This window comes from Flavobacterium gossypii (genome assembly GCF_014138495.1).
In the GTDB taxonomy this organism is placed as follows: Bacteria; Bacteroidota; Bacteroidia; order Flavobacteriales; family Flavobacteriaceae; genus Flavobacterium; species Flavobacterium endophyticum.
This window is the reverse complement of sequence record NZ_JACJIS010000001.1, coordinates 1,430,892-1,661,577: the sequence shown is the minus strand read 5'-3', so window position 1 is coordinate 1,661,577 and position 230,686 is coordinate 1,430,892. Positions and strand designations below refer to the sequence as shown.

204 protein-coding genes and 1 tRNA gene (2 of these 205 only partly in view) are annotated in these 230,686 nt (G+C 38.4%); 83 read left to right on the top strand and 122 right to left on the bottom strand.

What is annotated here, in order from left to right; genetic code table 11:
- A protein-coding gene (locus GGR22_RS07660; RefSeq protein WP_182493162.1) for a lysophospholipid acyltransferase family protein crosses the window boundary here: on the bottom strand, positions 1 to 652 show its 5' portion. Its footprint begins 110 nt before the window's first position; 652 of the gene's 762 nt are visible here — the first part of the coding sequence; the start codon lies at positions 650 to 652; its stop codon lies beyond the left edge, outside the window.
- 125 nt (positions 653 to 777) lie between these two features.
- On the opposite strand from GGR22_RS07660, the gene trpS reads away from it, so the two are divergent.
- A complete protein-coding gene (gene trpS / locus GGR22_RS07655) occupies positions 778 to 1,752 on the top strand; it encodes a tryptophan--tRNA ligase (protein WP_182493161.1) in 975 nt (324 codons plus the stop codon).
- Between the two features lie 32 nt (positions 1,753 to 1,784).
- Here trpS and dprA read toward each other — a convergent pair whose 3' ends face one another.
- Complete coding sequence (gene dprA, locus GGR22_RS07650) at positions 1,785 to 2,888, bottom strand: DNA-processing protein DprA (protein ID WP_182493160.1); 1,104 nt, start codon at positions 2,886 to 2,888, stop codon at positions 1,785 to 1,787.
- Between the two features lie 102 nt (positions 2,889 to 2,990).
- Here dprA and GGR22_RS07645 point away from each other — a divergent pair, with 102 nt between their 5' ends.
- Positions 2,991 to 3,926, top strand: a complete 936-nt coding sequence (locus GGR22_RS07645; protein ID WP_182493159.1) for an HU domain-containing protein — start codon at positions 2,991 to 2,993, stop codon at positions 3,924 to 3,926.
- Between the two features lie 109 nt (positions 3,927 to 4,035).
- Positions 4,036 to 4,548 carry an acyl-CoA thioesterase gene (locus tag GGR22_RS07640; protein ID WP_121375761.1) on the top strand — a complete coding sequence of 171 codons (513 nt, stop codon included), beginning with the start codon at positions 4,036 to 4,038 and terminating at the stop codon, positions 4,546 to 4,548.
- Positions 4,549 to 4,582: 34 nt separating this feature from the next.
- Here GGR22_RS07640 and GGR22_RS07635 read toward each other — a convergent pair whose 3' ends face one another.
- The 21 genes from GGR22_RS07635 to GGR22_RS07535 all read right to left on the bottom strand — a co-directional run bounded on the left by GGR22_RS07635 (position 4,583) and on the right by GGR22_RS07535 (position 23,897).
- Positions 4,583 to 5,839: a murein hydrolase activator EnvC family protein gene (locus GGR22_RS07635; protein ID WP_182493158.1), complete on the bottom strand. Its 1,257-nt coding sequence runs from the start codon at positions 5,837 to 5,839 to the stop codon at positions 4,583 to 4,585.
- A gap of 22 nt (positions 5,840 to 5,861) precedes the next feature.
- Positions 5,862 to 6,632: a DUF4292 domain-containing protein gene (locus GGR22_RS07630; protein ID WP_182493157.1), complete on the bottom strand. Its 771-nt coding sequence runs from the start codon at positions 6,630 to 6,632 to the stop codon at positions 5,862 to 5,864.
- Positions 6,632 to 7,984, bottom strand: coding sequence for a tetratricopeptide repeat protein (locus tag GGR22_RS07625; protein WP_121375758.1), 1,353 nt, complete (start codon positions 7,982 to 7,984; stop codon positions 6,632 to 6,634). Before GGR22_RS07625 ends, GGR22_RS07630 begins: the two co-directional genes overlap by 1 nt.
- Positions 7,985 to 8,003: 19 nt before the next feature.
- A complete protein-coding gene (locus GGR22_RS07620) occupies positions 8,004 to 9,014 on the bottom strand; it encodes a sugar phosphate nucleotidyltransferase (protein ID WP_182493156.1) in 1,011 nt (336 codons plus the stop codon).
- Between the two features lie 61 nt (positions 9,015 to 9,075).
- Positions 9,076 to 9,438 carry a four helix bundle protein gene (locus tag GGR22_RS07615; protein WP_121375756.1) on the bottom strand — a complete coding sequence of 121 codons (363 nt, stop codon included), beginning with the start codon at positions 9,436 to 9,438 and terminating at the stop codon, positions 9,076 to 9,078.
- Positions 9,439 to 9,525: 87 nt separating this feature from the next.
- Positions 9,526 to 9,960, bottom strand: a complete 435-nt coding sequence (dut, locus tag GGR22_RS07610; RefSeq protein WP_182493155.1) for a dUTP diphosphatase — start codon at positions 9,958 to 9,960, stop codon at positions 9,526 to 9,528.
- 37 nt (positions 9,961 to 9,997) lie between these two features.
- A complete protein-coding gene (locus GGR22_RS07605; RefSeq protein ID WP_182493154.1) occupies positions 9,998 to 11,461 on the bottom strand; it encodes a lipopolysaccharide biosynthesis protein in 1,464 nt (487 codons plus the stop codon).
- A 119-nt stretch (positions 11,462 to 11,580) separates the two neighbouring features.
- Positions 11,581 to 12,438: an ATP synthase F1 subunit gamma gene (gene atpG / locus GGR22_RS07600; RefSeq protein WP_121375753.1), complete on the bottom strand. Its 858-nt coding sequence runs from the start codon at positions 12,436 to 12,438 to the stop codon at positions 11,581 to 11,583.
- A gap of 92 nt (positions 12,439 to 12,530) precedes the next feature.
- The gene (atpA, locus tag GGR22_RS07595) at positions 12,531 to 14,108 is read right to left on the bottom strand and encodes a F0F1 ATP synthase subunit alpha (protein WP_121375752.1); all 1,578 of its coding nucleotides are present in this window, start codon (positions 14,106 to 14,108) and stop codon (positions 12,531 to 12,533) included.
- Positions 14,109 to 14,146: 38 nt separating this feature from the next.
- Positions 14,147 to 14,680, bottom strand: a complete 534-nt coding sequence (gene atpH / locus GGR22_RS07590; protein ID WP_182493153.1) for an ATP synthase F1 subunit delta — start codon at positions 14,678 to 14,680, stop codon at positions 14,147 to 14,149.
- A 1-nt stretch (position 14,681) separates the two neighbouring features.
- Positions 14,682 to 15,173: a F0F1 ATP synthase subunit B gene (locus GGR22_RS07585; protein ID WP_121375750.1), complete on the bottom strand. Its 492-nt coding sequence runs from the start codon at positions 15,171 to 15,173 to the stop codon at positions 14,682 to 14,684.
- A gap of 81 nt (positions 15,174 to 15,254) precedes the next feature.
- Positions 15,255 to 15,455, bottom strand: a complete 201-nt coding sequence (atpE, locus tag GGR22_RS07580) for an ATP synthase F0 subunit C (protein ID WP_044401428.1) — start codon at positions 15,453 to 15,455, stop codon at positions 15,255 to 15,257.
- Positions 15,456 to 15,494: 39 nt separating this feature from the next.
- Positions 15,495 to 16,640 carry a F0F1 ATP synthase subunit A gene (gene atpB, locus GGR22_RS07575; protein ID WP_182493152.1) on the bottom strand — a complete coding sequence of 382 codons (1,146 nt, stop codon included), beginning with the start codon at positions 16,638 to 16,640 and terminating at the stop codon, positions 15,495 to 15,497.
- A 134-nt stretch (positions 16,641 to 16,774) separates the two neighbouring features.
- Positions 16,775 to 17,158, bottom strand: coding sequence for a hypothetical protein (locus GGR22_RS07570; RefSeq protein ID WP_220477631.1), 384 nt, complete (start codon positions 17,156 to 17,158; stop codon positions 16,775 to 16,777).
- Complete coding sequence (locus GGR22_RS07565) at positions 17,158 to 17,388, bottom strand: AtpZ/AtpI family protein (protein WP_317125110.1); 231 nt, start codon at positions 17,386 to 17,388, stop codon at positions 17,158 to 17,160. Before GGR22_RS07565 ends, GGR22_RS07570 begins: the two co-directional genes overlap by 1 nt.
- Positions 17,351 to 17,761, bottom strand: coding sequence for a bactofilin family protein (locus GGR22_RS07560; RefSeq protein WP_121375747.1), 411 nt, complete (start codon positions 17,759 to 17,761; stop codon positions 17,351 to 17,353). The genes GGR22_RS07565 and GGR22_RS07560 overlap by 38 nt, the downstream gene beginning before the upstream one ends.
- 1 nt (position 17,762) lies before the next feature.
- Positions 17,763 to 20,414 carry a type IX secretion system periplasmic lipoprotein PorW/SprE gene (gene porW, locus GGR22_RS07555; RefSeq protein ID WP_182493151.1) on the bottom strand — a complete coding sequence of 884 codons (2,652 nt, stop codon included), beginning with the start codon at positions 20,412 to 20,414 and terminating at the stop codon, positions 17,763 to 17,765.
- Positions 20,415 to 20,600: 186 nt separating this feature from the next.
- Positions 20,601 to 21,296, bottom strand: coding sequence for an ABC transporter ATP-binding protein (locus tag GGR22_RS07550; protein ID WP_182493150.1), 696 nt, complete (start codon positions 21,294 to 21,296; stop codon positions 20,601 to 20,603).
- Positions 21,297 to 21,336: 40 nt separating this feature from the next.
- Entirely contained in the window at positions 21,337 to 22,809 is a 1,473-nt protein-coding gene (locus GGR22_RS07545; RefSeq protein ID WP_182493149.1) for a DUF5687 family protein, read from the bottom strand.
- Between the two features lie 54 nt (positions 22,810 to 22,863).
- Positions 22,864 to 23,562 carry a hypothetical protein gene (locus GGR22_RS07540; RefSeq protein ID WP_182493148.1) on the bottom strand — a complete coding sequence of 233 codons (699 nt, stop codon included), beginning with the start codon at positions 23,560 to 23,562 and terminating at the stop codon, positions 22,864 to 22,866.
- Positions 23,562 to 23,897 carry a PadR family transcriptional regulator gene (locus tag GGR22_RS07535; protein ID WP_182493147.1) on the bottom strand — a complete coding sequence of 112 codons (336 nt, stop codon included), beginning with the start codon at positions 23,895 to 23,897 and terminating at the stop codon, positions 23,562 to 23,564. Before GGR22_RS07535 ends, GGR22_RS07540 begins: the two co-directional genes overlap by 1 nt.
- Positions 23,898 to 24,021: 124 nt before the next feature.
- Between GGR22_RS07535 and GGR22_RS07530 the strand changes: the two genes are divergently transcribed.
- The gene (locus GGR22_RS07530) at positions 24,022 to 25,074 is read left to right on the top strand and encodes a ferredoxin--NADP reductase (RefSeq protein WP_121375741.1); all 1,053 of its coding nucleotides are present in this window, start codon (positions 24,022 to 24,024) and stop codon (positions 25,072 to 25,074) included.
- Between the two features lie 43 nt (positions 25,075 to 25,117).
- Here the strand turns inward: GGR22_RS07530 and GGR22_RS07525 are convergent, their stop codons facing one another.
- Genes GGR22_RS07525 through GGR22_RS07515 form a run of 3 tightly spaced genes read right to left on the bottom strand, consistent with a single transcriptional unit; the run spans position 25,118 to position 27,031 of the window.
- Positions 25,118 to 26,155, bottom strand: a complete 1,038-nt coding sequence (locus GGR22_RS07525; protein ID WP_246336926.1) for a glycosyltransferase family 9 protein — start codon at positions 26,153 to 26,155, stop codon at positions 25,118 to 25,120.
- Positions 26,156 to 26,212: 57 nt separating this feature from the next.
- Complete coding sequence (locus GGR22_RS07520) at positions 26,213 to 26,419, bottom strand: hypothetical protein (RefSeq protein WP_182493146.1); 207 nt, start codon at positions 26,417 to 26,419, stop codon at positions 26,213 to 26,215.
- Positions 26,420 to 26,425: 6 nt separating this feature from the next.
- Complete coding sequence (locus tag GGR22_RS07515) at positions 26,426 to 27,031, bottom strand: DUF4254 domain-containing protein (RefSeq protein WP_182493145.1); 606 nt, start codon at positions 27,029 to 27,031, stop codon at positions 26,426 to 26,428.
- A 101-nt stretch (positions 27,032 to 27,132) separates the two neighbouring features.
- Here GGR22_RS07515 and upp point away from each other — a divergent pair, with 101 nt between their 5' ends.
- The gene (upp, locus tag GGR22_RS07510) at positions 27,133 to 27,786 is read left to right on the top strand and encodes a uracil phosphoribosyltransferase (protein ID WP_182493144.1); all 654 of its coding nucleotides are present in this window, start codon (positions 27,133 to 27,135) and stop codon (positions 27,784 to 27,786) included.
- Here the strand turns inward: upp and GGR22_RS07505 are convergent.
- The gene (locus GGR22_RS07505) at positions 27,781 to 28,608 is read right to left on the bottom strand and encodes a DUF6427 family protein (RefSeq protein WP_317169778.1); all 828 of its coding nucleotides are present in this window, start codon (positions 28,606 to 28,608) and stop codon (positions 27,781 to 27,783) included. The genes upp and GGR22_RS07505 overlap by 6 nt on opposite strands.
- Before the next feature lie 220 nt (positions 28,609 to 28,828).
- On the opposite strand from GGR22_RS07505, the gene GGR22_RS07500 reads away from it, so the two are divergent.
- Complete coding sequence (locus GGR22_RS07500) at positions 28,829 to 29,059, top strand: DUF6341 family protein (protein ID WP_121375729.1); 231 nt, start codon at positions 28,829 to 28,831, stop codon at positions 29,057 to 29,059.
- 65 nt (positions 29,060 to 29,124) lie between these two features.
- Here the strand turns inward: GGR22_RS07500 and purD are convergent, their stop codons facing one another.
- Complete coding sequence (purD, locus tag GGR22_RS07495; RefSeq protein WP_182493142.1) at positions 29,125 to 30,396, bottom strand: phosphoribosylamine--glycine ligase; 1,272 nt, start codon at positions 30,394 to 30,396, stop codon at positions 29,125 to 29,127.
- An 89-nt stretch (positions 30,397 to 30,485) separates the two neighbouring features.
- Here purD and GGR22_RS07490 point away from each other — a divergent pair, with 89 nt between their 5' ends.
- Positions 30,486 to 31,796 (top strand): phenylacetate--CoA ligase family protein, encoded by a 1,311-nt coding sequence (locus GGR22_RS07490; RefSeq protein WP_182493141.1) that lies wholly within the window; start codon positions 30,486 to 30,488, stop codon positions 31,794 to 31,796.
- On the opposite strand, the gene GGR22_RS07485 is transcribed toward GGR22_RS07490, so the two are convergent.
- The 18 genes from GGR22_RS07485 to GGR22_RS07400 all read right to left on the bottom strand — a co-directional run bounded on the left by GGR22_RS07485 (position 31,788) and on the right by GGR22_RS07400 (position 51,300).
- A complete protein-coding gene (locus GGR22_RS07485; RefSeq protein WP_182493140.1) occupies positions 31,788 to 32,564 on the bottom strand; it encodes a glycosyltransferase family 2 protein in 777 nt (258 codons plus the stop codon). The two genes, GGR22_RS07490 and GGR22_RS07485, sit on opposite strands and share 9 nt — an antisense overlap.
- A gap of 2 nt (positions 32,565 to 32,566) precedes the next feature.
- Positions 32,567 to 33,919: an exopolysaccharide biosynthesis polyprenyl glycosylphosphotransferase gene (locus GGR22_RS07480; protein ID WP_182493139.1), complete on the bottom strand. Its 1,353-nt coding sequence runs from the start codon at positions 33,917 to 33,919 to the stop codon at positions 32,567 to 32,569.
- Positions 33,920 to 34,903, bottom strand: coding sequence for a UDP-glucuronic acid decarboxylase family protein (locus tag GGR22_RS07475; RefSeq protein WP_182493138.1), 984 nt, complete (start codon positions 34,901 to 34,903; stop codon positions 33,920 to 33,922).
- Positions 34,904 to 35,096: 193 nt separating this feature from the next.
- Positions 35,097 to 36,224 carry a glycosyltransferase gene (locus GGR22_RS07470; protein ID WP_182493137.1) on the bottom strand — a complete coding sequence of 376 codons (1,128 nt, stop codon included), beginning with the start codon at positions 36,222 to 36,224 and terminating at the stop codon, positions 35,097 to 35,099.
- Positions 36,211 to 37,407, bottom strand: a complete 1,197-nt coding sequence (locus GGR22_RS07465; RefSeq protein ID WP_182493136.1) for an O-antigen ligase family protein — start codon at positions 37,405 to 37,407, stop codon at positions 36,211 to 36,213. The genes GGR22_RS07470 and GGR22_RS07465 overlap by 14 nt, the downstream gene beginning before the upstream one ends.
- Before the next feature lie 36 nt (positions 37,408 to 37,443).
- Positions 37,444 to 38,166: a class I SAM-dependent methyltransferase gene (locus tag GGR22_RS07460; protein WP_182493135.1), complete on the bottom strand. Its 723-nt coding sequence runs from the start codon at positions 38,164 to 38,166 to the stop codon at positions 37,444 to 37,446.
- Positions 38,163 to 38,963, bottom strand: coding sequence for a glycosyltransferase (locus GGR22_RS07455; protein ID WP_182493134.1), 801 nt, complete (start codon positions 38,961 to 38,963; stop codon positions 38,163 to 38,165). Before GGR22_RS07455 ends, GGR22_RS07460 begins: the two co-directional genes overlap by 4 nt.
- Complete coding sequence (locus GGR22_RS07450) at positions 38,956 to 39,900, bottom strand: O-antigen ligase family protein (RefSeq protein ID WP_182493133.1); 945 nt, start codon at positions 39,898 to 39,900, stop codon at positions 38,956 to 38,958. The genes GGR22_RS07455 and GGR22_RS07450 overlap by 8 nt, the downstream gene beginning before the upstream one ends.
- A gap of 409 nt (positions 39,901 to 40,309) precedes the next feature.
- The gene (locus GGR22_RS07445; RefSeq protein ID WP_182493132.1) at positions 40,310 to 41,401 is read right to left on the bottom strand and encodes a glycosyltransferase; all 1,092 of its coding nucleotides are present in this window, start codon (positions 41,399 to 41,401) and stop codon (positions 40,310 to 40,312) included.
- A gap of 2 nt (positions 41,402 to 41,403) precedes the next feature.
- Complete coding sequence (locus GGR22_RS07440) at positions 41,404 to 42,660, bottom strand: oligosaccharide flippase family protein (protein WP_182493131.1); 1,257 nt, start codon at positions 42,658 to 42,660, stop codon at positions 41,404 to 41,406.
- A 98-nt stretch (positions 42,661 to 42,758) separates the two neighbouring features.
- The gene (locus GGR22_RS07435) at positions 42,759 to 43,295 is read right to left on the bottom strand and encodes a hypothetical protein (protein ID WP_182493130.1); all 537 of its coding nucleotides are present in this window, start codon (positions 43,293 to 43,295) and stop codon (positions 42,759 to 42,761) included.
- Positions 43,296 to 43,516: 221 nt separating this feature from the next.
- Complete coding sequence (locus GGR22_RS07430) at positions 43,517 to 44,503, bottom strand: hypothetical protein (RefSeq protein ID WP_182493129.1); 987 nt, start codon at positions 44,501 to 44,503, stop codon at positions 43,517 to 43,519.
- A gap of 3 nt (positions 44,504 to 44,506) precedes the next feature.
- Positions 44,507 to 46,204 (bottom strand): DUF6909 family protein, encoded by a 1,698-nt coding sequence (locus tag GGR22_RS07425; RefSeq protein ID WP_182493128.1) that lies wholly within the window; start codon positions 46,202 to 46,204, stop codon positions 44,507 to 44,509.
- Positions 46,205 to 46,246: 42 nt separating this feature from the next.
- Positions 46,247 to 47,146: a carboxypeptidase-like regulatory domain-containing protein gene (locus GGR22_RS07420; protein ID WP_182493127.1), complete on the bottom strand. Its 900-nt coding sequence runs from the start codon at positions 47,144 to 47,146 to the stop codon at positions 46,247 to 46,249.
- Positions 47,146 to 48,006, bottom strand: a complete 861-nt coding sequence (locus GGR22_RS07415; RefSeq protein WP_182493126.1) for a carboxypeptidase-like regulatory domain-containing protein — start codon at positions 48,004 to 48,006, stop codon at positions 47,146 to 47,148. The genes GGR22_RS07420 and GGR22_RS07415 overlap by 1 nt, the downstream gene beginning before the upstream one ends.
- Entirely contained in the window at positions 48,006 to 48,881 is an 876-nt protein-coding gene (locus GGR22_RS07410) for a carboxypeptidase-like regulatory domain-containing protein (RefSeq protein WP_182493125.1), read from the bottom strand. Before GGR22_RS07410 ends, GGR22_RS07415 begins: the two co-directional genes overlap by 1 nt.
- 5 nt (positions 48,882 to 48,886) lie before the next feature.
- Positions 48,887 to 50,368, bottom strand: coding sequence for a GH3 auxin-responsive promoter family protein (locus tag GGR22_RS07405; RefSeq protein WP_182493124.1), 1,482 nt, complete (start codon positions 50,366 to 50,368; stop codon positions 48,887 to 48,889).
- A gap of 62 nt (positions 50,369 to 50,430) precedes the next feature.
- Complete coding sequence (locus GGR22_RS07400; RefSeq protein ID WP_121375708.1) at positions 50,431 to 51,300, bottom strand: M23 family metallopeptidase; 870 nt, start codon at positions 51,298 to 51,300, stop codon at positions 50,431 to 50,433.
- A 247-nt stretch (positions 51,301 to 51,547) separates the two neighbouring features.
- Here GGR22_RS07400 and GGR22_RS07395 point away from each other — a divergent pair, with 247 nt between their 5' ends.
- Positions 51,548 to 51,727, top strand: a complete 180-nt coding sequence (locus tag GGR22_RS07395; RefSeq protein ID WP_056067112.1) for a Sec-independent protein translocase subunit TatA/TatB — start codon at positions 51,548 to 51,550, stop codon at positions 51,725 to 51,727.
- Positions 51,728 to 51,930: 203 nt separating this feature from the next.
- Positions 51,931 to 52,308 carry a DoxX family membrane protein gene (locus tag GGR22_RS07390; protein ID WP_182493123.1) on the top strand — a complete coding sequence of 126 codons (378 nt, stop codon included), beginning with the start codon at positions 51,931 to 51,933 and terminating at the stop codon, positions 52,306 to 52,308.
- A gap of 57 nt (positions 52,309 to 52,365) precedes the next feature.
- Here the strand turns inward: GGR22_RS07390 and GGR22_RS07385 are convergent, their stop codons facing one another.
- The 4 genes from GGR22_RS07385 to GGR22_RS07370 all read right to left on the bottom strand — a co-directional run bounded on the left by GGR22_RS07385 (position 52,366) and on the right by GGR22_RS07370 (position 56,533).
- Positions 52,366 to 52,713 (bottom strand): helix-turn-helix domain-containing protein, encoded by a 348-nt coding sequence (locus tag GGR22_RS07385; RefSeq protein WP_121375706.1) that lies wholly within the window; start codon positions 52,711 to 52,713, stop codon positions 52,366 to 52,368.
- A 257-nt stretch (positions 52,714 to 52,970) separates the two neighbouring features.
- On the bottom strand, positions 52,971 to 55,118 hold the full coding sequence (locus GGR22_RS07380; protein ID WP_182493122.1) for a Tex family protein: 2,148 nt from the start codon (positions 55,116 to 55,118) through the stop codon (positions 52,971 to 52,973).
- Between the two features lie 107 nt (positions 55,119 to 55,225).
- On the bottom strand, positions 55,226 to 55,657 hold the full coding sequence (gene rpiB / locus GGR22_RS07375) for a ribose 5-phosphate isomerase B (protein WP_182493121.1): 432 nt from the start codon (positions 55,655 to 55,657) through the stop codon (positions 55,226 to 55,228).
- Between the two features lie 636 nt (positions 55,658 to 56,293).
- Positions 56,294 to 56,533 carry a putative signal transducing protein gene (locus GGR22_RS07370; protein ID WP_121375705.1) on the bottom strand — a complete coding sequence of 80 codons (240 nt, stop codon included), beginning with the start codon at positions 56,531 to 56,533 and terminating at the stop codon, positions 56,294 to 56,296.
- 140 nt (positions 56,534 to 56,673) lie between these two features.
- Here GGR22_RS07370 and rnr point away from each other — a divergent pair, with 140 nt between their 5' ends.
- The 3 genes from rnr (at position 56,674) to GGR22_RS07355 (ending at position 60,364) form a co-directional block, all read left to right on the top strand.
- The gene (rnr, locus tag GGR22_RS07365) at positions 56,674 to 58,860 is read left to right on the top strand and encodes a ribonuclease R (protein WP_182493120.1); all 2,187 of its coding nucleotides are present in this window, start codon (positions 56,674 to 56,676) and stop codon (positions 58,858 to 58,860) included.
- Positions 58,861 to 58,887: 27 nt separating this feature from the next.
- The gene (locus GGR22_RS07360) at positions 58,888 to 59,568 is read left to right on the top strand and encodes a head GIN domain-containing protein (RefSeq protein WP_182493119.1); all 681 of its coding nucleotides are present in this window, start codon (positions 58,888 to 58,890) and stop codon (positions 59,566 to 59,568) included.
- Positions 59,569 to 59,680: 112 nt separating this feature from the next.
- Positions 59,681 to 60,364: a LysE family translocator gene (locus GGR22_RS07355; protein WP_121376254.1), complete on the top strand. Its 684-nt coding sequence runs from the start codon at positions 59,681 to 59,683 to the stop codon at positions 60,362 to 60,364.
- 78 nt (positions 60,365 to 60,442) lie between these two features.
- Here GGR22_RS07355 and GGR22_RS07350 read toward each other — a convergent pair.
- Positions 60,443 to 60,513 (bottom strand) — tRNA-Cys (locus tag GGR22_RS07350).
- Positions 60,514 to 60,937: 424 nt separating this feature from the next.
- Here GGR22_RS07350 and GGR22_RS07345 point away from each other — a divergent pair.
- Entirely contained in the window at positions 60,938 to 62,584 is a 1,647-nt protein-coding gene (locus tag GGR22_RS07345; RefSeq protein ID WP_246336925.1) for an LTA synthase family protein, read from the top strand.
- 1 nt (position 62,585) lies between these two features.
- On the opposite strand, the gene folB is transcribed toward GGR22_RS07345, so the two are convergent.
- On the bottom strand, positions 62,586 to 62,945 hold the full coding sequence (gene folB / locus GGR22_RS07340) for a dihydroneopterin aldolase (RefSeq protein WP_121375701.1): 360 nt from the start codon (positions 62,943 to 62,945) through the stop codon (positions 62,586 to 62,588).
- 153 nt (positions 62,946 to 63,098) lie between these two features.
- Between folB and GGR22_RS07335 the strand changes: the two genes are divergently transcribed.
- The 4 genes from GGR22_RS07335 (at position 63,099) to GGR22_RS07320 (ending at position 66,444) form a co-directional block, all read left to right on the top strand.
- A complete protein-coding gene (locus tag GGR22_RS07335; protein ID WP_182493117.1) occupies positions 63,099 to 65,192 on the top strand; it encodes a glutamine--tRNA ligase/YqeY domain fusion protein in 2,094 nt (697 codons plus the stop codon).
- A 304-nt stretch (positions 65,193 to 65,496) separates the two neighbouring features.
- Positions 65,497 to 65,823, top strand: coding sequence for a YtxH domain-containing protein (locus GGR22_RS07330; protein WP_121375699.1), 327 nt, complete (start codon positions 65,497 to 65,499; stop codon positions 65,821 to 65,823).
- 12 nt (positions 65,824 to 65,835) lie between these two features.
- The gene (locus tag GGR22_RS07325; protein ID WP_121375698.1) at positions 65,836 to 66,189 is read left to right on the top strand and encodes a competence protein; all 354 of its coding nucleotides are present in this window, start codon (positions 65,836 to 65,838) and stop codon (positions 66,187 to 66,189) included.
- Between the two features lie 12 nt (positions 66,190 to 66,201).
- On the top strand, positions 66,202 to 66,444 hold the full coding sequence (locus GGR22_RS07320; protein ID WP_182493116.1) for a DUF6327 family protein: 243 nt from the start codon (positions 66,202 to 66,204) through the stop codon (positions 66,442 to 66,444).
- 49 nt (positions 66,445 to 66,493) lie between these two features.
- Here the strand turns inward: GGR22_RS07320 and GGR22_RS07315 are convergent, their stop codons facing one another.
- A complete protein-coding gene (locus tag GGR22_RS07315; protein WP_121375696.1) occupies positions 66,494 to 67,507 on the bottom strand; it encodes an SPFH domain-containing protein in 1,014 nt (337 codons plus the stop codon).
- A 74-nt stretch (positions 67,508 to 67,581) separates the two neighbouring features.
- On the bottom strand, positions 67,582 to 69,096 hold the full coding sequence (gene gltX / locus GGR22_RS07310) for a glutamate--tRNA ligase (protein ID WP_182493115.1): 1,515 nt from the start codon (positions 69,094 to 69,096) through the stop codon (positions 67,582 to 67,584).
- A 185-nt stretch (positions 69,097 to 69,281) separates the two neighbouring features.
- Here gltX and GGR22_RS07305 point away from each other — a divergent pair, with 185 nt between their 5' ends.
- The 7 genes from GGR22_RS07305 (at position 69,282) to GGR22_RS07275 (ending at position 79,537) form a co-directional block, all read left to right on the top strand.
- The gene (locus GGR22_RS07305) at positions 69,282 to 72,611 is read left to right on the top strand and encodes a DUF4175 family protein (protein ID WP_182493114.1); all 3,330 of its coding nucleotides are present in this window, start codon (positions 69,282 to 69,284) and stop codon (positions 72,609 to 72,611) included.
- The gene (gene ybeY / locus GGR22_RS07300; RefSeq protein WP_182493113.1) at positions 72,604 to 73,023 is read left to right on the top strand and encodes an rRNA maturation RNase YbeY; all 420 of its coding nucleotides are present in this window, start codon (positions 72,604 to 72,606) and stop codon (positions 73,021 to 73,023) included. The genes GGR22_RS07305 and ybeY overlap by 8 nt, the downstream gene beginning before the upstream one ends.
- 96 nt (positions 73,024 to 73,119) lie before the next feature.
- Positions 73,120 to 74,991, top strand: coding sequence for a tRNA uridine-5-carboxymethylaminomethyl(34) synthesis enzyme MnmG (gene mnmG, locus GGR22_RS07295; protein WP_182493112.1), 1,872 nt, complete (start codon positions 73,120 to 73,122; stop codon positions 74,989 to 74,991).
- Positions 74,992 to 75,001: 10 nt separating this feature from the next.
- A complete protein-coding gene (locus GGR22_RS07290; RefSeq protein WP_182493111.1) occupies positions 75,002 to 75,514 on the top strand; it encodes a hypothetical protein in 513 nt (170 codons plus the stop codon).
- Positions 75,514 to 76,368, top strand: coding sequence for a class I SAM-dependent methyltransferase (locus tag GGR22_RS07285; RefSeq protein ID WP_182493110.1), 855 nt, complete (start codon positions 75,514 to 75,516; stop codon positions 76,366 to 76,368). The genes GGR22_RS07290 and GGR22_RS07285 overlap by 1 nt, the downstream gene beginning before the upstream one ends.
- 231 nt (positions 76,369 to 76,599) lie before the next feature.
- Positions 76,600 to 77,178 (top strand): OmpH family outer membrane protein, encoded by a 579-nt coding sequence (locus tag GGR22_RS07280; protein WP_121375688.1) that lies wholly within the window; start codon positions 76,600 to 76,602, stop codon positions 77,176 to 77,178.
- A 91-nt stretch (positions 77,179 to 77,269) separates the two neighbouring features.
- On the top strand, positions 77,270 to 79,537 hold the full coding sequence (locus GGR22_RS07275) for a helix-turn-helix domain-containing protein (protein ID WP_182493109.1): 2,268 nt from the start codon (positions 77,270 to 77,272) through the stop codon (positions 79,535 to 79,537).
- Here the strand turns inward: GGR22_RS07275 and GGR22_RS07270 are convergent, their stop codons facing one another.
- The 3 genes from GGR22_RS07270 to GGR22_RS07260 all read right to left on the bottom strand — a co-directional run bounded on the left by GGR22_RS07270 (position 79,538) and on the right by GGR22_RS07260 (position 81,911).
- On the bottom strand, positions 79,538 to 79,921 hold the full coding sequence (locus GGR22_RS07270) for a DoxX family membrane protein (protein ID WP_182493108.1): 384 nt from the start codon (positions 79,919 to 79,921) through the stop codon (positions 79,538 to 79,540).
- Between the two features lie 4 nt (positions 79,922 to 79,925).
- Positions 79,926 to 81,074 (bottom strand): DNA polymerase III subunit, encoded by a 1,149-nt coding sequence (locus GGR22_RS07265; protein ID WP_182493107.1) that lies wholly within the window; start codon positions 81,072 to 81,074, stop codon positions 79,926 to 79,928.
- Between the two features lie 66 nt (positions 81,075 to 81,140).
- Complete coding sequence (locus GGR22_RS07260; RefSeq protein ID WP_182493106.1) at positions 81,141 to 81,911, bottom strand: hypothetical protein; 771 nt, start codon at positions 81,909 to 81,911, stop codon at positions 81,141 to 81,143.
- Between the two features lie 254 nt (positions 81,912 to 82,165).
- On the opposite strand from GGR22_RS07260, the gene GGR22_RS07255 reads away from it, so the two are divergent.
- The 4 genes from GGR22_RS07255 (at position 82,166) to GGR22_RS07240 (ending at position 86,840) form a co-directional block, all read left to right on the top strand.
- On the top strand, positions 82,166 to 83,353 hold the full coding sequence (locus GGR22_RS07255; RefSeq protein ID WP_182493105.1) for a phosphoglycerate kinase: 1,188 nt from the start codon (positions 82,166 to 82,168) through the stop codon (positions 83,351 to 83,353).
- Between the two features lie 102 nt (positions 83,354 to 83,455).
- Positions 83,456 to 85,375: a LysM peptidoglycan-binding domain-containing protein gene (locus GGR22_RS07250; protein ID WP_182493104.1), complete on the top strand. Its 1,920-nt coding sequence runs from the start codon at positions 83,456 to 83,458 to the stop codon at positions 85,373 to 85,375.
- 42 nt (positions 85,376 to 85,417) lie between these two features.
- Positions 85,418 to 86,389, top strand: coding sequence for a DUF4837 family protein (locus GGR22_RS07245; protein ID WP_182493103.1), 972 nt, complete (start codon positions 85,418 to 85,420; stop codon positions 86,387 to 86,389).
- A 4-nt stretch (positions 86,390 to 86,393) separates the two neighbouring features.
- On the top strand, positions 86,394 to 86,840 hold the full coding sequence (locus tag GGR22_RS07240; RefSeq protein ID WP_182493102.1) for a GNAT family N-acetyltransferase: 447 nt from the start codon (positions 86,394 to 86,396) through the stop codon (positions 86,838 to 86,840).
- Here the strand turns inward: GGR22_RS07240 and GGR22_RS07235 are convergent.
- From GGR22_RS07235 to GGR22_RS07215, 5 genes are all read right to left on the bottom strand, one after another.
- On the bottom strand, positions 86,837 to 87,655 hold the full coding sequence (locus tag GGR22_RS07235) for an OmpA family protein (protein WP_182493101.1): 819 nt from the start codon (positions 87,653 to 87,655) through the stop codon (positions 86,837 to 86,839). The genes GGR22_RS07240 and GGR22_RS07235 overlap by 4 nt on opposite strands.
- Complete coding sequence (locus tag GGR22_RS07230; RefSeq protein ID WP_182493100.1) at positions 87,655 to 89,292, bottom strand: S41 family peptidase; 1,638 nt, start codon at positions 89,290 to 89,292, stop codon at positions 87,655 to 87,657. The genes GGR22_RS07235 and GGR22_RS07230 overlap by 1 nt, the downstream gene beginning before the upstream one ends.
- 4 nt (positions 89,293 to 89,296) lie before the next feature.
- Positions 89,297 to 90,112 carry a DUF4349 domain-containing protein gene (locus GGR22_RS07225; protein ID WP_182493099.1) on the bottom strand — a complete coding sequence of 272 codons (816 nt, stop codon included), beginning with the start codon at positions 90,110 to 90,112 and terminating at the stop codon, positions 89,297 to 89,299.
- 74 nt (positions 90,113 to 90,186) lie between these two features.
- The gene (gene rnpA / locus GGR22_RS07220) at positions 90,187 to 90,567 is read right to left on the bottom strand and encodes a ribonuclease P protein component (protein WP_182493098.1); all 381 of its coding nucleotides are present in this window, start codon (positions 90,565 to 90,567) and stop codon (positions 90,187 to 90,189) included.
- Between the two features lie 10 nt (positions 90,568 to 90,577).
- Complete coding sequence (locus tag GGR22_RS07215) at positions 90,578 to 90,985, bottom strand: hypothetical protein (RefSeq protein WP_182493097.1); 408 nt, start codon at positions 90,983 to 90,985, stop codon at positions 90,578 to 90,580.
- 397 nt (positions 90,986 to 91,382) lie between these two features.
- On the opposite strand from GGR22_RS07215, the gene GGR22_RS07210 reads away from it, so the two are divergent.
- Positions 91,383 to 91,649 (top strand): hypothetical protein, encoded by a 267-nt coding sequence (locus tag GGR22_RS07210; RefSeq protein WP_182493096.1) that lies wholly within the window; start codon positions 91,383 to 91,385, stop codon positions 91,647 to 91,649.
- Between the two features lie 60 nt (positions 91,650 to 91,709).
- Here the strand turns inward: GGR22_RS07210 and GGR22_RS07205 are convergent, their stop codons facing one another.
- The 4 genes from GGR22_RS07205 to GGR22_RS07190 are packed head-to-tail and all read right to left on the bottom strand — an operon-like array spanning position 91,710 to position 94,066.
- Positions 91,710 to 92,747, bottom strand: a complete 1,038-nt coding sequence (locus GGR22_RS07205; protein ID WP_182493095.1) for a patatin-like phospholipase family protein — start codon at positions 92,745 to 92,747, stop codon at positions 91,710 to 91,712.
- Positions 92,748 to 92,790: 43 nt separating this feature from the next.
- Positions 92,791 to 93,111 carry a hypothetical protein gene (locus GGR22_RS07200; protein ID WP_182493094.1) on the bottom strand — a complete coding sequence of 107 codons (321 nt, stop codon included), beginning with the start codon at positions 93,109 to 93,111 and terminating at the stop codon, positions 92,791 to 92,793.
- 5 nt (positions 93,112 to 93,116) lie between these two features.
- Positions 93,117 to 93,581 (bottom strand): hypothetical protein, encoded by a 465-nt coding sequence (locus tag GGR22_RS07195; protein WP_182493093.1) that lies wholly within the window; start codon positions 93,579 to 93,581, stop codon positions 93,117 to 93,119.
- Positions 93,582 to 93,586: 5 nt separating this feature from the next.
- Positions 93,587 to 94,066, bottom strand: a complete 480-nt coding sequence (locus GGR22_RS07190) for a M15 family metallopeptidase (protein ID WP_182493092.1) — start codon at positions 94,064 to 94,066, stop codon at positions 93,587 to 93,589.
- Between the two features lie 331 nt (positions 94,067 to 94,397).
- Between GGR22_RS07190 and GGR22_RS07185 the strand changes: the two genes are divergently transcribed.
- Positions 94,398 to 95,096, top strand: coding sequence for a S24 family peptidase (locus GGR22_RS07185; protein ID WP_182493091.1), 699 nt, complete (start codon positions 94,398 to 94,400; stop codon positions 95,094 to 95,096).
- A 30-nt stretch (positions 95,097 to 95,126) separates the two neighbouring features.
- Here GGR22_RS07185 and GGR22_RS07180 read toward each other — a convergent pair whose 3' ends face one another.
- The 5 genes from GGR22_RS07180 to GGR22_RS07160 form a co-directional block, all read right to left on the bottom strand.
- A complete protein-coding gene (locus GGR22_RS07180; protein ID WP_182493090.1) occupies positions 95,127 to 97,031 on the bottom strand; it encodes a M1 family metallopeptidase in 1,905 nt (634 codons plus the stop codon).
- 59 nt (positions 97,032 to 97,090) lie between these two features.
- Positions 97,091 to 98,686, bottom strand: coding sequence for a S8 family peptidase (locus GGR22_RS07175; RefSeq protein WP_182493089.1), 1,596 nt, complete (start codon positions 98,684 to 98,686; stop codon positions 97,091 to 97,093).
- A 132-nt stretch (positions 98,687 to 98,818) separates the two neighbouring features.
- A complete protein-coding gene (locus tag GGR22_RS07170) occupies positions 98,819 to 101,263 on the bottom strand; it encodes a TonB-dependent receptor (RefSeq protein WP_182493088.1) in 2,445 nt (814 codons plus the stop codon).
- Positions 101,264 to 101,330: 67 nt separating this feature from the next.
- Entirely contained in the window at positions 101,331 to 101,759 is a 429-nt protein-coding gene (locus GGR22_RS07165) for a MarR family winged helix-turn-helix transcriptional regulator (RefSeq protein ID WP_182493087.1), read from the bottom strand.
- 126 nt (positions 101,760 to 101,885) lie between these two features.
- Positions 101,886 to 102,743, bottom strand: coding sequence for an MBL fold metallo-hydrolase (locus GGR22_RS07160; protein ID WP_182493086.1), 858 nt, complete (start codon positions 102,741 to 102,743; stop codon positions 101,886 to 101,888).
- 181 nt (positions 102,744 to 102,924) lie between these two features.
- Between GGR22_RS07160 and GGR22_RS07155 the strand changes: the two genes are divergently transcribed.
- From GGR22_RS07155 to sufD, 5 genes are all read left to right on the top strand, one after another.
- Positions 102,925 to 103,254, top strand: a complete 330-nt coding sequence (locus GGR22_RS07155) for a HesB/IscA family protein (RefSeq protein WP_121375660.1) — start codon at positions 102,925 to 102,927, stop codon at positions 103,252 to 103,254.
- A 54-nt stretch (positions 103,255 to 103,308) separates the two neighbouring features.
- Positions 103,309 to 104,757 carry a Fe-S cluster assembly protein SufB gene (gene sufB, locus GGR22_RS07150; protein ID WP_121375659.1) on the top strand — a complete coding sequence of 483 codons (1,449 nt, stop codon included), beginning with the start codon at positions 103,309 to 103,311 and terminating at the stop codon, positions 104,755 to 104,757.
- Between the two features lie 34 nt (positions 104,758 to 104,791).
- Positions 104,792 to 105,538, top strand: a complete 747-nt coding sequence (gene sufC / locus GGR22_RS07145) for a Fe-S cluster assembly ATPase SufC (protein WP_121375658.1) — start codon at positions 104,792 to 104,794, stop codon at positions 105,536 to 105,538.
- A 78-nt stretch (positions 105,539 to 105,616) separates the two neighbouring features.
- Positions 105,617 to 105,985 (top strand): four helix bundle protein, encoded by a 369-nt coding sequence (locus GGR22_RS07140; RefSeq protein WP_182493085.1) that lies wholly within the window; start codon positions 105,617 to 105,619, stop codon positions 105,983 to 105,985.
- Between the two features lie 79 nt (positions 105,986 to 106,064).
- Positions 106,065 to 107,381, top strand: a complete 1,317-nt coding sequence (sufD, locus tag GGR22_RS07135) for a Fe-S cluster assembly protein SufD (RefSeq protein ID WP_121375657.1) — start codon at positions 106,065 to 106,067, stop codon at positions 107,379 to 107,381.
- A gap of 52 nt (positions 107,382 to 107,433) precedes the next feature.
- On the opposite strand, the gene GGR22_RS07130 is transcribed toward sufD, so the two are convergent.
- Positions 107,434 to 108,111 carry a hypothetical protein gene (locus GGR22_RS07130; protein ID WP_182493084.1) on the bottom strand — a complete coding sequence of 226 codons (678 nt, stop codon included), beginning with the start codon at positions 108,109 to 108,111 and terminating at the stop codon, positions 107,434 to 107,436.
- A gap of 66 nt (positions 108,112 to 108,177) precedes the next feature.
- On the bottom strand, positions 108,178 to 109,524 hold the full coding sequence (locus GGR22_RS07125) for a serine hydrolase domain-containing protein (protein ID WP_182493083.1): 1,347 nt from the start codon (positions 109,522 to 109,524) through the stop codon (positions 108,178 to 108,180).
- A 160-nt stretch (positions 109,525 to 109,684) separates the two neighbouring features.
- Between GGR22_RS07125 and GGR22_RS07120 the strand changes: the two genes are divergently transcribed.
- Both GGR22_RS07120 and GGR22_RS07115 read left to right on the top strand, forming a co-directional pair.
- On the top strand, positions 109,685 to 111,835 hold the full coding sequence (locus tag GGR22_RS07120) for a TonB-dependent receptor plug domain-containing protein (RefSeq protein WP_182493082.1): 2,151 nt from the start codon (positions 109,685 to 109,687) through the stop codon (positions 111,833 to 111,835).
- A gap of 12 nt (positions 111,836 to 111,847) precedes the next feature.
- Positions 111,848 to 113,257 (top strand): HmuY family protein, encoded by a 1,410-nt coding sequence (locus GGR22_RS07115; RefSeq protein WP_182493081.1) that lies wholly within the window; start codon positions 111,848 to 111,850, stop codon positions 113,255 to 113,257.
- A gap of 187 nt (positions 113,258 to 113,444) precedes the next feature.
- Here GGR22_RS07115 and GGR22_RS07110 read toward each other — a convergent pair whose 3' ends face one another.
- The 4 genes from GGR22_RS07110 to GGR22_RS07095 form a co-directional block, all read right to left on the bottom strand.
- Complete coding sequence (locus tag GGR22_RS07110; RefSeq protein ID WP_182493080.1) at positions 113,445 to 114,482, bottom strand: hemin-degrading factor; 1,038 nt, start codon at positions 114,480 to 114,482, stop codon at positions 113,445 to 113,447.
- A gap of 11 nt (positions 114,483 to 114,493) precedes the next feature.
- Positions 114,494 to 115,270 (bottom strand): heme ABC transporter ATP-binding protein, encoded by a 777-nt coding sequence (locus GGR22_RS07105; protein WP_182493079.1) that lies wholly within the window; start codon positions 115,268 to 115,270, stop codon positions 114,494 to 114,496.
- 1 nt (position 115,271) lies between these two features.
- Positions 115,272 to 116,306: a FecCD family ABC transporter permease gene (locus tag GGR22_RS07100; protein ID WP_121376253.1), complete on the bottom strand. Its 1,035-nt coding sequence runs from the start codon at positions 116,304 to 116,306 to the stop codon at positions 115,272 to 115,274.
- Positions 116,307 to 116,395: 89 nt separating this feature from the next.
- Complete coding sequence (locus GGR22_RS07095) at positions 116,396 to 117,268, bottom strand: heme/hemin ABC transporter substrate-binding protein (protein WP_182493078.1); 873 nt, start codon at positions 117,266 to 117,268, stop codon at positions 116,396 to 116,398.
- 420 nt (positions 117,269 to 117,688) lie between these two features.
- Here GGR22_RS07095 and GGR22_RS07090 point away from each other — a divergent pair, with 420 nt between their 5' ends.
- The 6 genes from GGR22_RS07090 (at position 117,689) to GGR22_RS07065 (ending at position 121,789) form a co-directional block, all read left to right on the top strand.
- Positions 117,689 to 118,903, top strand: coding sequence for an aminotransferase class V-fold PLP-dependent enzyme (locus GGR22_RS07090; protein WP_182493077.1), 1,215 nt, complete (start codon positions 117,689 to 117,691; stop codon positions 118,901 to 118,903).
- An 11-nt stretch (positions 118,904 to 118,914) separates the two neighbouring features.
- Positions 118,915 to 119,355: a hypothetical protein gene (locus GGR22_RS07085; RefSeq protein ID WP_121375648.1), complete on the top strand. Its 441-nt coding sequence runs from the start codon at positions 118,915 to 118,917 to the stop codon at positions 119,353 to 119,355.
- A gap of 5 nt (positions 119,356 to 119,360) precedes the next feature.
- Positions 119,361 to 119,786: a SufE family protein gene (locus GGR22_RS07080; protein ID WP_182493076.1), complete on the top strand. Its 426-nt coding sequence runs from the start codon at positions 119,361 to 119,363 to the stop codon at positions 119,784 to 119,786.
- 78 nt (positions 119,787 to 119,864) lie between these two features.
- Positions 119,865 to 120,188 (top strand): SUF system Fe-S cluster assembly protein, encoded by a 324-nt coding sequence (locus GGR22_RS07075; RefSeq protein WP_121375646.1) that lies wholly within the window; start codon positions 119,865 to 119,867, stop codon positions 120,186 to 120,188.
- A gap of 139 nt (positions 120,189 to 120,327) precedes the next feature.
- Positions 120,328 to 120,834, top strand: a complete 507-nt coding sequence (locus tag GGR22_RS07070) for a DUF2480 family protein (protein WP_182493075.1) — start codon at positions 120,328 to 120,330, stop codon at positions 120,832 to 120,834.
- Positions 120,835 to 120,901: 67 nt separating this feature from the next.
- A complete protein-coding gene (locus GGR22_RS07065; protein ID WP_317169785.1) occupies positions 120,902 to 121,789 on the top strand; it encodes a DUF3078 domain-containing protein in 888 nt (295 codons plus the stop codon).
- A 60-nt stretch (positions 121,790 to 121,849) separates the two neighbouring features.
- On the opposite strand, the gene hflX is transcribed toward GGR22_RS07065, so the two are convergent.
- A complete protein-coding gene (gene hflX / locus GGR22_RS07060; RefSeq protein WP_121375643.1) occupies positions 121,850 to 123,088 on the bottom strand; it encodes a GTPase HflX in 1,239 nt (412 codons plus the stop codon).
- A 49-nt stretch (positions 123,089 to 123,137) separates the two neighbouring features.
- A complete protein-coding gene (locus tag GGR22_RS07055; RefSeq protein WP_182493074.1) occupies positions 123,138 to 126,314 on the bottom strand; it encodes an RCC1 domain-containing protein in 3,177 nt (1,058 codons plus the stop codon).
- 639 nt (positions 126,315 to 126,953) lie between these two features.
- Here GGR22_RS07055 and GGR22_RS07050 point away from each other — a divergent pair.
- The 3 genes from GGR22_RS07050 (at position 126,954) to GGR22_RS07040 (ending at position 137,240) form a co-directional block, all read left to right on the top strand.
- Positions 126,954 to 134,345: a choice-of-anchor J domain-containing protein gene (locus tag GGR22_RS07050; protein WP_182493073.1), complete on the top strand. Its 7,392-nt coding sequence runs from the start codon at positions 126,954 to 126,956 to the stop codon at positions 134,343 to 134,345.
- 71 nt (positions 134,346 to 134,416) lie between these two features.
- Positions 134,417 to 135,349, top strand: a complete 933-nt coding sequence (locus GGR22_RS07045) for a PorP/SprF family type IX secretion system membrane protein (RefSeq protein WP_121375640.1) — start codon at positions 134,417 to 134,419, stop codon at positions 135,347 to 135,349.
- 19 nt (positions 135,350 to 135,368) lie between these two features.
- Positions 135,369 to 137,240, top strand: coding sequence for an OmpA family protein (locus GGR22_RS07040; RefSeq protein WP_182493072.1), 1,872 nt, complete (start codon positions 135,369 to 135,371; stop codon positions 137,238 to 137,240).
- Positions 137,241 to 137,793: 553 nt separating this feature from the next.
- On the opposite strand, the gene GGR22_RS07035 is transcribed toward GGR22_RS07040, so the two are convergent.
- The 3 genes from GGR22_RS07035 to GGR22_RS07025 are packed head-to-tail and all read right to left on the bottom strand — an operon-like array spanning position 137,794 to position 142,585.
- Positions 137,794 to 139,125: a DUF5689 domain-containing protein gene (locus tag GGR22_RS07035; protein ID WP_182493071.1), complete on the bottom strand. Its 1,332-nt coding sequence runs from the start codon at positions 139,123 to 139,125 to the stop codon at positions 137,794 to 137,796.
- Positions 139,126 to 139,144: 19 nt separating this feature from the next.
- A complete protein-coding gene (locus GGR22_RS07030; RefSeq protein WP_147406599.1) occupies positions 139,145 to 139,750 on the bottom strand; it encodes a choice-of-anchor J domain-containing protein in 606 nt (201 codons plus the stop codon).
- Between the two features lie 12 nt (positions 139,751 to 139,762).
- The gene (locus tag GGR22_RS07025) at positions 139,763 to 142,585 is read right to left on the bottom strand and encodes a carboxypeptidase-like regulatory domain-containing protein (RefSeq protein ID WP_182493070.1); all 2,823 of its coding nucleotides are present in this window, start codon (positions 142,583 to 142,585) and stop codon (positions 139,763 to 139,765) included.
- A gap of 136 nt (positions 142,586 to 142,721) precedes the next feature.
- Here GGR22_RS07025 and GGR22_RS07020 point away from each other — a divergent pair, with 136 nt between their 5' ends.
- From GGR22_RS07020 to GGR22_RS07000, 5 genes are all read left to right on the top strand, one after another.
- Positions 142,722 to 143,768 (top strand): endonuclease/exonuclease/phosphatase family protein, encoded by a 1,047-nt coding sequence (locus tag GGR22_RS07020; RefSeq protein WP_182493069.1) that lies wholly within the window; start codon positions 142,722 to 142,724, stop codon positions 143,766 to 143,768.
- A gap of 64 nt (positions 143,769 to 143,832) precedes the next feature.
- On the top strand, positions 143,833 to 144,372 hold the full coding sequence (locus GGR22_RS07015) for a 3-hydroxyanthranilate 3,4-dioxygenase (protein WP_121375634.1): 540 nt from the start codon (positions 143,833 to 143,835) through the stop codon (positions 144,370 to 144,372).
- A 254-nt stretch (positions 144,373 to 144,626) separates the two neighbouring features.
- Positions 144,627 to 145,553, top strand: coding sequence for a magnesium transporter CorA family protein (locus tag GGR22_RS07010; protein ID WP_182493068.1), 927 nt, complete (start codon positions 144,627 to 144,629; stop codon positions 145,551 to 145,553).
- Between the two features lie 124 nt (positions 145,554 to 145,677).
- Entirely contained in the window at positions 145,678 to 147,231 is a 1,554-nt protein-coding gene (gene amaB / locus GGR22_RS07005) for an L-piperidine-6-carboxylate dehydrogenase (RefSeq protein WP_121375632.1), read from the top strand.
- Positions 147,232 to 147,403: 172 nt separating this feature from the next.
- Positions 147,404 to 148,303: a DUF6268 family outer membrane beta-barrel protein gene (locus GGR22_RS07000; protein WP_182493067.1), complete on the top strand. Its 900-nt coding sequence runs from the start codon at positions 147,404 to 147,406 to the stop codon at positions 148,301 to 148,303.
- Positions 148,304 to 148,307: 4 nt separating this feature from the next.
- Here GGR22_RS07000 and GGR22_RS06995 read toward each other — a convergent pair whose 3' ends face one another.
- From GGR22_RS06995 to egtB, 4 genes are all read right to left on the bottom strand, one after another.
- Complete coding sequence (locus GGR22_RS06995) at positions 148,308 to 149,054, bottom strand: LytR/AlgR family response regulator transcription factor (RefSeq protein WP_182493066.1); 747 nt, start codon at positions 149,052 to 149,054, stop codon at positions 148,308 to 148,310.
- Position 149,055: 1 nt separating this feature from the next.
- The gene (locus tag GGR22_RS06990; RefSeq protein ID WP_246336924.1) at positions 149,056 to 149,865 is read right to left on the bottom strand and encodes a sensor histidine kinase; all 810 of its coding nucleotides are present in this window, start codon (positions 149,863 to 149,865) and stop codon (positions 149,056 to 149,058) included.
- Positions 149,866 to 150,250: 385 nt separating this feature from the next.
- Positions 150,251 to 151,210, bottom strand: coding sequence for an L-histidine N(alpha)-methyltransferase (locus GGR22_RS06985; protein ID WP_182493064.1), 960 nt, complete (start codon positions 151,208 to 151,210; stop codon positions 150,251 to 150,253).
- 6 nt (positions 151,211 to 151,216) lie between these two features.
- Positions 151,217 to 152,362 (bottom strand): ergothioneine biosynthesis protein EgtB, encoded by a 1,146-nt coding sequence (egtB, locus tag GGR22_RS06980; RefSeq protein ID WP_182493063.1) that lies wholly within the window; start codon positions 152,360 to 152,362, stop codon positions 151,217 to 151,219.
- A 184-nt stretch (positions 152,363 to 152,546) separates the two neighbouring features.
- Here egtB and GGR22_RS06975 point away from each other — a divergent pair, with 184 nt between their 5' ends.
- Positions 152,547 to 152,891 (top strand): peptidase associated/transthyretin-like domain-containing protein, encoded by a 345-nt coding sequence (locus tag GGR22_RS06975; RefSeq protein WP_182493062.1) that lies wholly within the window; start codon positions 152,547 to 152,549, stop codon positions 152,889 to 152,891.
- Positions 152,892 to 152,982: 91 nt separating this feature from the next.
- Here the strand turns inward: GGR22_RS06975 and GGR22_RS06970 are convergent, their stop codons facing one another.
- Together GGR22_RS06970 and GGR22_RS06965 are read right to left on the bottom strand one after the other, a co-directional pair.
- Positions 152,983 to 153,468: a DUF6646 family protein gene (locus GGR22_RS06970; RefSeq protein WP_182493061.1), complete on the bottom strand. Its 486-nt coding sequence runs from the start codon at positions 153,466 to 153,468 to the stop codon at positions 152,983 to 152,985.
- A gap of 51 nt (positions 153,469 to 153,519) precedes the next feature.
- Entirely contained in the window at positions 153,520 to 154,248 is a 729-nt protein-coding gene (locus tag GGR22_RS06965) for a metallophosphoesterase family protein (RefSeq protein WP_182493060.1), read from the bottom strand.
- Between the two features lie 161 nt (positions 154,249 to 154,409).
- Between GGR22_RS06965 and GGR22_RS06960 the strand changes: the two genes are divergently transcribed.
- Positions 154,410 to 156,764 carry a DUF5686 family protein gene (locus GGR22_RS06960; RefSeq protein WP_182493059.1) on the top strand — a complete coding sequence of 785 codons (2,355 nt, stop codon included), beginning with the start codon at positions 154,410 to 154,412 and terminating at the stop codon, positions 156,762 to 156,764.
- Here GGR22_RS06960 and GGR22_RS06955 read toward each other — a convergent pair.
- The 3 genes from GGR22_RS06955 to GGR22_RS06945 form a co-directional block, all read right to left on the bottom strand.
- Positions 156,753 to 157,913 carry an ATP-binding protein gene (locus tag GGR22_RS06955; protein WP_182493058.1) on the bottom strand — a complete coding sequence of 387 codons (1,161 nt, stop codon included), beginning with the start codon at positions 157,911 to 157,913 and terminating at the stop codon, positions 156,753 to 156,755. The genes GGR22_RS06960 and GGR22_RS06955 overlap by 12 nt on opposite strands.
- Positions 157,914 to 157,977: 64 nt before the next feature.
- Positions 157,978 to 158,733, bottom strand: coding sequence for an SDR family NAD(P)-dependent oxidoreductase (locus GGR22_RS06950; RefSeq protein ID WP_182493524.1), 756 nt, complete (start codon positions 158,731 to 158,733; stop codon positions 157,978 to 157,980).
- Positions 158,734 to 158,796: 63 nt separating this feature from the next.
- A complete protein-coding gene (locus GGR22_RS06945) occupies positions 158,797 to 159,669 on the bottom strand; it encodes an aldo/keto reductase (protein WP_182493523.1) in 873 nt (290 codons plus the stop codon).
- Positions 159,670 to 159,836: 167 nt separating this feature from the next.
- On the opposite strand from GGR22_RS06945, the gene GGR22_RS06940 reads away from it, so the two are divergent.
- From GGR22_RS06940 to GGR22_RS06905, 8 genes are all read left to right on the top strand, one after another.
- The gene (locus tag GGR22_RS06940; RefSeq protein ID WP_121375620.1) at positions 159,837 to 160,841 is read left to right on the top strand and encodes an AAA family ATPase; all 1,005 of its coding nucleotides are present in this window, start codon (positions 159,837 to 159,839) and stop codon (positions 160,839 to 160,841) included.
- A 124-nt stretch (positions 160,842 to 160,965) separates the two neighbouring features.
- Positions 160,966 to 161,835, top strand: a complete 870-nt coding sequence (locus tag GGR22_RS06935) for a DUF58 domain-containing protein (protein WP_182493057.1) — start codon at positions 160,966 to 160,968, stop codon at positions 161,833 to 161,835.
- A gap of 43 nt (positions 161,836 to 161,878) precedes the next feature.
- Positions 161,879 to 163,489: a hypothetical protein gene (locus GGR22_RS06930; protein ID WP_182493056.1), complete on the top strand. Its 1,611-nt coding sequence runs from the start codon at positions 161,879 to 161,881 to the stop codon at positions 163,487 to 163,489.
- 1 nt (position 163,490) lies between these two features.
- The gene (locus GGR22_RS06925; protein ID WP_121375617.1) at positions 163,491 to 164,489 is read left to right on the top strand and encodes a vWA domain-containing protein; all 999 of its coding nucleotides are present in this window, start codon (positions 163,491 to 163,493) and stop codon (positions 164,487 to 164,489) included.
- Between the two features lie 6 nt (positions 164,490 to 164,495).
- Positions 164,496 to 165,536: a vWA domain-containing protein gene (locus tag GGR22_RS06920; RefSeq protein WP_182493055.1), complete on the top strand. Its 1,041-nt coding sequence runs from the start codon at positions 164,496 to 164,498 to the stop codon at positions 165,534 to 165,536.
- A gap of 1 nt (position 165,537) precedes the next feature.
- A complete protein-coding gene (locus tag GGR22_RS06915; protein WP_121376251.1) occupies positions 165,538 to 166,320 on the top strand; it encodes a tetratricopeptide repeat protein in 783 nt (260 codons plus the stop codon).
- Between the two features lie 15 nt (positions 166,321 to 166,335).
- Entirely contained in the window at positions 166,336 to 168,096 is a 1,761-nt protein-coding gene (locus tag GGR22_RS06910) for a BatD family protein (protein ID WP_182493054.1), read from the top strand.
- Between the two features lie 38 nt (positions 168,097 to 168,134).
- Entirely contained in the window at positions 168,135 to 168,878 is a 744-nt protein-coding gene (locus tag GGR22_RS06905; protein WP_182493053.1) for a tetratricopeptide repeat protein, read from the top strand.
- A 112-nt stretch (positions 168,879 to 168,990) separates the two neighbouring features.
- On the opposite strand, the gene GGR22_RS06900 is transcribed toward GGR22_RS06905, so the two are convergent.
- On the bottom strand, positions 168,991 to 169,530 hold the full coding sequence (locus GGR22_RS06900) for a CvpA family protein (protein ID WP_246336923.1): 540 nt from the start codon (positions 169,528 to 169,530) through the stop codon (positions 168,991 to 168,993).
- Positions 169,531 to 169,626: 96 nt separating this feature from the next.
- Between GGR22_RS06900 and GGR22_RS06895 the strand changes: the two genes are divergently transcribed.
- The 3 genes from GGR22_RS06895 (at position 169,627) to GGR22_RS06885 (ending at position 171,595) form a co-directional block, all read left to right on the top strand.
- Entirely contained in the window at positions 169,627 to 169,983 is a 357-nt protein-coding gene (locus GGR22_RS06895) for a hypothetical protein (RefSeq protein ID WP_121376250.1), read from the top strand.
- Positions 169,984 to 170,079: 96 nt separating this feature from the next.
- Complete coding sequence (gene pheS / locus GGR22_RS06890) at positions 170,080 to 171,099, top strand: phenylalanine--tRNA ligase subunit alpha (RefSeq protein ID WP_121375612.1); 1,020 nt, start codon at positions 170,080 to 170,082, stop codon at positions 171,097 to 171,099.
- Between the two features lie 88 nt (positions 171,100 to 171,187).
- A complete protein-coding gene (locus tag GGR22_RS06885) occupies positions 171,188 to 171,595 on the top strand; it encodes a hypothetical protein (RefSeq protein ID WP_121375611.1) in 408 nt (135 codons plus the stop codon).
- On the opposite strand, the gene GGR22_RS06880 is transcribed toward GGR22_RS06885, so the two are convergent.
- From GGR22_RS06880 to GGR22_RS06825, 12 genes are all read right to left on the bottom strand, one after another.
- Complete coding sequence (locus tag GGR22_RS06880) at positions 171,596 to 172,927, bottom strand: ankyrin repeat domain-containing protein (RefSeq protein ID WP_246336922.1); 1,332 nt, start codon at positions 172,925 to 172,927, stop codon at positions 171,596 to 171,598.
- Positions 172,928 to 172,951: 24 nt separating this feature from the next.
- Positions 172,952 to 174,121 (bottom strand): ankyrin repeat domain-containing protein, encoded by a 1,170-nt coding sequence (locus GGR22_RS06875; RefSeq protein WP_182493051.1) that lies wholly within the window; start codon positions 174,119 to 174,121, stop codon positions 172,952 to 172,954.
- Between the two features lie 81 nt (positions 174,122 to 174,202).
- Positions 174,203 to 175,201, bottom strand: coding sequence for a TerC/Alx family metal homeostasis membrane protein (locus GGR22_RS06870; RefSeq protein WP_182493050.1), 999 nt, complete (start codon positions 175,199 to 175,201; stop codon positions 174,203 to 174,205).
- Between the two features lie 8 nt (positions 175,202 to 175,209).
- Positions 175,210 to 176,205 (bottom strand): NAD(P)H-dependent glycerol-3-phosphate dehydrogenase, encoded by a 996-nt coding sequence (locus GGR22_RS06865; protein ID WP_121375607.1) that lies wholly within the window; start codon positions 176,203 to 176,205, stop codon positions 175,210 to 175,212.
- Between the two features lie 327 nt (positions 176,206 to 176,532).
- Positions 176,533 to 177,693: an iron-containing alcohol dehydrogenase gene (locus tag GGR22_RS06860; protein WP_182493049.1), complete on the bottom strand. Its 1,161-nt coding sequence runs from the start codon at positions 177,691 to 177,693 to the stop codon at positions 176,533 to 176,535.
- Positions 177,694 to 177,758: 65 nt separating this feature from the next.
- On the bottom strand, positions 177,759 to 178,538 hold the full coding sequence (locus GGR22_RS06855; protein ID WP_246336921.1) for a type 1 glutamine amidotransferase domain-containing protein: 780 nt from the start codon (positions 178,536 to 178,538) through the stop codon (positions 177,759 to 177,761).
- Positions 178,539 to 178,629: 91 nt separating this feature from the next.
- On the bottom strand, positions 178,630 to 179,193 hold the full coding sequence (locus GGR22_RS06850) for a Crp/Fnr family transcriptional regulator (protein ID WP_182493048.1): 564 nt from the start codon (positions 179,191 to 179,193) through the stop codon (positions 178,630 to 178,632).
- Between the two features lie 5 nt (positions 179,194 to 179,198).
- The gene (nadD, locus tag GGR22_RS06845; protein WP_182493047.1) at positions 179,199 to 179,780 is read right to left on the bottom strand and encodes a nicotinate (nicotinamide) nucleotide adenylyltransferase; all 582 of its coding nucleotides are present in this window, start codon (positions 179,778 to 179,780) and stop codon (positions 179,199 to 179,201) included.
- Positions 179,781 to 179,842: 62 nt separating this feature from the next.
- The gene (gmk, locus tag GGR22_RS06840) at positions 179,843 to 180,418 is read right to left on the bottom strand and encodes a guanylate kinase (RefSeq protein WP_121375603.1); all 576 of its coding nucleotides are present in this window, start codon (positions 180,416 to 180,418) and stop codon (positions 179,843 to 179,845) included.
- A 103-nt stretch (positions 180,419 to 180,521) separates the two neighbouring features.
- Positions 180,522 to 181,379 (bottom strand): YicC/YloC family endoribonuclease, encoded by an 858-nt coding sequence (locus GGR22_RS06835; RefSeq protein WP_182493046.1) that lies wholly within the window; start codon positions 181,377 to 181,379, stop codon positions 180,522 to 180,524.
- 88 nt (positions 181,380 to 181,467) lie between these two features.
- Positions 181,468 to 182,364 (bottom strand): DMT family transporter, encoded by an 897-nt coding sequence (locus GGR22_RS06830; RefSeq protein WP_182493045.1) that lies wholly within the window; start codon positions 182,362 to 182,364, stop codon positions 181,468 to 181,470.
- Positions 182,365 to 182,718, bottom strand: a complete 354-nt coding sequence (locus GGR22_RS06825) for an arsenate reductase family protein (protein ID WP_182493044.1) — start codon at positions 182,716 to 182,718, stop codon at positions 182,365 to 182,367. It abuts the gene before it with no gap.
- A 71-nt stretch (positions 182,719 to 182,789) separates the two neighbouring features.
- Between GGR22_RS06825 and GGR22_RS06820 the strand changes: the two genes are divergently transcribed.
- Positions 182,790 to 183,245, top strand: a complete 456-nt coding sequence (locus GGR22_RS06820; RefSeq protein WP_182493043.1) for a DinB family protein — start codon at positions 182,790 to 182,792, stop codon at positions 183,243 to 183,245.
- Here GGR22_RS06820 and GGR22_RS06815 read toward each other — a convergent pair whose 3' ends face one another.
- Entirely contained in the window at positions 183,246 to 184,016 is a 771-nt protein-coding gene (locus GGR22_RS06815; protein WP_182493042.1) for a DUF3298 and DUF4163 domain-containing protein, read from the bottom strand.
- Positions 184,017 to 184,110: 94 nt separating this feature from the next.
- Between GGR22_RS06815 and GGR22_RS06810 the strand changes: the two genes are divergently transcribed.
- Positions 184,111 to 185,256 (top strand): cystathionine gamma-synthase, encoded by a 1,146-nt coding sequence (locus GGR22_RS06810; RefSeq protein ID WP_182493041.1) that lies wholly within the window; start codon positions 184,111 to 184,113, stop codon positions 185,254 to 185,256.
- A 46-nt stretch (positions 185,257 to 185,302) separates the two neighbouring features.
- Here the strand turns inward: GGR22_RS06810 and GGR22_RS06805 are convergent, their stop codons facing one another.
- On the bottom strand, positions 185,303 to 186,082 hold the full coding sequence (locus GGR22_RS06805; protein ID WP_121375596.1) for a THC0290_0291 family protein: 780 nt from the start codon (positions 186,080 to 186,082) through the stop codon (positions 185,303 to 185,305).
- Between the two features lie 259 nt (positions 186,083 to 186,341).
- On the opposite strand from GGR22_RS06805, the gene gdhA reads away from it, so the two are divergent.
- From gdhA to recO, 3 genes are all read left to right on the top strand, one after another.
- Positions 186,342 to 187,685, top strand: a complete 1,344-nt coding sequence (gene gdhA, locus GGR22_RS06800) for an NADP-specific glutamate dehydrogenase (protein ID WP_182493040.1) — start codon at positions 186,342 to 186,344, stop codon at positions 187,683 to 187,685.
- 132 nt (positions 187,686 to 187,817) lie between these two features.
- The gene (gene porZ / locus GGR22_RS06795; RefSeq protein WP_182493039.1) at positions 187,818 to 190,112 is read left to right on the top strand and encodes a type IX secretion system anionic LPS delivery protein PorZ; all 2,295 of its coding nucleotides are present in this window, start codon (positions 187,818 to 187,820) and stop codon (positions 190,110 to 190,112) included.
- Positions 190,113 to 190,165: 53 nt separating this feature from the next.
- Positions 190,166 to 190,879 (top strand): DNA repair protein RecO, encoded by a 714-nt coding sequence (gene recO, locus GGR22_RS06790; protein WP_121375593.1) that lies wholly within the window; start codon positions 190,166 to 190,168, stop codon positions 190,877 to 190,879.
- A gap of 3 nt (positions 190,880 to 190,882) precedes the next feature.
- Here the strand turns inward: recO and GGR22_RS06785 are convergent, their stop codons facing one another.
- The 7 genes from GGR22_RS06785 to GGR22_RS06755 form a co-directional block, all read right to left on the bottom strand.
- Positions 190,883 to 191,485 (bottom strand): alpha-ketoglutarate-dependent dioxygenase AlkB family protein, encoded by a 603-nt coding sequence (locus GGR22_RS06785; protein WP_182493038.1) that lies wholly within the window; start codon positions 191,483 to 191,485, stop codon positions 190,883 to 190,885.
- Positions 191,472 to 191,669 carry an Ada metal-binding domain-containing protein gene (locus tag GGR22_RS06780; RefSeq protein ID WP_317169776.1) on the bottom strand — a complete coding sequence of 66 codons (198 nt, stop codon included), beginning with the start codon at positions 191,667 to 191,669 and terminating at the stop codon, positions 191,472 to 191,474. Before GGR22_RS06780 ends, GGR22_RS06785 begins: the two co-directional genes overlap by 14 nt.
- Positions 191,670 to 191,718: 49 nt before the next feature.
- Positions 191,719 to 192,432 (bottom strand): 2OG-Fe(II) oxygenase, encoded by a 714-nt coding sequence (locus GGR22_RS06775; RefSeq protein WP_182493036.1) that lies wholly within the window; start codon positions 192,430 to 192,432, stop codon positions 191,719 to 191,721.
- Positions 192,433 to 192,441: 9 nt separating this feature from the next.
- Positions 192,442 to 193,290: a bifunctional helix-turn-helix domain-containing protein/methylated-DNA--[protein]-cysteine S-methyltransferase gene (locus GGR22_RS06770; protein ID WP_182493035.1), complete on the bottom strand. Its 849-nt coding sequence runs from the start codon at positions 193,288 to 193,290 to the stop codon at positions 192,442 to 192,444.
- 66 nt (positions 193,291 to 193,356) lie between these two features.
- Positions 193,357 to 193,977, bottom strand: coding sequence for an FMN-binding negative transcriptional regulator (locus GGR22_RS06765; RefSeq protein WP_182493034.1), 621 nt, complete (start codon positions 193,975 to 193,977; stop codon positions 193,357 to 193,359).
- A 7-nt stretch (positions 193,978 to 193,984) separates the two neighbouring features.
- A complete protein-coding gene (locus tag GGR22_RS06760) occupies positions 193,985 to 194,800 on the bottom strand; it encodes an alpha/beta hydrolase (protein ID WP_182493033.1) in 816 nt (271 codons plus the stop codon).
- A gap of 11 nt (positions 194,801 to 194,811) precedes the next feature.
- Positions 194,812 to 195,885 (bottom strand): winged helix DNA-binding domain-containing protein, encoded by a 1,074-nt coding sequence (locus GGR22_RS06755; protein ID WP_182493032.1) that lies wholly within the window; start codon positions 195,883 to 195,885, stop codon positions 194,812 to 194,814.
- 146 nt (positions 195,886 to 196,031) lie between these two features.
- On the opposite strand from GGR22_RS06755, the gene GGR22_RS06750 reads away from it, so the two are divergent.
- Entirely contained in the window at positions 196,032 to 196,868 is an 837-nt protein-coding gene (locus tag GGR22_RS06750) for an NmrA family NAD(P)-binding protein (protein ID WP_182493031.1), read from the top strand.
- A 29-nt stretch (positions 196,869 to 196,897) separates the two neighbouring features.
- Here GGR22_RS06750 and GGR22_RS06745 read toward each other — a convergent pair whose 3' ends face one another.
- The 6 genes from GGR22_RS06745 to GGR22_RS06720 form a co-directional block, all read right to left on the bottom strand.
- Positions 196,898 to 197,884 carry a class I SAM-dependent methyltransferase gene (locus GGR22_RS06745; protein WP_182493030.1) on the bottom strand — a complete coding sequence of 329 codons (987 nt, stop codon included), beginning with the start codon at positions 197,882 to 197,884 and terminating at the stop codon, positions 196,898 to 196,900.
- A 115-nt stretch (positions 197,885 to 197,999) separates the two neighbouring features.
- On the bottom strand, positions 198,000 to 198,443 hold the full coding sequence (locus tag GGR22_RS06740; RefSeq protein ID WP_182493029.1) for a hypothetical protein: 444 nt from the start codon (positions 198,441 to 198,443) through the stop codon (positions 198,000 to 198,002).
- A gap of 99 nt (positions 198,444 to 198,542) precedes the next feature.
- Positions 198,543 to 199,040, bottom strand: coding sequence for a hypothetical protein (locus GGR22_RS06735; RefSeq protein ID WP_182493028.1), 498 nt, complete (start codon positions 199,038 to 199,040; stop codon positions 198,543 to 198,545).
- A 189-nt stretch (positions 199,041 to 199,229) separates the two neighbouring features.
- Positions 199,230 to 199,703 (bottom strand): hypothetical protein, encoded by a 474-nt coding sequence (locus tag GGR22_RS06730; protein ID WP_182493027.1) that lies wholly within the window; start codon positions 199,701 to 199,703, stop codon positions 199,230 to 199,232.
- Complete coding sequence (locus tag GGR22_RS06725; RefSeq protein ID WP_182493026.1) at positions 199,703 to 206,710, bottom strand: DUF6443 domain-containing protein; 7,008 nt, start codon at positions 206,708 to 206,710, stop codon at positions 199,703 to 199,705. Before GGR22_RS06725 ends, GGR22_RS06730 begins: the two co-directional genes overlap by 1 nt.
- A gap of 7 nt (positions 206,711 to 206,717) precedes the next feature.
- A complete protein-coding gene (locus tag GGR22_RS06720; RefSeq protein ID WP_246336920.1) occupies positions 206,718 to 208,349 on the bottom strand; it encodes a T9SS type A sorting domain-containing protein in 1,632 nt (543 codons plus the stop codon).
- A 494-nt stretch (positions 208,350 to 208,843) separates the two neighbouring features.
- On the opposite strand from GGR22_RS06720, the gene ileS reads away from it, so the two are divergent.
- The 3 genes from ileS to GGR22_RS06705 all read left to right on the top strand — a co-directional run bounded on the left by ileS (position 208,844) and on the right by GGR22_RS06705 (position 213,449).
- Positions 208,844 to 212,245, top strand: coding sequence for an isoleucine--tRNA ligase (ileS, locus tag GGR22_RS06715; RefSeq protein WP_182493025.1), 3,402 nt, complete (start codon positions 208,844 to 208,846; stop codon positions 212,243 to 212,245).
- Between the two features lie 6 nt (positions 212,246 to 212,251).
- A complete protein-coding gene (locus tag GGR22_RS06710; RefSeq protein WP_056067507.1) occupies positions 212,252 to 212,632 on the top strand; it encodes a TraR/DksA family transcriptional regulator in 381 nt (126 codons plus the stop codon).
- Positions 212,633 to 212,825: 193 nt separating this feature from the next.
- Positions 212,826 to 213,449 (top strand): lipoprotein signal peptidase, encoded by a 624-nt coding sequence (locus tag GGR22_RS06705; RefSeq protein ID WP_182493024.1) that lies wholly within the window; start codon positions 212,826 to 212,828, stop codon positions 213,447 to 213,449.
- Here GGR22_RS06705 and GGR22_RS06700 read toward each other — a convergent pair.
- From GGR22_RS06700 to GGR22_RS06690, 3 genes are read right to left on the bottom strand one after another with little or no spacing between them, the layout of a single operon-like run.
- Positions 213,446 to 213,637, bottom strand: a complete 192-nt coding sequence (locus tag GGR22_RS06700; protein ID WP_121375578.1) for a hypothetical protein — start codon at positions 213,635 to 213,637, stop codon at positions 213,446 to 213,448. The genes GGR22_RS06705 and GGR22_RS06700 overlap by 4 nt on opposite strands.
- A 16-nt stretch (positions 213,638 to 213,653) precedes the next feature.
- On the bottom strand, positions 213,654 to 214,229 hold the full coding sequence (locus GGR22_RS06695; protein WP_182493023.1) for a 5-formyltetrahydrofolate cyclo-ligase: 576 nt from the start codon (positions 214,227 to 214,229) through the stop codon (positions 213,654 to 213,656).
- Between the two features lie 29 nt (positions 214,230 to 214,258).
- Positions 214,259 to 215,158: a succinylglutamate desuccinylase/aspartoacylase family protein gene (locus GGR22_RS06690; protein WP_182493022.1), complete on the bottom strand. Its 900-nt coding sequence runs from the start codon at positions 215,156 to 215,158 to the stop codon at positions 214,259 to 214,261.
- A 196-nt stretch (positions 215,159 to 215,354) separates the two neighbouring features.
- Between GGR22_RS06690 and uvrC the strand changes: the two genes are divergently transcribed.
- The 10 genes from uvrC to GGR22_RS06640 form a co-directional block, all read left to right on the top strand.
- A complete protein-coding gene (gene uvrC / locus GGR22_RS06685) occupies positions 215,355 to 217,148 on the top strand; it encodes an excinuclease ABC subunit UvrC (RefSeq protein WP_182493021.1) in 1,794 nt (597 codons plus the stop codon).
- 10 nt (positions 217,149 to 217,158) lie between these two features.
- Positions 217,159 to 219,366 (top strand): patatin-like phospholipase family protein, encoded by a 2,208-nt coding sequence (locus tag GGR22_RS06680; protein ID WP_121375576.1) that lies wholly within the window; start codon positions 217,159 to 217,161, stop codon positions 219,364 to 219,366.
- Positions 219,367 to 219,463: 97 nt separating this feature from the next.
- Positions 219,464 to 221,101 (top strand): amino acid permease, encoded by a 1,638-nt coding sequence (locus tag GGR22_RS06675; RefSeq protein WP_121375575.1) that lies wholly within the window; start codon positions 219,464 to 219,466, stop codon positions 221,099 to 221,101.
- Between the two features lie 246 nt (positions 221,102 to 221,347).
- The gene (locus GGR22_RS06670; protein ID WP_182493020.1) at positions 221,348 to 222,505 is read left to right on the top strand and encodes a homogentisate 1,2-dioxygenase; all 1,158 of its coding nucleotides are present in this window, start codon (positions 221,348 to 221,350) and stop codon (positions 222,503 to 222,505) included.
- A gap of 77 nt (positions 222,506 to 222,582) precedes the next feature.
- On the top strand, positions 222,583 to 223,743 hold the full coding sequence (gene hppD, locus GGR22_RS06665; RefSeq protein ID WP_121375573.1) for a 4-hydroxyphenylpyruvate dioxygenase: 1,161 nt from the start codon (positions 222,583 to 222,585) through the stop codon (positions 223,741 to 223,743).
- A gap of 298 nt (positions 223,744 to 224,041) precedes the next feature.
- Positions 224,042 to 224,809 (top strand): DUF3108 domain-containing protein, encoded by a 768-nt coding sequence (locus GGR22_RS06660; RefSeq protein WP_121375572.1) that lies wholly within the window; start codon positions 224,042 to 224,044, stop codon positions 224,807 to 224,809.
- A gap of 5 nt (positions 224,810 to 224,814) precedes the next feature.
- Positions 224,815 to 225,756 (top strand): tryptophan 2,3-dioxygenase family protein, encoded by a 942-nt coding sequence (locus GGR22_RS06655; protein WP_182493019.1) that lies wholly within the window; start codon positions 224,815 to 224,817, stop codon positions 225,754 to 225,756.
- A 19-nt stretch (positions 225,757 to 225,775) separates the two neighbouring features.
- Complete coding sequence (locus GGR22_RS06650) at positions 225,776 to 227,020, top strand: M23 family metallopeptidase (RefSeq protein WP_121375570.1); 1,245 nt, start codon at positions 225,776 to 225,778, stop codon at positions 227,018 to 227,020.
- A 58-nt stretch (positions 227,021 to 227,078) separates the two neighbouring features.
- Positions 227,079 to 228,722 carry a glucose-6-phosphate isomerase gene (gene pgi, locus GGR22_RS06645; protein WP_182493018.1) on the top strand — a complete coding sequence of 548 codons (1,644 nt, stop codon included), beginning with the start codon at positions 227,079 to 227,081 and terminating at the stop codon, positions 228,720 to 228,722.
- Between the two features lie 156 nt (positions 228,723 to 228,878).
- Positions 228,879 to 230,686, top strand: partial view of a TonB-dependent receptor gene (locus tag GGR22_RS06640; protein ID WP_182493017.1) — the 5' portion only. Its footprint extends 889 nt past the window's final position; 1,808 of the gene's 2,697 nt are visible here — the first part of the coding sequence; its start codon is at positions 228,879 to 228,881; the stop codon falls past the right edge of the window.

Here is a 230,686-nt window from a genome sequence, read left to right as displayed (position 1 = left end):
TTTCTATAAAATGATGGATTTTTGCTCTCATCAAGCCAGGACTTCCGCTCAAAAAAGTATATGAAAATCTTTTTTTGTTATCTGCGAATGTCATAGGAACAATCGGAATCTGGTGTTCTAGCGCTAATCTAAACGCACCGTCTTTGAATTCATCCAAGAGCACCGATTCGTCATCAGGAACACCGCCTTCTGGAAAAATGCAGATGCTCAATCCTTGCTCCAATCTTTTTTGGGCACGGTTAAATACTTCCATTCGGCTTTTAGAACTGCTTCTATCTACCAAGATGCACGTCCTTTTATAAAAAAATCCGAATAGCGGAATCTTGGCCAGTTCTTTCTTTCCCACAAAAACAAATGGGTTGCGTACGAGTGCAAGCATCAGCATGATATCCGTCATCGATGTATGATTCGATACAAGCATATAACTTTTGCCTTCTTCAAGTTCTTGCTCACGCTCTACTTTATAATAAAAGCCCATACCGAAAAGAATGATTTTAGCCCAAATCCTAGCCAAGACAAAGAAATAAGGATACCATTTTTCTTTTAAGATAGAAACTAGCAAAAAAGGAAGCATAATGATAATGGGAAGTCCCATCAAAAAATAGAACCAGATTCTCCAAAGGACCCAAAAAAATACTTTAAAAAGACGCATGCAGAATGTTTATCATAAGATTGCTTTAGAGGACAGAAGTTGATTCTTAAATTTTGTTTTCCAAATGTAAGAATTCAAACCTTACATTTTGCTAAAACATTTACCTTTGCAGAAATTAAGTTATCATGTCAAAAATACTCACAGGAATTCAAAGCACGGGAACGCCTCATCTAGGAAATTTGCTAGGAGCGATTATTCCGGCTATTGAATTATCAAACAAGCCAGAAAACGAAACTTTTCTTTTTATTGCCGACCTGCATTCTGTTACGCAGATCAAAAATGGAGAAACATTACGCCAAAACACGTACAGTACAGCTGCAACGTGGCTTGCCTGTGGAGTAGATATAAACAAAGTGATCTTTTACCGCCAATCGGATGTTCCTCAAACAGCAGAGATGTCTTGGTATTTGAGCTGTTTCTTTCCATACCAAAGATTGACTCTGGCGCATTCTTTCAAAGACAAAGCCGACAGACTAGAAGATGTAAATGCAGGTTTGTTTACCTACCCGATGCTTATGGCCGCTGATATTCTTTTGTATGATGCAGAATTCGTCCCTGTCGGGAAAGACCAATTGCAGCACATCGAAATTACGCGTGATGTGGCTTCCCGTTTTAACCATCAGATGGGAGAAACTTTTGTCTTGCCAGAATCGTATCTCCAAGAAGATACAAAATATGTTCCTGGAACCAATGGCGGCAAAATGAGCAAATCGGCAAACAATATCATCAATATATTTTTGGATGATAAGGCTCTTCGCAAACAAGTAATGTCGATCGAAACCGACAGCACGCCTTTGGAAGAACCAAAAAATCCAGATACCTGCAAGATTTTTGCTATTTATAAGTTGCTTGCTAATGAAAGCCAGTTAGCAGAAATGACCGAAAAATATAAAAATGTAAATCGTGATTTCGGTTGGGGCCATGCCAAGCAGGCTTTATTCGAATTGATTCTTGAAAGATTCAAAGTCGAAAGAGAAAAATACAATTACTACATGAATAATCTGGAAGAAGTTGACAAAGCGCTATTTCAAGGTGCTGAAAAAGCAAAGGCCGTAGCCAATGTAGTTTTGGAAAGAGTACGAAAAAAATTAGGATATTAGTTAAGAGCCCCGCAATAGCGGGGTTTTTATTTTTAAACAGCTTCAAATAATTTTCCTGGCAAAGGACGAATAACTCCCTTTAATTCCATATTTAAAAGCAGAGACGATATTTTATAAATTGGGAAATTGCACTCCAAAGCAATGATGTCCATCAATTCTTTACCTTTTGCCTGCAGATAATTATAGATTATTTGCTCTTCATAATCCAATTCCACAAATAATTTCTTTTGGACAGTATTTGTCTTTTCAGTGTCTAAATCCCAGTTTAATATATAAATCAGGTCTGCGGCGGAGGTAAGCAAATGGGCTTTTTGGGCCTTGATCAAGTTATTACAGCCTTGGCTGTATTTGTCTGTCGCTCTTCCGGAAAAAGCAAAAACATCCCGATTATAATCATTCGCCATATTTGCAGTTATCAAAGAACCTCCTTTTTCTGCCGACTCAATAACGATAGTCGCTTCAGACATGCCGGCTACAATTCGATTACGGCGCACAAAATTTTCTTTGTCAGGATTAGAAGTACTCCAAAAATCAGTCATGAAACCGCCATTTTCTTGCATCTTGGCTACATATTTTTTATGGACTTTAGGATAAATCTGGTTTAATCCATGGGCAACAATTCCTATAGTCTGCAGATTATGTTCCATTGCTGCTTGATGTGCAACAATATCAACTCCATAGGCAAAACCGCTTACGATCACAGGATCTAACGGAGCTAAATCTGAAATTAGTTTCCTACAAGATTCAATTCCATAAGAAGTAATTTGGCGTGTTCCGACTATGCTGATTATCTTTCTATTTTTTAGATTGAAATTTCCTGAAGCGAACAACAAGACTGGACTATCAATGCAATGTTTTAGCTTTTCGGGATAATCTTCATCTTGAAAGTAAAGGACTTCGATTGTATTGGCTTTAAGAAATCGCAGTTCGTCTTCTGCTTTTTTAAAAACAGATTTATCTTTAAGATTTTTGATCAGTACGCTTCCAATACCGTCAATGCATTCTAATTTTGACGCCTTCGATTGGAAGACTTCTTTGGCGTTTCCAAAGTGAGTGAGCAGTTTTTTGGCAACAACATCGCCGACCAATTCTACTTTTTGTAAGGCTAATAGATAAAATAATTCTTCTTCGTGCATGGCAAATAATTGAATTTCAAAGAAAAGACTTTTTGTTGAGATTGTTAATAAAATTTGTTGATAAAATTTTGACCTGACTAATGAATAAGTAACTTTGTTTCTATGAAGATTGAATTTTACATTTCCCAACTTTTGTATCGATACCAATGTGTCGCTGTTCCTGGTTTTGGTGCTTTTCTTACCGAAATCCAATCGGCGAGGCTTAATGAAAGCGCTATGGCATTTTATCCGCCAAGGAAACTGGTTTCTTTTAATTTTCATTTGAAAAACAATGACGGATTGCTTGCTAATCACATCTCGCAATATGAAAAAATCTCTTACGAAGAGGCTATAAAAAACATCGAAGCAGCAGTTGCTGGTTGGAAATTTGCATTGCAGCAAGGCCAAGCTATCCTCTTAAAAAACATTGGACAACTATCGTTAAATTCAGAACAAAATCTTGTTTTTGAGCCTTCAGATAATTTGAACTACTTGACAGATTCTTTTGGATTAAGCACATTTGTTTCTCCAAAAATCCAAAGAGAAGTTTATAAGGAAGAAGTAAAAGCTCTAGAAGTAAAAGCTCCAATACTTTTCACTCCTGAAAGAAGAAGTAATACTTCCTACCTTAAATATGCTGCTATTTTTGTCCTTGGACTTGGAGCAGCCGGATTTTTTGGAAACAACTATTACCAAGAACAGATTAATTCTGAAAACCTGATCGTGCAGCAAGCCGTTCAGAAAAAAGTACAAGATAAAATACAAGAAGCTACTTTCTTTATTGAAAGTCCGCTACCAGCTGTAAAACTTACTATCAAAGAAGAAAAACTGGCTTACCATATTGTTGCAGGTGCTTTTAGAAATGAAGAAAATGCACAAAAAATATTCGAAAAGCTAAGCGCAAAAGGCTACAAAGCACGAAGAATTGCGCAGAATAAACATGGTCTTCATCCTGTGCTTTACGGAAGTTTTTCAAACTATGCAGAAGCTCAAAAAGCAATGTCAAAAATCCAAAAAACAGAGAATCCTGAAGCTTGGCTTCTGATTCAAGAATTATAAAAAATCAATCCCGGCTCGTTCGGGATTTTTTTTGCTTTGAAAGGAAAATTTTATTGCTCCAGAAGCTATATGATTTACCAGCATATCTGTTACCTTTGCAAAAAAAACGATGCAAGCGAAAACTCCTTCTGAATCTATAGCGGTTTTAACCGATTTGGTTTTGCCAGGCGAAACAAATCCTTTGAATAATCTTTTTGGTGGCGAATTGCTGGCTCGAATGGACAGAGCGGCAAGCATCGCGGCTCGAAGACATTCCAGACGTATTACCGTTACGGCTTCGGTCAACCACGTGGCTTTTAATCGTGCAATTCCTTTAGGGAGTGTCGTGACTATTGAAGCGAAAGTTTCCAGAACGTTCAAAACCTCAATGGAAATTTATATTGATGTATGGATTGAAGATCGTGAATCAGGCATAAAAAATAAGGCCAATGAGGCTATCTATACTTTTGTTGCTGTTGATGAGACCGGACGTCCGGTAGAAGTCCCTGCTATCCTTCCTGAAACGGAATTGGAAAAGCAACGCTTTGATGCGGCTTTGAGAAGAAAGCAGCTCAGCCTCGTCTTAGCAGGAAAAATGAAGCCGAATGAGGCGACTGAATTAAAAGCTTTATTTACAGAATAAATAAAAAAGGGAACCAAATTGGTTCCCTTTTTTATTACATATTAGCCAGCCAGGTCTGCGGATTCAATGTCGTTGAATTTTGCATGATGACAAATTTCAAGGCTGTCTTTCCTGCGGCATTGGTTGTTATCTTTCCGATGTTTTGTAAGGCTGTAACCTTATTTCCTTTTGCAACGCTTACTGAGCTCAGGTTTTGATATACGGTATAAAAATCTCCATGTTGGACAAAAACCACCATGTTATTCGGCGATATCAGCTGTACTCTTGTAACTTCTCCCGCAAATACGGATCGTACAGAAGATCCAGAATCTGTACTGATTTCAACACCGCTACTGTGGACTGTGATTGATTTTTGCAGTGGATGAGGCTGATCACCGTATCGTAATGAAACAAATCCTTTTGCAACCGGCCAAGGCAGTCTTCCTTTATTGGCTTTAAAATTATCTGAAATTATTTTCCCTTCTGGAGTCAAGACAATTTTAGTAGAGTTTTCAATCGCTTTTGTTTCAGCAACTGTAGCTTTTGGATTGGCCTTTTTATTCGCTGCCGCCGTTTTTCTGTTGGCTTCTGCGATAGCTTCTCGAATTAATTTATCGATCTTACGATCAATCTCTTTGGTTTCTTGTTGTTTTTTCTTGATTTCAGCAGTATATTTTTTGACGTCCTTTTTAATAGACTTCATTATTTTTTCTTGCTCCTGCTTTTCTTTTTCTAATTCCTGCTTTTCTTTTTCGTTTTCAACAATCAGTTTTTGCTTTTCCTTTTTTTGGACTCCTAACTTTTCATTATAAGCTGTCAGTTCATTAGACTTTACCTTAATTTCTTCTCCTTGGTTTTTTCTATAATTGGAGTATTGCTTCATGTATTGCGCTCTTTTATACGCTTGAAGGAAATTCTCCGAAGACAGCAAAAACATCGCTCTGCTTTGCTCAGAACGACTCTTATACGACTTTACAATCATTGCTGCGTAATCTTTCTTAAGCTCTTCTAGTTCTTTTTTAAGGGAATTAATTTTTAGCTGATTTGTATAAATGTCATCGCTCAAAAGCTTCGCTTGTTTTTCAGTCGTAGCAATCAGTTTTTCTTGTAGCTTAATTTTTACCGTTTGCTGGCTAATCTGGGTTACGACAGATTTTTCTTTTTTCTTCTCCGATTTCAAGGCATTTTCTGCCGCCCTGATTTCTTTTTGGAGCTGTGCTTTACGTTCTTCTAATTTTCGCTGCGCATCATTCTGGCTCCAAACGAGGGAAGCTGTCAGCAGAAGAAGGAAGGTAAGTATGGTTTTTGGCATAATTGGATATGTTTGTGCAAATCTAATCAATATATATTCTTTCGTACCCATCAGGAACGCTGTATGGGAAAGTTAAGTTTTCATTGAACGAAACGGAATTATAATCGATGTTGATATTTGTTTTCTTTCCACCTTGCATGGCATCGATTATAAGCTGTGCTGGTAAAACGGTTTCCGGATATTCTTTATGGCTCGGATAGCTAATCTGCAATCTTCTGTCTTCTTTTGACTGGACAACTTCTTGCTTTTTTATCAGATAATTTGCGGCTTCAAAATAAAACGATTTTGCCGTATTTTTATTTGAGTTATCTTCTAGTTTATAAAGATTTTCATCAATCGTCGTTGTATATTTTCCTTTGGTTAAGTCATCCATAGCTTCGCCAATTAGCATGTTCTGTACTTTTTGGAAATCAAGTTCGGTACCAAGCCATTTGCTCAGGGTAGAATAATCGCCTTCGAAAAATTTGTTGCCTATCTTTTCATAATATTTCACCTCCTTAGGCGTAATTAATGCCTTAGCCATTGTAATCCCTAAAAATCTAATACTTACCAGAATCTGCTCGTCTTTCTTGATTCGAATTTCGGCAGAAACACTTTGAGACATCTTGTCGTCTTTATATTTAGCGCTGGACTTGATATAGACTGTAGAAAAGTTTCTCTTGAGCTTATAATGGTTTTCTATGACTTTTGCAGAAGCGACTACTTCGCTGGCGTTGCCTTCTGCTATGACTGCTTTTTTGGAATTACAGGAAAAAAAGAAAATGCCTAATGCTATAATTATATATTTTTTCATTATTTTTTTTGTTTTAATAATTGGTCGGCTTTTAAGAAATACTGTTCTTTTTTCTTGGCATCTCCCAATCCATTGTAGGCTTCTCCTAGTTGGATATTAAAATTAATTTCCAAGTTCTTATTATCCACTAAATAATCCATCCCCATTTCTAAAAACTCTTTTGCTTTTTTATAATTTTTCAGTTGGTTGTTCGCCAATCCTGAATAATAATAAAAGTCCGGTTGTAATGGAAAAAAGTCAATCAGGTTTGAAGCTTTTTTGGCCAGCACATCAAATTGCGAGCTTTCTGTATAGGCCTGAAGTAAAAAGATATTTGATTCTATTTCTTGCGGATTGTTTTTCGAGTAGATTTCAAGATAATGGATTGCGCGTTCCCAGTTTTTCCTTGCATAAAAAATCTTGCCGATTTCTTTGGTCAATGCTACTTGATTTTCGTTGTCAAAATAGCCAATTGCCTTATCCAAATCGGTATTGAATTGCGGATTATTTTTTACGAAAACTAGAAATTCTTTGAGGATTTTAAATTTTACTGTAGAATCTATTTTCTTGCTTTCGAGAACCTTATTCATGGCAAGAACTGCTTTTTCTCCATCATTATTGTTGAGATGAAATTTGAACAGCCCTACCTGCGCAAATTCAGAATCAGGGATTTCTTTTTCTAGCTTTTTTGCCACTTCATAGGCTTTTTCTTCTTGATTGCTTTCTGAATAGAGATAGATCAAAGCAATATATTTTGACTCATCTTTCGGATTTTTCTTAATAGCTTCCAAAAGCTGGTCTTTTTCTCCAACCCTGTATTTCGAATCTTTTAGGATTTCTTGCTTGTACGCATTTCTTTGAGGCGTTTCTCCAAGGGTTTCGTCTAGGTCTTTTATCAGTGCTAAAGCTTTGTCATATTGGTCTGTGTACATATAAAGCGACGTCAAGTCTTCTTTATATTTTACATCGAATTCGATTAATTTGTTTACGACTAGTATGGCTTGCGAATAATCTTTTGTTTGATAGCAAACATCGTACATTCCGACATAAAACCATTTGTTTTTTGGATCTAAAACCGAAGCTTGCACAAAGAAATCATAGGCTTTTTTATAATCCTTAAGATTGAGATAATTCTTTCCTAATTCGTAATAGATTGTGGCATTCTGCGGTTGGGTTTTAAGGCATTTTTCTAAGGCTGTAATTGCCTTGTCATAATTTTCAATACCTTTTTGCTTGAGCGATTCATAAAAATTATCTTGAAAAGCATCTTCTGCTAGGGCAATATCATCGGGTTCGGCTTGAGCCAAAACTTGCGCCGGAAAGCTGAGCATTCCAAAGAAAAGAAACGATAAAAGATAATTCTTGATTTTCATAATGGTTTTTTATCAAATTTTATTCCAAAACTGAATAATCGCCAATGCTTATGCTTGTAAAGTTTCCATCAAAGCTCGCATGGTTTCCAATCATCGCATTGTCTAATTTGGCATTTTTTATATGCGAATGGTTTTGGATTAAGCTGTTTTTTATAGCACTGTCTACAACATGGCTACCTTTTCCTAAAGATACATTTGGGCCTACAGTCGCATTGATCAAGATAACATCTTTACCGATATAACATGGCGGGATAATCGTTGAATTTTCCAACTTCACATCATAATCCACCAAATGCTCGCCATCGTTGTGCAAAAATCCTAGCATTCTAGAATTAGTCTCGACCGTAACATTTTTATTACCGCAATCCATCCATTCGTCAACCTTTCCAGGAACAAACTTTAATCCTTTTTCTTTCATGTTTTCGAGACCGTCTGTCAACTGGTATTCTCCTCCTTTTACAACATTATTATCTAATAAATATTGCAATTCGCTTCTTAAAGTTTCGCCTGACTTGAAATAATAAATTCCGATAATTGCTAAATCGGAAACAAATTCTTTTGGTTTTTCTACGAAATCAACAATTTGGTTTTTATCATTTAATTGGACAACGCCAAAAGCGCTAGGATCTTCAACTTGCTTTACCCAGATAACGCTGTCAGCTTCGGTATCCAAAGTAAAATCGGCACGGAAAAGTGTATCAGCATAAGCCACTACAATTGGTCCTGACATTGATTCTTTGGCGCTCATGATCGCGTGGGCAGTTCCTAGAGGTTGTTCTTGGTAATAAATTACGCCTCTGGCTCCGAGTTTTTCTGCAATCTCGATCAATTCAACTTCTACCTGCTTGCCGAAATCCTTGTGAATGATAAAGGCTATTTCTTCTATTTCTTGATTGATTACGCCAGCGATATCCTCAACCAGCCTATGAACGATTGGCTTGCCTGCTATTGGAATCAAAGGTTTTGGAACGGTTAATGTGTGTGGTCTTAAACGTGAGCCGCGTCCGGCCATTGGGACTATTATTTTCATGTATTTTTCGTGTTTTATTTCAAAATTGAATATTCCAAGTTGGAAATTCAACCTTACTTATTTATTTGTTTTTACTTCTTGATGTTTCTAAACTTTTTACAAATATTGAAATTAACTCATCATTTTCTCTAATTGCAACCGTTAAATCTAAATCTTCTTTTAAATATAATTTTGCTTTGTAAATAATTTTCAAGCAGGAATGAGTCTCTCTGAGTTCTTTTAAAACAACAGACATTTTATGTATAAAATCATTTCGAGATTCTGCACTTTGAGCTTCACTATAATTTAATGACGGTGAAGTTCCGGATCGAACAATTTGTCCTGATAAATGATTTCCTGCTTTTGATATTTTTAGATTATCAGTTATGGCTATAATTTGAACTGCAAAATCGATTAGTCTTTCGTGTAAATCAAATTTTTTCATGGCTTTTAATTTTATTTTAAAGCTGAAAATAGAAATTTGAAATTTTCAACTTGGAATCTTGAATTTTGAAATACGTAGAGGGTATACTTACTTTACTCCAGTACTGCCAAATCCGCCTTCTCCTCTAGAAGTTTCAGATAACTCTTCCACTTCAAGCCAGACGGCTCTTTCATGTTTTGCAATAATTAATTGTGCGATTCTTTCGCCATTTTCAACAACAAAAGCTTCGTTTGATAAATTTACTAAAATCACTCCAATTTCACCTCTATAATCGGCATCAACTGTTCCTGGAGAATTTAGGACTGTTATTCCTTTTTTAGCCGCAAGACCGCTACGTGGACGAACTTGTGCTTCGTAACCGATAGGCAATTCAATAAAAAGTCCGGTTTTTACGATTGCTCTTTCTAACGGCGCTAATGTAATCGATTCTGAAAGGTTTGCTCTCAAGTCCATTCCTGCCGAAGCTAACGTTTCATAATTCGGCAGTGAATGTTGGGATTTGTTTATGATTTTAATGGTCATCTGTATAAAGGTAAAAGGTTTTAGATAAATTTAGTACTTACGCTTTTCTTTTTATAATCCTGAGTATGGTTTCTTTTTCATTGAAATAGATAAAGTACATGAATAGGATTAGCATTGGTATTCCTACCCAGTAATTTTCTCTGAATCCATAAAAATAGATAAACGAAAAAAGAATAGAAATCGCTAAGTAGGCTCCTATTTTTTTCTTGTCATACGGAATCGGGTAGTATTTGTTTCCTAACGTATACGAAATAAGCATCATGCTTCCGTAGGCCGCGATTGTGGCAATTGCAGAGCCATAGTAGCCGATAGAAGGAATCAATAAGTAGTTTAAGGCTAATGTTATGATGGCTCCAACGATTGAAATATAGGCGCCAATGTGCGTTTGGTTCGTAAGCTTGTACCAAACGGAAAGATTGGTATAAATCCCGAGAAAAAAGTTGGCCAATATAATAAGCGGCACAACGCCCATAGCATCCCAGAAAGAAGAGTCGCGAATCATAACAAGCTTTAGGACATCTGCAAAAACAATAACAGCCAATGTCATCAAAGAGCCAAATATCACAAAGTATTTCGTGATGGTAGCATAGGTCTGCGAGGCGTTTTCATTAGAAGCATGGCTGAAAAAGAAAGGTTCAATTCCTAAAGTATACGCCGTCCTAAACAAAACCATAAAAAGCCCGAGCTTATAACAAGCCGAATAAATTCCGACCTGTTCTTCTGCTGTAGCGGGCGGAAGTAAATATTTTAGCAATATCTTATCAAACTGATCGTTGATGGCAAAGGCAATTCCGGCAATCATGATAGGAAAGCCATAACGCATCATCTTTTTCCAAAGCTGAAAATCAAAGTGCCATTTGACGTGGAGATAGTTTGGTAAGAGAACCAACAATGTAAGCAGACTGGCAACGATGTTGGAGACAAATATGTATCCAACCTGAAAATCTTCAAAGTATAAAGAACTGATAAAACTGTCTGGGTTTTCCTTGGCTATTTCAGGAAGATAAATCAAGAAAAAGAGATTGAGTCCCAAGTTTACGGCTACATTCCCAATCTTGATTGTGGCATAAAACATCGGCTTTTGTCTTGCTCTTAACTTTGAAAACGGGATAATCACTAATGCATCGAGTGCCAATATCCAGATAACATACGTGATATATTGCACATCTATATCTAAGAATTCTGACACTGAAGTTCTGAAAAGCAGCGCTACGGCTAAAAAGAGCAACGTTGTCCAAAAAATAGAAACTGTCGAGGTTTCGACAACCGTTTTTTTGTCGTCTTCTGTATTGTAAAACCTAAAGAAAGAAGTCTCCATTCCGTAGGCTAAAATGACATTGAAAAAAATCAGGTAAGCAAAAATAATATTGACCTGCCCATATTCGGCTTTTGGCAACAGCTCGGTATACAGCGGCACTAAGAAAAAGCTGAACATTCTTGGAACAACCGTTGCAAGTCCGTAAATCGCTGTCTGCTTGAAAAGATTTTTATATAAGCTCAAAATAGGTTTGTCAAATTTATTTAACAAAAATAGCTAATTCTTTGGTTTTTGATACACCAGAAATTCAATAATAAAAAAAGCCAGCAAAAAGCCGGCTTTTCTTTTAGAAAAAATATTCTTTATGATTTCAAAGCTTCTGCTCCACCAACAATTTCTAGGATTTCATTGGTAATTGCTGCCTGACGTGCTTTGTTGTAAGTCAATTTCAATTGGTTTCTCAATTCTGTCGCGTTATCAGTTGCTTTGTGCATTGCCGTCATACGAGCTCCGTGCTCTGAAGCGAAAGAATCTCTGATGGCTTTGTACAATTGCGTTTTTAATGAACGAGGAATCAACTCTTCAATGATTTGTTCTTTTGACGGTTCAAAAAGGTAATCTACTTGATTTTTGCTTTCTGATTTCACTGGAACGATTGGCAAAAATTGCTCAGTAATGATAATTTGCGTAGCAGCATTCTTGAACTGATTGTAAACTAATTCAATCTTGTCATAGCTTCCGTCTGCATACAGCTTCATTAATTGTTCTGCAATTTCGGCAACATTGTGGAAAGTCAAATCGTCAAATACACCGTTATTATTAATAATTACGTTATTTGTCTTTTTGATAATGTCATTACCTTTTTTACCGATGGTAATAAAATCAACCTTTTTTCCTGCATAATTTTGCACAAGATTCTTAGTTTCTTTCACTACGTTAGAGTTGAAAGCACCGCTCAAACCTCTGTTAGAAGTAATTGCAACGATAAGAATTTTGTTTACAGGTCTTTGGTCAGAATATTTACCGCCGCTTTCTCCGTCAAGAGAAGCACTGACGTTTTGCAACAATTCAGTTAGTTTTTCGGCATAAGGACGCATGGCCGTGATGGCATCTTGCGCTTTCTTAAGCTTTGCAGCAGAAACCATTTTCATCGCCGATGTAATCTGCATCGTTGATGAAACGGAAGTAATTCTATTACGGATTTCCTTTAAGTTTGCCATTTTATTTTAGTCTAAAGTCATAAGTCATAAAGACAAAAGTGTATTAAAAGTACTGAACCTTTAGACTTTTGTCTTTAAGACGTTTGACTAATTTAGTTATATTTCGCTGAAACTTCTTTAGCTACGTTCTCGATAACATCAGTGATTTTGTCATCTAGTTTACCAGCTTTCAAAGCATCAAGAGTATCTCTATGTTTGTTGTTCAAGAACTCTAAGAAATCTTTCTCAAATTCTTTTACTTTGTTTACAGGAACGTTTCTCAATAAGTTTTTAGAACCTGCGTAGATAATCGCAACTTGATCTTCAACAGTATACGGATCGTTCAAACCTTGTTTCAAGATTTCCACGTTTCTTCTACCTTTTTCAATTACGTTTAATGTAACAGCATCCAAGTCAGAACCAAATTTAGCGAACGCTTCCAATTCACGGAATTGTGCTTGATCTAGTTTCAAAGTACCTGCTACTTTTTTCATTGATTTGATCTGAGCGTTACCTCCAACACGAGATACAGAGATACCTACGTTGATCGCAGGACGGACTCCAGAGTTGAACAAGTCAGACTCCAAGAAAATTTGTCCGTCAGTAATCGAGATTACGTTTGTTGGGATATATGCAGAAACGTCACCCGCTTGAGTTTCGATGATTGGCAATGCAGTCAACGATCCACCACCTTTTACGATTGGTTTCAACGAATCTGGCAAGTCGTTCATATTCTTAGCAATGTCATCATTAGCGATCACTTTACAAGCTCTTTCTAACAATCTTGAGTGAAGGTAGAAAACGTCTCCAGGGTAAGCCTCACGTCCTGGTGGTCTTCTCAAAAGAAGAGAAACCTCACGGTAAGCTACCGCTTGTTTAGATAAATCATCATAAACAATCAATGCTGGACGTCCAGAGTCTCTGAAGTATTCTCCAATTGCAGCACCTGCGAAAGGAGCATACACTTGCATCGGAGCTGGATCAGAAGCGTTAGCTGCAACAATAACCGTATACGCCATTGCACCTTTTTCTTCTAATGTTTTAGCAATTCCTGCTACAGTTGAAGCTTTTTGCCCAATTGCAACATATATACAGAATACAGGCTGACCTGCATCATAAAATTCTTTTTGGTTTAGGATAGTATCCAAACAAACTGTTGATTTACCAGTTTGACGGTCACCAATCACAAGCTCTCTTTGTCCACGACCAACTGGGATCATTGCATCAACAGCTTTTACACCTGTCTGTAATGGTTCAGTTACTGGCTGACGGAAGATAACTCCTGGAGCTTTTCTTTCCAATGGCATCTCATATAGTGTTCCACCGATAGGACCTTTACCATCGATTGGTTGTCCTAGCGTGTTTACTACACGGCCTACCATTTCTTCACCAACTTTAAGCGAAGCAATACGCTGTGTTCTTTTTGCTGTAGAACCTTCTTTGATTCCTGTTGATGGTCCTAAAAGAACGACACCCACATTATCTTCTTCCAAGTTCAAAACGATACCTTCCATACCGTTATCAAATTCTACTAGCTCACCGTATTGAACATTTGAAAGCCCGTAAACACGAGCAATACCATCTCCAACTTGAAGTACTGTTCCAACTTCTTCCAGCGTAGCACCAGATTCAAAACCTGATAATTGCTTTTTTAATATTGCTGAAATTTCAGCAGGTTTAATTTCCGCCATTTTGTTTTATAATTTATACACTTTATCGTGTGGTAAAACTAATTACTAAACTCTCTTTTTAAAACTTGTAATCTGTTGGCAATTGAAGCATTGTATTGCTTGTCGCCTATTCTTAAGATAAATCCTCCGATGATGGACGGATCTACGATATTTTCGATGGTAATCTTCTTATCTGAAAATTCTTTGATTTTCTCAGAAACTTTAGCTTCTAAGCTAGAATCCATTGGAATTGCAGTAGTTACTTTCGCTACTTCAAGGCCATTCATTTCATCAAACTGAATTTTGTACTGTGACGCAATAGCAACAAGAATTTCAAATCTTTTGTTTTCGAAAAGCAAGTGGAAAAGACCTTTAGTCACTCCATTTACTCCTGAAAAAACTTCTGTCAGGGCTGCCTCTTTTACACCAACTCCGATAGTAGGGTTTTGAATGAACGTATTCAATTCTTCATTACCAGCTACTGTTGATGCAATCGAAGTCATATCATTATAGACCTCTTGCGCTGCTCCATTGGTTAGCGCTAAATCTAAAATTGCTTTTGCGTATCGAATCGCTGCTCTAGTTCCTGACATATTAGTTTAATTTTACGTCACCTAACATTTTCTCAACCAATTTGGTTTGAGCTTCTTTGTTAGACAATTCGTCTTTCAATAATTTTTCAGCAATTTCAAGAGACAACGATGAAACTTGAGATTTCAATTCAGCCATAGCTGCATTTTTCTCAGCTTCGATAGCAGTTTTTGCCTGCTCGATCATTCTTTCTCCTTGAATTTGTGCTTCATGTTTAGAATCTGCAATCATTTTCTCTTTCATTTCGCGAGCTTCTTTTAATAAAGCATCACGCTCCATGCGAGCTTCTTGCAAGATACGCTCGTTGTCTGCAGTAAGATTTTGCATTTCTTTACGCGCTGCTTCAGCAGATGCCAATGCATTGTTGATTGATTCCTCACGTCCTTTTACAGCTCCTAAAATAGGCTTCCAAGCAAATTTTCTTAAAAGAATAAAGAAAACTATGAAGATAATTGTTGTCCAAAAAACTAAACTCTCTGGTGCAGTAAAATTCATAAACTTATATATTTAATTTGTTTGTCTTTTTTAAAAAACTTCCTGAAACCAACCGTTTCAGGAAGTTTTATTTACTTTAAATTACTTTGCAATTAATGCAACAACTACTGCGAAAAGAGCAACACCTTCGATAAGTGCAGCTGCGATAATCATAGCAGTTTGAATTTTTGAAGTAGCTTCTGGCTGACGAGCAATAGCATCCATTGCAGATCCACCAATTTTTCCAATACCAATTCCTGCTCCAATTGCAGCTAATCCAGCACCGATTCCAGCTAATACCATAATAATAAATTTATATAGTTAATAATTAATAAAACTCAATTAATGATGATCATGCTCTTCTACAGCTTGACCAATAAACAACGCTGTCAACAATGTAAACACATAGGCTTGCAATGCTGCAACTAACATTTCCAAGACACTCATGAACAATACGAAAGCACCAGATACTGGAGAAATCGCTACTGTCTTAAAGATGAATATCAAAGAAACTAAACTTAAAATGATAATGTGGCCTGCAGTAATATTCGCAAATAAACGAATCATCAATGCGAAAGGCTTGGTGATCATACCGATAATTTCAATCGGAACCATGATCGGATATAATGCTTTTGGAACTGGAGGAAGCAAGATGTGTTTCCAGTAGTATTTGTTTCCGCTTAGAGTTGTTACTATAAAAGTAATCAACGCCATTACGAAAGTAAAGAATATATTTCCTGTCAAGTTAGAGCTGAATGGGAAGAACGGAATCAAACCGATAAGGTTGTTAATCCAGATGAAGAAGAATATCGTCAAAAGGTATGGCATGTATTTCGCATATTTCTTATGACCGATATTTGGAATCGCAATGTCGTCTCTAACGAAAGTAACTAACGGCTCCAAGAAACCAGCTAATCCTTTAGGCGCCAATTTGTTTTTCTTGTACGAACGTGCAACAGCAGAGAACAACAAGAAAAGTACGATTGCCGACATCAGCATTGAAAAGACATTTTTAGTGATTGAGAAATCCAAAGGTCTTGCTTCAAAATTGAAAGCTCCTTTTTCATCTTGCGTCAATGTCTCAAATTTATCTGCGTAAAAAATCACTTCGTTGTAGCGAACAAAATTTTGACCGTTTACAGAAACTACGTGGTGACCTGTATTGTCGTGGTGGAATTCTTTTGAAGAAAAAATCGTCAATCCGTTATCCGTCCATAAGATTACCGGAAGGCTGAACGATATCGGATGGCCATTCCAATCTGCAATGTGGAAATCATGAGAATCTCCAATGTGCGAATTAATCAATTCGCTTGCATTAAACTCTTCCTCTTCGTGGGCATTTAATTCTTTGTGGCTTCCGTGTACAGGATTTGCCGCTTCAGTTTTAACATAAATACTGTCAACCGTTGTATTACCGAAGCTCGCCAAGGGAATACACGCTAAAAAAGCAGCTAAAATGAATTGGAGTGGTTTATTTGAAATTACCATTATTAAATTGTGTATCTAATTTTACGTTTCAAAAATTTTTGCAAAGGTACATATTTAATTCATACTTGAAAATATATCAATATAATTTTTAGTAAATTGGCATTTGAATAATAATTCTTTAATATTCACGACAATTAGCGATTGTTTATTAAACGAATTGCAAAAATTGTTTCGAAAAAAAGGAATAAAAAATACGGAATAAAAAAGGTCGCAACATCAATTATAGGGTCATTTACGTCAGACTGAATCAGCGGAACCAGAAAAACTACAGCCGCCATCATCTTAAGAACGCTTCCTGCCAAGAAGGCAAAACCTGTCTTATCAAAGAAATTTTTATTTACAAAAAGAAGGAAAAGATAAATCAGAAGCGTTGCGATAATATGAAAAGCATAAATACTCCACGTCTGATAGAAAAAAACCGTGCCTACAAATAGCTTTTCTGTGATAAAAAATTGCGCAACAAAAAGGATTACTGAAAAAGGGATAAAGTATTTTAGAAAAGCGAATAACTTGTGCATTATTTTTTGTTTAGATTTTTTACCTGCCGGATTACATTATAAAGTGCTATAAAAACCGAAAACAGAGACAATACAATCGTCCAAATAGAAGAACCGTTTGAATATTTTTCATCTAGCCACATTCCCAAATAGGTAAATGCGAAAATGATGATTCCCATCTGAAAAGGGATATTCATCAATGCAGCCCATTTGCTAAGCGATTTTTTCTTCTGGTCGTTGTTTTCCATCATTTGGATTTAGGTTTTTCACATTGGCTTTCATTGCGCAGGACGCACTGAATTCTGCTCCAGGTTCAACCGACAGTTTCCCAACAATGACTTCGCCGTAGATTTTTGCTTTGGATTTTACATTGAGGATTTCCATCACTTCTATCTTGCCGTCGAATTTCCCTTCTATGTCGGCATTCCTGCAGATGATGTCTCCGATGACTTTACCGGCTGGGCCTATTACAATTTTGCCTTTGGACTGAAAGTTGCCGATGAGCTCTCCGTCAAGCCTAAAATCAGCTTGAGAGATGATATCGCCTTTTATGACGGTTCCTTCAACAATCCTGTTGGTTTTCCCTAAAAGGTCTGTATAGGATTTGGGATTCTTATCAAACATTTTATGGCTTTTTGATTGTTAAGTAATCAACAAGATTTTTCTTGATCTGAACGACTTTATAATTTTCGTTTGAAATAATTATGGCGTTGTCAGCAATCTTGTAATCTTTATAATCTTTTAATATTGAAGCAATGTCTTTTGCGTTTTCTTCAGTCTTGATTCCGTGAATTGCTACAAAACTTTCATTTACAGTATAGACATCAAAAGATGTGGAAAGCTTGTCGATTGTCCTTTCCGAAACAAATTTCTTGATTTTGTCTTGAAGGATTTTTGTGTTTTTATCGTCTGGATTTGACCCAACTTTGTACAGTATTTTCCAGCTAACCGGAATTTCTTTGTCAAAAGCAATCGTTTCCAATTGTGGAATATTGGTTGCCAAAAGACTCTCAGCTTCTTTACCTTCTTTGCTGTTTGGATAGTTCAGAGCTACATAATTTAAGGCGCCTTTGTATTCTTCCAAACCTTTTAGTTTACCAATCGTATTAGCCTTAAGCAATTCAATTTTTGGTATAATATCTTCGCCTGCATACAGCTCGATCAACGCATCACTTTCTGTTATGACAGCTTGGTATTGCGCCGATTCATATATCTTAAACAGTTTATTATAAGCTGCGTCGGGCGTATCGTTGGCTTTGATCAAATCTGCCGGTGAGCTTTTTAATATGGTAGCATAGCGCGATTCTGGATATTGTGAAATGATTCTTTGTTTCATCGCTTCGGCCTTCTCTCTGTTTGTCACTTCATAAATCTTATACAGATTGTACATCGATGGCAAGATCAGTCTTTCTTCTGGATTGTTCTCCAATAGTTTTTCAAGCCTTCCTGTGGCCAGTTCGTATCTCTTGAATTTATCTTTGTATATAAGTCCTAATTGATAATAGGCAAAGTTTCTTTCTTTTGCCAAGCTGTCGATTGCTTTTTGTTCTGTAGGAAGCTGTTTCAAATAATAATCTACAGTATAACGGACATCAATTTTTTCTTCTTTGGTATCGGTTTCCTCACTTGAAGCAACCTCTTCGCTACCTGTATCGTCATTGCCAAAACCAATTTTGCTTTTCCCTTGAGAAAGTCTCCAATTGTCTTTCAGCGTCCTGTTGCCCCAATTTTTTCTAAACTCGTTTTTTCCGTAAGCTACCGTGGTCGGATTGTAGAAATAGAAGTTCGATGCGGTAGAACCACCAACTGCCGGAGGAGCCATGCTCATTTCTTCAGCTAGTGCCGCCTGCTTGCTTTTGTTTGACATGGCTTTTGAAGCGCTTTTAAGGACTTCTTCATCTGTTGCATCAGAATTTTGTACACCTGCCGGTTGGGATTGGCTAACTAATAATGCTTTTTTTGCCTTTTCTTCATCTTCCTTTTTCAAGCGTGCAATGACTTCGTCAAAGAAGCTTTTTTTACCATCATCTGATAAAGCAACAATGTGCAATATGCTGTCATTTGTTTTAGCAATTGCTTCGTATTTGATTACATCAACAAGATTTTCTCTTTTCTTTTTGATTGCCTTATATTCACGAGTTCTTTGATCCATACGCACCAGCGTGCTGTCATAATATTGTCCGGCTACAGAATATTTCGCATCATTGAAATTGATTTCTGCCAAGTTTCTATAGTTGGAAGCAATCTGATAGTTATCTTGAGAATTTGCTCTTAAGGACTTATTGTAGTATTTTTTCGCTTCCTCATCTTTTTCAAGAGCGTCATAAAACAATCCCATCTGGTGATTGATGACATCAAGGTAAGGCCTGTTTTCTCTATCTTCTAAAAGGTCGTTGTATTTTTCGACAAAGGCTAAAGTGTCGCCCGATTTATAGTCAAAATATTGGGCTTGTTTTGCATGTGCCTGGATAACATAACGACGAGGCGATTTCCTTTTCATGTCAATTACTGACTGGTAGGCCGCAATAGCACTATCTTTTTGCTGCTGTGAATCGTAAAGCTGTCCTAGAATAAAATAATATCTTGCTCTTTCTTCGCTTTCTTTAGTATATTCTACTGCCAGCTTTAATTTTGAAATGGCACTGTCTTTTTCTTCAATATTAAGGAACGCTTGTGCTAGAGTTGCATTTGCATCTGCAAAAATCTGGTCTTTAAATTTTATTTCTTCCAAAAGCTTACGAAGGTTTTTTACCGCCAAGGCATCATTTTCCATTCGCATGTTGGTCTTTTCTCTCCAGATTTTTGCTTCGTAAATCTTATCGCTATTTGGATATTTGTATAGGATGTAGTTGAAGGCCTCCAAAGCTGGCACAAATCTTTGGTCATAATAACGTGCTTTTCCAAGCAAAAGATGCGCTTCGTCCATTTGAGGGTTTTTTTCGCCTCCTTCAATATACATCGAATGTTTTTGAATCGCCTTGATGGCTTTTGTTTCTGCGCGCTCAAAATTCGGGTTCTTTTTGTCGCCCGGAAGCATGGTTTCTTGATTTACCTGCATCCTTTCTACTGGAAGAATTTCCCAAAAATTATCTTTATACTGTGTTTTCAGCTCGGTAATTCCTGCCTGCAGCGCAATTTCGCCATTATACAAAATATTGTATTCTGTGCTCAGAGCATGCATGTTTCTGTTAATGAAGGTGTCTTTTTTTGTAGAACAAGCTATCAAAAAAGCAAAAAATCCAAGCAGAAGGGCGTATTTAAGTATGTTGGTTTTCAATGTCAAACGTTTTTATTCTTTAACTTTTAAAAGTCAGTTTTAGTATAATGACTGGTAAAAATACGTTTCTTTTTGATATGGGGAAAAAAATAGGCGATTTTTTGCGCTTCGTAATGTTTTCTTATCCTTGACACGGCTATTTAATGCAAAAAAAAGCCTCGTAATCGAGGCCTTTTGTAATTTCAATTAGACAGCAAAGAATCGTTCTAATTCTTCTAGCGTTTCTGCTGATGTCTGGATGTCTTTTACGATCTCGCCTTTTTGAAGGGCAACAATTCTATTGGATACCTCAACGGTATGGAGAAGGTCGTGGCTTGAGACCAATACCGTAATTTCTGGATTGTCAGCCAGTTCTTTAATTATTTTTTTAAGCCTAAACTGTGTAGTCGGGTCAAGGTTAGCGAAAGGTTCGTCTAGGATGATAACTTCCGGATTGCCTATCAATGTGGCAATGATTCCGACTTTCTTTTGGTTTCCTTTTGAGAAATCGCGGATGTATTTTTTGCTGTTCAGGATTTCGCCATTGAAAAACTCTTCATGTTTTTTCAACAAAGCATCTACATCGGCTTTATTTTGCCCGCGCAAATCGCCTATGAAATAGAAATATTCTTCTGGAGTCAGATAACCGATCAAGAAGCTTTCGTCTAGGAAAGAAGCAGTCAGGGTTTTCCAGTTTTCGCTTTGGTCGACTCTGAAACCGCTATTGATGATTTCTCCTGTTGTTGGCTGAATCAAATCAAGCAACAGGCTGAAAAATGTAGTTTTCCCAGCGCCATTATTTCCGACCAATCCGAAGCTTTCGCCTTTTTGGATTTCAAGATGGTCTATTTTTAATACGGTTGTTCCGTTATATGCTTTTGAAAGATTTTTTGCTTGTATCATTTTTTCGATGTTTTATATCGTTAGATTTTTAGTGTTCGAATTATCCTTTTTGCTTGTAAGCGTCTATTGTTTTATATTTTTCGGTTTTATACACTTTTTCAATCATTGTAAAAACCTTATTTCTTAGGGCAAATCCTAAAACTCCTGTCAAGGCCACCAATACCAGTCCCATTGTCGGATTGATCAAATAGTAACCTAAGGCATAGATAATCATCGGGAGCAATAATTTTGGCAAAGAGATGAGCATTGTTTTTGCGTTGAACGCTTTTTTATCTCCAAAAGCTCCTTTGCCAGAATTTAAGTCAACCGGAGTTTTAGTGAATGCGCCGCCAAGCAATACTAAATGAGAGTTTACACCAATATTGTAAACCGCTCCAACAATAATAATCAGATAGATTTCTAATCCAAAATAGAGATAAAAAGAAGCGATCACTGTCGAAACTGCCGTTGCTATAACAATCAGCCACCATTTTGAATTCAGATATCCTTTATACGGAATGTTCTGAGTCATCATCAGTGGATAATAGGCGCTATCCCAGCTTGGCACGAATTGGCCAAAAGTGAATAAAAAGCCGCCCGTTACAAAAATCCCTGCAAACATGTGCATCATCGGATTATCGTAAGATTCAATTCCTCCAGAAAAGAAAAGCAATCCATAAAAAAGAAACAGGACACTCATAAAAATCGTGGTTTTAGAACGCTTGTTTCGCTTGATCAATCGGATGTCATTTTTAAGGAATGTACCAATCGTTCCAAATTGGTTTAGCCAAGTATATTGTTCGGTTTTGGCTACGCTGTGTTTTGAAGAAAGTCCCGTATCTAAATGAAGGTTTTTCTTGAAGTAAGTATACGTGATAAGATATAAAGAAATCAATAAAACAATCGGTAAAAAGAAAAGGTATTTCGTATCGAACAATCCTTGAAAGAAAACCGACGTATAACTCGTAATATCAAACAGACCGTAATATTGCAAAGTTCCCAAAGCCAACACGGCTCCAATAAAGATAAGGAAAAGATAGTCTTTATTGTTTAATAGAATATTGAAGAAGTTATTCGCATAGACTAACCCCATCAAAGCTATATGCCAAAGAATTATGCTGACAATATCGTATCCTTCTATGACCAGTACGATTGAAAACGGCACGAAGAAAAAGCAATGTACGAAGTTAAAAAACGACAATATCGTCTTTCCTAAAGCAAAGTTTACGATGGTTGATTTTTTGATCGGCAATGTCAATAGCGGACGAATATTCATCACTGGAATCTTCTGAAGAAAAAGCCGTATCATCAGATCTAAAAGGATATAATAGATCAGATATCGGTTCACGACAAGAATAGGATCCAGGTTGAGTTCTTCTTTAATCAGATAGAACACGCCGATTCCCATAAAAAGGAAAATCAAGGTGAAATAAATCGCTCCAAAAACCATCAGTATTTTTAAAGCGAGGTTGGTCCTGAAGGAAGCCGAACGGAAAAAAGACTTCCATTCGAGCATGAGGAATTTTTTGAACATCTTGTTTGGTTTGGTTTTGTGGATTAGTAGAATAAAAAATGTAAACGTTACACTTTATTTTGAGATTTCATATTCAGGATAGATTCGGCCCATTTCTTCTGACATTTTTTTATGTACGACTTTCCACTGTACATATAGTAAAAGTGCAAATAACACTAGAATTACAGCACCAAAAATCGCTGTTCCTCTATTCCAATTCGCATCGCCAAAAGCGCCTGATAAATTGACTATCTGTACCGGCAAGAACGTAATCGGGTAAATATCAAAAATACTGGCCGTTTGTTCAAAAAGCCATTTTTTTCCTGTTGCTTTCTCTCGTAATCTTTGGGCTTTGGTGACTTTATAAATTTCGAAGCTAGACACAAATCCAATAACGCCCAAAACACAGAGATATAGAATTTGGGTATCCTGCAAAGCTTCAGAAAGAATATATAAGGCATACATGGCTCCCAAAGTCAGGAGAATTTTAGGCAATCGGAAAAACTCCTTATAGTATTTCCAAATTATCCTTGCGTATTTTTTTCCTAAGAATTTCTGGCGTTCTTCGACAACATCCATAAATCCGAAAATCCCGAATTTCTTGAATTCTAACTGTAATGCTTCTTCAAAAGTCAATTTCGGATTTTCTTTCCACCTATCTTCGATTGAATTGGCCAAATGGTCTACCAATTCCGATTGCAGGTCATACCACTCTACAAAATGCTGTCGCGTGAATTGATATAATCGGTCGATTTGCTGTTCGTTTAATTTCATCAATAGCTTAGTTTTGGATTTACTATACTTTGCATGTTTTTTATAAATTCTTCTAGTTCTGCCAGGCGATTTACCGTTTCGGTTTGGCCGCTTTCTGTCAGCTTATAATATTTCCGAAGACGATTATCCACTTTTTCAACCTCAACATCTAGCAATCCTTCGGCTTCTAATTTGTGCAATGCCGGATAAAGAGCGCCTTCAGTAATATTCAATTCCCCTTTGGTTATTTCTTTCACTTTCTGCGTGATTTCATAACCATACATTCGCCCGTTTTCCCCTAATAATTTCATTATTATGGTATTAAGGCTTCCTTTATACAATTGAGAGTTTTTCATTTTTCAGCATTAGAAAGCAAATATACATAAGTTTCTTATACATAAAATAGTTAGGTATTATTTTTTAAGGTTTTCTTATTTAAAAAAGTTTTGGGAATGCTTACTTTTGCATAAAATATACAGAATGTCTACATTTTATAAACTAACAATAAAGGAAGTCAGGAGAGAAACAAAAGATGCTGTTTCTGTGTTGTTCAACGTACCAGAAGAATTAAGATCGCATTATAGTTTCGTCGCCGGACAATATATAAATCTAAAGTTGACGCTTGACGGAAACGAAATCCGTCGCGCCTATTCCATCTGCTCTTCGCCTGACAGCGGTGAGTTACGAATTGCAATCAAAGCCGTTTCAAACGGAGCCTTTTCTCAGTTTTCAAACAAGCAGTTAAAAGCTGGAGATACGATTGAAGTAGGTTCGCCAGAAGGAAAATTCATTTTTGAGCCAGATTCCAACAGGATAAAAAATTATGCTGCTTTTGTTGCCGGAAGCGGAATAACGCCAGTAATGTCGATACTTAAGAGTGTTTTAGAAAAAGAACCACAAAGCACTTTTGTTTTGATTTATGGCAATAAAACTCCAGACGAAACTATTTTTCATCAAGAATTGCACAGCCTGCAGCTCCAATATACGGGAAGACTGTTCGTACATTACGTATTCAGCCAGGCAAGAGCCGAAAATGCCTTATTTGGAAGAATCGAAAAATCCGCGGTAAATTTTGTATTGAAAAACAAACATGCTTCTGTAGAATTTGACAAGTTTTATTTGTGCGGTCCGGAAGAAATGATCAATGTCGTAAATAACGTCTTGAGGGAAAATAACATCAAAGAAAAGGACATTAAATTTGAATTGTTTTCTGCTTCGACTAAAGAAAATAAGATTGAAGAATCATTAGAAGGACATAGCAAAGTGACCGTTTTGGTAGACGATGAAGAAACTACTTTCGACATGTCGCAAAAAATGACACTTCTCGATGCCGCCTTAAAGCAAGGAATCGATGCTCCTTACTCTTGTCAAGGAGGTATCTGCAGCAGCTGTATCGCCAGAATTGTTTCCGGTACTGCCGAAATGAAAAAGAATTCTATCTTGACCGACCGCGAAATTGCCGAAGGATTGACCTTAACTTGCCAGGCACATCCAACTTCAGCAGAAATCTATATTGATTTTGATGATGTTTAATCGAAAAACATAAAATGGAAAGAGGCTCGAAAGGCCTCTTTTTTTATTTTAATTGATCTATGACAACAGAAACAACTTTATCAACTGGAATGCTTCGCATAGCATCTTCATATCCTTCTACTTTTTTATTGCCATAAATTGAAGTCGGAAGCAGCGGATATTTTTCTCTATCAGAAACTATAGCAGTATCCATCGTCTGGTTAAAAGACAAGAATCCTGCGTACGGGTGTGTTGCGCCCCAAAGCGTAATTACCTTTATGCCCAGCATTGCCGCGATATGCGAATTGCCCGAATCCATTGAAAGCATTACGTCAAGGTTCGAAATAAGCTTTAGTTCTTCCTCGAATTTTAATTTACCGGCAACAGTAATCACATTTTCTTTTCCAGCGGCTAGCTGATCTAATATTTCAATTTCTTTAGTCCCTCCGCCAAACAGAAATATTTTATAATCTTGATTTTCGGCAAGCTTGTCGATAACTTGCTGCATCAAGTCTTGCGGATAAACCTTAGAATCGTATTGGGCAAAAGGAGCGATTCCGATCCATTTTTTATCCTTTTCTCCAGTAAGATTTAGAATTTCTTCTGTCAGATTAGCTTGTTTTGGAAAAATCGGATTTTCAAGACGTAGTTCAAAGCCAAGTTCTTTAAAAACTTGCTTATGTCTTTTAAACATCGATTTTACCGGCTTGAAAATTTTATTTTCCGCTCTTGTCAGCGCTTTCTTTTCTGCGCGTCCTTTGTCAACAAAAGCTGTTTTTTTGCCGCTCCATGCAAAAAGACTCCTCACTATTTTAGAACGAAGGACATTATGTAAGTCCGCAACAGCGTCAACCCCTAATTTTTTCAAATCTTTATACAATCGTATCAGTCCAAAAAAACCTTTATGCCTTTCTTTCAGATCGATTTCAAAAAAATCTAGGTTAGGAATTCCGTCAAAAAAAGGCTTAAAAAAAGGACGAGAAACTACGGTAAGCTTCACATCAGGATACTGTGCGGCAAAAGCTCTCAATACAGGAACTGTCATGGCAACATCTCCCATGGCAGAAAGTCTAAAAACTACTATATGCTTGATTTTTGGCATCTTTTAGAAATAAAAAAGACTTTTAAGAAACAGCTTGTCTCAAAAAAGTCTCTTGTCTTATTTGTTTTGCTTCATTCCGCTTAAGCCTTTCCTGATAAAGAAAACGCCAAATAATGCGAGAACGATTAATTTTAAAGGTTGGGATTGCTGCTGGCTTTCTAAAAAAAGCATTTCATATAGTACATATAGAAATGCAAGGAAGGTCACGCCGTAGACAATCTTGAAAAACAGTGGCTCGGAACTAATAAAATTCTTTTCTGCCATCCGTCTTTATTTTTTATTCTGATACAAAATCGGATTCAGATCATCGTCATTGTACATCTTCATCTGTTTGTAGACTTTCATGAACTTGTCTCCGTTTTCAATATCTGTAAGCAGATCGTCGATTGCTGTTGACAAATCCGAGCGCTGCTCCAAAAGAACATTTAGTTTAGTCTGGCATGCATTTCTGTGTTCTGGAGTAGCATCAGCTCGTGTTGCTTCTTCATGCATGTGGTAGATTTTCAAAGCCAGGATAGACAGTCTATCAAATGCCCACGCAGGGCTTTCTGAATTAATCTTGGCATTGTCTTTTACTTTAACGCCGCTATATTTTTTCAAGAAAAAGCTATCGATAAATTCAACCATGTCTGTTCTCTCTTGGTTTGAAGCATCGATTCTTCGTTTTAATTTCAAAGCTTCAACAGGATCAATATTTGGATCACGGATTATATCTTCAAAATGCCATTGCACGGTATCAATCCAGTTTTTCAGATATAATAGATGTTCAAATGTATCATTTGAATAAGGGTTGCTGATTGGCTGGTCCACGTTGTCATATTTATGATAATCCTGGATGCTCTGCTCAAATACTGAATACGCTAATTTTGAAAACATATATTTACAATTAAAATACAAATATACTTTTTATACCTTTATGGCTGGTAAAAATTTCAGATTTCAGAACCTTGAATTCCAAACCTTACACTTAAAAAACTATGCAAATACATTATTTATCAGAAGCCAACAGCGTACTGAATCATTTCTTGGGCCAAATTAGAAATGTCAATGTCCAAAAAGACAGCATGCGTTTCCGCAGGAATATTGAGCGGATTGGCGAAATAATGTCGTATGAATTGAGCAAGAACCTTCATTATAAAGATGTAGAAATCCAGACGCCGCTTGGCATCAAAAAGACGACCGAAATTCAGGATGACTTGGTCTTGTGTTCGATCTTAAGAGCTGGACTACCTCTGCACCTTGGTTTTCTGAATTATTTTGACAGCGCCGAAAACGGATTTGTATCGGCCTACCGCCATCATTATAATAACGACGATGCATTTGACATAAAAGTAGAATACCAGGCTGTTCCGAGCATCGAAAACAAAAATCTTTTATTGATCGATCCAATGCTGGCGACAGGCCAGTCTATGGTTGCTGTTTTTAATAAACTGATGGAAAAAGGAACTCCAAAAGAAGTGCATATTGCTGTCGTGATTGCTGTTCCGGAAGGAATTTCTTATCTCCAAAAACATCTTCCAGATTATTGCCACCTATGGGTTGCGACTTTGGACGAAAAGCTGAACGAAAAAAACTATATCATGCCAGGCTTAGGAGATGCAGGTGATTTGGCGTATGGCAATAAGTTATAATTGCGAGAAAAAAGTCAGTATGCTACAACCAACAATTATATAAACAAAAGTTTCTTTTAGCCAATTGACCTGCATAGACTCAATATGGTTGGTCGCCATGATGGCTACTGGAGCAAACGTATAAATCAAAAGACTATTATTCTTGTCAGAAGAAATCAGGAAAACAACCGCACCTATAATAAATGCGACAATAATTTTCTTGTAGGACGATTGCATATTCAACGGCTTATTAGGCAATGTCAAGGCTTGCGTAATAAAAAAGAAGGTTGCAGTAACTAGGTATAATGAAAGGGCAAAGTTCTGATAATTATTCGTAAAATAATTGAAATTGAAATCAATCAAAGCGCTATCAACTATCGTTTCTATCAAGCTTTGGTCAAAGATTAGGGCATACATCAATGCTATGACTCCGACAGCAAAAAAGGAAATAAAAGGCAGTACCCAGTTTCTATAATCTCTCGAGACATGAAAAAGGATGGAGACAAAAACAATCAAAATGAACAAAATACTCCAAAAGTGAAAGATTGCCGCTAGAAAAATCCAAAGCGAAGCATCGAATATTTTTTCTTTAGGCGTAAGCAGCGATTGCAAAGAAATCAATCTCCGCAACGCCAAGAGTATAAAAAAATTAGAAATAATCAGGTTAGTGTTGACTAATGTTGTCGGAAATAAAATTAGGAATGAAAAGAAGAAAAGGAAGGTATAGCTATTGTCTTTGCTCAATCCATTCTTTTTGGTCACGAAGTTTATGATAAAAAGCGAACCTATCAAAAGCAGCAGAAGTCCAGTCCTTGTCATAATCCCATTAACAGAATCAACCAATTCTGGAGCTTTTTGGAGGTATAAAAAATAGCATATAACCAGAAGCGCTGAAATAATTATATAATTTAACGGTCGAGATTTGCTAAAAACGCTTGTTATCATAAGGATATTTTATACTTTTGCAGTGTAAAGATACTACTTGTTCTAAAATGAACTATTATAAAGTTGGTCTGTACAAAAATTTTAGAAGATTCATAAAATAACAACATAAAGAAACGATATGAAATCATTTTTTGAAGGAATACAATATTTATTCGTAGACATTTTGTTCAAACCGCTTGACTTTTTCAGAGCTTTAGAACTAAAAAACTGGTGGGCTGCCAACACATTGAACTGGATTTTTATGATTATTTGCGCAGTAGCAATTGTTTACTGGATCAAACAGCTACAATTACACAAAGCCAATAACGACGAATTTCAAGATACTACGGCTCATTCTTTCTTAAAATAAGCCAAACTTATTATAATTAAAAATCCGAGAAGCGATAACTATTGCTTCTCGGATTTTTTATTGGATTATAAATCAAACCCGATATCTTTTCGGAAATACATCTTCTCAAATTTCAGCTTGTCAATATTTTGATAGGATTTTTGTATCGCTTCTTTAAAGTTATCGCCGTAAGATGTTACCGCCAAAACCCTGCCACCATTGGTTACTACTTGTCCATCAACGGTTTTAGTTCCCGCATGGAAAACAATAGAATCGGTAACATTTTCGATTCCAGAGATTGCTTTTCCTTTTTCATAATCTTCCGGATAGCCACCAGAAACGACCATGATAGTCGTAGCGCTCCTTGAATCGACTTCTAAAGAAACTTGATCCAGCTTTTCGTCGGCCACAGCCAAAAATAGTTCTACTAAGTCAGATGTAAGCCTCGGAATTACAACTTCTGTTTCTGGATCGCCCATTCTGACGTTGTATTCAATTACCATCGGCTCATTCTTCACATTGATCAAACCGATAAATACAAAACCTTTGTATTCGATTCCATCTTTTTGCAAACCGTCAATTGTCGGTTTTACGATTCTATTTTCGATTTTTTCCAGCAAAACAGCATCAGCAAACGGAACTGGGGAAACTGCTCCCATACCGCCTGTATTCAAGCCGGTATCGCCTTCACCAATTCTTTTGTAATCTTTTGCCGTAGGCAGAATCTTGTAGCTTTTACCGTCAGTCAAAACAAAACAGCTAAGTTCTATTCCGTCTAAAAATTCTTCGATAACTACTTTTGAGCTCGCCTGTCCGAATTTTTCATCGACAAGCATATTTTTCAATTCGGTTTTTGCTTCTTCTAAATCTTGGATAATTAGAACTCCTTTCCCTGCCGCCAATCCATCTGCTTTTAAAACATAAGGAGGACTCAACGTTTCTAAAAATTTCTGTCCTTTTTCTAAAGTTTCTTTGGTAAAACTGCCATAAGCTGCCGTAGGAATATTATGTTTTACTAGAAATTCTTTTGCAAATTCTTTGCTTCCTTCTAATTGAGCGCCCTTTTTTGACGGACCTATAACGGGAATATTCTGTAGTGCCTCATCATTTTTGAAAAAATCATAAATCCCAACCACTAAAGGATCTTCGGGCCCCACAACAATCATTTCTACTTTTTCTTGGAGTACGAAATTTTTTATCGCTTCAAAGTCAGTTGGACTAATATTGATATTTTTTGCAATTGCTTCTGTACCAGCATTTCCAGGTGCTACAAAAAGTTTTGAGCATTTATCACTCTGCAGCATTTTCCAAGCCAAAGCATGCTCTCTTCCGCCAGAACCTAATAATAAAATTGTCATTGTTGTGTAGTTTGTTTAATATGTGCCAAAATTAATTGCTTTTGAACATAAAAAATAATTAATTTACTAAAAACTATCAACTTTCGACTGTGTTTAAACTATTTGACTTTTCCTTGAAAATTAGTGGCTTTCCGATAAAAGAGGCTCGGCTGGAATTTGAGAATATTCTTAATATTCCTGAAGCCAGCTATGAGCATTATATTCTTGGGAAAAGAAAAGAAATTGTCGATTTTCACTTGAAGAACAATCATTTTTATAAGCAACTGGCTTCTGGAAAAACTTCTGATAATTGGAATAGTTTGCCTGTAATTACTAAAAAAGATTTGCAACAACCATTGCAACAAAGGCTCTCCAAAGGTTTTGATACTAAAAAATTATTTATCAATAAGACTTCGGGGTCCAGCGGAGATCCGTTTATTTTTGCTAAAGACAAATACTCCCATGCGATGACTTGGGCTTCAAACATGTATCGTTTTGGATGGCACGGTATTGACTTTAACTCTTCTTTCCAAGCGCGGTTTTATGGAATTCCTTTGGATTTTATCGGAAATAAAAAAGAACGCTTGAAGGACTTTCTGGGACATCGGTTTCGCTTTCCTATTTTTGATTTATCGGATGCTGTTTTGGAAAAGTTTTTAAATCATTTTCGCAATAAGAAATTCGATTACATCAATGGATATACGAGTTCTATCGTATTATTTGCCAAATATTTGGAACGAAAAAATATCTTACTAAAGGAGATATGTCCGACACTAAAGGTATGTATAGTGACCTCTGAGATGCTTTTTGAGAAAGATAAAATCTTAATGGAAAAGCAATTTGGAATTCCTATTGTCAATGAATATGGTGCTTCAGAACTGGACCTGATTGCTTTTGAAAATTCCAAAGGAGAATGGCAGGTCAATGCCGAAACCTTGTTTGTTGAAATTTTGGACGATGCCAATCAGCCAGTTCCTAATGGAAAAGAAGGTCGTATTGTAATCACTTCGTTGTATAATAAGGCCCATCCGTTCATTCGATATGATATCGGAGATGTTGGAATTTTAGCTACAGAAAGTACTTTTAAAAAACCTATTCTCAAGCAATTGATTGGTCGTATAAACGATATTGCGATTCTTCCAAGCGGAAAAAAATCACCCGGACTGACTTTTTATTATGTGACGAAAAGTATCATAGAAGACGATGGAAATGTAAAAGAGTTCATAGTAAAGCAGACAAAAATTGATTCGTTCGAGATAGAGTATGTAAGCGAAAAAGAATTGTCTTTGGAACAGATTTCTAAAATTGAGGACGCAATTTCCTTATACTTGGAACCAAATCTGAGATTCGTATTTGTGCAAAAGACTTCTTTGGCACGTACGAATCGAGGAAAGCTAAAACAATTTCAGTCCTTACTTTAGCTTAAGTTTTTTCACATATTTCTGCTTGATAAAAAAATGCACGAACAGGAAGCCGATCATGCAGCCTATTGAAGCGATAACATTTAATTTATGGAAGTTTCTATATACATTATAATTATGTCTCAATAGCGCTGTTTTTGAAGCCGAAATAGAATTTTCTCTGATTCTATAAATTGCCAAGCTTTCAGGAACTGGTTTTACGGTTTTTATTTTTTTCAAAATCGTGAGCCACATCATCCAGTCTTGGCGCTTTCTGGTAGAAGAAATTGTTATTTTTCCAAAAAAGGCCGAATCGTAAATACCTGTCAGATTTCCAATCAGATTGCTCCAGAACAATTGGTGATAAGTAAGGATTTTGGGCGCTTCGATTATTCTCTCCAAAGCGTTCCCATTTTCATCCATACATTCATAAAATGAAAAGGTGAAGGGCTGGTTTTCCGAAATCATGAATTTTATCTGCTTCTGAAGCTTTTCGGGCTTCCACAAATCATCTGAATCAAGAAAGGCAATATATCTACCCTTGGCTAGAGAAACTGCTTTATTTCGAGAAATTCCAGTTCCGTAATTTTGTTTTTGTTGATGTAGCTGGATTCTTTTATCATGAAGATAACTTTCAACAATGGAAATAGTCTTATCAACAGATCCATCATCGACTATGATCATTTCCCAATTTTGATAGGTCTGATTTTGAACCGATTTGATAGTGTCTGAAATAAATTTTTCTGAATTGAAAGAAGGAGTAATAATGGAAACGAGATGTTCTTCCATTGCTAATAGGCTTTTTCTTCTCCTTTTATTGCGTTGACTACTGTAAGGAAGATAATTTTTATGTCTAAAAGCAAAGACCAGTTTTCAAGATAAAAAATATCAAATTTTACGCGATAAATAATATCCTTATCGCTCTCTACCTCTCCACGGAAGCCTTTAGTCTGGGCAAGTCCTGTAATACCTGGCTTGATAAAATGACGTACCATAAATTTGTCAATTCTTCGGGCATACATTTCCGTGTGGCTTACCATGTGCGGTCTTGGTCCAACAACCGACATATCTCCCAATAAGACATTGAAGAATTGCGGTAATTCGTCTATGCTGGTTTTTCTAATGAATTTGCCTACTCTTGTTATTCTTGGGTCATTTTTAGAAACTTGATACAAATCTGCTATCTCATTTAGTCTCATGGAACGGAATTTATAGCAATAGAATTCTTTGTAATTCAATCCGTTTCTTTTTTGCTTAAAGAAAACACTGCCTTTTGATTCGATTCTTATCAATATCGCTAAAATCGGTATTAGCCATGATAAAATACCGATAATGACAACTAAAGAGAAGATAATATCAAATGCCCTTTTAATAACTTTATTTGCCGTTTCGTCTAACGGTATATTTCTGATAGATATAATTGGAATATAATCATAATAATCAAAAATTAAATTTCTCGCCAAGACTTCTTTATTGTCCGGAAGAAATTTTAGTATTTTTAAATTATTGTCTGTAAAATCAATAAATTTATTTACCTCAGCATTTGACAATTCTGCAAGAGAGCAGTAGATTTCGTCAATTTTATTTTCCATGACAAAATTGAAGCATTCTTCCACTTGTTCCTTTTTGTTTGGGACAAGAGTAAACGTTTTTTCCAGTTTATAACCATAATCTGGGTTCTCGTTGAAGAATTCTTCTAGCTGAGTTACACTTTTTCCATTACCTACAATAACAACCCTTCGAAAGTTTCCTCCAAAAACAACCCTAAATCTTCTTAAAGAAAAATAAATGAAAAATTTTGCAAGGCCTACAAGGATTAGCGAAAATGAAACAAATTGAATCATTTTTGAAGGCTCTGAGAATTTCAGATAAAATCCTATAAAAGCAAAATTTATAAGCAAGAAGAAGAAATATTGCTTTAGTATACTGCTAAAGATTTCAATAACCTTTGTATAACGATATACCTCATAAAATCCAATATTCCAAGCAATTACAAGCCACGAGATTGATATAAAAAAGTGATATCCTAATAGATTTAATGTTTGCGGCAATAGAAAGTTTGCTAGGATATTGATAATAATCAAATCTAGTATATATGAAAATGGCCTGATGTAGCCAGAATATCTTCCTGTTTTTTTGCGCACTTAAAAAATATATTTTGAAAAATCTTTATGTTCTTCCTTCAACAATTCTTCTGATGATAAAGATTTAAAATATTCATAGGTAATTCTCATTCCCTCGGATCTTGACACTTTGGCTTCCCAGCCTAGCAGCTCTTGGGCTTTTGTTATATCAGGCTGTCTTTGCAGCGGGTCATTTATCGGCAGCGGATGGTATACCACTTTTTGGTTAGTACCTGTCAACTTGATAATTTCTTCTGCGAAATCCTTGATCGTTATTTCATCTGGGTTTCCAATATTTACCGGAAGCACATAATCAGAATGTAACAGCCTATAAATTCCTTCCACCTGATCGTCTACATAACAGAAAGATCGGGTCTGCATACCGTCGCCAAATATAGTCAAATCTTCTCCTCTTAAAGCCTGTCCAATAAATGCTGGAATCACTCTACCGTCATTTAATCGCATTCTTGGCCCATAAGTGTTGAAAATCCTGACTATTCTGGTTTCAACGCCATGAAAAGTGTGATATGCCATTGTAATAGATTCTTGGAAACGTTTTGCTTCATCATAAACGCCTCTAGGCCCTATCGTATTTACGTTTCCGTAATATTCTTCTGTCTGTGGATGAACCAGTGGGTCTCCATAGACTTCAGATGTAGAGGCAATCAAAATTCTTGCTTTTTTTACTCTTGCCAATCCCAAAAGATTATGAGTCCCCAAAGATCCTACTTTTAATGTCTGAATAGGAATTTTAAGGTAATCTATAGGACTTGCTGGTGAAGCAAAATGTAATATATAGTCTAACTTGCCAGGAATGTGGACAAATTTGGTAATATCATGATGGTAGAATTCGAAATTCTCAAGCTGGAATAAGTGTTCGATATTTTTTAAATCACCCGTAATAAGATTGTCCATTCCAATTACAAAATAACCTTCTTTTAGAAAACGATCGCACAAATGGGACCCTAAGAACCCTGCCGCTCCGGTTATTAATACTCTTTTCATATCCGATTAATCTTTTAACGTGAAATATTTCATGGAAAAAAACACGTAATTTAACCACAAAAATAATGTTCCCAAAAATAGGATTATCATTTACAACAAAAAACTATAATCGTTAATATTTGAAAAAAAATAATTTATATGGTGAGAAAAACTTGGACAATAGCTTTTTAAGCTATCTTTTATGTTTAACTTATCATAAGATATTCGATTTGTAGATGTTCTCAAGTTTTTTGATATTATCAAGAATATTGAAATTTTCAATAAAATATTTTTTAGCATTCTGAGAGAATTTCAAATAGAGTTGCTCATCATTTAAAATTTCGATAATTTTTGTTGAAAAACTTTCTGCATTATTGTCTTTGATAACAAATCCATTAAAATTATTTACGATTAAATCTCTGTTTCCATCACAATCACTAACTACGCAAGGCTTCGATAAAGCAAGACTTTCAATAATGGAATAAGGCAAACCTTCGTAGCGTGCTGTAGAAATGTATAATTTTGAATCATTTATTATTCGGAAAATGTCTTCGCGGCCTGTCCAATCTAACAAGGTAATATTGGATTTTAAGTCTAGTTTAATTATTAAATTTTTTATCAAATCCAATTGAGGCGAATGATACCCGACTCCCATTAAAACCAAATGAATATTTTTTTGATGCTTTTTAATCTCAAAAATAACTTGAATCATCAATTCTATATTTTTTTGAAATGAAGGCCTTCCAACGGTACATATATATTCATCTGGCCAAGTTTTTTCAATCGAAAGCTCTGATAATTGATTTATTGGCTGAATAGAATTATTAAATAAAATTGTGTGTGTTTCTTTATATCCGATTTCTTTGGTAGCTCTATCTTTTTCAGAGTTTGAAGATGCTAATAATATTGAATTACCGTTTGCAAATAGTTTCTCTATAGTTATATAAATTCTTCTTTTTAAGAAGTTCTCAGTACTCAAATATGAATAGGCTTGGGGTGTATGTAAGACTTTAACACCTAATAATCTACCCACAATTCTGCCTACGATGCCTCCTTTTGCACTATGAGAATGTATAAGATCGGGCTTTTCTTTTTTTATAATCTTATACGTTTGTATAATTGATTTTAAGTCGTTTTTGACAGAAATATCTCTATTGATGGGTATTCTATAGCTTTTTACTTTTTGATTACTCTTATCAAGAAATATATTTTCGGTATCTTTTTGTCCATGAATAATCACATTTTCAAATTTTGTATTATCAATATTTGATAAGATGAGACGTAATGAGACATCAACTCCTCCAACTGAATGTAATATATGAACTATTTTATTCCTTTTCATTAGTATTGTTTTTTAATAAAAAAAGAGAGGCAAAAATGGCAAAGATGTAGCATCCAAATTGTCTAGAGAGAACATTTTCAAAGAGAAAGAAAAAAAAGAAACTTGCTAATATTGCTACAGCAAAAAAGTTATGTTTGTGCAGAAATATAGATAAAAAGTAAAATGATATTAGTATTAAAAAACCAATTATTCCAGAACTAAGAAAAAAGCCTAAAAACTGATTATGTGTATTAAATTTTCTTTCTAAAAACCATCCTCTTCTTGATTCATTACTTATTTTTTCAGAATAGCAATTAATTAATTTAGTGCTGATTTCTTTTTCGCTTTTAAAACCTACTGTATAATTAAATTCCTCTTGTTTCGTCAAATCATAAGCGCAAGGCCAAATTACATATCTCGGCTCGAAAATAGCAATTTTTGAAAGTGTTCCCTCTATGTCTTTGTTTATATGAAATCGCTCTAAAATGTTTTTATTGAGAGATACAATTGTCAATATTATTAAAAAACAAAAACCTACAAATGCGACTTTGTAAAGTTTTGAAATTTTCAAATAGAAAAAAATATACAAAAAAAATAAAAACAATAAGGAGATAAACGAGTTCCTAGCTGCTATAAGTACTATAAAAAAAATTGACAATGCGCTAAAAAATATAAATATATTTTTGTTTTTATCTTTATTCTTTATCTTTTCTAGTGAGAGTATTAATCCCATCAAAGCCATAAAACCAGCATAAGGCCTTTCTAAGACAAGAAGTTCATTCACTAATAATCCATCTCCAAGCGGAAAATTATTATAAATCAAATAGTGTTTCGTTATTTTGAAAATTGATACTGCTATCATTAGTTGTATACTAATTATAAGGGCAGTTTTAATTTTCTCTAAATCCTTAAGCTTTAAAAAAAGTATGGGAATTATCAGAATGAATAAATACCTACTAAGCAGCTTCTGATCTACTATTAAGCTATTGTTTAATAGAGCCTTAATATAAATAAAAATGAATAAAAAGTAAAGAATATAAAAAGGGCCTGTTTTTAACCTATCGAAATTGATTTTTTTTATATCTATGATAAAAGAAAATAACAGTAATCCGAGAACAATGCTCGGGAAAGCTAATGAAAAAGGCAAAAGAAGTAACATGCCTATAAATAAATAATCATAGTAATTTTCAATAATCTTCTTCATCCCTTGTAATTATAAGTTTATCTACTATTTGTAAAATTACTTTTTCCTAAGAACAAAAACATTATTAAAATAAACGCTTTTGTCTCCAGGAAGTAAAAATCCAAAAATAGAGCCTACGAAATTGAAGTAAATTATGAAAGGAACCAATAATATTTGCTTTAAAATTTTATTAGCGGGTAACAATGATTTTACATAATTAATACTAAACTGTGCTATAACTTTTATGTTATTTCCTGTTTTATGATGAGAAACTATTTCAAAACCATATTTTTCATATAAATATATTAAGGCTGGTGTTGTATAGCGACCGAAATCATGCGGCATTTCGTGTTCTTCCCACATAAAAGGAGTGGTAATTAGTGCTGTGCCATTTGGTTTTAGAACTCTTTGAAACTCAGATAATAGTTCTTCAATATTAAAAACATGTTCCAGAACCTCTGTACAGAGCATCGTATCGAAGTAATTATCTTCAAAAGGAATCGTCTTCCCGTCATAAAAAAAATCTACCGTATCTTGACGGTGTTCCCACCCTTCGATCTTTAAATCTATTCCTATGTATCTTGAAACATTAGTAAAATATTTCTGGTAAGGTTTCGTTCCGCACCCAAAATCTAATAATATTCCTGTAGCATTGAGAGCATTTTTCTTTATCTGGCTATTTAATTCTCTTCTTATTAAATAGTTATTGTTTATACAAAAGCCTAAAATTTTAGGTTCAAATTTCGCCTTTTGTATACTTTTTTTAAGGAAGTCTATCATTTTGTCTTTTTCACTTTTTTCATTGCTGCAATCCATTTATTAGGGGCTATACAAATAATGATATTTCTGATAAGCCCGTAAATAGGATAGTAACCAAAATAAAAATTATCTTTTATTACATTTAATCTGCTTCTAATTTGTTGATTCCTTTTCGATAATGAAATACCATTGGGATTAATCTCGACATTTACAAAACACTCTTCAAGGTTTTCTGTCATAAAGTGCTTAACCACTTTCATTGCAAACGCAAAATCTTCGGCTGATTTATAATTTGTGGGATAATATCCTACTATTTTTATGATTTCATTATCAAACATAAATGTTGGATGAACGAATACAGCATTCAAATATATGCGTTTTTTTATCTCGGAATGTTTTAATGGGAAATTATATCTGAAGATAAAATTCCCTTCCATATCAAAAGCATTGGCATTTGTTCCTATAAATTTTATGTGTTTATTATCGATTAGGAATTTATGCTGGATTGCAAATCTTTTTCCTACACAAACATCACCAACATCTAGCCTTGCCGTATATTGATAGTTATTTTTTAGAATATATTCTAAACCATGGTTTAAAGCATACTCAATTCCTTTATTTTTTTCTAGGTAGAGAAACTTTATCTTCCCATTTGCTTTAAATGCTTTGTTTAAAACATCTTCATCTATTTTTTCTACAGTACTTCCATCGTCAACAATAACAATATCTATAAATTCCGAAGAATCAATGGAGTTTATGGAAGTTATTAATCCTCTAAAATTATTATAATGAGGAATTAATAGTGCAACTTTATTCATATGCATTTTGCTGCTTATTTGTCAAAACTATTAAGATTGCCAAATATAACCAAAGTCCATACAATCTGAAAGTGTCAATTTGAAGTAAATTTATAAATAAACCGGATAATCCAACTAATAGAATTATTGCTAATACCTTTTTTTCATCGCTTTTGTTTTTTATGAGAAATCTAATTCTTTTAATACTGAAATAAATCAGAAAAATAAAAATTGAGATTCCTATTAATCCAGTTTCAGACAAGATCCTCGTGTACATATTGTAACTAGGAGGAAAGGCTCTTACAGCAGGATTTTTATATGCCTCCTCAAATTCATAATTATTCCTCATAGCCCAAGCAGGATAATGGAAACGACTATAATAAGTTTGTTGCCCGTAACCAACACCTATAATCGGATTTTCTAAGAAAACTTGAATCGCCGCATATTGCATTCCAAAACGGGATTGGTTTGATATATTTTTTGTCAAGTTACTTTTAAAATCAAGAGAATCTATTTTTTCTTCGAAAGCATTGATTATTTTTTCACCATTAAAGATAAAAATACATAGTGTTAAAAAAGAAAAAGCAACAGCTGTCCTGATTGCATTTCTTATTATTTTCTCTTTTGATACCGTTGTTAACAAGAAAATAATAACTTGGACGAATATTACAATCAATGCAGTTCTTGAACCAGAATAAAAAGTAAGAACAAGTATAAGTAGTGTTGGGAGGTATTTCAAAATACCTTTATTGGTTATTATATAGCTAAACATCCATCCTGATATTGTTATCAAATAAACGGCAAAAAAGGGAGGCTCGTCTGCAATTGAAGAAATTCTATCTCCTATATATTTTTTTTCGAAAAAAGGAAAATAATCCAAGATATAAAAAGCATATCGTGCTAATGAAATTCCATAATAGCCAGCTAATATTTCAAAAAAACCAACTATCGAAGCCATAAATAGGGAGTATAAAAAAACGGTCCTTATTTTATAAAGTATTTCTTTTAATTCCATTCTTATTAAAACATTGTAATAAAAAAGAAAAAAAACAATACTTGATAATAATAACGATACATATTGGCGTATAAATCTATTAATTCCTGTGGTATGCTTAAAATAGCTGTTTTCAACATTTTCTAAATTGAGCAATGTTGACAGAAAACACCAACCTAAAAACACCAAAATTATTTTAAAGACAGAGTTATATAAGGGTATCGAGATTTTTTTTTGAAAAAAAAGCAACAGAAAACCTAACAGAAAAAAATAAGCGCCTGACTCGTTTTTGAATTCGCCTAATGCTTTAACTCCGTCAAAAGAATTAAAGGGAAAGAAAAATAGGCCGAGAAAAAAAAGGAAATGGTACGGTTTATTTAATGAAAACATTTACTTTTTGATTTAAAGATCTGAATATTTCAGAGAGTTTAGGAGTATATATCTTATTTAGCGAGAAACCTAAAATATAACTTGTAGTAATTAATTTATTTCTTATTATAAACATCATTATGATTTCCAATAGTCCTTTATTTTTTAAAAGCTCATGTTTATATTGTTGAGAAGAAACAATCACATTATCATTTAATATGATTCTTTTATATAAAATATTTCTCTCTTTATTTGTAATTTGTTTGTCTGTTGCACTTTTAAATAAATAATATAGGGAGATATTTACAAGTTTTATAGCTTGAAATTTCTTTATTTCTTGATGAGGAATTGTAATATTTACAAAGCTTTTAATGTCGAGATTGTAATTTTCTATTATTCTCTCAAAAAAAGAACTTTCTGTTATCTTCCTAGAAGCGCTGCCGATAGTTTCTCTATAAAAATAACCACAATAATCAACAAAAAAAAGAGATTTCGCGTGATTGATTACTTGAATGTTAAACAATATATCTTCCTCTAAGGAAAATTTCTTCAAAAAAAGAAAATTATTTTCTTGTAGAAATTCTCTTTTATAAATTTTATTCCAAACTGCCGGCAAGACTATGTCTTCATTCGTGACTAGGCTGGGGATAATTTTTTTGTTAATTAGTAAATTATCATACAGGTAATCATACTCAAAAATAGTTCTTTTCTTTACATATTTGCCATCTCTGCCTAAATAATAATTAGCAACAACAACATCAGCCTTATTGTTTTCTGCTTTATTATATAGAACTTCAAACATATCAATTGCCACAAAATCGTCTGAATCAACAAAACCAATATATTTTCCTTTGGCGGCCTCAATTCCTGTATTTCTAGCAACACTAACACCGCTGTTTTTTTGATTAATAAGGATAATTCTTGAATCTTCTTTTTGCTGTTTTTGAATTAATTCGACACTTTTATCATGAGATCCGTCATTTACAAAAATAAACTCGCATTCATTAAGAGTTTGATTCATCAGCGACGTTATACATTCTTCTAAATGCTTTTCGCCATTATATACTGGAATTATAATACTTAATTTTACTTCCATAATTATTTTGTCCTAATAATTTTTATAGAATAATAAAACATTCCTGCAGCAACTAAAATTTGTGCAAATGTCGAAGCTATTGCTGTTCCAATAAAGTCAAAGTAAAGCGTCAAAATACATGTTAATAATAAACTAATACAGCCAGAATAGAAAAATACTTTAAGAAATTCTTTATCTTTTCCATTATTTAATAAGACTAACTTTCCGAACACCTGATCTAAAAAGGATAATAGTGGGAATAATATCATTATTCTAAAAATTAATACTGCTTTTTCATTAAAATTTTCAGCGTAAATTAGGTTAATAATATAATCGGAAAAAAGAAAACATAAAAAAACTAGAAATAAGATAGCGCTACCTCCTATTTTGGCAACTTTATTAACTATTTTTATTGCATTTTCTTTATCATTAACCATTTCCTTAGAGATAAAGGGATATAATGCGTTGATAATTGGCGCATTTAGGTTACTAATAGCTCTGACTACTTTTTCAACTGAAGAATAATATCCAACAGAACTATTTCCTGCAATAAATCCAATAATCAATAGGTTTGTATTAGATAACAATGTCATTTGCAGCTCCGATAAGAAGATATGCTTTCCATTTTTCAATTGATGAACTATGCTATCAAAACTTTGCAATATAAATCTTATCTGGAATTTTTTTGCTACTATTATTAGAGTTAGAATGCCTGAAAAAATAAATCCGCTTGAAGTAAATACTGGTACTAACCAATATTGGTTTTCATTTTTTACAAAAACAAAAATTGCTAAAGTAAAAAGTGTCTTAAATATGACATTAATATAAGTTATATACTTCATTTGTTGCATACCTTGAAATAGCCAAACTGGAGAAATGGCCATGCCAACAACTACACCAAAACTATAAAAATATAACTCAAAATGTTTTCGTAAAATGGGAAAGGAAAAAACGAGTACACTCAATATAATAATCCCTATTAAGAGAAGGAACAGCTTTGCCGATAGTACCTCATTAAATAGTTGTTCTACCTTTTTTTTATCGGATGAAAAAACAGAAATATCGCGAGTTGCTGTCGAATTAAAGCCATATTCTATAACAATCTGAAAGTATAACACAATAGCATTTACAAAGGCCAGAATCCCGTATTTTTCTACTCCAATGACAGCTAATAAATACGGAATAGTTAATAATGGTAAAATTAAATTAAGTCCCTGTAAAACAGATAATGATATGAAATTAGAAAAAAGAGTTTTTACTTTTTGGGATTTAAACATCATTTAATTTAATTTAACATTTTTAAAACTTTTATCCCTATAAACATAAAAAGGCTATCCACTCGAATAACCTTTTTATGTTTACAATAAAAAATAATGTGCTATTGAGCCACCTTTATTAATTCAGCTAACAAAGGCTCCTTAGATTGAAAATAAGGATCGTATTCCCCTTTGTCATTTTTCTTAAATGAATATTGTTTTGTTGCTGGGTCATAAACGATAAATTCGTTAGTTGAGAAATAATCATTTACTTTATCTTGGTTAATTTCAAACCTTTTCCCTTTGTAAGAAATCGTTATTTTCTTTATTTCTATCGGTTCTAAGCCTTTAAAATCATTACGCCCAATATCAAACCTTAAGTCTGTTCCAATAACTCCTTCTGGTAAATTGAATGTAGCAGTTTGTACAGAGTTACTACCCTTAACACCTAACCAAACAGCGTGATCTTCGTCAAACCACTGATTAGTACCATCTTTATAAAGCAAAATCATTTCATCATCTGCTTTAATAATTAAGTCAATAGCAACGTCAAATGTCTCAACTTTTGGTTCTTCAACTACAACAGGTTTCTTTTCTTCATTTTTACATGAAGTAAATAACGCTAAAAATAAACTAGCGATAATGATTTTTGTTTTCATTTGTATATTATTTTTAAAGCGCAAAAATATATATATATTTATTAATTTAAATAGTTTAAATAAATTATTTTCAGATGTTTTTATTATTATTTAATCAAACATATTAAAAATACTTTTTTTTGGTAAGACTACTACCCTTTTATGTGGTCCTTTTTTTAATAATCTGAAAATCTGATAGTTCTTCAAGCTGAATGGTCAAGAACAACTCACGTATCCCAAAATTAAATAGTATCTTTCATTTTTGACATCTGCGATTTATAAAATTCTCTTATTAGGACGATACCAAAGAAAATACATAAAAATACAATCGGGAAAATAAATTTCAATTTACCATTAAGAGACTGATTATTTTTAATGTTCAGTACTTCGCTATTTTCTTTTACAATTTTATCAGAAAACACCAATTCTAGCATTCTGCTTCCTTGGTCAAGAACAAGATCATTCTTAGTTTTTAAAACATCATTTAATTGAGTGTTTTCATTGTAGTAAACTAAATTGCCGCTTTTAGTATTTCCTTTAGAAGCTGCCGAAAAATCAGCTAACAGGCTATCTATTTGGTTTATTGTTGTTTTATTTGATTCTATTTTTAACTTGATATTTTCCAAAATTGTGCTTTGAATTTTGGAATAAAATTCACTTTTATTTAAATAATCAAGTATAGGTTCTACAATCTCTTTCCTGTTTATTTCTTTATTTGTGGTTAATATAATTTTATGGTTTGTGTAGTTCTTACTTGTTGTCTCCTCCTTCATGATTTTATTTAAATCACTACTTTCAGCCATAAGTTTTACCAATTCAAAATTTTGTTCTCTTGAGTTAACAAATTCATAAATATCGGATATCGGTTCGATTTCAATTTTTGATATTAATGTTGGTTTTTTAATACCAATCGCTTTTAAAAATTCGAAATCTCTTTCTTTTATTTTCGAATTAATTAAATTGACTTTTGCATAGGCATATTCAGTACTACCAAAATTCGGCTTGACAATCACTTCATGATTATATACTGTTGTTTTTCTATCCTGATAAAATCCTAACCCTGCTCCTAAAATAAAGAGAACAACCAAGATAATTATATTTCTTTTTACAAATAAGAGTCCCTTAAATATCAAAAAAAGGAAATTTTGATACATATTCCCTATTTTTTTTGAAACTTGTGCCAAATCAATTTCTTGATTGTCAGGATTGGTCTGCGAGTTTGAACTCATAAGTTAGTTAGTTTTTATGTTAAAGATTTGTTCTAATATTTTAATTGTAATAAGATAAGTTGGCTTCACTCCCGTGGTTCCAAGGCCTCCAGAAGCTAGGGTACTTCCTGTTTCTAAAGGATTATCCGAAGCATAATAGGCATATCTCACTTTTACGTCAGGGTTGATGCTTTTTCTGATTTTTGAAGCCGACTGGATGGCTTTTTGATAGTAAGCACCTTCCATTTCAAGACCGATGACACCCCATGTCGATTCGTGGAAGAATTTCAATAGGTCTTTGTTTTGGAGAGATGTTCCTAAAACAGAAACCATCGGTCCTGCATACACTGGAATTCCGTTTCCTTCAAACATTTCAGCTGTTAATTGGTTTTCAAAAGGATAATTATCGCCTGTTCCTTCATTTATATGTGCTGACGGAATCATAATATCGCCTTTTCCTCCTTCAAGAATACCGGCTTTACCCATTATAGAAACCGATTCCACATTTAGGAAATATTTATTCTTGCCGTCCTTATAAGGCTTTAAAAGCTCATCTATGGTTTCATACGCTTGCTCTCCGAAAGCGTAATCCATTACAATAATTACTGGTGGATGTGCTCCTATTTTTGCTGTTGGAAATGCCGATTTAGACCAGTCGATCTTGGCCGTGTCAAAAATCTGGACGTCAATGTTGGTTCCAGATGTGTCTGGTAAAGAAATCATTCCATATTTAAACGCAAATTCTTCTACTTTGCTTCTTACATCGTTGGCGCCAGGTTTGCTCAGTTCTTCAAAGATAAAAAAGTCGGACTTGTCTTTGAATTTTGTCTTCAGCGTATGCGTAGCGAAAATCGAATTCATAACACTGTGCATGTTAGCGCTGATGATATGAATCGGACGGTCCAGCAATTCATTCTGCTTTAATACTTCCTTGATGTTATTAGCCCAGATTTCTCCATGGATATGGTGTCCTAATCGTTCTCTCAGGATCGGGCTAAAAGTAATCGTTCTTTTGTTATTGAAGATTACCTCTTCAATGGCTAATTTTCCAAGCCAATAGATTACATGTAGGAAACGGTCTGGCTTTTCAGCTGTTCCGAAAGCTTCATAGATATCAAGAATTTCTTCAAAAGAACGTCCTAAAATAATCGATGCATGCGAAATTGCAATTTCTTTTTCAATCAGCGTAAGCTTTTTATTTTGAACAACGATTTGTTCTAATTTTTCCCAATCGCGTGTGAATTCTTTTGTGTTTTCATCGAGCAAGACTCTGTTTTTGATCTTATGCGATTCAATAAATATAAACGTAAGATGTGTCAGGATATCGTAAATATCCGAGCGTCCTCTCGTAATTTCAACATTCATTTGTTCGCTATCGATTCTATAGCAGTTTCTCTTTCTTTTTGGAGGAACTATTGCTGTAAAATGCGATTTTGAATAGCCTTCATCTGAAGTCAGATTAATAAAACGGCATTCTTCTATTCCGACAGGAAGCCTTTCAATGACATATAATAAACCGCTTAATTCTACTTTTTCTTCTGCAATTGTACCATAGATTTCTGGTCTTAACTGCAATAATGCTTCTCTTAATGTATCACCTGACACACCCATAGGCTTATAGAATCCTCTATTAAACAAATGGCGCATAGTGATGTATAGTTTTTCAATTGCCGCTGATGATTCTTGGGCTCTTGATCGTGATATATTTTTTGTTTCTTTCATTTCTTTTTATTTACTAACCTGCAAATGTAGGTTTTTTATTTTTTAGTTGGTAAGCGTAATGCTCATTGCTAGTTCTAAATAGTGGTCATGGTACTTCTTCATCAGCAGATTTTCATAGCTTTTGGGATTTTTCATTTTATGCAAACCACTTTGCGTCCAATTTCCAGAAAAATACCAGCAGGTATTTTCTTTGGAAGGTAAATATCCAAAAAAAGGCTCATACGTAAAGGTATCCATCCTTTTTATATTGCCTGTTATGTCTTTGTATTTTGGTCCTTTTTTATAAAATTTATTTTCATTAATTTTTAAAGCTTCTATGGCTATAAATATTCCCTCGGCAGGGATTTCAATATGGAACTCTTGCATATCGACTGTTGTATTCTTACCGCCATTTTTAACCAGAATTATATAATTTTCTTCCAAGATATCTTCTCCTGGAGAGCCATCCTGATTTGCTTTTAATACCCGCAGATTGATTTTAGCGTTATCAATTTTACTCTTTGTATATATCGTGATTTCCTTTAAAAAAGGATGGTTTTTTGCTTCCTCTGTATAGGCAAAATGTTTTGCCGTTGTTTGTTGACTATAGTAACGTATTTCTCCTCTGCCGTAATCATCGCCTATCTTGACAGTTTTTTGTTTTTTTGCCGGACTGATGACAACTTCTCCTAGTTCAAATACTTTTTTTGGCAACTGTACATTTTTTGCTTCTGTAACTTTTACTGTTTTGGTTTCATATCCTACTGCTGAAAAAACTAAATTTTTAGATGCATCGACAGCAATAGAAAAACTTCCGTCTTCTTCTGAAGAAACACCTATGGTTTCATTTTCTACTAGAATACTTACAAAGGGAATTGGATTTCCGGCCTCGTCTTTCACGACACCTTTAGTCTGCGAAAAGCTACAAAAACTGAGTAAAAAGAAAAATAATATTACTTTCATTAATTGGTTAGTGAAATTTTTAATCCTATTTCTAAATTCGTTTTTAAGTCACTTTCATTTCGAATGCTTCCGTCCTTATTCAAGAAAATTACTTTATTTTTTCCTAAAAAACATTTAATTCCTGGTTCATAACTGAAATTTTTTTGCCTCTGTTCTTCTGTTTGACCAACGACATTATTAAAATATTTATTTTGTTCCAGCTTTAAATATTCAAAACCAATCACGATACCTTCTTCTGGTATTTTTACCTGGTATTCTGATAAATCAACCGTATTGTTTTTATTTCCTTTTTTTACATAAACCAAAATATCCTCATTTACTACATCTTTTGTGGGAATACCTTTATGGTCAACATTAAAAATCCTTACTCTTAAAATAGCATTATTAACATGTGAAAATGTAGTGAATTCAATAGTACTGATAAAAGGATGCTGTCTTATTTCTTCGCTATATCTAATAAACTTAGCCGAAATATGAGTATTATCTCTTCCTGTATTTCCAAGTGTATACTCTAGCTTTTGGCCGGAGTATTTTCCGATAGTTGTTTTCTTATTTTTTTTACTGTTTTCAATCAAAATTTCCTCAAGTTCGAAAAGCTTTTTTACTAATATGACTTCCTGTACTTCATTGGATTTTAAAATTTTATCTTCAAAACCCAAAGCTGAAAAAATCAGATTTTCACCTTCCTTGGCTTTAATGGAAAAAGTTCCGTTCTCTTCCGAAGTTGTTCCGATATTTTGATTTTCAACTGAAATACTCGCATACGAAATTGGATTTCCAGATTCATCTTTTACTATACCTTTAACTTGCGACAAAACAAGAACACTGATAAAAAGTAAAAAGGCGATAATTGATTTCATTAATTAGTAAGAATTAAAGTTACCGATGGCTCATAAACCGTTTTGGAAGCTGAAAATGGATTCAGCTCTTCTTTTGTTTTTTTAAGCCATCTTCCACCAGAAAAACTAAATAAAAAGTCTCTTTCTACTGCATTATAAAGAACTAATGGGGAATAAGTCGTTTGGATTTTAGTAATATTTGTATTAAAATCGGTTATAGTTTTTTCTACTTTATTTTTCTTGATCAGTAATTTCTCAAAAACCACAAAGATTCCTGTCTTTGGCATTTCCAGATTAAAATCAGTTACGTCAATTTCACTCCTAGTAACGCCTTTTTTTATTGTAACTATATAATCTTTAGACAATAATTCTTCGCCAGGAAAACCATTTTCGTCAACTGCATACAAATGAAGCTTTATAGTCGCGTCGTCTATTCTGCTATCCGTCAAAATGATTGCTTTTTTAATCCAACGTGTTTTTTTATAGTCTGGAGAATAGGGAAAATACTTCGCGTCCATCCTAGGTCCGTTGTCGAAAGCTTCGGCAATGGCATTCTTGGTCTTTCCGATTTCGAGCTGTCTTTTTTCTTTTCTGTTATTGATTACGATTTCATCCAATTCATACGCCGTTGGCGATAGGCTTACGGATTGCGATTCAGAAACTTTGCAGATTTTTTTCCGATAGCCCAAAGCGGAAAAAATCAGGTTCTTGTTCTTCTCCGACGTAGCAATAGTAAATTCTCCGTTTTCTTCAGAAGTCGTGCCGATATTTTCGTTCTCGACCCAGATACTTACATAAGCAATTGGATTTCCAGTCAGGCTATCTTTTACGATTCCCTTAGTCTGGGCAACAACATTTACTGCAAAAAACAAAAAGCATATTGCTAATTTCTTCATTTGAATTATCTTAATTTATCTGCAATATCTCGATCATTGCTCAGTCTTGGTATTTTATTCTGGCCACCTAATTTCCCTATCGATTTCATATAATCCTGAAAACCATTTTTGGAAACTTTTGTAATGATTAGCTTTCTCAACACATTGCCCACAATCAGATCATCATAATAGACATTCTGTTTTCTCATGGCATCATCTATCTTAAGCGAAAAAGCCTCTAGGTTTTCGGGTTCGTTTTCAAATTCAATCAGCCATTCGTGGTATGGCAATCCTTCTTTTGGGGTAATTTGCGGTGCTACCGTAAATTCGTTTACGCGGATGTCAGTGCCTTCCATTGCTTCTTTTAATGCTTCTTCTACTTCTTTTCCGATGACATGTTCCCCAAAGGCAGAAATATAATGCTTGATTCTTCCTGAAACGATTACACGATAGGGTTTTAAGGAAGTAAACTGCACCGTATCGCCAATATTATAGCCCCAAAGGCCTGCATTGGTCGAGATAATCAGTACATAGTTGATACCGAGCTCTACTTCTCCAATCGTATATCGTTTCGGATTTTCCGTAAAAAATTCATCTGCTTTTATAAATTCATAGAAGATTCCTGCATTCAAAAGCAGCAACATTCCTTTTTCTGTTTGGGAATCTTGATAGGCGAAAAATCCTTCCGATGCCGGAAATAACTCAATACTGTCGACTTTTCTTCCGATAAGATTTTCAAATTTTGCCCGATAGGGCTCAAAATTTACGCCTCCGTAAATAAACAGGTTAAAATTCTTGAAGATTTCTCCCACCGGCTTCCCTCCTTTCTGCTTCAGCTTTTCGAAATACATTTGAACCCAGGACGGAATTCCAGAAATAACGGTCATGTCTTTATTGAACGTTTCTTCAACGATTACATCAACTTTGGTCTCCCAATCTTCAATACAGTTGGTTTCCCAGCTCGGCATTCTATTTTTTTGAAGGTATTTGGGAACAAAATGCGCGACAATTCCAGATAGTCGACCTAGCTTGATACCATTTTTTTCTTCTAAAATTGGACTTCCTTGCAGAAAAATCATCTTTCCTGAAACAAAGGAAGAATTTCCGGTTTCATGAATGTAATGAAGAATTGCATTTCGCGCTGCTTGAATGTGGAAAGGCATCGATTCTTTAGTCAGCGGAATGTATTTCGCGCCAGAAGTCGTTCCCGAAGTTTTAGCAAAATAAATAGGCTTGCCTTTCCATAAAACATCGGGCTCGCCTTTTTTTATTTTTTCAACGTAGGATTTTAAGCCTTCATAATCACGAATCGGGACGTTTTTTGCAAAATCAGAAAATGATTTTATGTTATTAAAATTATGATCTTTTCCGAATTGCGTGTCTTTGGCTTGCCGAATCAAATCTTTAAAAACGTGTTCTTGCGTTTCAATGGGATTATTGGCCCATTTCTGGGTCTTCTCGTAAATTTTTTTGGCAAATTGTTTAGCAAAAAAAGCTTTTATTGACATTTTTAAAGGTTTCTGATTACATAAAAAAACAGCTTGGAATGGAGATTTTAGTCCCTTCCTAGCTATTCGAATTCTATAAAGTTGGTCGGATCGATCGCAAAACCGTCTTTCCACAGTTCGAAATGCAAATGGACTCCGGTTGATTCTTGGCCCGTTGAACCAGCCATAGCTATTACTTCCCCCGTCCTTACTATATCTCCTTGCGTTTTGGTTAGCGATGCTGCATGTTTATACACTGACATTATTCCTTCACCATGCCTGATGATGATCACATAGCCCGTTGATGGCGTCCAATCGGCAAAAATAACGGTTCCATTCGCAACTGATTTTATCGGCGTGTTTTTCGGCAACGCGATATCAACCGCAAAATGTTTTGTTTTTGGGTCATATTTGTCTGTAATATGTCCGGTGACCGGTGGAAAAAGCACCAAATTTACTTTCGCTTGTGCCTTGTCGAAAAGGTTGTATTTGTCTTCTTGGGCGACTTTTTCCCTCAAGGCAGCATCTTCTTTCGATGGCTTGAAATCTATTTCCGAAATATCAGCCTGTTCTGCCGCCATGATCGAATCCTTGCTTAATTTTGCGACTTCCACATCGCCAGCCAATACTTTCTTGATTGATTCGATATAGGCATTATTCATCTTGATGGCTTTTTCCAAAGAATCTGATTTTAATGCCAATTCGGTGGCTTCACGTTTTAATTTGGTAGAAGCATAGCCTGGAATGTATTCTCGTAATGGGGTAAAAGCGATAATGTAAGTTGTAATCGCAATCAGGAAAATGGCTCCGCTTGTCAGCACAACAAAGACATTCATAAGATTGAGCTTAAGAGAGAAAATTTCTTCAAAAGTTTCTTCATTCAAAATAACCAATCGGTTTTTTGTCAAAAGCTTTTTCTTTAAAATCTGTCTTTTTAGCCTCTTTTCTGACATTTCATTTTTGTATTTTACAAATATAATAATTTGGAAGTCTTGCCGACGTTTTTCTGCAATTACTAAGCTGTTAAATCAATTGCACCCTTTTTAAAACCGATATGTTTCTTTTATCGTAAGTAGTTATAGTAAACTGAAAAAATGATTTTAACGTATAATTATTTGTTATATAAAGAAGTGATACGATTTTTCTTTTTACATTTGCAGAATATTTATAATGCTTGAAAAAGCGGTAATTTTTTTAATCATGGGAAAATTAGGTTTAACGGAAATACTTGTAATCGTTGCGATTATCTTATTACTTTTTGGAGGTAAAAAAATTCCAGAATTGATGAAAGGATTGGGTTCGGGTATAAAAGAATTCAAGAATGCTGCTAAGGATGATCAGCCTGCCGCGTCTAAAAAAGAAGAAGATACAAAAATTTAAGACTGCTTTTTAAAACAAGCGGTTCATTGAAGCCTCAAGGATTTTAAAATCCTTGAGGCTTTTATTTTGCCATAAATTGAAAGTTATAAGCAGAATTGTTGAAAACTACTCTTTCTATTTTTTACTCCTTTTTTATTATATTAAAATACAAACACTTAATTTTTTAACTTAGCACTAACAAATAACTTAAATCGTAATTGAATATGAAAATAATCAAAACCATTCTTTGCGTTCTTTTCGGGCTGATGTTTGTTAATGCTGGCCTTGACAAATTTTTCCATTATATGCCTATGCCGGAAATGAAACCAGAAGACATGAAAATTTATGAAGCTATGGAAACGCTTTCGTGGCTCATCCCTTTAGTCGCTGTTATTGAATTAGCAGGCGGCTTGCTTTTTATTTTTCCAAAAACAAGAGCTTTGGGAGCGATTGTTATCCTTCCTATAACTGTTGGGATTTTACTACACAATTTTGTGTTCACGACTGAAGGGCCGGGAATAGCAATAGCTGGAGTACTTTTCCTTATCAATATCTGGATGATTGGCAATAATTGGAATAAGTACAAGCCTATGTTTAGCTAAGATCAAGGTAAGAAAATTAGAAAAAGCTTCAAGAAACTAAATCTCTTGAAGCTTTTTTTATTCTTTTCCGCTCTTTAAAATCCCATACAGTTCCTGAATCTTTGAAACTGGCAGGTCATTTAATAATTTATGGATTTCTCCTATAGCTTCGCTTTTGGAAATTGTAAAAAGTGCATGATTCTCTGGAAGCTGTTGGTCTTTGTCTGGTATAAAATCAAACAAATCGTTTGGCGTACAGTTGAAATCGATACAGAGCATTTCTAATTTCCAAAAAGGAATCGATACGAGCTTATCATTCACGACTCCATTGGCATAGCTGCCGGAGTGCCCTTGATCAACAAGATATTTAACTGGTTTCGTAATTCCCTTGATCTTAAAAATTGGTTGTAAATTTAGTTTTATCATTTGGCATAAAATATAAGTTACATTTCTATGTCTAGGGGTAATTACTGTTTCAAATATAATAAAAATTGACTTTTTATAAAGAAATATTTTCCTGAAATGTCTTGTTATTTTTGCTCGAAATGTTTCTAATTTTACTTGAATTCAAAAACGTTTTAATTAAATATAAAATGATTTCAAATACATAGCAAATCATCTTATATACAATTGTTTATCTTGTACTTGGAATTCGTTTTCAGCTAAATAAAATATTCAAATTTTTATAATATCATCGTAAGCTGGATTCTCTTCCTGTTTTCGTCAATTTCAACTACTTTCACTTGTACTTGTTGGTGCATCTTCACGACTTCGTTTACATCCGAGACAAAGCCTTCTTTTAATTGCGATATATGGACAAGACCGCTTTCTTTGATTCCGATATCAACAAAACATCCAAAATTCGTGATGTTATTTACAATGCCTGGCAATACCATTCCGGTTCTTAGATTAGCAATTGTTTTAACATTGGGATCGAATTCAAAAACTTTGGCTGCCTTTCGTGGATCTAGCCCTGGTTTTTCTAATTCCTTGACAATATCTTTCAGACCAAGTAGTCCGATATCTTCTGTCACGTATTTTTCTACAGGAATCTGACTAATTTTTTCTTTGTTTGCAATCAGGTCGTTTAAGGAAATCTTCAAGTCTTTTGCCATCTTTTCAACTATTCCGTAGGCTTCTGGATGCACCGCTGAATTATCCAGCGGATTTTTTCCATTAGAAATTCTAATAAATGCCGCCGCCTGTTGATAGGCTTTTTCGCCTAATCTCGGTACTTTTTTCAGCTGTTTTCTTTCTTCGAAAGCGCCATTTTCTGAACGGTAAGCGACTATATTTTCGGCCATCTTCTCTCCTATTCCAGAAACATAGCTCAACAATGATTTGCTGGCCGTATTGATATTGATTCCGACAGAATTCACGCATCGCATTACGACTGTATCCAATTCATCTTTTAGCTTAGACTGATCCACATCGTGCTGGTATTGCCCCACGCCTATTGATTTTGGCTCAATTTTTACTAGTTCGGCCAGCGGATCGGACAATCTTCGTCCAATGGAGACGGCACCACGAACGGTTACGTCATAACTTGGAAATTCGTCCCTTGCAATTTTTGAAGCGGAATAAACAGAAGCTCCTGCTTCGCTCACTACAAATACTTGGATCGGTTTATCGAAAGTAATTTTTTTGATGAAAAATTCGGTTTCACGGGAAGCCGTTCCATTGCCAATTGAAATAGCATCGATCTTATAGGCATTCACCATGGAGCGGATTTTCTTCATCGCAATTGCCGTTTCATTTTGCGGCGCATGCGGAAAAATGGTCTCGTTATAAAGCAGGTCGCCTTTTTCATCTAGGCAGACAATCTTACATCCGCTCCTGAAACCTGGATCTATGGCAAGAATTCTTTTTTCGCCTAATGGCGGCGCTAAAAGCAATTGTCCTAGATTTCCAGCAAAAACTTGGATGGCTGTGGCATCTGCTTTTGTTTTTGCTTCTTGAAGCGCTTCATTTGAAATAGCCGGCGCTAGCAATCTTTTATAACTATCTTCAATTGCTTTTTTTAGATGGACGGCTGTTTCTTTTTTATTTTTTATGACTGCTTCTTCCATCATTTCGATGGCTTCATCGTTATCGATCTCAATCTTCAGCTTGATAAATCCTTCGTTTTCTGCACGGAGCATTGCCAATAACCTATGAGAAGGAGCTTTCAAGAGGTTTTCCGACCAGTCAAAATACTGCTCAAATTTTTTAGCTTTTTGTCGTAGCTGCTCGCCTTCTGGCGTATCTTCAATCTTTAGCTTGACGGCTTTCGTCGAAATCGAAGATTTTCTTTGGTAAAGGCGGCGGAGGTTTTTTCGGATGTATATGTTTTCATTAATCCATTCGGCAATGATGTCTCGAGCGCCTTGAAGTGCTTCGTCTTCGTTCGGAACTTTATCGTTCAGGTATTTTGAAGCTACAAAATCAATATCGTCATTATTTTGTGCCATGATAATTTTTGCCAAAGGTTCCAATCCTTTTTCACGAGCAACATCGGCTTTTGTTTTTTTCTTTTTCTTATACGGCAGGTATAAATCCTCTAGGTCGTTCAAATCGTAGCTTTGTTGGATTTTCTTTTCAAGCTCAGGTGTTAACGAATCTTGTTCTTGAATCGATTTTAGAATGGCTTCTTTTCTTTTTACGATCGTTTCAAATTCTTTGCTCAGCTTGGCAATTTGCTCGATTACAACCTCATCCAAATTACCTGTCTTATCTTTTCTATATCTTGAAATAAACGGAATCGTACAATCTTCGTTTAAAAGCTGTAGCGTATTTTCAATGTTTTTCGTTGGTGTGGTAACTTGCTTGGAGATGAATTCTAGGTTGGTCATAATATATTTTGGTACTAATTTTTGTAGGCAGCAATTTAAAAAAAAGCATCTCAAAAACTACTAGCGTTTTAAAGATGCTTTAAATATATTTTTATTTTGGATATTCTTTATTGGCAAGCGATTTTATCAACGCGATTTTGGTGTCTTCCACCTTCAAAATCTGTACTTAAAAAAGCTTCCACCATTTCAACTGCTTGATGAATAGCCGTAAAACGTGCTGGTATGCTGATAATATTGGCATTATTATGTTGTCTCGCCAAAGTAGCTATTTCTTTTGTCCAGCATAGCGCGCTGCGTATTCCTTGGTGCTTGTTAACCGTCATGTTGATTCCATTGCCGCTGCCGCAGATTACGATTCCGAAATCAGCTTTGCCGTTTTCAACATCAAGAGCAACCGGATGTCCAAAATCTGGATAATCGACGCTGTCGCTGCTGTCTGTTCCATAATTTGTTACTTCATGTCCTTTTGCTTTCAGCATTTCGACAATTGCCTTTTTGTATTCTGGTCCAGCGTGGTCATTCCCGATCGAAATTTTCATATGTATCTTTATTAGTTGTGTCCTGCAAATTTACCGCAACAGTTTCCATTTACCAAACTAAATAGTCATGAAGTTGCATCTTTTGATTATCAAATGTTTAGGTTTTTCGCATTTCATAAAAAGCTGATAATCATTACCTAAATTGTAACGTAAATGTTAAATTATTGCAATGTTAACAGTAATTTACAATGTACTGACTTTTAGTTAATTATAAATTAACATGGATTGTTCATAACTTCGGATAGAATTTTAGAAGTATTTCTTGTTTGTTCGATTAAAAACAGTAATCCAAAATTACATTTGAAAATGCAAATTTAGTTTGGTGAATTTTTGGAGAAGTTATCAGCATCAAAAGTTATTTTGTTAACAGTAATTAACAAGTAAAGTTATTTACATTTTCATCTCAAAAACGATTATCAACTGTTGTTAACAAAGTCTTAAAAAACCTTTAGAATGAAATACTTAAAACTATTTAGCTGTGTTGATAAGTCAGTATAACAAACCATAACTTAAAATCATTGCCTTAAAAAATTAATTTATTGCAGCTATTAACACGCTATAATAACCACCAAAAAATTAATTTAAATTTCCTTTTTCTTTTTGTTGTTTTTAATAAATGTTGACAACTTCGAAAAGTTAGACAATTTTCAAATTTTGATTTCGGTTGAATTCATCCAGAATTTCTTTTGCTTCTTCTGCATCTTCGGGATGTACTCTGAGTTTGATTCCGCCCAAAGCCTGTGAATACATTGGAACGATGTTCATCATGGTTTCATTCTCGAAAAAATATTGGATTTCCTCTAAATCGAGCCTGTGTTTTAAGATTGTGATTTCGTGAGGATAATTGAAGACTGCGATCGTGATAAAATTTTCCATTTGAATTTGGTTTTCATAAAGATAGCAAGAAATATATTCTTCATCTTTTATTTCAAAAGTTATATTTTGTTTAAAAAAATTAACATTTAAGAGGAAACTGTCAACAATTTCGTAATTTTCAGCATTATTAGAAAAGAATTATGAGTAAGAAACTACGAAAGCCTGTAAAAAAGGACAAAGACTTTACAGCAAGAATTTTAAAGATTTTATCACAAGATGCCAATAAGGCATTCAATTATAAGCAGATAGGAGCCAAGCTTGAATTAGATGATACAAAAAGCAGAAACGAAATTATAAGAGATTTAAAACTTCTGGCTTCTCAAAAGAAGATTGTTGAAATTGAGCCAGGAAAATATTTAGTCGTTGCGACAAGCCAAGATTATTACGAAGGAGTGATTGATATGACAAGCAGAAAGACTGCTTATTTTGTATCAGAAGAATTTGAAGACGATATTTTTATACCGACCAACAACCTAAATAAAGCGTTGGATGGAGATAAAGTAAAGATTTATGTGTATAACAGAAGACGAGGCAAAAAGCCAGAAGGCGAAGTTATCGAGATAATCGAAAGAAAAAAGACCGATTTTGTTGGCGTCATTGATATCCAAAAGAATTTTGCTTTTGTATCGACAGCCAATCCGAAAATGTATACTGATATTTTTATCCCAAAAGAGAAAATTGGTGATGCAGAAAACGGTGATGTTGTGTTGGTTCATATTGAAGACTGGCCTAAAAAAGCAGACAGTCCGTTTGGAGCTGTAATTAAAGTACTAGGAAAACCAGGCGAGCACAATACCGAAATCCATGCGATTTTGGCAGAATACGGACTTCCTTACGACTTTCCGATAGAAGTGGAAACCTATGCTCAAAAAATAGACACTTCGATCCAGGAAAGCGAAATTGCCAAGCGTCGTGATATGCGCGATGTGCTGACTTTTACGATCGACCCGAAAGATGCTAAAGATTTTGATGATGCCTTGTCTTTCCAAATATTAGAAAACGGGAATTATGAAATCGGCGTCCATATTGCCGATGTTTCCTATTATCTCGAAGAAGGAACTATTTTAGATAATGAAGCGTATCAAAGAGCTACTTCAGTGTATTTAGTAGATAGAGTAGTGCCGATGCTTCCAGAAGTATTGTCCAATTTTGCCTGTTCGTTACGACCTCACGAAGAAAAATATACCTTTTCGGCTATTTTCGAACTGACAGAAAACGCCCAGGTTGTCAACCAATGGTTTGGAAGAACCGTAATTTATTCCGACCAGCGATTTGCTTATGAAGAAGCACAGCATATTATTGAAACAAAAGGAAATATAATTCCTGCAGAGATTTCTTTAACTGGAAATGAATACGAAGTTCCTGAAGCAATTCAGAATGCGACTTTAAAATTAGACGAGCTGGCCAAAACACTTCGTAAAAGAAGAATGCGTGATGGCGCTATTTCGTTTGATAAAGTTGAAGTGAAATTTAACTTAAACGAAGCTGCAGAGCCCGTTGGAGTTTATTTTAAAGTTTCAAAAGATGCTAATCATTTGATTGAAGAATTCATGCTTTTGGCGAATAGAAAAGTGGCCGAATTCATAGGAAAACAAAGACCAAAGAAAACATTTGTATATAGAATCCACGACGAACCAGATGAAAATAAACTAATTAGTTTACAGACCGTAATTTCAAAATTTGGATATTCGATCAACTTTAAGTCTAAAAAAGATATTTCGCAGTCGCTTAATAAATTGCTTGAAGATGTGAACGGAAAAAAAGAGCAAAATATGGTTGATACTTTGACGATCAGGACCATGAGTAAGGCAAAGTATTCGACTGAAAATATTGGGCATTACGGACTAGCATTTGACTACTATTCACACTTTACTTCGCCAATCAGACGTTATCCGGATGTAATGGCACATCGTTTGTTACAGCATTATCTCGATGGAGGAAAATCAGCAGACGAAGAATCTTACGAAGAAAAATGCCAGCATTCTTCTAACATGGAAGTCTTAGCAACGAATGCAGAGCGTGATAGCATCAAATACATGCAGGTCAAGTATATGCAAGACCATCAAGATGAAGAGTTTTTAGGTGTAATTTCTGGCGTGACCGAATGGGGAATTTATGTAGAAATTGTTTCCAATAAATGTGAAGGTATGTGTAGGATCCGTGAAATTCGTGATGATTATTACACATTCGATGAAAAACAATATGCATTAGTTGGGGAAATTTCAAAGAATATCCTGCAGCTGGGAGACGAAGTTTTTGTGAAAGTAAAAAGCGCAGATTTGGTTAAAAAGCAGTTGGATTTTACTTTCCTGAGAAAGAATGAATAAAAATAGCAACCAATAAATACTAACACAATGAAAAAGATACTTTTAGTAGCATTTTTAATGCTGACGCAAATCAATTTTGCACAAGAAAAACTTACCAAAAATCTAGGAGATTTTGACGCAGTTCGCGTTTTTGATAGAATATCGGTCCAATTGGTTCCTGCAAATGAAAATAAGATTGAAATTACAGGAGACCGAAGAGACGATGTAGAAATTGTCAATAAAAATGGAGACCTAAAAATCAGGATGAAGCTTAAAAAACTTTTGAAAGGCGAAGACATTACAGCGATTCTTTATTTTAAAAATGAAATTGAAACTATCGAAGCCAGCGAAGGTTCTTACGTATCAAGCGAAGCTACCTTCAAAGCGATTGATTTTAGCGTAAATGCGAAAGAAGGTGCTGAAATAAAAATCAATCTTGATGCCCAAAAATTAGCAGTTAAGGCCACTTCTGGAGGTATAGTAAAATTAAAAGGAAGCGCTAATAATCAAGATATTGTTATTAACTCTGGCGGAATTGTTGATGCTAAAGATTTAGAAACATCACAAACAACTGTAGCCATAAATGCAGGAGGTGAAGCCGATGTAAAAGCTTCAGAACTTGTCGATGCAAAAACTAGGGCAGGAGGCGACATTACCATTTACGGAAGTCCTAAAAAAATAAACAAAAAGACTTTTGCTGGAGGAAACATTACGGAATCCAAACGATAAGTCTGTTAAGGATTGTAATTTTTGAATTATCTTTGTGTTACTATTTTTAATTTGCATAAATTGCTGATTGAATATTGATAGACAAACTTTCAAAAATTACAATCCTTTTTTAATGATTCAAGACATTTTAACAGGCATTCCTTTAGGTTTATTCCTATGCTTTATGATCGGGCCTGTTTTTTTTATATTACTTGAAACCGCTGCTGTCAAAGGTATTCGTGCTGCGTTGGTTTTTGATTTTGGAGTAATTATAGCGGATATTCTTTTTATCTGCATTGCTTATTTTAGTAGCTACCGACTTATAAACAGCTTAAAAGACGAACCTGCACTCTTTATTTTCGGAGGATTGATCATGCTTACGTATGGAATAATTTCGTATCTCCAGCTTAATAAAGCCAGCAAAAATATTTCTGACGATGCCGAAGTAGAGCTCATTAAAAAAAACTACGGAAGTCTATTCATAAAAGGATTCCTGCTTAATTTTATAAACGTCGGAGTTCTCGGATTCTGGCTATTGATTATCATCACCTTTGGGCCTCAGCTCGATTTAAAAACATCCAGATTGATTGTTTTCTTTGCCTCGGTAATCGGAACTTATTTGATGGTTGATATCGCAAAAATGTTTCTGGCCAAAAGACTTAAAAGCAAGATGACTTCGTCTAATATTCTGAAGATAAAAAAAATAACAAGCATACTTTTAATAATCTTCGGATTTTCAATTATGCTCCAGGGATGGTTTCCAAGCGACCAAAAGCTTGTAAAATCAGCCTTAGAAAAAATAGAAAAAAGAAAATAAAGCCAGCTCCCCGCTGGTTTTTTTATTTCAAAAAAGGACATAAAAAAAAAGAGACACTTTTCAGTATCTCTTTTGAAGAGGCATCGAGCGGATTCGAACCGCTGTAGGAGCTTTTGCAGAGCCCAGCCTAGCCACTCGGCCACGACGCCATAATTGATTGGATGGCAAATTTACATATTATTTGCAGTAACGCAAGAAAATCTTTAGTAAATATTAATTTTTAATTTTAATCATTTCTTAATATTAATTTTAATTTTGACAAAAATCAAAATCGTATAAACAATGGTAAAAAAGCTCAATTTCCTTAAACCAATATTTAATTTTATGATTATTGGTCTGATTATTATGACATTAAGTAGAATAGTGCTTTTTTTCCTGTATAGGGATAGGATAGATGAAACTGAAAATTATTGGCACATTTTTCCAATTGGATTGAGATTTGACTTGATTATCTTATGTTATATTTCTTTTCTTCCTGCAGTTTTGATATGTCTGCTGCCTGATAAATTCCTGCAAAAGATTAAAAAATTCCTAAATATTTATTTTCTATTTTTTCTTTTCCTATTCCTTTTGATGGAGTTGTCTACGCCCGATTTTGTGGCACAATACGATACCAGACCAAACAGGCTTTTCCTTGATTATTTGATTTATCCAAAAGAAGTAATGGGTACTTTATTGAAAAGTTATCTGCCTTCCTTGATATTCACGACAATTTTTTTAGGTGTTGCTGTTTATTTTGGATACAAGAAAGGAAAAAAATTATTCTATCCTTCAGCGCAAGATTATAAAACCAAGCTGATTTTGTTTCCTCTAGTGGCTTTTTTATTGTTTTTCGGAGCTCGCTCCAGTTTGACTTCAAAACGCCCTATAAACGCAAGTAATGCTGTTTTTTCAACCGATCAGTTGACCAATTGTGTAGGACTAAATTCTTTTTATACGGTTGCCTTTGCCGCTTACTCCCTAAAAAATGAAGACAATGCGGCCAAAATGTATGGAAAGATGGAGGCGAATGAAGCCTATGATAGAGTAAAAAAGTACATGACTGCTTCCTCGCAAGATTTTACAGATGCTGCTTTGCCTTTACTACACAACCAAAATCCGGATTCTTTACGCGAAAAACCATACAATCTCGTTATCTTTTTGCAAGAAAGCCTTGGTGCTGAATACGTAGGAAGCCTTGGAGGAAAACCATTAACTCCTAATTTTGACAAATTAGCAAATGAAGGCTTATTGTTTACAAATTTGTATTGCACCGGAACTCGAAGCGTTCGTGGTATCGAAGCTGTAGTTACTGGCTTTTTGCCTTCTCCTTCTGAAAGTGTAGTGAAATTAAGCAATTCTCAATCTGGCTTTTTTACACTTGCAGAATTACTGAAAGACAAAGGATACGACACAAGTTTTATCTACGGAGGAAGTGCTAATTTTGATAATATGGCTTCTTTTTTCAACGGTAATGGATTTGAAAATATCGTTGATGAACAAGATTTTGACAACGATGGAAAGAAATATGCCTTTAAAGGAACTTGGGGCTATTCTGACGAAGATTTGGCTACAAAAGCAAATGATTATTTCAAATCTCAAAAAGACAAGCCTTTCTTTTCATTGATGTTTTCAACATCGAACCATGAGCCTTTTGAATTTCCTGATGGAAGAATCAAGCTATTCGACAAAAAGAAAAATACAGTAAACAATGCAATGAAATATGCTGATTTTTCAATCGGAAAATTCTTTGAACTAGCTAAAAAAGAAGACTATTTCAAGAATACAGTCTTTATTGTAATTGCCGATCACAATACCAGAACCTACGGAAAACATCTGGTTCCGATTAAAAAGTTCAGGATTCCGGCTTTGATCATTGGTCCGCAAGTTCCAAAAGGAGAAAAATATGCCAAATTAAGCAGCCAGATTGATATTCCGCCAACATTATTGAGTATGATTGGAATGAAAGTTCAGACGCCAATGCCAGGAAGAAACATCCATGATATCAAGCCAGAAACAAAAGGAAGAGCAATCATGCAGTTCCACGATATCAATGCGTTCCGTGTAGAAGACCAAGTAGTTATCATGCAACCAAACAAAAAACCTTTACAATTTAAAATTGAAAATGATTCCGTTCTGACTCCAATGAAATTAGACGAAGAACTGGCAAAAGATGCCTTAGCTCATGTTACAGCAGCTTCAGATCTTTACAAACAAAAGAAATACAAGGTTAAAAAATAAATTAGCTTCTATATTCCTCAATCTGGATGGTTACGGCTTCAACGTCGCCACCGATTGGGGGATTTATTTTTGAAACCGAAACGATTATTCTTGAAACCGAAGCAATTTCTCTAAAAATACGCTGTACGATTCTATGCGCTACATGCTCCAAAAGTTTAGAGCGGACAGCCATTTCTTCCATCACTATTTTATTGAGATGCACATAATCAACAGTATCTTCCAATTCATCAGTTTCCATCGGTTTTCGCATATCGGCTTTGATTTCCAAATCCACGGAATAATCGGATCCGATTTTGCTTTCTTCTACTAAGCAACCGTGAAAAGAATAAGTTCTGATGTTTTTGAGCTTGATGATTCCCATGATATAGTTATGATTTTTGATTTCAGAAGGTTAGCCTCAATCTGAAAGGATTTACTTTTTAGATAATTTCGTACTCCAAAATTAGGCATTAAAGAATAAAAATTAGGCTTTTTCGCGCCAAAATGAATAACTTTGCGCTCTTAATTTATAAATATGGCATCAGAAGAAAAAGCACTGAATTTTATTGAGCAAATCATTGAAGAAGACATTAAAAATGGCTTGTCTCAACAGAAATTACGTTTTCGTTTCCCGCCTGAACCAAATGGTTATCTGCATATCGGCCATGCAAGTTCGATTGCTCTGAATTTTGGATTGGGTATTGATTATCAAGCACCTGTAAACCTTCGTTTTGACGATACGAATCCTGCCAAAGAAGAGCAGGAATTTGTAGATGCAATCAAAAGAGACGTACAGTGGCTAGGATATCAATGGGCGCACGAATGTTATGCTTCTGATTATTTCCAACAATTATACGATTGGGCAGTTGAATTTATCAAAAAAGGAAAAGCCTATGTAGATAGCCAGACTTCTGAAGAAATGGCGATCCAAAAAGGCACGCCTACGACTCCAGGAGTTGACAGTCCGTATAGAAATCGTTCTGTGGAAGAAAACCTTGATCTGTTCGAAAGAATGAAAAACGGCGAATTTCCTGAGGGATCACATATTTTGAGAGCAAAAATCGACATGAAATCAACAAATATGTTGATGCGTGATCCGATCATGTACCGTATTTTGCACAAGCATCACCATAGAACAGGCAACGATTGGAAAATCTATCCAATGTACGACTGGGCTCATGGAGAAAGCGATTATCTTGAAGAGATTTCACACTCCTTTTGTACGCTAGAATTTTTGCCTCACAGAGAATTATACGATTGGTTTTTAGACCAAATCTATGATGATAAAAAGGTTCGTCCGAAACAAAGAGAATTTGCCAGAAGAAACCTTTCGCATACCGTTGTAAGCAAAAGAAAACTTTTAAAATTAGTAGAAGACAAGCATGTTAACGGATGGGATGACCCGCGTATGTCAACCGTTTCGGGATTAAGAAGAAGAGGGTATACGCCAGCTTCTATCCGCAATTTTGCCAACACAATTGGTATTGCAAAACGTGATAACTTGATTGATGTTTCTGTTTTAGAATTCTGCATTCGAGAAGATTTGAATAAAACAGCGCCTCGCGTTATGGCCGTTTTAGATCCTGTAAAATTGGTTATTACGAATTATCCTGAAGGAAAAGAAGAGTGGCTTGACGCAGAAAACAACCAAGAAGATGAAAGAGCAGGATTCAGAAAAGTCCCTTTTTCAAGAGAATTGTATATAGAAAGAGAAGACTTTTTAGAAGAAGCAACCGGTAAGTTTTTCCGTCTGACTTTAGGAAAAGAAGTCCGTTTGAAAAACGCCTATATCATTAAAGGTGAAAGCGTTGTAAAAGATGCTGCTGGAAACATTACGGAAATTCACGTCACTTATGATACGGATAGTTTAAGCGGCAGTGGGACAGAAGCGAGCCAAAGAAAAGTTTCTGGAACCTTGCACTGGGTTTCGATTGCACATGCGATTGAAGCTGAAGTACGTTTGTATGACCGACTTTTTACCGACGAATCTCCAGATACTCATAAAGGAAAAGACTTCTTAGAATTTGTGAATCCGAATTCGCTTCAAGTTATTACCGGTTATTTGGAACCAAGCCTGAAAGATGCTAAAAATGAAGATAAATTTCAATTCCAAAGATTGGGTTATTTTACTGTAGATAAGGATTCTACAGAAGAAAAATTAGTTTTCAATAGAACAGTTGCCTTAAAAGATACTTGGGAAGAAAAAGGCAAAAAAGAAGAAAATATTATCAATAATTCGCTGAAAGAAATCAACAAATATTTCAAAGTTGCGACAGACGAAGAGCGAAATTCAGTTGAAAAAGCGATAGGAGAGGAGCTAAAAAATGTTTCAAATTTCAGTTTATTGCAAAATACATTGAAGAAGAACATCAACAATAATAAAAGCTCTTTGTTGTTTTCTAATTTCCTTTTGAAATTTTCCAACCTGAAAACTTCAGATATCGAATTAGAGATCTTGCATAAATTATATTCAATGTCTTTAAAAAGCGAATCGCCTTTTGTAAGATTAGAAGTGATTAAAAATTTAAAAAAGGATGCAATCAATTTCAGTGAATTTTCTTCTCAGCTTTTAGAGTTGAAAAATTCAGAAAAAAATGAGCAGGTTTTAAATTTGCTTTCTGAAAATTAGAAATTCTAAATAATAAGTTTTATAAATGAAAAGCTCCCAAATGTGGAGCTTTTTCTATTATTGTAATATTCTATTGAAATTTTAAATTATATAGTTTTTAATAATCAAAATTAACCTTCATAAATTAATTATAAGCCATTATTTTTAAAAGAGAAGGAAAATATATGACCACGACTAAGAAACTTTATTATAATCGAGTTATTTAAGTTTTAGAAAACTTGAGGATACTTTAACTGGTTATTAACATCAAAATGTTAAAATTAAATGTAACTTTAAATTATTAACCTAAAAAATCAAAAAAGTTATGTCAAGATCAAACACAGTTATCGGAATATTAGCAGGAGCTGCAATTGGTGCAGCAGTAGGAATTTTATTTGCGCCAGACAAAGGTGAAAAAACAAGAAAAAAAATCAAAGACGGATTTGACAACCAAAAAGACGAATTGCAAAATAAATTCAATCAATTGTCTGATCAGGTAAAAAGTAAATTTTCAAAAGCCAAAGTTGATTTGGAATCTGGATTTGATGAATTAGTTGCAAACGCTCAAGACACCAAAGAAGATGTAATTGCTGCTTTAGAAAAAAAACTATCTGATTTAAAAGCACAAGCTGCCGCAGCCAACAAAAAATAAAAAAATTGCTCTATGGCATTTGAAAAAATAAAAGAAAACACCGACGACCTGCAAGACCGCGCCAAAGAATTTTTAGATGCTAATATTGCTTACTATAAACTTTGGGGTTTTAAACTTGCAATGAAATCTACCACGTTAATGCTCAAATTATTCATGTTGAGCATTATGTTGGTGATTGTAACCCTATTTTTTTCAATTGCGTTAGCACTAGCGATTGGATATAGTCTTGATAATTTTGCGTATGGATTCTTGATTGTTGGCGCCATCTATTTCGTTCTTGCTTTGTTGGTATATTACACACAAGATAAGATTGTGGAAGGCCCAATTCTAAGAACATTTTCGAAATTATTTTTCAAAAAATACTAAATGGAAAGCCTTATGCAAGTAAAAAATTATTCTTCTTACGAGGAAATAAATAGGGAATTACAGATTTTGAAAGTAGAAAAAGATTTGGCTTATGAAAAAATGAACAAAAGTTTTCATGAGACTAAAGATAGTTTTACGGCTAAAAACATTTTAGGAACTGTACCCGGTATAGCCTTGAATATAATTGGAAGCTTATCCGGACCGCTTAAAAATGTCGGGATAGCATATCTGACGAAAAAGATTTTTCGTTTATAATAAAAAAGAGGCCCAAATGGCCTCTTTTTTTATGTATTAATTTCTAAAATTATTCTGCAGGAGTAATCGTGTCATCTGGAGTATTATGCTCGTCCCTATGCGAATGGTCTTGAGGAGAAATAGAACTTCTTTTTACTTCATTGCTTTTTCTAGCACCACGTTTCATAGCTTCTCCAACTTGATTTGAAGCAGTAAATGAGGCAACCATATTATTCAACATATCGCTTCCCGCTTGAGGAGAATTTGGCAATAAGATCAAGTTTGAATTAGTATCAGCACCAATTGCCTGTAACGTATCATAATGTTGCGTAACAACAATCAAAGCAGAAGCTTCTTGGGAGTTGATTCCTACTTTGTTCAAAACATCGACACTTTCTACCAATCCACGAGCAATTTCGCGTCTTTGGTCAGCAATACCTTGTCCTTGCAATCTTTTGCTTTCGGCTTCGGCTTTTGCTTTTGCCACGATTCTGATTCTTCCTGCTTCTGCTTCGTATTCTGCTGCAGATTTTTCTCTGTCGGCCGCATTGATACGGTTCATTGCATTTTTAACTTGGATATCAGGATCAATATCCGTAATCAATGTATTAATGATATCGTAACCATACGTCGTCATGGCTTCGTTCAATTCACGTTTTACGGCGATGGCAATATCATCTTTTCTTTCGAAAACATCGTCTAATTTCAATTTAGGGACTTCTGCACGCACTACGTCGAATACATAAGATGTAATTTGGTCGTGTGGGTATTCGAGCTTGTAAAATGCTTCGTATACCTTATCTTGGATTACTTTAAACTGTACCGAGACTTTCATTTTCACAAATACGTTTTCTTTCGTTTTTGTTTCGATGATAACGTCAAGCTGCTGGATTTTCAAATTGATCTTGCCTGCAATTTTATCTACTACTGGAATTTTTAACTGCAAACCAGAATGACGAATACTTTGGTATTTTCCAAAACGTTCGATGATTGCTGCTGTCTGTTGTTTTACCGTAAAAAACGATGAGAAGAAGATAAATAAGGCGAAGAATAAAAATACATACAAAGGAATGTTTAAGTCCATAATACAGTGTTTAAAAGTTAATTGGGTTAAGGTACAAAAAAAGCCTCTCATTTCTGAAAGGCTTAATTAATTTATTATTTCAAGCTTGCTATCGCTTTTTGGATTCGTCTGATTGTTTCTTCTTTTCCAATCAAGCTAATGATGTCGAATAGGTGAGGGCCTTTTAAAGAACCAACTAAACTCAATCGAAGCGGCTGCATGATTTTGCCCATTCCGATTTCATTTTCAGTCATCCAAGCTTTAACTGTGTTTTCGACATTTTCTGTTGAAAAGTCTAAAGTATTTTCTAAAACAACAATCAATTTTTCCATCAATTCCGCTGTTTCTGGTTTCCAGTTTTTGGACGCTTTTTCATCATAAGATGTTGGTGCTTCGAAGAAAAATTCTGACAACTCCCAAAGTTCTGAAGCAAATGTTGCGCGTTCTTTTACCAAACGAACCACTTCCGTTACAAACTCAATCGGTTTGTTAATTCCTTTTTCGACCAATATATGGGAAAGCTGGTGTGCCAAGACTTTATTGTCCGCTCTTTGGAAATACTGGTGGTTGAACCATTTGTTTTTCTCGGGATCGAATTTGGCTCCAGCTTTATGAACGCGTCCTAAGTCGAAAAGCGTTACTAATTCGTCAAGTGTAAACAATTCTTGGTCGGTTCCAGAACTCCAGCCTAATAATGCTAAAAAGTTGATAACAGCTTCTGGCAAGAATCCTTTTTCTCTATATCCTGAAGATATTTCGCCTGAGCTCGGATCTTTCCATTCCAAAGGAAATACTGGAAATCCAAGTTTGTCGCCATCTCTCTTTGATAATTTTCCATTTCCGACAGGTTTTAATATCAATGGCAAATGTGCAAATTCTGGAGCTTCCCAATTGAATGCTCTGTATAACAAAACGTGCAACGGCATTGAAGGCAGCCATTCTTCCCCACGAATTACGTGTGATGTTTCCATCAAATGATCATCTACTATGTTTGCTAAATGGTAAGTTGGCATTCCGTCACCCTTGAATAGCACTTTATCGTCTAAAAGATTCGTGTCAAATTTAACTTCACCGCGAATCATATCGTTCAAGTGCAAGATTTCATTTACCGGAGTTTTAAAACGAATTACATATTCTTCACCATCTGCAATTCGCTGCGCTGTTTTTTCAGCAGAATTAGTCAACGAATTGTCTAGCTGTTCACGATTTCCGTGGTTGTATATAAAAGTCTTTCCTTGCTCTTCTTCGTTTTTACGCAATTGGTCTAGATTTTCAGAACTATCAAAAGCATAATAAGCCCAACCCGATTTTACCAATTGGTCGGCATATTCTTTATACAAATGTTTTCTTTCGCTTTGGCGGTAAGGACCAAATTTTTCATTCTTTCCGACTGTTTCATCTGGAGCAATTCCAAGCCATTCTAAAGCTTCTAAAATATAAGCTTCAGCGCCAGGAACAAAACGATTTTGGTCGGTATCTTCAATACGAAGATAAAAAACGCCACCATGTTTTTTAGCAAACAGATAATTGAAAAGGGCAGTTCTTACACCACCAATATGCAAAGGTCCTGTTGGACTTGGGGCAAAACGAACACGAATAGGTCTAGACATTTTAATAAATTTTGGTGCAAAGATACGATTTTAGTTAAATGTTGTCGGTTAGTCAATATCAGTTTTGAGTAAAGTTTCTACCTTAAATTACCTAACTGTCAACTAAAATCAGAGGCCTCAATTTTAACCTTCCATATTAATATAAATTATTACTTTTATCGGTTATAAAGAAACCATTCAAGATTTTGGAAAATAAAGCATTGATATACGACAAATTAGAAGCTTTCATCAAAAAGTTTTACACGAACGAACTCCTCAAAGGATTAATTTTCTTTGTTGGATTAGGATTGCTGTATTTGCTATTTACGCTATTTGTCGAATATTTCCTTTGGCTGAAACCTTTGGGAAGAACCATTTTGTTTTGGACATTTATCCTCGTGGAACTTTTTCTGTTATTTCGATTTATACTATTCCCGCTTTTCAAATTGTTCAAGCTTCAAAAGGGAATTGATTATGAAGGAGCATCAAACATCATCGGAAATCATTTTTCGGAAGTTGATGATAAGCTGAAAAATTTTCTCCAATTATCAAACGATAAAAACCAGTCGGAATTACTATTAGCTTCAATTGACCAAAAAGCAAAAACTTTGAATCCGATTCCGTTTGGAAATGCCATAAATTTTAAAGGCAACATAAAATACCTTCCTTGGGCAATTATTCCAATTTTGTTTTTTGTTTTCTTTTTGATATCAGGGAACAGCGATATGATTACGCAAAGTTTCAATAGGGTAGTGCGATACAATGAACGCTTCTCACCGCCAGCTCCTTTTTCATTTCTGGTTACAAATCCATCTTTGCAGACAGAACAGGGAAATGATTTTGTATTGCAGGTTAAATCACAAGGCAAAGTCGTTCCAGAAAACGCCATGATTTTTATTGATGGAGAAAGTTATTTCATGGAAAGTACAAAGCCTGGCGTTTTTGAATATAAGTTTACAAAGCCGGCCAAAAACATTAGCTTTCATATCGAAGCCAATGAAGTAAGTTCTAAAGATTATGAATTGGCTGTTGTAGCGGTTCCGACGATTGCTAATTTTGAAATGGTCTTGAATTTTCCATCGTATTTGAATAAGAAATCGGAAACAATTCAAGGTTCCGGAAATGCAATCGTTCCAGAAGGAACAAAAGTGACTTGGAAAGTAAGTACTTTGGCTACTAAATCGGTGGAATGGTCTGATTTAAAAACGATTACACCATTTTCAGCTAATGAAAATACATTTCAGATTACAAAAAACATAAATCAGAACACCGAATATCAAATTTTGACTTCAAATGCTAAAGTAAAGCATTACGAAAAGCTCAATTATCAGATTTCTGTAATCAAAGATCAGTTCCCAACTATTGCTGTCAACAATGCTCCCGATAGTTTAAAACTGAACCAAAATGTAATCGTCGGACAAGTTTCGGATGATAACGGTCTGTCAAAACTACAGATTGTTTTTTATCCAAAAGGTAAAACGAATGAAGCTAAGAAAATGGGACTTCCTGTAAAAAAGGATGTCTTCGATCAATTTATCTTTTCGTTTCCAGGACAGATTCCAGTGGAAGAAGGTGTTTCGTATGAGTACTATTTTGAGGTTTTTGATAATGATGCTTTGCACAATTACAAGTCTACTAAATCTTCAGTTTTTTCTGATAGATTGGCTACTGTTGAAGAGAAAGAAGAACAGAATCTGCAACAGCAAAATGAGAATATAAACAGCCTTGAAAAATCAGTTAAAAATCAAGATAAACAGTTATCAGAGCTAGACAAACTTCAAAAATTAGGCAAAGAAAAAACGAATCTAGAATTCAAAGATCAGCAAAAAGTAAATGAATTTATTCAGCGTCAAAAGCAGCAGGAGCAAATGATGAAAGAGTTTTCTAAGAAGATGGAAGACAACTTGGATAAGTTTAAGACCGACAAGAAAGATGAATTCAAAGAAGAATTGAAAGAACGCTTAGAAAAAGCGGAGAAGGAAATAGAAAAGAATGAAAAGCTTTTGGATGAGTTGCAAAAACTATCTGAAAAATTAAGAGAAGAAGAGCTTTTCGAAAAGATTGATAAGTTCAAACAAAGCTCTAAAAATCAAACCAAGAATTTAGAACAGTTGGTTGAACTGACAAAGAAATTTTATGTTGAAAAGAAAGCAGAACAGTTAGCAGATAAATTAGACAAGCTTTCAGAAAAACAAGAAGATTTGTCCAATAAAGACAAAGAGAATTCCACCGATAAGCAAGAAGAAATTAATAAAGAATTTGACAAAATTCAGAAGGAATTAGAGCAGCTTGAAAAGGACAATCAAGAATTAAAAAAACCGATTGATCTTCCAAAAGACGAGCAGACTGAGAAAAGTATTGATGAAGATTTAAAAAAAGCTTCTGATGAATTGAAGAAAGATCAGAAAGCTAAGGCCAAGCCTAAACAAAAAAGCGCCGCCCAGAAGATGAAAAAGATGAGCGGTAATATGATGGAAAGTATGGCTGGAGGTGAGATGGAACAGCTAGAAGAAGATGTCAAAATGTTACGTCAGATTTTGGATAATCTTTTAGCCTATTCTTTCTCACAAGAAGACCTGATGAAGAATTTTAAAGGCCTTAAAAAAGGGTCATTATCATTCAATAAAAACTTAAAAATACAGCAAGATTTAAAACAACAGTTCAAGCATGTTGATGATAGCCTTTTTGCCATGTCTTTGAGAAATCCAAAAATAGGTGAGAACATCACAACAGAAGTAGGTAATGTACACTATAACATCGATAAATCTCTTGAGAATTTATCTGAGGCACAAATTCCAAAAGGAGTTTCGCATCAACAATATGCCGTGGCTTCATCAAACAAATTAGCTGACTTTTTAAGTGAGATTCTGAACAATATGCAAATGCAGATGCAAATGTCTGGATCAGGTTCTGGCAAGCCAAAGCAAGGGCAGGGCGAGGGTATGCAACTTCCAGACATTATTCAGAAACAACAAGGCTTGGGCGAGAAGATGAAAGAAGGAATGAAGAAAGGTGAGAAGCCTGGCGATGGAAAAGAAGGTAAGGATGGAAAACCCGGTAAAGAAGGCAAAGGCAAAGACGGAAAGAAAGGTGCCAATGAAGGTGAAGGTGGCGAAGACGGAGAAGGCGATGCCGGCAAGGTGCTGGAGATTTATAAAGAACAGCAACGTCTTCGTGATGCATTGCAGAAAGCTTTAGAGAAAGAAGGCATGGGTGGTAACGGACAGAACGCTTTGAACCAGATGAAGCAGATTGAAAAAGATTTGCTGAATAAAGGTTTTAAAAATGAGACACTCCAAAAGATGTTAAATCTAAAACATGAATTACTGAAATTAGATAATGCTATCCAGCAGCAAGGAGAAGAGAAAAAGCGCCAATCACAAACAAACAAAAAGGACTATAATAACCAGACAAATGCTGTTTCTCCTGCCTTAAAGCAATATTTGAATAGTATTGAGATATTAAACAGACAAACACTACCTTTGCGGCCAAATTACAACCAAAAGGTTCAAGAATATTTTAAGAAAGATGATTAGTTTTAATTACGAAACCGATTTTGAATTGTCTGATGAAACTGCTATTTCCGAATGGCTTTCTAACGTGATCATTTCGGAATCCAAAAAGGAGGGAGATATCAATTATATTTTCTGTGATGATGAATACCTGCATAAAATAAATGTTGAATATCTAGATCATGATACATTAACAGATATTATCAGTTTCGATTATAGTGTAGGGAATGAACTGCATGGCGATATTTTTGTTTCTGTTGAAAGAGTTGCTGACAATGCTAAGGACTTTAATGTAAGTTTTGATGAGGAATTAAAAAGAGTTCTTGTGCATGGTATATTGCATTATGCGGGGTACAAAGATAAATCGGAAGAAGACGAATTGAAGATGCGTCAAAAAGAAGAAGAGAAAATAGCGATGTTCCACGTGAAACAATAGCTTAAACATCTTTTCAAATACACACAATTTGGAATAACGTTCCACGTGGAACAAAACAAGATTTCAGTTTTTTGAAATCGAAAAGGAGAAAATAAAATGTTTCAAGATACATACGATGTGATTGTTGTTGGAGCCGGGCATGCTGGTTCAGAAGCCGCCGCGGCAGCGGCGAATTTGGGTTCAAAAACCTTATTGGTTACCATGAGCCTGCAGAACATCGCACAGATGTCCTGCAATCCTGCGATGGGCGGTATAGCCAAAGGACAAATCGTGAGAGAAATTGACGCTTTGGGTGGTTATTCCGGAATTGTTTCCGACAAAACAGCCATTCAATTCAAGATGCTCAACAAATCAAAAGGACCTGCGATGTGGTCGCCAAGAGTTCAGAGCGACAGAATGCGTTTTGCAGAAGAATGGCGTTTGATGCTCGAAAGAACACCTAATCTTGATTTCTATCAAGAAATGGTCAAGGGATTGATTATCGAAGATGGAAAGATAAAAGGAATCAAGACATCGCTTGGAATTGAAATCAAAGCCAAATCCGTTGTCCTGACCAATGGAACATTTTTGAATGGATTGATCCATATCGGAGAAAAACAATTTGGTGGAGGAAGAGCAGGAGAAGGAGCTGCTTACGGAATTACAGAAGATTTAGTTCGTGCTGGATTCACGTCAGGCAGAATGAAAACAGGAACGCCCCCACGTGTGGATGGGCGTTCGCTCGATTATTCTAAGATGGAAGAACAGCCTGGTGATGCAATTCCTGATAAGTTCTCGTATTCGGATGAAACCAAGCCGCTGACGCACCAAAAATCGTGTCATATGACGTATACGTCGTTGCAAGTACACGATTTATTGCGTGAAGGTTTCGACCGTTCTCCAATGTTTAATGGAAGAATTCAGAGTCTTGGTCCAAGATATTGTCCGTCGATTGAAGATAAAATCAACCGTTTTGCAGATAAAGATAGACACCAATTGTTTGTCGAGCCCGAAGGCTGGAATACGGTAGAAGTATACGTAAATGGATTTTCTACATCACTTCCTGAAGAAGTCCAATTTAAAGCATTGCGTTCAGTAGTTGGTTTTGAAAATGTGAAATTCTTCCGTCCTGGTTATGCAATCGAATACGATTATTTCCCGCCGACGCAGTTAAAACATACGCTAGAAACAAAGCTTGTAGAAGGTTTGTATTTTGCCGGTCAGATTAATGGAACCACAGGCTATGAAGAAGCCGCTTCTCAAGGATTAATGGCAGGAATTAATGCGCATCTAAAAGTGCATGAAAAAGATCCTTTGATTTTACGAAGAGATGAAGCGTATATTGGCGTTTTAATCGATGACTTAATCACGAAAGGTACAGAAGAACCCTATCGAATGTTCACTTCGCGCGCAGAATACAGAACATTACTTCGTCAAGATAATGCAGATTTCAGACTAACTCCAATGTCTTATGAAATTGGATTGGCATCCGAAACACGCATGAGAAAAATGGAGAAGAAGCTAAACGAATCAGAAGCGATTGTCAACTTCTTTAAAGAAACCAGCGTGACGGTAGCAGAAACAAATCCGATTCTTGAAGAAAAAGGTTCCGCGTTGATTTCGCAACCCGATAAAATGTTTAAAGTGTTTTCTCGTCCACAAATTGATTTAGAGGATATTCTAAAATTTGAAAAAGTTGCAAAATACATCGAAGAAAACAATCTAGATAAAGAAGTACTCGAACAAGCCGAAATCCAAGTGAAATATTCAGGCTATATCGAAAAAGAAAAAAATAACGCTGATAAGCTTACACGTTTGGAAGATGTAAAAATTCCGGAATCTTTCGATTATGATAAAATTAAATCATTGTCGCATGAAGCTCGTGAGAAGTTCAAAAAGATTCGTCCGGTGACTTTATCACAGGCTTCTCGAATTAGCGGCGTGTCGCCAAGCGATATTTCCGTATTATTAATTCACATGGGAAGATAATATGTTTCACGTGGAACGAATTACTCAAAACCGCATTATCAAAGGAATCACTTCGATTCTTTTGATAATTTTTATTTTACAAAGTTGCATAGGAGCAAAAGCGGGTTATCAAATAGACGACTATTATATTGCTGAAAACGGAAAAGAAATTCTCGGTACAAAACCACTGAATGCATTTATTTTTGAGAATAATGTGACGAATCTCCCGTTTGAACAATTTCTTGCCATCAAGTACAAGCTAGACAATTATCTGACTAGAGAATTTTGGATTAGCATCGATGGTGCCAGATATAAGATGATAGTTTATGAAAATTCAGAATTTGACAAATATTTCGGGATTTCTAATTTTGCTGCAAAGAACCAAGAGAATATTGCCAACATTGTTGGCGGACAGCCAAAATTTATTGCCATTTCAATGATTAGTGAATTTAACGAAGATTGTCTTTCGAATAAATCCATTTTACAAAACATGGCAACGACTTACCTCAAAAACCTCAAAGACGAATACATTCAAATTAAATAATGATTTCAACAAATCTCAAGCATTTCCAAACCGTAAAAGATAATTCTGTTTCAAAAGAAATTTTCGAATTGTTGTATGATGAAAACTTGGATATGCTGGTAACTTTACCGCAGCCTGATGCAGAAAATCTATCGAGATATTACGAAAGCGAAGATTATATTTCGCATACTGATGGAAAACGCTCTCTTTTCGAAAAAGCATATCATTTTATAAAAAATATCGCTTTAAAAAATAAATTATCGCTGATTAATAATCTACAGGATAAAAAAGGAGCGCTTTTAGATATTGGTGCAGGTACAGGTGATTTTCTTTCAGTTGCAAAAAATAATGGTTGGAATGCCTTAGGGATCGAACCAAGCGAAAAAGCAAGATCCATTGCAAATCAAAAAGGAGTAGAGTTGAAACTAAATACCTGTGATTTCGAAAATAATTCATTTGATATCATAACCATGTGGCATGTGCTCGAACATGTACCAAATTTGGAAGATCAGATTAAAGAATTAAAAAGACTGCTCAAGCCAAATGGTTCGATTATTATCGCGGTTCCAAATTTCAAATCGTATGATGCGAATCATTATAAAGAATTTTGGGCGGCTTATGATGTTCCAAGACATCTTTGGCATTTTTCAAAAACAGCTATTCAAAAACTATTTCAAAAAGAAAATATTGAGCTGGTAAAAATCTTGCCGATGAAATTTGACTCTTTTTATGTCAGCCTTCTTTCCGAAAAATATAAAACTGGAAAAATGAATTTTATAAAAGCATTTTTTGTCGGTTTGAAGTCAAATTGGAAAGCAAAGCAAAATTTTGAATATTCTTCACACATTTATGTGCTAAAAAGCGCTAAAAATTAAAATAAAAACGCCTAATAGTTTATTTTCTTCCTAAACATCGAAATATATTGCCTGTTTTAGAAAGTGCCTTAAAACGCTTTATTTGAATCCAATTTCAATAGTAATAATTTATATGTATTTTTAAAGCAATAGGTTAATTTTATGGCTTGAAAAAACATCGAAAATTAACACTTTAAGCATTTATAACTTTTTTTTCCTATTTTTGAGCCCAATTAAAAAGAACCTAATAGAATGAAAAAATCAATAGTAGCAATTGCAATTGCAATCTCATTATTTTCTTGCAACAAAGCTGAGGAAAAAGCAACATCTGAAAAAACAGCCTATATTGATACTGTAAAATTGATGGATGAATATACAGAGTCAAAAGATCTTCAGGCCAAATTCAAAGAAAAGTCTGAAGTGATGGGCAGAGAACTTCAAAATGAAGTAAAAAAATTCCAAGATGAAGCTGATAATTTCCGTAGAAACGCACAAGCAAACGGACAAGAATGGGCACAAAGAAAAGGAGCAGAATTGCAGAAAAAAGAACAGCAATTAACGTATGCTCAGCAAGCTATGAGCCAGCAATTGCAACAAGAAGCCGCAGTTGAAAGAGATTCTGTTGTAAGCAAAGTAAGAAAATACATCAAAGAGTATGGCAAGAAAAACGGCTATACGTATATCTATGGAACTGGCGATGCAGCGACAATCCTGTATGCAAAAGATCAGTTAGATCTTACAGATAAGATCGTTAAGGAATTGAACGACAATTATAAAGCTCCAGCAAAAACCGAAGAAAAGGACGAAGCGAAAGCCGAAGAGAAAAAATAAAAATCAATTAAATGCCTTCCGAAGTGAAGGCATTTTTTTTAGCGTAATTATCCAAAATTGACTACTTTTCGATTTCGAAAAATATAAGCCAATGCACGAACTATCCGAAGAAGCAATCTACACGTTAAAATTTATCAATCAGACCCAGCGCTCTTTATTTCTCACAGGAAAAGCAGGTACCGGAAAAACGACGCTTTTGCGCGAAATCATCCGATCTACCCATAAGAATACTGTGGTCGTAGCTCCTACCGGAATAGCGGCTTTAAACGCTGGAGGTGTAACGATTCACTCAATGTTTCAGTTACCTTTTGCCGGATTTATACCAGAATATAACAAGGCTCCACACTTTTCCGACACTGTAAAATTTGAAACTAAAGATACGCTGAGGCGCCATTTTAGGATGGCTGGACCTAAAAAATCGGTTATCGTAAACATGGAATTACTGATCATTGACGAAGTCAGCATGCTTAGAGCCGATTTACTCGATGCTATTGACTTTACAATGAGGAGCATAAGAAGAAAAGACTTTCCTTTTGGCGGAGTGCAAGTTTTGTTTATTGGCGATCTGCTCCAGCTTCCGCCGGTAATCAGAAACGAAGAATGGGAAACTTTACGGAATTATTATAGGGGGAAATTCTTTTTCCATTCGCATGTTATGCAGCAATATCCGCCTTTATATATCGAGCTTTCGAAAATTTTCCGTCAGACGGACGATAAATTTATCTCAATCTTAAACAATCTTCGCAATAACCAAATTGATTCCGAAGACATTAAGAACCTAAACCAGTACGTAAAGCCTGATTTTGACCTAAAGGAAAACAAGGGCTATATTATACTGACGACACATAATGCAAAAGCCGATGCAATGAATATTCAATCATTAGCGGATTTGCAAGGAAAGGAAATGACATATCTGCCTGAAATTGTGGGTGATTTTCCAGAAAAAATTTTCCCTTTCGAAGAAAAGCTAAACCTCAAAATAGGGGCACAGGTCATGTTCGTCAAAAATGATCTCTCGCTAGAAAAAAACTATTTCAACGGAAAGATGGGCATCATAAAATCCTTATCAGAACAAGAGATTTTGGTTCATTTTCCAGATGAAAACAAGACGATTGAAGTAGAGCGTTATGAATGGAAAAACATCCGATATCTTGTTAATCCAGATACGAAAGAAATTGATGAGGAAATTTTAGGAACATTTACGCACTATCCGATTAAATTAGCCTGGGCGATAACCGTTCATAAAAGTCAAGGACTGACATTTGATAAAGCTGCGCTTGATGTATCGCAAGTTTTCCTTCCTGGACAGGCGTATGTGGCGCTTTCGAGACTTCGTTCATTAGAAGGGCTTATTTTGCTTTCTCCGCTGCAGATGAATGGCATTTCGAACGATCAAGATGTAGTGCAGTATTCAATGAATAAGGCTTCAGAGGATTTTCTTCAAGCTTCATTGCAAAAAGAAACCACAAGTTTTGTCCATAATTATCTGAAAAACAGCTTTGATTGGAAAGAATTGGCTCAAGAGTGGCGCAACCACCAATACAGCTATAACGAAGATGCTGAAAAATCAGAAAAGTCAAAGCACATGCTATGGGCAAAGCGGCAGGCAGAAACCATTGGGTCTATTGTAGAACCGGCAGCAAAATTTATGCGCCAGCTAGACAAATTATTCTATGGCGAAGCATTTGATATCCAATTTGTTTTAGAAAGAATAAATGCGGCTCATGATTATTTCATGAAGCCTATGGATGCACTTGAGTATGAAATCTTATGGAAATTGGAAGAAGTGAAACGCGTCAAAAAAGCTAAAGCATTTTTCCAAGAACTTTATGCGTTAGAAGAACTGCAGACCAAGGCAATCTTGCGGCTTATGAAAGCCAAGTTGCTGATTGAAATTGTCGCTTCTGAACTTGAAATTTGCAAAGAAAATCTAGATTCGCCCGAAATACGATCGTACAAATCGAAAAAATTAGAATCCATCAAAGAAGAATTCAAGAAAACTCATGCTACATTGGTGGAAGAAGATTATGAAGTAGAACGTTATGCACCTAAGAAAAAGGCTCAAAAAGAACCTAAAAAATCTACCGTCGAAGAAACGTATGAGTTGTGGCTTCAGAAAAATTCATTGGCAGAAATTGCGGGCATTCGCAAGCTTACGCAGCAGACAGTCAGCAACCATTTTGCCAAATTAATACAATCAGGAATGGTTTCCATATCAGACATTCTTCCCGAAGATAAAATTCGCGAGCTGGCCAAAGCTTTTGACGGCTACGACGAAGAGTCTCTCAACGGCCTGAAAGAAAAATACGGAAATAAATTTACTTGGGACGAGCTGAAATTGTTTAAAGCTTCGCTGTAATTATTGCATGTAAAATACGCCTAAAATAGCAGGAACAAAATAAATAGCGATTGTCCTAGCACCGTCATAATCTTTTGCGATTCTTTGTCCGAACAGCAAGAAAATCAAGGTAACAGCAGAAACAACAGAACCGTAAAAGCCAAACGTCGTTTCGCCGTTCACTAGCATCTCGACGATACCCGCAACACAAAGAATTCCTGCGATTATTTCTAGAATTAAAATAAGCATCAAGGATTGCGGCACGGTATTTTTGATGAATGTTTTTTCAAAATGACCTTTGAGCCAGCCTACGTTTCCTTGCCAGTCAATTACCTTATCATAGCCTGATTGTAAAAAGGTTACGGCTAAAAATACCAAAATTAGAATAGAAGCAGTGTTGTTCATAATGCTATTTTTTATGGATTAATCGTGTCAGTTTAATGGATAGATCGGTGAGGATAATCTTAGCATTTCCGTTGCGTTCGATGTGATAGACAGCATCGGAAAGCTCTTTAAATATGTCGTTAATATTGTTGCCGTTTACGAATGGAGCAAAATTTTCCAGCTTGAATTTCTCCACTTTGGGTTCCATGTAAACAAGGCTTGTCGTTTGATAATTCAGCAATAAGGCCTGGCGAAACATTTCGATACAAAAATGCAAAAATTTCTTTTGCGCTTCACGTCCCAGTCCGGCAATCTGTTCGCTCCAAGAAATCAAGTCATTGATTGCGGCAGCGTTTCCTTTTGCCCTAAAAGCAGCTCTAACCCACAACACAAACCATTGCTCAAAAGGCTGTTCTTCGCTGTCTTCATGTAGTAAATGCAATGCTTTGCTGAAATTTCCTTGTGCTTGGTGCGCGATTTTTTTTGCTTCACGCAAATCCATATTTTCACGTGAAACCAAAGCATTGGCAATTATATTTTCATGGATTCCATTGAAATGCAAAACCTGGCAACGGGAACGAATCGTCTGGATGATAGATTCTTCGTCTTCAGAAATCAAGATAAAAAGCGTTCTTTCAGGCGGTTCTTCCAAAATTTTCAGAAGTTTGTTGGAAGCCTCAATATTCATCTTATCGGCCATCCAGACAATCATAATCTTATAGCCACCTTCGTATGACTTCAACGACAGTGATTTCAATACTTCCTGTGCGTCTTCAACACGAATTAGTCCCTGTTTGTTTTGGACGCCTAGGTATTTATACCAGTCGAACAATCCGCCGTATGGATTTTCGAGCAAAAATTGGCGCCAATCGGCTATGAAGTCTAGGCTTTTAGGTTTTGACTTGACATCGTCTGTTGAAACAGTAGGGTAAATGAAATGCAGATCAGGATGCGAAATATTATTGAATTTCACATTACAAGCTTCATTTTCGCCCTGATTTTCTCCTCCAGAATTTTTGCACAAGACATACTGAGCATACGCCAAAGCCATGGGCAAAGTACCGCAACCTTCTGGGCCAACAAACAATTGAGCGTGCGGAATCCTTCCGGCATCAGCGCTTTTCGTAAGATGACTTTTGATATGTTCTTGTCCTAGGATTTCTGAAAATAGCATGGAGCAAATATAGGGGAAAAATGATGAAGAGCGGACAGGCACATAAAAATCTAAAAAGCCGCGATTTTATAAACTGTTCTTCAAATCTTTAAACAAAAATACCTCGTTGTGCATATTTATGGAACCGCGTCTAGGCCTGTCCAAATCTAAAGTAATGTAGATGACGATAGAAGTCAAAAGGCAAAATCCCAAGATATAAAATTTGTCAATCTTCTTCTTAAAACCAGAGCTATAACCGATATAGAAAGAGATAATCACGGAGAAAATCAACAATAGATATACGATCGATTCTGGAACATTAGAATTATAAGCAGCATTGGCAGTGGAAGCAGAGTCAAACATGCTATTTAGAGCCGGAAGCATCATGTTGGAAGGCAAAAACAATTCTTTGTCTTTGGAATAAGAGGCGGCTCTAGTCCATAATTTTTGGCTGATAGCGGCTGATGTGGCAAGAGCTTTATTAATTTTTGCATCATCTCTGTCGGATTCAAAATAAGCAACCCGAGAATCCAGATAGCTGCTAAAATCTATTTTAAATGCTTTTTTTAAGCTATCCGGATAAGTATCTGCTCGCAAAATTGCTGTTCCGATACAATTGGATTCGTCAATAAGGCTGGCTTTTCGATTTTCATACCTTGAACCCGACATTCCGAAAGTGAAAGCCAAAATCAAAGCCAGCAAACCTAGCAATGATGACAAAATGCCAGAATTATCAGAATCTGTTTTTGTTTTTTTAACTCCAAACCGATAACCAAGATTAATCGCGAGAAGCATTGCAAAAAATAAAAAGATGACAATATATTTTGCATCGAGATCAAATAAAAAGGAATGTTTCATAGGTTTGAAAGAATTGATTATTTTTTTGATAATGAGGAACAAAAGGTATAATTCTACTTTTAGAAGCGTAGGCAAATTTTAATAAGAAATAAATGTACAAAATTTTCAAATCCAAATTTGTTGAGCCGGATTTTAGCCAATTATAACGTTTTCGCTAATAATTTAGGCTTATTTTAAATGTTTTGATATTTTTTAGTTCGTTAAAAATCATATATTTGTGAATCCAATAAAAAAATCCACTAAAAGATACTACAATGAAAACTTTGAATGACTTCAATTTCAACCATAAAAAAGCATTAATCAGAGTCGATTTTAACGTTCCTCTAGATGACAATTTTAAAGTGACGGATGCGACTCGAATTGAAGCGGCAAAGCCAACAATAGATAAAATTCTTGCTGATGGCGGAAGCGTGATTTTAATGTCACACCTAGGTAGACCTAAAGGAAAAGAATCTAAATATTCTCTACAACATATTCTTGACAAGACTTCAGAGGTCCTTGGCAAAAAAGTAAAGTTTGCTGAAGACTGTATTGGTCCTGTAGCTGAAGAAGCAGCGAAAAATTTACAACCAGGAGAAATCTTGTTGCTGGAAAATCTTCGTTTTTATTCAGAAGAAGAAGCTGGAGATGTTGATTTTTCAAAAAAACTTGCTTCGCTTGGAGATATTTATGTGAACGATGCCTTTGGAACTGCACACAGAGCGCATGCATCGACAACAATTATCGCACAGTTTTTTCCTAATGACAAATGTTTCGGAACGTTATTGGCTAAAGAAATCGAGAGCTTGAATAAAGTCTTGAAAAATTCCGAAAAGCCTGTGACTGCTGTTTTAGGAGGATCGAAAGTTTCTTCGAAAATTACGGTTATCGAAAACATCCTTGACAAAGTAGATCATATGATTATTGGCGGAGGGATGACTTTTACGTTTATCAAAGCGTTGGGCGGAAAAATAGGCGATTCGATTTGCGAAGACGATAAATTAGATCTGGCACTTGAAATTCTGGAGAAAGCAAAAGAAAAAAATGTAGAAATTCATCTTCCGGTGGATGTCATAGCAGCCAATGCTTTTTCTAATGATGCTGAAACACAAGTTGTAAATGTAAATGAAATTCCTGACGGCTGGCAAGGCCTTGATGCTGGACCTGAATCATTAGAGCGTTTCAAAAAAGTAATCCTTGAATCAAAAACAATTTTATGGAACGGACCGTTAGGCGTTTTTGAGATGGAAAAATTTGCAAATGGAACCATCTCTTTAGGAGAATTTATTGCCAAAGCTACTCAAAAAGGTGCTTTTTCTCTTGTTGGAGGAGGCGATTCTGTTGCGGCCGTAAAACAATTCGGATTAGAGCCTAAAATGAGCTATGTTTCTACTGGTGGCGGGGCAATGCTTGAAATGCTTGAAGGCAAATCATTGCCTGGAATTGATGCAATACTACGTTAAAAAACAATTTTTTTATACTAAACCTTTTAAAAATTAGTTATAAAAAGTTAAGTTTGCAATATGTATAATTATTTGAAATATAATAAGTTATAATTCCCTATTATGAATAAAACAAAAATAACACTACTTTTAGTACCCTTTTTCTCTTTAAATATTCTTGCGCAAGATGCCGTTTCGCAAGAGATCACACCCCAAATTATAACTCCGAAATTATCTGTTTTAGACTCAATAAAAAGCACATTTGTCGATCATGAAGTTGCTTCTTGCGTCGATAAGGAATGGATGGATGAATTGACAAATCAAGACCTTTTCAAAGAAATGGAATTTGATATTGCCAATATCAATCCGGATGAAAAAGTGGATTACGATTTGTCTACCGATTTATTGAAAGCGCGTTTGAAAGAAATGGATGCGAAATCTCCTTTCAACATAGAATACAATCAGGGGTTGGAAAACATCATCAAGTCGTTCTTGAAAAACAGAAAGAGATCCTATGAAAGATTGATGGCGATTTCAGAATATTACTTCCCGATGTTTGAAGCCGCTCTTGCCAAATACGACGTTCCGTTAGAAATTAAATACCTCGCTGTTGTAGAATCTGCTTTGAATCCTCATGCAAAATCAAGAGTAGGAGCGACAGGACTTTGGCAGTTTATGTTTGCTACCGGAAAACAATACAACCTTGATGTTTCTTCTTATGTCGATGAAAGAAGCGATCCTTTGAAAGCGACGGAAGCGGCTTGCCAATACCTTTCCAACATGTATAAAATATTTGGTGATTGGGATCTGGTTTTGGCTTCGTATAACGCCGGTCCTGGAAACGTTTCTAAAGCAATCAGACGTTCTGGAGGTCAGCAAAATTACTGGAACATCAGAAAAAATCTTCCAAAAGAAACGCAAGGATATGTTCCGGCTTTCTTAGCGACAATGTATATTTACGAATACCATAAAGAACACGGAATTGAGCCAAAAAGAGCCGCTATCAGCTATTTTGCTACCGATACGGTAATGGTGAAACGTGAGATGACCTTCAAGCAAATTTCTGATTTATTGGACATTCCGGAATCACAAATCAAACTTTTGAATCCTGGGTATAAATTAGATGTCGTTCCAAGCATCAAAGGGAAAAACAGCTACTTGAGACTACCGCTTCCAAAAATTGCCGTTTTCACGTCTAATGAAGACAAGATTTATGCGTATGCGAAAATTGAAGACGATAAAAGAGAAAAACCTTTTTTCTCTAAAAAGCAAAATGTTCCGGCAATCACTCAGACAGAAACAGCTATTGCTTCTACAGAAGCCAGAAGCCCATACGTAGATTATTCTGATGAGCCAGAAATCGTAAAAGGAAGCAAATTAGTTACCAAGACAAAATACCATAAGGTTAGGAAAGGCGATAATATTGGCGAGATTTCTCAAAAATATGGCGTTACAGTTTCTGAAATCAAAAAATGGAACCGTCTTAAAAATAACAACGTAATGCTTGGTGCCAACCTTAAAATCGTGACTAGCGAAAGAGTGGCTACAACTTCAGTAAAGAAAACAGCTAAACCTGCTGTAAAAACTAAAGATACTACAGAAACAGCTATTGCTGCTGTTGAAAAACAAGAAGCAAAATCTAAAGAAGCTGTTCTTGAAGACAATGATAACAAAGAAGCTAACGAATCAGAATTTTATGTTGTTCAAAAAGGCGATAACCTAAATGCCATTGCTAAGAAATATGGCGTGACAGTTGCCGAAATTAAAGAATGGAACAATCTAGAAGACACCAATGTTCTTTCTGGTAGCAAGCTAAAATTAATCAAGAATGAAAATGCTCCGGTTATCGAAACAAAAGCCGAAAAAGCACAACAACAAATCGCATCTTCATCAAAAGTACACCAATATTTAGTTCAAAAAGGAGACTCTCTTTTCAGCATTGCTAAAAAATATCCAGGAGTTACCGTTGAAAATATCAAAAAATGGAATGATATTAGCAACGAAAACATCAAACCTGGAATGAAGCTTAAAATCCAAGGATAATCTTCCTTGGATTTTAGCTTTTCCATTGCAAAAAGCAACACAATGAAAAAGCTATTGCTCTTATTTTTAGTAACTCTTGCCTTTTCCTGCAATCAAAAAGAAGAAAAAATTTCTGATAAACAATCTATCGGAAACACAAATTCGCTTTCTGTTTTTATTGATGACAAGCTCTGGATAGGAGAAATAGGAGACACGATTCGTAAAAAATTTGCAGCTCCAGTTGACGGACTTCCGCAAGAAGAACCGCTTTTTACTATCAATCAATATCCACTTCACGCTTTCGAAGGCACTTTGGCCAAAAACAGGAATATCCTCTACATAAAAAAAGAGGCTAGGAATGTATTTGACATTTCCGAAAATCAATATGCCGTTCCTCAAAACCTTATCCGTATTTCCGGAAATACTACGGCCATGATTATTGACCATCTCGAAAAAAATGCTTCTGCAATAATTGCACTGATGCAGCAGACCGAAATTGAAGTGAGCCAAAAGACCATCCAGAAATCATTGATGGATGCTAAAAAGCTGAAAGAAAAATTCAATATTTCGCTGCAGGTACCTAAAGCATTTCGGGCAGTTCTTGAAAAAGACAAGTTTTTGTGGCTGAAGAAAGAAATCCAGAGCGGCAATTCCAGCATCTTGATTTACCAGATTCCGTTGCATTGCATTAAAAAAAATGACGAGGCAATCAACAATATCGTCAAGATTCGCGATTCGATCGGCGGCCTTTATATCCACGGTACGACGGAAAACTCACAAATGGTTACAGAAGATTCCTATTCACCCTATCTTTTAAACACCACTTTGGATGGCATGAAGGCCTATCAGACCAAAGGAAATTGGGAATTACGAAACGACACGATGTCGGGACCTTTTATCAATTACAGCATCATTGACGAAAAGAATAACAGGATTCTTATAATCGAAGGATTTTGCTACGCACCGTCTACGCCGCAAAGAGATTTGATGCACGAATTGGAGTCGATAATCAAAAGTATTAAAATTTTAAAATAAAGAAATGTCCCTGATTTGGAAAATAAAGCCTTTTAAGGCGCTTTCTCTCGACGAACTATACAATGTGTTGGAATTGCGAAGCGAGGTCTTTGTGGTCGAGCAAAATTGCGTCTATCAAGACATCGATGGAAAAGACAGAAAGGCTATTCACATAATCGGCGAATATGAAGGCGAAACGGTTGCCTACTGTAGAATCTTCAAAGCAGGCGATTATTTTGAACAATCCTCTATTGGCAGGGTCATTGTCAAAGAAACCTATCGCGATAAAAAATGGGGACATGATTTGATCAGGGAAGCGATCGAGGCCGTCAAAAGTAATTTTGGAGAAAGCAAGATTACGATTTCAGCTCAGCTGTATCTCAAAAAATTCTATGAAAGCCATGGCTTTGCTCAAACCAGCGAAGAATATCTCGAAGATGGAATTCCGCATATCGAAATGAAAAGAGGCTAAATCTTCGTAATCACCAGCTCAACACGACGGTCTAAATCTGGCCCTTTTCCAAGGGGCTGTGTGTTTCCGTAACCTTTAAACGTCATGCGTGTTTTTGGCACTTTTTTAAAAGCCAAGTATTTGTAGACGGCTTCGGCGCGGTTTACAGAAAGCTTACGTTTTTTAGTATGCTTGTCAATAGCTTCTTTGTGGTAGGGAGGCGTACAGCAGACGTGACCTTGGATTTCGAACTCAAGATTTTTATATTTTAAAAGCTGCCTGGCCATCCTGTCCAATTCGGTTTTTGATTTCATCGTGAGTTTGCTGCTTCCTTTTTCAAAAAGCAATTTCTCTAAATAAATCCTATCGCCAACCACATGGTTTTTGCGGATTTCGCTGTAAACGCCTGGCAATTCTAGTTTTTCAATCGGAATTTCCTTGAAATTCATCACGACATCGACGCGTCGATTTTTGGAACGAACTTCTGAAATGTTGTCGATATCGTCTTCAATCAAGATTCTTCCTCTTCCCTCGATAGTGACGATAATTTTGCTTTTGATTCCGTTTTCGACTAGCTTGTCTTTGATGGCATTGGCACGATTGCTGGAAAGCTTGAAATTATATTCATCTTTACCGCGGTCGTCGCAATAGCCGTAAATACTGATGGATTCAATCCGAACGGAATCGGTGGACTGTATAAATTTTGTGACTTCTTCAATCTGATGATCAGTCAGGTTGAATTTGTTGGTGTCAAAATAAACGGAATGCACTACTTCTTCTTGCGCCGCAACAATTCCAAAAATAAACAGGGGGATAATTTTAAGAAAACGAAGCATTATTTTACTAGTATTTTGTTGTATTCTGCAGGATTATTCAGCAGGGCAGTAGCCTTTTTAATTTCGGAATTATTTTTTGTGTAATATTGGTAAAGTCCTTCTTTGTACTGGTATCTTCTAATGATTTCGTCTAAAATAAGTTCCTTAATTTCTGCTTGGTGCTTGTTCAGCTGTGTCTCGTCGCTTTTCTGCAAAGCGGTAAGCAATTGCTGGAATTCTGCTTTGATGTCTTCGTCGATTTTTTCTTTTTTAGCCGATTCAAGCGTTTTTTTCAATGATTGCTCCGTTTCGGTATCAAACACAAATTTCTGGTCTTTTAGGAATTTTTTAAAATCAGCGTAATCTGCATCTGTAACCGTTGGGATTTTATCACCTATAGCTGGTTTTGTATAATAGTATTTGGTCACGTAATTAAAGATACCGTCATTTTTGACCAATGCTTCAGTGATAGCGCTCAATTTTGTTTCTGCAAGTTCTACGTCAGGCTGTATTCCACCACCGTCATACACAGTTCTTCCTTTTCTGGTTTTGAAGGCATTGTAGTTTTTTTCATCGGTGCGGATGGCTTTTCCATCCTTATCTTTATGCGCATAATCCAACGCCTGAATACATCTGCCAGAAGGCGTATAATATCTTGAAATTGTTACTTTTACTTGTGTTCCATACGTTAAGTCGATTGGTCTTTGCACAAGTCCTTTTCCAAAACTTCTGGCGCCAACAATAACCGCTCTGTCCAAATCCTGTAAGGCACCTGCCACGATTTCTGAAGCAGAAGCGCTTCTTCCATCGACTAAAATGACCAAAGGAATTTCAGTATCTACAGGAGCTTTTGAAGTACTATAAGTGTTGTTGTGCTTTTCGATATGCGATTTTGTAGTCACGATCGTTTCGCCGCTTGGCACAAAAAGGTTACAGATATTTACAGCTTCGCCCAATAGTCCGCCAGGGTTTCCTCTTAAGTCTAGGATTATTTTTTCGGCACCTTCGTTTTTTAGTTTTTCTAAAGCTTGTTTTGTTTCTAAGGATGCTTTCGCATTAAATTGAGAAAGAACGATATAGCCTGTCTTATCGTCTATTTTAGAGAAGAACGGAACAGCTTTCAGATCAACTTCTTCCAAAACTAAAGTCGTGTTGTTTGTTTTTCCTTGGCGAATGTATTTTATGTCGATTTTGGCATTCTTGCTTCCTTTCAGCAACTGCGAGGCATCGTCTTTAAAATCGGCAAGATTGACATCGCCAATCTGGATAATTTCGTCTCCGGCTTTTAATCCGGCTTTATCGGCAGGATAGTTTTTATACGGCTCCTTGATAATTAGCTTGCCATCTTTTCGAGTGATCATGGCTCCTATGCCAGTATATTCGCCCGTGTTGTTGATTTTGAATTTTACGACATCCTGTTCGTTGAAATAAACCGTATAAGGATCGAGCTCCAAAAGCATGTTTTTGATTGCCTTGTCCATCAGGTCGCCCGGATTTGTTTCGTCTACATAATTCATATTCACGGTCTTGAACATCATCGTGAATATTTCTATTTGTTTTGCAATTTCAAAGAAATCATTTCTGAAACTCGCCCCAACATATAAAAGACCTCCCGCAACTACCGGAATGATATATCTCTTTTTTAAAAATGCATACATAATTTTAAGCTTTTTTTCTTTTGAACCTTCTGCGGATGATGAAAAACAAGACCACTAAAATAAGAATAAATGGCCAAACATTTAAAATCCATAAAAATAAACTTGAAACTCTAAGAAAACCAGTTTCTAGGGCATTTCCCATTTTGTTTCCATAGGATTGCGCCACACCACTTTCTGCGGGTTTGGTCTTATAAAATTCAAGATAGACAGAGCTCATCGCTACTTGGCTTTGCATGTATTTTAACTGTCCTTCTTTCGATTCTATTTCTTCTCTTATTGTTGAAAGTTCTTTTTCTATTTCTAGTATTTCCGAAACCTTTCCTGCCTTTTTGAGCAGTTCCAGATATCGCGCTTCTAAAGTCTTTTTAGCCTTCAGCCTTGCTTCTGTATCAATGAATTCTGCGGTAACATCGTCTGAGGAGATTTCTTTTTCATCAAAATAGGAAACGCCTTTTCCAACGGCAGTTATAAATCCTTCAAAATTCTGGTTTGGAATCCGGACTGTAATTTTTCGGTAAATTGAATGGTTGTTTTTTCCTTCAACATCTTTTTCAATACTGGCTTTGTTGTCTTTTACAGCTTTTCGGACTTGTTCGGTTGTTTCCGCTAAATCGTCAGTTTCAAAAGTTAGTTTGGCCGTTTTTATGATTTTCTGCTCAATTTCTGGGGAAGATGATTCCGAGGGAGCATAGCTTACTTTATCAGCCATAGGCTCGCTCATTTCTGCCGCAGAGTCATACGCAACAGCTTCCATATTATCAACATCATTTTTACAAGAAAAAAGAAAAAACAGAATAAAAATTGGGAGGATGGTTTTCATATAAGTTTGTTTTATAATCTGTTAACGAAAAATCTTTCATTTTTAGTGTGTTGCAGACTTATATGCACGGAGTGTTATTCTTCTTTTGGTTTTAGTTGAAGATGGAATTTTTCAAAAAGCTGTATGGTTTTCTGATTTATTTCTTCATAAGACAGCTTGTCTTTTGTCTGGTATAAGAGCATAAATGCGTAGGGTTCTTCCAAAGAATCGAGCAAAAGGGTTTTGTTGAGTCGGTAAGTTTCCCGCAGTACACGCTTGAAATAATTTCTGTCGACCGCTTTCTTGAAATACTTTTTAGAAACAGAAACCCCGATTTTCAGCTTTTGGTCTTCTTCAAGAACAGCTTTCGTATATACCAGCCTTAACGGATATTTTGACACCGACTTGCCTTCGCGAAACATCAGGTCAATCGTAGTCTTGCTTTTTAGTTTTTCCGATTTGGGATAGGTAGTCATTCTCCTGGATTTACGGATAGATATTATATACGATTTTTAAATCAGGATAGTTGATGTAGAATTGGATGCGGTTGCCTTGTTTTTTTCGAGTGATGATTTCGATGACACAGCGGTCGCCGCTATTGTCGATGCAATTAAAAGTAACCGTTTTGTCTGTTTCGTTTTCTATCGTTTTTCCATACACTTCAATGTTGTACAATTGAGTCTGTGCTGAGTTTACGACAATTCGGTTCTTATCGCCGTCCAAAGTGATGATAAGGCTCGTGTCTTTGAAATCAGACCATTTTCCCCATCCGCCTTTTGCGTTTTTTTCCATAACGCTGTAGCTGGAAGTCTTGAATCTGTATTTCTGTGCAAAAGTTTGCTGTGTACCAGCAACGAAGAAAAATAAGAAGGCTACTATTTTTAATGCTTTCATCTTAAAATTTATAAAGCGGTAAAGTTACAAATATATTTGGATTGTAAGATTTGAGTGCAAATCATTCCTCCATGCCATCCATTGCATAAAAACTATGCCAGTTTGAAATAAAAATAACGCTAGATTGCATTGTTTCCCCAAAAATTTAACATAAAATTTCTACACAATCCCCAAAAATCTACAGATTTCAAAATGATTCTGAAACAAATTATTATGGGAATCTTGATATCAATCCAATTAATAAATTTTATAAAAACGCTTTATTTACGGGGACTTTGTGTCAGTTTTTATATAATCAGAGTAGATGTCGATTTGATAAATTTTTGTCAATGGCATTGAAATTGCCTTATACTTGGAAAATATACCAAACCACTATAAATCACACAAAAAATTCACTATGAAAAAATTAATTTTAAGCGCGATCATGCTTACCGGAGTTGTAGCATTTGCACAAGAAACGCCAAAGAAAACGACTAAAGAAGCCGTAAAAAATGCAGCAACTACTGCAACCGCCGAAAAGAAAACAGAAGTTTCTAAAACCACGGAAGTGAAACAAGAAGCCAACGGAGCCAAAAAAGTAGAAACTACTACCACCAAAACTGCTGAAATTGCAAAACCAGCAGCTCCAGCGCAACCAGCTACAACAGCTAAAAAACAAGAATAGTATAATCCTAACCGACCAACTATCTATTAAAACCTCTGGAAATTTCCAGAGGTTTTTTTGTTAGCTGTGTTTTATTAGTTTTTTTGCGATTTCATTCAATTCTTCACGATGCTGATCGATGTAGGCCAAGCCTGCTTGAATCAATTCATAGATGTTTTTTGAGGAAACATCATCCATCTCTGGCGATGCATTTTTTAAAGAAGGCATCAAGCGATGGTAGTTCTGCCTGTTTCGGGCACCAAGCGTTTCATACATTTTACGGAGATGATAGTCGGTGGTTTCTACGTTTGCCGAAAGCAGTATGTCGATAAGTGGCTGAATCCACTTTACTTTTCCAGCATTTTCAAACTGCCTAAAATTATAGGGCTTTAATACTTCTCCCGTGCCAATAGATAGGATAATCATATCGCTTATTTTGGGATAATCTTTTTTTTCAGGATGCTGCAATATTTTTGAAAATTCAATTTTTCTAGCTTCAGCGTAAGCGCATAAGGCAGGGTTATTGGCATATACGCCGCCGTCTATGAGCGTGAATTCCTGCCCATACAGCGATTTTATTTTGGCAGGCTCGAAATAGGTGGGCGCTGCTGAGGTTGCCCTGCAGGCATCTTTGGCGTAGAAATTTTCTAAATCGGAATTCGCTTCATGGCTGGTAAAAAATTTTGCTTTTCGGTGAAAGATGTCGTACGAAGTAATCAGGCAGGGTTTTATGAAATCTTTGATTTCGAGTTTTCCGAATACTTCCTGAAGCTGTCTTTCTAAAGCTCTCTGAGAAATTTTTTCATTAAAAAGCCCAAATGGATTGATGAGCTGTTGCCAAAATGAGACATTGAAAATAGTTTCGCCGTGCTTGGCATATAAATCCAGCGCAGTTTCGACGGAATATTTTGCTTTTTTGTCGCTATTGGGAAAAAGAAGAATAGCCGCAAGGATTCCGCCAGTGCTGGTTCCGGCGATAAGGTCGAAATAATCGCCAATTTTTGCATTAGGATTATCGAGCTTTTGGAGCTGTTCTTCAATATATTTTAAAATGACGCAGGTAATAATCCCTCGGATTCCGCCTCCGTCCAGGCTTAAGATTCTGATTTTTTTTGACATGGCTTTTATGATTTAAGATTTGGGGTCTTGTCGTTTTTATAGCCTACAGGCTCATAATGACTGTTTTGAAAACAGTTTGCAGTATCGTGTTTTTGATGTTATTGATTCTGATTTTTGATAATCCTGCTCCTTGCAATGCTTTAAGAGTGATTAAGTCCTGCTGACTTTTCAGCAACCATGAAAACTCTTCTTCTGTTAGCGATGCTGTGGCTAGTAATATCGACCAGCGTTCTAATTTTTCTCTTGATTTTTCCAAAAAATCATTGATGTCTTTTTGGATTTCCGGCTTGAATTCTTTGTACTTGTCGCCTAAGAGTTTGACAAGTTCTCGCTTAAGTTCTTTTAATAATTTGTCGATATCCATGATTTCTAGTTATTACTGTTGATGAGGCCCAAAAGCCCTTCTTTTGACACTTTGTCTTTTTTGATTTCATATTGTATTAGCAAGTCCAAGGCTTCCAATACTTGCTTTTTCGATTCTTGAAGAAAAATAGGCGACAAAGATTCTTTCTCTTTCCAGTGCTTGAAAAATCCTGAAAGGAGGTTTTTTTCTTTGTCGGTCAGCACTTTCCACATAGTGAAAGTAATTTCGTTATCGGGCTTGTTTTTTTCATATTCCATCAGCTTTTCTACGTCCAACAAAAAAGCTTCTGCTTCTTGCTGGTGTTTTGGATAGGGCGATGTTGCCTTGTCCATTAATTTTGAGGCTTCTACTTTTAGTTCTGTCGTTTTCTGATACGAATATTGATCAAAGATTGCCGTCCTTGTCGACTCGCAGGAAACTGATAGAGAGACTAAAAAGAAAAGCGCAACGATGTTTCTCATTGTTTTCATAGATGTTAATTTAGAATTACATATCCGTTTTTATCTTTCTTAAGCTTTGATAATTTTTTCCAGCTATTGAGGTTTCTTTTGTCAAAATGAGGCATGTCTTTGAATGTTTTCCAATTGCCGCCCCATTCCCAGCCATGCTTTGCAAAAATTTTCACGCATTCATACCAATCAGCAATTTTATCATTGTCCCAATCTTTTGCGGTATCCCAAGAAGCTGTTTTTCCATCAATAATCAAGCAGATATCTACTGCAAAACCATAATTGTGAATTGATTGTCCGCCTTTTGCATTGGTCACTTTTTTACCGGGGTTTGTTCTACCTTGAGCATATAAAATATCTTGTTCTTCAAAAGTTCGTAATCCTTGCGTAATTCTGACTTTAGCTCTGCCAGTTAGGGCGCTGTCGCATTCTTCAATAATTTTTGTGACTTCTTCTCTTACCGAAGGATGAAGCTGGGCAATGCGTTGTTTTGTATATTTATCCATAAGTGTTTAAAATTAATTACATTACAAATTTATAAGAAAAAAATCAATCAAACAAATTAAATTAAGAATATTTTCTATTAAATTAAGTTATTTTAAATTTCTATTATACTGTTACATGTTTGATATAGTGTTAATTATAGTTGTGCTTGCTAATTGAGAACTATTAGTATAAAGTAAAAGAAAGCTTATTTATATAAAAGTACGATATATTTATGTAGGATTATTTGTAATTTAGATGTATTTAATCTTAATTATTTTCATAAACAGAAGATTATATTATTTTTTATAGATTTTTTTCATAGCTTTGTGCAATAAATAATACTTTAATCATATGGTTTCAGAAAGAGTAGGGCAATATATGGCTAAAAAAGGCATAAGTTTTTATGCTTTTGAGAATAGCATTGGTGCCAGCAGAGGAAGTATTTCAAAAGCTGTAAAAGAAGGAAAGAGCATCGGATCGCAAGTTTTAGAAAATATTCTTTCCATTTACAAAGATTTGAATCCGGCATGGCTTCTTACAGGCCAAGGAAATATATTTTTGGATAATGAAGAAATTCTCAACAACAAGCAGATTGAGACATATAAGTTAAAAACGGATAGTTATGTTGAAAACCAGCAGATTCCGCTTTATGATATTGAAGCAATAGCTGGTCTTGTTCCGTTATTTCAAGATAGCAAGTCACAAGATCCGATTGATCATATTTCTATTCCGCATTTGCCAAAATGCGACGGAGCGGTCTACGTGACGGGCGATAGTATGTATCCGCTTTTGAAAAGTGGCGATATTGTCTTGTATAAAGAAATACACGATGTGGCTAATGAGATATTCTGGGGAGAAATGTACCTTCTAGGAATCGATATGAGCGGTGAAGAATATGTTACCGTGAAGTATATCCAAAAATCCGAAAATCCGGGCTGTGTGAGGCTCGTAAGCCAAAATAAGCACCATCAGGATAAAGATGTGGAACTTTCAAAAATAAAAGCGCTGGCTTTGGTAAAAGCAAGCATTAGGATTAATGCCATGAATTAAAAAGGCGGACAATATTGTCCGCCTTTTTTATTAGTTTTTCAAGATCTTGCTGTTATCCGGAATTGGAGCAGGATATACGTTATTGTCTTTTTTGACATCTGCCATGAGGTTTTCGGGGTCAATTTCAATCTTGCTGATTTGTCCCATTCCTTTGTCAATGGTAAATTTTAACGACGGATAGGCCCAATCCCAGCCTTTCAAGAAAGTTCTTTTTACGCCTGGATATGGATTTTCTTTTATGCCGCGCATCATCTGCAGTGGCGCATAGAATGTTTCTTTGCTTCCATCTACGTAAGTAACGACAATGTCTAAAGGCATTGGCATTCTTCCTATTCTTTGCAGAACAACTTCTGTCTTTCCGCCTGCATCTCGTACTTCTTTAATGGCATAATCGATGGTATTGGTTGTCTGTGTCCAATCTACCAAATACCAATCCAGATTCATCCCTGAAACCTTTTCAGCGGTTCTTTTGATGTCATTTGGTGTCGGGTGCTTGAATTTGAAGTCATTATAAAATTTATGAAGTGTTTTTTGAAGATTTGCCTGTCCGATAATGTATCCTAACTGTGTAAGGAAAATTTCTCCTTTGCTATAAGATGAGATACCATACACCATATTTTCTTCAAATCGATCTGCATGTGTGGATTGTGGCTGTTCTTTTCCAGTCTGAACCATATAGAAATAGTTAGAATATGCAGACTCAAACGGATTCTTTTCGTCTTTATTCGGCAAAACTTTTGCCATTGCCAAATCAGAAATATAGGAAGTAAATCCTTCGTCCATCCAGCCGTGTTTGGATTCATTTGTTGCTAAAACATGTTGGAACCAAGAGTGGGCCATTTCGTGAGCTGTAACTCCGACAAGGCTTCCGTACGATCTTTCTCCAGTAATCAGAGTACACATAGCATATTCCATACCGCCATCGCCTCCTTGAATGACAGAGTATTGTTTGTAAGGATATGAACCTACATTTTTATTGTAGAAATCCATCAATTCAGCCGTTTTTGGCTGCATTTTTTTCCAGTTTTCTCTAAGTTTTGCTTTGTCTTTGTAGAAGAAATGCAGCTCTACGTTGTTCGGACCTTTATAAATATCGTGGACATAATCTTTATCGGCTGCCCAGCTGAAGTCATGCACCATCGGTGCGTTGAAATGCCAAGTCAGGGTTTTTACTTTTCGAGGAATTTTTACTTCGACACCTGCATCTTCGTAGCCGTGTCCGATTTCGTTTTTATTTTGGAGATATCCTGTTCCTCCCAAAACGTATTTCTTATCGATAGTGATTTTTATGTCAAAATTCCCCCAAACGCCATGAAATTCTCTTCCAATATACGGATCGGCGTGCCATCCTTCAAAATCATATTCGGCCATTTTTGGATACCATTGCGTCATCGAAAGCGCAACACCTTCGGAACTGTTTCTTCCAGAGCGGCGAATTTGTTCAGGTACTTGTCCGTCAAAATCTAAGGTAAATTTGGTTTTGCTTTTTGGAGCCAAGGGTTTGACCAATTCAACTTCTAAGACGGTTCCAACAGCGGTTGTTGTAGCCGAAACGCCATCTTGCATGAAATTGGTCACGTTAAGGTAGCCCATCTGATTGGGCTTCAAAAGGCTTATTCTGCTTTCGGTTTTTTCAACGCCGCCAGATTTTGACGTCTTGACCATCCTTTTGTCTGGATCAACAATTGTCTGAAGCCTGATGTCCATTTCGCTTCCAGGCTGGAAAGCATTGTTGTATAAATGGAAAAAGACTTTTTTCAAAGTGTCTGGTGAATTGTTCGTATAAACCAGTTCTTGTTTTCCTTTGTATTGGTATGTTTTTACATCCATGTTTACGTCCATTTTATAATCGACGTGTTGCTGCCAATAACCGTTCTGTGCCTTTGCATTTCCACAGAATAATGAAAATACTGAAAGTAAAAATAGTTGTTTCATAGGTGTATAAAATAAAAAATGGAAGGGAAACTCCCTTCCATCTTGAAAGTTGTTGAATTTTATTTTTTTGTCTTAGCCATTTTTTCAGCCATAATCAAGGCGTTATAAGCATTGACCATTTTTCCGGATGTCGAAATTTTTGAAAACGAACGCTTGTTTGATTTTTCGCCGTTTAGAACTACATCAATATTAGTTGGAATACCAGAATCCATCAAAATGTGTTTCACTTGAGAAGCTGTAAGTGATGGATAATAAGAACGAATCAATGCAGCAACTCCTGCAACGTTTGGAGAAGCCATAGAGGTTCCTTGCTCGTATTTGTATTCGTTGTTTGGATAAGTAGCGTAAATCTTAACACCAGGAGCGAAAACATCTACGTCTTTGCTTCCGTAGTTAGAGAAGCTTGCTACTAAGTTTGTTCCGTATGTTGTATCTAAAGCACCTACTTTTATTACGTTGTCAGCGATTTCTCCAGAAGCGATTCTGTCATTTGGGAAACGCTCTTCTACATCTAGGTCAGCACCTTCATTTCCTGCTGCCAAAACAATCAATACGTCTTTGCTTGCCGCATATTTGATGGCGTCGTAAACCCATTGTTTGTGTGGAGAAAACCCTTTTCCGAAACTTCCGTTGATTACTTTTGCTCCGTTATCTACCGCATAGCGGATACCCAAAGCGATGTCTTTATCGTATTCATCTCCGTCAGGCACAGCTCTAACAGCCATAATTGCTACATTGTTTGCAATACCGTCGCCGCCAAGTCCATTGTTTCTAACTTGAGCAATGATTCCAGAAACGTGAGTTCCGTGAGAAGCACCTTCTTTTTTAGGTCCGGTAACATTGCTGTTTCCATGTTTTGAATCGTTTAAGTCGTCGATATTATCGCCCATGATTTTTCTTCCATCATGCTCAAGATTCAAATTGTAGTTCAACTGGTTATAGATGTGGTCTTGGTATTCTTTTAGCTCAGACTTGAACTCAGGTCCGGCTTGCGAAATAACCGAAAGCATTACTTTTTTGTATTGGTTTACAGTCGGGTCTTTAGGCTCAAAAGCTTTTAAGTCTTCGAACGTATAGTTTTCTTTTTTTAATTCTTTTTGGATGGTCTTATCCGCATTGTTGATGAAATCAAACTGTTGTTTTGATGCCAACGCTTCTTGATATTCTTTTTCGTAAGCTGCTTTAGCTTTTTTGAAATTTTCTGAACCGTCGTCTCCTTTACGGACAATTCTTGTCATTTCTAGCGTTTCATTGCTTATATCGCCAAGGAAATTCCATCCGTGGATGTCATCGATATAACCGTTTTTGTCATCGTCGATTCCGTTTCCAGGAATTTCTTTTGGATTAGTCCAGATAATAGGTTTCAAGTCCGGATGTTCGATATCTACTCCTGAATCGACAACGCCCACTATCACTTTCGTGCCTTTTTTGTTTTTGATCAATTGAGAATAGGCTTTGTCAACGCTCATTCCCGGAACAGTATCTTTTATGATATCCAGATGGCTCCATCTTTTTAAATCATCTTCTTTGATTTTTGAGGTTTTCAAAGGAAGATTTTCGATACTCGTTACTGGAGCAATGCTTTTTGAAGCACCACATCCCGATAAAACCAACACTGATAGAAGTGAAAGGAAGGACAGTCTTGTTATTTTCATTTTCAAAAAAAATTTGATTTCGATTATTTCGCCAAAAATACGCCTACTTTGTTACAAACTTATAAATAATTAACTTTATTTTAGAATGCTATTGATTTTAAATTCAATGAATTCGTTTTAAAGTCGCTTTTTTTATCCGTTTGAAGAACCTGCTCTTTGTTTGATGTCTTCTGCGCCGCCTGCTCTTCTTCTTTGCGGATTGCTGTTACTTCCAAAATTATAAGTATACGATACTGTAGCAACTCTGGTGTCTCTAGTTACCTTGAAATGCTCTTTATAATCGGTAAATTCGGTATCGGCGATTGTCTTATTTGTGTAAAAAACATCGTTGACGGCTAATTTCAGCGTACTGTTCTTGAATTTTTTCTGAAAGCCGAGATTGATATACCAAATCGGATCAACATCCATAAAAGCATAGACTTCTCTTGCTCTGTAATTGCCTGTAAATTCTGCGGAATAGCCATTTCCGATCTTAAAATTGCTGACCGAATTGCAGTTAAAGGTAAAATTGCCTTGGTTTTCCAACGTCGTATTGGCAACAGTACCAGAATAGGAGCCATAATAAGCATTAACGCTATTGGTCGTGTTCCACCATTTGGTAATTTCAAAAGGAACGATCATAAACAGGCCATAAATGTCAGCTGTGTTTAGATTTTTGTTTGTCTGTACCGTCAGTTGGAGGTCTTCTTCAGAAGGAGCAATGACCTGTGTAATGTTATCGGTCGTTCTCGAAAAGGTAAGGGTCGTATAAATTTTCTGATTGAAAATATGTGTGACTTCGAAAGAATGGGTCGTCTGAGGTTTTAGATATGGATTTCCTTCTCTGTACGTCGTCGGATCCAAAAAGAATTTAAATGGATTCAATTGGTCATAACTCGGACGCGAAATCCTTCGACTGTAATTGAATTCTAGGCTGTTTTTGTCATTGAAAGTATAGCTCAAGAAGCCGCTCGGAAAAAGCTGCGTGTAATTATTCTTGAAGGAAGTATTATTGACACGCTGCTCGCCTGTGATATTCGTGTTTTCGACCCTGAATCCTAGATAGGCATTCCATTTTCCGAATTGCTTTGAAGCATTGATATAAGCAGCATTGATGTTTTCTTTGTAAATAAAATGATTGCTTTTTGTCGGATCAAAAACTGGAATTCCGGTACTGACATCATAAAATTTCAAGTTATTATCGGCCTTTACATAGCTTGTTTTTAGTCCAGTTTCGACTTTGATGTTGTTTAACGTTTTTACAAAATCCGTTTTAAGAGAATAAATGTCCAAATCGCCTGCAATATCACCATATAAAAAATAAGGGTCTTGAAACTCTGCATTGTTTAGGTCGAAATAACGCGTCTTAAAATTCTGCTCGGTTTCATTGCCATAATTCGCGTAGTCAAAATCGGTCGTCCATTCGGTTCCCAATGTATCGATTGCAAACTTGTGGTTGAGGTTTACGGAATGGTTGTGCCAATTGTCATACGAATTGTTGCTGGTTTGGAAACGTGATGCTTTCGAATTGGTTTCATCATAAACATCCGAATCATTTTTACCTGTCGGATTGAATTTATTGCTCACCGCATTGGCAACGATCCCGAATGTATGTCTTTTGTTGGCATAAAAATCGGCCCCAATTTTTCCAATATGATTTCTGAAATTCATTTTTAGGAAATTATCCTGCACGTAGGCGCCGGTAAAATTGCCATTATCATAAAATCTTCTGTTCAAAGCCAAATCATTAAAGCCTTCTCGGTACGCAAAGCTATAATTTCCGAAAATATTCACATCCTTATTTCTGTGGTTCAAGCTCAAGCTGTTGTTGCTTTTTGGATATTTTCCTTGGCCATAAGTTGTGGAAATGCTGCCGTTTGTCCCTTTTCGTTTGTCTTTTTTCATCTTGATATTGATGATTGCAGAACCTGAAGCATCGTATTTTGAGCCGGGATTCGTAATAAATTCGATCTTTTCAATATTTCCGGAAGGCATGCCACGCAGGTAATTTGCCAAGTTGGTGCCCGACATTTGGACTGCTTTTCCGTCAATCTGCACTAGCAAGCCGCCTTTTCCGCGGAGGCTGATGTTGTCGTTATTGTCGACATTCACGCCAGGAGCTTTTTCTAAAACTTCAAAAGCGGAAGAACCCGTAGCACCGATGCTACTTTCTACGTTCAGGATCATTTTGCCGTCTTGCCTTTCGATATACGGTTTTGTTTTGGTGATGACGACTTCGTCTAAGTTTTGTACTTCCGCACTTAAAATAACAGAAGACAGTTCTAGATTTTGGTCGGCATCAAATGGCTGACCTGTATATCGCGTCTTGCCATTTTCCCCAATTTTGATCAGATAACTTCCTTTGGAAACATTTTGAAAGATAAATTTTCCGGTTTCATCTGTGGTTTCTGTTTTTGCCAGTTCTTGGTTGGAAGAATGGACCAGATAGACAATCGCATTGGAAACAGCTTCGTTTTTTTCGGACAAAATTTTTCCAGAAACGGTTATTTTTTCTGGCAATTCAGTGTTCTGGCCATACAATAAGCTTGTGAGGGTTGAAATTACAAGCATGATTAGGAAGAGAAGTAGCCGTATCATAATTATTCGTTTTTTGATTGATGATTGATGATGATTCGCCAATTCGTTGGCAGTCGTATGATGATTTTTAGTTGCAGTTAGAAATAATCCTCTTTAAAGTATTGTTCAAGATTTCCAGTTCCTCGGGGAGAATTCCGGCTAAGGCTGTTTTTCTGTTTTCGAGTACCAAATCGTGGACTTTTTCAATAATTCGTTTGCCTTCAACGGTAACTTTTAGGTTGGATTTTCTCCTGTCGTTTTGATTTATTTCGCGCTCGAGGTATTCTGATTTTACCAAAAGCTCGATTATTCTAGTAACGGAAGCATTGTCTTTAAATACTTTTTCGCCAATTTCTTGTTGCGAAATACCCGGATTTTCCAAAATTGCTTTTATGATGAGCCATTGGTCGATAGTAATCTTATAGCCGTTATCCCTAAGTCTTTTTTGAGCAAAAATTCTATATGTTCGAATTGCTTTGTCCATAGTATAGAAGGTGATGTCTTTTAATTTTTCCATTTGAGGTCTGATTTTGAGTCAAATATATATATGATTAATCAATAATTGATATATCAAATAAATATTTAACATTTTATTTATGATTGTAAGTAGCTTATTTTTTGGCTGTTGGTGAAATAGTGCGCCTTAGAGGATTTCTTCGCAACTAAAGACTTCTTTCAAACGAACTCCTTTTTCTGTGTTTTCAACCGTGATGATTTGGTTGTGAGCATCGTGTTCTAAGAATAAATAATAGTTGTTTTCGGCGGCTTCCGTTAAAAATTTGGCTTTTTCAGGCAATGTCAAAAGCGGACGAGTGTCATAGCCCATTACATACGGCAGTGGAAGATGTCCAGCCGTCGGCAAAAGATCGGCCATAAAACAGATGGTCTTGTCTTTGTGTTGGACTTTTGGAATCATCATCTTTTCCGTATGTCCGTCGGCAAAGAAAATGTCAAACCCAAGCTCTGAATTTTTAAGCAGGTCGCCTTCCGGTCTTTTGATAAATTCCAGTTGTCCGCTTTCCTGCATCGGAATAATATTTTCAGTCAAAAAAGAGGCTTTTTCCCTCGGATTTGGCTTCGTTGCCCATTCCCAATGATTGTCGTTTGTCCAGAATTTAGCGTTTTTAAAAGCCACTTCATATCCAGTTTTGTCCTTATTCCACTGAACGCTTCCGCCGCAATGGTCAAAATGTAAGTGCGTCATGAATACGTCAGTGATGTCATCGCGATGAAAGCCATACTTGGCCAACGACTTGTCTATGGAATGATTTCCCCAAAGCGAATAATATCCGAAAAATTTTTCTGATTGTTTGTCGCCCATTCCGGTATCGATTAAAATCAGACGGTTTCCCTCTTCAATTAAAAGACATCGTGCGGCGATATCGATCAAATTGTTTTCGTCTGCAGGATTAGTTTTGTTCCATATTGTCTTTGGTACTACGCCAAACATGGCACCGCCGTCCAATTTAAAATTACCTGCTTCGATCGGATATAATTTCATTTTTATTAGGGTATAAATAGTTAAAACTGCTTTTTGTTCGCAAATTACTAAAATTCATTTGCTTTTAATTCTCAGAAATAAACTTTTTCTATAGGAACATAATTATAAAAGTGTTAGCGATTATGGAAAAAACTAAATATGACGTATCTTTGCAAATTAATTAGACTAAATTTAAATCACCATGATAAAGGTATCTGATACAGCAAGTAAAAAAATCGTCGATATGATGAATGATGACGGCTTTGATGCTGCCAAAGATTACGTTCGAGTGGGCGTAAAAAGCGGTGGGTGTTCTGGCTTGTCATATGAATTAAAATTTGACAAAGAAATAGGAGAAAACGATAAGGTTTTTGAAGATAATAATGTGAAAATTGCCGTTGAAAAGAAATCATTCTTGTATCTAGCAGGAACAATTCTTGAGTTTTCAGGAGGCTTGAACGGAAAAGGATTTGTTTTCAATAATCCAAATGCAAGCAGGACTTGCGGTTGCGGAGAGAGTTTCTCTTTATAATACTAACCCTTTCAGGGTTTTAAACCCTGAAAGGGTTGAAACTTAAAAGAATTTATGAGCAAATACACAGAAGACGATTTAAAAATCGAGCTTGAAAATAAAGAGTATGAATACGGATTTTATACTGATATAGAATCCGATACATTTCCTGTCGGCCTAAACGAAGACATTGTCCGTGCGATTTCTAAGAAAAAAGAAGAGCCGGAATGGATGACCGATTGGAGAATCGAGGCATTCAGGGCTTGGGAACAAATGGTGGAACCAGAATGGGCTAATGTTCACTATGAAAAGCCAAAGTTCCAAGACATTTCGTATTATTCTGCGCCTTTGAAAAAAGCAAAATACGAAAGCCTTGATGAGGTAGATCCGGAGCTTTTGGAAACATTCAAAAAGCTTGGAATTTCTATCGATGAGCAAAAAATGCTTTCGGGCGTTGCGGTCGATATCGTAATGGATTCCGTTTCTGTAGCTACGACTTTCAAGAAAACGCTAGCAGAAAAAGGAATTATTTTCTGTTCGATTTCAGAAGCGATTAAAGAACATTCAGAATTAGTCCGAAAGTATATCGGTTCTGTAGTGCCGCAAAAAGATAATTTCTATGCGGCCCTGAATTCGGCTGTTTTTTCAGACGGTTCGTTCTGTTATATTCCAAAAGGCGTTCGCTGCCCTATGGAACTTTCTACTTATTTCCGAATCAATCAAGCAGGAACCGGCCAGTTCGAAAGAACGTTGGTCATTGCCGATGAAGGAAGTTATGTTTCGTATTTGGAAGGCTGTACAGCACCATCACGTGATGAAAACCAATTGCATGCCGCAGTTGTGGAACTAATTGCTTTGGATGATGCCGAAATTAAATATTCAACTGTTCAAAACTGGTTCCCTGGAAACAAAGAAGGAAAAGGCGGGGTGTATAACTTTGTGACCAAAAGAGGCTTGTGCGAGAAAAACGCGAAGATTTCTTGGACACAAGTAGAAACGGGTTCTGCAGTAACGTGGAAATATCCTTCTTGTATTTTGAAAGGCGATAATTCAGTAGGAGAATTCTATTCGATTGCTGTAACCAATAATTATCAGCAAGCGGATACTGGAACTAAGATGATTCACTTGGGTAAAAATACCAAATCAACGATTATTTCTAAAGGAATTTCTGCCGGAAAATCACAAAACAGCTACCGCGGATTGGTGCAGATTAGTTCAAGAGCTGACAATGCAAGAAACTTTTCGCAATGCGACTCGCTGTTGATGGGAAATAATTGCGGCGCACATACTTTTCCGTATATCGAATCGAAAAACCCATCGGCAAAAATAGAACATGAAGCAACGACAAGTAAAATTGGCGAAGACCAAGTTTTCTATTGCAACCAAAGAGGAATTCCGACAGAAAAAGCCATTGCGTTAATCGTAAATGGTTTCAGCAAAGAAGTCTTGAATAAACTTCCTATGGAATTTGCTGTTGAAGCACAAAAATTATTAGAAATTTCTCTTGAAGGTTCCGTAGGCTAATCTTTAAAGACTTTATAAAAACACAAAAACAACAATGTTAAGTATAAAAAATTTACACGCTGGAATTGAAGACAAGGACATCCTGAAAGGAATCAACCTTGAAGTGAAAGCCGGCGAAGTTCATGCCATCATGGGACCTAACGGTTCTGGAAAAAGTACACTTTCTGCTGTAATTGCAGGAAATGAAAACTATGAAGTAACAGACGGTTCTGTTGAATTGGATGGGGAAGATTTAGCAGATCTAGCTCCAGAAGAAAGAGCTCATAAAGGCGTTTTCCTTTCGTTCCAATACCCAGTTGAGATTCCCGGAGTTTCGGTAACGAATTTTATGAAAACGGCGATCAATGAATCAAGAAAAGCAAAAGGTCAGGAAGAAATGCCGGCCAATGAAATGCTTAAGTTGATCCGTGAGAAATCAGAATTGTTAGAAATTGACCGTAAATTCTTATCGCGTTCGCTAAACGAAGGTTTTTCTGGCGGCGAGAAAAAAAGAAACGAAATCTTTCAAATGGCAATGCTGGAGCCGAAATTGGCAATTCTTGACGAAACCGATTCTGGTTTGGATATTGATGCCTTGAGAATTGTAGCCAACGGCGTGAATAAGCTGAAAAGTGAAAACAATGCAATCATTGTAATTACGCATTATCAAAGACTTTTGGATTATATCGTTCCTGATTTTGTACACGTTTTATACAACGGAAAAATCGTAAAATCAGGCGGAAAAGAACTGGCTTACGAACTAGAGGAAAAAGGATACGACTGGATTAAGGCAGAAAATTAATTCGTCGAAAGTTGTAAAGTCGCAAGTCATAAAGATTTTGCGCACATTAAATTATACGCCATACAGACATAGTGAAAAATGGGAAAATTTAATTCCTTTGAAGAGATTAATTCTTGGCAAAAGTCTAGAATTTTCAATAAGAAAGTTTATTTGATTACTGAAAATGAATCTTTTAAAAAAGATTTTGATTTAGCCAGACAAATTAGAAGAGCATCAGTTTCAATCTCATCAAATATTGCTGAAGGCTTCGAACGCAATACCGATAAGGAATTTATATATTTTCTTTATGTTGCTAAAGCATCTGCCGGAGAAGTTCGGTCTCAATTATATTTGGCACTCGATTTAAATTATATTACAAAACAAGATTTCGAAGAATTACTTTTCGAAATAACTGAAATATCAAAACTCTTAAGCGGGTTTATTAAATATTTAAGTGGAAAGTTGTAAAGTTAAAAGTTGCAATTGAAGTAATAAACTGCTTTTTGACCTTTGACTTTTTGACTTTTGACTTTAAGACCAACAAACAATGGAATTAAAAGAAAAACTAATATCATCTTTTATGGCTTTTGAAGAACGCGTGGATGTCGATTCTGACTTGCACGATGTTCGTACAGAGGCGTTTAAGAATTTTGAAAATAAAGGTTTTCCAACCAAAAAGGAGGAAGCTTGGAAATATACATCGTTGAACACTATTCTGAAAAATGATTTCAGCGTATTTCCTAAAAAGGAAAATGCGGTTGAATTTTCAGAAGTAAAAAAGTATTTCATTCATGAGATAGATACTTACAAAGTGGTTTTTGTGGACGGTGTGTTTAGTTCTTTCCTATCTTCTACGACCCATGACGGCCTGGATGTCTGCTTGATGTCATCGGCATTGACAAAGCCAAAATACAAGATGGTTATTGATGAATATTTCAACAAAGTAGCCAACAAAGAGGAGAGTCTGACTTCATTGAATACTGCTTTTGCTTATGAAGGCGCGTATATCAACATTCCGAGAAGCAAAGTTGTAGAAAAGCCTATAGAAATTATTAATTTTTCTACAGGAACAGAAGCAGCGCTTTTGGTACAACCGAGAAACTTGATTATCGTAGGCGAGAATGCCCATGTTCAAATTATTGAAAGACACCAAAGCTTGAATGACAATCCAGTTTTGACTAATTCGGTTACCGAAATATTTGTTCAAAAAAGAGCCATTGTAGATTATTATAAGATCCAAAACGATAATCTTGAAGCCTCGCTGATTGACAATACTTACATAGCTCAGAAAGAGCAAAGCAACGCTTCTGTGCATACTTTTTCTTTTGGAGGTAATTTGACACGAAACAACCTGAATTTTTACCACCAAGGCGAGCATATCGATTCTACGCTAAAAGGAATTACGATTATCGAAGGAAAACAGCATGTCGATCATTATACGTTGGTACAGCATGCGACTCCAAACTGCGAAAGCCATCAGAATTACAAAGGAATTTTCGATGACAAATCCACTGGAGTTTTCAATGGAAAGATTTATGTAGAGAAAGAAGCACAAAAAACAGATGCTTTCCAGCAGAATAACAATATACTTTTGAGCGACAAAGCATCTATCAATGCCAAGCCACAGTTGGAAATTTTTGCAGATGATGTGAAATGTTCTCACGGCTGCACGATCGGACAGCTAGACGAAAAGGCTATGTTTTATATGCAGTCTCGAGGGATTCCGCAAAAGGAAGCCAAGGCACTGTTGATGTATGCCTTCTCAAACGAGGTGATTGAAAGCATCAAGATTCCAGCTATGAAGGCAAGAATCACTAAGATCATTGCGATGAAATTAGGCGTAAATATGGGATTTGATTTATAAGATCAGTCAAAATATAAAAAAGGTTCAAAGTATTTCTTTGAACCTTTTTTATTTAATTTAGGATGTAATCGACTATCGTCCTTTCGCTGGTTTCGCCATTTGTGGACTGATATTCTCGTATTGGTCCGACATCTTTGGCAAACCAATACTCCTGGTCAGCAACCGTTAGTTGATTGGCTATTGTGACTTCAATTTTAAGTTTGATTTTCAGGACATCTGTGTAGGTTTCGCCATTTAGAGTTACGGTTGGTGCTTTTTCTAACATGGTTCCTGTGTATTTGACTTTAGCCGTAAGAGAAGCCGTTTGTCCGTTTACATTATAAGTAACTTTTGGAGAAACCGTTCCGCTCCATGTTGCATTAGGCTGTAGATCATCTTTAAACATCGGGACTTCATATCCTTCCATACTAATTACTATTCCATCTTGATTGATGGTTGCATCAGCGACTTTTTGAAAATAGGTGGCGCCTTTTTTCGTAACCCAATTCTCGACACCAAATGTACTGTCTGAAGCGTCATAAAGTTTATAATAGGTCGTTCCGTTAAATACATCGGTACCTGTTATTTTTAGCTCAGAGCTAGTGCCGTTATCGTCAAAAACCCAAGTGTTGTTTACGGCCATCGGCCAGTAATTTCCTGTAGATACGCCGTTTGATTCTCCGCTGTCATCACTGCTGCAAGAAGCAAGCGTTAGGGAGACAAACAAGATGGCTAGAACAATTTTCTTCATGTTTTTTACATTTAGTTTTTACGAAGTTATAATTTTTAAGGATAAATAGTAATGATGAAGATACAATCATTTCTTGAAACTGCCTAAGATTCCTTTTAGCATGGCATTAAAATCAAAGGCTTCGTCTTCCGTCAGGCCAAAACGCACGATGACGATATCCATCGACGGAATGATGAAAATCTTCTGTCCCTGGAAGCCGCTGGCATAATACATGTCTTTTGGCGCATCAGGATATCTGCCTCCGGCATTCAGCCAAAAATGAGCGCCATAGCGTCCTTCAGAAGTTTTGGTAGGGGTTGCGACATATGCCGCCCAGCTTTTGTCAAATAGCTGTTCGCCGTTCCAGTTTCCATTTCTAAGATATAATAGTCCAAATTTCCCCCAATCTCGGGTGGTTGCCCATGCGTAGGAGGAGCCTACATAGTTGCCGGCCATGTCGGTTTCTACTAACATGGAGTGCATGCCTATCTTGTCTATCAATGCCGAATACCAGAAATCTAGATATTCTTGATGGGTCTTGAACTGGCTTCTTAAAATTCCGGACAAGAGATTGGTGGTTCCTGACGAATAATTCCAGCTTTGATTTGGTATTCCGACTAACGGCTTTTCTCTTTGTACTTGGGCCATGTCTTCGGCTTCGAAAAGCATTTTGGTAGCATCACAAATCTTGTCGTATTTCTCTTCCCATTCTAAGCCAGAGTTCATGTGGAGCAGGTCGTTGATCGTAATCTTGGAACGTTCGTCGTTTTTCCATTCGGCAATAGGAGCCGGACTGTTGATGTTGATTTTTCCTTGCTTCTGGAGGATACCGAAATAGGTCGCCGTCAGGCTTTTGGTCATAGACCATCCTAAAATCTTGGAGTTTTTATCAAATCCAGTATCATATTTTTCGGCAATCAATCGGTCTTTGTATAGGATTAAAAGCGAGCGGGTGCGTTTGCTTTTTTCGCCTTTTTTATCAAAAGCATTGGCTATTGCTTTTTCTAATTTAGTATAGTCGATGGATGTAAAGGCCGTATCTTTTGGTTCGTTATCGCCATAAGGATAGGGCAGATTGGTTTTGGTCGTATTTCTTTTTGGGACATCATAGGGCTTAGAATTATCAAAATCATCATTAATAAGGGTCACTCCCAAGCCTTCACGATAGATGGCTTTCCGTTCTTTTAGGCCATAAACGGACGATGTGGCGTAGCCTTCTTTTTCAAACACTTTGTTTTTTGCCAGCCTGACCATATCGATATCGTTATCTCCAGCGGTGATCATTTCTTGGGAACGATGGCCAATAAAATAGCCGGAAGCCATGCTTTTTGCAGAGAACCCGGAGATGAGGTCCAGCTTTGGATAATTAGTGCAGGCGGCATATCCAATTAGTGCCAGTAATATACAGCCAAGTATTTTTAATTTTTTTTTCATGTTAGCCTTAGATTTTGGTAAATTTAAAAGAATGTCATTAGTAAATCAATAAAAAATAATAAGACTTTACATTTTTATTTAGAATTAGTAAAAATAATTTGCATAAACCGGAAGAGGTTGCTAGATTTGCAATTTAGAATTAATCTAAAGATGAATAGTAATGCAAATTAATACAAAGGCTTATCTTTCCTTATCACTTTTTCTTTCTTTAACGGCTTTTTCTCAGGAAAAACTTCAAGATACTACAAAAACCAGCCAGCTGGAAGAAGTGGTCGTTACGGGTCAGTTTGAGCCTCAATCCCTAAAAAAATCGGTTCATAATGTTCGGGTCATCTCTAGAGAAGACATCAAGCGCCTTGCGGCTAACAATCTTGGCGATGTCTTGAACCAATATCTTAATATTTCTATCAGAACCAGTGGAAGCGACGGACGTTCTACAGTTTCAATGTTCGGTCTTGACTCTCAATATTTTAAAATATTGGTGGATAATGTTCCTTTGGTCAGCGATACTGGGCTTGGAACTAATATTGACTTGACACAGGTAAATCTTGATGATATTGAGCAGATCGAAATCATTGAAGGTTCTATGGGCGTTACGCACGGAGCAAATGCCGTGACGGGAATCTTGAACATCATCACGAAGAAGAATTCAAAATATAAATGGGAGATTACGGCTTCTGCACAAGAAGAAACGGTATCGGACGAGTTTGCTTTTTTTGACAAAGGAAGGCATATCCAAAATGCCAAGATTTCGCATAGTTTTAATGAGAATTGGTTTGCCACAATAGGGGGAAGCCGCAATGATTTCGCCGGATTCTTTGACAAACAAGAAGGTAAAGATTATATGCAAAATGACGGGAAGCGCGGTTACAGCTGGCTTCCGAAAGAGCAATTGGTCGGAAATGGATTAATTGGTTATACTAAGAATGATTTCAGGATTTTCTACAAATTCGATTATTTCGGAGAGAATGTGGATTATTACAATCCGGTCGTGATTCCGATTGATAATTATCCTTTTCCGGATACTCATTTTTCTAACGATAGAAGATATATCTCAAACCGATACTACCATCACTTGAATTCGTACGGAAAATTGTTTTCCCAGTTAAATTATAATGTTTCGGTATCGCACCAGAAACAGTCCCGCGATATTGAGAAATTCAATTATCAATTAGAGAGCGAGAACGAAACAGACAATGCCAGAGAGACGTATCAATCCAAAGAGGTGATTTACTCGACGGGTGCGTTGAGTAATTTCTTTAAAGATAAAAGCGTTGACTTGCAGTTGGGCTACGAAGCGGTAAATGAAAGAGGTTTTTATGATGCGACTGCGGGGATTTTCAAAGACGACAACCAACAGGTTAAGGATATCCGAAAAAGGCTAGAGAATTACGATATTTTCACGGCGGCAGAAATCCGCTTTACAGAAAAATTCTCTGTCCGTCCAGGTTTGCGTTATTCGATTCAATCTAAGTTTGAAGACCAATATGCGAGTTCTTTGGGCTTGAGGTATCTTTTCTCTCATGGTATTGAGGCTAGGGGATCTTTAGGAAAATCCTACAGGACTCCAAACTTTGATGAGCTTTATACGTATTTTGTTGATTCGAATCATGATCTTCAAGGGAATGAGAACTTGATTCCAGAGACCAGTTCTTCGTATGAGGTAAGCGTCAAGAAAGCGACTTATTTTGATTCGGGTGCCCAGCTTTCTAACAATCTTGCGGTTACGTATATGGATGTTGATGACAGAATCAGCTTGATCCTTACTCAGGTTGTTCCTTTCCAGAGTTACAAATACATGAACATCGACAAATATAAGATGTGGAATATTTCTTCGACGCACCAGTTTGCTTATAAGAACTGGAATGCAAAAGTAGGGTTGGCTTTGGTGGGTATATCCCAAAAAATAGACTTAGCGGCTTTGAATCTTACTTCGGATGATAAATTCTTGTATTCCTTGCAAGTGAATTCTAACGTATCGTATAATGTTCCGAAATGGAATACTTTGTTTTCAATCTATTACAAATTCAACGGAAAGCAGCAGCAATACATCTCTTCGACCGATGTTAATAACAATGCAGAATTTATCTTGTCTGAGCTAGAGTCTTATGGCTGGATGGATGCTTCGATCCGCAAATCGTTCTTCAAGAACCAATTTGAAGTGACTGTCGGTGCCAGAAATCTTTTAGATATTACCAGCGTTCAGCTTACGCAGGGAACTACTGGTGTGCATGTGTCAGGATCTGACCTTCTTTTGGGGTATGGAAGATCGTATTTCCTTAAACTTACGTATAATCTCAATTTTAATTAATCTATAAATAACATGAAAAAAAATCTAATTTTTATTCTTTCACTGGTAGTACTTGCTTTTTCAGCTTGTAACAGCGATGACGATAACGGTGGTTCATCTAGCACTTCGGTTGCTTTTGGCGTGCCTTCTTTAAATTTGACTGAGGCAACAACGCCTGTACAAATTGTTTTCTCTGCGCCTACTACAGCTGCCGGTTCGTTGAACATTTCGTTCGCTACTACTGCTGTAACGTATGGTACAGATTTTACTACAGCTCCTGCTGCAACAGGAACTACCCTGACAATTCCTTACGCTGCTAACGTGAGCTCTGTTTCTTTCAACTTTAACAAATTGACGAATGCGGCTCCGACCGATGTGAAAAATGTAAAATTCACGATTACTGACGCGACTAATGCTTCTGTTTCTTCTAACAACAAAATCCAAGTTAACTTTAACGAGGCAGCTTCTTTAGGTCAGGCTTTGGCAGCACAAGTTGGCGGTCCAAACCAGCCTAACCAAGTGTATATCGACTTGAGCAGCGGCGGTAACGCTACAGCGCTAAGAACTTCTTGGGATCTTGGTTTTTACGGAGGATCTGATTTTAGAGTTGTAATCAACGGTTCGTTGAAAATGGCTGCTAAACAATTAGAAACAACTAATATTGATGAGGTTCAGGTTGCTGACGAGTCTATGATCATCTCTCAAGGACAAGGCGTGGCTTCGCAAATCGACCATCCAGCTGGACTTATCACTCAAACAGCTATCGCTGCGATTTCTGCTAATGATGCTGACAACAAAGTATATTTGATCAACATGGGAAGCAACCCATCTGAAACAGCACCTTCAACAGGTTCTGAAGGTTCGGCTTCTGGTACTTCAAGAGGATGGAAAAAAGTAAGAATCCTTAAAAGCGGCAACGACTACAAAATCCAATATGCTGATATCGATGCTACAACTCACGAAGAAAAAATCATCTCTAAAAATTCTGCTTTCAACTTTACCTTCTTTAGCTTGACTTCTAAAAATGTAGTAAATGTAGAGCCACAGAAAAACCAGTGGGATCTTAACTTTACGACTTTTACCAACTTAGTTGGTCCTACGACTCCTTACTACTACCCAGATTTCGTTGTAACGAACTTAAAAGGCGGTGCAAGATCTTACCAGGTATTGAATACAGAAACATTGAACTACGATACGTTCACGCTTGCTAATGTAGTAAACGCAAGCTTTACAGAAGACCAAAGAAACATCGGTTCTAACTGGAGAAGCACAAGTACTACAGGTCCTGGTGGATTGCCAGTTTCAGCATTCGTTTTAAAAACAGACCGTTTCTTTGTTATCAAAGATCCAGCTGGAAATATCTATAAATTGAAATTTACTGGTGGTGCTAATGCAGGAGGAGAAAGAGGATATCCTACTTTCCAATATGCATTGCTACAATAGTCTCAGGTTTTATTGTTTATTCTTAAAACGGGCCGTAGGGCCCGTTTTTTTTTGCTTTGCACTATAAATGTATGCCGAGCAGAATTGAAATAAATAGAGGCCTGCTAAATGCGTTTAAGGTCATAAAAAAAGCCTGCCGGACCAATCGGACCGGCAGGCTTGCATCAAATATATTAAAACTAAGTACCTACAAAGCGGCAACCAGTTCTTTCCATTCTTTTAGTTCTGGAATGCCTGGTTTTCTTTTTCCAAAGAACTGAACGATGATTTCGCCCATTTCATTGAATACTTCGATAGCGGTAACTTCGCCATCTTCTGTCGGTTTTCTTACGATCCAAGTTTGCGCGATTTTCGACATGTCAAGGTGCATGTTGAAGTCTGGGTCCATTACGTTAAACCAGTCGCCATGCCACATTGTTTTTCTTACCAAACCGGTGTGGATTTGGATGTTTCCTCTGTTTCCAGTGAATACCATGATCGGAAGTTTGCTTTCGGCAGCGCCTTCCAGCATTTTTACGATCACGTCTTTTTCTACTTTCTTGGCAAAGTTTTCGTTTGGAGCCAAACGAAGGGCTTGTGTTCTTGTTACTCCGAATTTGCGAAGCATTCCGAAGAATTCGTGGGTATCTTTTAGGGTTTCCCAAGCAGTTTGGAAACCAGCTACATCAATATCAGCATCTGCTTTTTCGTCAATGTTCAACGGCACTTCAATCGTTGTTTCTGCTGTTGACTGGTCTTCTGATTTGTATTTTTCAACCAAAGCATCGAAAGCGGCCTCGTTGCTGTCTTTTGTCAAGTAGATCTTGTGGATTGCCAAACCGTCTTTTCCGAAGAACTGAAGGCTTTTTCTGTCTCCGTGCTCTGATTTCTCGGCTACGGCAAAAGCTTTTGCCCAATGGCCTAAAAAGATACGCAAATCGATATCTTCGCCTACAAACAGTCCTGCATGCGGAGAGCTGAAGTCAGGATTTAGGTAGATTCCTTTTCTTTCGTGTACGCATTCTTCGTTGCGTGTCAAGGCCATTACTTTTCCTAGTGCTTCTACTTCGGTAAGGATTGCCGAAAATTCCGGACGAAGCCTAGTTACGGTTTCACCTACTTGGGTAGCTACTAATTCTGCTTCGCTTACGCCTAGTTTTTCAGCGGCATTGCGGATTCTTAAATGTGGGTTTTCGGCTTTTAGCTTTTCCCATTGCGACTTCAGGTTGTTTGTTACTGTATCCATCTGTGTAAATATTATGTTCCAAAAATTATTAAAGGGTTCTGATTTACCGGGTTGAGGCAAATCGTGCAAGGAAAGTTATAGACCTTGCTTATGATTTCTTTTGTAAAGACATTTTCTGGCTTGTCATGGCTCACGATCTTTCCTTTTTTGAGCAGGAGGACTTGGTCTGCAAATTGTGCTGCCAGGTTGAGGTCGTGGAGTACGACGATAGCCGTATTGCCTAGTTCTGTAAAGTTTTTAAGGGTATGGAGTATCCTGTGCTGGTGCAGGATGTCTAAGTTGTTTAAGGGCTCGTCCATAAAGACGAGTTTGTGGGCGATGTCGTTTTCGAGCTGTGCCAATACTCTGGCCAGGTGTACGCGCTGTCTTTCGCCTCCCGAAAGGGTGTTGTAGTCTCTGTCTTTCATAGCAACGACATCGGTTTCTGCCATTGATTTCATCACGGCGTCGATGTCTGACTGCTGCGGCACAGAGTTAAAATAAGGGTAGCGTCCCATCATGACAACATCGTTTACGGTAAGCGGAATGTCGTTGCTGTTCTGCTGCGAGAATTTTGCCTTGTGCTGCGGCAGTATTTTCTGGTCCCATTCTTCAAATGTTTTCTTTTTGAAGTAAATAGGTTCTTCGCTCTGTCCCATTTCGTTGGCCAACATGCTCAAGAGCGTTGATTTGCCGGCTCCGTTTGGCCCGACAATTACGAGCAATTCGCCGTAATTAACAGACACGTCGATGTTTTCCAGAATGGAGAATTTTTTGTGCGAATACGATATCTTGCAGGCTTCTAGCATATCACATCGATTTTTTGTTTCGAATTAAAATAGCAATAAAAATAGGCGCTCCCATAAACGCTGTCAGGATTCCGATCGGAATTTCTGATGGCGGTACAATGGTTCTGCTTATGGTGTCTGCCGTGAGCAACAGGATGCTTCCAAAGATTGCCGACATGGGCAGGATGATATGGTAATTCGATTTAAATAGTAATCTTAAAATATAGGGAACAATCAGGCCGATAAAGCCGATGTTTCCTGAAAAAGCGACACAGGTTCCGACCAGCAAAGCGGTCAAAACGACTATTTTCTTTTTGATTTTTTCTACCGGAACTCCCAAATGCTGTGCGTCTCTTTCGCCAAGCATCATCGCATTCAGCGCTTTTCCTTTGGTAATCAGGAACGAAAAGGCGATCAGGATGATGGCCGCTAGAATAGCGTTTTTTGTCCAAGTCGCGCCTCCAAGGCTTCCTAAGTTCCAGAACGTCAAGTCTCTCAATTGTTCTTCTTTAGAAAGGTAGATCAAGAATCCCGTGGTTGCAAAACTGATGGCTGTGATGGCTACTCCTGAAAGCAGCATTACGACCACATTGGTTTTTCCGTTAGAAGTCGAAATTCGGTATACGATTGTCATGGTCAGCAAGGCTCCTAGAAAGGCGGCAATACTCAGCATCGAAAAGTGAAAAACTTCTGGAATATAGGGCTTGAAATGGCTTCCTAAAACAATGGAAACGGCGGCAAAAAGCATCGCTCCTGAGGTAATACCGATCAGGTCGGGCGAGGCTAGAGGGTTTTTAAACATGCCTTGAAGGCAGGTTCCTGAAACCGCCAAGGCGCTTCCGACAAGAATTGACATCACGATTCGCGGCAACCTTAATTCCAGCAAGACGTATTTGTCGCTGTCCGGAATAGAGCTGTCATTGTTAAAAATAGCTTGAAAAATGGCAAAGAACGAGTGTTTTTCGAATTCGTAAACTCCCATATATAAAGCCCCGGCTGCTAAAACGAGTAACAACACTAGGCTTAAAAAAATATATAACGGTAACTTATTTTGCATTATGGTCATTTCATCCCTTCGGGATTTTAGGAATTTTTCTTGCTGATTGTCCGTGAGACAACCAGCAAGCTAAACCCTTTTGGGATTTGTTATTTTGTGGCTTTGATCAACTCGGCGTTTAATGCCGCAGCACCTTCGCCAACACGCGGGCCAAAACCTGAAATCAGGGCACCGTCTAAAGCAATAATTTTTTTGTTTTTTCCTGCGTTTGTTTTGTCAACGCCTTGGATTTTAAGCAATCCGTCCACACCGCCAAGGCTTTCTAATCCAGAAGTAAACAACAAGATTACATCAGGATTTCCTTTGATAAGCGATTCTGGAGTCAATGGCTTAAAATCTTCAAACTCAGTAACTGCATTTTGACCGCCCGCCAAAGCAATCGTTTTTTCAACCGGCGTGTTTTTTCCAGATACCATTAGGGTTCCTGCGCCACGGGCATAGATGAACAATACTTTTGGGGCTTTTGCGATTGGCTGTACTTTTGCCAAATCAGCATCAATTTTATCGGTCAACGCTTTGAAGTCGGTTGTTTTTAGGATTCCGGCTACTTCAGCGATTAGTTTTTTTGTTCCTTCTGGAGTGAATTCTTGTTTTAGGATATGGGCTTCAATACCAGCATTTTTGATTTTTTCTGCCAGTTCTGGACTCATGTCTTTTTCTGTACCGATGATTACTGTAGGTTTCAAGGCAATGATCGATTCAATCGTGATCGAGCGAACGTGGCCCAAATCGGCTGCAGTGGTTTTGATTGTTTCTGGATAGGTTGAAGTGACGTCAACTCCTACTATTTCTTTTTCGTGACCTAAAGCGGCAACGATTTCGGTTACGGCACCGTTTAATGAAACAATTTTGTGGGCTTCGGTTTTTTCAGCCGGAGCTTCTTCCTTTTTAGCTTCTTCTTTTTTACAAGAAACTACTGCTAATGAAACGATTGCAAGAACAAGAACGCTTATTTTTTTCATCTGTAACTGTGTTTGTTATTTTAAATAAATCTAAATAACCGCAAAACTATAACTATTTTTGTAGTCGTGAAAGTAAAAAATCTTAAAAGTTTCCTTAAATTACTGTAGCGCTTTATTTTGACGGTACTCGGAATGTCTTGTTTTTCTATTGCTGTAAAGAATAGAACGACGGCTTTCTAAATTACGTCTCCAGCGATACTGTTTTTGATCTTGCCAAGAGATGGGCTGACATGGACTCACCATGGACTATCTATGGAGTATCTATGGAGTAACCATGGAGTAACTATAGAGTAACTATAGAGTAACTAAGGTAAAATAGGCCGGTTTTTTACTTGAACTGCGGCGAAGTTTTAATTCTATCTTAATTCTTACCGTATTACATAAACATACCGTAAATTTGCATCTATTTCCAAATATAACATGTTAGATATCCAATCCATTCGAGCCGAATTCCCGATACTTTCTCAGAAAGTGAACGGCAAGCCGTTGGTTTATTTCGATAATGCGGCGACTTCTCAAAAGCCTAAAGTAGTCTTAGAGGCGATTGCTTCTTATTATGAAGAAATCAATGCGAACATCCATCGCGGCGTGCACAAGCTGAGCCAATTGGCGACTGATGCGTATGAGGCTTCGCGCGGCAAAATCCAGCGCCATATCAATGCGGCTCATAGCCACGAGGTGCTTTTTACGTCGGGAACGACGCATGGCGTCAATCTGGTCGCTAATGGGTTTGCTTCGCTTTTGAAACCGGGGGATGAGGTGATGGTTTCGGCTTTGGAGCATCATTCGAATATTGTTCCGTGGCAGATGCTGTGCGAAAGGACGGGCGCTCAACTGACCGTTATCCCGATGAACGAAAAGGGCGAACTGGTCATGGAGGGGTTTGACCGACTGCTTTCGGAAAAGACAAAAATTATTGCGGTCAACCATATCTCGAATGCGTTGGGCACCATTAATCCGATAGAAGAAATTATAGCGAAAGCGCACCGTTTTGGGGCGGCAGTCTTGATCGACGGGGCACAGTCTGCAGCGCATATGAAGCCGGACGTGCAGGCACTGGATTGCGACTTTTATGTCTTTTCGGGCCATAAGATCTGCGGGCCTACGGGCACGGGCATCTTGTACGGAAAAGAGGCGTGGCTCAACAAGCTGCCTCCGTATCAGGGCGGCGGCGAGATGATCAAGGAGGTGACTTTTGAAAAGACAACGTATGCAGATCTGCCGCATAAATTTGAGGCGGGAACGCCCAATATTGCGGGGGGAATTGTCTTGGGCACGGCTATCGATTATCTGAACTCGATTGGTTTTGAAGCGATTGCGGCCTATGAGAATGAGCTTTTGGAGTACGGCACGCGCAGGCTGCTGGAAATCGAGGGCGTGAAAATCTACGGAACTTCGGAGCATAAGACTTCGGTAATTTCGTTTAATGTGGAGGGCATCCATCCGTTTGATATCGGTACGATTGTTGACAAGCTAGGAATAGCGGTGCGTACAGGACATCACTGTGCACAGCCGATCATGCGCTTTTTTGATATTCCGGGAACGATTCGTGCTTCTTTTGCGTTTTACAATACGAAGGAAGAAATTGATGCGCTGGTCGAGGCGGTCAAAAAGGCAAAAACAATGTTATCCTAAATTATATAGCTATGAAATTATTATCTGCATTTGTATTGGTTCTGGTTCTCGCCAAGGGCTGTAACAGCTCGGAACTGCGAAAGGAAAGCGAAAACATTTCTTTTGAATATGAGGCTACGACCCGAGGGAACTATGCTAAAATTATCGCCAAGCAGGACACGATCTTTACCATCAAGGGAAGGAAAGGGGAGGCTGTGGAGAAAAAGCTGTCGCGAAGCGATTGGAACGAGATGCTGGATTTATTGGCAAAGATTGACAAGAATAACATCCAAAACTTGAAAGCCCCTACTGAAAAAAGGTTTTATGACGGTGCTATGATTGCGAGCCTGACTGTGATCCACGGCAAGGATACGTATAAAAGTACTTCGTTTGACCATGGAACGCCTCCTAAAGAAATTGAAAAGCTGGTGGAGAAAATCATAGCGGCTTCGGATATGCAAAAAGAAGATTAAAAATTATGACGATTCAAGAAATACAAGACGAAATAAAGGACGAATTCTCGATGTTTGACGACGAGAATTGGGACGAGCGTTACCAATATGTGATCGATCTGGGCAAGACGCTTCCGATGATCAATGACCAATACAAAACAGAAGACAATATCATCAAGGGCTGCCAGTCGAAAGTGTGGCTGCACGGCGAAAAGCAGGACGACAAGATTGTCTTTACGGCCGACAGCGATGCGATCTTGACGAAAGGCATTATCGCGATCTTGATCCGGACTTTTTCTAACCAGAAGGCTTCGGACATCTTGGAAGCGGATACGAAGTTTATTGATGAAATCGGACTAAAGGAGCATTTGTCGCCAACGCGGGCCAACGGGCTGGTGTCGATGATCAAGCAGATCAAGATGTATGCGCTGGCTTTCCAGTCGGGTTCCTAGCTAAAAAGAGTGACAGAATTGGGCAAAGCCATCAAATAAAAGGAGTTACATTCGAATAACAAAACAAGTACAACAATCATGGAACACGAAATAGATACCAACCAATTGGGCGAGGATATCGTAAAAATACTGAAGACGATTTATGATCCGGAAATTCCGGTAGACATTTATGAGCTGGGGCTTATTTATGATGTCATGGTGAATACGGATTATGAGGTAAAAATATTAATGACGCTAACGTCGCCTAACTGTCCTGTGGCCGAAAGCCTTCCGAGAGAGGTGGAGGAAAAAGTCAACAAGATTGAGAACGTGAAAGCTACTGAGGTAGAAATTACTTTTGACCCGCCTTGGAGCAAGGACTTGATGAGCGAGGAAGCGAAATTGGAATTGGGAATGCTTTAGTAGGTTATAGTTGATAGTGGGTAGTTGATAGTTTTTGTGATTGTATAGCATTGACTGTCTACTCCCAACTATCCACTATCCATTATTCACTACCAACTGGCAACTACTCACTATCAACTATCAATTATCAACTATCTCAATGGACGGAGAAATTATAAATAAGGTTGCGAACAGCGCGCTGGAAGTGTTTGACCTAGAGGATTATTATCCGAAAGGGCAGCGGGCAGAGCTGGATATTTCGCAATGGCTTTTGGAGGGTTTTTTACTACGTGAGAAGGATTTCCGCGAGTATTTGAAAAACCACGATTGGACGCAGTATCAGGATCAGTATGTGGCGGTATTCTGCAGTACGGATGCGATTGTTCCGGCTTGGGCTACTATATTGGTGACGGTGTATCTTTCGCCGTTTGCAAAAAGGGTGGCTTATGGCCGACTGGAGGATCTGGAGACTTCGCTGTATGAAGCAATTCTTCCCACTCTGGATTATTCAAAATACGAAGGGAAACCGGTCATCATCAAGGGCTGTTCCAGAAAGCCGGTACCGATGGGAGCTTATCTTTTGGCCGCCCAAAAGTTACAGCCTTTTGCGCGAAGCATTATGTATGGCGAGGCATGTTCAGCCGTGCCTTTGTATAAGAAAAAGTAACTTTTTTAGTACTTTTTCGGGTTTAAAAAGGGGTATTTAATATCTTTGTGTAAAACCCAACATGATGATAAAGAAACTCACCTTACTGCTGCTTTGCTTGTTCGGAATGACTCAGGCAAAAGCTCAAGAGCCGTCGGCTACACCTGCCGATACCGTAAAGACTTGGCAAACCAAAGGGAATGCGTCGCTTCTTTTTAACCAATCTACCTTCGACAACTGGCTTGCGGGAGGAGAGAACAACATCTCCGGAACTATAGGGGTCAATTATGACTTTAACTACAAGAAGGATGATATTACTTGGGACAACAAGGTCATTGCTTCGTATGGTATCGTGAAAACGCGTACGAGTTCTTTTGCGAAAAAGACCGACGACCGTCTGGAACTGAACTCTTTGCTTGGTAAAAAATTCAAGCCGGACAGCCGCTGGTATTATTCAGCTTTCTTGAACTTTAAGACGCAGTTTACCAAAGGGTATGAGTATGGCAAAGATGCCAATGGTGTCGAAATCAGGACAGAGTATACGAACTTCTTATCACCAGCGTATCTGACTTTTGGTCCTGGTATTCTTTGGAAAAGGGATGATAATTTGAAATTCAATTTTGCCCCTGCTACTTCTAAAATTACGTTTGTAGACAAAAACTTTACGTTGCCTAATGAAGCCTATTTTGGTGTAAAAGAGGGCAAGTCGCTGCGCTATGAGCTGGGTGCTTATGCTTCGGCCTATTATAAGCTGGACATCATGGCTAATGTGACGTTCGAGAACATCTTGAGCTTGTATTCGAATTATCTGGAGGATCCTCAAAATGTGGATCTGGACTACCAGCTGAATATCGTGATGAAAATCAACAAATATCTTTCTACCAACTTGTCGTTCCAGACGATTTATGATGACAATGCCTTCCAAGGATTCCAGATCAGGCAGGTATTCGGGGTAGGAGCGAACTACGGATTCTAGATTACATATCTATTATAAAAGAAAAAGCCTTCACTACTGAAGGCTTTTTTTATGTCTGGCTTATTCGCCGTCGGTATTTTTATCTTCCGGAGCTTCCTTATAGTCAGGATACAGGAATTTGTTGTACGGGAAGCGCGTGATGTGTATTTCGCGTACGGCTTCGTATACTTTTTCGCGGAATTCCTCGAAGTTTTCTTTGTTGACTGCCGCGATAAACAGCGCCTTGTCTTCTCCGATACGCGACATCCAAGTGGCTTTCCATTCCTCTAGGGTATAGTGCTTGGTCGTCTTTTCCGTAATCAGATCGTCTTCGTCGATGGTCAGGTGCTTGTAGGCGTCGATCTTGTTAAAGACCATGATGGTCGGCTTGTCGGCACTCTTGATGTCGGCCAAGATCTGGTTTACGGAAGCAATATGTTCTTCAAAATCAGGGTGCGAGATGTCTACGACGTGCAGCAACAAATCAGCTTCGCGTACTTCGTCAAGCGTACTCTTGAACGATTCGACCAGCTGGGTCGGCAATTTTCGGATAAATCCAACGGTATCAGACAACAGGAACGGCAGGTTTTTGATGACTACCTTTCGTACCGTGGTATCCAATGTCGCAAACAGCTTGTTTTCTACAAAGACTTCGCTTTTGCTGATGACGTTCATCAGCGTTGACTTGCCTACGTTGGTATAGCCGACCAAAGCTACACGTACCATGGCGCCGCGGTTGCTTCTTTGAACGGACATCTGCTTGTCGATGACCTTGATCTTGTCTTTTAGCAGGGCAATACGGTCACGGACGATACGTCTATCGGTCTCGATCTCTGTCTCTCCAGGACCGCGCATCCCGATACCTCCTTTTTGGCGTTCCAAGTGGGTCCACATTCCCGACAGCCTTGGCAACAGGTACTGGCATTGTGCCAATTCTACCTGAGTGCGGGCATAGGAAGTTTCGGCCCTTTGGGCAAAAATGTCCAAGATAAGGTTCGTACGGTCCAGGACCTTGCAGTCCAGTATCTTGGTAATGTTCTTTTGTTGCGATGGCGTAAGCTCGTCGTCAAAAATAACGGTATTGATGGCGTGTTCTTTGACATAATGGTGGATTTCGTCCATTTTTCCCGTTCCTAAAAAGGTTTTTGGGTTCGGACGTTCCATCTTTTGGGAAAATCGTTTTACGACTTCGCCTCCGGCGGTATAGGTCAGGAACTCGAGCTCATCGAGGTATTCGTTGAGCTTTTCTTCATTCTGTTGCTGCGTTATAATCCCAACGACTACCGTCTTTTCAAACTTTATGGTTTCTTTTTCTAGCATAAGTGCAAAGATAAAAACAGTTTGCCTAAATATACGTCAGGCATTGGCATTATTTTTTTAGCAGTACTTTCTGTACGCTGCCGCTGCTGCCTGCCATTTTCGCATAATAATAACCGCTCGGCAGTGCCGACAGATCAATCTCGTTTACGGCTTCGGGCAGGGTATTTTTTTGATATACGGCCTGGCCTAATGTATTGTATACGGCAATTGTAGTGAACTGGCCTTTGGATTCGGTCAGGTCGATCGTAAAGATACCGCTGCTTGGATTTGGGTAGATGCGGATTCCGTCTGCCAACATCAGGCTGTTTTCAATTTCTGGTTCGGTATTCCATAACTGTAGCGTACCTCTGGCTTGTCCGCCCGGAATTTCAGGAGTTATTCTAGTGATGTTGGTGGCAGAGATGCCGTTGTAATGGCTAAAGGTTCCTGAAACGATTACTTTTCCGTCGACTTGGCGGTTTAGGTCCATGACGCTCGGCATAGGTGCTGGAATAGAAGTGTGTGTCGGACCGCTACCTGAACTGAAAGAAGCATCGCGCGTTCCATTAGCATTTAATCGTACTAATTTGGCATGTGTAAAGCCATGTAATGTCGTAAACTCACCGCCGAGAATCAGTTTTCCGTCGGGTTCTACCACTACATCATTGATGACCCTGTCTGAAAGCGTGGATGCAAATGCAAGGTCTACTCTTCCTAAGGCATTAAGCCTCACGATGTTTTTTCTTGTATATTTTAAATAGGAATTAAAAGCTCCAACAACCAGAATAAAACCATCGGGCTGTAGTACCACGTTTTGTATTGGAGCAATACAAGATGAGCAGTAATTCGTATCTCTATAATACTCTTGCCCTACAATTCCCTTAAGGAAATTTTCATCAAGTGACCCGTCAGCATTGAGCAGGAAGAGATTGGGCTGTCCGTTGGGCATTGTGCTATAGTTTCCAGAAGCTATTATCTTGCCGTCAGCAGTTACGTTGATGGTATGTATGGACCCGAAAGTGCTCGGCTCATATGTATAAGGATATACAAATGACGTATCGAGCGAGCCGTCGGCATTAAGCCGAATCATATTTCGTACTGGCACACCATTATAAGAACGGATAAAACCACCGCCCAATAGAATCTTTCCATCGCTTTGTATAGCACAGGCTAATACCCTGTCATTGGTACCGATACCAGTACCGCCTATGTTAAAACTTGAATCGACCGTTCCGTCGGCATTTAGTCTAGCGATGCCCTTCCCTGTTGAGGTTCCATTAACGGAGGTAAAGGTTCCAACCACGATAATCTTGTCGTTGGAAAGCACTTTAAAGTCATACGGTGGGTCAGGTAAGGTTCCTAAGGCTGGGAAAGAAATATCTTGTGTCAGGTTGGTATTCAATCGCATTAGGTGTTTGGCATTGACATCGTTGTATTTGTTAAATGCACCACTGATGATGATTTTTCCAGTACTCTGGAGTTCTGACTGAACTACTGTCTTGTTCGCGCGAATGGCAAAAGCAATTTCTGGTGTCGTAATCATAGGGTCGGCTACCGAGATGGTTACCGAAGCGGTGTCGCAAATGGACGGATTTGATACCAGACAGATACTATACTGTAGGGTATAGGTATTGATGAGCGTAGCTGCCGGAATCCAGATCGTACCATCTGGATTTACGGAAGCGCCTGCAATACCACCATTATTTGTAAGTGTTATACTCACATCGGCAGGATTGGCAGCAGAGCCATTGACCGTGTCGTTAGAAAGTACTGATGATGTCATATCTCCCGTCAGGTAATTGATTGGCGTACTAGAAAAATTATCGGTTACGGCATCGACGGTCTGCGGATTTACGGTTATAGTGACCGTAGCTGTGTCGCAGTTAGAAATGCTTGCTGTCTGACAGATTTGATATACTAAAGAGTAACTTCCTACTGGTACAGTTGGATCAACATTGACAGCTCCCGTTGTTGTATTTAGAGTGATGCCGCTATGGTTAGCGCTCACAAAAAACAAGGTAACATTTGATAAGGTTGCTGAGCTACCATTTAAAGTGTCATTGCTGAGCACATTGGCAATGGGTGTGGTTGAAAGCCCGCTTAAAGCAATTCCGGAATCGTCGTTTGCAGCTAGCGGTGTTGCCGGGCAATAGGTGGTTGGGATCTGAACTAGCACCAAAGAAAAAGCAGCTCCTGAACCATTCCCAAGCTGACCTTCATAATTTGTTCCATTTGTCCAAAGCGTTCCGTCAGTTTTTAATTTGCTTGCATAAAAGAGTTGTTTCCAATTGTTAGCCGTTCCAATCTGTGTTGGATTTGGTCTAGTTATATTTGTGCCATCACCAACTTGCCCTCCTAAATTAAATCCCCATCCCCATAATGTGCCGTTGCTTTTTATGGCTGAATGCGCTCCTAAATGCGTCCAATTGTTGTCAGTTCCAATTTGCGTGGGTGAGGATCTATAGGCTGCCGTAGTTCCATCGCCAAGATAATAATACAATTCCGATGTGGGGTTGTTACTTCCCCATGCCCATAATGTTCCATTTGACTTTATAGCATGACAAGTTTCATATTGTATGCGAAAAGTTATCCAATCATTATTGATGCCAATTTGTTGGGGAGTGCTTCTATTCATCTGATGGCCAAGCCCTAGTTGACCATAGTTGTTTATTCCCCATGACCAAAGAGTGCCATTGGTTTTTATTGCTACTGAAAAATTAAACCCAGTGTCTATTGATTTCCAATCGGTATCTGTTCCTATCTGAATTGGTATATTTTTTGAAATACTTGTACCGTCTCCAAGCTGGCCGTAATTATTGCCTCCCCATGCCCATAGAGTTCCATCGGTTTTAATCGCAAGTGAATGTTTACCAACTGAATTTACTGATGCTGATTTCCAATTGTTATCTGTACCAATTTGGACGGGTGTCAGTCTGTTAATATTTGTTCCATCGCCAAGCTGTCCTAAAGTGTTTGAGCCCCAGGCCCACAATGTTCCATCCGCTTTAATTGCAATAGTATGCGATGGACAACTGCTGATAAATTGCCATATGTCGGTTCCTACTTTCAATGGTAAGTTTTTATATAATGTTGTCCCATCCCCCAGTCTCCCAGTAGAGTTGTCTCCCCACATCCATAACGTACCATCTGTTTTTATTGAAGAACAATAACTGCCCGATTTCCAGCATTGCGCATCTACGCTACTTCCGCATAAAGCTAAAAGTAAAAAAAGTATTGTTTTTTTCATTTAATCTAAATTATTTTAAATGGTTAATAAAAATGTAAGCCACTCCTTTAATATATAAGTGTTTTAATGTTATTATGCATTTCCTTTGTTTTTCTTACTAGCATTGCTTCATATCAGCAGGTTGAAGTTCATATTAGTAGTTCTAAGTCTATAGTAGCACTTCACAACCTCATATCAGCATTGTTGAGTTTATAGCGGCATTTCTTGCCTTCATAATAAAACTTTCTTACTTATTTTCCTGCTTTATGTTTAGCTGTCTCTGACTCACGAAAACTTCCTTATATTACTGCTTAAAAGGCCAATTGGAGTACCCTATAACCTATTTTATGCCAACGGATTGCAGGAATTTTAGGGCAAATTACGATTTATTGTCACATCTTTCATAAAAAATGTTAAAAAATGTATTTTTTGATAAAAGCGTCTGTTTTTGGGCGATGGGTAGCGAGAAAACAGCAAAAAAAACCCGAAAACAAGAAGAAATGATGCGAATAAAAGAGGCTAGAAGCCCAAAAATTACGGTTTATCACAAAACAATTTAGTTAAATGTCATTTTTTTGTTATGATATTCTTAAAAATAGTTAAATTTGAAGTTCTTAAATTTTTATCAAAATATATTAAACAACCTAAACTTTTCATTTTATGAAAAAAATTACCTTATTACTTCTTACCTTTTTCATGTCTCTCGTCACCTTTGGGCAAGGTTTGACGGAGAACTTTGATGGAGGTACGACTCTGCCGACAGGCTGGGCCCAGTTTAATAATGGGTTGGGATCGCCGCCAAGGTTATGGGGAATCAACACCCAGGCCAACTTTTCGGCCTCAGCTCCTAATTCGGCTTTTGTCCAGAATTATCAGGCAGGACAAGGGAACACTTCTCGAGATTGGTTGCGTACCACTCTTGTTACCCTACCTGACAATGCCCAATTGCAATTTTTAACTAGAGCCTTCTTGAATGACAATCAAGGGACTGTTTATGAAGTCCGAGTTTCAAGAACCCTAACGGGAGACGTTAACAATCCTGCCAACTATACGCTGGCTGAAGACTGGACCGAGCTTGAGCTAAATCCTAATGGGATTTATGAAGAGAACGGAACCACTCCACGTTGGGATGAAAAAACGGTCAACCTGAAAGCATTAGGCTATAATGCCGGCGAACAGGTCTATATTGCTTTTGTACGTGTGCATGCACAGACGACTGTGGGAATTGGTGGAGACCGTTTCTATATCGATGATGTCCGCGTTTCTAAAAAATGTGAGATGCCTAACAATTTGCAGGCTCCTACGATCAACATGACAAATGCAACTCTAACTTGGACTGTTCCAGCAGGAGGTGCTACAGAATTTGAAGTGATTATCGTTCGTGATAACCAACAGATTACAGATGGTACTATAGTACCAGTAACTGGGACAACCTATAATATTCCTCTTGGAACATTAACTCCAGATACCAATTATAAATATTATGTAAGAGCAGTCTGTTCGCCAACCAACAAGAGTGATTGGACAACGCCTTACTTTTTTACGACGGCTTCTTTAGGAGAAACGTGCGCGGATCCTATCGTGATGCCAGGCATACCGTATTCTACTACAAACCATACTACGAATTCTAACGACAGAACCGATGTAGCACAGGGAACTGGCTGTGGGGCGGTTCCGGCAGGAACCAACTATATGACGGGTAACGAAGTATTTTATTCTTTTGTTGCTCCGACTAGTGGCGATATCCGTGTAGAGATGACCCCTACAGGGCCAAACTCTGGTGTATTTGTATACAGCAGCTGTGCGAACGTAGGAGTAAGCTGCGTTGCGGGTGCAGCAAATACTAACAGTACGACTAGAATTGTTACGCTTCTTTCTGTAACTGCAGGACAGACCTATATTGTGGTTGTTTCTTCTACAAGCGCCAACCAAACGATAGGCTATTACTTAGAATTACAATACATTACTTGTGATGAGCCGACTGCCTTAGCAGCATCAAATATTACACAGACTCAAGCAACTCTATCGTGGGGCAATGTTCCTGGTTATACGGAGTGGCAAGTGGCTATTCAGCCAGCAGGATCTGCTATTCCTGCTGTAGGATCGCCTTCACAAACAGTGACTACTAATACAGGACATGTTTTTACTCAAATGGCTGATGGAACTGCTCTAACAGGTTCAACATCTTACCAATACTGGGTACGAGCTTTGTGCGTAGCAGGTGGTTCGACCTATAGCCCTTGGGCAGGTCCGTTTGAGTTCTTTACTCCTATTTGTAATCCGGATCCGACTACGTCGAGTCCATGTAACCATAACTTCAGGCTGACCGGAACCAACGGATGGCAGGGAGCAGTGATGCATGTGAGACAAAACGGTATCACGGTAAAAGTCCTTGGACCGCAATTTACATCAGGTACTTCTTTAGTAGTACCAGTTCCTTTATGTCATGGTATCCCATTCGAATTGGTATGGGTATCGGGCGGAACTGCTCCTGCAACCGTAGGAGTTGTTGTCCAAAATTCATTCGGACAATTATTGTATCAAAAAACAGCCGGTACAGGAGCCCCTGGCACTGCGCCACTGTTTACAGAAATGGTCGATTGTGAATTCCCAAAATGTCCAGTTCCTATTAACTTGGGCGCTACAGGAATTACTGCCAATGGAGCCACTTTAACTTGGACTCCGGCATCGCTTCCATCTGGACCAACTACGGACTGGGAAATCTATCTGTCGCCACAAGAATCTGCAGTAGTTCCATTGAATACAGATCCTATCAATTTAGCCAACGTTACTAGCACACGTCCTAATCCAAGAACTGGATTGATTTCGGATACTCCTTATGTATTCTATATCAGAACAGTTTGTGGTCCTAATAGGGCGAGTTTGTGGGTAGGTCCGTTTACGTTTAGAACGGCGGTATCTTGTGGTATCCCGACTAACTTAAATGTTTCTGGGCAAACACCAACAAGCGCTGTTTTAGGTTGGACACAACCAGCTTTAGGAGCAGCATCTGCTTGGCAGGTAGTGGTTCAGGCACCAGGTGGTGCTGTCCCAACTTATAATGATCCGGAAGCTGTTAATGCACCAACTAACGGTATCCGTTTCGGAGCTGGAGGAATAGGGTCGCCATTATTACCGACATTAGCACCAGCAACCCAATATGAGTTTTATGTAAGAGCAGTTTGTTCTGGTACTGACGTTAGCCGTTGGGTGGGTCCATTCTTGTTCAATACAGCGTGTGATCCGATACCAGTTCCTTATTCTGAAGGATTCAACAGCACTTCACCAAGACAGCTTTGCTGGTCTACTTTGAGTGTTAGTGGTACGAATACTTGGAACATGAACGACACTGCGACACCTTTTGAAGGTAACGAAGTAGCTACGTTCACGCCAAATGACGGAACAAACAATGATGACTGGTTGATTTCACCAGTATTAGACTTAAGAACAGGCTATAGAATACGCTATAAATATAAAGTAGCTAGTGCTACTGCAGCGAATACGCTTGAAGTAAGAATTTCAACAGGAGGAAATATTACTCCTTTAGATTTCAACGTAGATGCACAGTCACTTTTATGGACTGGCAGATTGACCAATACAGAATACAGAGAGCGTATCATCAATTTAGTTGGTCGAGGCGGTCCTGCTCCATCTTTGGCAAACATCGCTTTCCATATTCCACAAGGAGCAGACAGCAGAAACAAAATCTTTATTGACGATATTGTAATTGAGCCAATCCCAGCCTGTCCGGATCCGATGGATCTAGGTATTGTGGCGGGAAGCATCACTTCGACATCTGCACAATTATTCTGGACACCAGGATACCAAGAAACACAATGGCAGGTTGCGGTACAGCCAGTAGGAACAGGAGTTCCGTCTGCTACTTTTGCAGGTGCTGTTACTACAAATAACATCAACTTCCTTGCCAATACGAATACCGTTACTGGAGCGCCATTACAGCCAGGTAACCAATATGAGTACTATGTAAGAGCAGTATGCGCTGATCCGAACGTAAGCCAATGGGTTGGACCTATCGTGTTCAGAACCTTGCTTTGCGAAACAGCGGATCTGTGTGCTTATACTTTTAGAATGACCGATACGGCATCTAACGGATGGGGTGCTGGCGTTTCGATGAATGTTATGCAAAACGGATTGTTGGTTGCTACCTTGACAGGGCCTCCAGCAGGAGTTACTTTTGTAGACCAGGTTGTGAATTTCTGTCCTGGTGTTCAATTTGAAGTGCTCTGGAACCCTAGTACAGCTAGTACGGCTAACTTAGGCCAAGTAGGATTAACGATTACTAACTTCTATAACGAGCAAATCTATACCAAACCTCCAGGAACTGGAAGACCAAATAGTAGATTGTACAGAGGTATGCCTTTCTGTTCTGCGATTACATGTCCTTATCCGACTAACTTGACGGTAGAGCAAACTTCGGCTAGTTCGGCTAACATCAGCTGGACACCAGGAGGCACAGAAACAGCATGGGAGTATGTTCACCAGGCAGCAGGCGGTCCTTACCCAGGATCAATACCAGGAACTCGTGTGACTGTGCCGAATGCTAACCTTACTGGAATACCACCTACAGTACCTCAAGAATATTATGTAAGAGCCATCTGTGGACCAGATAACGTGAGCTACTGGTCAGGACCTTATGAATTTACGCTTTATAACTCACCGGGCTGTATTGGTGTGGATATCGAAGGTATTACAATGTCTTTGGGGGAAGAAAAAATTCTTTGTCCAGATGATTTATGTATCGATCTATCGGCAACCTATTTCCAAACACAGGCTACTACAAGATACCGTGTAGAGCGTATCGATTATGCACCGCCATTCCCATTGGTAGGAGCTCCTGGAAGTATCGTGCTTCCTATTACTGTCGATGACGACTGGTCGCCGCTTGTTGACTTGACATTGCTAAGTGATTCTACTGGACAAAGCAGACCGTTTAACTTCTGTTTCTTTGGAGATGCTTATAGCAAATTATTAGTTACGGATAACGGTGCGATTACCTTCAGTATTTCTGGACCTACAGGAAACGGAGGGATGTATGAGCCAGGATCTCCTAATGCAGGGTACCAATTGTTCCCAGCTAGTACTATTCCGTTAATTCCGGCGATGGCAAATACTACTACGTTGCCTTATAGAAATTCTATTTCGGGCGTATTGCAAGATCTTTGGCCAGAGCGTTCTCCTGCTGATGCTTCTATCAACTATACCGTTTTAGGTACAGCACCTTGTAGAGCATTCGTATTGAACATTTATAAAATGGCTTCTTATTCTACAGCATGTACGAACTTATTACAAACAAGCCAAATCGTATTGTATGAAGGAAGCAACATGATTGATGTTTATGTAGAAAAGAGAACTCCTTGTCCGGGCTGGCAAGGTGGTCTTGGGGTCCTAGGTATTCAAGGAGATACGAATACTGAGTTTGCTGTTCCTCCAGGAAGAAATACAGGAAACTGGACCGCTGAGAATGAAGCTTGGAGATTTATTCCAGACGGAGATTTGTCTAATGTGGTATTCAAATGGCTTAAAGACGGAGAATTCTATAGCAACGATCTAGATATCAATGTTTGTATCGAAGATGTTGCTTTAATGCAAGCCGTAGCGTTGTATGACAAATGTGACGGTACTAGCGTTGAAAGAAAAGCTGAGGTAAAACTTATTAAAGACGTATTCCCAGAAAACGAGCCAGAAGATCTAAAAGCGTGTACAGGAACTACAACTCAGTTTGACGTAACTGTTAACACTGATGTGATTCTTGACGGTCTTGAAAATCCTGATGACTATGTGATTACGTACTATCTGACTCTTCCAGAGGCAGAAGACGGAACAACAGGCGCTGTTACTTCTGTTACTACTACTGTTGATGTTCCAGTGTATGTAAGAATTGACAAGCCTTCAACAGGATGTCATATCATTACAGATTTCAATATCAAACCAAACAATCCACTGCCAGCGTATACGGTAGATGGCGATATGATTATCTGTGAAGGAGATTCGACTACAGCTACTGTAGTACCGACAAACTTTAACTTGGCAGATGGAACGTATACGTGGACATTGCCTGACGGAACGGTTTCTGACCAAACTGGAAGTACTTTCAATATTACTCCAGCCAATACACAGGAAGGTACATATAGCGTAAAAGTGAGCAATGGTTGTGAAGAGACGGTAGAATTTGTATTACAAGTGAATGAAATTGATACTGACTTTACATATGAAACGCCAGTGTGTCCAACAGGAACGATTACTCCAGAATTGACAGATGCTCTTGCATTTACAGTAGGAGGAGCGTATACTATTTCTCCAGCATTGCCAATTGATGCCACTACAGGAGAAGTTACTCTTGATGGCGCTGCTGCGGGTGACTATGTTGTTACTTATACGGTTACTCCTGCGATTACAAATTGTACGGATGACAAAACAGGTGCGTTTACGTTTACGGTTACTGGCGGAGTTACGCCTGGTACAGCCTTTACGTATCCACAAGATGAATACTGTATCACAGATCCTAGCCCAATTGCGGTCATTCCAGGTGTTGGATATACAGCAGGAGGTACATTTACAGCTACCCCAGCTACAGGTCTTGGCTTAGATGCTACTACTGGTGCTATCGACTTTACGACAAGTACAGCAGGATTGTATAGAGTATTCTATACGATAGAAGAAGATGAGGCTCTTTGTAGAGCGTACTCTCAAAGTTTCTTTGATATCCGTATCAATCCTTCTGGAACGGCTACGACAGGATTCACATATACGACTCCAGTTTGTATTAGCGGTACGAACCCAATGCCGATTCCTGTTTCAGGATTCGTAACTGGCGGTACTTATAGTTTAGTAGCTGGTACAGGTGTAGTATTTGACCCTACAACAGGAGAAATTGATCTTGCTAATTCTCAGCCAGGAACGTATACTATTAAATATACTGTAGCTGCTTCAGGATGTGGTCTAGGAGGAAATACTGATGCGACTATCGTTATCAATGCACTTACGCAGCCAGCGGTAGCCTTCAGTTATGCAACACCAGTTTGTAAGAATGCAACGGTTAACCCGATGCCAGTTCCAGGAGCAGGTTTCGTGACAGGAGGACAATATACTTCGACTGATCCGAATGTATCTGTGAACTTGACTACAGGAGAAATCAACTTAGCAAACTCTCAAATAGGAACGTATACGATCACGTATTCAGTACCTCAAGATAATGGGCTTTGTAGAGATGCAGGAAGTTTTGATACTACAATCACGATTACTACGGCAATCAACCCAGTAACGGATTTTGCTTATAGCGATGATAGTTTCTGTTCTTCAGGAACTCAAGGATCTATACCAACTGGCGGATTTACTCCAGGCGGACAGTTTACTGCCAACCCAAGCACAGGCTTAAGCTTGAACCCGAATACGGGTGAAATCATAGCTGGCACAAGTGCTCCAGGTACGTATGTAGTTACTTATCTAATTACAGCAGATCCGGCTACATGTAGAAATAGATCAGAGTCTTCATTTACTGTAACTATTGAGAATCAGCTTGACATTACTTTCGCTAATGAATGTCAAAATAATGAGTATGTTCTAATTGCTTCGCCTTCTGACCCAAGCTACACGTATGTGTGGAGAAACGCTCAGAATGAACAAGTAGGTACCAACAGCAGTACTTTCAATGTATCGCAATATGTTGCTACACTTTCTGGAGAGGTTCAATATCCGTTGAACTTTACAGTAACCATTATTACGGCTACTGGTTGTGAAAGTGTTAAACCAGTTGAGGTTTCAAGCACATTCTGTGATATCCAAAAAGGTATTTCGCCAAATAATGATGGTAATAACGAAACTTTTGACCTTACCGGTTTCAATGTGAAGAAATTAACTATCTTTAACCGCTACGGTACCGAAGTATATAGCTTTACAAACTATACGAACCAATGGAGAGGACAGTCTAGCGGAGGAAAAGAACTGCCTGATGGAACTTACTATTATGTAATAGAAAGAAGCGGTGTATCTTCTAAAACAGGATGGATTCAAATCAATAGAGAAAGAAACTAAATAGATATATTAAAAACACTGCCTGCTGCTAAGGCCGGCAGTGTTTTAATGATATAAAAAAAAGCAAACCAATGAAGAAAATATTTTTCACCGCACTGATAGCACTATCGGCTCTTGTTGATGTTGAAGCGCAGCAGGATCCGCATTATACGCAGTATATGTATAATATGAACGTGATCAATCCAGCTTATGCGGGTTCAAAAGAAAACCTGTCTTTTGGAGTATTATACAGGCAACAATGGGAAGGAATCGAGGATGCTCCAAGAACCTTAACTTTTTCAGGACATAGTCCTGCCGGAAAGAATGTAGGTTTGGGACTTTCTGTAATTTCTGACGAAATCGGACCTGTAAAAGAACAAAACGTTTATGGAGATTTCTCGTATACATTAAATCTTGGAGGAGAACATCGTCTTGCCCTAGGGATCAAGGCCGGTGCTACTTTCCAAAAAATAGGATTGTTTTCGGATATTAACGGGTCGCTGCCTGATCCAGATGATGAGGCATTCTCTGAAGACAGCAACAATACCTATTTTAATATAGGAACAGGTTTTTTCTATTATACCAATAATTATTATATCGCTTTATCGGTTCCGAACATGCTTAAATCAAAACATTTGAGCGTTAGGAGAGATGGGCAAGAAAGACACTATGGTGAAGAAACGCAGCATTATTTCTTGACGGGTGGTTATGTGTTCCAATTGACAGATAACATCAAGTTCAAGCCTTTTACGATGATTAAATCAGCGTTTGATGCTCCTGTATCTTTTGACGTTTCGACTAACTTCTTATTCAATGAGAAGTTTGAGATTGGAGCGACTTATAGATTGGATGACTCTTTTGGAGGTATGGTAAATTATGCTATTACTCCAAGCTTGAGAATCGGGTATGCTTATGACAGAATTATTTCTGACTTGAAAGTAACGACTCCGGCTTCTCACGAGGTAATCCTGTTATTTGACTTGAATTTCCCTAAAAAGGTATCACGTTCACCAAGATATTTCTAACCTAAAAGCGACCTAGACAATGAAGAATTTATATATTACATTAAGTTTTGTGATCGCTAGTATGACACTATCAGCACAAAATAAGGATACCGAGAAGGCCGATAAGCTGTTTAACCGATTCGAATACGTAGATGCCTCTGCTGAATACCTAAAGCTTGTAGACAAAGGAAAGGCTGACAGCTATGTGTATAAGCAATTGGCTGACAGTTATTATAATGTCTTTAATACAAAAGAAGCTATCAAATGGTATGCGAAAGCAACGCAAGAAAAGCAAGATGCTGAAACGTACTACCGTTATGCTCAAATGCTAAAGGCGGAAGGAAAATATGAAGAGTCGAATGCACAAATGCAAAAATTTGCTGGTTTAGCGCCAAACGACCAAAGAGCCGTGACGTTCAAGCAAGACCCTAACTATCTTCCGAAGCTGAAAAGCCAGACAAAGCTTTTTGATGAAAAATCATTAGACATCAACAGCGACCAGTCTGATTTTGGAGCGGTATTGACAAACGACAATACGCTTTATTTTGCCAGCGCAAGAAACAAGTCTAGAAAGACATACGGATGGAATGAAGAGCCATTTTTGGATCTTTACAAATCAACGTACAATGCTAACGGAACGTTCAGTGAGCCGGTAACTGTTTCGGAAATCAATACGAAATTCCACGACGGACCTGCTACGATTTCTGCCGATGGCAATACGATGTATTTTGCCAGCGAAAGTTTTAAAGAAGGTCAGTTTGAAAAAGACAAATCTAAAAAACTAAAATTCGGACAGGTTTACTTGTTCAAAGCAACTAAAGAAGGTGATAAATGGACGAATGTGAAAGCATTGCCATTTACCAGCAAAGAGTATTCTACAAGTAACCCGAGCATCAGCAAAGACGGCAAGACACTTTACTTCTCATCGAACATGCCAGGTTCTATTGGCGGTAACGATATTTGGAAAGTGGCTGTAAACGCTGACGGTAGCTTTGGAACTCCAGAAAATTTGGGAACTAAAGTAAACACTGAAGGAAACGAAAGCTTCCCTTTTATTACAGACGACAACAAATTGTACTTTGCTTCTGACGGAAGAAAAGGTTTTGGAGCATTGGATATTTTTGTAATCGACTTTAATAAGAAGACAGATGCTGTAAACGTTGGAGCGCCAGTTAATACGGCTAAAGACGATTTCGCATTTTCTTTTAATACGACTAAAAACATCGGTTTCTTTTCAAGTAACAGAACTGGAAATGACAATATCTACCAAGCGACGCCAGTTTGCGGTGTAGAAGTAGTTACTTTAGTTAGAGATGCTAAAACAGGCGCCATCTTGTCTGATGCAAGAGTAGCTATTCTTGATGATAAGAAAAACGTAATCGAAACTAGAACTACAGCAGCTGATGGCCAAGTAGTATATAGTGTTGATTGTAACAGAGCGTATACGCTTCAAGTTGCAAAAGACGGCTACGAAAGCAATGTATTTCCAGTTGCGAAAACAAATGGCGGTACTGTAAACATCAATGCTGACTTACAGCCTATCGACGTGATTGTGACTCCGACAGAAATTGTCTTGAAAGAGATTTTCTTCGAATTCAACAAGAGCAACATTACGCAAGAAGGTGCATTTGAGCTAGACAAACTTGTTCAAGTAATGAAAAATAACGACCAGCTAGTAATCATGGTAAAAAGTCATACGGATAACAGAGGTAGCGACGAGTACAACATGAACTTGTCTGACAGAAGAGCAAAATCGACTGTACAGTATGTTATTTCTAAAGGCATCGACAAATCAAGAATCTCTGGTAAAGGGTATGGCGAAAGCGAACCAAAAGTGGACTGCAAAGAAAACTGTACTGAAGAGCAACATGCTCAAAACAGAAGAAGTGAATTCTTGATCATCAAGAGATAATTTCTAAAGTTATACAATTTAAGGGATGCCGATTGGCATCCCTTTTTTTATGCCATGAATCACCGGCCTGTATGCGTTATTATACGTCTTCGATGGAAAAGTAAAGCCTTAGTTTCTCCTTTTACAGCTTCTGTATAGGGAATGCAATCTTAAACAGCGATGCTAATTGCTATAAACAGGCCTTTTTAAGGCGTTTAAAGCTGTTTTGTGTCAAGGCTGGTAATTTGGCCTGTGCGCATGCCTTTTCTGTTTTTATAGGCTAGAAAATGGCCTTTCTGCTAATTTGAAAATTGAGCTTATTTGTAATAGTGTCAATAGGATTGATAAGATAAAGTTAGCAATGAAGAAGAGATAGAGCGATATACTTTACATTTAGGAAGTATTATTTATGATATAAGCCGTTGCTGTTCTATAAAGTGAACAATAGGTATAAAGAAAATCTCGCTTGATGTAAGTTGTTCTAAAGAAACAAAATAGTAGTATAAACAAAAAACCCGTTGAATAATTTCAACGGGTTTTTTATATTGGAATCTGATTATTATCAGGCTTCGTCTTAGTTGATTAGGATATCGTCTATTCCGAAGTTAGTCGTCAATCTTGGGTTTGAAAGTCCAGAACCAGTATATTCGAAGATGAAGAATCCGTTTCCGGTTACTCCAGCAGGAATATTGAATGTTCCAGCGCTTACAAAGCTTTGGCTTGTTCCGATGTTGAAGCTTGAAGTAATATCAACGATAGCTGCAGTCCTGATGTCTTGTCCAGGAGTGTAGTTTGTCGTATAGTATACTTTAAGTGGTGCGTGACCTGTTACCGGGAAAGAAACTTTGTATTTGAATGTCATTGTGCTTGCCGCAGTCATGTCGATTGGCACAAAGAACATCGTTCTGTTATCTTCATTAGGCGTTCCGAAAGAAGTCATTTCAAGATATTTTGAAGCTGTAGTCTTCACGCTCCAAACTTTAGTTCCGATGATAGGATCGTTAAAGTAGTTGATGAAATTGCTTTGGTTTGCAGCATAGCTTTCGAAGTTCTCGTTAAGGCTTCCAGCAAAAGTGAAAGTTCTTGTACCGCTCAATTTGATATCGCTTTCGTATCTTACGATGAATTGGAAATCGGAGTTATATTTCGTCATAACACCTCTTACTTTTCCGCTTCCTGAAGGCACTCTGTTTCCTGAGAAAGGAGCAAAGCTGCTGAAACGGATGATGTTCGAAATACCGCCTGCATTTGTCGTAAGGTAGTGGTTTGTTGCGCCACCTCCAGAATCGATGTCATAATACGTTCTTCCTACAGAAGCATCAGCAAAACGTACATCATCGATTTCGATCAATGTATTTAAGTTTGCGTTTGTATAGGCTTGTGCAAGTGTTACTGTTCTTACCATATCGTTTTCATTCACTTTTGTGCAAGAAGGGAAGATAGACTCTCTCCAAACGTTCTCAGAAATTCTTCCGATTTCAGTACCTTGGTATAAGGCGCCAATTTGCAATGAGTTGAACACATTCGCATAGTACAAACCTTTTAGTTTGATATACACTTTAGTTCCAGGAGTAAATCCTTCTGTATAAGTAGAAGAAACGTTTAAAGCAATGCTGAATCCCACTGGCGCACCTGTTTCAGGAAGCGTTTGTAGAGAAATAGTCTTGAAGAAAGTTCCTTTTTCGTCACTAGAAGTTACGTAGCCTTCGATAACATCATCAGCTTCGTAAAGTTTAGGAGTCGTAGTTGCCATAGCAATGATTTGCTGAACCGTTTTTGTAGCTGTTAATCCTGGATCAACACAGTCAAGGTTCGGACTGCTATAGTTATCATCATTTGCGCAGCCAGAGAATAGACTAGCAGCGATAACAGCGATACATATAGATTTGAATATTGTAGATTTCATTTTTTTACTTTTAATAGAATTAATTATAAACTCTAATATTATCAACTTGATACGTACCGTCTAGCGTCGTACCATTACCTTTTACTTTGAATGCGATATGAGCCGTTCCGGTATATCTTGACAAGTCAATTACTCCAGATTTGATAAACTCATAACGTACAGAGTTAACTGTTGGCAAAGTCGCGTTTAATGACTGCCATGTTGCAGCAGTAACATTGGTTCCGTCATAATCGGTTGAGATCAATACTTCGATAGTATTAGCAGCATTGTCAACGAAAGCTTGCGCTACTTGAAATACTAGCTTTTCGCCTTCCTGAGCATCAAGATTGATGCTTGGAGTAATCAACCAGCCTATATTTGAAGCTTGGCCTGATTGGAACGTAGTGAATTCAGCATAACCATTGCCGCTAAAAACTTGGTTTGTCCAACGAACAGTACCGGCTTCAGCAAAGTTTGTCCATCCTTCTTTTTCGAATAATGTATTGTCTGCACCTTCTGAAAAGTTTTCGCCAAAAATTAACGGAGTGTATTCAGGAAGGTTAGTGTCGTCATCATTTACACAGCTTGACAGTATTCCCATCGAAAGAGATGCGAATAATAGTGTTGTTAGCTTATTTATTTTCATAATAGACATAGATTAGAAGTTGATGTAAAGGTTCACAAAATAGGTTCTTCCGTATCCGTAGAAATACCTTGGAGCAAATGCAGGAGTTCCGCTAGAAACATCTCTGTTTAATTCCTGATAGTTGGCATTTCTTGCTTGTTCAAATCCACCTGTTTTGTAAGTTTGATCAAACACGTTGTTGATACTTGCGAAGAATCCTACAGTCTTGCCATCGATTCTCCATGATTTTCCTCCAGTTAAATTTACTAAATAAAAATCATCAAATTTTTCTTGTTTCAGTAATTTTCTTGCGTTCTCACGATCGATGTCAGAGAAAGGAAGGTCTAAACCATATGGATCAGCAGAGTTTTCGAAGAAATTGCTAGTTCTTAATAACGCAGATACATCTAAATAATTGCTTGCCAAGTAGTTTGCGTTAGCACCAATCCACCAGAAATGAGGATCTCTATATTCAAGACCAACAGAGTAAGCTTGTTGCGGCATACCAGGTAGACGGTAGTTTTTCAATGAAGCTTGACCAAAGTTTACTTGTGTGTTTGGAGCTCCAACAGATGTTGCAGAACCTTCTTGTACCAATGCAGCAAGGGCATCATTGTTGATACTTACGTTTGGATTGTTGTCATAAGTATACTGTCCGTAAGTACCAGTAGCAGTGAATTTTAATGTTGGTATGATTTGGTATTCGATACCCAATTCAACACCCATGTTTTTCTTGTTGATGTTTGTTACTGTTTCAGCCACAAATGCGTTAGCGTCAGATCCGTCACCTTCAAATACACCTTCTGCGAAGAAGAAAGAAGTTTCAGTTGCATTTTTGATTGTAGAGTAGAAACCGGTCAATCTTGCTTTTAATTTAGGAGCTCGGATGATGTAACTTGCGTCAACACTCATGATGTTTTCGCTGTCGATATCGCCAACGATAAGATTGTTCAAACGTGCATTAGGGAATGTATTTCTCAATGATGGTGCTTTAGTCATATAGATTGCATTCACATCGAATAATTGTCTTCCTGTCATTTTATAAGTGAAACCTCCTTTGAATCCGAAGTTTTCAAAAATAATCTTGTCGCTTTTTCCAAAAGAGTTGTTCGCATACAATCCGTTTCTGTATAAACCTTCTCTTTGGTATTGAGAACGAGAGAATGATTGCGCCAAATAGAAATCAACTTTGCTGTAGTTGAATTTGAACTGCGTGAAAGCATCAGCAATATCAGCAAGCAAGTTATAGTTGTAACCATACGTATCACCTACACCAATTTGTCTGTTTGGATTGTTCAAGTCAGACTGTGCGAAATCTCCTGTGTAGAAATTGTCATAGTCGCTGAAATACTGTCCTCCAAGAAGGTCTAGCATATTCTGGAAGTTATGCGATTTCAATTTTCTGTAGGTTGCACCAGCATTAAGGATGATGTTGTCAGACAATTGCGTATTCAAGATTGAATTAGCTGTCCAAGTTTTGTCATCTGTTCTGTCTTCATAAAGTGCGTAAACACTATTTCCAGCCTCTGTTCTTTGGTTTGCAGCATACATTGCATCCCAGTTGATTTGGCGGTTTGTTAAGAATCGAGCTCTAGAAGCTTCCAAAAGGTTTGCTTCCGTGTTCCCGATAAAAGTATTACCATCATACATAGAAGTATAATAGCTAGGTAGATTTCTGTAGTACGTAGGATCAGGGTTGTTTACGTTTTGGAAATCAAGACGGCTGTTTCCGATTTCACCAAATTGGTAAGAAACATTCGTATTTAAGTTTGTCTTGTCCGTAATTTTCCAGTAGTGGCTTAGCATAAAGATAGGCTCCTCAACATCTTTGTCTCTAGAGTTTCTTTTTTCGCCATTTTGCCATCCCCAGTATGAGTTGTATTTTTCACCAGCAATTCTTGTAGTTTCATCCGTATTCGGAGAGTTTTTACCTCTGCTGTTTTGCGCATAGATTGCTGTAAAGTTCAAGCTATGGTTGTCATTAAATCTCTTTTCGATACTTGCAAATAAAGAGTTTGCGCTGTAGTCAGTTCCGTCGAAATAGCCTTCTTCCGCCCATCTTCTTGAAGCAGAAATTACGTAAGCAATTCCGTCTTTATTCATTCCTGAAGCATGAGTTCCCATCATTCTCCAGCTGTAGTTTGTATTGGTTCCTGAGAATGAAATTCTGCTACCTGGTCTGTAAAAAGAAGCTCTTGTATTGATTTCTTGAGTTCCTAAGATACCTCCGAAAGTATAATCGGAAGGAGCAGAACCCATTGTAAATTCTTGATTTCTAGTAGCGTCGTTTAGACCTCCCCAGTTGCTCCATTGTGGTCTTCCATCATAAACTTTGTTCATTACGATACCGTTTATCATAGTTGTTCCGTACTCATTGTCAAGACCTCTAATTCTGAAACGAGCCTGGCCCCAGTTGAATGCCGCTGATTGCTGGAAAGCATCTCTTGTCGCTTGCAACAATCCTGATGTACTCTCAGAACCACTGTTGTCATCACCAAGATCATTTTCGGTAATGGTAATCAAGCTTAATTGCTGCTCAGAAGTAATGTCTTCTTCTAGCACAACAACTCCCAAATCTAAAGGCTGATCAGCCACATCGATAGATAAGATTTGACGAGAATAGCCAGTACTTGAAACCTCAAGGATGTGGCTGCCGTGTGGTGCATTTTCGAAAACGAAAACACCATCAGAATTTGTCAATGCTGTCAATGTCGTGTTTCGAAGCGTAGCTACTACATTTTGCAATGGTTTTTGAGTTTTTGAATCAACAACCTTACCTTTTACTAAAGAGCTTTGTTGAGCAAAAGCAAAAACGACTTGCAGTACAAATAAAATACTAAATACAAGTTTTTTCATAAATAAATTTAATGATTAATCCCTTTTTGTTAGAAAAACAATTTCTTAACGGGCGCAAAGTTACATTATTAATTAATATTATTTACTTTTGCTCCCAAGTTTATGTTAAACTTCATATTTAATTAATATTGGATTTATGAGAATTAAAAAATTTATTGCCCTTTTCATTGTATTATTTTCAATAACTGTAGCGAAAGCTCAGGATAAGAAATTTAAAGTGCAAACGATTGCATTCTACAATTTTGAGAACCTGTTTGACACGATCAATAATGCGAATGTGAATGATGAAGAGTATACACCAACGGGCACTCAAAGATGGACGGCGGAGAAGTACAAAAAGAAACTTGAAAACCTGAGCAGGGTATTAAACGAAATAGGAACCAGCGACCAGCAAAAAGAATCTCCTGTAATTATAGGAGGATCTGAAATCGAAAACCGCGGGGTTCTTGAAGATTTGGTAAAACAACCACTCTTAATCAACAAAGATTACGGAATCGTACACTTTGATTCGCCAGACAAAAGAGGAATTGATGTTGCGTTGCTTTATCAGAAAAAACACTTTAAGCCGACAAGCTCTATCAACGTTCCGCTGATTATCTATGATCAGTCTGACAAGACACAGCGAATTTATACGCGTGACCAATTGCTAGTGACTGGATTGCTAGACGGCGAAGAAATGCATTTCATTGTAAACCACTGGCCATCGCGTTCTGGAGGCGAGCAAAAGTCTAGTCCGAACCGTGAAGCGGCAGGAAGACTTAACAGAAAAATAATCGATTCTTTATATTCTATAAATCCGAATGCGAAAATCATCACTATGGGCGATTTAAATGACGGTCCTTATAATAAGAGTGTGAAAATTGAATTGGGTGCGAAAGCTAAAAAAGAAGAGACTAAAGAAAGAGGGATGTACAATCCGATGGAAGAAATGTCTAATAAAGGAATTGGTACTTTGGCCTACCGCGATGCATGGGACTTGTTCGACCAAATGATTCTTTCGGAACCATTCATCAGAAAAGACTATACTTCGTATCGTTTTTGGAAGGCAGGAGTTTACAACAAACCTTTCTTGACACAGACAACCGGACAATATAAAGGATATCCGCTCAGAAATTCGAACGGTCAGGTTGGATTCAGCGATCACTTTCCAGTGTATCTGTATCTGATAAAAGAAGTAAAATAATTTTTAAAGGCTAGTTTTCGCTAGCCTTTTTTATTTTTAGTAATTTAGTAGAAATATTAAAGCTATGGCAATTTCAAAACCATTCAATCTCAACCAATGGATTGAAGAAAACAGGCACCTTCTAAAACCGCCTGTCGGAAATAAAAATATCTATGCAGATTCTGGAGATTATATCGTAATGGTTGTCGCCGGACCTAATGCCCGAAAAGACTATCATTATAATGAGACAGAAGAGCTTTTTTACCAGCTTGAAGGCTCTATAAAAGTAATTATCCAAGAAGATGGAGAACGAAAGGAAATGGAGCTGAATGCTGGCGATATGTATCTCCATCCTGCAAAAACACCACATTCTCCCGTTCGTTCTGCCGGATCAATTGGTTTGGTGATCGAAAGAAAGCGTGCCGGAAAAGGCTATACCGACGGACTGCTTTGGTTCTGCGACAACTGCAACCATAAACTTTATGAAGTCTATTTTGAACTTAAAGATATCGAAAAGGACTTCTTGCCTCATTTCCAGCATTTCTATAATTCTAAGACCTTAAGGACTTGTACTAAATGCGGCACTATCATGGAAGCCGATAAAAAATATACATTAAAAAGGTAAGAACTGATTCCGATTTATAAAAGCCTTTGGTTTGAATGCTAATTTAAACCAAAGGCTTTTTTGTGAATAAATTTTAGGCCTGGATCGGCTGTCCTAAAAAAAACATAATAAAGCAACAGCTTCACTTTTAAAGTTCTACCTTCGCGCCACATTAAATTATCCGAAAAATGGACGATTATTATCAGAAGAACATTTCATTAATTTAAGGACAGCATGTCATTCTGCAAGCTGTTCCTTAGAAATAGCGTTGCATTATGATCACATTCTACAAAAACAACAATGGGCTTATCCACGCCCAAAATCCAGACAACAGCTGCTGGATCAATGCAGTTTCTCCAACAGCAGAAGAAACAAAATACCTTCTCAAAGAGTTAAAAATTCCCGAAGCGTTTTATAACGACATCGAAGACATTGACGAACGCCCGCGTCTCGAAACTGAAAACGGCTGGAATCTTATTGTCTTGAGAATTCCTTTTAAAAGCGACGATGCAAAGCTGCCGTTCAATACGGCTCCGCTGGGACTGATATTTAACGAAGACGTTTTTGTTTCTCTTTGTTTCCATCCCAACGATATGCTCGACGATTTTGTGCTTTATACCCAGCGCAAAAAAATAACAATCACTTCGCACTATGATTTAGTGTTGAAGCTGCTGCTGTCGTCAAGCGTATGGTACCAAAAATACCTGAAACATATCAACCAGCGCATCAAGCTGGCTGAAAACAATCTGGAAAAATCAATCAAGAACGAAGAGCTTCAGGCATTGCTGCAGATTGAAAAGTGCCTTGTGTTTTTTATTACGTCGCTAAAAGGAAACGATATCTTGTTTCGCAGGATTAAAAATTTGAAAAACCAGCAAGATGTTCTTGATCCAGATTTGCTTGAAGATGTAGAAATCGAATTGCGCCAGGCAGAAGAAACTACCAATGTTTACAGTAATATCTTGACAGGCATGATGGATGCTTATGCTTCGGTAATTTCAAACAACTTGAACATTATCATGAAACGGCTCACCTCAATCTCGATCATCCTGATGATTCCGACACTTGTGGCAAGTTTATATGGAATGAACGTACCGAACAACCTCCAAGACAGTCCGTTTGGATTTTGGATTATCTTACTGATTTCGCTTTTGATATCTGTTTTTGGAGTATTCATGTTCAAGAAAAGAAATCTGTTTTAAGCAAACATTATTATATAAGGTAGAGAAGGTGGATTATTGCTAAAAAATCATTTTCATTCGCAAAATCCACCTATAAATCATAACTTCGCAAAAAATATTACAATTTACAATCAAAAAGTTATAAATGGCAACAACAGCAAATCAATTCGGAATGACTGAAGCCTTGCAGCAATTGGGCTTGGCAGCAATTAATGAAGGAACTTCAACAGGAAACAGCTGGTTTTCAAATGGGGAAATCTTAGAAAGCTATTCTCCAGTTGACGGTCAGTTAATCGGAAAAGTAAAGACAACTACTAAAGAAGATTATGAAAAAGTAATGAAAAGCGCGACTGAAGCTTTCAAGACTTTTAGATTAATGCCAGCACCGCAGCGTGGAGAAATCGTGCGCCAGTTTGGTCAAAAATTACGTGAGAAAAAAGAAGCTTTAGGCAAATTGGTTTCTTACGAAATGGGGAAATCTTTGCAAGAAGGTCTTGGAGAAGTTCAAGAAATGATTGATATCTGTGATTTCGCAGTAGGATTGTCTCGCCAATTGCACGGTTTGACGATGCATTCTGAGCGTCCAGGACACAGAATGTATGAGCAATACCATTCGTTGGGAGTTGTGGGAATCATTTCTGCGTTTAACTTCCCAGTTGCCGTTTGGTCTTGGAATACAGCCTTGGCTTGGATTGCCGGAGACGTTTGTGTTTGGAAGCCATCTGAAAAAACACCTTTATGCGGCGTTGCCTGCCAAAACATTATTGCTGAAGTTTTAAAAGAAAACAATCTTCCAGAAGGAATTTCGTGCTTGATCAATGGTGATTACAAAGTAGGAGAGTGGATGACCTCTGATGTTCGTGTTCCTTTGGTTTCTGCTACAGGTTCGACACGAATGGGTAAAATCGTTGCTCAAACTGTTGCTGGACGTTTAGGTAAATCTTTATTGGAATTAGGAGGAAACAATGCAATCATCGTAACTCCGGATGCAGATATTAAAATGACAGTTATCGGTGCTGTTTTCGGTGCCGTAGGAACTGCAGGACAAAGATGTACTTCGACACGTCGTTTGATTATCCACGAAAGCATTTATGATAAAGTAAGAGATGCTATCGTTGCAGCTTACGGACAATTAAAAATTGGAAATCCGTTAGATCAAAACAACCACGTTGGACCGCTTATCGATACGCACGCCGTTGAAATGTACAACAAGGCTTTAGATAAAGTAGTTGCTGAAGGTGGAAAGATTATTGTTGAAGGCGGTGTTCTTTCTGGCGAAGGTTACGAAAGCGGATGTTACGTAAAACCTGCAATTGCAGAAGCTGACAATTCTTTTGAAATCGTACAGCACGAAACATTTGCGCCAGTTTTATATCTATTGAAATATTCAGGAGAAGTTGAAAACGCGATCGATCTTCAAAACGGCGTGGCACAAGGTTTATCTTCTGCTATCATGACAAACAACTTGCGTGAAGCAGAAAGATTCCTTTCTGTTGCTGGTTCTGACTGTGGAATTGCTAACGTAAACATCGGAACTTCTGGTGCTGAAATCGGCGGTGCTTTTGGTGGTGAGAAAGAAACAGGTGGCGGTCGCGAATCGGGTTCTGATGCTTGGAAAGTTTACATGAGAAGACAAACCAATACAATCAACTACACGACAAACTTGCCATTGGCGCAAGGAATCAAGTTTGATTTGTAAGAATTAAACATACATAATTAAGAGTCCCGCTGATGAGAATTGGCGGGATTTTTTGTTTTAGGACTTTTTGTTTTCCGCAATAAAACCTTTCGTCATAAAGGCTGAGCCATTCGTCAAATGAATTTTATGTTGTGCCGTTGAACCGCGTACTTCGTGCAAAAATAAATTTGACATGAAGAAACAGGTTTTTTATTTAGTACTATTTTTTACGCCGATTATTGGCGTAGCTCAAACGGGTATTTCAGGACAAGTCAAGGCAGATTATGTGCCTTTTTCTAATTATGTTCGTCCAATCGACAGCGTAAAGACAGACTCTAAAAGCAATTTTAAAAGAATACAAGGCGCTTTGGAAATTCCGCTGTCACTTACGATGATTGAAGAGAATAAGCCCAAATTTTGGTCGCTGTATCTTCAGGGAAGCTATGCGGCTATGGAAAACAAATATTATGACGAGAAATTATTTCCGACGAAGCTGATGAATGCTCAAGTTGGAGTGAAGCATATCCGTCCTATCGGTGGCAAATGGTCCATTATGGCAACTCTATCTGTTGGAGTATATACTGATATGGAACAAATTACTATCGACGATGTCCTTTTACAAGGAGGTGTTTTATTTATTAAAAATTTCAAACCTAATCTGGCTTTCGGATTTGGGCCGGTGCTGACTAATGCTTTTGGTGTTCCAATGGTATTGCCTGGAATTTACCTTAATTGGGAGACTCAAGGCGCATTGCATTTTAAGGTTGTATTTCCAGAAGGAGCGGAAATAGGTTATAGATTTGCTCCTAATTTCGATCTGAAAGCCGTTGTTGAATTGGATGGCATGACGGCTGAAATTACGAAAGATGGAAAATCGAAATTGTTAGGGTATCAGCAAATAATAGCAGGGATACGGCCTCAGTTTACATTAGGAGAAAACTGGATTTTTGAATTGACAGCTGGCTCTACTTTGACGCGTTCTTTTCAGACAAACGATAGAAAGATAAGCGATATTTTTAAAGAAAAAGATATGGCCAATCCAAGATTTACGACTACGTTTTATGGTGCTGCAGCTTTAAAATGGAAGTTCTAGCAATTTAACGGCTCAACAAATTTTTATAAACTACCTCTTTTAAGAGTGTTTCCCTGCGTGTTCTTGAAATAGGTAGTTGCTGATTATTAATAGAAAGGCGTCCGCCAGCAATAGAATCGATATGGTCGATATTGACTAAAAAGGATTTATGAATTCTAAAAAATTTTTCTTTCGGTAGCGTTTCTTCTAACGAAATCATGGTTTGATGGATGATTAGAACTTGATTTTTAAAATGCAGCTTGGCATAGTTTTGCATTCCTTCAATATAAAGGATGTCAACCCATGATATTTTTTGAAAACCTTCTCCTTGGCGAATGTATAAAAATGGATCAGCCGGAACTTGCTGTTTTGCCGAAGCAGTCAACGAATATAATTGCTGTGCTTTTAAAGAAGCTTGATAAAACCGTTGAAACGTAATAGGCTTTAGCAGATAGTCTACAATTTGCAGACGATATCCTTCTAAAGCATGTTCAGAATAGGCTGTCGTGAAAATCACCATCGGAGGCCGGTCTAAAGAATCTAAAAATTCCAGTCCAGAAAGATAGGGCATGTTGATATCCAGAAACAGTAAGTCTACTTGTCCGTTTTGAATGTATTCTGATGCTTCGAGTGCAGAGGCACAAGAGCTGACAACTTCTAGAAAATCTATTTTTTCAATAAAATCGATGATGCTATTGCGCGCCAAAGGTTCATCGTCAACAACGAGGCACTTAATTAGAGGTTTCGATGGCTGTTCTGGATTCAAGTTCATATCAGTTGAGCACTAAAGTAAGAATAATTGTGAATTTATCTTCTGTCTTTTCAATAGTCAGATCATAACGGTCTGGATATTGGATGTCGAGCCTTTTACGTACATTTTCTAATCCAAGTCCATGGTCATTCGACAATGCTCTATAGTGTTCGGTATAAGAATTTTCTATCTTTAGCATCAGATGCTCGCCATCTTGTTTGCATAGCAAATTGACATAACCGTTCTCATGAGGCAACCTAGAAACATGCTTGAAAGCATTTTCTACCAAAGGCATCAATAATAATGGCGTAATCTGGAGATTGCCATTTTGGATTTCCCATCTACAATCGACATCTAATTCATTCCCCCAACGCACTTGTTCAACACCCACAAGATCTTTTAGGTATTTGATTTCTGTTTCCAGCAGTACATATTCGCGATTGCATTCATACAATTGATAACGTAGAATATCCGAAAATTTTATAAGCAATTCCGAAGCAAGAGGTACATCGCGCTGCATGAGGATGTGGATATGATTAAGCACATTAAACATCAGATGTGGATTGATCTGGTCTTGCAATATCTTAATTTGTGCTTCTAAATGATTTTGCTTTAGCAAGGCATGCTTTTTCTCCATTATCCCATGTTCTTGGTAAAAACGAAGGCCGCAAGCTGTGCCGTTTATTAAAAGAGCTGCCGGAATCGAAGTATAAAAACGAAACCAAAAATGCTCTAAAACTGGCAATTTGGATTGTGGAAAAGGTTCTCCTATTTCATGGCTCGCAAATACAATAGAAATCAGTGCCAAGCATCCGGCGAGAAGAAACGCCATAAAAATGAATTGTACTACAAAGAACCGCATCTTACCTCTATCCAGAGCTTTTGGTAGTAAAATGTCGCTAAGAGTGTGGGATATAGTAATGGAAAATAGTAAGAAAAGCATTGTCTGGTAGACGGCATACGAGAAGCTAAAATCTTGAATAATTTGTGCCCATATTGCAAAGCCTAATACGCACCAAAAGATGCTTATAAATAGCCAATGTCGGTATTGTGAATTTTTCTTCATGCGGAAAGGAGCAAAGATACTCTTGCTTCGTTAAAGTTAGGAATACTATGCAAAGAAGGGAAGATTATTGCTCTTTAAAAAAAATATTTGACCAATGGCATGTGTGTTTTGACTAAAAGCAGAAGTTACTCATGGTATGAATGATTTTTGCTTATTTCTCCCATAAGCTATCCGTAAAATACTGCTTACTGTCTAGAAAATTTTCAAGTACTTTAAAATCCAATTGTTCGGACAATTCCTCTATCTCTATAAAACTATATTTTTTCGAAAGCTCCGTCCAGATCGTTTCATCTTTTTGGAACGTAAACGACTTGTTAAGCACGCGGCTGTAGAATCGTTGTTTCGTTAAGCTGTACAGATAGCTGTTGACTTCACCATTTTCGGGATTGTAGTGGCAATAAAAATCAAATTGGCTCACATCGATATCTGCATCCAATTCGCGATTGATTCTGTGAAGCAGGTTGATATTAAAGGCTTTCGTAATACCATGCGGATCATCGTAGGCTTTTTGTATGATTCTTGGGCTTTTCTGCAAATCAATTCCTAATAATAGCTTGTCTCCTTTTTTCATGCCCGAAGCAAATTTCTGAAGCAGGTCAAAGGCATCTTCTTTTTTATAATTTCCGATATTGCCACCAAGAAAAAGGAATAAGTTTGGCGTGTTCTCTTTTGAAATGTCTTTTATAACCTCAAAATAATCACCAATCTTGGATTGCATTTTGATTCCTGGAAGCGAGGTGCGGATGTTTTCTTCTAAGATCAGAATAGCTTCTTCAGAAATATCAATCGGCATATAGGTGAAATCAGCATTTTTATTCAAAAACGCTTGAAGCAGCTGTTTTGTTTTTGTGCCATCGCCAGAGCCAAATTCCACGATATTGAATTTGCCTTTAAATTCAAGCCGTTCTAAAATCTGTTCTGACTGCTCCGACAAGATCTCGAATTCACAATTTGTCGGATAGTATTCCGGCATTTTCATGATCTGCTGGAAAATGTGGCTTCCATTATCATCATAAAAATATTTAGAAGAAAGATGTTTCTTTTTTGCAATCAGTCCTTCTAAGACATCTTCCGCAAAAGCGGTAGTATAAATTTGTGGCGTTGTGTTCATAAGCAGTTATTTTGCAAGGCGAATGCCGTTGAATTGCCAGCGTTCGTCTGCGTGAAAAAAGTTTCTGTAGGATTTTCGGCTATGGTGTGGCGATGTAGTGCAGGAAGAACCACGCAGGACAATCTGGTTGATCATGAATTTCCCGTTGTACTCGCCAATAGCGCCTTCTGGTTTTTTGAAATTAGGATACGGTAAATAGGCGCTGTTTGTCCATTCCCAACGTTTTCCCCAATCCAATTTATCGGCGGCGATTTCCCATTCAAATTCTGTCGGCAGTCGCATTTTTTTCCATGCAGCATAAGCAGAGGCTTCATAAAAACTGATGTGCGTTAAGATGGCATCAGGATCTATTTTTTCTAATCCTTTGAGCGTATAGCTGTGCCACTCTCCATCAATTTTATGCCAATACAAGGGTGCTTCAATTTTGTTTTCAGTTACCCATGACCAGCCTTCATCCAGCCAATAACTAAAATCTTGATAGCCGCCGCTGTTGATAAATTCAAGATAATCTGAATTGGTAACCAGGGACTTTGAAATTTCAAAATCATGCTGATATACTTTATGCCTGCCATGTTCATTGTCAAAAGAAAAGCCTTCTCCTTCAAAACCTATTTCATAGATGCCTTCTTCTATCTTGACAAATCCGCTTTCGGCATTTTTTTGGTTTTCCCACTCGATATTTTCGTCATAGATTGGAAAAATCGGATTGTTTCCGAGAATGTATTTTATATCAGTCAAAAGTAATTCTTGATGCTGCTGTTCGTGATTCAGTCCTAATTCTATCAACTCTTTTAGTTCTTCTGATTTAAGCTGTAGCAGTATGGACATGTGCATGTCGACATACGCGCGGTATTCAAAAACTTCCTGCACTCCCGGACGCGTGATGTTTCCTCGGTCGGCCCTAAAAACACGCTTTCCGACAAAATTGTAATAGCTGTTGAAAAGAAAACTGAAGTCCTCATCAAAAGGAGTATAGTCTGGAAGATGTTCTTTCAAGACAAATTGCTCGAAAAACCATGTGGTGTGCGCCAGATGCCATTTCGGCGGACTCACGAAGTTGACGGGCTGGGGTACGAAATCTTCTGTTTTTAATGGGCTACAGAGATGTTCGGTATGTTTTCTAACGGAATTATAACGGTCTGAAAGTGTCATTTTATTGATGGTTGAATATATCTAATTTACGAAGAATGTTTCAGAGCCATTTTGAAAGCAACTGATTTTTAACCTATTTATAACACTTGTTGAAATTTTTTTAAGCAGTTGAAGCAACCTCGACAGTTTTTTTGCATCTCTATAGAAATTGCTATGGAGAATGAAAAATATTTTGTTCTTTTTTATGGTTATTCTGCTTTCGTGCAATAGCGATGATGATAATGGTAGTGTGAACTGCACTGAAGAAATTCGTGCAGGGCTAGTTGTCAGAGTCAAAGATGCCGTTACTAATCTGGAGCTTCAGGAAGGAATAGTTGTTACTGCTACGGATGGGAGCTATTCTGAAATATTAGAATACGGATCGACTAGTACATCGACTTTTGTCGGAGCATTTGAAAGGCCAGGAAATTATATTCTGACAGTATCTGCAAATGGTTATCAATCTTTTGCTTCAGGTTTGATAACAGTAACTGCAGATGTATGTCACGTTATTCCGAAGAATGTAACCATTGCGTTGCAACCGGAATAAAAAAAGTCCCGATACCACCGGGACTTTTTTCGTTATTATTTCAGAGGTCCGATTCCTATTGAATTGGATTTTCTATATAAAGCAGGTTCAATTATAGATTGAACGATGCGCCAAAACTAAAGACGAATTGGTTGTTCAGATGTTCATAGCCAAACACGTCGCTTTCATATTTTGCAATTGGAATATTGAATTCGGTAAATAGGCCAAATCCGTTGGTGAAGAAATAACGTCCGCCCAAATGCCCACCGAAATTTCGTAAACCTAAATCCAATCCAGGATAAATGTCAAAATTTTCAGGCAAGCCCATCACGTTTCCGATGTTAGCATTAAAACGCGCCTTAAGGTCAAATCGGTCCTCAAACTTTGAGCCGTCGCCGTCTACGCCTAATAAATAAGTAGTATAGCCTCCGATAGACATGTTTTCTCCGATTCCATAGTCATACGTAGCCATAATTCCTGTTGCATGATCTTGAAAATTGGCTCCCACTTGAAATTTTTTATCTCCTTTACCATTAAAAGCTTGAGCATTTCCTAAAAAAGCACTTAAAAGTAAACCAAATGTTATAATTTTATTCATAATTAATATTTTGTGCAAATATATGGGTTTTTATGAATTTTTGAAACAAATTTAATTTCTTCCATTTTCTTCAGGGTACAGCTGATAGACCGGATCGCTTTGCCAAAACTGCTTAGTATCAATATCTAATATCGTCAACGGTCCTTTGAAAGCTGCGCCAGTGTCTACATTCCATATATTGGCCTTGTTGATAGGAACAGTTTCTCCAATTCTGGTAACGGGTGTATGACCGATGAATATTTCTTTGTAAAGATTGAATCGTTTTGGATAATACGGACTGTCTTTTTCTATAGTGCTGTCCAAGGACAGCGCATTTTCCCATAACGTTCGTTCCCAATAGAACATTTTCGGAAAATATTCATACGTAACGCCGTTGAGGTTGGTGAATCCGGCATGAATAAAGAGGCGATTGTGCTCGTCGAGATGATAATTTTCCAAAGTTTTCAGAAAATCAATATGGACTTGCTTTTCGTCTTGTGACAGAAGGTTGTATTTTTCCATAGTCAGCCGTCCGCCATGATTGAACCATTGCGGATTGTCTTTTTTTGCTTCCAACCATTGCAATAGCAGATCGTCGTGGTTTCCTTTCAGAAAAATACAATTGTGCGTAGTTTTTAAAGCGATTAAAAAGTCAATTACTTCGGGAGATTCGCTCCAGCCGTCGACATAATCGCCAAGAAAAATCAAAGTGTCAGTATTGGTTACATCGGCTCTTTTGAAAATTTGGTGCAGGGCTTTCAATGCGCCGTGAATGTCTCCAATGATTAGGGTTCTGTTCATTGAATTAAAAGTATTGAATTCAAATATCATAAAAACAATCGACTATGTAAAAGAAAAATTCATATTTATCGTTTTGTTAGGAATGATAATTTAACTTAAAATTCTTACTTTTTTAAATTGCTATGAGAAACATCTTCCCCCTACTTGTTTTTTTGCTTCTTATGGGCCAAATTTTATACGGCCAGAATACTATCAAAGGAAAAATCATAGATTCTGAAACTAAAGAGCCCTTAGCTTTTGCAACGGTCTTGATTAATGGTGACAGTCGCAAAGGGGTTTCTTCTGATATTGAGGGGCTTTTTTCCTATAAGAGTTCCTCTCCGATTTCAACAATCAGTTGCAGTTATATGGGTTATGAAAATTTTTCAACGCCTGTTTCAAAAGGAGATACTGAAATAGTGATTGCGCTGGTTCGATCAAAATTTGACCTGACGGAAGTAGTGATAGAATCTGGCGAGAATCCAGCCAATGCAATAATGAGGAAGGTAATCGCGAATAAAGAAATTAACAATCCGGAGAATATTAATTCGTTCAAATATAGGTCTTATAACAAGCTGATTTATGATTACAGGTCTGAATCGGCTGATAAAAGGGACAGTATTTTTATGCGCCAAAAGCTAAAAGGGAGCCACTTTTTTATGATGGAATCTGTAACCAATAGAAAATTTATAAAACCAGATGTCAGCGAAGAAGTTGTAGTCGCAACTAGAGTGTCTGGATTTACGAACCCTACATTTGCTTCATTGGCAACAGATTTCCAGCCTTTTTCTTTTTATAAAGATAACATCAAGCTGTTCAATATCAACTATCTGAACCCGATCAGCACGGGAAGCTTAAAAAAGTATAAATTCCGTATAGAAGATACAATCTATCAGCAGAAAGATACGGTCTATATCCTGTCATTTAAACCCTTACCGAATAAAAATTTCGAAGGATTAAAAGGGTTTTTATACATCAACACGAACAAATATGCCGTGCAGAATGTAATTGCCTCGCCATTTGAAAAAGGTAAAATTGATATCAAGATACAGCAACAGTATGTTTTAGTAGACGATAAATATTGGTTTCCGCAACAGCTCAATTATGCCTTGGTTTTTAACGAATTCCCGACGCCAAGAATAGGGATGCTTATTGACGGCAAAAGCTATATTGATCAGGTTGAGGTAGATGTGCCACTGCGGAAAAAGGATTTTTCGCTAGAATCGGTGCGGATGGATGAAAATGCAGCCCAAAAAGACAGTCTTTTTTGGGCGAACTCACGAGCCGAAAAATTAAATCGTACCGAAGAAACTACGTATAGAGTTATTGATAGCATTGGAAAGAAAGCGAATTTTGACGGCCTATTGACCTTTATGGAGCGATTTTCGCAAGGAAGGATTCCAATAGGACCAATTGATATCGACTTGTCGAAAACATTCAGTTATAATAAATACGAAGGATTTCGTTTGGGCACAGGCATCTATACCAACGATAAGTTGTTCAAAAATTTAGAACTCGGCGGATTTTTCGGCTACGGATTGGAAGATCATGATTGGAAATACGGAGGTGAAGTTTCGTATAAGCTTTCTAAAGAAAACGAAATGAAGATCGGAGCAAAATTCCAGCAAAATCTTATTGAAACGGGCAACTATGGCTTGAATAGTTATGAGCCTGGCCTGTATAATTTTAGGAATTATATCGGATTTCAATACGACATGATTCGGCAGTCTAACCTGAACTTTAGTTTTCGAACCCTGCGATATTTGCGATTCAAGGTAGATTTTAACCACACGAAAACCGATCCGAAGTACGATTATGTCTTCCGATATAACGGTCAGGATTATGTGGATTATACCAATTCAGACCTGACAATCAACTTGAGATTTGCCTATAAGGAAAAATTCATAAACAGCCTTAACCAAAGATATTCGATGGGCACAACCTATCCGGTTCTGAATCTTGCGTATACTAAAGGAATCAAGAATTTTATGGACAGCAATTTCAGTTACAACAAGATTGAAGCTACGGTCCAACAGTCTTTCTTCACGAAGAATTTTGGCCAGACCGATTACCGCATAGAAGCTGGTTTTGTTGATAATCCGTTACCATACGGACTTTTATTTACGGGAGAAGGAGGTTATGACAGCAAATCTGCAATTATCATGAAAAATACGTTTCAGACTCTGCGTCCGTATGAATTCCTGTCGGATCGTTATGTCAACTTATTCCTTTCGCACAATTTTGGAGGGCTGCTTTTCAAATCCGGAAAATTCCAGCCTGGTGTGACTTGGCATAATAATATCGGCTGGGGAGATTTGTCGAGCAAAAGCGTTCATCAATTGATAGGGTTCAAGACAAAAGATAAGATTTTTACAGAAACAGGCCTGCAGATTGACAACATTTTTAAAGTCAACTATATGAATGTGGCTTACCTCGGATTAGGGTTTGGGGTATATTACCGATATGGAGCTTACTCACATTCAGAATTTAATGACAATCTGGCTTTTAAATTCTCGCTATCGATGTCAATCAAGTGATGTATCGTATTTCATCTTTCGCAAGATTCGCATAGCTTCCTTAAAGCTCACATAAACTGTCGGATTTTCGAAGCTTTTCAGCAAAAGTTTCGCATCAATGAGTTTTTGCTTGGCATCTTCAAAACCGTTGAGATAGCAGATCATAAAGGTAGAAGGAAGATTTTCTAGATCCTTTTTTTCTCTTTCGGAAAGGGCTAATCCTTTGTCTAATTTGGAAAGAAGCGATAAGTTGGAATTGTAGATGTGAAAAAGTACTTTTCTGTTGTACTGCGGCGGCTCAAAAAGAAACTGCGTTTCGATTTTATAATAGCCGTTGTCGTAAAAAGAAATCGTCTGTTTTTCTAAAGGATAGTAACTCGTTTTGTCATTCAGTCCGAGTGGAAGGTATTCTGTAATCGAAAACGTATGGTTGTCATATTCGATTGAAACTTCATCTAGGGCTGAATAAAAAAGCTTCACCTGTTCATTGACCAGTTCAATGTCTACGCGGGATAAATAGGTTTTTTCCTTGACCTTCTTTTTATGCCCAGCCCAGCAGACGACAAATAATTCCTTAAAAACTTTATACTTCGGAGACATGTCTTTATGGCGATTGTTCATAAAATCGATGACACCTTCTAAAGTATGTTCGATACTATTGCGAGAGTTGTTTTCAATGCTGATGACGGTTTCTATATTTTGGTAATTTTTGCCGATGTCGCTTGGAATTTCATCCACAGGAACCGAATTGCTTCCTCTTCGTATAAAAGTAGATTTTGCCAAAATGGTATGAATTCCTTTTTTGAAGAAAGACACCCTTTTGCTTGGTTTTATCGTTACCAAACCTACGACTTTGTCTTTTGGAAGATTCGGAAACGGAACATTTTCGTATTGGATTTTTGGCGGATTTTCTAAAAAAGCATTCACAAGATTCTGGATGCGGCTGTCGTCAAAAAAATCATCCCCGACAATTTCATTGTCATGGTCTTCAACGCCTACGACGATATACGAATTGTTTGCCGGATTAGAATTCGACAATGCGCAGATGTGCTTTAGGAATTTTCCCTTTCCTTCGCGGGTATGAAGATTCAGCTGGCGCTTTTTGTCATAAAAGCTGCTCTCGTCATTGTGAGCGAGAAGATTTTTTATGAGCAGACGCTTGTTGATCATGGATTGGATTTTTAGACTGTTAGACTTTTAGATCGTAACAATCTAAAAATCCAACAATCAATTTTTAGATGATACGATTCACAATCGTCGAAGAAGCCTGGGCCGTCGACATGACGATTAGATCAGCAATATTAATATGATAAGGCCTAGTAATCACAAATCGGATAATATCGGCAATATCTTCTGGTTTTAAAGGTTCAAATCCTTTGTAGACATTGGAAGCCCGTTCAGCATCGCCCTTAAAACGCACTTGTGAAAATTCGGTTTCGACCATTCCGGGATGTATGCCTCCGACACGGATTCCGTATTGGTTCAAGTCCATACGCATGCCTTGGTTGATTGCATCGACAGCATGTTTTGTGGCGCAGTAGACATTTCCGTTGGGATAAACTTCTTTCGCGGCAGTCGAACCGATGTTAATGATATGGCCGTTTCGCCTTTCGACCATTTTTGGAATGACGGCATGAGAAACGTACAAAAGTCCCTTTACGTTAATGTCGATCATAGCGTCCCAATCCTCCAAATCACCTTTTTCAATGGGATCTAGCCCGTGTGCATTGCCGGCATTGTTGATCAGGATGTCGATTTCTGAAAATTCCTTTGGCAAAGAATCGATTGATTCTTGAACGGCTTTTTTCTTCCTTACGTCAAAATTCAAAGTATGGACTTTCGTGCGGTGTTCTAATTCAAGTTGCAATTCTGCCAGACGGTCTTCGCGCCTGCCGCACAAAATCAATTTAAAATTGTGTTTTGCTAATTCAATAGCCGTAGCTCTTCCGATACCGCTGGTGGCACCTGTTATTAATACTGTTTTCATTATTTTATTTCTTTGTTGAAAATTTAAAATTCAATATTCAACATCTTTATAAACAAGTTTGTGTTTCTAAGGAACCTTATTTCCCATGCTTTCTGTCCAGATGGCAAACCATTCTTCTTTTTCCAACTTGAATTCTGTCGCTTTATACAATTGCTGTATTCTCGAAACATTTACCGTTCCTGCAATCGGAATCACTTTGGCCGGATGCTGCAAAACCCATGACAAAAGAATTGTATCAGAACCTACATGGTATTTTCCGACTAACTCCGCCAAAAGTGTTTTTAGTCGTCTAGTCTGGTCTGTTTTTTCCCTGAAAACAGTTCCAAGCGGATTCCATGCCATAGGACGGATGTTGTGAACCTGCATGTGATCGAGGCTTCCGTCAAGCATCGCTTTGAAGTCAGTTGCCGAAAATTGCACCTGATTGTAGCTGACTTCTGTTTTGGAACGGATGAGGTCAGTTTGCGAAGGCGTAAAGTTAGACAGTCCGAAATCAAGAATCTTTCCTTCTGATTTTAATTTCGCTATAGCTTCCGCAATTTCATCAGCCTGCATTAACGGACTTGGACGGTGCAACAAAAGAACATCAAGATAGTCAGTATGCAGATTTTTTAATGAATTTTCTACCGACCAGACGATGTACTCTTTCGAATAATCATAATGCTTGATTTTGTTGTCTCTGTTTTCAGCAATATGCTGGATGCCGCATTTTGAGATTAGTTGTATTTTTTTTCTGTCGATTTTGCTTTCTGTGAAAGCCTTTCCAAAAGAGGCTTCCGTAGTATAACCTCCATAAATATCGGCGTGGTCAAAAGTGGTGATTTTATTTTCGAGGCAAACGTGAATCATGTTTGCCATTTCGGAAGTTGTGAGATTTTTATCCCAAACGCCCCAATTCATAGTTCCCGCAATTATGGGAGATAATGTTGTTTTCACGATGATTAGTTTTGAGTTTTTAAATTTATGAAAACAAAATCATAAATCATCCTTAAAACCAAGCCATTCAAATGTATTTTAACGTAATGTTAACAACTTACCTTTAAATAAATTTTCAATTTGCACTGTTAAAATTAAATACTAATTTCACGGCTTTTAAATATCAGATTATGGAAGAAAATGCTACTGCATTAGACATTAGGGCAATTAATGAAAAAATAGAAAGAGAAAGTGCTTTTATTGACTTGTTGATGATGGAAATGAACAAGGTCATCGTAGGTCAGAAGCACATGGTAGAACGATTGTTGATTGGGCTTTTGGGACAAGGGCATATTTTACTGGAAGGCGTTCCGGGATTGGCAAAAACATTAGCTATCAATACGCTTTCGCAAGCAGTTCAAGGTTCTTTCAGCCGTATTCAGTTTACACCAGATTTGCTTCCTGCCGACGTTGTGGGAACCATGATTTATAATATCAAAGACAATGTCTTTTCCATCAAGAAAGGACCTATTTTCGCTAATTTCGTCTTGGCAGATGAGATTAACCGTGCTCCTGCAAAAGTGCAGTCGGCACTATTGGAAGCCATGCAAGAAAAACAAGTGACGATTGGCGATACGACTTTCAAGCTAGACAAGCCATTTTTGGTTTTAGCTACACAAAATCCTGTAGAGCAAGAAGGAACGTATCCTTTGCCAGAAGCGCAAGTAGACCGTTTCATGCTAAAAACAGTTATCGATTATCCAAAAATCGATGAAGAGCGAATGGTTATCCGCCAGAACCTAAAAGGCTCTTATGAAAAAGTAAATCCGGTAATTTCAACCGACCAGATTCTTCGCGCTCAAGAAGCCGTTCGTGAAGTATATATGGATGAAAAAATCGAAAAATATATTCTAGACATTGTCTTTGCGACCCGCTATCCAGAAAAATACAAACTAGAAAACCTGAAACCATTGATCAGCTTTGGAGCCTCGCCTCGTGGAAGTATCAACTTGGCCAATGCGGCTAAATGTTACGCTTTCATCAAACGTAGAGGCTATGTGATTCCAGAAGATGTCCGTGCGGTGGTACATGACGTGCTTCGCCACAGAATCGGAATTACGTATGAAGCCGAAGCTGAAAACGTTACTTCTGTAGATATCATAAACAAGATCGTAAACGAAGTTGAAGTACCTTAGAAAGTTGATAGTTGACAGTTTATAGTTTATAGTTGAGGGTTCTTCTTGTTTTAAACGAACTATCCACTAAAAACTATCCACTAAAAACTATTCACTATCCACTAAAAACTATCAACTAACAAAAATGGATACAAAGGAATTACTCAAAAAAGTACGAAAAATAGAAATCAAGACCCGAAGATTGAGCGATCATATTTTTTCGGGAGAATACCATACATCCTTCAAAGGGCGCGGGATGACATTTAGCGAAGTCCGCCAATACCAATTTGGAGATGATGTGCGTGCAATTGATTGGAATGTTACGGCGCGCTATAATGAACCGTATATCAAAGTTTTCGAAGAAGAAAGAGAGCTGACCATGATGCTAATGGTAGACGTCAGCGGTTCGGAAAGTTTTGGTACGCAGAACAGTTTCAAGAAAGATATTGTGACAGAAATTGCTGCAACTATGGCCTTTTCAGCAACGCAGAACAATGATAAAATCGGGCTGATCCTATTTTCTGATGAAATTGAATTGTTCATTCCTCCTAAAAAAGGAAGATCGCACGTTTTGAGAATCATTCGCGAGTTGATTGAATTCAAGCCTAAAAGTCATAAGACAAACCTGTCACAGGCATTGAAATTTTTGTCAGGAGTCATAAAAAAGAAAGCCATTGTTTTTGTGATTTCAGATTTTATGACAGATGATAATTATGAGCATACGCTGAAAATTGCCGGAAAAAAACATGACCTGACAGGAATTAGAGTATATGATGCCCGAGAAGAAAAAATGCCAAATATCGGAATGGTCAATATGCTGGATGCGGAAACAGGCGAAACGATGTTGGTCAACACAGGCTCCAAATCAGTTCGTCTGGAATATGAAAAATACTATCAGGAGAAAATGAAATATTTCAAGGAAACATTCAGCAGATGCGGCTCAGGAACGGTAAATTCTAGAGTAGACGAAAGCTACGTGACAAAATTATTGGGCTATTTTAAATCGAGAGGTTAATCTTTTTTCCCCCTTTCATGAATAAAGATTAGGAACTAAAAAAATGAAAAACAACACCCTTTACATACTGCTCTTTTTATTGGTTGGGACATTTGCTTTCGGACAGCAAAAACGGGTAACGACATCCGTAGATTCTACCAAGGTCAAAATTGGAGCACAAATCAACCTTACGCTAAAAACTTCGGTCGATACGTTGTCGAACGTCGTATTTCCGGAAGGAACTAATTTCGGCCAGTTAGAAGTCTTGGAATCGTATCCAACAGATACTGTTAAAGAAAAAGACCGCTACCTGCTGACCAAGAGATACGGATTGACGCAATTTGATTCTGGGAAATATCTGATTCCAAGCTTGAAAGTATTGATTAACAACAAGCCCTTTGCAACAGATTCGCTTTTTGTTGCCGTTGCCGGAGTCAAAGTCGATACATTAAAACAAAAAATGTATGACATCAAAGGAATTGCAGAGGTTAAAGAGTCGATGGGGAATTGGTGGAAATACCTTCTCGGAATATTGCTCTTGGCAGGAATCGGATACTTGATTTATTATTTCGTTAAAAACCGCAAAAGGAAAGAAAAGCCAGAAGCCATCGTATATGCAACACCGATTGAAAAAGCGGTAGGCTTGCTTAAAAATCTGGAGCAAAAAGAACTTTGGCAAAAAGGAGAAGTCAAAAATTATTATTCTGAATTGACTGATATTGCCAGAACGTATATCGAAGAAGAAATTCAAGTTCCAGCCATGGAAAGCACGACTTCGGAAGTTATCATAGGATTGCGAAATGCCGCAGTCAGAAAGAAAATGAAAATTTCTCAAGAAACGGTAGAAAATCTTGAACGCGTTTTGCGTCAAGCCGATTTGGTGAAATTTGCCAAATCAAAACCGCTTGATTTCGAGATAGCCGAAGACAGAAAAAAGATAGAAAAGACAATTTTTACATTACACAAAGCCATACCAGAAGTAGAAGAGGAAGACGACGAGATGCTGATGCTGGATGCACAGAAAAAAGAATTATTGTTGAAGAAAAAACGCAAACGGAAGATTGCTATTGCGGTTTTTACAATTTCCTTTTTGGTTGTAGGAACGCTCACTTATTTTATTACTACTAAAGGATTGGAGTCTGTTTTAGGACATCCGACAAAAGAATTATATGAAGGGGAATGGATCACGAGTGATTATGGTAATCCTGCGGTGACCATGGAAACGCCAAAAGTATTAAAAAGGACTAAACTTCCGAACGGCAGAAAAGACATGGGCGTAAAAGAAAGCCAAGCCTTCTCGTATGGAAGCTTTTTCGATGAAATATCTGTAAATGTTTCGACAACATCATTTAAAGATACGCTAAGCAGACCGCTAGAAAAAGTAGTCGAAAGAGAAATCAAGTCGTTTGAAAAACAATATAAAGCCAAAGATGTTTTCGTAAAACAAGACCAATTTGACACCAAAGAAGGCATTACAGGAATAAAAGCCTATGGGTCGATGGTCATTTTTAAAGAAGACAGCGATAAAGAAATCAAGATCGGTTATGAAATCTTGGTATTTGCACAAGAAGGAGGCCTTCAGGAAATCATCATCACCTATCGTGATAATGATGAATTCGGCTCCAAAATCTCCGATAGGATAATTAACTCAGTCGAACTTAAAAGAGTAAACTAAGATGAAGAATGTTACCTTTTTAAACCCTGAGTTTTTCTGGCTGTTTGTCCTGATTCCGATTGCTATTGCTTGGCAGATCTGGAAAGGAAAAAAACAAGCCTCGTTAAAGGTAAGCTCGCTAAAAGGATTCAAGGCAAAACCGTCAGTTTTGGCAAAATTGAAACCTTTATTGTTTGTTTTCAGGATTCTGGCATTGAGCTTTTTGATTGTTGCTTTGGCCAGACCGCAAAGTGTAGACATCAGCAACAAGACCAATATTACAAACGGAATCGATATCGTAATGTCTATTGACGTTTCAGGAAGTATGCTAACGCGCGATTTGAAACCGAACCGCCTGGAAGCCTTGAAAAGAGTCGCTTCAGATTTCGTCGAAGCCCGTCCAAACGATAGAATCGGATTGGTTGTGTATGCGGCGGAAAGCTACACCAAGACGCCAGTGACCAGCGACAAGGCTGTAGTGCTTGATGCGTTGAATAGCGTAAAATACGACCAACTTCTGCAAGATGGAACCGGAATCGGTATGGGATTGGCAACTGCGGTAAATCGTTTGAAAGACAGCAAAGCAAAAAGCAAAGTGATTATCTTGCTTACGGATGGAGTCAACAATTCAGGTTTTATCGACCCAAGAATGGCTTCGGATATCGCAAGAGAATACGGAATAAAAGTATATACGATCGGAATTGGAACCACTGGAATGGCTGAATCTCCATACGCGATTGGTCCAAACGGAGAATTCGTTTACAGAATGATGCAAGTCGAAATCGACGAGCAATTAATGAAGGAAATTGCAAGGAATACAGACGGAAGATATTTTAGAGCCAAGAATAATCAGAGCCTGAAAGCTATCTATGATGAGATCAACAAGCTGGAAACCACAGAAATTGAAGAACAAAAATTCTACAATTATGATGAACGATTCAGGCCTTTTGCAATTGCTGCAGGTTTGCTTTTATTGCTAGAAGTTCTATTGAAAAATACAGTTTTTAGAAGCTTTATTTAAAAAATTATGTACGACGAATTAGACGAAAAAAAATATTTATACCTTTTGATCATCATCCCTATTCTGGTGCTGATTTTCCTATTCAATCTCTATTGGAAAAGAAGAAAGCAGAAAGAATTTGGAGATTTGAAATTGGTCAAAAAATTAACTCCTGAAAAATCGGTTTTCAAATCAACGCTAAAAATTACGGTTTTTCTTTTGGCACTGGCTTGTCTGATTTTAGGATTAGTAAACCCTAAACTAGGAACCAAAGTAGAAACCGTTAAAAGAGAAGGAATTGATATTGTTTTCGCTATCGACGTCTCAAAATCAATGCTGGCTGAAGATGTCGCACCCAACCGTTTAGAAAAAAGCAAGCAGATTGTCTCGCAGATTATCAATCAGCTTGGAAGTGACAGAATAGGAATCGTAGCGTATGCCGGAAGTGCTTTTCCAGTTTTACCGATTACGACAGACTATAGCGTGGCGAAAATGTTCCTCCAGAGCATGAATCCTGGAATGGTTTCGTCTCAAGGAACATCGCTCGACGAAGCAATCCAGTTGTCGTCGACTTATTTTAATCCAGACAGCAAGACTAGCAAGTTGGTCATCATGATTTCTGATGGAGAAGACCATTCCGAAGGAATTGAAGATGCGACAGAAGAAGCAAACAAGAACGGCCTAAAGATCATAACCATTGGTGTCGGTACTGAAAAAGGAGGCCCGATTCCATTAAAAAGAAATGGTGTGGTCGAAAGTTTCCAGCGCGATCAAAATGACCAGATTGTCGTGACAAAACTCAACGAAACTACCTTAAAAGAAATTGCCAAAAACACAAAAGGCGGTTATGTGAACGGAAATAATACCAAAGAAGTAATCGACTATGTGAAGCATGCTTTGGATAATATCGAAAAAAGCGAATTCGAGACCAAGCAATTTGCCAACTACCAATCGCAGTTCCAATGGCTTTTGGGAATCGCCTTCTTTTTGTTTTTCTTAGATATTTTCTTCTTGGAGAAAAAAACAACCTGGGTGAAAAAGATGAATTTATTTAATGAAAAGGAATAATATGAAACAGCTATTGCTATATGCAGTTCTATTTTTTTCCTTTGCAGCCATAGCACAGGAAAAAGACAAAAATTTGCCAAAAGGAAACAAAGAATTTAAAGAAAAAAACTATGCTGATGCTGAAGCCGAATATAGGATTTCATTATCCAAATCCCCTACAAAAGCGATGGCATCTTATAATTTGGGAAATACGATTTACAAGCAGAAACAGCCAAGCGAAGCAAAACTAGCGTATGTAAAAACTATCGAAAATGCCAAGACGAAGCCTCAAAAACACAAAGCGTTCCATAATCTTGGAAATATTTTCATGACAGAAAAGAAATATTCTGATGCCGTCGAAGCGTATAAAAATGCCTTAAGAAATAATCCAGCTGACGAACAGACGAGATACAATTATGCGCTAGCAAAAGAATATTTAAAAAACAATCCGGAACCGCCAAAAGACGATAAAAAGAAGGATAAGGATAAAAAAGAGAAAGATAAAGACAAGGAAAATAAAAAAGACGACAAAAAAGACGGAGACAAAGGAGATAAAGATAAAAAAGACGATAAAGGAAAAGGCGACGATAAAAAAGACAAGCAGGACGGCAAAGATGGCGACGGAAAACAAGACAAAGATTCCGACCAAAAAGGCCAGCCGAAACCGCAGCCAGGCAACAGTCCGTCAAAACAACGAATTGAAAATCTGCTCGATGCCGTAAATAATGAAGAAAAGAAAATCCAAGACAAGGTCAATGCCCGAAAAGTAAAAGGCAAGCCTGTTCAAACAGAAAAAGACTGGTAATAGATGTTGATTGTGATGAGAAAATATATAATAGCATTAATTTTACTCTGTTTTCAAGGGCTATCGGCTCAAGTTCAGTTTGAGGCGAAAGTCAGCAAGCAGACACTTGGGATAAACGAGCGGCTTCGAATTGATTTCGTCATGAATGAAGACGGAGACAATTTTACGCCTCCTTCTTTCGAAGGCTTTCGCGTTGTCGGTGGGCCAAGCCAGCAAGTAAGCCAGACTTGGATCAACGGAAGAGCTACTTTCAACAAATCGTACATTTACATTCTGCTTCCGCTACAACGCGGGTCGCTTACGATAAAGCAGGCAACGATAGAAATCAAAGGACAGACCTACAAAACGGCACCGATAAAAATAAACGTGACCGCTGCTGTCGATGAATCAAAAGATCCGAGCAGTCCGGATTATGTGCCGAGCGGAGGAATCCACCTTATTGCCGAAATTTCCAACGCAAATCCGTATCTCAACCAGCCGATAACTGTTGTATACAAGCTATACGTTAGTAATAATGTGAGCGTCAGAAACTGGAAAGAAATCGACAGTCCGAAATTCAATGATTTCTGGAGCCAGAATATTGATATCAAAAATCTGGTGGTCGAAAACGGAAAATACAATGGCGAAGATTACCGTTATGTTGTCTTGCGCAAAACCGTTTTATATCCTCAAAAATCTGGAAAGCTTACCATTGAACCACTTTCGTTAGATATTGTTGTAGATCAGCCGACGAACCGTAGGGATATCTTTGGGAGAGTCCAATTTGTAACGGCCAACAAGACCGTTTCCGCAGGAAGCAAAATCATTAACGTTAAAGCCTTGCCAGAAACTGGAAAACCTCAAGATTTTACAGGTGCGGTAGGCCAGTTTGATTTTGTGGTAAAACCTTCTAAAACCGAATTGAAGCACGGCGAATCGTTAGATCTAGACATCAGCGTTTCTGGAAAAGGAAACTTGAAATTATTCACTTTGCCAAAACCGATTGTTCCGAGCGCACTAGAAATGTACGATCCGGTGCATAATGAACAAGTTTCGACACCGCTTTCAGGAATGCAAGGCAAAATATCAGATAAATATACAATTATTCCGCAATATCAAGGAAATTATACCATCAAGGGATTGTCGTTCTCGTATTTCGACCTCGCTACAAAATCCTATAAAACGATAACTTCTAAAGACATCGTGATCAAGGTTTTGGACGGACCGACATCTTCCGATCCAGCTGTTGCTGCTACGCCAGGCTCTGGAACCACGAAACAAGCTGTAAAAAGTACAAACCAATTTGGATTTATAGCGCTTAAGACGCAACTAAAACCGATCCATAAAGAAGATTTCTTTGGTTCGGGATTATTCTATACATTGTTATTCCTGCCTTTCCTTTTTATTCCGATTATTGTTTTGGCTAAAAAGAAAAAAGAGGCAATCGACAGCGATGTTGTGGGCAACAAAAGAAAAATGTCAAACAGATTGGCTAAAAAATACCTTTCGGAAGCTAAAAAACAAATCAACAACAAAGAGCCGTTTTATATTGCTCTCGAAAAGGCATTGCACAATTTCTTAAAAGCCAAGTTGCATATTGAGACTTCGGAAATGAGCAAAGATAAGATCAGAGAAATTCTTTTAGAAAGAAATGCGCGGCCAGAAACCGTCGATGATTTTATAAATCTGACAGAAAACTGCGAGTTTGCAAGATATGCGCCGTATTCGAGCGTTGCCATCCAGCAGGATTTTGACAAGGCCGTAACCGTGATTTCCGAACTGGAAAAACAAATCTAACAATTGATGATTCCTTTACGAATTGAAAATTGAAAAAAATGAAAAACGTATTCTACATACTATTGCTTTTTACCCAAATTTTCTGGGCTCAGGATAATTTCGAGGCGGGAAACAAATTATACCGCCAAGATAAATTTGAAGAAGCTGTAAAAGCCTATGAAAATGTCCTGAAAACCAAAAAGCACTCCGCCGAATTGTATTTCAATCTCGGAAACGCCTACTATAAACTAAATAAGACGGCTCCAGCGATTTATAATTACGAAAAGGCCCTGTTGCTTAATCCAGGCTATTCAGAGGCAAAAAACAACCTACAATTTGCCCAAAACATGACAATTGATGAAATCAAGCCAGTACAAGAAGTCGGATTTGGAAAAGTCATCCATGATTTTACGTCTTCGCATACGTATGACGGCTGGGCTAAGATTGCTATTGGCTTCTCAGTAATTTTTCTTTTGTTTTTTATTGGGTACTATTTTTCTGCTGCGACAATGTTGAAACGTATTTTCTTTGTCGGATTATTTATTGCCTTGGTCGGATTGATTATCAGCGTAGCTTCGGCGATAGCCGAAAAAACGAGATATGAAAATGACAAACCGGCGATAATTTTTGCCGATACCATTGGCGTAAAGAATGAGCCTAAAGAAAATGCCGACGATGCTTTCATCCTCCATGAAGGAACAAAAGTTCAGGTTATAGAAGTTTTGGATAATTGGAGAAAAATCCAATTGGCAGATGAAAAAGAAGGCTGGATCAGTAAAGAGGCTTTGAAAGAGATAAAGTAGATTGAGGATTTAAGATTTGTGATTTGAGTCTGGGGTTCGCAATCAAAAATTAAAAATTCGCTATCTTTTTAGAGATAACGGCTTCGTCAATCTAAGCTCAGAAATCTAAAATTTATTTCTTCAACTCATCAAACCATTCCTCAAAAACAGGAAAGACAAACTCTGAAATTTTTAAAATAGGGTTATAAAATAGCGAATCATCTAGCGTTTTCTTTTCAGCAAACGTATGGTTGAAATTGATTTTTTGGAACAAAGCCAAAGCAAAACTTAAGATAAGGCACATTTTCAACACGCCGAAAATTCCTCCCGCAATTTTATTCAGCAATCCCAAGCTTGCAAAATTGGCAATCGAAGTAAAAAATTTTGCCAATAACGAAACGCCCAAGACGACTCCGATAAATGTCAATATAAAAGCCCAGATAGCAATGGTTTTTGGATTCCAAGAAAATAGATCTGAAAGAAAATCTGCGGTAAGGAAAGAAAATTTTATTGCAATATAAATTCCTAAAAGCAGCGAAACCAAAGAAGCAAATTCTACAAAAAGACCGTTCCAAAGGCCACGAACTAGTCCATAAACTAAAAATACACCTAAAATAATATCTAAAAATCCCATCAAGAAAATAGTAAGCAGCCAAGATAGTCGACTTTGCATAGAAAAACAAAATTCAACAACGTATCTTTGCGGACTAATTTTATCGTTTATGGAATGGAAATTCCCAAAATCATAAACCAAAAATCTAAATTTCACATGTCTAGAGATATACAATTAAAAGAGCGATGGGAAAAGCTCGTAACCCTTTTATCCAAGCAATTTGCCGAAGGTGATGTGCTGGATCTGGATTCTATCATTTATTTGATCGGTGTCCAAGAACTTGGAAAAGTTCATCAAAAATTCAAAAAAGACGAAAAAGTAAACTTGATGCATATCGCAATTTGCCGTCTGCTTGAGCCCTACGGATTCTACGAATTCGATTATTTTGATAGTGAAGGCTGGCCTCATTATAAAGTAAAAGAAGAACTGCCTCCGTTGAAAGCAGGCGAACAATCAGTGTTGATGAAAGAAGCGATTGTCAATTATTTTCTGGAAAGAGAAGTTATTGATTAGAAATTTAGATTTCAGAAAGAATATAGCGATTGAAAACTGCTGAAAACTGCCGATTTTCAACGAAAAATAGTAAATTTGCACCTTTACCAAAAGAAGATGATAGATAAGATTAAAGAATATATTGGCGAAGCAGAAGCGTTTCAAACCCAAAATAAAGAAGAACTCGAAGCATTCAGGATTAAATTCTTAGGAAGCAAAGGGCTTTTGAAAGATTTTTTTGCCGCATTCAAAAGTGTTCCAAACGAACAGAAAAAAGAATTCGGACAGGTGATCAACCAGCTGAAGAATACTGCTGAAGAAAAAGTCAAAGCAATTCAAGAATTACTTGAAAGCAAAGAAGAAACCGTAGGAGTCTATGGCGATTTGACACGTCCGGCAGAACCATTGAAAATTGGTTCGCGCCATCCTATTTCTTTAGTCAAAAACCAGATTATCGATATCTTCTCAAACATTGGTTTTAATGTGTCTGAAGGTCCAGAAATTGAAGACGACTGGCATAATTTCACGGCATTGAATCTTCCGGAATACCATCCGGCTAGAGACATGCAGGATACGTTTTTTATCCAGACGAATCCAGATATTCTTTTGAGAACCCATACATCGTCGGTTCAGGTTCGCTATATGGAAGAAAACAAGCCGCCAATCCGGACTATTTCTCCTGGGCGTGTTTTTAGAAATGAAGCCGTTTCTTCACGTTCTCACTGTATTTTCCATCAAGTAGAAGGATTGTACATTGACAAAGATGTTTCGTTTGCCGATTTGAAGCAGACGCTTTTATATTTCACGAAAGAAATGTTCGGTAAGTCGAAAATTCGACTGCGCCCTTCGTACTTTCCATTCACGGAACCAAGCGCCGAGATTGATATTTATTGGGGATTAAAAACCGAAACGGATTATAGAATTACCAAAGGAACCGGTTGGTTAGAAATCGGCGGTTGCGGTATGGTAGATCCAAATGTTTTGAAAAACTGCGGTATTAATGCTGATGAATTTACAGGTTTTGCTTTTGGTATGGGTGTCGAGAGAATTGCGATGCTGTTGCACCAGATTGGCGACATCAGGATGTTTTATGAAAATGACGTACGATTCTTAGAACAGTTCAAATCTTCTATTTAGTCATAAAGTTGAAAGTCAAAAGTTGTAAAGAAATTGTTTAAAGCAAGAACTTTCGACTTTTGACTTTCTCACTTTCCCACTTCTTATTATGAAAAAAGATATTATCGTTCCAAAAGTAGAAAACGTTTTTATGGCCGCCGTTCAAGAATGGAACGACGACTTTATGGAAAATGTTTGGTATGTCTATCTGGTCAATGACAGCGATTTTGATCTGGACAGCGTCATGGTAGTTTCAAAAGCTTTCGGAACCATAGATGGCGAGATGAAAAAAACATCGCTTTTACGCCACGCTTTTATGAAAGTTCCAGCGGTTTCTGTCGTAAAGGTAGAAATGGTCGAAAAAAGCGTCCTAGCGCTTAATAATGAGTTTATGGTTACCTATTTCATAGGAAATACATTATATGATAAAAAATTTACGTTCCGCACCAATACGATAAATGAACGAGCTACAGAAGAAGTGCCGATTCTATTCGTAAATGGTGTTATCGTGCGATAATTATCCTTTTAAGATCTTGCTTTTTTCTTGATCAAATTCTTCTTGCGACAAAATTCCTGCATCCAATAATTCTTTTAAGTCGAGCAAAGCTTGTTTTTTGGAAGCCATATCTGCAGGCGGAACAACAGTTTCCGTTTTTGCAACCGCAGGATTTACAGTATTCGACGGACTGAACTTGAGCAATAACTCTGTGATTTCATTATATCCTTTAATGTTAGAATAGTCGATAGCCTTCTGTTCTTTTGCATTGACTACAGAAGCATCGGCCCCTTTTTCTAGCAGTAACTTTACCATGTCTTTTTTGCCATTGGCTGAGGCATAATGCAAGGCAGTATTACCGCTTTCATCCTGAATATTGATAGTGGCACCTTTGTCTAAAAGTAATTTTACCATGCTTACATGGCCGCTTTTCGCCGCAACGTGCAGCAGGCTTTCGCCGCCATAGCCATAAGTAGTGTCGAGAGAGAAACTGCTTGAAACGCTAAGACTGTCTGCCGTTTCTACCCAATCCAAATAAGAATACATCGAGGTTTCGTTTCCAGTGACAGGTTTTGAATAATTGACATCAACACCATTTTCAATAAAAAGCTCGACAATTTCTTTTTGGTTGTTGGCACAGGCATACCAAATGGGGGATAAGCCATTTTTAGAAGAAACAAAAAGATCGGCTCCTTTTTCTGTTAAAAGCTTGGTCAGCATTCGATTGCTATCATAGCAGGCTAAAAGCAAAGCACTTTCGCCCAAATGATTCACATGGTTGATATTGGCACCATTTTCCAGCAGCAACTCAACCATAGGTTGGTTTTTAGATTTTACGGCAAATAGCAAAGGGGAGTTGCCTTGCTTGTTGGTCGTGTTGATATCTGCTCCGTTTTCCAATAATTTTTTGACGATTGCGGCATTTCTCCAACTTGCTGCAAGGAGCAATGGTGTTTCAGCTTCATTATTTTCTACATCTGCATTCAGGCCTTGTTCCAGCAGTTTTTCAAGAATTTCAATCTGTCCAGTCAGTGCGGTTAGATGCAACAGGCTATTCCCTTTTAAATCTTTGATGCTTGTCTTGGCTCCTTTTTCAAATAAAAATAGGGCGGTCTGCTTCTGTTTTTGAAGGCAGGCAAAATAGAAAGGCGTTTCTCCGGCATGATCTTCATAATCGATATCGGCTCCTTCCTCGATGAGCATTTGTACCAAATCAAGATAGCCATGATGTGCGGCATAATGCAAGGCTGTTCGGCCCTTTTCATCCGTGTAAGTAACATCTACTTCTTTGTTGGCTAATAAAAGTTCGGCTATTTTTCTTTTTCCGCCTTCACAGGCGATGATGAATGACATTGACATAAGTTTTCTTTTTCTGGATTAAGACTGCTTCATCAGCAACTCTACGGTTTTTATTTTCAAATTATCATCAGATGCCAGATGAAGCGCAGTTTGGTCTTGATTGTTTGTTATGGAAATATCGGCTCCGTTTTCAATCAAGAGTTTTGCTTTTCTATAAGTGTCCTTTGCTTTTTCAGCCTCGTAATTGACATTATAGGCGCAGATTTTATGCAAAAGGGTATTGCCACTATCGTCTTGGCGATTGATATCGATTGCTCCAGTATCCAAAATAGTTTGAAGCACTTCTACCTTCTTTTCGGCAATTAAATCAATTGGAGTGGTGTCTTGGCTATAATAGAGGCTAGTCTGATATATATCGGCACCATCTTCAATTAGCTTTCGCAATAGCTCCAGGCTTCTTTCAGAAGTATCATACATCATCCTGACGTATTCAAACAATAACGTCACTTGGTCTTTGTTAATCACATCAAATTGAGGTGTGTCGAAATTGCGAAGCTGGTCGTACAACCTCACATCTAGTTTATGGGCAACAGCATAGAAAAAAGCAGAATTTCCGTTTTTATCTACATCATTTGGATTTGCGCCATTTTGCAAAAGAAAGTCGAGATAGTCATTCCTATTGAATTCTATAGCCGTAATTAATGGCGTTTTTTTAATGATATCTTGCGCATTCACATCCAAGCCTTCTTCAATTAGATATTCGAGGTAGGACAAAGAAAGCTGAGGTTTCATCAGGTTCGTCTTTATGACTTGATGGAGAAAGCTTTCTTCGGCATTATTTTTAAAATTTACATTGCATCCTGCTTCAACCAATACCTTGATGCTTTCGATAGTGGCACCTTTTTCAAAGAAATACCCAAGCAGTGTTTTTGCGGCGACCTCATCATTTATATTGTCAAATTTTGAGATGAATTCTCTAAAAAAAGCAATCGAATCCTCGTCTTTCTGCAAACCTCTTGTGACGCTTTGAAAAATACTTTTATCAAAACTGTCGAATTCATAAACATCGGTTTCAATGACTTTGTTTTCTAAAAAAAGCCTTATAATTTCGAATTGTTTTTCTTGAAATAGTCGATCGAAGATATTCGACTTATTGTATTCGTTTAGAGTGGTGGGAAGTTTTTCGCCGTTCGCGAGATGGTCCAAAACTTCAGAATATTTTCCTGAGGCTAAAAGTTGTTCTAACATAGATTGAATGGTTATTATTCTTCATAGTTACAAAAAATAATAACACAATCCGTAGACTTTCACTTTATTTTCACAAATTGACTATTTTTCTTCTTTTACTGGAAAGGCCAAAGAAGCCATTACAGATAAGATCAAGACGCTTCCTACAACTGTCAGCGAGGCTGGGGAAGAGATGTGATAAAAAGGCTGAATAAGCATTTTTACGCCGATAAAAGCAAGGATAACGGCTAGTCCGTATTTTAGCCTGCTGAACATGTACATAAAATTGGCCAGTAGAAAATATAAGGCTCTTAGTCCTAAAATTGCAAAAATATTAGAAGTATAGAGAATGAATGGGTCATTTGGAGCGATAGCGAAAATAGCTGGGATGGAGTCGACGGCAAAAATCAAATCGGTAAATTCAATAACAGCAACGACAACCAAAAGTGGCGTCGCCATCTTCACGCCATTCTTTATTGTAAAAAACTTGTCGCCATCATAATTTTCTGATACTTTGAAAAAACGATGTACCAATTTGGCGCCTGGGCTTTTTGTGAAATCTTTATTCTCGTCATCATCTTCTTTTGAAAACCAAGATTTGAATCCGGCAAAAATCAAGAAGAACCCAAAAATGGATAAGATGACATTGATGCTGACCATCTTTCCAAAAAGTTTCATTTCAGGAAGATAAGTCATGTTGATCAACTCTACTCCAGAGAAGATAAAAATGGCTCGGAATACCAAGGCACCGATAATTCCCCAAAATAAAACTTTATGATGCAAATGCTTTGGCACATTAAAGAAGCCGAAGACCAAAATAAAAACGAAGAGATTGTCTACTGAAAGCGCTTTTTCTATCCAATAAGCCGATTGGAACTGAGTAAACTGCTCCATTCCCATCAAATAATAAATCACGCCGCTAAAAGCCATCGCAAGCGAAATCCATACAATCGACCAAGTAGCCGCTTCTTTGTTAGAAACGACATGGCTGTTTTTGTTGAAGACGCCTAAGTCTAGCAACAACATAATGATAATCAGGATTGAAAATCCTGCCAGGATTCCAGGATGGTTGATCAGATGGTCGACATGATTATTTTGCATGGTCTCGATTAATTAAGTTTTTCGGTCAGTTTTTTGAATACCTTTTTCGGTTCTTTTCCTTCGTATAAAATACTGTAGACGGCATTAATGATAGGAGTCTTCGCGCCGAATTCCTCATTGAGTTTGTAAGCACTATTTGTGGCATAATATCCTTCGGCAACCATGCTCATCTCCATCATGGCAGATTTTACGGTATAGCCTTTTCCGATCATGTTTCCGAACATCCTGTTTCTAGAAAATATAGAATACCCGGTAACTAATAAGTCACCAAGATAAGCCGAATCGTTGATGTTTCGTTTCATCTTGTGAACTTTTCGGATGAATTTTTTCATCTCGCGTATGGCGTTGCTCATTAACAGCGCTTGGAAGTTGTCGCCATATCCTAAGCCATGCGCCATTCCGGCCGCTATAGCATAAATATTTTTTAGCATCGCGGCATATTCTGTCCCGATAATATCATCAGAAATTTTGGTCTTGATATAATTGCCGCTCAGGTTTTTAGCCATTATTTTAGCTTTGTCAGAATCTCCGCAGGCAATTGTCAGATACGAAAGGCGCTCCATCGCAACCTCTTCAGCGTGGCAAGGTCCAGTGATGACTCCGATATTGTCATAAGGGATATCATATTTTTCATGGAAATGTTCTCCTACAATCAGGCTGGTCTCTGGGACGATGCCTTTGATTGCAGAATAAATAATTTTTCCGTCTAAACTTTCAGTGAGATGGTCCAATTCGCCACTCAAGAATGCAGATGGAATCGCAAAAATGATATAGTCGGCGTACTTTACAGCTTCGTTTATGTTGCTGGTAAGCTTTAGTTTTTTTATGTCGAATTCAACAGAACTCAAGTAATTTGGATTATGCTTGAATTCCTTGATGTGCTCGATGGCACTCTCGTTTCTCATATACCATGCAATCTCATCAAGATTGACGCAAAGCATTTTTGCAATTGCTGTTGCCCAGCTTCCACCCCCTATCACGGCAAATTTTGGATGTTCACTCATTTTGTTTCGTTTGTTTGCCCAAAAATACTCAAATTAGTGATAATAGGAAATTAATTCAGTAGCAGTATTGCCTTTTTTGTCAGAAAGCTTCGTTATAAAATGAGCATCAGGATAAATTTAACTTAAAATTATGATTGTCAATACAATGCAAGCCTTCTACTGTCGTTATTGATATGAGTTGGTTAGATTACAATATACGTTACAAATGATACACTCTCGTATTATTTGAGTTAGTTAAGATTTGTTTTTGGTGTTTTGAAAAAGGCACTCTTGAAAATTACTTTCAGGAGTGCCTTTTGACTTATAAATGCTTTTGGTTTTAATTGACTAGTAGCTTAGCTCTACAATATTTTTTACCTTTTCAAGGGTAATGTTTTTCTTTTCGCCGAGTGCCTTCCAACCTCTTTCATCAAAACGTTTTACTACAAAATCGGCAGTATTTTCATAATCTTGTGTGTATTCTGAAAGTTTGGTCTGCATTCCCATAATATGGAAGAAATCAACTGTTTTTTCTATAGCTTCTGTTGCCATTTCTTCAACGCTTGCATCGGCTATATTCCAGACACGTTTTCCATATTGTGCTAACTTTTCCTTTTTACTCTCAAACATCACGCGATATAAATTTGGACCAATAATCGCTAAAGTTCTGGCATGGTCGATTTCAAACAAGGCGGTCAGTTCATGGCCGATCATGTGCGTGGCCCAATCGGTAGGAACTCCTTTTTGGATGAGTCCGTTTAATGCCATTGTACAGCACCACATATAATTAGAAGCTAGTTTATAATCTGTCGGATTTTCAACCACTTTTGGACCAATTTCAATTAGTGTCTGTAAGATTCCTTCAGAAATTCGGTCTTGTAATAAAGCATCGTGCGGGTATGTAAGATACTGTTCAAAAACGTGCGTAAAAGCATCGACCACACCATTCTGGATTTGTCTTTTTGGTAATGAAGCAACTACTTCTGGATCGCAGATTGAAAATTTTGGAAATAGGGCAGGGCCACCAAAAGACAATTTTTCCTGTGTTTCGTTAATCGTGATTACAGCACCAGAGTTCATCTCGCTTGCTGTAGCTGGAAGCGTTAAAACAGTTCCGAAAGGAATGGCATTGTCTAAGATTCGAATTCCTTTTTGAAGGATATCCATCGGATTTCCTTCAAATTGTACAGCGGCCGATATGAATTTTGTTCCGTCAATTACAGAACCGCCGCCTACTGCAAGAATAAAATCCAATTTCTTTTCACGGATAATTTCCACTGCTTTCATCAACGTTTCATAACGAGGATTCGGTTCAATGCCACCAAATTCCGTTACGTCATAGCCATGCAGTGCTTTACGAACTTGATCGTAGACGCCATTTTTGAAAATGCTACCGCCGCCATATGTAATTAATACTTTGGCTTCTTTGGGTAGCAAGTCAGAGATTTTTGCAATTTGTCCTTTGCCAAAAACTAGATTGGTAGGATTGTATAATTCGAAATTCAGCATAGTTTTAAATTTTATGTAAAATTACGAAACGTGTAATTCGGGATGTCGTAAAAGAGTGTTAACAATTACTTTTTCAATAATTCCAATTCTTTTAAAATGGCTTCTCCGACACCTTTTGCAGACTGTGGATTTTGCCCTGTAACCAATCGTCCATCGATAGTAACATGTGGCTGCCATAAGCCTGATTTTTCGAATTTGGCACCACGCTCAATCAATTTTGTTTCTAGGGCAAAGGGAACTACTTTTTCCAGTTTGACTGCCACTTCTTCTTCATTAGTAAAAGCATTTACCTTTTTGCCATCAACCAAATACTTGCCATTGCTCAATTTGATATTTACCAATCCAGCAGGACCGTGACAAACAGCTCCAACGACGCCATTGTTTTCATAGATAGCAGTAGCGATTTTGGCAATTTCGGTATTATCAGCAAAATCCCACATCGCGCCATGGCCTCCAGCATAGTAGATGGCCACATAGTCTTTTGGATTGACTTCAGATGGTTTCATCGAATGGTTGATTTTGTTGTGATAAACAGCATCATCCCAAAATTTCTTATTGATTGGGTCATTCAAATCAAAACCATCTACAGGAGGTGTTCCGCCCTTTGGACTCACGAAATCAATCGTATAATGGTCTTTTAATACTTCCCAAGCATGAGTAACTTCTCCTAAATAATAACCGGTAGGTTCGCCAGTGCTTCCTTTTTTGTCGTGGCTCGAAACCACAAATAGGATTTTCTTTTCCATCTTTTTTGATTTTTTAGTTTGTGCGTTTCCTAGAACAGGATGTAAGGCAAGGGCAAAAAATGCTATAGCCATCAAGCTCGAAGTGATTATTTTTTTCATAATGACTTTTTTATAATTAAGATACAAAATTCCGAAGAAATGACTCTCTAAGAAAGGGAAAAAGTCACAGATTTGAGGTGATAATTGTCACTTAGGTGCTGAAACGGCTCAACGTTTCACGCGAAACGCCAAGATAGGATGCAATCAGTTTTTTAGGGACTTTTTGAAATAAAGTAGGGTAGAGCTGTAATAATTTTTCGTAGCGTTCCTGCGGATTGTTATTCAGCATCGACAAGATTCTTTGCTGTAGGGCAATATAGCCGGAATTAGACTTTCTGCGGAAGAAGTGCTCGATCTTGTGCATTTCGGAGCAGAGTTTTTCACGATTGTACAAGGAAAGGCAGAGTACTTCGGTATCTTCGATACAATCGATGTATAAGGTAGCTTTTGTCTGGTTGAAGTAAGCATTAAAATCGCAGATCCACCAATCCGGAAGCGCAAATTGTAAGATGTGTTCCTTTCCGTCTTGGCTCACATGATAGGCTTTCAGACAACCTTCAATGACAAAAAAATCATTAGGTACATCTTCGCCTTCTTGAATCAAAAATTGGTGCTTTTTATATTTTTTTGGAGTAAAATGCGACAGTATATAATCGAATTCGCCATCAGTAAGCGGCGTGATTTTTTCGATTTGCTGTCGTAACATTTGGCTCATTCTGATTACTTCTTATAAAATAAATTATGGTCAATATAATCCCACACTTTTTCGGGCAATAGCGGTTTCGCATTTTTTCCATTTTTGATGCTTTCTCTGATTTTAGTTGAAGAAATCTCAACAATCGGTGCATCAATAATATGAATCTTCGGATGGTTTACAAATTCAGAGCTTATGATTTCCGTTGAAATTCTCGGATAGACATAAATTTCATGATTTTCGAGAATAACATCGTAGTTTTTCCATTTGTGAAACGAATTCAGGTTGTCTTCGCCCATAATCAAGGAAAACTCATGATTTGGGAATTTCTCTTGGAGATAAGCTAAAGTAGTTACCGTATAATTAGGCTGCGGTAATTTAAATTCGATGTCAGAAGGTTTTAATTTTGGATACTCTTCTGTTGCCAGAAAAACCATCTGCAGGCGATGGTGGTCTTCTAATAGCGTGCTTTTCTTTTTTAAAGGATTGTGCGGCGTAACGACCATCCAGACTTGATCCAAATCTGAAAACTCGGCCATGTGGTTGGCAATGATGAGGTGGCCGACATGGATGGGGTTAAATGTTCCGAAATATAATCCTACTTTCATTTTTTAAGGGACTAAAGTTCTGAGTTGCTAAGGCTCTTGGAACCTTAGCAATTCACACCTTATTAAATCATTTTCAAATAATCGTAAACCAATTTATAAGCATCATTTTTTGCAATTTCCAAATCGTAATTCTTTAAGATGACATCGAATTCATTTGCTTTTGCGATTTCTTTTTCTGCTTTTGCGAGGCGCATCTGTATCTTTTCATCCGTTTCTGTCTGACGGAAACGTAGTCTTCTTTCTAGTTCTTCAACAGAAGGCGGGCTAACAAAAACGGCCAACGTTTGTTTTGGATATTGCTTTTTTATGTTCAAGCCTCCAATCACGTCAATGTCGAAAATTACGTGCTTGCCTTCGGCCCAGATTCGTTCCAGCTCGCTTTTCAGCGTTCCATAATAATTGTTTTTGTAGACTTCTTCATATTCTACAAAAGCATCTTCTTCAATTTTCTTTTGGAATTCGGATGCAGATAAAAAGTAATAATCCCTGCCGTCAATTTCTTCTCCTCTTTTTTCGCGCGAAGTTGCAGAAATAGAAAAGTCCAAATGCAGTTCTTTTTGTTCCAAAAGATATCTCACTATCGTAGTTTTTCCTGAGCCAGAAGGAGCCGAAAAGACTATTAATTTGCCGTTATTCATTGTTTTATGCTTTAAGCTTAACGCTATATGCCTTAAGCTAAGTGGATTGTTTATTGGTTTTTTTGCCTAAAGCCTAAACCTAAAGCTTGCGGCCAAAAGCGTTCTACAGAACGTTCAGTACCTGTTCTTTGATTTTTTCCAGCTCGTCTTTCATCTGGACTACAAGTTTTTGCATCTGCGCATGGTTCGATTTGGAACCCATCGTGTTGATTTCTCTTCCAATTTCTTGAGTGATGAATCCTAGTTTTCTACCATTAGCTTCGTTACCCGCCAGCGTTTCTATAAAATAATTCAAGTGGTTTTCCAAGCGTACTTTTTCTTCGGTAATATCGTATTTTTCAAGATAGAAAATCAATTCCTGCTCAAAACGATTTTCGTCTACATTGACATTGAGTTCTTCGATGGCGGTTTTCAATCGGTTTTTAACCGTTTCAATTCGTTCGCCGTCTAGCGCTACTGTTTCCTTCATGAGAGCGAGTATGTTGCCAATTCTTAAAAGGAATTCTTTTTCAAGTGCTACGCCTTCAGAGTTTCTGAATTCTTGGATATTTTCCAATCCTTGGTCGATTACGCCTTGAATAACTTTCCATTCGTTTTCATCCAGCTCTTCGCGTTCTGTTTTTAAGGCATCAGGCATTCTGACGGCCATTTTCAGCAGTTCCGTTTCGTCGCCGTCAACCACTAGTTTCAGCTGATTGATATAGGCTTTTACGATAGGCACGTTGATTTTTGACGAAGTTTCTTCGCCGGTAATTTCTATAAATAAAGAAAAATCGATCTTTCCTCTTTCTAATTTCTGAGCAATCTGATTTCGAAGTCCCAATTCCATTTCGCGATAAACGTAGGGCGTTCTCACATTTAAATCCAAACCTTTGCTGTTTAGGGATTTAATTTCAACGGTAATTTTTTTGTTAGGCAATTGCAAGGTTGCTTTGCCGAAACCAGTCATTGATTGTATCATATTCAAATTTAAATAGCTACAAATGTAATAAAAAGTATTGAGTCGTTTTCAGGCGGGGCAAATTAGATTGCAGGCAAAACAGCAGGAATCAACTGCTTGAGAACTGTTTTTTCTTTTGCGTGACCAAATAGACTCCTAAAAAGATCATAGTAGCCGAAATGATTTTTACGAAGCTCAATTCGTCTTTTCCCAAACCGATAGCGAATACAGTTGCAAAAAAGGGCTGAAGGTAGATAAAAACGGCAACAATAGTAGGCTTTAGTTCTTTCATAGACAAAAGATTCAACAGGTAGGTAAGGAATGTTGAAATTACTACGACAAATAGTATTTTGGCATAAATAGACGTTGGAATAATCTCCCATTGTATTTCCTGCACCTGCTTCCATCCGAAAGGTAATACCATGATAAATCCAAACAGATAGATCCATTTGACGAAGGAAAAGGCATTGTATTTTTCCATCAGCTTTTTGACAATAATCAGGTAAAAGCCATAGGAAACGGCATTGACAAAAACCAAAAAGTTTCCCCACATGGCATTCGAGGCATTGCCGATGCTTTTTCCATATAGAATTAGCAAGACAGTTCCGGCTAATCCTAATACGATTCCAAAAGCCTTCCATTTGAGGATTTTTTCCTTCATGATAATGGCAGACAATACCAAGACAATCATAGGCGTCGTAACCATGATTACAGAAGCCATAATAGGCGAAGTAAGGCTCAATCCTTCAAAAAACGTAAGCATATTAAGAGCCACACCAAAGAAAGCGGAAGCAATAATCCTCGGAAAATCATTCAGCGCAATTTTTTCTGCTTTAATAAAAAGCGCGACCAGCCAAAACAAAAGAGCGGAACCGCCAACTCTCAAGACAATAAATCCGAAAGGTTTAATAAATTCCGGCATTACGTCTTTGGCAATCGTAAACGTCACTCCATAAATGATGGAAACCATCAAGGCACCGAGTAGGGCCCAATTTCGTGTAGACATTTAAGAAAGCGCTTTGGCTACTTCAAGAATGTTCTTTTGGCTGTTGCCGATGTAGATTTTTCCGTCGATAATAAAAACAGGACGGCTTAAGAAAGTATAATGCTCCAAAAGATATTTTTTGAAATCTAGCTCTTTTAGGTTTTTGTTTTTCAAGTCCAAAGATTTATAAAGCTGCGCTTTTTTGCTGAATAGCGCTTCATAGCTTCCTGAAAGTTTATACATTTCATCCAGTTCTGCTGCGGTAATCGGATTTTGACGGATATCGTGAAATTCCAATTTGTCGGTATTCGGAAGCGACTTTATGATTTTTCGACACGTATCGCAAGAGGCTAGATAATATATTCTGTTGTTCATCTTTGTGAAGTTTAAGTGACGCAAAGAAAATTTATTTATGGCGAAAAAGATGTATTTTTATCAAAAAAAACATGCACGAAGCATTTGATATCACAACACAAAGCAGAAAGGTTCTCGAAAACTACCTGCAAAATTATTCTTTGGAACAACTAAACAAGGTTCCGGATGGTTTCAACAACAACTTAATTTGGAATATAGCCCATATCATTGTCGTACAGCAATTATTGGTGTATAAATTATCAGGACTTCCGACAATGGTTTCGGATGAGATGATTTTGAAATACCAAAAAGGAACCAGGCCAGAAGCAGATGTTACGCAAAAAGAAGTCGATGAAATTAAGGGATTGCTTTTTGAAACCATCAACCAGACCAAAACCGATTTCGAGAATCAGATTTTTAAAAACTACCATCAGTTTACGAACAACCAAGGATTTACGATTCGAAACGCAGAAGGAGCCATTGCCTATAATTATTACCATGAAGCAATGCACTTAGGCATGATGATGTCAATCAAGAAGTTTTTGTAATTATTTGATCAACAAATAATTGGTCAATTGGTCGTAAGGCAGCAATAATTCTTTCGGGCCATCCGCATACGAAGCAACTTCATAGGTGTTATAATACAGTAACAGTCCATTTTTAGTAAAGAAGATAGTTTGTGGCAGGTCAAAAACTTCGTTTTCAAACATGAGCCCTGTAGCGTTGATAGGCCCGGCCGGAATTTTATATTTTTTTCGGAATTCTTTTTCAGCAAAAGATTTAAAGCCAGCTTCGTCTTTCAGGAAATCTTTTCGTGTCAGCTCTTTTCCCGTTTCAGGATTAAACAGCAAGGAACGGTTTCCTTCGTAGCCATGGGCACCGCCAGTATAGGTATAATGGTGCAATTTTATATTCAAGACTTTGTCAGAAGTATAATCCACTTTTGCATCTACTTTTGCTTCCCAGCCTAAAGTTTCGTCTGGAAATTCTTTCTTCAGTTCTTCATAAGAATTGATAAACGAGGCCATGATTTCTTCATAAGTTTTTCCGTTATAAGGTTTTTCGCCAAAATAAACGATGCCGCGAACCGTATTGAAAATTTTCTTATTGATGCTGTCGGCCACTACAGGAATGTTAGAAGCTTCCGGAACCGTAATTTTTACTTCGGCACAGATATCTCTCTTGCAAGGCAATGTTGTCTTCTTTTCGAAAGTTTTCGATTGGAAATCAACTGCTTTCAATTCAGATCCATCTTTCTTGTCTTTTTGACAGCTTGCAAAAGCGAGCGATAGTGCGAGGAATAATACGATACGTTTCATGACAGCTTTGTTAATTATTTATAAATATAGCGTTTTTAGAATAAAATTAAAAGGTAAATTTGTCCAAAATATTGATACTTAAATAATCATTTATATGAAATTTAACACTAAAGTGATCCACGGAGGACAGCATCACGACCCGAGTACGGGCGCCGTCATGCCTCCTGTTTATCAAACTTCGACCTTCGTACAGTCAAGCCCAGGGCAGCCTATTGGAGATTATGAATACAGCAGAGCTTCAAACCCGACACGTACAGCCTTAGAAAATGCTTTGGCTAGTATTGAAAACGGAACAAAAGGACTGGCTTTTTCATCTGGATTGGCGGCTACAGACTGCGTTTTGAGATCTTTCAAGGCAGGCGACGAAGTGATTGCAATGGACGATTTATACGGCGGAACTTACAGAATGTTTACTAGAATTTATAAAGATTCTGGTATCAAGTTCCATTTTGTAGATATGAACGATCTGGAGAAATTCAAGTCGCTGATTAACGAAAACACCAAATTGGTATGGGTGGAAACACCTACAAACCCGTTGATGAAATTGGCAGATATCGAAGCGATTGCCAATATCACAAAAGAGAAAAAATTGCTTTTTGCTGTCGATAATACTTTTGCAACGCCCTACTTGCAAAAACCATTGGATTTGGGAGCGGATATTGTCATGCATTCTGCTACAAAATACTTGGGCGGACATTCCGATGTTATTGCCGGAGCCTTGATCGTAAAAGACGAAGCCTTAGGAGAGCAATTGCATTTCCAACAATTTGCGACAGGAGCAACGCTTGGCCCACAAGATTCTTTCTTGGTTTTAAGAGGAATCAAGACGTTGCATTTAAGAGTTCAGAGACATTGCGAAAATGGAGCAAAGGTTACAGAATTCCTGAATAATCATCCAAAAGTAAAAACGGTTTATTATCCAGGATTAGAATCGCATCCGTTTCATGAAATTGCCAAAAAGCAAATGAAAAATGGCTTTGGAGGAATGGTGTCTTTCACCTTTGAATCAGGCAAAAAAGAAGACGCGATTAGTTTCCTAGAAAAATTGCAGGTATTTACACTCGCTGAATCTTTAGGAGGCGTAGAATCATTGGCAAACCACCCCGCGTTAATGACACATGCTTCAATTCCGGAAGACAAGAGAAAAGAAATAGGAATCACAGATGACTTGGTTCGATTGAGCGTTGGTGTCGAAGACATCGATGATTTGATAGAAGATTTAAAACAAGCATTGCAATAAAACAAAAAGTCCCGATTCAATCGGGGCTTTTTTTATGTTTGTTCTATTAGTTCAAGTAATAAATATAGCCTACATTCAGCCATATCAGCCAATCATTGGCCTTGTTTTCAGAATAACGGTCTGGATTTGGTCGCAGTCCGTCTACCCAGTCCGAAAAATAATATTGGAATCTCAAGTCCAACATCAAATCAGACATTTCGTTTAATTTATATCGTGTTCCAACACTACTAACGACAGACCATACAGTTCCAGAATCATTCGTAAAAGCATCACGGTATTTTATAGGAGTATTGATGACAGTCAGTGGTCCCGTCGTAGACGAAGCCTCAGGATTGTAATGGCTAAATTGAGCTCCTAGGCTTACAAAAGGCGCCCAGCTTCCTGTAGTTGCCGTAAAATCTCTAATGCTGAGTGGGAAATATTCTAGTTGCATTCCGATATTCGTGATTGCAGTGCTACCTCTCATATTTCTCAATTGCTCAGCAGTTACCGAAGTCCTGCTGTCTTCAACCCATTTTCCAAAATGCTGCAGATTGGTTTTGCTGTATGATAATTCTGTTCTTACCTTGAAATGGTCGTTGAAATAAGTTTCCGGAGTATAACAGTTACATTCTGCCTTGTAAGAAAAATTAAGATAGTGGACAAGTCCGATGCCAAAACCCGTATTCCCAGCGTTGGTGCTTAAATCATGGCGTTCGCCATAGTCAGACTGCATTGCTACAGGTCCCACAATTACTCCAATTTCATGCGAAAAACCAAATTGAGCAAAAGCAGCATTTAGCCCTCCAAAAGCCAATGCTAGAATTAAAAAATAGATTCTGGGCATCTGATTATATTTAAATAATTTCAGACAAATATATAAAAACATCATGCACTTAGAAAAAAAAAAGAAAAATAGTTTTTTGCTTCAAAAAATATCATAAAAACTTTAAAAACACCACACTAAAAACAAAATTGATTAAGATTTCCTAACAAAAAAATAAATCTATTGAGAAATCAAAAAAAAAACTCCAAATATTTCTATAAGATGTATCTTTGTGCCATCAAACGAAAACGTTTTCATAAACGTTAATAACTTAATAATCATGACAGAAAGTATTAACTCTTTTGTTGAAGCAGTTGCTAAGAGAAATCCTAATGAGCCTGAGTTTTTACAGGCTGTAAAAGAAGTTGCAGAAACTGTAATTCCTTTTATCGAAGAAAATAAAAAATACCAAAACAAGATGCTTTTGGAAAGAATGGTTGAGGCAGAACGCGTAATTATGTTCAGGGTAACTTGGATTGACGATGCGGGAAATACTCAAGTAAATCGTGGATACAGAATCCAGATGAACTCAGCTATCGGACCATACAAAGGAGGGATCCGTTTCCATCCTTCTGTAAACTTGAGCATCTTGAAATTCCTTGCTTTCGAGCAGACTTTCAAAAACAGTTTGACTACATTGCCAATGGGCGGTGGAAAAGGTGGTGCTGATTTTGACCCGAAAGGAAAATCAGACAACGAAATCATGAAATTCTGCCAAGCGTTCATGACAGAATTGTCTAAACATATCGGTGGAAATACCGACGTTCCAGCTGGAGATATCGGCGTTGGAGGAAGAGAAGTAGGGTACATGTTTGGCCAATACAAAAGATTAAGAAACGAATTTACAGGAGTTTTGACAGGAAAAGGAATCTCTTTCGGAGGTTCATTGATCCGTCCTGAAGCTACAGGGTATGGCGATGTATATTTCGCACAAAGCATGCTTCAAACAAAAGGACAAAACTTTGAAGGCAAAACTGTAGTGATTTCTGGTTCTGGAAACGTAGCGCAATATGCGGCTGAAAAAGCAACACAATTGGGCGGTAAAGTAGTTACATTATCAGATTCTGCAGGTTATATCTATGACGCTGACGGAATTGATGCTGAAAAACTAGCGTACGTAATGCAAATCAAAAACGTAGATTACGCAAGAATCAGCGAATACACTAAAAAATATCCAAACGCAAAATATGTAGCAGGAAAACGTCCTTGGGAAGTGAAATGCGACATCGCTTTGCCATGTGCAACTCAAAACGAGTTGGATGGTGCAGAAGCAAAATTGTTGGTAGCTAACGGATGCATCTGTGTAGCTGAAGGTGCTAACATGCCGTCAACTCCAGAAGCTGTTGAAGTTTTCCAACACGCTAAAATTCTTTTCGCTCCAGGAAAAGCATCGAATGCTGGTGGAGTAGCGACTTCAGGTCTTGAAATGTCTCAAAACTCATTGAGATTAAGCTGGACTTCTGAAGAAGTTGACGAAAGATTAAAAAGAATCATGCTTGATATCCACACATCATGTGTAAAATATGGTTCTGATGGAACAGGATATGTTGATTACGTGAAAGGAGCAAACATTGCAGGTTTCGTAAAAGTTGCCGATGCAATGCTAGCGCAAGGAGTCGTATAATACAATCTGTAAGATAATTCAAAAATGCTCTCGATTTCGAGAGCATTTTTTTTGTCTATTTCAGCCATAAGAATATATGAAAAGAGAAATAAATCCGTTTGTATTATATTTGTATGCAATTCCTAATCGATAATGAAAAAGCATTTCTTAATTTTTCTTTTTTCTTTCTTTATACAAATCACTTTTGCCCAGAACAATCAGTTATGGAAGGGCTATTTTTCCTATAACGAAGTAAATGATTTGGCCGAATCCACCACAAAAATTACAGGTTCGACCCTAAAGACAATGTTCTCCAAAAATCTAGCAACGAATGAGCTGAAGACGATTACGACAATCGATGGACTTTCCGGACAAGATATTACGGCCATTTATTACAGCCAAGCCTTCAATAAGACAATTATTGGCCATGCAAATGGATTGATGCTTATCCTAAGCGAAAGTACCGGAAACATATTAATTGTTCCCGGAATTCGAGACCAAGCCGGGCTGACGCCGAATAGGAAAAGAATCAATCATTTTTATGAGCACGAAGGAAAGCTTTACATTTCTTGTGATTTTGGCCTTGTGCAATACGATTTGGCAACGCTTGGTTTTGGCGATACCTATCTGCTTGGCCCTGCCGGAGAAGAAGTCAAAGTATACCAATCAACAGTATTAAATAACTTTATATATGTAGCCACGGCAGAAAGCGGCATCAGGAGAGCCGATTTGTCGAACCCGAACCTTAATGATTTTAGCCAATGGCAGACTTTTGATGCTGGTGTTTGGACAGGAATCGTAACACACAATAATCAAATTGTAGCGGTAAGCGCAAACAGAGTCGCTCGGCATACAGGCGGCGCTTTTACGACCATGACAAGTCTTGTGCAGCCAGGAATTGATATCAGGTCTTATCAAGATAATCTAGTTGTAACAACGGTCAATCATATCTATTCCTATAACCAGACTTTTTCGCAGACAGCACACATCGTCAGTACCAGCATTCCAAACATGACTGCGGCTTTTAATTGCGCAACCATTGTTGGTGGTGATTTTTATATCGGTACTAAAGAAAACGGCATAATTACGGCTTCGCTCTTAAATACGACTACATTTCAAGTCATCAAACCCGACGGCCCAGCGAGAAACAACATATTTGCGATACAGACCACGCCATCCAATAAGCTTTGGGCAGTGTACGGAGGTTATAACGTGTTTTATGTTCCCGATTTGAGTACGAATGGGGTCAGTAAATTTTCAGAAAACGGCTGGCTAAACATACCTTTTAGTGAAGTTTTGGGAGCCAATTCGCTTTCTAGGATTACCGTAAATCCAACTAATGAAAATCAGGTCTACATAAGCTCATTCCATTCAGGAATCTTAAAAATTGAAAATGACGCAGTTGTCGCCCGTTACGACCATACGACTCAAAATGGACCAGAGTCTCTTTTCTTTGCTCCAGATCCGAATTATAAATCGGTCCGAATCAATGGTGCAGCTTTTGACAGGTCTGGAAATTTATGGTTTAATAATACTAGGATTGAAAATGCCATGAAAGTATTGAAAACAAATGGCTCTTGGGAATCTTTTTCAATTGACGGTTTTGCCACTAATTTTTTAGAACAAGATTACGGGCGCATGGTGATTGATAAGAACGGAACAAAATGGTTTGTGTCTTCCATAAATGGAGTTATTGGTTTTAATGAAAACGTTACGCCAAAATTCAAGTTGGCAGCTTCTGATGAAGATGCCGGAAATCCGCTTATAAAAAATGCGATAGCCGTAGCTGTAGATAACAGAAATCAGCTTTGGATCGGTACCATGCAAGGCTTGCGAATTTTGCCTAGTATAGATCGTTTTATGAGCGAAGACAACCTGGAAACCAATCCGATAATAATTATTGACGATGGACTTCCGCAAGAACTTTTATACGAGCAGTTCATTACAGATATTGTAGTTGATGGAGCCAACAACAAATGGATCGGGACAGCGGATTCTGGTGTGTTTTTGCTTTCTCCTAACGGACAAGAAACATTACATAGATTTACAAGAGAAAACTCTCCGCTGCCTAGCAATTCGATTAATGATATCGATATCAACGGCGAGACAGGAGAAGTATTTTTTGCGACTACGGCAGGTCTAGTTTCTTTTAAAGGAACTTCTACAAAAGAAAATGACGACCTTTCGCAGGTATATATTTACCCGAATCCTGTAAGGCCAGAATTTACCGGAACCGTAAAAATCAGCGGTCTGATTGACGATGCCAACATCAAGATCACGGATATCGAAGGAAACTTAGTGTATGAAACTACTTCCGAAGGCGGAACCATAGAATGGGACACTAAGGCATTCGGAAAATACAGGGTCGCTTCAGGAGTTTATATGGTATTTATCGCTTCCAAAGACGGTACCGAAACCAAGGTGAAAAAAGTGATGATAATAAGATAAATTACGAATTACGATTGAAATTTCATAATTCATAATTCCAAATTCGTAATTAAATGCTAGTCAAGACCAAAGCAATAGTTATCAGTGCGCTCAAATACCAAGAGAAAAGCCTTATCGTAAAATGCTTTACTGAGACTGATGGTCTGAAGTCTTATTTTGTCCACAACGCCTTTTCTGGGAAAAACAACAGACAGAAAATTGCCTATTTCCAACCCCTAAATATTCTTGAGATCGAAGCCGTCCATAAAAATAAAGGAACGCTGGAGAATTTTAAAGAAATCAAGCTTTTTGCCGCCTATCATACCATCCACATCGATATCGTAAAAAGCACCATAATTATTTTTCTTTCCGAAATGCTGCATCACAGCATCCGAGAAGAAGAAAAAAACGAAGACTTGTTTCATTTCCTCGAGACGGCCCTTTTATGGCTCGACAGCCATGACGAGATCGCCAATTTCCATCTGATTCTCCTGTTAGAGATTACCAAATTCCTTGGATTTTACCCAGACAGTTCCACTAATGACTACCCGTTTTTTGAAATGACAGAAGGTGTTTTTACGCCTTTCCAGTCGCTATCTTGCCTTTCTGGAGAAGAAACGGCTCTGTTCAGGAAATTATTGGCACTGCGTTTTGACAGCAACCAGCAGGTCTTTAACGGAAAAGAAAGACAACAGTTGCTAAAGATTATTCTTGATTACTACAGTTTCCATCTCGACGGTTTCAGAAAGCCAAAATCCTTAGAAGTGCTCAAAGAAGTTTTTTCGTAGGCCTTACAAAACAATCGTCCTAAACGTAAGATTCACTCTCGGTTTACTTACTTTTTTGCTGGGCGGCAGCCGATGAAGCCAATGGCTCTGAGTTTCGTCTTTCATAACCAGCAGGCTTCCGTGTTCCAGTTGAAGAGTGATGGTGTCTTTTGTCTGCTTGTGCTTAAATAAAAATTTTCGTTCTGCACCAAAACTCATAGACCCAATCGTCGTATTTTGACCTAAGGATTTTTCATCATCGCTATGATAGGCCATTCCTTCGCTGCCATCGTGATACAGATTCAGAAGGCAGGAATTAAAAACCGTTCCCGAAATTTCTTCTGCCAGCGTTTTCAATTCCAAAAGCTCTTTTGTCCAAGGAAGTGCCTGTTTTGTGGTATTCGAATACGTATACAGATAATCGCTGTCGCCATACCAAGCTACCTTTCGTTTCGTGGTAATTCGTTTTCCAAAGATGGTGGCCTCGTCATGTTTCCACTCAATAGTCTCAAGAAGCTTTTCGAGATAATGTTGCGCTTCGTCATGCTTTAGGACTTTTCCGTAATAAATCACGGTACCGTCATAAGGCAGTCGGTTGGTTTCGATATCGTTATTAAATAAGTCCATTTTTCCAGATTTTGTATTTTTCCGCAAGGCAGTGTCCGCAAGGTCTATAATCCTTTTGAAACGCTTCTTCTTCAGAGCCAAAAAATACGCGGTTTTCGCGTTTCAGCCTCTTTCCGGAAGTACAGCGCAATGTACCGTAAATTTTTAATTTTTGATTGCCACCCAAAACGATTTCCTTTCTCAAAATTTTCGTTTTAAGGGCAACATCCGTTATTTCGCTATGCTTAATCATATTAACTCAAGGCATCGTGAAAAATAATTCCAAGAGTATGTCTTTTGCCCGAATGCAGCTCGCTCACCCCATGTTTCATGTTTACGCGATAATACCCTTTTGTCCCTTTCACGGGCCTAAAGTTGGTAGTAAACAATAGTACATCACCTTTCTTAGGTTTCAAGACAATGGCTTTAGACTGGGCTCTGGGTGTCTGTTGCGTCAAGACAAATTCGCCGCCAGTATAATCTTCATCGGGATTGTTCAAGAAAAGTACCGTCTGCATTGGGAAAAAAATATCGCCATACAAATCTTGATGTAAAGTATTGTATCCGCCCTTTCCGTATTTCAAGATCAGCACGGTTGGTTTTAGCTGGTTGTTAGCATGACAGAGCGTTTGCAGCTCTTTAAACGTGCTAGGAAAACGAGTAGTACTATTCAAGACCTTCATCCATAGATTGGCAATTGGCGCTAATTTAGGATAAAGGCTTTCGCGTAAGTTTTGGATCAGATCAGGCAATGGATAATCAAAATATTTATATTCTCCCAAGCCAAAGCGATAGCGTTCCATGATCACTGTTTTTCTGTAGCCATTCGGATTGTCATAGTTTTTTATAAACTCATTGCATTGCTCGTCTGTAATTAAGTTGGGAATAATAGCATAACCTTTCTCATTCATCTCATGCGTCAATAACGCCCAATCAAGTGCTGCTATCTTTTCGTGTATGGTTTCCATGGGTCTTATTTATTTTGATGGACTCATTTGCGCGGCTTCCCAGCCAATGATAGCTGTTTTTCGAGTCGTTCCCCACATATAGCCTCCGAAATGGCCGCTGGATTGGATGACGCGGTGGCACGGAATCAAGAAAGCTACAGGATTGCTGCCAATAGCGGTTCCTACCGCACGAGACGCTTTCGGATTTTGAATTTCTCCTGCAATCTGTCCATACGTAGATAGATTGCCCATCGGAATTTTCAGCAATGTTTCCCATACTTTCAATTGGAAATCGGTTCCTTTCAGATGCAGCTTGATCTGGTTGAGCTTGTCCCAGTCGTGTGTAAAAATATACAAGGCATTTTGCTGGATAAGGTCGAGCTTCTGCTTGAAATCAGCATTAGGGAAATGCGCTTTGAGATTGGCCGTAGCTGTTTCTTCATTTTCAGCAAAAGCCATATAGCAGATGCCTTTTGGAGTAGAAGCGACGATGATATTGCCAAACGGACTTTCGGCATAGCTGTAATTTATAGAAAGACTCTCGCCGCCGTTTTTAAATTCTCCAGGGGTCATTCCTTCAATCTTGATAAACAGGTCGTGCAGTCTTCCAGTGCTGGAAAGCCCGGTCTCATGTGTAGCATCAAACAAAGTAGCTTCTTTTTCTTTTAAGAGCTGCTTGGCGTGCTCGACGCTGATGTATTGCAGGAATTTCTTAGGACTGACGCCTGCCCAGTCCGTAAAAAGACGCTGGAAGTGAAACGGACTCAGGTGTACCTTTGCCGCGACCTCGTCTAAATTAGGCTGGCCTTTAAAATTTTCTCGGATATATTCGATTGCTTCTGCAATCCGGATATAATTGATGTGATTTTGCTCATTCATTTCTTTGAAATTTATGATACAAAGGTAGGAGCATCCCATTCGGCATAAAACCCGAAACTTGCGGAATTACTCTTCTTTTCTCGACAGTTTCATTGCGGCGGCTGTTGCCTTTGCCATAAGATCAGGGCTGTTTTCAAGCTGGTTAACGATTGTATGAAAGTCGGTGTCGTTTCGTGTCTGTGATAATTTATAAGCCGCTTGGATGTCGGTAATATGCAGCTTGAAACCAACAATCCCATGAACCTGTCTCATGGTTTTTTCAGACAGTTTTTCTATGGAGACTGGATTTTTAGAAGAGCGCTCGTACTTATCGACTAATTTTTTCAGCGAAGCCATCAATTCTTCGCCTTCGACAATCTCAACTTTTCCATACACATGAACGGCAATATAATTCCAAGTCGGAACCTCTTCCTTTTCATACCATGACGAAGAAACATAGCTATGTGGTCCTTGAAAAATAGCGAGTACTTCTTCCTCAGGACTAAAGCTTTCCCATTGCGGGTTGGCTTTAGAAATATGGCTGTACAAGATAGCACGGCCGTTTTCGTCCGTATCCAGTTCCATCGGAATATGAGTGCCCCATAACTTTCCATTGGTCTGGTTGATCAATATCCCAAAGCTGTTTGCTTGTATGAACTCTCGGACTTCGTCAATATTTTCGTTTTTGTAATGCAGCGGAGTATACATGGTAGGATTATTTAGGCTTGTTTAAGGTCTCCAACGCTTTATAAAGGCAATTGTGCAAGATCGTAAGATGATTTTCTTCCGGCATTCTCACAAAATAAGACTGAAGGTTTTTCGACTTGGCGAGTATTTCCGACAGTTGAAAGGCATCATCTTCCATCTGCTTTCCTTCGCTTCCGACAGAAACATAGACTTGGATTTTTGCCGCACTCCGTTTTTCTAATAAGGCAGGCGCTTGGCGCAGCAGCGATTCGTCATCCCACCATAGGCTCGGACTTATGATAATATAATTGTTGAACAGTTCTGGTTTTTTGAGCAGTGCTTCCGTCACCAAAAGCCCTCCGAGCGACTGGCCAATAAGAGTAGAAGTACTGGTACGGTACTGCTTTTTAGCATACGGCAGCAGTTCTTTTTCGATAAAAGCCAAGAATTTTTCTGAACTTCCCGAAGTCGGAAAATCTTTTTTGTCCTGCACGTTGGTCGTAGGAAACGTAAGATCCCGTTTTCTATCAATATTGGCAATGCCGATAATAATCGATTCGGGCATTTTTTTGATCATGGTCAGGAACTGCACCAGTCCCGTAACATGAATAAAATCTTCATCAGCAGAACCATCCAGCAGATAAATCACAGGATAAGAAGCATTCGGATTTTTATCATAGCTGTCAGGAATATAAACATTCAGCGTTCGGGTTTCGTTTAAGATTTTAGACTCTAGTTTTTCAACTTTCCCCAAAACAAAAAGATTGTCTTTAGACAGTGAATTTTGCGAAAAGCCCAAAGCAGCAACAGCAACAGAAAATAATAAGGTCAAGATAAGCTTCATGAATAGAAAAATTAAAGGATGGTTTTTACAGGCAGGCCATAAAAAGTTTCAAAGCGCAAGATAGCCTTTTCAAATTCCAGTTCTTGCTTTTTATTCAAAGGCTGTAGGAATTCATACTCGAATTCAATCAGCTTTGGTTTTATTTTTCTCCTCCAAGAGCCGATAATTTGTCCATCGAATAAAATCGTATTGTCAAAACGTAGTCTTTGTGCTGGCTGTACAGCATGTCTGATTTGTTGTAAGGCTTCCCTGTTTTTATACCCCATGATCATTTCGTCATAAATAGGAGTCAGGTGCATTTGTTCAAAGTTTGTTTCTTTTTTAAGTGCCTTTGGCGAAAAATAATAGGTTTCCGATTCGATTTTTTCTTCTGTCCAATTGGCTCGGGTCATTTCAATTCCCTTTTTGCAGTCCGTAAGAGTAAGTCCAGACCAAGTAGCAAAATCTTTGGCACTAGCAGGACCGCGGCTCAAGAAATACCGCTGGGTCAGTTCGACCAGCGCTTCGTCCCGGCTTATTTCTTTGGCAGGCGGAACCCTTTCCTCAAGCAGGGCATACGTAAATTGGTTGCCTTGGCGGGCACCGCTGCAGATAAGTCCTTCCAGTTCGGCTTTCATCAAGATACAGACCAAGCGCACGCTTTCCGCTTCAATATTATTCTTCAAGAATTCTTGGCTCAGTGCTTCGCGCGTAAGGTGCTTTCCGCCTTCTAAAACCCGCGCCATGATGTCATTACAGAGATTAAAAGTAGCACTGTCCAGTTCCATCTTCCGATACATATAGCTATTTATGGCATCTACCCTTGGACCGGTGAGTTTCAGCATCCATCGAATATCCTTAGGAGCCACAAAGTGCCAGGTCGGCCGAAGCAGATGCGTTCGCAAGATCTTGCCCTCGTTCAGTTCCTTTTCAATGTCACTGTCTTTCAGATGGGGCATTCTCAGGCCCAACGACCATTTGGTTTGGGCGTATTCCTGTCCTTGGATAGCACCGAAATAAGCAACCATTTCAGGAGCCGATTTCAGGCTGGGTTCGTTAATCTGTTGCGAAAGCAATCGAGATGTTGCGATATCGTGCTGGGTCATAAGATTCATCAGGTTAAGGCAAGCTAATTTACAAAAAAGAAGTCTGTATTTTCATAGCAAGCCATCTTGATAAAAAGAAGACTACTGTCGGTTCTGTTCTATTTAATGATTGTTCTTGCACTTAGTTTTGCTTAAAAATAAGAACAATGAAAACAAAACAGATTTTAGTATTAGGCTCCAATGGAAAAACAGGGAGCCGCGTCGTGCAGAAATTAGAAGCACTCGGGCAATCCGTAAGAAAAGGGTCTCGCACCGCAGTTCCTAAATTCGACTGGGAAGATTCAAGCAATTGGACAGCAGTGCTCCAAGACATTCAGAGCGTCTACATCACCTTTCAGCCAGACTTGGCTGTACAAGGAGCCGATCATGCGATAAGGCTGCTGGCGGAAGTAGCCAAAGAGTCAGGCGTTGAAAAAGTAGTGCTCCTTTCAGGCCGTGGCGAAAAAGAAGCCCAAGACTGCGAAAAGATTATCATGGAAAGTGGCTTAAAATGGACCATCATCAGGGCAAGCTGGTTCAACCAGAACTTTAGCGAAAGCTACCTGCTCGAGCCGATACTGAACGGCCATATGGCGTTGCCGACAGGCGACATACAAGAGCCATTTATTGATGCGGAAGATATTGCTGATGTTGTCGTGGCGGCGCTTACGCAAGAAGGCCATGACAATACGTTATACGAAGTCACAGGCCCAAGGCTGTTGAGCTTTAAGGAAGCTGTTTCAGAAATTGCCACAGCCATCGGAAAACCTATTGTATACGAACAGCTTTCCGTTCAGAAATATGCGGCTCAACTAAAAGAATATCACGTACCGCAAGACTATATAGGACTGTTATCCTATCTCTTCAGCGAAATTTTAGACGGGCGGAACGCCTCAATCAGCCATGGAGTAGAAGAGGCTTTAGGCCGAAAGCCAAAAGATTTTTCAGAATATGTCAGAGAGACACTGGCCAGCGGCGTTTGGACTCCGCAGGAGGGACGTTAAGCAATACTTTCAGAAAAAAACAAGGAAAGCTATAAAGTATCGGACTCGGATTTTTCATAAACGCCAAAAATAAAATCACTCGGATTTTCTTTCAGGTAGTCATCCTCAAATTTAAAAAGGCTGTCGAGTACGGCCTTTTTTTTGTCGTCAAGCGTGACAAAATGATGCGAAATGTCTTTAAGGACGCTCATCAATATATTGCCACCATATTTTTTCTCTTCCAGCGTCTTGAAATTTTTATGGATGCCGGGCAGTATATTATTCGAGTCCACGCATTCCGACGGATCGGCAACAATCATCCGCAGCACACCGGAACCATAATAATGATTTTTGGTAATATTGGTCTTGTATCTTTTTCGATAAGGCTTGTCAATCAGCTGGATCGCTTTGTTGATGGCCTTTAGCTGATGTTTAGGATACTGCAGGCGTTTCGGTCCGACATATTCATGGATGACTAGCTTGCCTTTAGGCTTCAGGCAGTTTTTGATAGGATGGGCCAGAAGATGCTCCACATTTTTAAAATGATGCAGCGAATCGTTAAAGATGACGAGGTCAAAATAATGATCCGGAAACGAATAGTCTTCCACATTAGAACAGACAAATTTCATCTGGTTTTTATTCTCTTTTGTAGCAATGACTTTAGCTCTATCCAGATTGGCCTGGTTGATATCCACGCAAGTGATTTCGGCAAAATGGGGATAATTGGCAAGTTCCAGCTCATGCTCACAAGCTCCAGATCCTAAAGATAATAATCTAAGGCCTCTTTCTTCTTTCAGGAAATTTTTTATCAAGTGCTGCTTGTGGTCAGTAAGCGGATCGCCGCTCACCATCCTATTCCAGCGTTCGTTTACGGCCGGAATAATCCACCAATTCGATGTCTGTTCCGATGACTTATCAAAAGCGCTGATCGCCCTCGAATCTTTGTTCAAGGTGAATTTAGATAAAAAGAAACCATAGCCTCTTTGGACTATCTTGGAATAGGTGTCAAGGATGTCGTCTAATGTCAGGATTCTCATAAGTGCATTTTGCAGGTTCAGGCGAAGATGAGGCGTAAAGATAGGATAAAGGATGTTTTTAGGCAATTTTATTGTCAGTACGTCGCAGATATCCGATTGTGGAAGGGTTTTACAATTAACTAATATCTTCTATGTTTATAGCTTTGGCCAGATCAATAGCACCCGTATAAACAGTTTTATGTATCAAATCAATAATTTCAGTAGGTAACCCTTTTAAGCTTAAATAGGTTTCGGGTTTGGCTACAAGATGGTATTTCAAGTCAGAAAAATTATTTAGCACCAACTTGTCAAAGGCATATAAGCCTCTCTTTGCCATAAAGACAAAATCAGCAAGATGCTTTTCATCAATCTTCTTTATTTCTTTAAGCTCGTCATGAATGTGAGCCGTTGTTATTTCAGGAAGATTTCTAAAATAAGAAGAAAGGATTCCGATTTTTTCATCTAAAACAGCAACCGATTCAGGCAGTTTGACTCCCGCAGAAGCAACAAATCCAATTTTATCATCAGCGATAAAAAACCAATCAATGTCTAATGTTTGTTGTTGAGTTTCTGTGAACATTGTTTTTATCCGGAATACGTATAGAGTCTAAAAAGCAACAAGAGTATTCCCAAAATCATAAAAGCCCCCTTCCTTTTATATCCTAATTTGTCCTACACACTATAAATGTTTTGAAGATAACTCATTTAACAAAACGCTAACTTTATTATGAAGTGATGCCGTCTCTTCTCTAATTTCAAAGCCTTCAGCTATACATTCAAACATATTATCATGAAAAGTCAAAACATAATGTTTATATGTTTTCCATTTGTCTGCATCATAATATACATGTCCTTTTTGAATTTCTTGAAGCTCCTTAATTAAGTTTGAATTTTTTAATTCATAAAATGAATATGACCTCATCCCAAGTTTACTATAGGGATGTTTATGTATTGTTTCATCTCCAGGGATACCAAAGTTATAATGGAGATACATCTTGAATTTTAAAACAATTATTCCCGAGTCATAAACTGTATTGCGTTCTTGAGGCTCAAATGAAAGGCTCTTCACATCATCCGAATAGAAGGTAATAAACAATTCATTGTCGTTAGATAGTATTGTAGGCGAAGGAGTGCCACTATCCATTTCAAAAAGTCCTTTTATTTCTGTTAATTCCATTGTTAGAGATTAGTATGTTTTGGAGGCAATAGTTATAATTATAGTAACAAATATAAAAAAAACTACAACCCTAAAGTTGTAGTTTGTGCTTCTTATTTCGTTTTTATAGCTATTCAATTCCGCGCTCATCGGGATAAATATTACACTTGTTCATAGAGCTATTTTATTAAAATAGCTCTATGAAGTATATTAACTTCCCAGATCTTTACCTTTCTTAAGCAATTGATTATACTTTTTCACTTGCGGCGATGTCATTATAACACTCTGTGCTTGTTCATAATTCCATGGGACAATTTTTATACGTTCATCTAAAATAACTAATCCGTTGAGACCGCAGAATTCAAGTATATTGCTTAATATGGATTCATAATTAGTGGTGAAATCTATTCTAAATGAAACAGAGATTACATTGCCTTCATTGTCAGAAATAACTTCAAAACAGTTTGATTCTTGATGACCATATAAATCAATTTCGCTACTCCATGATTTATTTTTAGGGAGAATCTTTTGTATAGCATGGAAAAAATTTCTTTTAATAAGATAAAGTTTCCAATACGACTCATCGTCAAATAGGTTTTCACTTATTCCGAAATAAGAATCAGCTGACAAAGTACTAAGGCTTTCCTTAGGTAAAATCTGAAATGTATATTGCCAAATCGCCATTAGTAACGAGTATAAATTAAATCGTCAGCTGACTTATAGCCAGCATAAGGTAGCTGTACTTGTTTTACTGGAACACTTTGAATACCCAGTTCTTTTGCAGCTCTTAAGCGATGATGACCATCAACAACAAATCTTTTGCCATTGTGTATAACATATTTGATTGGTTCTTTCATTCCGTTTAGTTTTATATCGGCTTTAAGTTTTGCAAAAGCACTTTTAGATTTAGTAAGGCTATGAGTTAGTTCTAATTCATAGGTGCCTAATTTAGTCACTTCCTTAGCAGTTCCGCTTTTAAATATACCCCTAATAGCTTTGAATAATTTTGAAGGTGCTTCAATTAAAGCAGCATCGCTTAAAAGACTTCCCAGCGCCTCAGCTCTATTACTATATCTTCTCAAATCCATCAATTTACCATCTAAGTAAAATAAAGTATGACCATCTTCATCATATCCTATCGTCAAACGTGTTCCTCCATATATAGGACTTTCTCCTAGCATTGCAGCAGTGTTTTCTCCTTGCTGATAATAGGCTGCCCAATCTGCTTTTGTTTTACAGCTAGGACAGTCATTGTCTTTACTCTTTGTGCTTTCGCCCATATCCCCAGAACTTTCAATGGCGCTAGAGACTTGGCTAGACGGTCTCATCCTTCCATACCCGATATCTACCATATAGTCAGCCTTCACCTCGATTTTAGGCATGTTTTTGTTTTCTTCTGCTGTCATCCCGTCAGGGTCAATAAAGAAGACAGGATTATTAAGTGCATAAGCATACGGGGAAAATCTTCTGCTTTTTTCCGCTAATGGATCCATATTCATCCACCTTCCTATGGCAGGATCGTAGTTTCTGGCCCCATAGTTGTAAAAGTTCAGTCCTAGCTCGTCCTGATATTCCTTCCCATTATATTTATACTGGTAGGAACTCCTTCCCCCCGGCGGAATCACGGCCAGTCCAGTATAATATCCAGTACCTGTGCTTATCTCTTGGTAGGCATAGGTGTTGCTATTGTACTTATCGTGCTTCATACCGAACGGATAATAGTTGTTTTCTTCCATTATGGTCAGGTTGTCTGTCATCGGATCCTGCGTATAACTCATCCTTACGTTGCCCAGATGGTCGGTATAGTTGTAAATATACCTATAGGTCTGCGCGCCATGGAAGCTCGCGATCCTCACATACCCTTCCGTAGTTGGAAAGAAGTCTAGCCCCGAGCTCTTCCCGTTCGACACATACTGGAATCCCGAAAGATAGTCGGTCACTGTCACGGTGCTGCCGTCGTCCACGTCCTTTCTTAGCTTGGTTCCCTCCGTATCGTAAAGATAATTGATTTTATTGCCATTAGCAAATAAAATCTGTGTAGGGAGATCCATATGATTGTAGGTGATAGAAACTCCCTTGTTGCTGTCTGTCAGCATATTGCCCCAGTCGTCATAGGTGTATTCCGTAGATAGATTTGCCCCGTCGTTAAACCCTGCAGGGTGAATGCTGTTGTCCTTCACGCTGAGCAGCCTGTTCCCCGTATCATAAGCATAGTCAAGATCGTCGATCTGTATGCTAAAGGTATAGTCGTCAAGATCCCCGTTACGGGTCATCTTGGTGATGTTGCCATTCTTGTCATATTCAGCCTGTTCGTCATACGAAAAGGAAGGATGGTTGTTCTTGTGATAATAGGCATCCTTCAGCCTGTTTAGGGCGTCATACCCATAGCTATAGCTTCTGATATGGTTGTCGTTCTTGCTTTTCCAGAACGTTTCCGAGATGTTTCCGTTATAGAGCGCGGTCAGCGTTCCAGTAGGATTGTTTTCTAGGGTGTTATAGCCTATCCTAAAAGCAAAAAGATCCTCAGGGCTGTCGATATCCTCCTCCAGTGAGTTGATATCCTTGAGCCATCCGCGTACGGTATAGGCGTAATCGACCTTTTGGTGGTAAGTCGCGGCGGTAATATCATAGCCGCCGACCCTTTTGCTTATCAGGCGGCCCAGCTCGTCATACTCGCTTTTAGAGAGGAGCTCTGGATCCCCATTCTCGCCTATCTGGTGCAGGTGTGTTTCGGGTCTGTCCTGCTCCGTATAAGTGAACAGATCTTTTATGTAAAGTTCGTCACCCGCAGCGGTCTTTTTATGTCGGGTCACGGTATATTCAGGCTTTCCTGAAAAGTCAAGCTTGCTGTCCACTGTAGTATGCCCTCCCAAATAGTTGGTGGCCTTCGACTGTATTGTTCTTCCCTTATAGTCATAGAGAAGATAAGAAGTCTCTCCTGCATAGACAGTGCTGCCCTGTAGTGCGCGTGTCCAGGATCCTGTTGGCAGACCGATAGGCTTTACCGACAGGTGATAATACACCGGTTCCCCTTCCACATCAGCAAAGGTTACTGGGCCGCCTGGAAAAGCATAGTCATCATAATAGCTTGCGCTCAGCACATGGTATCCAGAGGTAGGCCATGCGGTGTTTGTATAGCGGACAGCCACGCCGTTTATAGTCGTATTAGAGGCAGACTTGGCCTCGCTCAGTCCGGTAGTTTGCAGATCTCTTGCATCCTGCAGGTTCTTGCGGCCCACGCTGGTGACTGTAGAAGAGGCCATCCAGCCGGTATAGGCAACGCGGCCGTAGGCATCATATTTGGTGATTAGCCACCCTATGTTGTTGGGAGTGGTGATGTCGCTAAACGGAGCCAATGCCGGTCCGGCAGCTACTACCCGGTCGAGGTTGTCGTAGACAATAAATTCCCATTGCTTGCCCGGAAGTTTTTTTTCTACCAGCCTATTGCGGCGGTCATAGCGGTATACATAGCAGAGGTTGTTGATGTTAAAGGCACCGGCTGTCCCGTCCGCCTTAGGCGGCATGACGCAGGCAAGGTTCCCAAATTGGTCATACACATAATAGGTGTCGTGTTTCACCCCTTGGTCATAGGTTCTTTTTAATATAACATGTCCTTCCTTGTCCTTGAATTCCTCCACGGTATGGTCATTCGGATGGGTACTGCCAGAGACCCAGTTCTCGTCCTTGGTCACGGTCTTGTAGAGCTCTCCTGCCGCATAGTAGTTGCCGGTAACAAGGACAGCGGGATTATAGAGTTTTACGGTCCCGCTCCAGGTGGCATAAGCTGTTATAATTTTTACCTCGTCGGAACTGTTGGCTAGATAGTCCGTCTTTATCTCGTGGCCCTGTCCCATGGCCCAGGCATTGCCGGGAGCTGCTAGCTTTAGCACGCGATTGAGTGGGGAAGCCTCGAAGAGCTTTTCGCTGAACGGATTCGCTGTGGTCTCAAATCCAGGTATCGGAGGTGCCGGCGTGTTGCCATAATATTGAGATGCTGCCGTTTCCGCATTGCCATCATAGGCTAGTGTTGCGGTTGCAGAAGGATAGGGCAAGTATTCTCTGTTATGTCTTCCAATCGCATCATAGACGATAGGTGTTACTAAATCCTTGCCAGAACCCGACTGTCGATGCGCACGTTGCTGTATTGGCCTTCCCAGCCCATCGAAATAGGTAATGCTCTGCATGGCCTGCGCGGCTGTTGGAGAAGATAGGGATGAAGAGGTTTCAATTTTATAGGCTATGGTCTCGATAGAGTTTTGGTCGGTAAACGATGTCCTGTAATGGTACTTGTTTTCGGAAAGCAGCTTGCCATTGCGGTCTTTGACAGAGGTGAGCCTGTCAAAGCCGTCGTAGTCGTAATAGTTCCGGTCGCCCTTAAGGTCGATTACGGTAGATACTCCTACAAGCGGCTTGTAGGTATAGCCGGTCATCTGTCCACCAGAAGCTGTTACGGAAATACGCAGGTCTTCCAGCGCAGAGAGCAGGGAAGCCTCAGCGGTATTGTCATAAGGTATGGCATTGGAGGCATTCTGCACGGCCGTAACCAACCCTGCAGGCAGGGAGGCATAGGCCATGTTCTCGATCTTGGCTATCGGCTGGCTCTTGTTATAGCCCCATACATAAGAGACTTTCATTCCGTTTTCCTGCTGTGCCTCCAGCGGATGCTCGTACTCGTCATAGCTAGTGTAGCGTATCCTGATTTCCAATCCGTTTGTCCCTTTGGAAGTCTGCACTGTCTGCGGCAGCCAGGATGCGTTTCCGGCATAGGCGTTCGAATATATAACTTTGCTTGTAGAGAGCAGCTCGGAATTCCGGTAGCTGTCGATTCTCTCGATTTCCGAGATACGGTTCTGTGAATAGGACGAGTTGCCGGTATGGTAAAAGAAATCTGTCTTCAGCGCTTCACCCGTCCTGAGAGTGGTCGTCTGCGAAGCGATCTTCTTGTTCGATGCGTTGTAGGTATAGCTTTCAGAAGTCCCTACTTCGGTCGAAGTTGTCCCGAAAAATTGTTTTGTGGTTTTTTCGATAAGTCTTGTCCAACCAAAGGCTTCATAAATAGGCTCATAATAGGCAAAAGACATGGCAGCACCGCAGAGGTACTGGCAGTTGTAGCCGTTCGGGTTGGAAGCACAGGAAGCCAGGGCAGCGGTATAGGCACTATAATAGGCAAACTTATAGACGCCCGGGCAAGGAGCCGATTCGTATATCCTCATCCCGATAAGGGTGTTCCCGTGAGCCTCGTCGATGGTCTCGTAGGTATATTCCGTACGGGAAAGTATTTTAGACGCATTGTCAAACACCTCTTCTTTTATCAGCTGGCCGCGTTTATGGTCGAGGTTCTCGCTAGGAAAGAAAGGATAATTAAGCGTATAGTGGCTGAGAGCTTCCGGCACGTCTATTGGCGATACATAAGTGTATTGTGTTCTTCCGTTACCGGTTTCGCTTACGGTCGTATTCTGGTAGCCTACATCGGAGCCCTTGGTACGTAAGGCCTGCAGGTTGTTAAAATCAGTATGATAAGTATACAGTATATCCAGATCGTATTCGTTGCAGGTACCCCCGCCGCCGCAGTTAAACTCGGCATGCAGCGCACGCTGTCTCGAGTAGTCATATACCGGTTTAGCAAAGGCCAGCGATCCGCTGCTCTTGGCAGCCTGCCCGAAAACATGGTAGTCGTATTTCTTTTCCTTGGCAGGGATAAATGCCGAAGGCACTTCATAGTAGTCCTGCGGCACATTGCCGGCATCAAAAAAGCTGATCCTGCCGATCCTGACGCCGCCGCCGAACAGGTACTGCTTGTTGGCTCCCGAACGGCTTTTATAATTGGCGGTAATGCTGGCAGTAAAAGGATTCGGCAAGGGTAGCACGTGGCCAGAGAACCTCACCTTATAGGATCCCGCCGGCAGGCTGGCAGAGAATTGCGTCGGAGGCGCTTCTCCATCTACAGGAGCATAGACAAAGTTGGCTACTGCAGTGTTGCTAGAGTTATAGAGTATAAAGCTCCATCCGGAAATAGGGGTGACCGTTACGTCAAAGATGACTTGCTGCGCTTCCGAAATCGTAAAGAAATCTATAGCGGCAGCACCCGAAGATGTAAAAGACTTTCCGGTGGTCTGCGGGTTCCAGTTCAGCGGATTTTCGTCAAAATTGGTCACAGGCGTATTGCCGATGCTGGAATATTCGTTGGACTCGAAGTCAAACAGAATGGCTCCACCAGTAGGTAGTTCCATCTTCTGCAAGATGTCGGCAGTACAGTAGTTCGGGCTGGCCTCTCTGTAGCCATAGCCGGCCATCCCGTTAGGTTGTAAGGTAAAGTAGCCCCACGGGTCTCGAATCAGGGTGCCGCTTAAGTAATCAGGCTCGTCATAATAGAGCGTATAGGCCAGCTTTTCCGTATCTGCAAAATTGCTCTGCTCGACCCGGTTTAGGAACATACGCTTGTTATTGTACTCTGTTTCCTTATAGCTATGGAAGAGCTCAGTCTTTTTTATGCTGATGCTGTCAGTCCAGGTCTTGGTAGTGACGCTCTTGATGCGGTAGGCACTGGAAATAAGGCTCTGGTCCTGTCTTCCCGATTCATAGTCCATATAGATGCGGGCGATACCGTCCACGTTGATCCTCTTGACCTTCTTGCTGTTAACGGTAAGTGTCGTGATAGAGGTATTTTCAAAGGGTTCCAGCTTGGCGTCCTGTCCCTGCATATCAACTCCTCCTCCGGCTGAAAGGAAGCTATCCAAAATGCTGTTGACACTCGGGCTTGCAGAAGTCACCCAGGTGGTGTTTTTTATGACAGACACTTCTCTCATGGGCTCGCTGGAGGGGTTATAAGTATAACCCAGCAGCAGTTTTTGGTTATTGTCATAGACGCCAGAAAGCTGGAAGGAGCTGATATAGCTGATGGTTGGCGATGGATTGCCGCCTCCGCCACTGCCGGTAAAAGATCTCGTGAAGCTGGTCTCCGAACTTGCGGTCGTCTCGGCAACGTCAAATACATACTTGTACCCTTTGTCATCGTAGATAGTAAATCCAGTCGGCGTAAAATTGGTGGTATTATAATGATTGACGATTTTTAGGTTGTTAGACAGATCCTGTACCATGACTTCCAGCTGCCCCAAAGCGTTCTTCTTCATGATAAATCTTCCGGTATAGCCCATAAAGTTGAACTGCCATAGGTCGTGCTCGGTATCATAGATGCCCTTTACCTGCGCGTTCCACAAGAATTCGTTCCATTGGTTTGGATTTGTCCCTGGTGAATCGACATGGGCGGCAAGCTCATAATAAGGGTTCGGGTAGTCGGCGGGATCATTTCGGTAGATGCCTGTCTTAGTGCCAGCACTTACATATTCGTCGGGTATTCCGCGTACGGTACGGGACACGGTCCCGCCTACAAAGAGACTCCAGCCGAGTCCGGCATCGCTGGCGGTCTCGCTGGCCGCGGCTGAGGCGGGATGATACTTCAGGGAAATATCCAGATTGATATCCTTGGAGCGGGTAGGCGTGCTGAAAACAGGTATGTTGATGTCCGGCGTTCCGGTATAATTGTCCACTGGTACCTCCTCGAACTTCATCAATGCCGCCGCGGTAGGTGATGGAGGCAGTATGGTCGGGAGCTCGCTTTTTATCTCAGGGTTTTGGGCATGGGCTATGGCGGCCATGCCCAGCATTGCTGCTAGCGTATATATTTTTTTCATGTCTTGTCTAATTTTTATTGATGGCTTTTACGATCTTGACGGAGTCTTCCTGCACGTTGGTGCGTATCTCCACGATATAGATGCCCTCTGGCATGCCGCCTAAATCGACAGGCACGGTGCGGTCGTGGATCTCGAAGTGCTGCAGCTGCCTTCCCGAAAGGTCGTACACGGTAGCGGTGCCTTTTTCAAATTCATAGCCCACGATCACGTTGGAGTAGTGCAGGGTAGGGTTCGGGTAGGCTTCTATAGGATTCTTCTTCTCTTCCTTCTTTCTCTTGTCCTTGAGCTTCACGACCCAGAAGTCGTTGCGTCCCTGCCCGGTATAGCGGTCGCGCGACACGGCCCCCATCGAGGTGCCTGCCAGCAGGTAGCCCCCGTCGCGGGTCTCCACGGCCTTGCGCAGGATGTCCTCCCCGCCGCTTCCTACGGTCTGGGTCCACTGTTCCTCGCCCTTAGGGTCGGTCTTGATGGCGATATAGTCGTTGATGCCCTCCTTGTCTTTTTTCTTGGTGCTGTAGGTCTCGCTCTGGGCATGCCCCCCTAGCAGTAGCGACCCGTCCCTGCTTTCCTCGAGCGAGGTCAACAGGTCGGACTTGCCGATATCGTAGGTCTTCTGCCATAATACTTCTCCCGAAGGGTCGATTTTCAGGAGCCAGAAGTCGGTTCCCTTGCCGTTGGAGGCGTTCTTGTTTCCGGTCGTTCCCGAAGCAGAACTTCCTGCCAATAAGAAGTTTCCGTCCACGGACTGCAGTGCGGCCTGGAGCTGGTCGTCGCCTTCGCCGCCATACACCTTCTGCCATTCCAGCTCTCCCTTGGCATCTAATTTCACCACCCAGTAGTCGGACTGGCCGTAGCACTTTTCCGATTTGTTCCCCGATTCGGGCGAGTTGGAAGATCCTGCCAGCAGGTAGCCCCCGCCGCGCACGGGCACGATGCTGCGCAATTGGTCGGCATACTGCCCCCCGAAGGCCTTCTGCCATTCGATCTTTCCTTCCGAGTCCAGTTTCACGACCCAGTAGTCCAGGTTTCCGAATCCGGCAACGGACTTCCCGTAGGTATCCGGCTGTCCGGCTGCAAGCTTCTCGCTCCTAGGGGAGCTGGAGCTCCCCCCAATAATATAGCCCCCGTCTGGAGTAGGCGCGATGCTCTGCAGCAGCTCCTGTCCGGAGCCGCCTATAGTGCGCTGCCACTGCTCGGCGCCTTTTGCGTTCAGCTTGATGATCCAGAAATCTTCCTTCCCGTAGCCGTCCTCTTTCTTCTGCAGCCCCTTGGCAGACTCGGAAGTCCCTGCCAGTATAAAGCCCCCATCAGGAGTGAGCCTTACGGCCTGCAATAGGTCGGCTCCGGCGCCGCCGAAGCTTTTCTGCCAGTCCAGTTCCCCCTTCTCGTCCATCTTCCAGAGCCAGTAGTCCAGGTCGCCTGCGGCTTCCTCGGTCTTGTTTCCGGTCTTTTTGGATAGGGAGCTTCCGGCGAGTATAAAGCCGTAGTCGGGAGTGGGCTGGGCATCGAATAGGTATTCGGAATGTTTTCCGCCGTAGGACTTTTCCCAGAGGATGTCCTGGGCCTGTAGGGCGCCTGCAGAGAGCAGGGCGCATGCAGCGGCCATAAGGCGCGCCTTGGAGGGTTTTTGGAGGGTCATGTGCTTGTCTTTTATTAAGTTATGGCTTGTTAAATTGTTTCTATTGTAACGGTAAAGAAATGAATTTATGATGAAATTGTATAACAAATTTTTAAAAAAATAGTGTATAGAAATTTATAAAATTTAAATCTTGGGCAAAGATAAAGAAACTAAGATTATAATACAATAAAATAGAATAATATTTTCTTATAAAACAATTGTATAAATAAGAAAAAAAGCATAAATCTAGTTTTAAGTACTTTATCTTACAAACAATAGCAAGTAAATGGAATAGAGAAAGTCTTCATCCATAGTTACTCCATAGATACTCCACGGATACTCCATAGATAGTCCATATAGAGTCCATGTTATCCATATAAGAAATCCGATTCCATCATAACAGTGGCAGCAGTACTGATAGTCAGCGGAATCTTCATAAAAAACGGGCGCATGATACGCCATAACTAATTAAAAAATTCATTACTTTCGCAAATTGATTTTACAAAGCGATAAAAATGAGTACAAAATTTACTGAATACAAAGGACTTGACCTGCCAACAGTGGCATCTGAAGTGCTTGATTTCTGGAAAAAACAAGACATCTTTGAAAAGAGCGTAACCACGCGCGAAGGAAATAAACCCTATGTGTTTTTTGAAGGCCCGCCTTCAGCAAACGGACTGCCGGGTATTCACCACGTAATGGCGCGCGCGATCAAGGATATTTTCTGTCGCTACAAGACCCAAAAAGGCTTTCAGGTAAAAAGAAAAGCCGGATGGGATACCCACGGACTTCCGGTAGAACTCGGAACCGAAAAAGAATTAGGAATCACCAAAGAAGACATCGGAAAAACCATTTCCATCGAAGAATACAACGAAGCCTGCAAAAAGACCGTCATGCGGTATACCGACGTATGGAACGATCTGACCGAAAAGATGGGTTACTGGGTAGACATGCAAGACCCGTATGTCACCTACAAGTCCAAATACATGGAAACCGTTTGGTGGCTGTTAAAGCAGATTTACGACAAAGGCTTGCTCTATAAAGGCTATACGATTCAGCCCTATTCCCCAAAAGCAGGAACAGGACTGAGCTCTCACGAAGTCAACCAGCCAGGAGCCTACCGCGATGTGACCGATACGACCATCGTTGCCCAGTTCAAGACACTTGCAGAAACACTGCCAGCCGTACTAAAAGGCTTCGGCGATGTGCATTTCTTGGCCTGGACCACCACGCCATGGACTTTGCCGTCCAATACGGCACTGACGGTGGGACCAAAAATCGAATACGTGCTAGTAAAAACAGTCAACCAATACACATTCGAGCCGATCAACGTAGTCTTGGCTAAGAATTTAGTTGGAAAACAATTCGGCAAAGGCTATTTCGAAAGCGCAGAAGCAGCCGATTTTGACAAAGTAAAAAACGGCGACAAACAGTTGCCTTATAAAATAGTAGCCCAAGCCCTAGGCGCTGATTTGGTCGGAATCAAATACGAACAATTACTGCCGTATGCCCTGCCGTACCAGAACCCAGAAAATGCGTTCCGCGTTATCTCGGGCGATTTCGTAACCACAGAAGACGGAACCGGAATCGTACACACCGCCCCGACTTTTGGTGCAGACGATGCCAAGGTTGCCAAAGAAGCCGTGCCAGAAGTACCGCCTATGCTGGTCTTGGACGAAAACGGTACGCCAGTGCCGCTAGTCGACCTGCAAGGAAAATTCACTTCGCACATGGGCGATTTCGCAGGCAAGTACGTAAAGAACGAATACTATAACGCTGGCGAAGCACCGGAAAAATCGGTAGACGTAGAAATCGCCATCCGACTAAAAGAAGAAAACAAGGCCTTTAAGGTCGAAAAATACGTACACAGCTACCCGCACAGCTGGCGAACAGACGAGCCCCTTTTATACTATCCGTTAGATTCTTGGTTCATCAAGGTCACCGATGTAAAAGACCGAATGTTTGACCTGAACGATACTATTAACTGGAAGCCGAAATCTACAGGCGAAGGCCGTTTCGGAAACTGGCTGAAAAATGCTAACGACTGGAACCTGTCCCGCTCGAGATATTGGGGCATTCCGTTGCCGATCTGGAGAACCGAAGACAAAAAAGAAGAAACAATCATCGGTTCGGTTGAAGAACTATACAACGCTATCGAAAAATCAATCCAAGCCGGTTTCCAAAAAGAAAACCCGTTCAAAGGATTTGAGATCGGAAACATGTCAGAAGCCAATTACGACTTGGTTGACCTGCATAAAAATGTCGTAGACGAAATCGTACTAGTTTCCCCTTCCGGCAAGCCGATGAAGCGCGAAACAGACCTGATCGACGTCTGGTTTGATTCCGGAGCCATGCCGTATGCGCAATGGCACTATCCGTTTGAAAACAAAGACAAGATTGACGAAAACAAAGACTTTCCGGCCGATTTTATTGCCGAAGGTGTCGACCAGACACGCGGCTGGTTCTATACATTGCACGCTATCGGAACCTTGGTTTTTGATAAAGTAGCGTATAAAAACGTAGTGTCCAACGGACTCGTATTAGATAAAAACGGGCAGAAAATGTCCAAGCGTTTGGGCAATGCCGTTGATCCGTTCACGACATTAGCCGAATACGGACCCGATGCGACGCGCTGGTACATGATTGCCAACGCCAACCCTTGGGACAATTTAAAGTTCGATATCGAAGGTGTCGCAGAAGTACGCCGTAAATTCTTCGGAACCCTATACAATACCTATTCGTTCTTTGCCCTTTACGCCAACATCGACGGTTTCTCCTATGCAGAAGCAGAAGTACCGCTAGAAGAAAGGCCAGAAATCGACCGATGGATCCTATCAGAATTAAATACGCTGATAAAAGATGTCGATAGCTATTATGCCGACTACGAGCCGACCAAGGCAGCAAGAGCTATTTCTGACTTTGTACAAGAGAACCTTAGCAACTGGTACGTGCGTTTGTGCAGAAGAAGATTCTGGAAAGGCGACTACGCCCAAGACAAGATTGCGGCCTACCAGACCCTATACACCTGTCTGGTGACCGTGGCAAAACTAAGCGCCCCTATCGCTCCGTTCTTTATGGACAAGCTTTACAGAGATTTAACGCAGGCGACACATAAAGAAACATTCGATAGCGTACATTTGGCCGATTTTCCAGAATATGCTCATAACTTTGTTGATAAATCGTTAGAAAGCAGGATGGAGAAGGCGCAGACCATCTCGTCGCTCGTACTGTCGCTTCGCAAGAAAGAAATGATAAAAGTACGTCAGCCCCTGCAAAAAGTGATGATTCCGGTGTTAGACAGCAAGCAAAAAGCAGAAATCGAAGCCGTTTCAGACCTCATAAAAGCAGAGGTAAACGTCAAGGAAATAGAGCTTCTAGACGACGCTTCGGGCATATTGGTAAAGCAGATTAAGCCTAATTTTAAAGCATTAGGGCCGCGTTTCGGGAAAGATATGGGTCTGATTTCCAAAGAGATACAAAATTTCTCACAGGAACAGATCAACGAACTAGACAAAAACGGTTCGCTAAGTATTGTCATTTCAGGGAAAAGTATTAATTTAACCTCTGAAGATGTAGAGATTTCTTCCCAAGATATTGAAGGATGGCTCGTTGCCAATGCCAACGGAATTACGGTGGCTTTAGACATCACCATATCCGACGAATTGAAGAAAGAAGGAATCGCTAGAGAATTAGTCAACCGCATTCAAAATATCAGAAAAGACTCCGGTTTTGAAGTTACTGACAAGATCAAGGTCCAAGTCCAAAAAGACGGTATTCTTGAAGAAGCCCTTACGGCAAACCAAGACTACATCAAGGCAGAGACGCTGACAGAAGAACTGATTATTGAAGATAAAGTAGAAAACGGTATAGAAATTGAGTTTGATGAAATAAAAACAAGTATATTAATTTCAAAATAATATAATATGGTAGATGAAGTTGCAAGATACTCCGATGCTGATCTGGCAGAGTTCAAAGAAATTATTTTAAAAAAAATACAAAAAGCACAAGCAGACCTTGACCTGATCAAGAGTGCCTATATGAACGACCTTAACAACGGTACAGACGATACGTCGCCGACATTCAAGGCGTTTGAAGAAGGCAGCGAGACCATGTCGAAAGAAGCAAACTCTCAGTTGGCAATCCGTCAGGAAAAGTTCATCCGTGATCTAAAAAACGCGCTTTTCAGAGTAGAAAACAAGACCTATGGCGTTTGCAAAGTAACAGGAAAACTAATCAGCAAAGAAAGGCTGAAGATCGTTCCTCACGCCACGATGAGTATCGAAGCAAAAAACCTGCAGCGATAACCGCTAGAAGATAATACCCAAAGTAACGCTCCTGACAAGGAGCGTTTTTTTAATATAGAAGCAAACGCAAGCCCCTTTTTTAATCAAACGCTAGTAAACAAAAACAACAGCGAAAAGCAACACAAAAAGGAACAAGCCCTTGCGAGTGTTTTTATAAATAATATTCCTATTTTTGCGCAATAAAAGAAAGAAAATGTCATTAAAGAAAGCATATTTATTAGTTATCCTAATTCTTATCGTTGACCAGATCTCAAAAATATACATCAAGACCAACTTTATATACGGCGAAGATGGACAGGTTGACGTAGCCAGCTGGTTTAAGATCCTACTGATCGAAAACGAAGGAATGGCATGGGGAACCCAGATTCCCGGCGATTACGGAAAACTGATACTGACGCTTTTTAGGCTTGTAGCCGTCACAGGAATTGGCTGGTGGTTATGGGATTCAGTAAAAAAAGAAAGCTCAAGATACCTGATTGTAGCCATAGCGCTCATCTTGGCAGGCGCCTTTGGCAACATTATCGATTCTGTTTTTTACGGAGTGATTTTTGATCATAGCCATGGCCAGACCGCAACGCTCTTTTCCGACCAGCCATACGGTACTTGGTTTCACGGAAAAGTAGTCGACATGCTCTATTTCCCGATCTGGGAAGGCAATTTGCCAAAATGGCTGCCGGTCTGGGGAGGACAGCACTTTACCTTTTTTAATGCCATATTCAACATTGCCGACATGGCCATCTCTACAGGCGTCGGAATATTGATTGTCTTTAATAAAAAAGCCTTTTCAGGCTCTAGAAAACATTCAGAACTAGCCTAATTCTGTCCCGGAGCATATTTTTTAGCGCTCTTTTCCCCTGTCACTTTTTTGGCCTGTCCTGGAGGTAGCGGTTTCGCTTTGCTCGATCTGCTGGAAGTTCCGGTACCGATACTGGCACTGCATCCAGAAACTGAAAAAGCAAAACAAAGCAAAAGCAATCCGATGGATAATCTAAAAGGAGTTTTCATCTTTTTTATTCTAAAGTTACATATTTTTTCCGAATCGGTAGACAGTATCCGGAGTCACGCAAAAATCCAGCGCCACGTCATTTTCAAAAACATCCCCTATAGCTTCTTCAGCTTCAAAGAAAGAAAGCCCGATTTTCAGTACGTCCTCTTTACATTCCGATAAGAAAAGATCATAAAACCCTTTCCCGTAGCCCGCCCGATGCCCTTTTTGGTCAAACGCCAAAAGAGGTACAAACACCACATCGATTTTAGCTGTAGGCACTTCGATTCCGTCCACCGGCTCAGGAATATTATATTCGTTTTTTCGAAACTTCGTATTGTCCGTCAATAAGAAATGCGTCATTTTTCGCGTCCCGAAATCCGATCGAGAAACCACGATCTCCTTGTCCTTTCCCGCCAGTACCTGCATTAGAAATTCAGTGTCTACTTCCTTATGTTCCTGGATAGGAAGAAAAAGATGATAGTACATACCATCCCAGATATCCAATCGGACAAGCTGGTTGGCAATAGCAAGGCTCCTTTCTTCGATGTCTTCAAGAGAAAGAGCGGCCCGCAAGGCCTTGTATTTTAAGCGTAGTTCTTTTTTCTGCATTTTGGATGATTCTAAAATATTCTGGAAGCTTACGGTTCCAAAGCCGTCGTGATATGAAAAATAGCATCCCCCTGATAAACGATAGGCGCATCATTCACATTGATGATATGGCCGGCATTAGGCGCCTTTACCTTATATTCCACCTTGCCGTAAGGATCCGAAATAGTAGCCAGTACCTGTCCCTTCTCAACCTGCGTTCCTACAGCGGTCAGCCCATGGAACAGCCCCGAAGCCTTGGCGCGTACCCAAGCCGACTTCTCAATATAAATAGTCTTCCTATCTGCAATCGATACCTTTCGTTTCGGGTTCAGCATCCCGAAATAATCCAAAAAACGTTTGGTGCCCTCAATACCTTCCTGCGTAATTGACTCGTTGATATCCAGCGACTTTCCGCCCTCAAACAACAGCATCTTGACACCCAATCGGTCGCAAGAATTGCGGAAAGAACCCGTAATGTTTTTGGAGTACAACCCAAACGGTGCATGAAATACATCAGCCAGTGCTTTCAATTCAGTATTATTCGGAACGATGCGGATCTGCGGTGCATTAAAGCGACTTGCGCCCCCCGCATGAAAATCAATACAATAATCCACATTCGGAATGATTTCCTTTAAAAGAGAATACGCAAAGCGGCTGGCCAGAGAACCATTTTTGCTGCCCGGAAAGACCCGGTTCATATCGCGCCCGTCCGGAAACTCGCGCGTCTTGTTCAAAAACCCAAAAACATTGATAACCGGAATGCAGATGATAGTGCCTATTTTCGGTCGGTTGATCTTCTGCACGATCAGCCGTCTTACGATCTCGATGCCGTTGATTTCATCGCCGTGCAGTCCCGCAGAAAACAAGACCGTAGGCCCGTCGATTTCAGAACGCTCTATGATTATCGGAATCTTTAGTTTGGTCATCGTATGAAGCTTTGCAATCTCCATATTCAAGGTCCGGCTCTCGCCCGGCAGGATCGTCTCGCCCAAGATGGTGAGATTTTTATAAGTAGGTAGCGCCATGTTTTGTTTAAAAATATAAATGTATAAAAATTGAGATTGAGAACGCTAAATATTTGCCAAAACCATTTAAAATTGAAATCAGGCACTTGCAATTCGGAATTTTTGAAACTAACTTTGTCAGATGCGAACTCCTTTAGAACTACAGATCCAGACATTGCCCGACGGCCCGGGCGTGTATCAGTATTATGACAAGGAAGACAAGATACTGTATGTCGGGAAGGCAAAAAACTTGCGCAAGCGTGTTTCGTCCTATTTCAACAAGCTGCACGACAACGGCAAGACCAACGTCTTGGTTCGCAAGATTGTTTCCATCAGGCACATCGTAGTTCCTACAGAAACCGATGCTCTGCTTCTAGAAAACAACCTCATAAAAAAGCTCCAGCCCCGATACAATGTCCTGCTGAAAGACGACAAGACCTATCCGTGGATCTGCATCAAAAAAGAGCCCTTTTCCAGAATCTTTACCACCAGAAACATGGTCAAGGACGGTTCCGAATACTTCGGACCCTACACAAGCTTTAAGACCGTGCATACGCTATTGGACCTAATCAAAGAATTATACCCGCTACGCACCTGTAACTATGACCTGTCGCGAGAAAACATCAATTCCGGCAAATACAAAGTCTGCCTAGAATACCATATCGGCAATTGCAAGGGTCCCTGCGAAGGCCACCAGTCTTTAGAAGAATACCAAAAAAACGTCGACGCTATCCGCGAGATACTCAAAGGAAATTTCAAGGAGAGTCTCAAAGATTTCAAGACGTTGATGAAAAACCTCGCTTCCGAAATGAAATTCGAAGAAGCACAAAAGATAAAAGACAAGATCGAGACGCTGGAAAACTACCAGTCGCGCTCGACCATTGTCAACCCAAGAATCTCCAATGTAGACGTGTTTTCTATCGTTTCAGACGAAAGCATGGCCTATGTCAATTTTCTTCAGATTTCACACGGCGCGATCATCCGCTCGCACACGCTAGAAATGAAAAAGAAGCTCGACGAATCCGACGAAGAATTGCTGGAACTGGCCGTAGTAGAACTACGAGAACGGTTCAAATTGCTGTCCAAAGAAATAATCGTCCCTTTTGAGATCGACATGGGCGAAAATGTAAAAGTAACCGTGCCCCAATTAGGAGACAAAAAGCAGATTTTGGAACTCTCTATCCGAAACGCGAAATTCTATCGGATGGACCAGCTGAAACAGCTGCAGATCGTAGATCCGGACAGGCATACCAACCGAATCATGGCGCAGATGAAAAAAGACCTGCGTCTTTCTGTCGAGCCAAGGCATATCGAATGCTTTGACAACTCCAACATACAAGGAACCAATCCCGTGGCTGCCTGTGTCGTTTTTAAAGACGGCAAGCCCAGCAAAAAAGACTACCGCCATTTCAATATCAAGACCGTCGAAGGCCCGAACGATTTTGCCTCGATGGAAGAAGTCGTATACAGGCGCTACAAAAGACTCCTGGACGAAGAACAGCCGCTGCCCCAATTGATTATCATCGACGGAGGCAAAGGGCAGCTATCTTCCGCCCTAAAAAGCCTAGAAGATTTAGGCCTAAGAGGAAAAATAGCCATCATCGGCATTGCGAAACGCCTAGAAGAATTATTCTATCCTGGCGATTCCATTCCGTTGTATCTAGACAAGAAATCAGAAACCCTCAAGGTAATCCAGCAGCTTCGGAATGAGGCGCACCGATTCGGAATAACCCACCATCGAGACAAACGAAGCAAAGGCGCCCTAAAGACTTCCGTAGAAACCATACCCGGAATTGGAGAAAAGACAATGATTGCCCTTATAAAACACTTCAAATCTGTTAAAAGATTGTCGCAGGCAACAGAAAAAGAAATTTCTGACGTTGTAGGTATTTCAAAAGCCAAAAAAATTGCCGACTTTTACAACTCCACAAAGTAATCCTCTCTCTATGAAAAAAATAGCTCTTATCCTCTTGTTGCTATTTTCTGTATCGGTTGTGTTTTCACAAGAACAGAAAAAGCCAAAAGTAGGATTGGTTTTGAGTGGAGGAGGAGCAAAAGGGCTGGCCCACATCGGCGTCCTGAAAGTATTAGAAGAAGCCGGCGTAGAGATTTCCTATATTGGAGGAACAAGCATGGGTGCCATCATTGGCGGACTCTATGCTTCAGGATACAGCGCTGCACAAATTGATTCCATTTTCAAGACGACAGATTACGATGCCCTGATCCAAGATTATATCCCAAGATCGTCCAAGAACTTTTACGAAAAAAGAAACGACGAGCTCTATGCCCTGACATTGCCCTTCAAGAAGATGAAGATTGGCATCCCAAGAGCCCTGTCAAAAGGACTCTATAACTTCAACATGCTAAACAAGCTGACGCACAATGTAAGGCACATTCGTGATTTTAATCAGCTGCCGATTCCGTTTTTATGCATCGCTACCGATATTGAGACCGGCCAGCAAGTACTCCTAAACAAAGGATCGCTGCCTCAGGCCATGATTGCCAGCGCAGCGCTGCCATCGTTGTACATGCCTGTTGAAATTGACGGAAAATTATTGGTAGACGGAGGCGTGACAAACAACTATCCCATACTCGAAGTAAAAAACCTAGGCGCTGATATCATTATTGGAGTTGACGTACAAGACGATCTAAAAGACAGGGATGCGTTGACCGATGCCACGAAAATTCTGGTGCAGATCTCCAACATGCAGATGATCCAGAAAATGGACCGCAAGAAAAAAGCCACCGACATCTATATAAAGCCAGATATCAAGGGATTCAGTGTGATTTCTTTCTCCCAAGGAGTGCAGATCATAAAGACAGGAGAGGATGCCGCACGAAAAGTAATCGACCAGCTCGAAAAAATAGGCGACAAGGAGAATCCTGTTACCAAGCACAAGGTCATCGTGCAGAGCGACAGCCTTCAAGTCAGCGAAATCAAGACGCCCCAGCTTGAAAATTTTACCCGTACCTATGTCCTCGGAAAGCTTGGGTTCAAAGCCGGAACCAAGATCAGCTATGCAGATTTGGACAAAGGAATCAATACCCTCAGCGCGACCCAGAACTTTAGCGGCATAGGCTACTCGTTTTCAAAGTCTGCCTCAGGAAATGATGTCTTGACCATGACGCTGGTAGAAAACCCGATCAAGACCTACTTAAAATTCGGATTGCATTATGACGGCCTATACAAAAGCGCCATTTTGCTGAACCTGACCCAGAAAAAGCTGCTGTTCAAGAACGACATCATTTCGGTCGATGCCGGACTAGGAGACAATTTCAGGTACTATTTAGACTATTACATCGATAACGGCTTCTATTGGAGTTTCGGGATCAAATCCAGATACAATACCTTCAACCGAAATGTCCTCACGGATTTCAACAATGGAGAGCTGCTCAACCTATTCGGACTGAGTTCCATCAATATTGATTACTCCGACTTTTCGAATCAGGTCTATTTCCAGACCGTTTTCGCCCAAAAATTCCTGATCGGCGGAGGTGCAGAATACAAGCATTTAAAGATCAAGACCAAAACATTTGAAACGACCGATCCTATCTTAGAAGACAGCGATTATGTAAGCCTTATTGCCTATGTAAAATACGATTCGTTTGATAAGAAATACTTCCCGAAAAACGGATTCCTATTCTGTGGTGACTTCCAGACCTTTCTGTATTCTTCCGATTATACCAAAGAATACCAGAATTTCAGCATCCTTAAAGGAGAAATGGCCTTTTCTAAGACTTTCTTCAACAAGTTTACGTTAAACCTTCAGTCAGAAGCCGGTTTTACTGTCGGCGAACAGACTGTTCCGTTTTTTGATTTCGTATTAGGAGGCTACGGTTATAACATGATCAATAACTTCAGGCATTTTTACGGTTATGACTTCGTAAGCCTTTCCGGAAACAGCTACATCAAAGGAGCCGTAGGCGTAGATTATGAAATATTTCGAAAAAACCACTTGAACTTCATGGCAAACTATGCCAACATCGGAAGCAAGATTTTTGATAGCGACGAATGGATCGAACGTCCGGCCTATTCCGGATATTCTTTCGGCTACGGCCTAGAAACCATCATCGGACCCGTAGAAATCAAGCACTCTTGGTCGCCCGAAACAAGAGACCACCATACTTGGTTCAGCGTAGGATTCTGGTTTTAAGGAATTCATCCTAAAAAAATATATACGATTATTTATGTGTTAATTATTCCATAAAAAAACTATATTTGGAACCACTAAACACTTAAATAATCAATTTATGTCTATTTGGAGAAGAAAATCATTAACCCAGCTTTTAGAAGAATCATCTGAATCTGAAAAAGGATTAAAGAAAACCTTAACCGCTCCGGGATTAGTAGCTTTAGGAATTGGAGCAATTATTGGAGCCGGATTATTTTCAATAACGGGTCTTGCCGCATCAGTAAATGCGGGACCTGCGATTACTATTTCTTTCTTAGTAGCTGCATTTGGTTGTGTTTTTGCTGGTTTGTGTTATGCAGAATTTTCTTCAATGATACCAGTAGCCGGAAGTGCCTATACCTATTCTTTCGCAACAATGGGCGAATTTGTAGCATGGATTATTGGTTGGGATTTGGTTTTGGAATATGCTGTTGGAGCCGCGACGGTTTCAATTAGCTGGTCCAGATATCTGGGGAAATTTTTAAGCGGTTATGGAATCCACATTGACGATGCTTATATGCTTTCGCCTTTTGAAGGAGGTATCATAAACGTCCCAGCCGTATTGATTGTGATGATAATGTCGCTAATCTTGATTCGAGGCACTAAAGAATCCGCATTTGTAAACGGAATTATAGTATTATTGAAAGTTAGTGTTGTATTGATTTTTATTGCCGTTGGATGGCAATACATACGACCAGAAAACTACACACCTTATATTCCTAAAAACACAGGAACCTTTGGAGAATTTGGTTTCTCCGGAATAATCAGGGCAGCAGCTATCGTGTTCTTTGCCTATATTGGTTTTGACGCTGTTTCTACGGCAGCCCAAGAAGCTAAAAACCCAAAAAGAGACATGCCAATCGGAATATTACTGTCTTTGGCTATCTGTACCATCCTATATGTTCTTTTTGCACACGTAATGACAGGAGTCGTAAACTATCAAGCATTTGCTGGAAAAGACGGAATCGCTCCAGTGGCAATTGCAGTAGAAGCGATGGGGACAGCTGGGCCAGATGGAATGATAACGCCAGCCTATCCTTGGTTGAATAATGCAATTCTGCTAGCTATATTAGGAGGCTACGCTTCCGTAATCCTTGTGATGCTTATGGGACAAAGCCGTGTGTTTTTCTCTATGAGTAAAGACGGATTGATGCCAAAAGTATTCTCAGAAGTACATTCAAAATTCAGAACGCCAGCAAAAAACAATTTATTGTTTATGGTAATCGTAAGCCTTTTTGCCGCTTTCGTGCCTGCTAGAGTCGTGGGAGAAATGACGAGTATCGGAACATTATTTGCATTTATTCTTGTATGTATTGGCGTATTGATCATGCGTAAAAAAATGCCAGATGCACCAAGAGCATTCAGAACGCCTTTAGTTCCTTTTGTGCCGATTGCAGGAGTGTTGGTTTGCTTGTTCATGATGGTATTCTTGCCGTTAGATACATGGATCCGACTAATCGTTTGGATGATGATTGGTTTTGACCTCTATCTGTTCTACGGAATGAAAAATAGTATACTAAACAAAGGGAACTTTAGCCTAGATAGTTTTAAAGTAGTTGCAGGGTCAGGATTAGGAATGGTTGCAGCCCTAGTAATAGTGGCCATTATCCACCATATGGATCCGAATATAAATGATAACTTCTTGTTCTATTTCTCATTGATCTTTGCAGCAATTCATGCATTGATTTATCTGTACAGTTACAAGAAAGGGAGATAGGCTTATGTTAAAATAGAACAAAGGCGCTGCTGATAAATTTTACAATCAGTAGCGCCTTTTTCCTTTTTATAAATATTTCACAAGAAATAAGGTGAAAAAATTAATTTTTCCGATATTTGTGACTATGAATACAAGTTGGAAAGATTTATTGTCGCATCTGAAGTTCCTCATCAAGAGGAACCCAGAATGAGTTTTTGGATGCTGCTATCAGAAATCTAAAATCATAATTTCATAAATCTAATAATTATGCCACTATATCATAAATTGGGCAATTTTCCCCAAAAGCGACATACGCAGTTTGAAAAGCCAGACGGCGGGCTCTACTATGAGCAGCTCTTTGGAACAGAAGGCTTTCATGGGCATTCGTCGCTGCTATACCATGTCCACAGGCCGACACAGGTAAAAGAAATCAAGGCATCCTACTCCGTTGAGCCAAAAATTGCCATCGGAAAGAACATAAAATCCCTGCTGTTTAAAGGTTTCGAATTAAAACCGCAAGAAGACTTTTTGGACAGCCGAAAAGCCATGCTTGTTAACAGAGACTGCACCATAGGCTTGGCGGCACCGCAGAAATCATTACGAGATTATTTCTATAAAAATGCCGATGCCGATGAGATGATTTTCATCCACAAAGGAAAAGGAACGCTCCGTACCATGATGGGAAATATCCCTTTTGAGTATGGCGACTACCTGATCATTCCAAGAGGAATCATCTACCAGATTGATTTTGAAACCTCTGAAAATCGTCTGTTTTATGTAGAATCCTTTGCGCCGTTTTATACGCCAAAAAGATACAAGAACCAATCGGGTCAGCATCTGGAGCACTCTCCATTCTGCGAAAGAGATTTCAAACTGCCGACAGAATTAGAAACACATGATGAAAAAGGAGACTTCCTGATCAAGATCAAAAAAGAAGGAATGATTCATGAAGTAGTCTATGCTACCCATCCGTTTGATGTGATAGGTTGGGACGGCTATAATTTCCCGTATGCCTTCAGTATCCATAACTTTGAGCCGATAACAGGACGCGTGCACCAGCCGCCTCCGGTTCATCAGACATTTGAGACTTCAACCTTTGTCGTATGTTCTTTCTGTCCGAGGCTGTACGATTATCATCCAAAAGCAATCCCGGCACCTTACAACCATAGCAACATCGACAGCGATGAGGTTTTGTATTATGTAGATGGCGATTTCATGAGCAGGAACAATATCGAGCAAGGACATATCACATTGCATCCAAAAGGCATTCCTCACGGACCTGCACCTGGTGCGATGGAAAGAAGTATCGGAAAGACAGTAACCGAAGAATTAGCCGTAATGGTCGATACGTTCCGTCCGTTGATGGTAACCGAAGAAGCGATGGGATTGGACGATGGCCAATACTATAAATCTTGGGTAGAATAATAAAAAAACAAACAAAAACAACTAACGATAACCCTGTCAGGGTCAGAGACCCTGACAGGGTTGAAAAAATATACAAAATGAGCAAAGAAGTAAAATCAGTAGAATACGGATTAGAAAAAATATTTGAAGGAGCTCAAGATTTCCTTCCGCTATTAGGAACAGACTATGTAGAATTTTATGTAGGTAACGCAAAACAAGCCGCACATTTCTACAAAACAGCATTTGGCTACCAATCATTGGCGTATGCCGGATTAGAAACGGGAGTGCGCGACAGAGCATCTTATGTTTTGAAACAAGATAAAATCCGTTTGGTGTTGACCACGCCTTTAAATGCAGATTCTCCAATCAATGACCATTTGAAAAAACACGGTGACGGAGTAAAAGTTGCTGCCCTTTGGGTGGAAGACGCAAGAAGCGCTTTCGAAGAAACAACCAAAAGAGGTGCTAGACCTTTTATGGAGCCAACAGTTGAAAAAGACGAATTTGGAGAAGTAGTTCGTTCTGGAATTTACACTTATGGTGAAACAGTCCACATTTTTGTGGAAAGAAAAAACTACACTGGAGTTTTCTTGCCAGGGTATAAAGAATGGAAATCCGACTACAATCCAGAACCGACTGGCTTGAAATATATCGACCACATGGTTGGAAATGTAGGCTGGGGCGAAATGAATACTTGGGTAAAATGGTACGAAGACGTAATGGGATTCGTGAATTTCCTTTCTTTCGACGACAAGCAGATCAATACAGAATATTCCGCTTTGATGAGTAAAGTAATGTCAAACGGTAACGGAAGAATCAAATTCCCAATTAACGAACCTGCTGAAGGAAAGAAAAAATCACAGATTGAAGAATATTTGGAATTCTACGGCGGGCCTGGTATCCAGCACGTGGCTATCGCTACAGACGATATCATCAAGACCGTTTCCCAATTAAAAGCGCGTGGAGTTGAATTTTTATCAGCACCGCCAAGAGCCTATTACGAAGCTATTCCTGAAAGATTAGGAGAGCACATGAAAATGATGAAGGAAGATTTGGGCGAAATCGAAAAATTAGCAATTATGGTAGATGCCGATGAAGAAGGCTACCTGTTGCAGATTTTTACGAAGCCAGTTCAAGACCGTCCGACATTGTTTTTTGAAATTATCCAAAGAATGGGCGCCCGTGGATTTGGAGCTGGAAACTTCAAGGCCCTTTTTGAGTCTATCGAAAGAGAGCAAGAAAAGAGAGGAACGCTATAAAACAACCTGATTTTCTGAGAATAATGTAAAATACAACCTTTCAAAAAGCTATTTTTTGCTAATATTGTGTTAAAGTTAATTTTTTAGTTGTAATAATGCAATTAATGCATACCTTTGCACCCGCAAAAAGAGAGGGAGTGGTTTCCTTCGATTTTTATGTAAATTTTTCATAATTTATAGTTTTTTGGTTGGTTAATAGCATAAAAACTCAGTCATATCTTTGACTGGGTTTTTTTGTTTTAATACTTTTGGAATAGAAATTGTATTTAACAGTTGGAAGAACATATAAAATCAAATTATGAAAAAGATTATAATACTATTGTTAATTGCAACTGCGAGCCTTCAGGCACAAGAGAAAGCTTTTGATGTCGGCGAATGGTTCAAATTCAGGATACATTATGGTTTGGTCAATGCGGGTTATGCCACGCTAGAAATCAAAGAAGCCACCAAAAACGGGAAAAAAGTCTTCCATGCCGTCGGAAACGGATACACCACAGGAATGACAAAATTTTTCTTCAAGGTCAATGACGACTATCAAAGCTTTTTCGATAAGAAAACAGGACAGCCATACCAGTTTCTCAGAAAAATCAATGAAGGGGGCTACACGAAAAACCAAGAAGGGTTTTTCAATCAGTCTGCTAATAATGTCCTAGTAAAAGATTATAAGAAAAATACCGAAAAGACGATTTCTGTACCAGAGAATGTGCAGGATATCGTTTCCTCATTCTATTATCTGAGAAATCATCCTACTATCGACAAGCTGAAACCTGGTGAGTCGATTTCTATTGATATGTTTTTTGACGACGAAACCACAAAGTTTAAGTTAAAATTTATGGGACGAGAAGTTTTAAAAACTAAATTTGGAAAAGTAAATGCGATGATATTTAGGCCTTATGTGCAAGCTGGACGCGTTTTTAAAGAAGAAGAAAGCTTAACAGTTTGGATATCAGATGATGAGAATAGAGTTCCTTTGAGGATTAAGGCGAGTTTGGCAGTAGGTTCACTAAAAGCCGACCTTGAAGGATATAAAGGATTGATACATCCTTTTAAAATTATAGCAGAATAAAAAAGATGGAGATAAACCCCAATATCAAAGATCAGCTAGATCAACTAGAAGAAAAATTTCAGGCAATAAATCAGAAAACCGAAACGCACCTTGAAGGACTGCTTTGGTCAAAACCCATAACTTATTGGGATTATATTCAGACAGACGCCTTATTAAATTTACAGATCCAAAGAACAACATTGCCCGATGAAATGGTTTTTATCATGTACCATCAGGTAAACGAGCTGTTATTCAAAATGATCTTGTGGGAAATGGACCAGTTGTGCCATACTCCAAAACCCAAAACGACCTATTTTACTGAAAAACTGATGCGTATCAGCCGCTATTTCGATATGCTGACTACGTCATTCGATATTATGGGTGATGGGATGGAAATCGAACAGTATATGAAATTCAGGAATACCTTGACGCCAGCCAGCGGTTTCCAAAGCGCACAATACCGATTGATTGAGTTTTGTTCTACAGACTTGATCAACCTTATCGATTACCGTTTCCGAAAAACAATCGACAGGAATACGCCGTATGAGCATGCTTTGGAACATCTCTATTGGCAAGCTGCAGGAAAAGACTATCATACAGGCGAAAAATCATACTTGCTTAAAGAATTTGAGAGAAAATACAAGCCTCAGTTTTTAAGCTACATGGAAGAATACAATACAATAAATGTCTGGCAGAAATTCAAAGAATTGCCAGAAGAAGACCAAAAAGACGAAGCATTGATAAAAGCCATGCGTCATTATGACCATACGGTCAATATTACCTGGGTAATGCAGCATCTAAATACGGCAAAAAAATATATTGACGGAAGCGGCAAAGGTGACGGAGAAGCCACCGGCGGAAGCGATTGGAAAAAATACATGCATCCAAAATACCAAAGAAGGATATTTTTTCCTGAATTATGGTCTCCAGAAGAACTAGCATCTTGGGGAGAAGAAAAAAACGTCTAATAGATTTAAAGAATACGATTTGAAATACGCTGTTTTAACCCTACTATTGCTATTCACCCTGATTTCCTGCAACGACAAAGAGGAAAAGAACGACAAAGAAAATAAGACCGAAGTTCCTGTAAAAGAACCCATTGTTGTTGAGTTTGGCTTTACGCTGAATGATTTTCAAGTAGTTAACGATACTGTCAAAAACGGAGATACTTTCGGAACATTGATGGACAAGCATGATTTGGGAAAATACAAAGTACACGAAATAACAGAAAAAGCTAAAGATTCTTTTAATTTTAGAGACATCCGCGCAGGAAGGCCTTATACCATCTTAAAATCTAAAAAGGCACCCAATACCGTTCAGGTTTTTATCTACCAGCCAGACAATATCCACTACAATGTGATTGACTTGAGAGATTCGATAGTCGCGTATAGAAATAAAAAACCAATTACCATAAAACGAAGAACGATTGCGACAGAAATTGAAGGCTCGTTATCAGAAACCTTAAGTAAAGCTGGAGTCGATGCTTCTCTGGCACAAAATCTGGCTGATATTTACGCCTATTCAGTCGATTTTTTCAAAATTCAGAAAGGTGACAAATTTGCCGTTACTTTTAATGAAAAATACATCAGCGATACAATTTATGCCGGAGTAGAAAGCCTCGAAGCCTCTTTTTTCGAATACAAAGGCAAGAAAATCTATGCGTTTCCTTTCAAGCAAGATACTACCGCAAAAAAAGTAAACTATTATGACGAAGAAGGGAAAGTGCTCAAGACGATGTTCTTGAAAGCCCCTTTGAAGTTTGGATTCAGGATTTCTTCAAAATTCTCAACAAGAAGATTCCATCCCGTACAACAGCGATTCAAAGCGCATAACGGAACCGATTATGCCGCGCCATCAGGAACTCCGATTATTACGACGGCAAATGGAGTCGTAGAAAAAACTGGATATACAGCCGGAAACGGAAACTTTGTAAAAGTAAAGCACAACGGAACCTATTCGACCCAATACCTTCACATGTCTAAGATTCTTGTCCGCAGAGGACAAAGAGTTTCCCAAGGCGATGTCATCGGAAAAGTAGGAAGCACAGGTCTTGCAACCGGACCGCACGTTTGCTATCGCTTTTGGAAAAACGGCGTACAAGTTGATGCCTTGAAGCAGAAGCTGCCAAATTCCATTCCAATGGATGCCAAGTATAAGCCAAGGTTTATAGCCGAAATGACGCCTCTGAAAAAAGAATTGGACAGTATTGCTACAATTAAATTCAAAAAATAAATCATATTGCCTAAATTTGAGCCTTCAATAAAGACTACTCAATTTAATTTTCAATACAATGGCTTTAGGTAAAACCAATCCGTCAGGAACAGTTGCTTGGCAAAAATTGCGCGAACATTTTACTACGATGCAATACGCCTCGATGCAGGAAATGTTTGCCAATGACAGTTCCAGAGCTGCAAAATTTAATCTTCAATGGAATGATTTTCTGGTAGATTATTCTAAAAATATTATAACCGAAGAAACAATAAGCCTGCTTTTGTCGCTTGCCGAAGAAGTAAATCTAAAAGAAGCAATCGCAAAATATTTTGAAGGCGACATCATCAATGAAACCGAAAACAGAGCCGTTCTTCATACCGCTTTAAGAGCTCCAGAGTCTTCCGTAGTTTTAGTAGATGGGCAGAATGTCATTCCTGAAGTCTATGAGGTAAAAGAGAAGATCAAGGCGTTTTCACAGGAAATCATTAATGGAGAAAGAAAAGGATTCACAGGAAAAGCCTTTACAGATGTCGTAAACATCGGAATTGGAGGCTCAGACCTTGGTCCGGCAATGGCTGTAGAAGCTTTGCAATTTTATAAAAATCACCTGAATGTTCATTTTATTTCGAATGTAGACGGCGATCACGTAAATGAAAAAATCAAAAACCTCAACCCTGAAACAACGCTTTTTGTAGTAGTTTCAAAAACATTTACGACGCAAGAAACACTTTCCAATTCAGAAACCGTAAGAAAATGGTTTTTGAAATCGGCAAAACAAGAAGACGTTGCCAAACATTTTGTGGCGGTTTCTACCAATATTCAAAAAGTAACCGAATTCGGAATCAATCCTGACAACGTTTTCCCAATGTGGGACTGGGTTGGCGGAAGATTCTCGCTATGGAGCGCAGTAGGTTTGTCAATCAGTCTAGCGGTCGGTTTTGACAATTTCAATAAATTATTGAAAGGCGCTAACGAAATGGACGAACATTTCAAGACGGCCGAATTCAATACAAATATTCCAGTCGTTTTAGCATTGTTAAGCGTGTGGTACAACAATTTCTTCGGGGCAGAAAGCGAAGCCTTGATTCCGTATACACAATATCTTCAAAAATTGGCTCCTTATTTACAACAAGGAATCATGGAAAGCAACGGAAAAAGTGTAGGAAGAGATGGCAATCCAGTAAATTATCAAACAGGAACGATTATTTGGGGCGAGCCGGGAACAAACTCTCAGCATGCGTTTTTCCAATTAATCCACCAAGGCACAAAATTGATTCCTACTGATTTCATCGGTTTTGTGAAGCCTTTGTATGGCGATGAAGACCATCACAACAAGCTGATGTCTAATTTCTTTGCCCAGACGGAAGCTTTGCTGAATGGAAAAACAGAAGATCAGGTACGAGCTGAATTTACAAAAGTAAATGTTTCTTCCGGAACAGCTGACTTCCTGACGCCTTTCAAGATTTTTCAAGGAAACAAGCCGACAAATACATTGTTAATCCAAAAACTGACTCCAGAAACTCTAGGCTCATTGATTTCTTTATACGAGCACAAGATTTTTGTGCAAGGCGTTATCTGGAATATTTTCAGTTATGACCAATGGGGAGTAGAATTAGGAAAACAGTTGGCCAATTCAATCCTTGAAGAAATTAATTCGGGTGTCGTAAAAGCACATGACAGTTCTACAACTTTATTATTGCGTTACTTTTTAGATAAACAGTAATTGTCAAAATATAAATTAAAAAGCCCTTATTTAAAGGGCTTTTTTTATGTTTCCTGTTTCTAATGTTAAGAATACTTTTTGATTTTATAATAATAATCTAACATCAAAAAATAATTGTTAACAGACCTTTGTCGAAAATTCTAACCAACTAGTAAAATGAAGGATCTAAAACAATTCATGCTGTCTTTACTGCTGATTTTTTCAGTATCAACAGCATTTTCACAGACAAAAATTACAGGAACAATCGTCGATTCTGAAATGAACGGCTCGTTGCCTGCAGCGAACGTTACTGTCAAAGGGACAGGAGAAGGAGCTTCAACAGACATTGACGGTAAATTCAGCATAAGTACGTCAAAAACACAAGGAGAAGTCGTTATAACCTTTGTAGGATATACTACAAAAACAATTTCCTTTTCTGCTACATCATCACAAACGGTCGACTTGGGAACAATTACCCTAGAATCTGATTCTAGCCAATTAGACGAAGTCGTGATTGTTGGTAGAGGTATCATTGACTTAGCAAAAGACAGAAAGACTCCAATTGCAGTTTCCACACTTACATCTTCTGAAATTCAAGAAAAAGTGGGTTCTTCAGATATTACGCAGACGATGGTAAATACGCCATCTGTTTACGTAGCCGGACAAGCGGGAGGTTTTGGAGATTCTAGAGTCTCTGTCAGAGGTTTTGCACAAGATAACACGGCCTTTTTATTAAACGGTCAGCCAATCAATGGAATGGAAGACGGCTTGATGTATTGGTCAAACTGGTCAGGTATGGCCGATATCGCTAACGGAATTCAAATCCAGAGAGGTCTTGGATCATCAAAATTGGCGATTTCTTCTGTAGGAGGAACAGTAAACTTTATCACTAAAGCTACTTCTAAAAGAGAAGGTGGTTTTATTTCTGCTGGCGTGGCAAACAATGACTACCTGAAGACAACGGCAGCCTACAATACAGGAATGATAAATAACAAATTTGGTGTCAGTGTAATGTTGACCCATTGGCAAGGTGACGGTTATAATGACGGAACTAGAGGAGAAGGCCAAAACTATTTCATCTCATTCGGATACAAGCCAGCTGAAAAGCACAACCTTAACTTCTTGATTACAGGTGCTCCTCAAAAGCACGACCAAAATTTCACAAAAAGACTTTCAGATTACCAGACATACGGCAGAAAATACAACAATAACTGGGGGTCTCTGAACGGCAAATACCAATCAGAAAGAACGAATTTTTACCATAAGCCGGTTGCCAACCTGAATTGGGATTGGGAAATGAGTGACAAATCAGAATTGTCTACAGTTCTATATGCTTCATGGGGACGTGGAGGAGGAACTGGAAATTATGGCGCATCTGCAATTAGAACCAATGGTTTGATTGATTTTGACGCTATCAGAGACAGAAACGCTGCTGTAGGAGATGGAGTAATGGGAGATAACAAATCGTATCTTATCCGTTCTTCAATGAATAACCATAATTGGTATGGGCTTGTTTCTAATTTCAAGCACCAGTTGAGCGAAAACCTTGTTTTTAATGTAGGTGCCGATTTAAGGACGTATTACGGAACGCACTACCGTCAAGTAGAAAATTTCTTAGGCTTAAATAACTGGACAGAAAGCAGGACTTTAAGAGATGGCTCTAATCAGCCAGTCGGAAGCCCAGTTTTTAATACAGTTACAGAATCTCAGAACGTACATGCTTGGGGCGCTACTTTCAATACGATTGGAGAAAACCAAAGAATTGATTATGACAACAGCGAAAGAATTTCTTACGGTGGAGTTTTCGGACAAATCGAATATTCTAACGACTTGTTTTCTGGATTTTTTCAAGGAGCCATCTCAAACCAGTCCCACCAAAGATTTGACAGATATGATTATTTAAGAGAATTTAAAGATTCAGAAAAAGTCAATAACACTGGATATAATGTTAAGGCAGGAGGTAGCTTTAATATTAACGACCAAAA

Bases quoted from the DNA above. Each gene is read 5' to 3' on its own strand.
- trpS (WP_182493161.1), top strand. From the start codon at position 778: ATGTCAAAAATACTCACAGGAATTCAAAGCACGGGAACGCCTCATCTA.
- dprA (WP_182493160.1), bottom strand. From the start codon at position 2,888: ATGCACGAAGAAGAATTATTTTATCTATTAGCCTTACAAAAAGTAGAA.
- GGR22_RS07645 (WP_182493159.1), top strand. From the start codon at position 2,991: ATGAAGATTGAATTTTACATTTCCCAACTTTTGTATCGATACCAATGT.
- GGR22_RS07640 (WP_121375761.1), top strand. From the start codon at position 4,036: ATGCAAGCGAAAACTCCTTCTGAATCTATAGCGGTTTTAACCGATTTG.
- GGR22_RS07635 (WP_182493158.1), bottom strand. From the start codon at position 5,839: ATGCCAAAAACCATACTTACCTTCCTTCTTCTGCTGACAGCTTCCCTC.
- GGR22_RS07630 (WP_182493157.1), bottom strand. From the start codon at position 6,632: ATGAAAAAATATATAATTATAGCATTAGGCATTTTCTTTTTTTCCTGT.
- GGR22_RS07625 (WP_121375758.1), bottom strand. From the start codon at position 7,984: ATGAAAATCAAGAATTATCTTTTATCGTTTCTTTTCTTTGGAATGCTC.
- GGR22_RS07620 (WP_182493156.1), bottom strand. From the start codon at position 9,014: ATGAAAATAATAGTCCCAATGGCCGGACGCGGCTCACGTTTAAGACCA.
- GGR22_RS07615 (WP_121375756.1), bottom strand. From the start codon at position 9,438: ATGAAAAAATTTGATTTACACGAAAGACTAATCGATTTTGCAGTTCAA.
- dut (WP_182493155.1), bottom strand. From the start codon at position 9,960: ATGACCATTAAAATCATAAACAAATCCCAACATTCACTGCCGAATTAT.
- atpG (WP_121375753.1), bottom strand. From the start codon at position 12,438: ATGGCAAACTTAAAGGAAATCCGTAATAGAATTACTTCCGTTTCATCA.
- atpA (WP_121375752.1), bottom strand. From the start codon at position 14,108: ATGGCGGAAATTAAACCTGCTGAAATTTCAGCAATATTAAAAAAGCAA.
- atpH (WP_182493153.1), bottom strand. From the start codon at position 14,680: ATGTCAGGAACTAGAGCAGCGATTCGATACGCAAAAGCAATTTTAGAT.
- GGR22_RS07585 (WP_121375750.1), bottom strand. From the start codon at position 15,173: ATGAATTTTACTGCACCAGAGAGTTTAGTTTTTTGGACAACAATTATC.
- atpE (WP_044401428.1), bottom strand. From the start codon at position 15,455: ATGGTATTAGCTGGAATCGGTGCTGGATTAGCTGCAATTGGAGCAGGA.
- atpB (WP_182493152.1), bottom strand. From the start codon at position 16,640: ATGGTAATTTCAAATAAACCACTCCAATTCATTTTAGCTGCTTTTTTA.
- GGR22_RS07570 (WP_220477631.1), bottom strand. From the start codon at position 17,158: ATGCACAAGTTATTCGCTTTTCTAAAATACTTTATCCCTTTTTCAGTA.
- GGR22_RS07565 (WP_317125110.1), bottom strand. From the start codon at position 17,388: ATGATGGAAAACAACGACCAGAAGAAAAAATCGCTTAGCAAATGGGCT.
- GGR22_RS07560 (WP_121375747.1), bottom strand. From the start codon at position 17,761: ATGTTTGATAAGAATCCCAAATCCTATACAGACCTTTTAGGGAAAACC.
- GGR22_RS07550 (WP_182493150.1), bottom strand. From the start codon at position 21,296: ATGATACAAGCAAAAAATCTTTCAAAAGCATATAACGGAACAACCGTA.
- GGR22_RS07545 (WP_182493149.1), bottom strand. From the start codon at position 22,809: ATGTTCAAAAAATTCCTCATGCTCGAATGGAAGTCTTTTTTCCGTTCG.
- GGR22_RS07540 (WP_182493148.1), bottom strand. From the start codon at position 23,562: ATGAAATTAAACGAACAGCAAATCGACCGATTATATCAATTCACGCGA.
- GGR22_RS07535 (WP_182493147.1), bottom strand. From the start codon at position 23,897: ATGAAAAACTCTCAATTGTATAAAGGAAGCCTTAATACCATAATAATG.
- GGR22_RS07530 (WP_121375741.1), top strand. From the start codon at position 24,022: ATGTCTACATTTTATAAACTAACAATAAAGGAAGTCAGGAGAGAAACA.
- GGR22_RS07525 (WP_246336926.1), bottom strand. From the start codon at position 26,155: ATGCCAAAAATCAAGCATATAGTAGTTTTTAGACTTTCTGCCATGGGA.
- GGR22_RS07520 (WP_182493146.1), bottom strand. From the start codon at position 26,419: ATGGCAGAAAAGAATTTTATTAGTTCCGAGCCACTGTTTTTCAAGATT.
- GGR22_RS07515 (WP_182493145.1), bottom strand. From the start codon at position 27,031: ATGTTTTCAAAATTAGCGTATTCAGTATTTGAGCAGAGCATCCAGGAT.
- upp (WP_182493144.1), top strand. From the start codon at position 27,133: ATGCAAATACATTATTTATCAGAAGCCAACAGCGTACTGAATCATTTC.
- GGR22_RS07500 (WP_121375729.1), top strand. From the start codon at position 28,829: ATGAAATCATTTTTTGAAGGAATACAATATTTATTCGTAGACATTTTG.
- purD (WP_182493142.1), bottom strand. From the start codon at position 30,396: ATGACAATTTTATTATTAGGTTCTGGCGGAAGAGAGCATGCTTTGGCT.
- GGR22_RS07485 (WP_182493140.1), bottom strand. From the start codon at position 32,564: ATGGAAGAACATCTCGTTTCCATTATTACTCCTTCTTTCAATTCAGAA.
- GGR22_RS07475 (WP_182493138.1), bottom strand. From the start codon at position 34,903: ATGAAAAGAGTATTAATAACCGGAGCGGCAGGGTTCTTAGGGTCCCAT.
- GGR22_RS07470 (WP_182493137.1), bottom strand. From the start codon at position 36,224: ATGAAAAGGAATAAAATAGTTCATATATTACATTCAGTTGGAGGAGTT.
- GGR22_RS07465 (WP_182493136.1), bottom strand. From the start codon at position 37,407: ATGAAGAAGATTATTGAAAATTACTATGATTATTTATTTATAGGCATG.
- GGR22_RS07460 (WP_182493135.1), bottom strand. From the start codon at position 38,166: ATGATAGACTTCCTTAAAAAAAGTATACAAAAGGCGAAATTTGAACCT.
- GGR22_RS07455 (WP_182493134.1), bottom strand. From the start codon at position 38,963: ATGAATAAAGTTGCACTATTAATTCCTCATTATAATAATTTTAGAGGA.
- GGR22_RS07450 (WP_182493133.1), bottom strand. From the start codon at position 39,900: ATGGCTTCGATAGTTGGTTTTTTTGAAATATTAGCTGGCTATTATGGA.
- GGR22_RS07445 (WP_182493132.1), bottom strand. From the start codon at position 41,401: ATGGAAGTAAAATTAAGTATTATAATTCCAGTATATAATGGCGAAAAG.
- GGR22_RS07440 (WP_182493131.1), bottom strand. From the start codon at position 42,660: ATGATGTTTAAATCCCAAAAAGTAAAAACTCTTTTTTCTAATTTCATA.
- GGR22_RS07435 (WP_182493130.1), bottom strand. From the start codon at position 43,295: ATGAAAACAAAAATCATTATCGCTAGTTTATTTTTAGCGTTATTTACT.
- GGR22_RS07430 (WP_182493129.1), bottom strand. From the start codon at position 44,503: ATGAGTTCAAACTCGCAGACCAATCCTGACAATCAAGAAATTGATTTG.
- GGR22_RS07425 (WP_182493128.1), bottom strand. From the start codon at position 46,204: ATGAAAGAAACAAAAAATATATCACGATCAAGAGCCCAAGAATCATCA.
- GGR22_RS07420 (WP_182493127.1), bottom strand. From the start codon at position 47,146: ATGAAAGTAATATTATTTTTCTTTTTACTCAGTTTTTGTAGCTTTTCG.
- GGR22_RS07415 (WP_182493126.1), bottom strand. From the start codon at position 48,006: ATGAAATCAATTATCGCCTTTTTACTTTTTATCAGTGTTCTTGTTTTG.
- GGR22_RS07410 (WP_182493125.1), bottom strand. From the start codon at position 48,881: ATGAAGAAATTAGCAATATGCTTTTTGTTTTTTGCAGTAAATGTTGTT.
- GGR22_RS07405 (WP_182493124.1), bottom strand. From the start codon at position 50,368: ATGTCAATAAAAGCTTTTTTTGCTAAACAATTTGCCAAAAAAATTTAC.
- GGR22_RS07400 (WP_121375708.1), bottom strand. From the start codon at position 51,300: ATGTCAGAAAAGAGGCTAAAAAGACAGATTTTAAAGAAAAAGCTTTTG.
- GGR22_RS07395 (WP_056067112.1), top strand. From the start codon at position 51,548: ATGGGAAAATTAGGTTTAACGGAAATACTTGTAATCGTTGCGATTATC.
- GGR22_RS07390 (WP_182493123.1), top strand. From the start codon at position 51,931: ATGAAAATAATCAAAACCATTCTTTGCGTTCTTTTCGGGCTGATGTTT.
- GGR22_RS07385 (WP_121375706.1), bottom strand. From the start codon at position 52,713: ATGATAAAACTAAATTTACAACCAATTTTTAAGATCAAGGGAATTACG.
- GGR22_RS07380 (WP_182493122.1), bottom strand. From the start codon at position 55,118: ATGACCAACCTAGAATTCATCTCCAAGCAAGTTACCACACCAACGAAA.
- rpiB (WP_182493121.1), bottom strand. From the start codon at position 55,657: ATGAAAATTTCGATCGGGAATGACCACGCTGGACCAGAATACAAAAAG.
- GGR22_RS07370 (WP_121375705.1), bottom strand. From the start codon at position 56,533: ATGGAAAATTTTATCACGATCGCAGTCTTCAATTATCCTCACGAAATC.
- rnr (WP_182493120.1), top strand. From the start codon at position 56,674: ATGAGTAAGAAACTACGAAAGCCTGTAAAAAAGGACAAAGACTTTACA.
- GGR22_RS07360 (WP_182493119.1), top strand. From the start codon at position 58,888: ATGAAAAAGATACTTTTAGTAGCATTTTTAATGCTGACGCAAATCAAT.
- GGR22_RS07355 (WP_121376254.1), top strand. From the start codon at position 59,681: ATGATTCAAGACATTTTAACAGGCATTCCTTTAGGTTTATTCCTATGC.
- GGR22_RS07345 (WP_246336925.1), top strand. From the start codon at position 60,938: ATGGAGTTGTCTACGCCCGATTTTGTGGCACAATACGATACCAGACCA.
- folB (WP_121375701.1), bottom strand. From the start codon at position 62,945: ATGGGAATCATCAAGCTCAAAAACATCAGAACTTATTCTTTTCACGGT.
- GGR22_RS07335 (WP_182493117.1), top strand. From the start codon at position 63,099: ATGGCATCAGAAGAAAAAGCACTGAATTTTATTGAGCAAATCATTGAA.
- GGR22_RS07330 (WP_121375699.1), top strand. From the start codon at position 65,497: ATGTCAAGATCAAACACAGTTATCGGAATATTAGCAGGAGCTGCAATT.
- GGR22_RS07325 (WP_121375698.1), top strand. From the start codon at position 65,836: ATGGCATTTGAAAAAATAAAAGAAAACACCGACGACCTGCAAGACCGC.
- GGR22_RS07320 (WP_182493116.1), top strand. From the start codon at position 66,202: ATGCAAGTAAAAAATTATTCTTCTTACGAGGAAATAAATAGGGAATTA.
- GGR22_RS07315 (WP_121375696.1), bottom strand. From the start codon at position 67,507: ATGGACTTAAACATTCCTTTGTATGTATTTTTATTCTTCGCCTTATTT.
- gltX (WP_182493115.1), bottom strand. From the start codon at position 69,096: ATGTCTAGACCTATTCGTGTTCGTTTTGCCCCAAGTCCAACAGGACCT.
- ybeY (WP_182493113.1), top strand. From the start codon at position 72,604: ATGATTAGTTTTAATTACGAAACCGATTTTGAATTGTCTGATGAAACT.
- mnmG (WP_182493112.1), top strand. From the start codon at position 73,120: ATGTTTCAAGATACATACGATGTGATTGTTGTTGGAGCCGGGCATGCT.
- GGR22_RS07285 (WP_182493110.1), top strand. From the start codon at position 75,514: ATGATTTCAACAAATCTCAAGCATTTCCAAACCGTAAAAGATAATTCT.
- GGR22_RS07280 (WP_121375688.1), top strand. From the start codon at position 76,600: ATGAAAAAATCAATAGTAGCAATTGCAATTGCAATCTCATTATTTTCT.
- GGR22_RS07275 (WP_182493109.1), top strand. From the start codon at position 77,270: ATGCACGAACTATCCGAAGAAGCAATCTACACGTTAAAATTTATCAAT.
- GGR22_RS07270 (WP_182493108.1), bottom strand. From the start codon at position 79,921: ATGAACAACACTGCTTCTATTCTAATTTTGGTATTTTTAGCCGTAACC.
- GGR22_RS07265 (WP_182493107.1), bottom strand. From the start codon at position 81,074: ATGCTATTTTCAGAAATCCTAGGACAAGAACATATCAAAAGTCATCTT.
- GGR22_RS07260 (WP_182493106.1), bottom strand. From the start codon at position 81,911: ATGAAACATTCCTTTTTATTTGATCTCGATGCAAAATATATTGTCATC.
- GGR22_RS07255 (WP_182493105.1), top strand. From the start codon at position 82,166: ATGAAAACTTTGAATGACTTCAATTTCAACCATAAAAAAGCATTAATC.
- GGR22_RS07250 (WP_182493104.1), top strand. From the start codon at position 83,456: ATGAATAAAACAAAAATAACACTACTTTTAGTACCCTTTTTCTCTTTA.
- GGR22_RS07245 (WP_182493103.1), top strand. From the start codon at position 85,418: ATGAAAAAGCTATTGCTCTTATTTTTAGTAACTCTTGCCTTTTCCTGC.
- GGR22_RS07240 (WP_182493102.1), top strand. From the start codon at position 86,394: ATGTCCCTGATTTGGAAAATAAAGCCTTTTAAGGCGCTTTCTCTCGAC.
- GGR22_RS07235 (WP_182493101.1), bottom strand. From the start codon at position 87,655: ATGCTTCGTTTTCTTAAAATTATCCCCCTGTTTATTTTTGGAATTGTT.
- GGR22_RS07230 (WP_182493100.1), bottom strand. From the start codon at position 89,292: ATGTATGCATTTTTAAAAAAGAGATATATCATTCCGGTAGTTGCGGGA.
- GGR22_RS07225 (WP_182493099.1), bottom strand. From the start codon at position 90,112: ATGAAAACCATCCTCCCAATTTTTATTCTGTTTTTTCTTTTTTCTTGT.
- rnpA (WP_182493098.1), bottom strand. From the start codon at position 90,567: ATGACTACCTATCCCAAATCGGAAAAACTAAAAAGCAAGACTACGATT.
- GGR22_RS07215 (WP_182493097.1), bottom strand. From the start codon at position 90,985: ATGAAAGCATTAAAAATAGTAGCCTTCTTATTTTTCTTCGTTGCTGGT.
- GGR22_RS07210 (WP_182493096.1), top strand. From the start codon at position 91,383: ATGAAAAAATTAATTTTAAGCGCGATCATGCTTACCGGAGTTGTAGCA.
- GGR22_RS07205 (WP_182493095.1), bottom strand. From the start codon at position 92,747: ATGTCAAAAAAAATCAGAATCTTAAGCCTGGACGGAGGCGGAATCCGA.
- GGR22_RS07200 (WP_182493094.1), bottom strand. From the start codon at position 93,111: ATGGATATCGACAAATTATTAAAAGAACTTAAGCGAGAACTTGTCAAA.
- GGR22_RS07195 (WP_182493093.1), bottom strand. From the start codon at position 93,581: ATGAAAACAATGAGAAACATCGTTGCGCTTTTCTTTTTAGTCTCTCTA.
- GGR22_RS07190 (WP_182493092.1), bottom strand. From the start codon at position 94,066: ATGGATAAATATACAAAACAACGCATTGCCCAGCTTCATCCTTCGGTA.
- GGR22_RS07185 (WP_182493091.1), top strand. From the start codon at position 94,398: ATGGTTTCAGAAAGAGTAGGGCAATATATGGCTAAAAAAGGCATAAGT.
- GGR22_RS07180 (WP_182493090.1), bottom strand. From the start codon at position 97,031: ATGAAACAACTATTTTTACTTTCAGTATTTTCATTATTCTGTGGAAAT.
- GGR22_RS07175 (WP_182493089.1), bottom strand. From the start codon at position 98,686: ATGAAAATAACAAGACTGTCCTTCCTTTCACTTCTATCAGTGTTGGTT.
- GGR22_RS07170 (WP_182493088.1), bottom strand. From the start codon at position 101,263: ATGATACGGCTACTTCTCTTCCTAATCATGCTTGTAATTTCAACCCTC.
- GGR22_RS07165 (WP_182493087.1), bottom strand. From the start codon at position 101,759: ATGGAAAAATTAAAAGACATCACCTTCTATACTATGGACAAAGCAATT.
- GGR22_RS07160 (WP_182493086.1), bottom strand. From the start codon at position 102,743: ATGAAATTATATCCGATCGAAGCAGGTAATTTTAAATTGGACGGCGGT.
- GGR22_RS07155 (WP_121375660.1), top strand. From the start codon at position 102,925: ATGATAAAGGTATCTGATACAGCAAGTAAAAAAATCGTCGATATGATG.
- sufB (WP_121375659.1), top strand. From the start codon at position 103,309: ATGAGCAAATACACAGAAGACGATTTAAAAATCGAGCTTGAAAATAAA.
- sufC (WP_121375658.1), top strand. From the start codon at position 104,792: ATGTTAAGTATAAAAAATTTACACGCTGGAATTGAAGACAAGGACATC.
- GGR22_RS07140 (WP_182493085.1), top strand. From the start codon at position 105,617: ATGGGAAAATTTAATTCCTTTGAAGAGATTAATTCTTGGCAAAAGTCT.
- sufD (WP_121375657.1), top strand. From the start codon at position 106,065: ATGGAATTAAAAGAAAAACTAATATCATCTTTTATGGCTTTTGAAGAA.
- GGR22_RS07130 (WP_182493084.1), bottom strand. From the start codon at position 108,111: ATGAAGAAAATTGTTCTAGCCATCTTGTTTGTCTCCCTAACGCTTGCT.
- GGR22_RS07125 (WP_182493083.1), bottom strand. From the start codon at position 109,524: ATGAAAAAAAAATTAAAAATACTTGGCTGTATATTACTGGCACTAATT.
- GGR22_RS07120 (WP_182493082.1), top strand. From the start codon at position 109,685: ATGCAAATTAATACAAAGGCTTATCTTTCCTTATCACTTTTTCTTTCT.
- GGR22_RS07115 (WP_182493081.1), top strand. From the start codon at position 111,848: ATGAAAAAAAATCTAATTTTTATTCTTTCACTGGTAGTACTTGCTTTT.
- GGR22_RS07110 (WP_182493080.1), bottom strand. From the start codon at position 114,482: ATGGATACAGTAACAAACAACCTGAAGTCGCAATGGGAAAAGCTAAAA.
- GGR22_RS07105 (WP_182493079.1), bottom strand. From the start codon at position 115,270: ATGCTAGAAGCCTGCAAGATATCGTATTCGCACAAAAAATTCTCCATT.
- GGR22_RS07100 (WP_121376253.1), bottom strand. From the start codon at position 116,306: ATGCAAAATAAGTTACCGTTATATATTTTTTTAAGCCTAGTGTTGTTA.
- GGR22_RS07095 (WP_182493078.1), bottom strand. From the start codon at position 117,268: ATGAAAAAAATAAGCGTTCTTGTTCTTGCAATCGTTTCATTAGCAGTA.
- GGR22_RS07090 (WP_182493077.1), top strand. From the start codon at position 117,689: ATGTTAGATATCCAATCCATTCGAGCCGAATTCCCGATACTTTCTCAG.
- GGR22_RS07085 (WP_121375648.1), top strand. From the start codon at position 118,915: ATGAAATTATTATCTGCATTTGTATTGGTTCTGGTTCTCGCCAAGGGC.
- GGR22_RS07080 (WP_182493076.1), top strand. From the start codon at position 119,361: ATGACGATTCAAGAAATACAAGACGAAATAAAGGACGAATTCTCGATG.
- GGR22_RS07075 (WP_121375646.1), top strand. From the start codon at position 119,865: ATGGAACACGAAATAGATACCAACCAATTGGGCGAGGATATCGTAAAA.
- GGR22_RS07070 (WP_182493075.1), top strand. From the start codon at position 120,328: ATGGACGGAGAAATTATAAATAAGGTTGCGAACAGCGCGCTGGAAGTG.
- hflX (WP_121375643.1), bottom strand. From the start codon at position 123,088: ATGCTAGAAAAAGAAACCATAAAGTTTGAAAAGACGGTAGTCGTTGGG.
- GGR22_RS07055 (WP_182493074.1), bottom strand. From the start codon at position 126,314: ATGAAAAAAACAATACTTTTTTTACTTTTAGCTTTATGCGGAAGTAGC.
- GGR22_RS07050 (WP_182493073.1), top strand. From the start codon at position 126,954: ATGAAAAAAATTACCTTATTACTTCTTACCTTTTTCATGTCTCTCGTC.
- GGR22_RS07045 (WP_121375640.1), top strand. From the start codon at position 134,417: ATGAAGAAAATATTTTTCACCGCACTGATAGCACTATCGGCTCTTGTT.
- GGR22_RS07040 (WP_182493072.1), top strand. From the start codon at position 135,369: ATGAAGAATTTATATATTACATTAAGTTTTGTGATCGCTAGTATGACA.
- GGR22_RS07035 (WP_182493071.1), bottom strand. From the start codon at position 139,125: ATGAAATCTACAATATTCAAATCTATATGTATCGCTGTTATCGCTGCT.
- GGR22_RS07030 (WP_147406599.1), bottom strand. From the start codon at position 139,750: ATGAAAATAAATAAGCTAACAACACTATTATTCGCATCTCTTTCGATG.
- GGR22_RS07025 (WP_182493070.1), bottom strand. From the start codon at position 142,585: ATGAAAAAACTTGTATTTAGTATTTTATTTGTACTGCAAGTCGTTTTT.
- GGR22_RS07020 (WP_182493069.1), top strand. From the start codon at position 142,722: ATGAGAATTAAAAAATTTATTGCCCTTTTCATTGTATTATTTTCAATA.
- GGR22_RS07015 (WP_121375634.1), top strand. From the start codon at position 143,833: ATGGCAATTTCAAAACCATTCAATCTCAACCAATGGATTGAAGAAAAC.
- GGR22_RS07010 (WP_182493068.1), top strand. From the start codon at position 144,627: ATGATCACATTCTACAAAAACAACAATGGGCTTATCCACGCCCAAAAT.
- amaB (WP_121375632.1), top strand. From the start codon at position 145,678: ATGGCAACAACAGCAAATCAATTCGGAATGACTGAAGCCTTGCAGCAA.
- GGR22_RS07000 (WP_182493067.1), top strand. From the start codon at position 147,404: ATGAAGAAACAGGTTTTTTATTTAGTACTATTTTTTACGCCGATTATT.
- GGR22_RS06995 (WP_182493066.1), bottom strand. From the start codon at position 149,054: ATGAACTTGAATCCAGAACAGCCATCGAAACCTCTAATTAAGTGCCTC.
- GGR22_RS06990 (WP_246336924.1), bottom strand. From the start codon at position 149,865: ATGGCGTTTCTTCTCGCCGGATGCTTGGCACTGATTTCTATTGTATTT.
- GGR22_RS06985 (WP_182493064.1), bottom strand. From the start codon at position 151,210: ATGAACACAACGCCACAAATTTATACTACCGCTTTTGCGGAAGATGTC.
- egtB (WP_182493063.1), bottom strand. From the start codon at position 152,362: ATGACACTTTCAGACCGTTATAATTCCGTTAGAAAACATACCGAACAT.
- GGR22_RS06975 (WP_182493062.1), top strand. From the start codon at position 152,547: ATGGTTATTCTGCTTTCGTGCAATAGCGATGATGATAATGGTAGTGTG.
- GGR22_RS06970 (WP_182493061.1), bottom strand. From the start codon at position 153,468: ATGAATAAAATTATAACATTTGGTTTACTTTTAAGTGCTTTTTTAGGA.
- GGR22_RS06965 (WP_182493060.1), bottom strand. From the start codon at position 154,248: ATGAACAGAACCCTAATCATTGGAGACATTCACGGCGCATTGAAAGCC.
- GGR22_RS06960 (WP_182493059.1), top strand. From the start codon at position 154,410: ATGGGCCAAATTTTATACGGCCAGAATACTATCAAAGGAAAAATCATA.
- GGR22_RS06955 (WP_182493058.1), bottom strand. From the start codon at position 157,913: ATGATCAACAAGCGTCTGCTCATAAAAAATCTTCTCGCTCACAATGAC.
- GGR22_RS06940 (WP_121375620.1), top strand. From the start codon at position 159,837: ATGGAAGAAAATGCTACTGCATTAGACATTAGGGCAATTAATGAAAAA.
- GGR22_RS06935 (WP_182493057.1), top strand. From the start codon at position 160,966: ATGGATACAAAGGAATTACTCAAAAAAGTACGAAAAATAGAAATCAAG.
- GGR22_RS06930 (WP_182493056.1), top strand. From the start codon at position 161,879: ATGAAAAACAACACCCTTTACATACTGCTCTTTTTATTGGTTGGGACA.
- GGR22_RS06925 (WP_121375617.1), top strand. From the start codon at position 163,491: ATGAAGAATGTTACCTTTTTAAACCCTGAGTTTTTCTGGCTGTTTGTC.
- GGR22_RS06920 (WP_182493055.1), top strand. From the start codon at position 164,496: ATGTACGACGAATTAGACGAAAAAAAATATTTATACCTTTTGATCATC.
- GGR22_RS06915 (WP_121376251.1), top strand. From the start codon at position 165,538: ATGAAACAGCTATTGCTATATGCAGTTCTATTTTTTTCCTTTGCAGCC.
- GGR22_RS06910 (WP_182493054.1), top strand. From the start codon at position 166,336: ATGAGAAAATATATAATAGCATTAATTTTACTCTGTTTTCAAGGGCTA.
- GGR22_RS06905 (WP_182493053.1), top strand. From the start codon at position 168,135: ATGAAAAACGTATTCTACATACTATTGCTTTTTACCCAAATTTTCTGG.
- GGR22_RS06900 (WP_246336923.1), bottom strand. From the start codon at position 169,530: ATGCAAAGTCGACTATCTTGGCTGCTTACTATTTTCTTGATGGGATTT.
- GGR22_RS06895 (WP_121376250.1), top strand. From the start codon at position 169,627: ATGTCTAGAGATATACAATTAAAAGAGCGATGGGAAAAGCTCGTAACC.
- pheS (WP_121375612.1), top strand. From the start codon at position 170,080: ATGATAGATAAGATTAAAGAATATATTGGCGAAGCAGAAGCGTTTCAA.
- GGR22_RS06885 (WP_121375611.1), top strand. From the start codon at position 171,188: ATGAAAAAAGATATTATCGTTCCAAAAGTAGAAAACGTTTTTATGGCC.
- GGR22_RS06880 (WP_246336922.1), bottom strand. From the start codon at position 172,927: ATGTCATTCATCATCGCCTGTGAAGGCGGAAAAAGAAAAATAGCCGAA.
- GGR22_RS06875 (WP_182493051.1), bottom strand. From the start codon at position 174,121: ATGTTAGAACAACTTTTAGCCTCAGGAAAATATTCTGAAGTTTTGGAC.
- GGR22_RS06870 (WP_182493050.1), bottom strand. From the start codon at position 175,201: ATGCAAAATAATCATGTCGACCATCTGATCAACCATCCTGGAATCCTG.
- GGR22_RS06865 (WP_121375607.1), bottom strand. From the start codon at position 176,205: ATGAGTGAACATCCAAAATTTGCCGTGATAGGGGGTGGAAGCTGGGCA.
- GGR22_RS06860 (WP_182493049.1), bottom strand. From the start codon at position 177,693: ATGCTGAATTTCGAATTATACAATCCTACCAATCTAGTTTTTGGCAAA.
- GGR22_RS06855 (WP_246336921.1), bottom strand. From the start codon at position 178,538: ATGAAAAAAATAATCACTTCGAGCTTGATGGCTATAGCATTTTTTGCC.
- GGR22_RS06850 (WP_182493048.1), bottom strand. From the start codon at position 179,193: ATGAGCCAAATGTTACGACAGCAAATCGAAAAAATCACGCCGCTTACT.
- nadD (WP_182493047.1), bottom strand. From the start codon at position 179,780: ATGAAAGTAGGATTATATTTCGGAACATTTAACCCCATCCATGTCGGC.
- gmk (WP_121375603.1), bottom strand. From the start codon at position 180,418: ATGAATAACGGCAAATTAATAGTCTTTTCGGCTCCTTCTGGCTCAGGA.
- GGR22_RS06835 (WP_182493046.1), bottom strand. From the start codon at position 181,379: ATGATACAATCAATGACTGGTTTCGGCAAAGCAACCTTGCAATTGCCT.
- GGR22_RS06830 (WP_182493045.1), bottom strand. From the start codon at position 182,364: ATGTCTACACGAAATTGGGCCCTACTCGGTGCCTTGATGGTTTCCATC.
- GGR22_RS06825 (WP_182493044.1), bottom strand. From the start codon at position 182,718: ATGAACAACAGAATATATTATCTAGCCTCTTGCGATACGTGTCGAAAA.
- GGR22_RS06820 (WP_182493043.1), top strand. From the start codon at position 182,790: ATGCACGAAGCATTTGATATCACAACACAAAGCAGAAAGGTTCTCGAA.
- GGR22_RS06815 (WP_182493042.1), bottom strand. From the start codon at position 184,016: ATGAAACGTATCGTATTATTCCTCGCACTATCGCTCGCTTTTGCAAGC.
- GGR22_RS06810 (WP_182493041.1), top strand. From the start codon at position 184,111: ATGAAATTTAACACTAAAGTGATCCACGGAGGACAGCATCACGACCCG.
- GGR22_RS06805 (WP_121375596.1), bottom strand. From the start codon at position 186,082: ATGCCCAGAATCTATTTTTTAATTCTAGCATTGGCTTTTGGAGGGCTA.
- gdhA (WP_182493040.1), top strand. From the start codon at position 186,342: ATGACAGAAAGTATTAACTCTTTTGTTGAAGCAGTTGCTAAGAGAAAT.
- porZ (WP_182493039.1), top strand. From the start codon at position 187,818: ATGAAAAAGCATTTCTTAATTTTTCTTTTTTCTTTCTTTATACAAATC.
- recO (WP_121375593.1), top strand. From the start codon at position 190,166: ATGCTAGTCAAGACCAAAGCAATAGTTATCAGTGCGCTCAAATACCAA.
- GGR22_RS06785 (WP_182493038.1), bottom strand. From the start codon at position 191,485: ATGGACTTATTTAATAACGATATCGAAACCAACCGACTGCCTTATGAC.
- GGR22_RS06775 (WP_182493036.1), bottom strand. From the start codon at position 192,432: ATGGAAACCATACACGAAAAGATAGCAGCACTTGATTGGGCGTTATTG.
- GGR22_RS06770 (WP_182493035.1), bottom strand. From the start codon at position 193,290: ATGAATGAGCAAAATCACATCAATTATATCCGGATTGCAGAAGCAATC.
- GGR22_RS06765 (WP_182493034.1), bottom strand. From the start codon at position 193,977: ATGTATACTCCGCTGCATTACAAAAACGAAAATATTGACGAAGTCCGA.
- GGR22_RS06760 (WP_182493033.1), bottom strand. From the start codon at position 194,800: ATGAAGCTTATCTTGACCTTATTATTTTCTGTTGCTGTTGCTGCTTTG.
- GGR22_RS06755 (WP_182493032.1), bottom strand. From the start codon at position 195,885: ATGACCCAGCACGATATCGCAACATCTCGATTGCTTTCGCAACAGATT.
- GGR22_RS06750 (WP_182493031.1), top strand. From the start codon at position 196,032: ATGAAAACAAAACAGATTTTAGTATTAGGCTCCAATGGAAAAACAGGG.
- GGR22_RS06745 (WP_182493030.1), bottom strand. From the start codon at position 197,884: ATGAGAATCCTGACATTAGACGACATCCTTGACACCTATTCCAAGATA.
- GGR22_RS06740 (WP_182493029.1), bottom strand. From the start codon at position 198,443: ATGTTCACAGAAACTCAACAACAAACATTAGACATTGATTGGTTTTTT.
- GGR22_RS06735 (WP_182493028.1), bottom strand. From the start codon at position 199,040: ATGGAATTAACAGAAATAAAAGGACTTTTTGAAATGGATAGTGGCACT.
- GGR22_RS06730 (WP_182493027.1), bottom strand. From the start codon at position 199,703: ATGGCGATTTGGCAATATACATTTCAGATTTTACCTAAGGAAAGCCTT.
- GGR22_RS06725 (WP_182493026.1), bottom strand. From the start codon at position 206,710: ATGAAAAAAATATATACGCTAGCAGCAATGCTGGGCATGGCCGCCATA.
- GGR22_RS06720 (WP_246336920.1), bottom strand. From the start codon at position 208,349: ATGACCCTCCAAAAACCCTCCAAGGCGCGCCTTATGGCCGCTGCATGC.
- ileS (WP_182493025.1), top strand. From the start codon at position 208,844: ATGAGTACAAAATTTACTGAATACAAAGGACTTGACCTGCCAACAGTG.
- GGR22_RS06710 (WP_056067507.1), top strand. From the start codon at position 212,252: ATGGTAGATGAAGTTGCAAGATACTCCGATGCTGATCTGGCAGAGTTC.
- GGR22_RS06705 (WP_182493024.1), top strand. From the start codon at position 212,826: ATGTCATTAAAGAAAGCATATTTATTAGTTATCCTAATTCTTATCGTT.
- GGR22_RS06700 (WP_121375578.1), bottom strand. From the start codon at position 213,637: ATGAAAACTCCTTTTAGATTATCCATCGGATTGCTTTTGCTTTGTTTT.
- GGR22_RS06695 (WP_182493023.1), bottom strand. From the start codon at position 214,229: ATGCAGAAAAAAGAACTACGCTTAAAATACAAGGCCTTGCGGGCCGCT.
- GGR22_RS06690 (WP_182493022.1), bottom strand. From the start codon at position 215,158: ATGGAGATTGCAAAGCTTCATACGATGACCAAACTAAAGATTCCGATA.
- uvrC (WP_182493021.1), top strand. From the start codon at position 215,355: ATGCGAACTCCTTTAGAACTACAGATCCAGACATTGCCCGACGGCCCG.
- GGR22_RS06680 (WP_121375576.1), top strand. From the start codon at position 217,159: ATGAAAAAAATAGCTCTTATCCTCTTGTTGCTATTTTCTGTATCGGTT.
- GGR22_RS06675 (WP_121375575.1), top strand. From the start codon at position 219,464: ATGTCTATTTGGAGAAGAAAATCATTAACCCAGCTTTTAGAAGAATCA.
- GGR22_RS06670 (WP_182493020.1), top strand. From the start codon at position 221,348: ATGCCACTATATCATAAATTGGGCAATTTTCCCCAAAAGCGACATACG.
- hppD (WP_121375573.1), top strand. From the start codon at position 222,583: ATGAGCAAAGAAGTAAAATCAGTAGAATACGGATTAGAAAAAATATTT.
- GGR22_RS06660 (WP_121375572.1), top strand. From the start codon at position 224,042: ATGAAAAAGATTATAATACTATTGTTAATTGCAACTGCGAGCCTTCAG.
- GGR22_RS06655 (WP_182493019.1), top strand. From the start codon at position 224,815: ATGGAGATAAACCCCAATATCAAAGATCAGCTAGATCAACTAGAAGAA.
- pgi (WP_182493018.1), top strand. From the start codon at position 227,079: ATGGCTTTAGGTAAAACCAATCCGTCAGGAACAGTTGCTTGGCAAAAA.